Below are 221,619 nucleotides of genomic sequence, written 5' to 3'. Positions count from 1 at the left end.
CCGGCACCGGCACCGGCACCGGCACTGGCACGGGCACCGGCGGCACTGGCTCCGGTCGCGGCGGCATCGGCAGCGGGGGCAGCGGGGGCGGCGGCAGGGGTGGGCGGGTGCGGCCGGGGCAGACCGAGGTTTATGTGCACCTCACCGACCACACGCTGGCCACCGGTACCGGGGTTCTGCGCGTCGAGGACCTCGGCCCACTGCTGGCAGACCAGTTGACGGAGCTCGTTGGCTACGGCCCGTACACCGTGAAGCCGGTCATCGACCTCAACGACGCAGTCAGCGTCGACGCGTACGAAATCCCCGACCGGATCCGCGAACGCGTCAAACTGACTCACCCCGTCGAGGCCTTCCCCTTCGGCAACCGCGAAACCAACCACACCATCGACCTGGACCACATCGAGCCCTACGACCCGCTCGGTCCACCAGGTCAAACCAGCACTCGGAACCTCGCGCCCCTGGGCCGATTCAGCCACAGGATCAAGACTCACGGCCGCGGCTGGAGCGTCCGCCGCGTCGACCACAAGACCCTCGAATGGCGCACACCCCACGGATTCACCTTCCGCGTCGACCCCACCGGCACCGTCAGGGTCAACGGTCGACACCTCGACTGCGCGACCTGAGCACGGTGCGCAGCAGTAGTCCACTGAGTGCTTGCCGGCCCTCGAGTTGCCGCGGAGGCGGTCGCCTGACCTTGGTCGACCGGGAGCAATCGCGAAGAAGCTTCCGGGCTGGACTCCGGTGAGTCGGACGAAGTCGGGCAGAAGGTGGCTCCGGCGGCCTGGAGTCGGCGGACCGTCAGTCTGTACGAGCTTCGAGCGCCTCGGCCAGACCGGGGTTGGCCGCCAGGTCCGGGCTGGTCCAGTTGGGCGGAGGTCTGCAGCTTGCAGGGGTGCTGGCGCCGTGAAGCTCTGACCGAACACCTAGGGCGGACTCGTCTGTACTTTCGGCTGCTGGCTGCTGGCTGCTGGCTGCAGGCTGCCTTTGCGGATCGCCGTCACTCGGTCGCCCTCGGTTCGCTGCCTCAGGCCGTCGGTGCGGTGGCCGTCGTGGGCAGCGCTCTCGCCGTTTGGGTTGTGCGTGTATCGGTCCGCGCAACGCCGCCGGAGGCGGCCAAAAGATTGATCGCCGCGAGGCGGTGCCCGGTTGGCGGTGGTCGTGTTGAGCGGGGGTCGACGGTTATGTGACTGGTGGGTAACATGTGGGGATGGGTAGTCAGGTGCTGGGGATGTGGGAGCGGTTGCGGGTGGTGCCGGGTGGGGAGCGGGTGTTTTCGCGGGCGTTCACCTGGAAGGCGCCGTACTTTCGGTCGATTCGGCCGCGGTTCGTGCAGGTGAGCCCGAACTACGCGGCGCTGGTGCTGCCCAAGCGGCGGGCGGTGCAGAACCACATCGGGACCGTGCATGCGATTGCCGTGTGCAACGGTTTGGAGGCGGCGATGGGGGCGTTGGCCGAGGCGACCATCCCGAAGGACAAGCGGTGGCTGCCCAAGGGCATGGAGGTCGCCTACCTGGCCAGGTCCACGTCCGATCTGACCTGCTCGGCGGAGACGGATCCGGCGGCGTGGACGGCCGGGCCGGATGTGCCGGTGAAGGTGAAGGCGACGCGGGACGACGGCACCGTGGTTGTCGAGGGCACCATCTATTTGTGGGTAACGGAGCGGCCGAGCACGTAGGGTCGGCGGCGTGACTGATGCGCTGCGGTTGGTGGACATCACCGAGGACCACCTCGAGGACGTGTTGCGGATCCGGAGGCAGTCGTTCGGGACGATGGCGTCGGGGGACCGGGAGGAGTGGTGGAAGTACGCCGTCAAGTTCCTCGAGGACGGCCGGTACGTCGGGGTCGCCGACGGGGATGCCCTCGTCGCCGCGGCGCGGTTCTGGGACTTCGGGCAGTGGTGGAGCGGCCGGCGGATCCCGGTGGCGGGGGTGGCCGGCGTTGTCGTGTCACCGGAGTACCGCGGCCGTGGTGTGGGCAGCCTGCTGATGCGTGGGGTGATGCGGCGCGGGGTCGAGAAAGGCTTCCCGCTGTCCGCGCTGTACCCGGCGACGACGGTGATCTACCGGCACCTCGGGTACGAGTTCGGCGGGTCGCGGTACAAGTACTCCTTCCAGTCCGCCGATCTGCGCCGCCTCGGCGGTAAGGACGTCAGCATCCGCCGGGCGGGGCCTGACGATGCGCAGCGGTTCCTCGAGGTGGCCAGCCGGGTGAACGAGTCCCGGCGGTCGAACGGCGCCCTGATCTGGCCGCTCGACGAGATCGAGGAGTGGCTCGCGGACGAGGACAACACCGCGTTCCTGGCCGATGACGGATTCGTGCTCTACAACTGGGCCGGCGACGAGGAGTTGTCCGTCGACGAGCTGATCGCCGGTTCGGAGCAGACCGCGCGGGCGCTGTGGGCCACGGTCGGTTCTGGTTCCTCGATCGCGCGGACCGTGCACGCTTACCTCCCGCCCGGCGACCCGATCCACCTCATGATCGAGACCGAGGCGGACAAGAAGGCCGAGGAGCAGCGCTGGATGCTGCGGTTGCTCGACGCTCCGGCGGCGATCGCGGCCCGTGGGTTCGCGGCGAGCGCCGTACTGGAGGTGGACGTGCGCATCGACGATCCCGACCTACCGGAGAACAGCGGGGACTGGCACCTGTCAGTCCAGGGCGGAGCCGGACAGCTCACGCAAAAGCAGCCGTCAGGTGACACGCTCCGATTCGGACCACGCGGGCTTGCCGCTTTGTACGCCGGTACGCCGGTCAACACACTGCGCGGAGCGGGATTGGTGTCCGGCCCGGCCACCAACGATGCGGCCCTTGACGCGGCGTTCGCGGGGTCGGCGTCGTACATGCTCGACTACTTCTGATCCGGCGCGTCGATTACCGGCTGTCCGGTAGCGCCGATTAGGGTTGTCGAACAAACGTTCGGAGGTGGTCCATGCGGGTGCTCGGCGTCGACCCGGGGCTGACCCGGTGCGGACTCGGCGTCGTCGAGGGTTCGCCGGGCAAGCCGCCGGCGCTGGTCGCCGTCGGGGTGATCCGGACGCCGGCCGACCTGGACGTGGCCAAGCGGCTGGTCCGGATCGAGGCCGAGCTGGAGGAGTGGATCACCGAGCACCGGCCGGATGCGGTCGCGGTGGAGCGCGTGTTCGCGCAGCACAACGTCCGTACGGTGATGGGCACGGCGCAGGCGTCCGGAGTGGCGATGGTGGTGGCCGCCCGGCGCGGCCTGCCGGTCGCGCTGCACACGCCGAGCGAGGTGAAGGCCGCGGTCACCGGATCGGGCCGGGCGGACAAGGAACAGGTGACCACGATGGTGACCCGGATCCTCAAGCTCGCCGAGCGCCCGACGCCGGCTGACGCCGCCGACGCGCTGGCGCTGGCGATCTGCCACGTCTGGCGCGGCGGTCTGACGAGCAAGATGCAGGAGGCAGCCGCGAGCCGGTCGAACCTGGAAGCCCTGGCAAAGGCGCAATCCCGCCTCCAAGTGGCTAGGCTGCGGGCCGCCGTGGCGGCCCAGCAGGGCAAGCGGTGAGCAAGTGATGAGCAGGGCCGAACGGCTTGGAGGTTGGCGATGATCGCCTTTGTGCGGGGGCCCGTGGCGGCCATTGGTGTGGACAGTGCCGTGATCGAGGTCGGGGGAGTAGGCCTGCAGGTGTACTGCCATCCCGGCACCCTCGCGGGGTTGCGGCCGGGGCAGGAAGCCCGGGTGGCGACCTCGATGGTGGTGCGGGAGGACTCGCTCACGCTGTACGGGTTCTCGGATGACGATGAGAAGGACCTGTTCGAGTTGCTGCAGACGGCATCCGGGGTCGGGCCGAAGCTCGCCCAGGCGGCGCTTGCGGTGCTGAGTCCGGATCAACTGCGACAAGCCGTTGCGACCGAGAATCTCGCCGTACTGGTGAAGGTTCCCGGCATCGGCAAGAAGGGCGCGCAGCGGATCGTGCTGGAGCTGAAGGACAAGATCGGCGCGCCGTCGAAGACGGTGTCCGGTCGTCCGCTGCAGGCGCAGGAGGCCTGGCGGGACCAGGTGCATGCCGGCCTGGTCGGCCTCGGCTGGTCGACCCGGGACGCGGAAGACGCCGTCACCGCGGTCTCGCCGCTCGCCGCCGACAGCCCGAACCCGTCCGTCCCCGATCTGCTGCGTGCCGCGCTGCGCGTGCTGTCGAAGGCATAAGACATGGAAGACAACGTCCGGCCATTGGTGTCCGCGGACGCGGTGGATCTCGAGGAACGCAAGATCGAGTCCGCGCTGCGGCCGCGCACCCTGGCTGAGTTCGGCGGGCAACGCAGGGTGAGCGAGCAGCTCGAGCTGGTCCTGCACGCCGCTCGCGGACGCAACCGGGCGCCGGATCACGTGCTGTTGTCCGGCCCGCCCGGGCTCGGCAAGACCACGCTGGCCATGATCATCGCCAGCGAGATGTCGGCGCCGCTGCGCATCACCAGCGGTCCGGCGATCCAGCACGCCGGCGACCTCGCCGCGATCCTGTCCGGGCTGAGCGAGGGCGAGGTGCTGTTCCTCGACGAGATCCACCGGATGTCCCGGCCCGCCGAAGAGCTGCTCTACATGGCGATGGAGGACTTCCGGGTCGACGTGATCGTCGGCAAGGGGCCGGGGGCAACCGCTATCCCGCTGGAGATCCCGCCGTTCACGCTGGTCGGCGCGACCACCCGGGCCGGGCTGCTGCCGGGGCCGCTGCGGGACCGGTTCGGGTTCACCGGTCACCTGGAGTTCTACGACGCCGCCGAGCTCGAGAAGATCGTGAACCGGTCGTCCGCGCTGCTCGAGGTCGACATCACCCCGGAGGGCGCGGCCGAGATCGCGTCCCGGTCCCGCGGTACGCCGCGGATCGCGAACCGGCTGCTCCGCCGGGTCCGCGACTACGCAGAGGTACGGGCTGACGGCATCGTCACGCTCGCCCTCGGCAAGGCGGCGCTGGAGTTGTACGAGGTGGACAAGATGGGCCTGGACCGGCTCGACCGGTCCGTCCTGGACGCTCTGTGTCGCCGTTTCGGCGGGGGACCGGTAGGTCTTTCCACGTTGGCGGTTGCGGTCGGCGAAGAACGTGAGACCGTGGAGGAAGTGGCCGAGCCATTCCTGGTCCGGTCCGGCTATCTGGCCCGTACGCCGCGCGGCCGCGTCGCCACGCCCGCGGCCTGGCGGCACATCGGGCTCAAGGTCCCGAAGGGCGCCACCTTCGCGGACACTTTGTTCGACACAGACGAAGACTGAAGGAGTTCGACCCAGATTGCAGAGCGGATACGACGGGAACGTCCGCGGGCGCCGGAACGTAGACACTCCGTAGCGAGTAACTCAAACGTGACCCGGTGTCATGAGGAAGTTGTTGCCGCTCAGGGTTAGACTCCCCGGTGGCCTGACCTCAGGCCATTCCGCTGCGACCTGCGCGCTTGAGCAGAGCGTGCCGGACACCCGTACTCCCGATCGACGAAGGATTTTGAGACCCCATGCAACTCCTCGCCGTACCGATGGCCTCTTCCGGCGGCTCCGGCTTCACGCTGCTGCTGCCGCTGATCCTGATCGTCGGGATGATCTGGTTCATGAGCCGCACGCAGCGTAAGCAGCGCGACCGGCAGGCAAAGACGGTGGCCTCGCTCACCCCGGGCACCAAGGTGATCACCACCAGCGGCCTGGTCGGCATCGTCGAGGAGACCGACGACGAGTACGTGACGCTGGAGATCTCCGAGGGCGTGCTGGTGCAGGTGGTCAAGGCCGCGGTCGGCCGGGTCATCCCGGACGAGGACGCCGCCGAGGCGACCGACGCCGACAGCGTCGACAAGGCCGAGGACGAGCCGGGCGGGGACCTCAAGGACCCGGTGGACGTGCCGGACGCGCGTAAGGACAAGGCCGACGGCAAGGTGCAGGACGCGCCGAAGCTGCCGCCCACGCACACCGAGAACTGATTTCCGTCCCAACGGCCTGAGGCGCGTCGCCCAGCGTCTACTCTGACGTTGCGGCGCGCCCAGAAGCACAAAGGTTGAATCTGACGTGGCAACGACGACGACATCCCGTCCCTGGCGGAACCTGATCGCCTTGGCGGTCATCGTGGTCCTGCTGTTCGGGATCATGGCGCTGACCAACACCTGGAAGCCCAAGCTCGGCCTGGACCTGCGCGGTGGCACGACCATCACGCTGACCGCGAAACCGGCTGCCGGCAGTGGCTCGGTGACCGCCGACCAGCTGAACGAGGCGAAGAACATCATCTCTCAGCGGGTCAACGGTGCGGGTGTCGCGGAGGCCGACATCACCACGTCCGGGGGAAATCACATCAACGTGGCCGTCCCCGGTGCCACCCAGGACGCTCTGGTCAAGCAGGTCGGCCAGACCGCGCTGCTCTACTTCCGGATCGTGTACGACGGCCAGTCGCTCGCGCCGGTGGCGACACCGACACCGACCCCGACGGGTACGCCGAAGCCGAGCACGACGCCCAAGCCCAGTACGACGGTGAAGCCGAAGGCCAGCACCACGCCGAGCGCCACGCCGAAGGGCCGGGCCTGGACCAGCGCGCTCGGCAAGGCCGCCACGCCGACCCCGACGCCGAGTACGACGCCGACCGCGCCTACCACCGCCACGCCGACAACGCCGGCCACGAACCCAGGCGACCCGCTGAGCTACGTCCCCGACGCGGCCACGCAGGCAGCGTTCGCGACGTTCAAGTGCGGTGACCCGCAGACCGACGACCCGAACAAGCCGCTGTTCTCCTGTGACCGCGACAAGCAGTTCAAGTACCTGCTGGGTCCGGCGATCATGAAGGGCACCGACCTGGCCGACGCCAGCGCGGGCATCCCGCAGGGCGGCTTCCAGTGGCAGGTCAACCTGAAGTTCACCGGCGAGGGCGGCGACAAGTTCCTCAAGGCCACCCAGAACATCTCCGCCCGCGGCGAGGGCCAGAACCTGTTCGCGATCGTGCTCGACGGCGAGACCATCTCGACCCCGAGCGTCGCGCAGCCGATCCCGGGCGGCCAGGCGCAGATCACCGGTACCTTCACCGAAGCCGAGGCGCGTGACCTGGCGAACGTGCTGAAGTACGGCGCCCTGCCGATCTCCTTCGACATCTCGTCGGTCGAGACCGTGTCGCCGCAGCTCGGTGGCGACCAGCTGTCCGCGGGCATCTGGGCCGGCATCATCGGCCTCATCCTGGTCGTCGTCTTCTGCTTCCTGTACTACCGGGGGCTGGGGATCGTCGTGGTGGCGTCGCTCGGGATCGCGGGCATCCTGACGTACCAGCTCGTCTGTCTGCTCGGCCACGCGATCGGGTTCACCCTGACCCTGGCCGGGATCGCCGGTCTGATCGTGGCGGTCGGTATCACCGCGGACTCGTTCATCATCTACTTCGAACGACTACGGGACGAAGTGCGCGAGGGCCGCAGTCTGCGCTCCTCGGTGGAGACCGGCTGGGCCCGGGCCAAGCACACGATCATCGCGGCCGACTCGATCTCGCTGCTCGCCGCGGTGGTGCTCTACGTCCTGGCGGTCGGCAGCGTGAAGGGCTTCGCGTTCACGCTCGGCCTGACCACGCTGCTCGACCTGGTGGTCGTGTTCATGTTCACCAAGCCGATGGTCACACTGCTGGCCCGGACCGACTTCTTCGGCCACGGCCACAAGCTGTCCGGTCTGGATCCCGAACATCTCGGTGTGGAGCGGCTGCCGGGTCAGATGAAACCGTCGGCCCGGCCTGCCAAGCCGGCGTCGAAGCCCAAGCCGGTTGGAGGGGAGGTCTGATGTCGAAGCTCGGACAGCTCGGTGCCAAGCTGCACCGCGGTGAGATCTCGTACGACTTCATCGGTCATCGCAAGCTCTGGTTCACGATCTCCCTGGCCCTGGTGGCCATCTCGCTGATCGGGCTCTTCACCCGCGGCCTCGCGCTCGGTATCGAGTTCAAGGGCGGCGTCGAGTACCAGGCGAACGTCAAGGTCACCAGCAACACCGTCGACGACTTCACCAGTGTGGTGAAGGCGACCAATGCCAAGGATCTCGGCGACCCGGTCGTCACCACCATCGGCTCCGACAAGGTGCGGGTGCAGACCAAGCCGCTGGCGCAGGACGACATCGCGAAGGTCCGTGCCGCGATCGCCAAGGAGGCCGGGGTCCCGATCGACCAGGTCACCTCTCAGCAGATCGGCGCGTCCTGGGGTCGGCAGATCGCGAACAAGGCGATCTGGGCGCTGGGGGTGTTCCTCGCCTTGGTGTTCCTGGTGATCTGGGCCTACTTCCGAGAACCCAAGGCGTCAGCGGCCGCGATCATCGCGCTGATCCACGACGTCACGATCACGGTCGGCGTGTACGCGCTGATCGGCTTCGACGTCACCCCGGCGACGGTGATCGGCGTACTGACGATCCTCGGTTACTCGCTGTACGACACGGTCGTGGTGTTCGACAAGATCCGCGAGAACACCCGGGGCATCACCGGGAACACCCGCTACACCTACTCCGACGCCACCAACCTGGCCGTCAACCAGACCGTCGTACGGTCGATCAACACCACGGTGACCGCGTTGCTGCCGATCGCCTCGATCCTCGTGGTCGGAACAGTGGTCCTGGGGACCGGGCCGCTCAAGGACCTTTCGCTGGCGCTGTTCGTGGGTGTCGCGGTCGGTGCGTACTCGTCGATCTTCATCGCGCCGGCGCTGCTCGCGGTCTTCAAGGAGCGTGAGCCGGGCATGCAGGCGCTCAGGCGCCGGGTCGTGGCCAAGCGGGCCCAGGCGGCGAAGGCGGGTGCTCCGGTCGCGGTGGCGACCGCGGGTGCGGGCGCAGGTGCGGCCGCCGCGCGGTCCGTCGTCCAGGACACGCCGCGCAAGAACCGGCCGGCGGGTACGGCGCCGACGCCGGCGGCGCGCCCGATGAAGGCGACGGCGGCCGGACGGCCGCAGCCGACGCGCAAGCCGCGGTCGAAGCGCGGTAAGTGATGCGGTCGCTCGAGCAGGTCCTGGCCGACGGCATCCGCGACATCCCGGACTACCCGCAGGCGGGGGTGGTGTTCAAGGACATCACCCCGCTGCTGGCCGATCACAGCGGGTTCGCCCAGGTGGTCGAGGCGCTGGCCGCATCCGGGAAGGACGACGACGGGAACCCGGTGGTCGACAAGGTGGTCGGGATCGAGGCGCGCGGGTTCATCCTGGCCGCCCCGGTCGCGCTCGCCCTCGGCGCCGGGTTCGTCCCGGTGCGCAAGAAGGGGAAGTTGCCGGCGGCGACGTACGAGGAGTCGTACGCGCTGGAGTACGGCGAGGCGACCATCGAGGTGCACCAGGACGCGTTCACCCCGGGTGACCGGGTGCTCGTGATCGACGACGTACTCGCCACCGGCGGCACAGTCGAGGCGTGCCTGCGCTTGATCCGCCGCTGCCAGGCGGAAGTTCTCGAGACCGCGGTCCTGCTCGAGCTTTCGTTCCTGCCGGGGCGCAAACGGCTGGCCGGCGAGCAGTTGTCCGCGCTCGTCACAGTCTGACATCACGAGCCCACCCGGCGTGTTGTCCACAGGGTGATTCAACCTCGTTGGCCGCAGCCCCCTAGACTGGTGGTCTGTCGGCGGAGGGACACAACGTGGGCGAAGACCCGGCGATGACATCAGCGGTGCCGAACGTGGTACCGCAGGAGTCTCCGCGCGCGCCGGCACCGGCACGCCCGGCGCCCGTGTCACCGTCGCCTGCCACCCAGCCGCCGCGGATCGCGCCGGCCCGGGTGCGGGCCAGGCTCGCCCGCCTCGGCGGGACCAGGCACCCGAACCGGGCGCCGATGCTCGAGCCGCTGTTCCGGGTCGTCCGGGCGACCCACCCCAAGGCCGACCTCGGGATGATCGAGCGCGCCTACCGGACCGCGGAGAAGTACCACACCGGTCAGCTCCGCAAGAGTGGTGACGCCTACATCACCCACCCGCTCGCCGTCGCGACCATCCTGGCCGAGCTCGGTATGACCGCGCCGACCCTGTGCGCCGCCCTCCTCCACGACACCGTCGAGGACACGCCGTACACCGTGGCCGAGCTCACCGCCGACTTCAGCGAAGAGATCGCCATGCTGGTCGACGGCGTCACCAAGCTGGACAAGGTCAAGTACGGCGAGTCCGCGCAGGCCGAGACGATCCGCAAGATGGTCGTCGCGATGGCCAAGGACATCCGGGTGCTGGTGATCAAGCTCGCCGACCGGCTGCACAACATGCGCACGCTCGGCTTCCTGCGGCAGGAGAAGCAGGAGCGGATCGCCCGCGAGACGCTCGAGATCTACGCCCCGCTGGCCCACCGGCTCGGTATGAACACGATTAAGTGGGAGCTCGAGGACTTGTCCTTCTCGACCCTGCACCCGAAGGTGTACGACGAGATCGTCCGGCTGGTCGCCGAGCGCGCACCGTCGCGGGACGAGTACCTGGCGTCGGTGATCGACCAGGTGCACGAGGACCTGCGCGCGGCCAAGGTGAAGGCAACCGTCACCGGCCGGCCCAAGCACTACTACTCGATCTACCAGAAGATGATCGTCCGCGGCCGCGAGTTCGGCGACATCTACGACCTGGTCGGCATCCGCGTGCTGGTCGAGTCGGTCCGGGACTGCTACGCCGCGCTCGGCATACTGCACGCGCGGTGGAACCCGGTGCCCGGCCGGTTCAAGGACTACATCGCGATGCCGAAGTTCAACATGTACCAGTCGCTGCACACCACTGTGATCGGCCCGCAGGGCAAGCCGGTGGAGCTGCAGATCCGCTCGTTCTCGATGCACCGCCGGGCGGAGTACGGCATCGCCGCGCACTGGAAGTACAAGGAGGACCCGAGCACGGCCGCGCCGGACGCGGTCGGCCCGCCCAGCACCGAGATCGGCGGCCCGAACGAGATGCCGTGGGTGCGGCAGCTCGTCGACTGGCAGCGGGAGACCTCCGACCCGTCGGAGTTCCTCGACTCGCTGCGGTTCGAGATCAACAACTCCGAGGTCTACGTCTTCACCCCGCGCGGCGACGTGATGTCGCTGCCGACAGGGTCGTCGCCGGTCGACTTCGCGTACGCGATCCACACCGAGGTCGGGCACCGCTGCATCGGCGCCCGGGTCAACGGCCGGCTCGTGCCGCTGGAGAGCACGCTGGAGAACGGCGACGTCGTCGAGGTGTTCACCTCGAAGGCGCAGGGCGCTGGACCGTCGCGTGACTGGCTCACGTTCGTCAAGAGCCCCCGCGCGCGGAACAAGATCAAGCACTGGTTCTCCAAGGAGCGCCGCGACGAGGCGATCGAGCACGGCAAGGACGCGATCGCCAAGCAGCTCCGCAAGGAGGGCCTGCCGCTGCAGCGCCTGCTGTCGCACGAGACCCTCACCGCGGTGGCGAACTCGCTGCGCTACCCCGACGTCACCGGTCTGTACGCCGCAGTCGGCGAGAGCCATGTTTCCGCGCAGGCCGTCGTACGGCGTCTGATCGAGACGTATGGCGGTGAGGAGGGGGCGGCCGAGGACCTCGCCGAGGGTCTGCGGTTGCCGCAGACGCGGGAGCGGCGGAAGCGGACTGCCCGGGGCGATGCTGGTGTCATCGTCAAGGGTGCGACCGACATCCTGTCCAAGCTGGCCCGGTGTTGTACGCCGGTGCCGGGCGACGAGATCATCGGCTGGATCACGCGGGGTGCGGGCGTCTCCGTGCACCGGGCGGACTGCGCGAACGTCGAGAACCTGCAGACCCAGCCGGAGCGGATCGTCGAGGTCGAGTGGGCGCCGACCGCGCAGTCGGTGTTCCTGGTCGCGATCCAGGTCGAGGCGCTCGACCGGGCCCGGCTGCTCTCGGACATCACCCGGGTGCTGTCCGACTACCACGTGAACATCCTGTCCGCGGCGCTGACGACCACCCGTGACCGGATCGCCAAGTCCCGCTTCACCTTCGAGATGGGCGACCCGACCCACCTCGGCCACGTCCTGAAAGCAGTCCGCTCGGTCGAAGGCGTCTTCGACGTGTACCGCGTGACCCAGTAGGCCTCGGCCGTTTGTGACGCCGGGGAGACTGCGGGTATGGCTTCCTCGGATGGACTTGGGCGGCGTGGGCTGCTGATCGCCGGCGTTGGATTGCTGGCGGGCTGCAGCGGGTCGTCGGTTGGGCAGCAGGCGAGCTCGTCGGGGACACCGAGCGCACCAGGCACATCCGATACTCCGCGGGCGCCGAGTAAGCCGAGTAAGCCGAGTAAGCCGAGTGCGCCGGCCTCCACTCCCGCTGTCGCGCTTCCTTCGGTGCGGACGTGGTCGCCTGGGTCGGGGGAGATCCAGCCTGCGGCCAAGCGCGCGGCGGTGGCGGCGGTTGTCGACCTGCTAGGCGGGCCGCGGTCTGTGGTCGAGGTGATCGATGCGCAGTACGGCGGGATCTTGGGGGACTCGGCGAGTGTGTTGGTGCCCTGCCGGGTGTACACGATCAGCGGTGGCCGTGTCGTCACTGGCGGTACGACGGTCGACGTACGACTGAGTAAGACGCGGGGGAGTTGGCGGGTGACCTCGACACATCCGGCCCAGCCTGGTCCGGCGGCTACCGGGCTGTCGGCGGCGGCCCGGCAGGTGCTGGCGAGCGATCGGATCGCACTGCCGCCCGCGTCCGCGGCCGATATCCGGTCGGGGCAGGTGCACGACAGCGTGCTCACCACGATGCTGCAACTGGCGGAGACCTATCGGATCGGGGTCAGCGTGATCCGCTCCGGCCATCCGCTGAACGTCTTCGGCACCAACCGGCCCAGCGATCACCCGCGCGGGCGGGCGTTCGACACCTGGCAGATCGATGGTCACGCGGTCGTCGCGCCGACCACGTCACGTTCGCTGATCACGTCGTACATGCGGGCGACCGAGTCGCTCGGCTCGTACAACGTCGGTGGTCCGTACCAGCTGTCCGGTACGGCGTTCTTCTCCGACCAGACCCACCACGACCACGTCCACGCGGGCTTCCAGAGCTAGTCCCACTCCCACGCGATGCCGACCGTACCCGGGGCGGCGGACGGTTCGACGACGTACTCGCAGAACCAGTTCTGCAACCTGGCTTCGGCAACAGCCACAACGTGACGTGCCCGAACAACCAGGCCACGCTGGCGAACGACCAGCGGGCGTTCCGCTCGATCGGGATCAGCGCCGGCAGCTACATCTCGGGCACCCTCAGCTTCGGCACCCTCGTGACCGAGATCGCCGCCGGGCGTCCGGTGATGACGCGGATCGGCTGGACGTCGGGTGGCGGTCACATGATGGACATCATCGGGTACGACTCGTCGGACTCCACGCTCGAGTACTACAACCCCTGGCCTGACGACCCGCGCTACAACTACTCGACGTACAACTGGTACCGGTCCAACTCCCAGTTCACCTGGACCCACTCCCTGTACCGGATCGGAGCCTGACATGCCCCGCCCGAAGAACATCCTGCTCCGCGTCGGCGCCGTACTGCTCGCTGCTCTCGGCATGGCGTTGTCTGTTGGCGGCGCCGCCAATGCAGCCGGTCCGGAGCCACCCGGCCACCGGCGAGTGGCAGGCCGTCAACGTGGCGAGCGGCAACACCGAGGCCCGCATGGTCGCCGCCGCCCGCGGTGCGCTCGTCTTCACCGAACCCCAGATCGGCGCCTGGTACGCCCTCACCGGCACCCAGATCCGCCCCCTCAACCCCGCCGCCACCAAGTCCATCGGCACCAAGTCCATCTCGGTCGCCGCCTACCAGGATCTCGTCGCCACCCGTTACTCCGACAAGCTCCCCGGCACCACCTACAACGACCAGGGCGTCGCCGGCGGCTACGACATCACCTCCGCAACACCCGCCCGCACCTACAACGACCTCATCCTGCCCATCGCCGCTGCACTCCTGGTTGGCGTGGTTCTCTACCACCGCCGCGGCAACCGTGGCTCCTGGCACAAGAAGGCGCCTACCAAGCGCAGGGCGTCCGCGCGAAGCCGGGGTGAGTCGGGCACCCGGACGTCGACGTAGACGCCCTTCAGGAACTGGCGGATCTCGCCGCGCGCCAGTAGCCGAGTTTGCGCGGCACCTGACGGGCCGTGAAGGGGATACCGGCGAAGTAATACGGCAGGTCGTACTCGAACATCCCAGCAGGATGACTGAAAGGGGTCTAATCCTGCTGGGAGTTGTCCACAGGGAGTTAGCTGAAGTCGGAAAGGGCGTTTTGGGCTTGGGTTAGCCATTCGCGGCGGGCGGCGATGGCTTCCCGGGCTTCGTTGGCCTTGCGGGCGTTCCCCTGGGACTCGGCCTTGGTGGCTTGCTTCTCCAGGTCCGAGATCAGGGACTGGAGTTGCTTGACCGTGGCTTCGGCGCGCGCCCGGGCTTCGGGGTTGCTGCGGTTCCAGACCTCGTCCTCGGCGGCCTTGACGGCCTGCTCGACGGCGCGCAGGCGGGAGTCGATCGCGCGCATCGAGTCGCGCGGGACCTTGCCGATCTGGTCCCAGCGGTCGAGCAGGTCGCGCAGTTGCTCGCGGGCGATCTTGGCGTCCTCGACCGGGAGGATGCCCTCGATCTCGACGAGCAGTGCCTCCTTGGCCTGGAGGTTCTCCACCTGCTCGGCGTTCTCCTCGGCCTGGATGGCGTCCCGCGCTCCGAAGAACGTGTCCTGGGCGGCGCGGAACCGTGCCCACAGCTTGTCGTCGACCTCGCGCGGCGCGGGGCCGGCGGCCTTCCACTGCCGCATCAGGTCGCGGAAGCGGCCCGACGTCGGACCCCAGTCGCTGGACGACGAGAGGGTCTCGGCCTCGGCTGCGAGCCGCTCCTTGACCACCGCGGCTTCCTCACGCTTGGAGGAGAGCTCGGCGAAGTGCTGCTTGCGGTGCCGGGTGTACGTCGTCCGTGCGGAGGAGAACCGGTGCCACAGCTCGTCGTCGCTGGACTTGTCGAGCCGGGGGAGCGCCTTCCACTCGTCGAGCAGTTCGCGCAGCCGGGTGACGCCGTGCCGCCAGTCGGTGCCGGCGGCGATGGTCTCGGCCTCGGTGGCGATCTTGGTCTTGGCCGACCGCGCCTCCTCGACCTTCGCGGCCCGCTCGGCCTTGCGCTTCTCGCGCTGCTGGGCGACCAGCGGGGTGAGTGCCTCCAGCCGGGCCCGCAGGCCGTCGAGGTCGCCGACCGCCTGCGCCTCCTCGATCGAGCTGGTCACCTTCTTCACCGCGGCCCGCGCGTCGTCGGGGGACACCGTGCCCGCCTCGACCCGCTTTTCGAGCAGATCCACCTCGAAGGCCAGCGCGTCGTACCGGCGGGTGTAGAAGGCGAGCGCCTCCTCGGGGTTCGCGTCGGGCCACTGGCCGACCGCCCGTTCACCGTCCTTGGTCCGTACGAAGACCGTTCCGTCCTCAGCTACCCGGCCCCAGCTCTCTCCGGCCACAACTCGCCCCTTCCGGCGGTATGTATTGCGCTCGTGCCCATTCTGGTCAGTCTCCGGTCCAACCGAGCGAACAGGGTCCTGCCTGGGCGCGTCGAGTGCCATCCCGACGCTTATCCCTGAACAATCACAAACTCCCAGCCCAGGCGCAACGGTGTTGCGTCACAATCCGGTTCGAACTCACCCGGTGGGCACCGGTAGCCTTGGGTGGTCCGGAACCGTTTCAGGAAGGTCTGTCGTGCTCATCGCCGGGTTCCCCGCGGGTGCGTGGGGTACTAACTGCTACGTCGTCGCCACCGGCCAGGGCGCGGAGTGCATCGTCATCGACCCCGGTCAGGACGCGACCGCCGGCGTCGAGCAGGTGGTCCGGGAGAACAAGCTCAAACCGGTCGCCGTGCTGCTCACGCACGGTCACATCGACCACATGTTTTCCGTACTTCCGGTCTGCGGGACGTACGACGCCACCGCCTGGATCCACCCGGACGACCGGCACCTGCTCGCCGACCCGATGGCCGGGATCAGCCCGGAGACGGCCCGGATGCTCCTCGGCGGTACGCACGAGTTCGCCGAGCCGGACGACGTCGCCGAGCTCAAGGACGGCCTGTCCCTGGAGCTGGCCGGCCTGAACTTCACCGTCGACCACACCCCTGGACACACCAGGGGGTCGGTCACGTTCACTACGCCGTACGCCGGGCCCGAAAACAACGGAGCGGTGCCGGCAATCCTGTTCTCCGGTGACGTGTTGTTCGCCGGGTCGATCGGCCGGACGGATCTGCCTGGGGGCGACCATCCGGCGATGCTGCATACGTTGGCCACCAAGATCCTGCCGATGCGCGACGAGATCGTCGTCCTGCCGGGTCATGGTGGCCAGACCACGATCGGCCGGGAGAAGGCGACCAACCCCTACTTGCAGGACCTGGAGATACCGAACATATGAGCAAGGCCAAATCGTGAGCAAACTCAGCCCGCTGAGTGGGTTCCCCGAATTCCTTCCGCAGGACCGGATCGTCGAGCAGCGGTTCCTCGACGTGATCCGGGAGACGTTCGAGCTGCACGGGTTCGCGTCGATCGAGACCCGCGCGGTCGAGCCGGTCGAGCGCTTGTCCAACCAGGGCGAGGACGCCGACAAGGAGATCTACGGCGTACGGCGGCTGGCCGCCGGATCCGACGAGGACGCGGCACTCGGGCTGCACTTCGACCTGACCGTGCCGTTCGCGCGGTACGTGCTGGAGCACAGCGGCAAGCTGGTCTTCCCGTTCCGCCGCTACCAGATCCAGAAGGTCTGGCGGGGTGAGCGCCCGCAGGAGGGCCGCTACCGCGAGTTCACCCAGGCCGACATCGACATCATCGACGCAGGCTCCCTGCCGACCCACTACGAGGTCGAGCTCCCGCTGGTGATCGCGGACGCGCTGCGCAAGCTGCCGGTGCCGGAGTTCGTGATCAAGGTGAACAACCGCAAGATCCCCGAGGGCTTCTACCTCGGGCTCGGCCTGGACGACGTGACCTCGGTGCTGCGGATCGTCGACAAGATCGACAAGATCGGCCCGGAGAAGGTGGTCGAGCGGCTGATCGAGGCCGGCGCGACCGACAAGCAGGCACGGCTCGCCGTACAGCTGGCGGACATCTCCAGCACGGACACCTCGTTCGCCGATCAGGTCCGTGCGCTCGGTGTCGAGCACCCGATTCTGGACGAGGGCCTCGAGCAGCTGAGCCAGGTGATGGCCGCGGCCGCCGAGCACGCGCCCGGCCTGCTGATGGCCGACCTGCGGATCGCCCGCGGCCTGGACTACTACACCGGCGCGGTCTACGAGATCTACCTGGTCGGCCAAGAGTCGTTCGGGTCGGTCGGTGGCGGTGGCCGGTACGACGCGCTCGCGTCCGACGGCAAGACGACGTACCCGGGGGTCGGGATCTCGATCGGCGTATCCCGGCTGGTGCACCGGCTGGTGTCGCAGGGGCTGCTGAAGGGCTCCCGCAGTACGCCGACCGCCGTGCTCGTGGCCTTGAACGCCGAAGAGGACCGGGCCGACGCGATGCGGACGGCCGCGCAGCTGCGGAGCCGGGGGATCCCGGTCGAGGTGGCCCCGGCCGCCGCGAAGTTCGGCAAGCAGATCCGGTTCGCGGACCGGCGGGGGATCCCGTTCGTGCTGTTCAGCACCGAGAACGGTCCCGAGATGAAGGACATCCGCAGCGGCGAGCAGGTGCCGGCCGACCCGGCCACGTGGACGCCGCCGGCGGCCGACGTACGACCCCAGATCGACACCACTCAGGAGAACTCGTGATCCGTACCCATTCCGCAGGCTCGTTGCGCGCCGAGCACGCCGGGCAGACCGTGATCCTGGCGGGCTGGGTGGCGCGGCGACGCGATCACGGCGGCGTGGCGTTCATCGACCTGCGCGACTCCACCGGCACCGTGCAGGTCGTCATCCGCGACGAGGACGCCGCGCACGGCCTGCGGTCGGAGTACTGCCTGAAGATCGTCGGCGAGGTCTCGCCGCGCCCGGAGGGCAACGCGAACCCGAACCTGCCGACCGGCGAGATCGAGATCATCGCGACCGAGGTCGAGGTGCTCAACGAGGCCGCGCCGCTGCCGTTCCCGGTCGAGGAGCACCACGCCACGCCGGTGAACGAGGAGGTCCGGCTGAAGTACCGGTACCTCGACCTGCGCCGCCAGGGCCCGGGCGCCGCGCTCCGGCTGCGCAGCCAGGTGAACCGCGCGGCTCGCGACGTACTGGCGGGGCACGACTTCATCGAGATCGAGACGCCGACGCTGACCCGCTCCACGCCGGAAGGCGCGCGCGACTTCCTCGTGCCGGCTCGCCTGCAGCCGGGTAGCTGGTACGCGCTGCCGCAGTCGCCGCAGCTGTTCAAGCAGCTGCTGATGGTGGCCGGGATGGAGCGGTACTTCCAGATCGCGCGCTGCTACCGCGACGAGGACTTCCGCGCCGACCGGCAGCCGGAGTTCACCCAGCTCGACATCGAGATGAGCTTCGTCGACCAGGACGACGTCATCGCGCTGTCCGAGGAGGTCCTGACCGCGCTCTGGAAGCTCGTCGGGTACGACGTCCAGACGCCGATCCCGCGGATGACGTACGCCGAGGCGATGGCGCGGTTCGGCTCCGACAAGCCGGACCTGCGGATGGGCCTGGAGCTGGTCGAGTGCACGGAGTACTTCAAGAACACGCCATTCCGGGTGTTCCAGGCGCCGTACGTCGGTGCCGTGGTGATGCCGGGTGGTGCGGACCAGCCGCGCAAGCAGCTGGACGCGTGGCAGGACTGGGCCAAGCAGCGTGGTGCGCGCGGGCTGGCGTACGTGCTGGTGGGTCAGGACGGCGAGCTCGGTGGTCCGGTCGCGAAGAACCTGTCGGACGAGGAGCGCGCGGGCATCGCCGACCACGTCGGCGCGAAGCCGGGTGACTGCATCTTCTTCGCCGCCGGTCCGGTGAAGTCGTCGCGGGCGCTGCTCGGCGCCGCCCGGCTGGAGATCGGCCGTCGTGGCGGGCTGATCGACGAGTCGACCTGGTCGTTCGTGTGGGTCGTCGACGCGCCGCTGTTCGAGCCGGCCGACGAGGCCACGGCGGCCGGTGATGTCGCGGTCGGGTCGGGCGCGTGGACCGCCGTACACCATGCCTTCACCTCGCCGAAGCCGGACTCGCTGGCGACGTTCGACACCGATCCGGGGTCGGCGCTGGCGTACGCGTACGACATCGTCTGCAACGGCAACGAGATCGGTGGCGGGTCGATCCGTATCCACCGCGAGGACGTGCAGAAGCGGGTCTTCAAGGTGATGGGGCTGACCGACGAGGAGGCCTCGGAGAAGTTCGGCTTCCTGCTCGACGCGTTCAAGTTCGGCGCGCCGCCGCACGGCGGGATCGCGTTCGGCTGGGACCGGATCACCGCGCTGCTGGCCGGCACCGAGTCGATCCGCGACGTGATCGCCTTCCCGAAGTCCGGCGGCGGCTACGACCCCCTGACCGCGGCCCCCGCCGCCATCACCCCCGAACAACGCAAGGAAGCCGGCGTCGACGCCAAGCCGGAGCCCAAGGACACGTAGAGCTTGAGGGCCGCCCCCGGGGTCAGGAGTGACCCCGGGGTTTCGTATACGATGAACCGGGTGACCACGAACCCGGTTGTCGTTGGTGATGGGCATCGGCCGCTGCGTGACGTGGTCGCCGCAGAGTTGCGGCGGCTCATCCTGGCCGGCTCGCTGCCGCCGGGCGAGCGCTTGGTCGAGGACCGGCTCGCCCAGCAGTTGGGGGTGTCCCGCAACCCGATCCGGGAGGCCATGCGGGTTCTCGAGGCCGAGGGATTCCTCGACGTGACGGCGCGGCGGGGTGCCTTCGTGGCCAAACTGTCGGCCCAGCAGGCCGAGGACCTGTTCCACGTCCGGCTCGCCCTCGAGCCGCTGGGTGCCCGGCTGGCGGCGTCGGTCGAGAGTCCCGAAACCGCCTTGATCGCAAGGGCTTGGGCCATTCTCGACCTGGTCAGCGAGTCCGGGCCGGACCAGGACCTCGACGTCCTGTCGACCCTGCACACCGAGCTGCACTCGCTCATCTTCGAGCTGACCAGGAACGACTACCTGATCGCCATGGCGATCCCGATGGTCAAGCGTGGTCAGTGGCTGTTGCGGCAGAGCGCCCCGTTGCAGAACCCGGCCGCCTGGGCCGAGCACCACGGCCTGATCGCGGCGATCGCCGCGGGTGATCCCGACCTGGCCGAGGCGGCCGCCCGCCACCACGTGCTCAGCGTCCGCAACGCGCTCCGCCCGCACCTGGAGCCGGCCCGCCCTGCGTGATCGGCCGATTCTGTATACGAATCGGCCCTTTTGAAACCGTCGCGTGCCTGCGACGAAACATGGGCGTAGCAAGTTCCGTATACAACATACGGAACAGCATCTCTCCTGCCTGCCCAAGGAGCACGTCGCATGAACCTCACGCTTCCAGGTCAGATCTCCCGCCGCAGGCTGCTCGGCCTGGGTGGCGGGCTCGCCGCCGGGATCGGCCTCGCCCCGATGCTCACGGCCTGCGGTGACGACACTTCGTCCGCGGCCACCTCCGCCGGTGGCGGCACATTGACGATGGGGATCAACGCCACCCCCGACACTCTCGACCCCGGCGCCACCGGGCTCGCGCTCACGCTGCTGATCTCGTTCGCGCTGTTCGACCCGCTGGTCTACTGGTTGCCCGACGGAAAGGGTGGCAGCGCCTTCCACCCGGGCCTGGCGGAGTCGTGGACGATCTCGCCCGACGCCTCGGTGTACACCTTCAAGCTGCGCAAGGGCGTGACGTTCCATGACGGAACGACGTTCGACGCGAAGGCGGTCAAGGCGACGTACGACCACGTGGTCGATCCGAAGACCCAGTCCAAGAGTGGTCTCGGGGCGCTCGGGCCGTACAAGGAGACCAAGATCCTCGACGACTACACCGTCCAGATCGTCTTCACGGCGCCGAACGCGTCGTTCCTGCACCAGCAGGCGGCCGGCAACTTCGGCATCTCCTCACCGACCGCGCTGGCGAAGTACGGGCCGACCGGATTCGGGAACAACCCGGTCGGGACCGGGCCGTTCAGCTTCCAGAGCTACCAGGCCGGTAGCCAGCTGACACTGCTGAAGAACCCGAAGTACACCTGGGGTCCGAAGGTACTGGGCGACGGTCCGGCCAAGCTGGACAAGCTGGTCTTCCGGATCGTCACCGACGACAGCGGTCGCTACAACGCCTTGCAGAGCGGGCAGTTGCAGATCGCGATGAACCTGCCGCCCAACAACATCTCCGCGGCGCAGAAGTCCGGCAAGTTCCAGCAGCTGCTGGTGCCTTCCATCGGTACGCCGCTGGGGATGCCGATCAACGTGACCAAACCGCCGACCGACGACCCGCTGGTGCGGCAGGCGATCATGTACGCCGTCGACCAGGACACGCTCGTGAAGGACGTCCTGTACGACGTCTACAAGCCCGCGCACAACGTGCTCACCCCGATCACGCCGGGTTTCAGCGAGGCGGCGAGCAAGACCTACTCCTACGACCCGGACAAGGCCGGCCAACTGCTCGACCAGGCCGGCTGGACGGTCGGCGATGGCGGGACCCGGACCAAGAACGGCAAGAAGCTGAACCTCGAGATCATCCTGTTCGGCGGTGGCGGCCTGGAGTTGCCGACGCAGTTCGTCGTGTCGGAGCTGCAGAAAGTGGGGTTCAGCGCGAACACCGGCGTACAGCCGTTCGCCGCGGCGCAGGCGAGCTTCAACTCCGGTGCGCACAACCTGGGCTCGTTCGGCTACTACGGCGCGGACCCCTACCTGCTCAACATCTGGGTCAACTCGAACGCGATCAAGTCCGGCTTCAACTGGTCGCACTACGCCAACCCGGCAGTGGACAAGCTGATCGCCACGGCGAACGCGACCGCCGCCGACGCCACCCGCAACGGCCTGTACGAACAGGTCGGCGCGAAGCTGATGCAGGACTCCATGTACCTGCCCCTGTGGGACGTGGCCGGGGCGTTCACACTGTCGCCGAAGGTGCAGAACCTGCACCAGACCCTCAACGGCTACCTGGCGTTCCACAGCGCCACGGTCGGCTGATGACGCTGTTCGTGGCGCGCCGGCTGGGCGCGGCGATCCCGGTCGTCATCGGCATCACCCTGATCGCGTTCGTCCTGGTGCACGTCGTACCGGGCGATCCGGCCAAAGTGATCCTGTACGGCGCGAACGCGTCACCGGAGCAGATCGCGACACTGCGGCAGCAACTCGGTCTGGACGATCCGTTGTGGCGGCAGTACGCCGACTTCGCGATCAACCTGGTGCACGGCAACCTGGGTACGTCGTTCCTGACCCAGACCCCGGTCAGCCACGAGTTGCTGTCCCGGGCTCCGAGCACGCTGATCCTGACGGCGGCCTCGATGCTCGTGGCGGTGCTGGTCGGCGTACCGCTGGGACTGGTCGCGGGGATGCGTCCCGGCTCGATCTTGGACACTGTGGCGCGGTGGATCTCGTTCGCCGGGGTGGCGGTGCCGTACTTCTTCCTCGCCCTGCTGCTCGTGCTGGTCTTCAGCGTCAAGCTGCACCTGCTGTCCGCGATCGACGACGGTACGGCGAAGAGCCTGGTGCTGCCCGCGGTCTCGCTGGGCTGGGGCTACGCGGCGATCCTGACCAGGCTCGTCCGCGGCCGGGTGATCGACGAGTTGCGCAGTGACTACGTGAAGTCCGCCCGGGCGCGCGGCAGTGGTGAGTTGCGAGTGCTCCTGCGGCACGTACTGCGGAACTCCTCGGTGCCGGCGGTCACCACGATCGGCCTGCAGTTCGGCAACATCCTGACCGGTGCCGCCATCACCGAGGTGATCTTCGGCCGGGCCGGGCTGGGGAGCTTCCTGGCCACCTCGATCACCAGCAAGAACATCCCGGTCGTCCAAGGTGCTGTGGTCGTGATCGGCATCGCGTACGTCGTGATCAATCTCGGCGTGGACCTGATCGTCGGCGCCATCGACCCGCGGACCCGGCAGGAGGCTGCCGCATGAGCCGGCTCAAATGGGCAGCGCTGAGCGTCGCCGTACTGCTGGTGCTCCTGCTGCTGGTCGCGCCCGGCGCGCTGGCGCACGTCGATCCGGTCGCGACGAGCGACGCGCATCTCGAGGGGCCAAGCGGCAGCCATCTGTTCGGCACGGATCTGCTGGGCCGCGATGTCTACAGCCGCACGGTGTACGGCGCGCGCCCGGTGCTCATCGCGAGTTTCCTGGGAGTGCTTGTCGCCACCGCGGCGGGTGTCGCGATCGGCGTACTGGGCGGCGTGGCTCCGCGCTGGCTCAACGCCGTGGTGATGCGGCTGGTGGACGTGTTCCTCGCCCTGCCGGTACTGCTGATCGCGTTGATCCTGATCGCCACTGCCGGATCGGGTGTCCGCAGCATCGTGCTGGCGATCGGGATCGCCTTCACCCCCGGCTTCGCCCGGGTGGTCGAGTCCTCGGTCCGCCGGCTCCGCAAGGTCGAATACGTCGAGGCGGCCCGGGTGTTCGGCTCGACCACGCTGCGCACCTCGTGGCGGCACCTGCTGCCCAACCTGCTGACCGAGGTGGTCGTGCTCGGCAGCAGCGCGATCGGCTGGGGCATCCTGACCGCCACCACCCTGAGCTTCCTCGGTCTCGGTGTCCGGCTGCCGGCGCCGGACTGGGGGAGTGACCTGGCCGCGGGGGCGACCAATCTGGCCGACGCCTGGTGGCTGTCGACGTTTCCCGGGCTCGCGATCATGGCAACGATCCTGCTCGCGAACTTCTCCGGCGATCACCTGATGCGGGTGCTGGATCCGCGGGCCGGGATCAGGTTCGGGCGAAGCTTCCGCCGGCTCTCCATCCGGCTGTCCCGTCACGGAGGTGACATCGCACATGAGTCTGCTTGAGGTGACCGGGCTGCGGACCGAGATCGACACCGCACGGGGCCGGATCCGTCCTGTCGACGGGGTGAGTTTCGCCGTCCGCGCCGGGGAAACCCTTGGTGTCGTGGGGGAGTCGGGTTCCGGCAAGACGATGACCGGGATGTCGATCATGAGGCTGCTGCCACCCGGTGGGTCGATCGCCGGCGGCTCGATCCGGCTCGACGGCCGCGAGCTGACCGACCTGGACGAGCCGGCCATGCGCAAGGTGCGCGGCAGCGAGCTGGCGATGATCTTCCAGGACCCGATGACCTCGCTGAACCCGGTCCGGACGATCGGCAGTCAGCTGCGGGAGGCGTACCGGATCCACGTCGACGGCAGCCGTGCCGCGGCGACGGCTCGGGCGACGGAGGTGCTCGGACTGGTAGGGATGCCGCGACCGCGCGAGCGGCTCGACGACTACCCGCACCAGCTGTCCGGCGGGATGCGGCAGCGGGTGATGATCGCGCTCGGACTGATGTGCGATCCGAAGCTGCTGATTGCCGACGAGCCGACGACCGCGCTGGACGTCTCGATCCAGGCCCAGATCTTGACGTTGATCGACGACCTGAAGGCACAGCTGTCGATGGGTGTTCTGCTGATCACCCACGACATGGGGGTGATCGCCGAGTACGCCGATCGGGTCGCCGTCATGTACGGCGGACAGGTGGTCGAGCAGAGCGGCGTACGGGAGTTGTTCGAGGCGCCGCGCCATCGGTACACCGAGGCGTTGCTCGCGGCGATGCCGACCTTGGAGCTCGACCGGAACGCGGAGCTGGCCACGATTCCCGGCAGCCCGCCGAACTTGCTCGACCTGGCCCCGGGGTGCCGCTTCGCCCCGCGGTGTGCGTTCGCGCAGGACGACTGCCGCCGTACCGATCCGTCGTCGATCGGCGGGGATCACCTGCACGCCTGCCTTCATCCGGCCGATGGAAGTACCTCGGCCGCCGCGGCGGTGGCCGGCGCCCGGGAGGCCGGGGAGCCGCGGGGCACCGATTCGCTGGTGCAGCTGTTCGACGTGCACAAGCGGTTCGGGGTGCGGTCGAAGCGGCCGTTCGCCGGATCGCGCGCGGTACAGGCGGTCTCCGGTGTGACGCTGACGATCGCGGCCGGGGAGACCTTGGGCATCGTCGGGGAGTCGGGCTGCGGCAAGACCACCCTCGGGCGGATGCTGGTCGGGCTGGAACGGCCGACCAGTGGATCCGTCAGCTTCGACGGCCGGGATCTGTCGGCGCAGAGCCGGACCGGATTCCGCAAGCGCCGGCGCGATCTGCAGATGATGTTCCAGGACTCGGCTGCCGCGCTCGATCCGCGGATGACCGTTGCCGCTCTGATCGCGGAGCCGCTGGTGGCTCAGGGAATCGGCACCCGGCGCGAGCGACGCCGTACCGTGGCCGAACTGCTGGCGGCGGTCGGACTGCCACGCGAGGCGGCGGAGCGGTACCCGCACGAGTTCTCGGGTGGCCAGCGGCAGCGGATCGCGATGGCCCGGGCGTTGGCGCTCCGGCCGAAGGTGATCGTCGCGGACGAGCCGGTGTCCGCGCTGGACGTCTCGGTCCAGGCGCAGATCCTGAACCTGATGCGGTCGCTGCAGGAGCGGTACGGCCAGACGTACGTCGTCATCTCGCACGACCTGTCGCTGCTGAAGTACCTGGCCGACCGGATCGGCGTCATGTACCTCGGCCGGCTCGTCGAGCTCGGAGCCGGTGAGGACGTCTACAGCGCACCGCGCCACCCGTACACGGCCGGGCTGATCAAGGCGATCCCGGTGCCGGACTCGGCGAAGAACCGGGAGGCCATTGCCCGTTCGGCCGGTCTCGGTGGAGAGTTGCCGTCGGCGATCGATCCACCGAGCGGCTGCCATTTCCGGACCCGGTGCCCGCTGGCGACCGACCGCTGTGCCACGGAGGTTCCGGTACTGAAACCCTCTGACGGACTGCATGCCGTCGCCTGCCACCACCCCCTGACCACGCACGTCCTGACGCCCGCGAGGTAGACGATGGACCACAAGCTCGACGCAACCCCCCAGACCACCGTCGACGTGTTCAGCGCCGAACTGCCGCCGGTGCTGACGATCGACCCCGGCGATACGCTGACCGTCTATTCGCTGGATGCTTCGGGCTACCTGTCGCCCCAGACCACACCTGGTGAGCAGCAGCCGAAGATGATCGACGAGGCTCGCGGCCACTGCCTGACCGGGCCGATCGCGGTCCGCGGCGCACAGCCTGGTGACGTGCTCGCGATCCACTTGGTCTCCCTCACTCCGGACCCTTGGGGCTGGACCGTCGCCGGCGCCCTGAAGTCGCCGGTCACCGAGCGGCTGGGCGTCACCGATCAACCGGCCTGGCTGCTCTGGGATCTCGATCCTGATGCTGGAACCGGCCGCTGCAACGGCGGCTTCACCCGTGACCTCGCACCGTTCCTCGGCGTCATCGGCGTGGCTCCCGAGGCCGGCGGCGAGCATTCCACGATCCCGCCGCGAGCAGTCGGTGGCGGCAACATCGACTGCAAGTCCCTGGTCGCGGGATCGACCCTCTACCTGCCGGTCGCGGTCGCCGATGCGATGCTCAGCCTCGGCGACGGTCACGCCGCCCAAGGCGATGGTGAGGTGGGCGGTACGGCGATCGAGTGCCCGATGACCACGACGCTGACCGTCGACCTGGTCCGCGAGCCGCGTCCGATCGAGTCGATCCACGCGGAGACCCCGGCCGGCCGGATCACGTTCGGGTTCGACGCCGACCTGAATGTCGCGACCGGCGACGCGCTGGACGCGATGGTGCGCTGGATGCAGGCGATCCTCGACGTCGGCAAGAGCACCGCCCTGGCGCTTGCCAGTACCGCCGTCGATCTCCGCATCACCCAGGTCGCGAACCAGACCTGGGGAGTCCACGCCCTGCTCCCGGCCGGCGTCCTGGCATGAGAACCGGCAGCTTCGAACTCGGCGACCTCAAGCTCGAGAAGGGCGGTGTCATCCGCAACGCCAAGCTCTCCTGGCAGACCCACGGCACGCTCTCCCCGGCGCGCGACAACGTGATCGTCTACCCGTGCAGTTACGGCGCGACGCACGAGACCCAGGAGTGGCTGATCGGGTCCGATGGGGTGCTGGACCCCGAGCGGTGGTTCGTCGTCATCCCGGACATGTTCAGCAACGGGCTCTCGTCGAGCGCGTCGACGGATCCGGAGTTTCCGTCGCTCGTCACGATGGCGGACAACGTGCACGCGCAGTACCGGCTGCTGACCGAGCTGTTCGGGATCGATCGACTCGCCGCGGCGTACGGGTTCTCGATGGGCGCCGGCCAGGCGTACCACTGGGCGGCGCTCTATCCCGGCTTCGTCGAGCGCGCGATCGTCGTCTGTGGGAGCGCGCGGACCTCGCCGCACAACCGGGTCTTCCTGTCCGGCCTGCTGCGGATCCTCGAAGCCGCTCCCGAGTACGCCGGCAACGGGCGGTTCACGGCTGAGCCGGTCGCCGCCAAGCGCGCTTTCGCGCACGTGTACGCGGGGTGGGGGCTGAGTCAGGACTTCTACCGGGCGCGGTTGTTCGAGTCCGTGCTGGGAGCGCCGGACCTCGACTCGTTCCTGCAGACCGACTGGGTGGATCGCTTCGCCGAGGGCGCCGCCGCGGACCAGTACGCACAGGCGCTCACGTGGCTGGAGGCCGACATCAGTACGTCGTACGACGGCGACCTGGAGGCTGCGCTCGGCGCGATCACGGCTCGCGTACTGCTGATGCCGTCGGCCACCGATCTCTACTTCCGCACCGCGGACAACGAACTGGAGCTCGCCTCGTTGCGCAAGGCGGAACTGGTGGAGATCCCCAGTATCTGGGGTCATCGCGCAGGCTCACCCCGCGACATCCCCGCCGACCTCGCCTTCCTCCGCCGGCACGTGCGGGACTGGCTGGATGCCTGAAAGGACACTGTGATGAGCATCGCCGAGTCGTACGAGATCCTGCCGCCGAGCCGTGAAGGCCGAGTGCCGTTCTCGGCCGGCGAGACCTGGTATCGGATCACCGGGGACCTGGGCAGCGGAGTCACCCCGTTGGTGATCGCCCACGGTGGCCCGGGGGCGACGCATCAGTACTTGCTGTCGTTGACAGCGCTCGCGGTCGGTAGACCCGTGATTCATTACGACCAGTTGGGGTGTGGGAACTCGACCCATGTGCCTGATGCGGATCCGTTGTACTGGACCGTTGAGCTGTTCCTGGCTGAGTTGGACAATCTGCTGGAGCAGCTGGAGATCGCGGACGACTACCACCTGCTGGGGCAGTCGTGGGGCGGCATGCTGGCGGCGGAGCACGCCGTACGGCGTCCTGCGGGTTTGCAGCGACTGGTGATCTCCAACTCGCCGGCGTCGATGTCGTTGTGGCTCGAAGCGGCTGCGTCGTTGCGGGCGGAGTTGCCGTCGGAGGTCGAGGAGACGCTGCGCAAGCATGAGGAGGCGGAGACGACGGACTCGCCGGAGTACGAGGCCGCGATGAAGGTGTTCTACGACCGGCACGTCTGCCGGGTCGTGCCCAACCCGCCGGAGGTGACGGCGGCGTTCGCGTCGATCGAGGACGACCCGACCGTCTACCACACGATGAACGGGCCGAGTGAGTTCCACGTCGTCGGGAGCCTGAAGGACTGGACGATCGTCGACCGGCTGCCGCGGGTCGCCGTACCGACGCTGGTCGTCTCCGGCGCGTACGACGAGGCCCAGCCGGTGTGCGTGGCGCCGTACGCGGAGCTGATCCCGGATGCGCGCTGGGAGGTGTTCGCAGAGTCGAGCCACTTGCCGAACGTCGAGGAGCCGGAGCGGTACGGCGCGGTCGTGGAGTCGTTCCTGCGGGGGGACTAGGCTCGAATCGTGTCGATCGTCGTGCCGGTGGAGTTGCTGCCGCACCTGCGGCGTGCCCGGGATGTTGCTGACCGCAACTATTCCGGGCCGCTCGACCTGGCCGGGCTGGCGGCGGCCGCCGGGGTGTCGAAGTACCACTTCCTGCGCTGTTTCGCGGCCGAGTACGGCGAGACGCCGATGCAGTACGTGAGTCGGCGGCGAATCGAGCGCGCCACCGACCTGCTGCGAGCGACCAACCTGACCGTGACCGAGGTGTGCGGGCTGGTCGGGTACAGCAGCCTGGGGTCGTTCTCGCAGCGGTTCACCGAGCTGGTCGGGATGACGCCGACCGAGTACCAGCGGACCCAGCCGGGTGCCCGGATCCCGGGCTGCTTCGTCTTCATGCTCGGGCTGAACTCCGCAATTCCGGAGAAGCAACCGGGTGCCGCTGCGGCCTACCGTCGTACCAGCGACAACGACGAGGAGGAACCGTGATCACCAACGTCAGCCTGGTGACCGTCTATGTGAACGACATCGACGAGGCGAAGGCGTTCTACACCGAGAAGCTCGGGTTCGTGCTGGGGGAGGACATCACGCTCAGCGAGGACTTCCGCTGGTGCACGGTGCACCAGTCCGACCATCCCGAGCTCGAGCTGGCGCTGATGCTGCCCGGCCCGCCGATGGACGAGGAGTCCGCGGCCGCGATCAAGCGGATCATGGCGAAGGGTTTGATGCACGGGGTCGGTCTGGCCACCGACGACTGCCACAAGACCTTCGCCGAACTGGTTGCCAAGGGCGTCGAGTACATCCAGGAACCGTCCGATCGCCCGTACGGCGTGGAGGCGGTGCTGCGGGACAACTCCGGCAACTGGCTGGTCCTGGTCGAGCAGAAGCCCTACACCGCGGCTGACTTCGACTGAGCTTGACTCCGAGTCTTTGTATCAATACGTTTGGCACAAAGACTCGGAGGGAGCTGGCCGGGATGATCATCTCGGTGGATCCGGCGGCCGCCAAACCGCCGTACGAGCAGGTGAAGGACCAGATCGACGGACTCATCCGGTCCGGAGAGCTGGCGCAGGGGACGCGTCTTCCCACAGTCCGCCAACTCGCCGGTGACCTCGGTCTGGCGGTCAACACCGTCGCTCGCGCCTACAAAGAACTAGAGGCCGAACGCCTCGTGGAGACCCGTGGTCGCAACGGCACCTTCGTACTGGCCTCCCGCAGCCGAGTAGACGACGAAGAGACCCGAGCCGCCGCCACCGTCTTCGCCCGAGCCGCCCGCCGAGCCAACCTCACCCTCGCCGAAGCCACCGAGATCCTCCACCGAGCCTGGTAGAGGAACCGGGGTCGAGGTGTGCTGGGGGCTGCGCCGACAGCCTTCTCCACTACCTGGAAGGCTCAGTCGGGCTAGGTCACCGATTCGATCTCTCCTGCTCGCCAGGACTTGTCGAAGAAGGGCTGCAGCGGGCTGTACAGACGCAGAATGATGAACCAGCCCTTCTCCGGGTCGGTCTGGCTCGCCCGGCGGCCGGCCTGGGGCGATTCACATCATCTGAGTGATGCGAGCGGTGGCAGCTCCGCCGTTCAATGGGGTGTCCCGAACCGAGACTTGTCCGACGACGGGGGTCGGGCGTGCTGGCCGGAGAGGAAGCGTTTCCCTTGGACTACACCGCCGTCCTACGCCGCCTCGCCGTCCACGACGACCGGCTGGTCGCAGATGTCCGCGGCGGTGCGGACGCCCAAGCCGCGGGGCTTGATCCGACTCTCGATCCGAGAACGCTGGCGCTGGTGCGGCTCGCGGCTCTGGTCGCGGTCGGCGGAGCGGTTCCGTCGTACGGCGCTCAGGCCGATGCCGCCGTCGACGCTGGAGCGACCGTAGCCGAGATCGTCGAGGTGCTGGTAGCGGTCATTCCGGTCGTCGGGCTGCCGCGCGTGGTTGCGGCGGCCCCGAAGCTGGCGCTGGCGCTGGGGCACGACGTCGACGACACCTTCGGGATGTCGCCTGGTGGGTGATCGCGGTCAGCTGCCGAGTAGACCGATCCGGGTGGCCTGTTGCACGGCGTCGTTGCGTGAGGTGACGCCGAGCTTGCGGTAGATCGAAGCGACTTCGGAGCTGACGGTGTTGCGGCTGACGAACAGCCGTTCTCCGATCGCGCCGATCGTCAGATGCGTCTGCAGGTAAGGCAGCAGCCGCAGCTCGGCGCCGGTCAGGGGGGCGCGGGTCGCTCCGATCTGGGCATTCGCTGCCACCGTCTGACGGACCTCTGACACCTGGTCGACGAGCGCGCCCAGGGCCGGCCGGTGCCGCAGGATCTCGTCGATCTCTCGCAGGAGATGGCGAGCGGTGGCCTGGTCGCCTCGTGTTGAATATGCCTTGGCGAGCTGCAGGCGGGCGCGCACTGCGAAGAAGGGCAGCACGTACGTGCACGACGGACGGGCCCGCATCGCCCGCGCGAGCTCTCGGTCCGCCTCCGCAAGATCGCCGCGGTGCACCGCAAGGCGAGCCGCCACGGCGAAGGCGAGCACGCTGACCGCGTAGTCGTACATCCGATGCTCGTCGATCACTGCGAGCGCCCGCTCCACGCGTTCGGCTGCCTCTGCCCAGAGTCCGTGATCCATCGCCAGGAGTGCGAGCTCGGCCTCGCCGTCGACGACCGTGTCGGTGTTGCCGAGTGCCGACCCGATCGCGACCGCCTCGACGAACAGCATCCGTGCGCTGCCCACGTCGGCAGCGAGCAGACGCGCGTGCGCGGAGAGCACGACCGCCGTGTCGAGCCAAGGGCTCCACGTCGGCTCCTGGGCCACCGCGGCGCTGGCGTCAACCATCATCTGCTCGGGCCCTGAGGCGCACATGACGGCGCGCAGCATGGCCCGAGCGGAGTCGAACGACGCCGTACCGTCCACCGGCATTTGGTCGAACGAGGCGGCATCCACGATCTCCGCCCACCGTTCGGCCGTCGCAGTCTGCCCGGTCAACGCGGTCACCCAGCCCGCCAGTACGGCGAGCGGTGGATATCCCTCGACAGCGGAGTCGCCCAGCGTCGAGAGCCACCGCTGGACGGTCGACATCTGGCCGGCGTTGTACGTCGGCAGCACCAGGGCTGCGATCATCTGGACGCACCGGTCCCACTCAGTGGTGTTCAGCAGGTGCTCGACGGCCACGGCCGGAGATCCGTTCGTCTCGTACCAGTCGGCGGCGCGAAGATGCAGTTTGGTGAGGGCCTCGGGCTCGACGCGTCGCAGCTCCCCGAGGAGGAACTCCCGGTACAGCGCGTGGTAGCGGAACCACTCCCGGCGACGGTCGAGCGGGATCAAGAACGAGTTCGACGCCTCCAGACCGCGCAGCCGCTCCTGCCCGCCGGGTTCGCCCACGACAGCATCACACAGCGGGGCAGACAGCTGATCGAGCACCGCCGTACGCCGCAGGAAGCGCTGGGTCTTCTTGGGCAGCAGCATCAAGGACTCGCGGTACAAGTAGTCAGCCACATAACGGTCGTCGCCGGAGACTTTCAGCCCCCGGTCGCGGTCGTGGCGCGCGATCACCGCGGCGAGGTAGAGGCCGACTGGCCAGCCCTCGGTCCGCTCGGTCACCGCGGCCGCCTGTTCGTGAGGGATGCCGACGCGAGCTTCGGCGAAGATCTGCTCGGCGCCGGTCTCGTCCAACGCCAGGTCGCCCGCCTCGAGTTCCACCGCGTCACCCGACGCGCGGAGCCGTGGCAGGTGGGGCTGCTCGAACCGGCTTGCCACGACCAGCTGGGAGCCTTCGGGTATTCCCGAGATCGCCACGCCCAGGGCGTCGTGACAGGCGGACGCACGGAGCTCATGAAGATCGTCCACGATGAGCACGAACGGTTCCGGACTCGACCTGAATGCCGAGGCGAGGCGCGGCGCGGCACGGCCCAGCACATCCACGCACAGGCCGCCCATGTCGGCGGCCAGGCCGGCGTTGTCCGGCGAGACCCGAGCGAAGGCCGAGGCCAGCAGTGTGAGCAGAACCGCGGGGTCGTCGTCGTAGCGGTCCAGGGACACCCAGCCGACCGGACGATCCTCGACGAGCGCCCATTGCGCCAGCAGGGTCGTCTTGCCGTAGCCCGCGGGTGCGGTCACACCGACGACGCGGCAGCCGCTCGCGCGCGTCGCATCGACGATCTCGGCGCGACTGACCGAACCCCGGCGAGGCTGTGGAATCGAGAGCTTGGCCTCGAGCAGGGATTGGTCAAGCTGAACCGCAGCCGGAGCCGCGGCGCCAGGTCCCTCCCACACGACCCAGAACCTACGTTTACCGCGGCATGAGGACCTCATCCCCGGCGAATGAAAGCGGATTCGCAGGTTCACGCAATCTGCATGATGCGGTGCCCTCTCCTTACGAGTGCGATCGGAGCATCGAGCGAGCGGTGACGACGGAGGTCATCATGGCGACCGGCTACTACGAACAGGCGCGGCGGCTGCGCAACGCGGTGGAGCCGGTGGCGGACGCGGCGCCGTGGCCCGCGCGGGGTGTCTACTCGAGACTGCGCTCGGACGCTGCGCAGTGCAACGGGAAAGCCTGACCATGAACGAGCTGCGCCCATGAAGCCACTGACTGCCCGGCGGCGACGGCGGCTCATCGCGCGGGAACTGCAGCTTCGCGTTCATCCCCTACAACCCGTTCTGGGCAGTGGCGATCATTGCACTCGACGTCGCGAGGTGACCCGGCGCCGCCGACCGTCGTACCTACCGGCGGCGGCAGGAGGTATCAGATGATGAACACGCCCAGCTCGGCACGCGACGTCTACGAGCGGACCCGGCCTTTCGCCCTGACGCTGCTCCTGGGAACCGCCGCCTTCACGATCGCCTTGGTCGGAGTCCGGGCCATCGCCGACATTGTCGGGCCGGTGTTCCTGGCCCTGGTCATCACGGTCACCCTGCACCCGATCCGCCGCCGGCTCGAGCGGCATCGTCTTCCCGAATGGGCCGCCTCGGCCATCATGCTGGTCGCCGCGTATTTGCTGCTCTTCCTCCTCACCCTCGCACTGATCGTCTCGGTGGCGCAGCTGGCCGCGCTGCTCCCCGGGTACACCGCCCAGATCAACGAGGCGGTCGCGAGCGTGGGCAACACCTTGCGCGGCCTCGGGGTCAAGCAGGATCAGATCAACGCCGTGGTCGAAGCGGTCGACCCGGCGCGGATCGTCGACCTCGCGATGTCGGTACTGTCCAGCACGCTGGCAGTTGTCAGCAATCTCTTCTTTCTGTTCACCGTCCTGCTCTTCATGGCCTTCGACACCGACTCCCTCCGCCGGGGTCTGGCCACGGTGGGCGAACACTTCCCCAACCCCGTGGCCGCGCTGGACAACTTCGCGCGGGGCGCTCGCAGCTACATGGGCGTCTCGGCCGGCTTCGGACTGGTCGTCGCGGTCCTCGACGGCATCGCCTTGCAGATCATGGGCGTACCCGGGGCGTTCGTGTGGGCGGTGCTCGCGTTCGTCACCAACTTCATTCCCAATATCGGCTTCGTGATCGGCGTGATCCCACCCGCGCTGATCGCGCTGCTGGACAGCGGTCCCGGGCAGATGATCGCGGTCATCGTGGTCTACAGCGTGATCAACTTCGTGATCCAGTCGGTCATCCAGCCACGCGTGGTGGGCGACGCCGTGGGACTCACGGCGATGCTGACCTTCCTGTCCCTGGTGTTCTGGACCTGGGTCATCGGGCCGCTCGGCGCGCTGCTCGCCGTACCACTCACGCTGCTCACCAAGGCCCTGCTGGTCGACGCCGACCCCCGCACACGGTGGGCCTTGCCCCTCATCGCCGGGACGCCGGCGCCGGGCAAGGAGCCGAAGTCCAAGGCCGCGCCCGAACCTCTCCAAGAGGAACCCTCGGGCTGAGGTCGCGATGGGGTTCGTTCGATCTGTGTGATGCCTCGCATCGATCGCAGGCGCAGGGTGGGCTGTGGCGCCGGACTCGCCGTCGCAGCAGACCTTCTGAGGAGAAGCCATGTCGGACCTCGCCGCATCGGAAACCCCCGTTCTCGACCTCCTGGAGCGCATGACCGTCGATTCCGTGGCCACGTCGAGCCTCGATGTGCAATCCATCGCGCTCGTCAGACTCGCCGCCCTGGTGGCCAGCGGCGCGCCTGCCGTGTCCTACGCCCTGAACCTGGCCGTCGATGCCGAGGTCGGCCTCGGCGTCGACGAGGTACGCGGCGTCCTCGCCGCGATCGCACCCATTGTCGGAACCTCGCGCGTCGCCGCGGCGACAGGCCGCATCGCGCTGGCGCTCGAAGTCGCCATCGAGGTGGCCTCGGCAGAGCTGGAAGGCGACCTCGACACCAGTGAGTAAGCGCACTCACGATGCGTGACGCCGATGACTGACCAGCCGAACCTTTCGCGCGACGCTCGCCAGACCGACCTGGGATTGCGGCGGCTGGCCACCATCACGGTCGCGACAACGCTCATCGTGTGGTGGCCGGCCTTCACCCTTGGCGTGTACCGGGTGATCTTCTTCGAGCAGATCTTTGCACTGTGGGCGGCGGCCACAGCGGCGTTCGTCGTCGCCGTGCTGCTGCTCGGACGGCGCGCGCAGCCCGCCGTCTACTCACTTCTGCTCCCGTCGGTCTGGATCTTGTTGACCTTGCTGACCCCCGCCGACACCACCAGCCCTGGCCACGACGTCCTGTTCTGGCTTGGCGTGGTAGTGACACTCGCAGGGTTCCCCGCGATGGTCGCGCTCGTCCTCGTCATGGTCGTTCCGGACGTGGAGTCTGTACGTCGCCCACGCGACAATGTCGTGGCGATCGGAGCGATCGCGCTGGTCGTCGTCCTGTCCTTCACGCTGGGCACCCAGCACCCTCGCGTGCTGACCTGTGAAGACTTCAAGATCAGCGGCAACGACCAGCCCGCCAACTGCACTCAAGGTATCGGCGTCATCGGCCCCTGACGGAACACCATTCCCGGACTCGACGCCGCCGCAGATTCAACCCTTGCTCCCCTCCCACAAAGTAGGGACACAGCGGGTTAGAGATTGGTCGCGGCCTCGAGTCTTCCTGCGTCGACCGCCTCCGCGAGTTTCTTGTGGTCTCGGTCGTTGATGTCGGCGTAGGTGACGGCGAAGTCTGCGATTGCGTGGTCGAAGGTGTCGGACTTGCCGAGGTAGCCCGCGATGGCGACCTCGTCGCCTCCTCTGCCGTGTGCGCGAGCGAGAGTCCAGCCGCACAGGGCGCCGTAGATGCCCAGGCCGCCGGGAGTGAGCTTCGACGGGTCGATCTCGCCCTTCATGTCCCAGAGCTGACGTACGTAGTAGTCGTTTCCGCTCGGCGCTGTCGACCAGCCGAGGAACTCGTCCGACAATGCCTGGAGCAGACGCTGGCCGGCCACCACCCGACGCCCGTGATTCGGATAGCCGCTGCCCTTCAGGTACGGCTCGAGCACGGATTCCTCTGCCTGCTTGACCTGGAGGAACAGCACGTCGTCCCGGCTCTTGCCCCGCATCAGGACCACGAAACAGCGGGTGCCGACACTTCCGACGCCCACCACCTTCCGCGCCATGTCGACGATCTCGTACTGGTCGAGCAGCGCTCGCCGGTCGTCTCCAAGGCTCGCCCGGTACCTGTCGAAGGCCAGCTGAACGCCCGCGGCAACTCGGTTCGCGTCGTCGGCGGCCCACAGTTGCCGGACTGGGACCAGCAGTGGCGGGCGGCTGGCCAGACGTACCGTCGTACCGTCCCTCCGGCAGAGCCTGGTCAGGGCGCCCAGACTGTTGCGCTCCCTGGCCCGCGCGAAGATCTTCTCCAGCCGGTCAGGAGCAAGCTTGGGTGCCCTGACTCCGAACTCCGCCTCCAGCTGCCGGGCAATGTCATTCAGCTGATCGGACGACATGTGCAGGTACCACAGCTCGATCGTCGCCAACCCGGCGAAGTCGAGCATGGCCTCTCGGTAACCACGCACGGTCAGCCAAGCCGCAGCACGTTGCTGGTCGTGACCGAGGCCCTTCTGCCGGGCAGCGATCGCAACGCTCGCCGCCAGGCGCTTCACGTCCCACTCCCACGGCCCCGGCAGCGTCTCGTCGAAATCGTTCACATCGAAGACGAGGTCCCGCTCCGGCGACGCGAACAGTCCGAAGTTGACCAGGTGCGCATCACCGCACACCTGAACGGTGATGCCACTCGTGGGAGTCCCGGCGAGATCGTTCGCCATGATCGCCGGACCTCCGCGGAAGAAGGCGAACGGCGACGACAGCATCCGGCCGTAACGGATCGGGACCAGGTCCTGCTCGCGGGTCGCGGCCTGTTCCTCGAGGATGTCGACGGGGTCCGGCCGATCGGGAGCCGGTTCCCACTCGGCATGAGTCCGCCGCGGCTCCCGCTTCCGAGCCGCCTTCCCCACCGCCCACCGAGCCTGCGTACTCAGGTCACGCGGACCAGTCGCCCCCTCGCCCATAACCACAGGGTCGCAGCTCCGTTCGCCCGACAACAGGCCAAGCGGGGCCGGCCGAGCGGTCGTTGGCGGGTGCTAGGGGCGGTCGAGGAGGAAGGTTTGCATCGGGCCCTTTCCCTTGACCTCGATGGTGCCGCGCGGACGTACGGCGAACTCCGGGCCGAGGGCGGCGGCGACCCGTCCCGTGACCTGGATCTCGCCGGGCGGGCCGTGGGACTCCATCCGGCTCGCGGTGTTCACAGTGTCGCCCCAGAGGTCGTAGATGAACTTGCGCCGGCCGATCACGCCTGCCACCACCGGTCCCGAGTCGATTCCGATCCGGACCTCGAGCCACTCCTGCCCGGGCAGGGCTGCGATCCGGGCGACCTCGTCGCGCAGCGCGAGCGCCGTACGGGCGACCGCTGCGAGGTGGTCTGCCCGTGGCTTCGGTAGCCCGCCGACCAGCATGTACGCATCGCCGATCGTCTTGATCTTCTCGACCCCCTCGGCGTCGGCGATCCGGTCGAACGCGGAGAACACCTGGTCCAACAGCTTCACGACGTCCGCCGCCGCCATCATCGCCGATCGTGCCGTGAAGCCGACGATGTCGGCGAAGAGCACGCTCACAGCGTCGTAGTGTTCCGCGATCACCCCTGGCTCCGTCTTGAGGCGCTCGGCGATCGGCTCCGGCAGCACGTTGAGCAGGAGCCGCTCCGAACGCTCCCGCTCGGCCTGGAGATCCCGATGGGCTCGCTCCCGTTGCTCCACGAAATAGCCGAGCATCACGTACGCGCTCACCATGACGCCTGCGATGTTCAGCGCCAGGAACGTCTCCACGAAGCCGGGTGGCAGTGCCGACGGGGATTGGGCGAGTCGGGAATCGATCAGGGCGAGCACGGCCAGCTCGACGAAGAACGCCACCAGCCACGCCACGGAGCGCCGGATACCGAGCAGCGCGAGCGCGGCCAGTGGTGTGAACACCGCCCAGAGGATCATCGCGCTCGAGGCCACGAAGCCGCCGAGCGAGACCTGCAGCAAGGCCGGAAGCACCAGGAACGCCAGCAGTTGCGTGGTGCGGAACGTGGCGAAACGCCGCGTCCGGGCCAGGACGGCCAGCCCGATCACGGTGATCACCTGGTAGAAGGCTGGGATCGCCGCCGAGACCGGATCGCCGTAGGCGAGGTACGTGGTCACCCAGATCGTGGAGATCGCCGCGATCAGCAGCGACGAGAAGATGAGCGTGCCCTGTCGGAGCCGCTCGTCGTGGGTGTCCTCCGGCCGAGCCCCGAGATCGCCGAGCCGCTCCAACCGGCGGGCGACAGCCCGCCTCGGGCGACGCCCGTGGACGCCACCCTGAAGCCAGGACCCGGTCACCTGAGGATCGTATGGCCGCGTGGGACGGACCGGTCCTTCGGAAACGATTCCAAAAAACCTTGGTCAACGTTGTAACGAGGTCTGTACAGAGTGTCGTGGCGTTGCTAATCTCCCGGCTGATTTGACATCGATGTCAACCTCAGGGAGTGGTCACGATGGTTTCGAGACGGACGTTCCTGGCGGGCAGCGGTGCGGTGACGGTGGGCGGACTCGGGCTCAGCTCGGGTCTCGGCACCCAAGCGCAGGCTGCGGTTTCATCGACGTCCGGCAGCCCCGCTCGGCTGCTGCCGGTGTTCAACCGCCCGAAACACCTGGACTACGGCGACGTCAGCAAGCTCAGCGGTGGCGATCAGACCCTGCTGACAACGTTGCAAGGCGTGGTCAATCGCACTGAGCCCGAGCTCTACTTCAGCTACGACACCGGCACCATGAGTACGCCGGACGTCAAGTGGCTGACCGACATGCACCTGCCCACCACGACGTACGCGAACCCGCTGGATCTGGTCGCCAAGTACCGGAGCCGGATCCGCGGCGCGATCGTGCACGACCCCGCCGTACCGGATTCGCTCAACGTGGCCACGACTTTGGCCGGCCTGGAGAACGCCGTCGTCGCCGATGCCGACCAGGCCAAGGCGCACGGTCTGCGGATCGTGAAGGACCTGCGTGGGATGTTCGACGACGACCGGGTGAAGACCTACCGGTGGCAGCTCGACAACCTGTTCCCGCTGGTCACCCACAAGCTGCTCGCGGGCCTGCCGCCGACCCGGGTTGTCGCGGTCGAGAACGTGCAGTGGCAGGAGATCGCCCGCGAAACAAGGCAGATCCGGGACTCGTCGAACCGTGGCAACTACGACCTGGACGTCTCGGCCAAGCTCGGTCAGGAGGCGGTGTTCGTCCGATTCCAGGACTCGTTCACCGACGACGGCTGGGGTCCTTCGGTCTCCGAGGTGACGGTCAAGGCGAACGGCACCCAGATCGCGCACTTCCTGCCGGGCACTCCGGAAGAGGAGCCCTACCTGTTCGACGGCGTCAACTCGTCGATCGGTGGAGAAGCCAACCGCTTCAGCGATGGCGGCGGTTACTACATCTACCGCTTCCAGCCACCCGCCGGTACGACGTCCCTCGTCGTCACCGTGACGATGTGGAACCAGTACCTGGTGACGGCGACCGACACCGCACCGACCCGGATCGAACCGTTCGCGTACTTCCGCGACTACGTGGTGGCCACCAAAGCCCTGGTGAGCTGGCTGCCGCCGGCCGGCGAGACGGGGGAGTTGCTGATCGAGCACTTCGCCAAGTACCCGACGCTCGCGCCGTACATGGGCTGGTTCGCCAACGACGTCTCCGGCGAGTGGGACGGCGTCGACCTCGCCTCGCAGGGCGGTTCGCCAGTGGTCGCGGCGGACTTCTACATGAACGGGACCGTCCACGCCGGGTTCACCGCCCCGATCTCGGACACGCCCCGGCCGGTCCGGCGGATCACCAGGCCGAAGAACAAGGTCTACCTGACGCTGACCTTCGGCGAGGGCGACAACATCCAGTACTGCCAGCGCCGGCTGCGCGACATCTGGGACGACCCGAAGCGCGGCCAGGTGCCGACCAACTGGACCATCAGCCCGTTGCTCGCCGAGACCGGACCAGGGTTGTACAGCTACTACCAGCGGACCGCGACGGCCAATGACCTCCTGGTCTGCGGTCCGTCCGGCGGTGGCTACACCTACCCCGCTTCGTGGCAGGCCGACCAGCTGACGCAATACCTGCAGATGACTGGTGGGTTCATGCGTCGGACCGGATTGGATGTGATCTACGCGTACAGCGGTCGGCAGGACAACAAGTGGATCCTGCTGTCCAAGGAGATCGCGGAGGGCTTCGCCAAGTACACGCCGGTGAAGGGCATCATGCAGACCTGGGACGGCGACCCGCTGACGACCCGTCAAGGTGGTCTGCCGATCACGGGTGGCTGGGGCGCGCCCGGTAAGGCTGTCGAGTTCAAGGGCGCGCTGGACCAGCGGATCGCGAACTGGGACGGCGCGAGTCCACTGTTCATCTCGGGCCTGATCGGCGCGTGGTCATGGACGCCGTCGGACATGGCGGAGCTCGGAGCGCTGCTCACCGATCCGTACGAACTGATCCTGGCGAACTCCTTCTACGACCTGCTCAACCGGGTGCTGTAGCCGAACGCACCGCGGTCGCCCGGGAGGAGGACCCGGGCGACCGCTGGGTGGGGGCTTTACCAGTTGGCTTACCAGTGGTGCGCGACGTCGATGACTAGCCTGGTGTCAGAACCTGGGCCGGCCAGCGTGAAGACGCGGAACGGGAGCCGGGCGCGGACACCGAGCCCGATCGTCGTCTGCCCCTCGAAGCTGCCGGCGGAGGCGACCTGGCGGAACGTGCTGTAGCCCGCGACGTTCGTCAGCTCCTTCGGGTTCTTCGGCTGGTACGTCGTCGTGCCGGCCGAGCTGTACGACGGGGCGCGCACGACGATCTGCAGTTTCGCGCCACCCCGCAGCGGGACCAGGAAGCCGGCTCCATCGGTGTACACGTTCTTGACGTAGCGGACGTCGTATCCGGCGGCGGGCCGGCCGGCCAGCTCGACGACGAGTCGGTCGAAGCAGGCATGCCGACCGGTGCGGACGGTGGTGACCGGGGCCTGCGACATCCGGCTGTTTGCCTCGGGCAATGATCCCCAGCCTCGCGGGCACGAGGTGGTGGTCGAGGCGGTCGTGACGGTACGGGGGGCGGAGGACGAGCCGACGATGGCCGGCGCGGCGATCGCGGCCGCGGGGATCGCCATGATGGCGACGGCGGCAAGGATCGTCTTGTGAGTGATGTGGTGGATGTTCATGATCTGGTTCCCCCCTTGTATGGACAATTACTTGGACGACACCAGTTGCCAACTGGTTTGCTTTTTATCCTGGTGATTTCAGGTAGTCGATCGGGCACGATGTGCAGATGACCCCTGATGAACTGCTCGACGTGTTCCACCGCCGGATCCGGCTTCCGGATGCCGACGCGATCCCCGGCTGGAAGCAGGAGCACGACGGCCTGGTCCATCGCTCGTACGTCGAAGGGCCAGAGGGTGCCGGGTTCGTCGAGACGCCCCGCGGCCTGGGCGACGATCCGGACGCGGTGATCGCGGGCCAGGTGGAGTTCTTCCGTGACCGTGGGTTGCCGTTCGAGTGGAAGACGTACGCGTACGACGAACCGGGCGATCTTGGTGAGCGGCTGCTCCGGGCGGGGTTCAGCCGGGAGGAGCGGGAGACGCTGATCCTCGGTGAGGTCGACCGGATCCTGGAGCGGCCGTCCGCGCTGCCGTCGAAGGTGCGGCTGCGGGAGGCTGAAGGACCGGACGACTACCGCCGGATCGCCGAACTGACGAACACCCTGTGGGACAGCGGGCTGGCGCGCATCGTGGAGCAGTTGCAGGGCGAGGCACGGATGTTCCCGGACCGGCTGTCGGTGTTCCTGGTCGAGGACGCGCTGAAGGGGCCGGACGGGCCGGCGGTGTCGGCCGCGTGGATCCGGTTCCATCCGGGGACCGGGTTCGCGAGCCTGTGGGGCGGCGGAACGTTGCCGGAGTGGCGGCGGCAGGGGCTCTACAGCGCGCTGCTCGCACACCGGGCGCGGCTGGCCAAGGAGCGCGGATACGAGTTCCTCCGGGTGGACGCGTCCGAGGACTCCCGCCCGATCCTGCAGAAGCTGGGGCTGCACGCGGTCACCACGACCACGCCGTACGAATGGACGCCGTGACCTGATGAGTGGAACGACCGGTCAAGGCTGTACGTTGCCTGCATCATGGCCCTGAAAATCGCGTCTCGCTTCCGCCGGCTGCTGCAGCGCCCCGGCTCGATCGATCTCGGCCCGTACGAGCGGCTCACCCAGCTGGTCGGCGAGGCGGAGGAATCGGTCCTGTCCCTCACCGACGAGGAGCTCACCGAGGCGGTCGCCGAGCTGCGCACCACCGGCGGGCTGCACGAGGACGATCAGATCGAGTTCCTCGCGCTGGCCCGGGACGCGGCCAAGCGGGCGATCGGCGAGCGCGCGTTCGACGGCCAGGTCGTCGGCGCGCTGGCGATGCTGCAGGGCCGGATCGTCGAGATGGCCACCGGCGAGGGCAAGACGCTGGCCGGCGCGTTCGCCGCCGCCGGGTACGCCGTCGGCGGCCGCAACGTGCACGTGCTCGCGGTGAACGACTACCTGGCCCGCCGTGACGCCGAGTGGATGGGCCCGGTGTACGACCTGCTCGGGGTCAGCGTGTCGTTCATCGGCCAGGCGTCCACGCCGGAGGAACGGCGGACGGCGTACCAGGCGGATGTCTGCTACGCGCCGGTGAGCGAGATCGGCTTCGACGTACTGCGGGACCGGCTCGTCACCGATGTGGCCGACCGGGTCACGGTCGACCCGGACGTGGCGCTGGTGGACGAGGCCGACTCGGTGCTCATCGACGAGGCGCGGGTGCCGCTCGTACTGGCCGGTGCGACCCGGACCGAGGAGCTGGACGAGGACGTGGTCCAGCTGGTCCGGACGCTGCGCGCGGGCGTGGACTACGAGATCGACGGCGACGGCCGGACGGTCGCGCTGACCGACAAGGGCACGGACAAGGTCGAGGAGACGCTCGGCGGGATCAACCTGTACGAGGACGACAACCTCGACCGGCTGACGCAGATCAACGTCGCGCTGCACGCCGAGGTGCTGCTGCGCAAGGACGTCGACTACCTGGTCCGCGACGGCAAGGTCAGCCTGATCAACAACAACCGCGGCCGGATCGCCAAGCTGCAGCGCTGGCCCGACGGTCTGCAGGCCGCCGTGGAGGCGAAGGAGGCCGTTCCGGTCAGCGACTCCGGTGAGGTGCTGGACAGCATCACCGTGCAGGCGCTGGTGAAGGGCTACAAGACCCTGTGCGGCATGACCGGTACGGCGGTCGTCGTCGGGGAGTCGCTGCAGGAGTTCTACGAGGTCGACGTAGCCGTCGTACCGCCGAACAAGCCGAACGTCCGCGTCGACGCTCCGGACCGGCTGTACCTGACGTCCGAGCAGAAGAACGTGGCTTTGGTGAAGCACATCGCCGAGGTGCACGAGGCCGGGCGGCCGATCCTGATCGGCACCCACAGCGTGGAGGAGTCCGAGCAGCTGAGCGACCGGCTCGAGGCGGCCGAGATCGCGCACGTCGTGCTGAACGCGAAGAACGACGCCGAAGAGGCCGCGATCATCGCCGAGGCCGGTGTGCCGGGGACGGTGACCGTGTCGACGCAGATGGCCGGCCGCGGTACCGACATCCGGCTGGGTGGCAAGGACGAGTCGCACGACAAGGAGAAGGCCATCGAGCTCGATGGCCTCTACGTGATCGGGACCGGCTTGCACGCGTCCCGGCGGCTGGACGACCAGCTGCGCGGGCGCGCCGGGCGCCAGGGTGACCCGGGCGGGTCGCTGTTCTTCGCCAGCCTCGGCGACGAGCTCGTGACGCGGTTCTCCGTTTCGTCCGGCCTGCGACCGCATCCGGATGAGAGTGGGCAGCTGACCGATCGCAAGTCGCTCGGTGTCCTCGAACAAGCCCAGCGGGTGGCGGACGGCGCGAACGCCGAGCTGCACCGGACGACGTGGCAGTACCACCGGCTGACCGGGCAGCAGCGGGCGATCCTGCTCGACACCCGGGAGAAGGTGCTCACCGAGGACCTGGCCGCCGAGGAGCTGTCCGAGCGGGCCAAGGAGCGGTACGACGAACTGGTCGACGAGGTCGGCGAGGACGTGGTGAAGGCGGCGGCGCGGCGGATCGCGCTGCGTCATCTGGACCGGCGCTGGACCGACCACCTGGCGTACCTGGCCGACCTGCGCGAGGGCATCCACCTGCGTTCGCTGGCCGGTGGCATCGTGCACCTGAAGCCGATCGACGAGTTCAACAAGTCCGCGATCGCGTCGTTCGACACGCTGATCGCGGACTCCTGGACCGATGCGGTCGAGACGTTCAAGGACGCCGAGATCACCGCCGAGGGTCTGGACGAGGAAGCCAGCGGCATCCCGCGCCCGACCGCGACCTGGACCTACCTGGTCAACGACAACCCGTTCGGGACCGAAGCCGACCGGATCCTCGGCCGGCTCCGCAACGCCATCAAGCCCGAGTCCGTCGCCGAGTCCGAGGAGATCCTCCCCGAGGAGTTCGACGAGGACGACCTCCCCGAAGAACTCCGCGACCTGGACGACGAGGACGACTTGCCGGAGGAGCTCCGCGACGCGGACGACGCGGACGCGGATGAGGATGAGAAGAAGCCTGACAGCAAGGCGTAGACCTTCGACTTTGGTCTAGAGGCCCTAGCCGTCCGCCGGAAGCCGCCCACCAGCAGCTCGGGCGAGGCTCTCGGCATGACCCGCGACCGCCTGCGTTTCCTCGTCTTCGACATCGCGACACCGCTCGCGCTGTACTACGGCCTGCGCGCCCTCGGCGCGAGCAACGTGACCGCTCTCCTGGTCGGCACCGTTCCTGGCCTGATCAGTGCGGCGGTCTCGATCGCGCGCCGCAGCCGTACCGACCTCCTGGGTGTGGCGGTGATCGTCAGCATGCTGGGCAGCGCGGTGGTGGCGGTCCTGGGTGGGGACGCCCGGGTGCTGCTGGTCCGCAACGCCTGGATCAGCCTCCCGTTCGCGGGGATCACGCTGTGGTCCCTGCGGCATCCGCAACCGCTCTGCTACACCTTCACCCGCGCGATCATGCCGAGGCGGGCCGCCGTGATGGACCGGCTGTGGGACGAGGATCCGCGCTTCCGGCAGGCCTGGCGAAGCATCACCGTCATCTGGGGGATCACATCGGTGCTCGACGCCGTGATCCGGGTCGTCGCGGCGTACACGCTGCCGATTCCCGTCGTACCCGCCGTAGATCCGGTGATCACGGTCGCCACGATCGTCGCGCTGCAGATCCCGACCATCGTGCTGCTCCGGCGCAGCGGGACCTGGCACGAAGTCTTCGCCCCGCGTCGCCGTGTGGCTTCCCTGACCGCGGACGATCCGGGTGTCGGTGGCGCTGGATAGGCTGCGGGGTGTGAGTGAGGGTCTGTTCGACATTCCGGGAGCTCCTGCGCCTGCTCGGGGGGGCGGGAGCCTGGCGGACATGGACCACACGGCTGCTCCGCTGGCCGTGCGGATGCGGCCGCGGAGTCTGGACGAGCTGGTCGGGCAGCAGCATCTGCTGGCTCCGGGATCGCCGCTGCGACGGTTGGTCGAGGGTGACCAGCCGATGTCGCTGCTGCTCTGGGGTCCTCCCGGGACGGGCAAGACGACGATTGCGGCTGTCGTCTCACACCAGACCAATCGGAAGTTCGTGGAGCTGTCGGCCGTCACCGCGGGCGTGAAGGACGTCCGGCAGGTGATCGACGGCGCCCGCCGGGATCTGTCGCGGGGTACGGGCGTCGTCGAGACCGTGCTGTTCATCGACGAGGTCCACCGGTTCACGAAGGCTCAGCAGGACGCGTTGCTGCCGGGTGTGGAGAACCGGTGGGTGACGCTGGTCGCGGCGACCACCGAGAACCCGTTCTTCTCCGTCATCTCCCCGCTGCTCTCGCGCAGTCTGCTGCTCACGCTGGAGTCGCTCACCGACGACGATATCTCCACCCTCCTCGACCGGGCGTTGACCGACGAGCGCGGTCTGAACGGGGAGTTCGAGCTGGCGGAGGACGCGCGGGCGCACCTGCTGCGGATGGCCGGGGGAGACGCCCGCCGCGCGCTGACCTACCTGGAGGCGGCGGCCGGGGGAGCGCGGGCGCAGTCCGCCGAGTCCATCGACCTGAAGACCCTGGAAACGGCCGTCGACCGGGCTGCGGTGGTGTACGACCGGGCCGGCGACCAGCACTACGACGTCGCGTCGGCACTCATCAAATCCATCCGGGGCTCGGATGTGGACGCCGCCATGCACTACCTGGCGCGGATGATCGAGGCCGGCGAGGACCCGCGGTTCATCGCGCGGCGGCTGGTGATCTCGGCCAGCGAGGACATCGGCATGGGCGATCCGACCGCGCTCGGTGTCGCGGTGGCCGCGGCCGAGGCGGTGCAGTTGATCGGCATGCCGGAGGCGCGGATCAACCTCGCGCAGGCGGTCGTCGCACTCGCCCTGGCGCCGAAGTCCAACGCCGTCATCATGGCCGTCGATGCCGCCATCGCGGATGTGAAGGCCGGCAAGGTCGGCCCGGTGCCGCCGCACCTGCGGGACGCGCACTACGCCGGAGCCAAGAAGATCGGCCACGGTTCGTCGTACCAGTACTCCCACAACGACCCGCGCGGCATCGTCCCGCAGCAGTACGCACCGGACGTGATCGACGGCACCGACTACTACAAACCCACCCGCCGCGGCGGCGAAGCGGCCTACGCCGACCGCGTCGCCAACATCCGCAAGATCCTCAGGGACCGGGAATGAGCCGGACCACCGACCACGTCGACGCCTTCAACCACGCCGTCACCACGGGTGACTGGGACATCTTCTCCGAGCGCTTCGCCGCGGACGCCCGGATGAGTTTCGTCGGCGTCCCAGCAGGTCCGTTCGAGGGCCGTACGGCGATCGCTCAGGCGTACCGCGACAACCCGCCGACCGAGACCATGACCCTCCTCGAGGCAGACGACCGTACGGCGACGTTCCGCTGGTCCGGCGGCGGCACCGGCACCATGGAGCTGTCCTGGGCCCCTGACGGCGCTGTCCAGGGACTGAGGGTGGCGTTTGAGTGAAGCGTTCGACTGGGTAAGCTGCCTTTCGGCCTGGGGGTGAAAGGTTCGAAGTGAGGTTTTACAACCTAGGTCGACATCTCCGGAAGTCCGGCCCGCGGCACAGCCGTGGGCGCCTGCCCGTCCTGAAGGTGAGTGCGGTCGCGGCGGTCGCCGTCACGGCGGCGGGATCCCTGTTCTTCGTCCCGTTCGGGGCACACGACTCGGCGAGCACGCAACCACCGCAGAGCACCGACTCCTTCGGGAGTACGACGTCGCGGGAGCCGAAGGTCGAGCGGACGTCGGGTGTGACGCGGTCGGGGCAGCGGCCCGGGGTTCCTGCCCGGAACCTCTCGACGCCGCGCGCCACGTGGTTCCCGACGACGCAGCCTTCGGCAACGCCGAACTCGCCGACGCCGCCGTGGTCGGTCCCGTCGTCCACAGCAGGGCAGCCGTCGTCGGCACCGAGCAGCACCACGACGAAGCCGGGCAGCACCACGACAAAGCCGAGCACCAGCACAGCTAAGCCGTCACCGAGTACGACCAAGCCGTCACCCATTACGACCAAGCCGTCACCCAGTACGACCGTGCCGTCACCGATCCCGACCACGCCCACAACACCACAGCCTTCCCCGAGTCCGACCGAGTCGGCCACGGTGGAGCCGTTGCCGACCCCGACCGGGTCCGGTACGCCGGATCCCTCGACCACCCCGGTGGAACCCAGCGCGACGGAGTCGTCACCGGCCGGATGACCGGGTTTGGTGGGCGACTGTGATGTGAGGGATGGTGTCCTGGAGCGAACTGCGTAGGAGCGCGCGATAAGGTCGGGCGGTCCACGAGGTCGCAACGGGAAGGTGGCTCGTTTCATGAGCGTCGGTGAAGTCGCGGGGCTGATAGCGGCCTGCGCGCTGCTCATCCTGGTGGGCCTGCTGGCCTACCCGATCCTGAAGCTGGGCAAGGTCTTCGACGAGACCCGGATCCTGGTGAAGGGTGTCTCCGACGAGACCGTCCCGCTGCTCGGCGAGGTGACCACCACCGTGTCGACCACCAACGCCCAGCTGGCCAAGGTGGACACCATCACCGACAACGCGACCACCGTGACCACCAACGCGGCCGCGCTGATGTCGCTGTTCTCGGCCACCGCCGGCGGCCCGCTGGTGAAGGCGGCCGCGTTCTCGTACGGCGTCCGCCGGGCGCTCGGTGACCAGCAGCGCAAGGACGTCAGTCGTCGCGTGAAGGAAGAGATGAAGGCCGAGCGGAAGGCACGGAAGCGGTGAAGCGGATCTTCTGGCTGATCATCGGGATCGCCGTCGGCGTGTACGCCGTCACCCGGCTGAAGAAGCGTGTCCAGGTGCTCGCTCCGGACAGCATGCAGGAGTCCGCGGCCAAGCTGGCCGCCGCGGTCCGGCACTTCGGCGACCAGGTCCGCGAGGGCATGGCCGAGCGGGAGACCGAACTGCGCGACGCACTGGGCATCGACACCACAAACGACCGTGAGGACTACCGGTAACACCCATGGAAACCAGTGAGATCAGGCGGCGGTTCCTGCAGTACTTCGAGGACCGGGGCCACACCGTGGTGCCGAGCGCACCCTTGCCGTCGCCGGACCCGAACCTGCTGTTCAACGTCGCCGGCATGGCCCAGTTCGTGCCGTACTTCGTCGGCCAGCAGACGCCGCCGTACGCGCGCGCGACGAGCGTGCAGAAGTGTGTCCGGACCCTCGACATCGAGGAGGTCGGCAAGACCACCCGGCACGGCACGTTCTTCCAGATGAACGGCAACTTCTCCTTCGGCGACTACTTCAAGGAGAAGGCGATCGAGTACGCCTGGGACCTGGTCACCCGGTCCCAGAACGACGGTGGTTACGGCTTCGACGAGTCGGTGCTGTACGCGTCGGTGTACTACGACGACGACGAGGCGATCGAGCTGTGGAAGCGGATCGCCGGCCTGCCCGACGACCGGATCGTCCGGCTCGGGATGAAGGACAACTTCTGGTCGATGGGCATCCCGGGTCCGTGCGGCCCGTGCTCGGAGATCCTGATCGACCGCGGCCCGGAGTTCGGCGCGGACCGGGACTGGGAGGCGGGCGACCGCTACCTGGAGTTCTGGAACCTGGTCTTCATGCAGAACATCCGCGGTGAGGGTGGCGGCAAGGACGGCTACGAGATCCTCGGCGAGCTGCCGAAGAAGAACATCGACACCGGTCTCGGCCTGGAGCGGGTCGCGTACCTGCTGCAGGGCGTCGACAACATGTACGAGATCGACGAGATCTACCCGGTGATCGAGCGGGCCTCGGAGCTGAGCGGCCGCAAGTACGGCGTCGAGCATGTCGACGACGTGCGGTTCCGGGTGGTGGCCGACCACGTCCGCAGCGCGATGATGCTGATCGGCGACGGCGTCACCCCGGGCAACGAGCAGGGCGGCTACGTGCTGCGCCGGCTGCTCCGCCGGGCGATCCGCTCGATGCGCCTGCTCGGCTACGAGGACCCGAGCCTGGTCGAGCTGCTGCCGGTCAGCCTCGAGCAGATGAAGAAGTCCTACCCGGAGCTGGACCCCGACTTCGGCCGGATCAGCCAGGTCGCGTACGCCGAGGAGGAGGCCTTCCGGCGTACCCTCACGGCCGGTACGACGATCTTCGACGTCGCCGTCCGCGACACCAAGGCGAGCGGTGCGCACCAGCTCGAGGGCACGAAGGCGTTCCAGCTGCACGACACCTACGGCTTCCCGATCGACCTCACCATCGAGATGGCCGCCGAGCAGGGCCTGAACGTCGACACCGAGGGCTTCCGGTCGCTGATGAAGGAACAGCGCGAGCGGGCCAAGGCCGACGCCCGGGCGAAGAAGGCCGGTCACGCGGACACCTCGGGCTACCGGGAGCTGCGCGAGAAGGGCGTCACCGACTTCACCGGGTACTCCGAGCTCGCCACCGACTCGCAGGTCCGCGGCCTGCTCAAGGACGGCGTGGTCACATCGGCCGCCGAGCAGGGCGAGACCGTCGAGGTCGTGCTGGAGAAGACTCCGTTCTACGCCGAGTCCGGTGGCCAGATCGCCGACGAGGGCCTGATCGTCGCCGACGGCGTCCGGCTGAAGGTGCTCGACGTCCAGCGGCCGGTCAAGGGCCTGATCGTGCACCGGGTCGAGGTGCTCGAGGGTCTCCTCCGACCGGGCCTGGACGTGCACGCCGAGGTCGACCACGAGTGGCGGGTCTCGGCCTGCCAGGCGCACTCGGGTACGCACGTCGTCCACGCGGCACTGCGTCAGGTGCTCGGCCCGAACGCGCTGCAGAGCGGTTCGTACAACAAGCCCGGTTACCTGCGGCTCGACTTCGCCTGGTCGTCGGCGCTGGACCAGGCGACCCGGTCCGAGATCGAAGAGGTCGCGAACCTCGCGGTCCGGCAGGACCTGCCGGTGTCGGCGCAGTACATGTCGCTGCCGGAGGCCAGGGACTGGGGCGCGCTGGCGCTGTTCGGCGAAACGTACGACGAGCAGGTCCGCGTGGTCGAGATCGGCGGACCGTGGTCGCGTGAGCTCTGCGGTGGCACGCACGTGAAGCACTCGTCGCAGGTCGGCGCGCTGACGGTCACCGGCGAGTCGTCGGTCGGTGCGGGCGTACGCCGGATCGAGGCGTTCGTCGGCCTGGAAGCGCTGCGCTACCTCGGCCGCGAGCGTGCTCTCGTCCGGCTGCTCAGCGAGAACCTGAAGACCCGGCCCGAAGAGCTGCCCGCGAAGGTCGCCGACCTGACCGAGCGGCTGCGCGCGGCCGAGAAGGAGCTCGAGAAGGTGCGGGCCTCCCAGGTCCTCGCGGCCGGGGCGGAGCTCGCGAGCAACGCGAAGGACGTCTTCGGCGTCCAGTACGTCGGTCACCGCGCGCCCGACGGCGTGAACGGCGGGGACCTGCGCAAGCTGGCCCTGGACGTGCGCGGCCGGATGCCGGCCGACAAGCCGGCCGTGGTCGCCGTACTGAGCGTCAACGACGGCAAGCCCGGTATGGTGATCGCGCTCAACGACACCGCGCGCGAGTGGCGGCTGAAGGCCGGTGACCTGGTTCGGGTCGCGGCCGAGAAGCTGGGCGGCCGTGGCGGTGGCAAGGACGACGTGGCCCAGGGTGGCGGTACCGACCCGAGTGGCTCCGACGAGGCGCTGGCGGCGGTGGAGCACACCGTCGGCAAGCTCGTCACCGGCTGATGAGACCCTGATGAGACGCGGCGTGCGGATCGCGCTGGACATCGGCGACGCCCGGATCGGCGTCGCCAGCAGCGATCCGAACGGAATCCTGGCCACCCCGGTGGAGACGGTCCGCCGGGGGCCCGGTGATCTGGATAGGATCGCCGCACTCGCCACCGAACTGGAGGCGTTCGAGATCGTGGTCGGGCTGCCCCGCTCCCTGTCCGGGGGCGAGGGACCGGCCGCGGTGAAGATCCGGGAGACGGCGGAGCTGGTGCGAGCGAAGGTGCAGGCGGGCAACGCGGAGACAGCGGTGCGGCTGGTGGACGAGCGGTTCACCACGGTCACCGCTGAACGCATGCTGCGGGAACGGGGAAAGAAGGGTTCCAAGCGGCGCGCGGTGGTCGACCAGGCCGCGGCGGTCGTGATTCTGCAACACGCGCTCGACCTCGAGCGCGAGTCCGGCAACCCACCCGGGAGGCCCCTGTGAACGGACCATCGGTGGACGAAGAGCTCAACGAGAGCGAGGACCTGGGGTCCGGGCTCGGGTTGCGCTCCGAGAGCAGGGTGGAGCGCCGGGCGAGCCGGCGCAAGGCCCGGGGCCGCCGCGCGTTCGGCTGCTTCGCCGGGGTGATCTCGCTGCTGGTCGTCGGCTCGCTGGTGGCCGGCGCCGTGATCGGTTTCGGCAAGGGCAAGGACGCGATCGAGCAGATGTTCGCCGCGCCGGACTACTCCGGCACCGGCAGCAAGGAAACGGTGGTCGTCGAGATCGCCAAGGGCCAGGCGGCCGCCTCGATCGCGGACACGCTGGAGAAGAAGGGCGTGGTGAAGAGCGCCCGCGCGTTCGAGCGGGTGGCCAAGGCCGACTCGCGGTCGCTCCAGATCCAGGCCGGCACCTACACGCTGCACAAGGAGATGTCCGCCAAGGCCGCGCTCGACCTGATGCTGGACACCGCCAAGTCGATCCTGGTCACGCGGATCAGTTTCCGGTCCGGCCAGACCAAGGCCGAGGTCAGCGAAACCCTGCAGAAGTCGAAGCTGAAGCTGCCGGCCGGCGCCGCCGCGGGCGCGCTGGCGAAACCCGCTGCGCTCGGGTTGCCGGCGTACGCGCACAACAACCCCGAGGGCTTCCTCTACCCTGGCACGTACGACGTGCCGAAGGGTGCGACGGCGTACACGATCCTGAAGCTGATGACGGCGCAGTACGCGAAGAACGCGGCCGAGCTGAACCTGGTCAACACAGCGAAGGCCAAGAAGCTCGACCCGTACCAGGCGGTGATCGTGGCCAGCATCATCGGCGCCGAGACCAACCGGCCACAGGACTACGCCAAGGTGTCCCGGGTGATCTACAACCGGCTGCGGGTCGGGATGAGGCTGCAGATGGATTCGACCATCCACTATGTCGTCGGTAAGGACGGCGGGGTGTTCACGACACCCGAGCAGCGCGACATGGACTCGGCGTACAACACCTACAAGAACAAGGGCCTGCCGCCGACGCCGATCAACTCGCCGACCAAGGACACGCTGCGCGCGGCGATCAACCCGGCCCAGGGCTCGTGGCTCTACTTCACGCTGATCAACCTCGACACCGGTGAGACCGCGTTCGCGAGTACGGCGGAAGAGCACCTGGCGAACGTGAAGAAGCTGCAGACCTGGTGCTCGGCGCACAAGGGCAGGTGCTGAATTGGCTGTATTGACCCGGTGTGCTGTGCTCGGTTCGCCGATCGCGCACTCGCTGTCGCCGGCCATGCACCGGGCCGCGTACGCCGCTCTCGGGCTGGACTGGCGGTACGACGCCTTCGAGGTCGAAGAGGACGAACTCCGCGGATTCGTGGCGTCCCTCGGCGACGACGTTCGTGGGCTGTCGCTGACGATGCCGTTGAAGCGGGTGGCGCTCGACCTGGTCGACACCGTTGACCCGGTCGCCGAGCTGATCGGTGCGGCGAACACGATGCTGTTCGAGCCGGACGGATCGCGGTCGGCGCACAACACCGACGTACCGGGGCTGGTGAACGCGTTCGCCGAGCAGGGCATCACCGCGGCCGACACGGCCGTCGTCGTGGGCGGCGGAGCGACTGCCGCCTCGACGCTGGCGGCGTTGCGCGGGCTGAAGGTCAGCGAGGTGACGATCGTCGTCCGGGACGTCGCGAAGGCCGAGCGGCTGCTGGATCTGGCGGCCGCGCTCGACCTGCGGACCTCGGTCGCGGACTTCTCCCAGGTCGAGCAGATCGGCGGGTTCGATCTGTGCATCTCGACCCTTCCCGGTGGTGCGGTCGACCCCTGGGCCGAGCACTTCGCCGGCGTCGCGCCGGTAGTGTTCGACGTGGCGTACCACCCGTGGCCGACCCGGCTCGCGATCGCGGCGCACCGGATCGGTACAGAGCTGTTGAACGGCCTTGATCTCCTCGTGCACCAGGCGACCCTGCAGGTGGAGATGATGACCGGTAGGTCGCCGGCTCCTCTGGCGGCCATGAGGGCCGCTGCACGTGAGGAGTTGGGGGATCGTGAGTCTGTATGACCGCCGCACGGTACTGAAAGCAGGCGGCACCCTCACCGCCGCCGCGTTGACCAGTTGCTCGGACGCGAAGAAGGCCAGTGCCGGCGGCACCTCGAACAATCTGACCGCGGCCGCACCGAACTGGAACAGCTTCGCCGGCTCGCTGAAGGGCCGGCTCTATCTGGCCGCGTCCCCGGGGTACGCGTCGTCGCACCTGCTCTTCAATCCACGCTGGGACAGCGTGCTGCCGACCGCCGTGGTGAAGGCCGCGAATGCGACGGATGTGCAGAAGGCGATCAACCTCGCCCGCGCGAACAAGCTGGTGCTGGTGCCCAAGAGCGGCGGGCACTCGTACGTCGGCGCGTCGACCATCAGCAAGGGGATGCAGCTCGACGTCGGCGCGATCCGCGGGATGAGTTACGCGAACGGCGTCGTCACGATCGGCTCCGGAGCGCCCTTGTACGACGTGCACGCGTTCCTGGACAAGTACGGGCGCTCCCTGCCGACGGGGACCTGCCCGACCGTCGGAGTCGCCGGGCTGACGCTCGGCGGCGGCATGGGTATTCACACCCGCGCCTTCGGCCTGACCTGCGACCGGGTGCTGTCGATGGGCGTGATCACCGCGGACGGTACGGCGCGCAACGTCAGCGCGACCGTGGACCCGGACCTGTTCTGGGCGCTGCGGGGCAGCGGCGGCGGAAACCTCGGCGTGGTGACCTCGTTCCGGATCTCCACCATCCCGGCGACCAAGCTCGGGTTCTTCCGGCTGACCTGGACCGAGTCGCAGGCGGCGGCCGTCGTCCGTGGCTGGCAGAGGTTCGCCCAGTCCGCGCCGATCACCTCGTGGGGCAACCTGCACATCGATGCCCAGAGCAACGGCACGCTGGCGATCCACGTGCTCGGCATCTCCACCACCGGCAACGCGTCCGCCGCGGCCGCGCAACTGGAGTCGTTCGTCGGCATCAAGGCGTCGTCGCGATCGATCACGGTGAAGACGCACATGCAGGCGGTGACGTACCTCGGTGGCGGGACGACCAGCCCACGGACCGGGTTCCTCGCGGGTTCCGACGTACTCGAGGGGCCGATGAACGCGGCCTCGATCACCGCGCTGCTCGGCGCGGTGAAGGCGGCGGCGCGGGCGAAGACGCCGGCCTCGGCGATCCTCGACCCGCTCGGCGGGCAGGCGGCCAAGCAGCCGGCCGGCGGCGCGTCCTGGCCGTGGCGGACGGCGCTCGGCGTGGTCCAGTGGTACTCCGGCACGCCCGCGCATCCCACGTCCGCGCAGCTCAAGGTCGCGCAGACCTTCATCACCAACGGGCATCGCGCGGTCCGCGCGTACTCGGCCGGCGGCTACGTCAACTACGTGGAGACCGGTCGCTCGGTCAGCACGTACTACGGCGCGAGCCTGACGCGGCTGCAGGCGGTCAAGAAGAAGTACGACCCGGCGAACTTCTTCCACACTGCCTACACAGTGGGATAACTAGCACCCTTGCGTAGCTAGTCTTCCGCCGTGAAGCTTTGGCGGGTCGTCGCAGGGGTGCTGGCCGTCGGATTCGTCGCGGCCGGCGTGACGCCCGCGTGGGCGTGTGCGTGCGGCGGTTACCTGCCCGACGCGGAGTCGCGCGCCCGCGCGTACGGCGAGAACGCGCTGGTCGAGCACGACGCGGGGACCGAGAAGATCACGCTCTCGATGGCGATCAACGGATCGTCGAAGAAGGCGGCCTGGATCATGCCGGTGCCCGCCGCGGCCAAGGTGGAGCTCGGTGAGACCGGGCTGTTCTACCGGCTGGACATGCTGACGCGGCCGAAGACCGTGATCCGCAAGACCTACTGGCCGTTTCGGGACCTCGGCATCCTGGGGAGTCGCGGTGACTATGCCGGCGCGGCTCCCGGTGCCGGCTCCGGCGTGAATGTGCGGCAGCAGATGGTGCTCGGGCCGTTCCAGGTCGCGCGGATCGGCGGGTCGAGCGGTTCCGCGGTGACGGACTGGCTGCGCACGAACGGGTACGTCGTACCGGCCACGCTGGCGGCGAACCTCACGCCGTACCTGACGGAGAAGTGGGAGATCGTCGCGGTGAAGCTCGCGCCGCGGCAGGACGGCGAGAGCCTGAGTGGAGCGACGCCGCCACTGCGGCTGACGTTCGCATCGGACCGGATCGTGTACCCGATGCGGTTGAGCAAGGGCGCGACCACCACGCAGACCGTGACGGTGTACGTCGCCTCCGCGCATCGGGTCGACGCCACCAAACTGCCGGACGCGGACGTCAAGCCGGAGTTGCTGTACGCCGGCCGGGTCGAGGACGACTCCTTGACGAGGCCTGCCGATTATCTGACCGCGTACACGGTCACCTATCGCGACCCGAGCCGGATCACCGACGACTTCACCTTCGCGCCGGCGGCGACCGACGACGAGTTCCAGCGGATCAACTACGTCACCAAGAACGACGGATTCTGGAGCACGATCGGTGTGCTCGTCGGTGTCATGTTGCTGCTCGGTGTGGGTGCGGCGGTGATTGCCCGGGTGCTCGTCCGGCGGTCGTCCACAGGGCGCGCGTAGGCAGTCCGGGAATCGTCTAGGCTCCTGGATCGTGCCGGCTGACAACGCGTTGCTCGCCGCAGGGATCGGCGTGGTCCTCTGCGGGCCGGCGGCGTACGTCCTCGGGCCCTGGCTGATGCGGAACATCCCCGAGCCGGTGCTGGAAGAGGGCGAGACGAAGGTCCCGTACGCCGCGCTGGCCGGTCGGCGAGCGGCGTACTGGTGTGGCGGTCTGGCGGCGGTGGCCGGGGGACTGCTGGGCTGGCTGCTCGGGATCTCCGCTGTGTTGCCGGCGTGGTTGTTGTTGACCGTGGCCGGGGCGGTGCTCGGGTACATCGACGCACGGACGCGGTATCTGCCGTCGGTGATCATCTGGCCGTCGTACCTGGTCGTTGGGCTGGCGTTGCTCGGCGCGGCCTTGGTGTCGGGGGAGTGGGGATCGTTGCGGCGGGCGGTGATCGCGGGTGCGATCGGGTTCGCGGTGTTCTACGTGCTCTGGTTCGCGTTTCCTCGCGGCGTCGGGTTCGGTGACGTCCGGCTGTCCGGGTTGCTCGGGCTCGCACTCGGCTGGCTGGGCTGGGGGCAGTTCGCCAGCGGCCTGTACGGGGGCTTCTTCCTTGGCGCCCTGGTCGGCATCGCGCTCATCGTCGGCAAAGTGATGACCCGAAAGCAGATGGTCCCGTTCGGCCCGTTCATGCTGGTTGGCGCGCTGGCAGGGGTGCTGCTGGGCGCTCCATTGGAGCGGCTTTATACCGGATAGTCATCACCAGCCGGGGTAGCGGGTGGTCCAGGTGGTGTGTGGGCCGTAGTCGCCACTCGGGCCGCTCAGGGTCTGGGTGTCCAGCCAGCGGTCGTACGCGTGCTGTACGACCGCCACCGTGAAGCCGAGGCCGCGATCGGTCCGGACACTGGCCCGGATCAGGCCCTCCATCGTGAACAACGTCATCTGCGTGTCGTCGGTGATCGTCCCCGGCGGCCAAGCCCCAGAGCTGAAGTCGCGGACCCCGTCGGGGTGGTCGGCCACGATCGACCGGCCGTCCTGGAACTCCACCGGTCCGCCCAGCGCGTCCCCGATCGCCCCGCCCAGCAGGCACCCGCGCACCCGCGCCCGCCACGTCTCCTCCGCCACCCGAGTCATGCCAGAACCCTATCCAGGGTGGTGTCAGCGCTACCCCCAAGACGGGTTCCAGAGCCAGTTCGCCGGCGGCTCCCGGCTTCTACGGTCGTTGGTAGCAGGCAACCGACTCGTCAAGGAGGGCATGATGACCCCCGCATTCCGTCGTACCGCCGGGCGCCTGGCCGCGGCGGCCCTCGCCACCACTGCGCTCACCGGCGCCGCGATCGCCGGCGGTCAAGCAGCCAGTGCCTCGACCTCCTGCGACGATTCACCGATCGTGAAAACCTTCAACGCCGTCCTCACCCTCCGCGGCGGCCCGAGCCAGGACACCGAGACCTGCCGCTGACGTGAGACCGGCGTCTGGAGGGTGGGACGGGCGTGGGAGGATTGCGCCATGCTGCGCTGGCTCACCGCCGGCGAGTCGCACGGACAAGCGCTCGTCGCCGTACTCGAAGGTCTTCCCGCAGGCGTCCAGATCACCACGGATGACGTGGCCGACGCCTTGGCTCGTCGTCGGCTGGGGTACGGCCGCGGCGCCCGGATGAAGTTCGAACGGGACGAGGTGACGTTCCTCGGCGGGTTCCGGCACGGGCTGACGCTCGGCAGCCCGGTGGCGATCCAGGTCGGCAACACCGAATGGCCGAAGTGGGAGCAGGTGATGTCGGCCGATCCGGTCGACCCCGAGACCCTGGCGGAGCTGGCCCGCAACGCACCGCTGACCCGCCCGCGGCCGGGGCACGCGGACCTGGCCGGCATGCAGAAGTACGGCTTCGACGAGGCCCGCCCGGTGCTCGAGCGCGCAAGCGCCCGCGAGACCGCGGCCCGGGTCGCGCTCGGTGAGGTCGCGGCCCGCTTCCTCCGCCAGGCGTACGGCGTGACGATCGTCAGCCACGTGGTCGAGCTCGGCACGGTGAAGGCCCCGTACGGCGTGATCCCGGCGTACGACGATGTCGCGAAGCTGGACGCGGATCCGGTGCGGTGCCTGGACGCGGACGCGAGCAAGGCGATGGTCGCCGAGATCGACACCGCGCAGAAGGCCGGCGACACGCTCGGCGGCGTGGTCGAGGTGGTGGTCGACGGACTCCCGCCGGGCCTCGGCAGCTACGTGCACTGGGACCGCCGGCTCGACTCCAAGCTGGCCGGTGCGCTGATGGGCATCCAGGCGATCAAGGGCGTCGAGCTCGGCGACGGGTTCGAGCTGGCCCGCACGCCGGGGTCGCTGGCGCATGACGAGATCGTCGCCGAAGACGGCACCATCCGCCGGACCAGCGGCCGCTCGGGCGGCACCGAGGGCGGCATGAGCACCGGAGAGACGCTGCGGGTCCGGGCCGCGATGAAGCCGATCGCGACCGTGCCGCGTGCGTTGCGCACGATCGACACCACGACCGGCGAGGCGGCGTCCGCGCATCACCAGCGCTCCGACGTCTGCGCCGTACCGGCCGCGGGCATCGTCGCCGAGGCGATGGTCGCGCTGGTGCTGGCTGAGGTCTCGCTGGAGAAGTTCGGCGGCGACTCGGTGCCGGAGACCGCGCGCAACCACCAGTCGTACCTCGCCAACCTCCCGAAGACCATCACACCGCGGGAGTGGGCAGAGCAGTGAGTCCCCTCGTCGTTCTCGTCGGCCCGCCCGGTTCGGGCAAGTCGACCGTCGCCGCACTGCTGTCCGAGCGGCTGCACGCACGGCACCGCGACACCGACACCGATATTGAAACCGCCGCGGGCAAGCCGATCTCGGACATCTTCGTCGACTCGGGTGAGCCACACTTCCGCGCGCTGGAGCGGGCTGCGATCGTGGCCGCGCTCGCCGACTCCGGCGAGGTGCTGTCACTCGGCGGGGGCGCGATCCTCGACCCGGACACCCGTGCGGACCTGGCCGGTCACACCGTGGTCTTCCTCGACGTCAGCCTCGGCGAGGCGGCGAAGCGCGTCGGTCTCGGGGTCGCCCGGCCGCTGCTGCTGGGCAACGTCCGGACTCAGCTGCGCAACCTGATGGAGGCCCGGCGACCGCTGTACGCCGAGGTCGCCAAGCTGACGGTGGTCACCGACGGAAAGACGCCGGAGCAGATCACCGACGAGATCCTCGGCCAGCTGGGAGCCCGCGGATGAGTGACCAGCCGACCCGGATCCGGGTCGCCGCGGCCGCGCCGTACGACGTTGTCATCGGCAACAACCTGCTCGGTGAACTGCCGGGTCTGCTGGGCGACGGCGTCCAGCGGGTCGCCGTCATCCACCCGCGAGCGCTGCGAACGAGCGGCGACGCGATCCGCGATGACCTGACCGCGTCCGGGTACACCGCGCACGCGATCGAGATCCCGGATGCCGAGGAGGCCAAGACCGCGGAGGTGCTGGCGTACTGCTGGTCCGTCCTCGGTCAGGCTGGCTTCACGCGTTCCGATGCGATCGTGAGTATCGGTGGCGGTACGACGACCGACCTGGCCGGCTTCGTCGCGGCGACCTGGCTGCGGGGCGTGAAGGTCGTGCACATCCCGACAACGCTGCTCGGGATGGTCGACGCGGCCGTCGGCGGGAAGACCGGGATCAACACCGCCGAGGGGAAGAACCTGGTCGGCGCGTTCTGGGAGCCGGCCGGCGTGCTGTGCGACCTGGCTGCGCTGGAGTCCCTGCCGCGCAACGACTACGTGAGCGGTCTGGCTGAAGTGGTGAAGTGCGGGTTCATCGCGGATCCGGTGATCCTCGACCTGGTCGAGAAGGATCCGGCCGGCGCGAGCAGTCCGTCGTACGACGGGACCGAGGAGCTGATCGCGCGGTCCATCCAGGTGAAGGCCGACACGGTCGGGGCCGACCTGCGTGAGCGGACCACGAGCGTCGGCGGAGCGATCGGCCGCGAGGCGCTCAACTACGGGCACACGCTCGGCCACGCGATCGAGCGGCTCGAGCGGTACAAGTGGCGGCACGGTGCCGCGATCAGCATCGGCATGGTCTTCGTCGCCGAGCTGGCCCGCGCGGCCGGTCGCCTCGACGACGCGACCGCCGACCGGCATCGCGCTGTGCTGGAGTCGCTCGGCCTCCCGGTCAGCTACCGGGCCGACGCCTGGTCGCATCTGCAGGACGCGATGAAGCTCGACAAGAAGACCCGGGCGGACCGGCTGCGTTTCGTCATCCTCGACGCGCTGGCCAAGCCGACGATCCTCGAGGCTCCCGATCCGAGTCTGCTCGTGGCGGCGTACGCCGAGATCAGCTGACCGGATCCGGTCACATGCCGGGCACGGCCTTGTCTCTGGAGTGACACCGGCCAAGGATGGTGGGAATCCCTCGGAAAGGGCTTTCCATATGGCTGACCGGAAGTACCGGATCGCAATCGTCGGCACCGGCGGCATCGCCGCGTCGCATGCTCGCGCAGTGACCTCGCTGCCGGACCGGGCCGAGCTCGTCGCCGGCGTCGACGTCGACCTCGACCGGGCCAAGGCGTTCGCGGACCAGTGGGACATCCCCGCGGTGTACCCGAGCCTGACCGCACTCCTCGAGGCCGGCGACGTCGACCTCGTCCACCTCTGTACGCCGCCCAGCACGCACGTGCCGTTGGCGGCGGAGTGCCTGGCGGCCGACGTGAACGTCTTCCTGGAGAAGCCGCCGACGCTGTCGCTCGACGAGCTGGACACGTTGCTCGAGGCCGAGCGGAAGTCGGCGGCGCAGGTGGCGTGCGTGTTCCAGCACCGGTTCGGATCCGGTGCGGTGCGGCTGCGGCAACTGCTCGCGGACGGCGTCCTCGGCCGGCCGTTGGTTGCTCTGTGCAACACCGTGTGGTACCGGGACGACGCGTACTTCGCCGTACCGTGGCGCGGGACCTTCGAGGTCGAGGGTGGCGGGCCGACGATGGGGCACGGGATCCATCAGTACGACCTGCTGTTGTCGATCCTCGGTCCGTGGGAGAAGGTGACCGCGCTCGCCGCCCGCCAGGCGCGGCCGACGCAGACCGAGGATGTGTCGATGGCGATGGTCACCTTCGAGAACGGGGCGGTCGCGTCGATCGTCAACTCGCTGGTGTCGGCCCGGCAGACGTCCGAGCTGCGCTTCGACTGCGAGAACGCGACCGTCGAGCTCGAGCACCTGTACGGGTACCAGAACCCCGACTGGACCATCACGCCCGCGCCCGGGCACGAGGAGGTCGCCGACGCGTGGTCGACGGACCTTCCCGACGTCCAGAGCGGACATCCCGCGCAGCTGGCGGCGATCCTCGACGCCCTCGATGCCGGTACGCCGGCCCCGGTCACCCTCACCGAGTCCCGCAACACCATCGAGCTGGCCGCCGCCATCTACGCCTCCGCCTTCACCGGCAAACCCATCCACCGCGGCGACCTGACCCAAGGCTCGCCCTACGCCAAACGCATGGGCGGCCCAGGCGCACCCTGGTAATCCAGCTCCGGCGGGAGCTCGAGGTGATGCAGGACGTCCAGTCTCGACACCGCTCTGGTCAGGATGACGTAGAGGCGGTTCAGGCCGCGGGGTTCGGCGGTGACGATCTCGGCGGGTTCGACGGCGATCACGTGGTCGTACTCGAGGCCCTTGGCGAGGCTCGCGGGTACGACGGTGACCCGGCCGTCGCCGTCGGGCGGGACCGTTTCGATCCGCGCGGCCTTGAGTACGTCGGCGAGTGAAGCGATCTGGTGATCTGCGGCGATCACACCGATCGAGCCTTCCCGGGTGAGGGCTGCTTCGACGGCGGCGACGCAGGCGGTCGGCAGATCGTCGACTCGGCTGACCGCCAGGTGGCCGTCGGAGCGGAACGACGTGGTGGGTGGCACGGAGACCTTGAGTGGCGTGAGCAGTCGGTTGGCGATCTCCACGACCGCCGCCGGGACTCGATAGCCGATGGTCAGGGCGACGGTTGTTGCCGTCGGCTTCCCGAGGTGGGCTAGTTGCGTCGGCCACTCTGTTGCGGCCCAGGGCGTCGTCCCTTGGGCCAGGTCGCCGAGCACGGTGATCGAGCCGTGTTCGCTGCGGCGGGCGATCGCGCGGCATTGCATGGGGGAGAGGTCCTGCGCTTCGTCGACGATCACGTGGCCGTACGTCGGGCCGCGTTCGAGCAGGGCGCTCAGCTCGTCGAGCAGGACGACGTCGGCGGCGGTCCAGCGCGCACTCTTCGCCTTGCGAGGTCGCGGCCAGGCGATAGCTCGTTGCTCGTCTGACGTGAGGATGCCGTCTGCCGTGGTGGCGAGCAGATCGGGGTCGCTGAGCAGTTCGGCGAGGACCTCGTCGGCCTTGACGATCGGCCAGACCACCTCGACGTACGGCTTCGCCGCTCGGGCCATCCGGCGTTGCCAGGCGGCGTTGCAGTTCTGGCCGCGTGCTTCGGCTTGTCGTTGGAGTGCGGCGACGATCCGCGCGATCACTCGCTCGCGGCCGAGCAGGTACGCCGGCGTCTCCGCCCGGGCCTCGGTGACCATCTCCTCGAACTCGTGCTGGTTGACCCGCCACTTGTACGAGTCGTCCGCAGCGACCACAGCTTCGTTCGGCCGTTTCACCCTGGCGTAGACGGCGTTGCGCAGTACGTCGGCCATCCGTGGATCGTGTTTGACCGCAGCGGCTGTGGGTTCGTCGGTGCTGCGGATCGCGGTGTCCAGCAGCGCGTCGATCGTCGTCTGCTCCACGTCGACCTCGCCGAGGGTCGGCAGCACCGCGGAGATGTAATGCAGGAACGCTCGGTTCGGCCCAAGTACGAGTACGCCGGTCCGCTCGAGCCGCGACCGGTGCGCGTAGAGCAGGTAGGCGGCCCGGTGCAGGCCGACCGCCGTCTTGCCGGTCCCCGGTGCACCTTGCACGCACACCGACACGTCGAGGTCGGTGCGCACCAGCGCGTCCTGCTCCGGCTGGATGGTCGCGACGATGTCCCGCATCGGGCCGACGCGAGCCCGCTCGATCTCCCGCCGTACCAACTGACTCGCTCCGGCCAACTGGGTTGCGCCGGCCGGTGTACTGGTGGCCAGGTGCTCGTCCTCGAAGCTGGTCAGCGTCGTTGCCGACCAGCCGAAGCGCCGACGGGTGGCGATGCCGTGCGGTTCGGCCGCGGACGCCTGGTAGAAGGCGGTCGACACCGGCGCGCGCCAGTCGATCACCATCGGCGGCCGTCCGATCGCGTCCGAGATGTGCCGGCGGCCGAGGTAGTAGGTCTGGCGGCTGTTTTCACCAGCAGCGGCGCTGTAGGCGATCAGCCCGAAGAACGGTGGGTTGTCGCCCTCCTCGCCCAGGTCCCGCGCGATTGTCTTGAGGTAGAACCCGAGCCGCTCGGCCGTGTACCGATCGCCCCAGGTGTCCTCACCGACCACCACGTTCTCCCGCGCGCCCGCCACCATCCGCCGCAACGCTTCCCGGCACCTCTCGGCGTACTCGCGCTCTCCGTTCAGCTCCCGCATCGCGCTCCTCGAAAAGTTAACCCAGTCAATCTTCTGACTAAGTTAACATAGCGCCGTGACCGGACTCCGCGCCCGCAAGAAGCAGCAGACCCACGACGCCCTCTCCGAGGCGGCGATCACGCTCTTCCTCGAGCACGGCTTCGACGAGGTCTCGGTCACCGACATCGCCGCGGCCGCCAACGTCTCCAAGCCCACGCTCTTCAAGTACTTCCCGACCAAGCAGGACCTCGTCCTGCATCGCATCGCCGACCACCAGCACGAAGCCGCGCGCGTCGTCCAAGCCGCCGAAGGTTCCCCGATCGAGGCCCTCCGCGACCACTTCCTCGCCGGCCTCGACCGTCGCGACCCGGTCACCGGTCTCAACGACCATCCCGCCGTCCTCGCCTACAACAACCTCGTCTTCACCACCCCCGCCCTCGAAGGCCGGCTGACCCGGTTCGTCGCCGGCGACCAGCAGGCGCTCGCGGTTGCCCTCGGCCATGACCTCCGCGCCGAGATCACCGCGGCCTGCCTGATCTCCGTCCATCAGGTCCTCAGCCGCCGCAACTGGCAGGCGGTGAGCTCCGGGACCGCGGCCGACGTCTACCACCCAACGGCTCGGGCTGAGGCCATCACCGCTTACAACTCCCTGACCGCTGGGCTCTAGGGTGGGGTGGGTGACGGATGTGAGCAGGCGAGTGCTGGTGCTGAACGGGCCGAACTTGGGACGGTTGGGGTCGCGGGAGCCGGAGAAGTACGGGTCGACGACGTTCGCCGAGCTGGTCGGCGAGTGTGAGAAGGCGGGCGCCGAGCTCGGGCTCGAGGTCGACGTGCGGCAGACCGACGACGAGGCCGAGCTGGTCGGCTGGCTGCACGAGGCCGCCGACGGGAAGATCCCGGTGGTGCTGAACCCGGCCGCGTTCACCCACTACTCCTACTCACTGCGCGACGCGATCGCCCAGCGCACGGCTCCGCTGATCGAGATCCACCTGACCAACCCGGCCACCCGCGAGGAGTTCCGCCACACGAGCGTGGTCGCCGGTGTGGCCACGGGCACCATCGCCGGCTTCGGCGTGAACTCTTACCGCCTCGCCCTGCGAGCGCTCACCACTCTTGCGGAGTGAGCTCTCCGGATAACCAAAGTGCCCTTTCGGGCATCTATCCGGGTGAGACGCTGGTGAAACGGGGGAGTGACGAGTATGACGACGCAACACCGTATTCCGGTCTGGGTGCAGGCGCTTGACCCGCTGTCGCAGTTCGGGCTGGTGCATGCGCTCAGGCAGCGGCCGGAGGTCGCGCTGATCAATGATGCCGACCTGGCGGCGCTGCAGCAGAGCCCGGCCGACCAGCGCACCACCCCGCCAGTGGTCGCGTTGGTCGCCGTCGACTCGCTGGACGCCGGGGCCGTGCAGGTTCTCCGGGCGGCAACCCAGCGGGGATGTCGTCGGACGGTGCTGATCGGCAGCACGATCGACGACGACGCGCTGATGACCGCGGTCGAGCTGGGGGTGTCCGGCGTACTTCGGCGTTCCGAGGCGACGGCCGACCGCATCGTGCACCTGCTGCAGGCCGCCGCCGCGGGTGACGGCAGCCTGCCGCCGGATCTGCTGGGCCGGTTGCTCGGTCAGGTGTCGCGCATGCAGCGGCACGTGCCGGCACCGCGCGGGTTGTCCCACACCGGGCTGTCCGACCGTGAGACGCAAGTACTGCGGCTGGTGGCCGACGGCAAGGACACCGAGGAGATCGCCCGCGAGCTGTCCTACTCGGAGCGGACGGTGAAGAACGTCCTCCACGACGTGACCAGCCGCCTGCAACTGAAGAACCGCTCGCACGCCGTCGCCTACGCCCTCCGCGAAGGCCTGATCTAGGAGCCCACGGAGGCTAGGACGGGGGCCGGAGTGGCCGGCGTCTTCCTGGTTCGGCGTACCTGGGCGGTGATGAGGGCGGTGAGGACAATCAAGGCGCCGAGGGCTTGGGTGGGGGTTAGGCGCTGGTCCAGTACTAGCCAGCCGAGGGTAGTTGCCATGACCGGGCTCAGTAGGCCGAGGAAGGTGACGTCGGTGGGGGACAGGTCGCGCAGGCCGCGGAACCAGAGTGCATATGCGACCGCGGAGCCGATGATCGTCAGATAGGAGTAGCCGGCGAGGTTTTGCAGGGTGAACGCGGGTGGTGCTCCCTCGACCAGGAAGGCGACCGGGAGCAGCACCACGCCGCCGGCGACGAGTTGCCAGCCGGTAGTGGCGAGCAGGGGAGCGGGCGACGTCCACCGCTTGCTCAGTACGACGCCGAGAGCCATCACGACTGCTCCACCAAGCGCCGCGACCACGCCCCACGTGTCGAGGTGCGCGTTGGCTCGGAGGACCAGCAGGCCGACACCGCAGATGCCGGCGATCGCAGTGAGGACAGTCCGCAGCGACAGGCGTTCACGCAGCAGTCCGGTCGAGAGCAAGGCAACGAGGAGCGGCTGGATCGCGCCGACTGTCGCAGCCACGCCGCCCGGGAGCCGGTAGGCGCCGACGAAGAGCAGTGCGTTGAAGGCACCGATGTTGAGCGTGCCGAGGATCAGTGAGCGCCACCACCAGTCGCCGCGCGGCAGCGTGCGGGTGATCGCGACCAGCAGCAGCCCGGCCGGCAGTGCCCGAAGCAGGGCGGCGAGCAGCGGACGGTGCGGCGGAAGGAGCTCGGTGGTGACCAGGTACGTCGTGCCCCAGAGCAGCGGCGTGATCGCCGTGGTCAGGAGAAGAGCGAGTCGATTGCTTAGCACTAAGACAAAGTATCTCAGCGCTAAGCAAGTTTCAATCCCTCACCGCTAAGCAATCCGGTACTAGGCTGGGAGGATGGCAGATCACGTCGACCTGGTGCTCGACCAGTGGAGCGAGCAGCGGCCTGACCTCGACGCGTCGCCGATGGGCGTCATCGGCCGGCTGAGCCGGCTCAGCCAACTGTTCGACGGCGAGCTGCGGCGGAACTTCGCCCGGCACGACCTCGACCGGGCGTCCTTCGACGTACTGGCGACCCTGCGCCGCAGCAACTCCGAGCACAGCCTGACGCCGGCCGGTCTGATGCACTCGTCGATGGTGACGTCCGGAGCGATCAGTCAACGGCTTGATCGGTTGGAGGCGCGCGGCCTGGTCACCCGGGCGCCCAGCGAGACCGATGGGCGCGGGGTCCGGGTGACTCTGACCGCCGAGGGGCTGCGGCTGATCGACGCAGTACTCCCGACCCATGTCGATACCGAACATCAACTGCTCGCCGGTTTGCCGGCGGACGAGCAGAAGCAGCTCGCCGGACTGCTGCGGACCTTGCTGGAGTCCCTCGGCGACAAGCGGGACTGAGTCGCCATGGCAGTCCTCCGCAACGACTCGGCGCAGGCGGAGTCGCTGCGGACGGCCCTCGCCCGGCAATTGGTTGCTGAAGGCACCATTCGGGACGAGCGGGTGGCGGCCGCCTTCCGGGCGGTGCCGCGGCATCTGTTCGTCCCGCACGCACCACTCGAGATCGCGTACGCCGACGACGTCGTGCTGATGAAGCGGAACAAAGCAGGCGTGGTGATCAGCTCGGTCTCACAGCCGAGCATCGTCGCGCTGATGATCGAGCAGGCCGGGATCCGGCCTGGTGATCGCGTGCTGGAGATCGGGTCCGGTGGCTACAACGCGGCGCTGCTCCGGGAGCTGGCCGGACCAGGCGGATCCGTGACCACGGTCGACATCGACCCGGAGGTGACCGAGCGAGCGCGGGCGTTGCTGGACCTGGCCGGGTACGACGATGTCGGGGTCGTGCGTGCGGACGGCGAGTACGGCGTACCCGATGAGGCGCCGTACGACCGGATCGTGGTGACTGTGACGGCGTGGGACATCGCCACGGCCTGGATCGACCAGCTGCGGCCCGGCGGGCGGATCGTCGTACCGCTGCGGGTGCGGGGACAGACGCGTTCGATCGCGTTCGACCGGGTGGACGGCCATCTGGAGAGCCGGTCGACGACGCTGTGCGGGTTCGTCTCCATGCAGGGCGCCGGCGCGAACTACGAACGGCTGGTCCCGATCGCGGGAGACCGGCTGGGTCTCTGCTTCGACGAGGACCAGGAGATCGAGGCGCATCCGTGCGACGGCGTACTGGCGCAGCCGCCGGAGCAGGTGTGGTCAGGTGTCGTGGTGGACCGCGAGGAGCCACTGCTCGATCTGAACCTCTGGCTCGCGACCACACTGCCCGGGTACTGCGTTCTGTCCGGTGAGCTACCTGGTGTCGCCGCGCCACGCGCGGGAGCGGCGGCGGTGGCGACCGGCGACAGCGTGGCCTACTTGTGCTGCCGTCCCCTCCGGCATGGTCCGGAGTCGTTCGTGGAGCTCGGGTTCACCGGCTATGGCCCGGATGCGCGTGACCTGATCGACCGGATGATCGATCAGCTGCGGATCTGGGACGTGCACCACCGGCGTGGTCCGGGGCCGGCGTTCCAGGTGCATGTGGTCGGCGACGAGCCTCCGCCGGGCTTTCGGATCCCTCGGCGGAACACTCACATCACCGTCAGCTGGACAGGGTGACGCCGGGGCGCGGTGGGTTGCGGACCGTCTGCCAGAGCTCGTCGATGTCGGAGCGGTCGTCGGGCTCGGGGGTGTCGACCCAACCGCTGGCCCAGACCTCCTCGTCGCGGTCCAGGTCGAAGATCGACTCGGCGAACGCGGCCGAGCCGACGTACCGCGACTCCTCCTCCGGTTCGGCATCCCCACCTGATGACGAGCGGGCGGTGCCGGCCGGGGTGACCAGGGCACGGGCGTACTTCTGGGCCTCGAGGATGCCCAGGTCCTGCTCGTCGCACAACAGCCGGATCGCACCGACCTCGCTGCCGTTGCTCATCAACTGCCGCACCCGGGTGTCGAGATCCTGCCTCGGCGCGGGAAGGTTGTTCTGCGGCGGGCGGTGCGCGGGCGGCTGATTCGAGGGCAGCCAGGTCGCCGGCGGCTGGTACTGCTGGATCGGTGCCTGCGCGACCGGAGCGGGCTGCCCGGGGTGCTGCGGCTGAGTGAACTGACCCTGGAACCGGACCGGCTGGTTGCCGCCCTGCTGGGCCTGGATCCGCTCGAGCAGCTTCTGTACGCGCGGGCTCGGCGTACCGCTGGGCTTCGCCGACTGCTGCTTGGCTTTGTTGATCAGGCCCACGACGATCATCACCACGACGAAGATCACGAACCCCGTCATCGCTGCCTCCCGGCGCCGCCTTGTCGGTCTGGACTGCCAGCCTACGGCCCACCGGGGCCGCGGAATCGGAGGAAACCGGTGTGAACGCTACAATCCGGTGTTACCGCTGATCGAATTCGAAGGGCATACCCGCGTGGCATCGACGAACGACCTCAAGAACGGCATGGTGCTCGACCTGGAAGGGCAGCTGTGGTCCGTCGTGTGGTTCCAGCACCACAAGCCGGGCAAGGGCGGCGCCATCGTCCGGACGAAGCTGAAGAACGTGCTGTCCGGCAAGGTGGTCGACAAGACCTTCAACGCCGACGTCAAGGTCGATGTGGCCACGGTCGACAAGCGTGACATGACGTACCTGTACAACGACGGCTCGGCGTACGTGTTCATGGACAAGAGCACCTACGACCAGCTGCTGCTGCAGCCCGAGGTGGTCGGCGACGCCGTCCACTTCCTGCTGGAGAACCAGGACGCCATCGTGGCCGTGCACGACGACCTCCCGCTGTACGTCGAGCTCCCGGCCTCGGTCGAGCTCCAGGTCGAGTACACCGAGCCCGGCCTGCAGGGCGACCGGTCCACCGGCGGCACCAAGCCGGCCAAGCTGGAGACCGGCTACACCATTCAGGTCCCGCTGTTCCTGACCACTGGCGAGAAGGTCAAGGTCGACACCCGCACCGGGGACTACCTCGGCCGCGTCACCTCCTGACGACCCGGCGAGAGAGCTGACAACAGAACATGTCTGCCCGTAGCAAGGCCCGCAAGCGCGCACTGGACGTGCTGTTCGAGTCCGAGGTCAGGGGACTGCCGGTCGGCGGCACCCTGGCCGACCGCGTGGCCGACAACGATCCGCCGGTGAACGAGTTCACCGTGGCGCTGGTCGAGGGCGTCGCGAAGCACAGCGAGGTGATCGACGACCTGCTGGAGACCCACTCGGTGGGCTGGTCGCTGGACCGGATGCCCGCGGTCGACCGGAACATCCTGCGGATCGGGACCTACGAGCTGCTGTTCGACGACCAGGTGCCGGACGTGGTCGCGGTGAGCGAGGCGGTGGCGCTGGCGCGCGATCTGTCCACCGACGAGTCGCCGGCGTTCGTCAACGGCCTGCTGGCCAGACTGCTGCAGCTGAAGCCCACGCTGGGCGTCTGAGGGACGAGGGGGGCGAGCCCTCCGGGAAACAGGGCCCGGTGACCGTCTCGGTACGGTCCCGGGCCGGCTCTACGTCCCCGTAGTGTGCCGTTGTTCTGGGAGGCGGGCGGCCGTGGGCCAGCTGCTACGAGCCCCGACCGTCTCTGCTGCCTCCTCCGGAGCCGTTAGGCGCCGGCTGCCTCGGACTCCTCGACGTCACCCTTCGCCTCTGGGTTCAGCACACCCCAGGAGATGAAGCGCTCGGTCAGAGTCGTCGGCGACTCGTCGTAGATCACGGCGAGCGTGCGCATGTCGTCCTGACGGATCGACAGCACCTTGCCGTTGTAGTCCCCACGCTGAGCTTGGATCGTGGCCGCGTACCGCGTCAGCGGACCGGCCTCGCTCGCGTCGAGGTGTTGCAGAGCCTCCAGGTCGAGGATCAACCGGGGCGGAGCAGCGGCCGCAGCCGCCGCGCTGGCCGAGCCAGGAAGCAGTTCACGGATGGGCACGCCGTAGAAATCGGCGAGCTCCGCGAGCTTCTGGACCGTGACGGCTCGATCGCCGCGCTCGTACGAGCCGACGACGACCGCCTTCCAGCGACCCTTGGACTTCTCTTCCACGCCATGCAGCGACAGCCCTTGCTGCTGGCGGATGGCACGTAACTTGCCACCCAGTGTCTTCGCGTATTCGCTAGGCACGCTGGTTCTTCCCTCCGACTAGTTTCGTCATGTCCGGCCCGCCGGAACGGGCCGGTAGGTGAAACCCCCCTCGATTACACAGAGTAACAATATTCCGGGTGCGAGGCCAGCGTCAAGACGGCGTGTCACATCCGATACCATGTCAACCGGTCCGAACGTCCTTTAAAGACCCGTCCAGAGAGGCGGGAAAGGAGGAACGGTAGCGATGAGCCCTGCCCAGAGCGCAGAGACTCCAGACGTCGCGCAGCCGCTGACACCAGCGCCGCGCACGGTTCTGGACGCTTCCGACATTTCCCGGGCATTGACCCGGATCGCCCACGAGATCCTCGAGCGCAACCGCGGCGCAGACCCGGTCGTCCTGCTCGGCATCCCCACCCGAGGCGTCGGTCTGGCCGCACGCATCTCCGCCCGGATCGCGGCGGTTGAGGGGCAGAGCGTGCCGACAGGGTCACTCGATGTGACCATGTACCGCGACGACATCGGTCTCAAACCGCCGCGTGGCCTGGAACACACCGACATCCCGCCCGGCGGCATCGACGGCAAGGTCGTCGTCCTGGTCGACGACGTCCTGTTCTCCGGCCGCACGATCCGCGCCGCCCTCGACGCGATCGGCGACATCGGCCGGCCGCGCGCCGTCCAGCTCGCGGTCCTGGTCGACCGCGGCCACCGCGAGCTGCCCATCCGCGCCGACTACGTGGGCAAGAACCTGCCCACCTCGCTGGTCGAGCGCGTCACCGTCCACCTGACGGAGTACGACGGGACCGACGCGGTCCTGATCGCCGACAAGACCACCCCGGGGGTGAAGGCGTGATGAGGCACCTGTTGAGCGCGGGGGATCTGAGCCGGGACGAGGCGAACCTGATCCTGGACACCGCCGAGGAGATGCGGTCGCTGGCCGACCGGCCGATCAAGAAACTGCCCGCGCTGCGCGGGCGCACGGTGGTGAACCTGTTCTTCGAGGACTCCACCCGGACGCGGATCTCGTTCGAGGCGGCTGCCAAGCGGTTGTCCGCGGACGTGATCAACTTCTCGGCCAAGGGGTCGAGCGTGAGCAAGGGCGAGAGCCTGAAGGACACCGCGCTGACCTTGCAGGCGATGGGCGCCGACGGCGTGGTCTGCCGGCACGGATCGTCCGGGGCTCCGCACCTGCTGGCGACCTCGGGCTGGATGACCGGCTCGGTGGTGAACGCGGGCGACGGCACCCACGAACACCCGACCCAGGCGCTGCTCGACGCCTTCACGATGCGGCGGCACCTGGGCTCGCTGGAGGGCCGCCGGATCACGATCGTCGGCGACGTCCTGCACTCCCGGGTCGCCCGGTCCAACGTGCTGCTGCTGGCGACGCTCGGCGCCGACGTGACCGTGGTCGCGCCGCCGACGCTGCTGCCGGTCGACATGACGAGCTGGCCGTGCGCGACGTCGTACGACCTGGACGGCGCGCTGGCCAAGAGTGACGCGGTGATGATGCTGCGGGTGCAGCGGGAGCGGATGAACGACGCGTTCTTCCCGAGCGCCCGTGAGTACACCCGCCGCTACGGGCTCGACGTGCACCGAATGGCGCAGCTGCCGGACGAGGCGATCGTGCTGCACCCCGGCCCGATGAACCGCGGGATGGAGATCAGCGCCGACGTCGCCGACTCGACCCGCTCGGTCATCGTCGAGCAAGTCACCAACGGGGTCGCCATCCGGATGGCGGTCCTTTACCTGCTGCTGTCGGGCAGCAACGAATCCACAGAGGAGCAGACCGCATGACCGCGTACCTGATCACCGGATCGAGCATCATCGGCTGTGAGGTGGCGGATCTGCTGATCGACAACGGCGAGATCGTTGCTGTCGGCACCAACCTCGAGGCGCCGGCCGATGCCGAGATCATCGACGCGCAAGGGCTGATCGCGCTGCCGGGCCTGGTCGATCTGCACACGCACCTGCGGGAGCCTGGCCGGGAGGACGCCGAGACGGTACTCACGGGCACCCGGGCGGCGGCGATGGGCGGGTTCACCGCGGTGTTCGCGATGGCCAACACCGATCCGGTCGCCGACACCGCGGGCGTCGTCGAGCAGGTCTGGCGCCTCGGCCGCGAAGCCGGGTACGCCGATGTCTACCCGATCGGCGCGGTCACGGTCGGCCGGAAGGGGACCCAGCTCGCCGAGCTGGGCGCAATGGCGGACTCGGCCGCGCGTGTCCGAGTGTTCTCCGACGACGGCGACTGCGTCTGGGACGCCGCCCTGATGCGCCGGGCGCTCGAGTACGTGAAGGCGTTCGGCGGCACGATCGCCCAGCACGCGCAGGAGCCGCGGCTGACCCAGGGCGCGCAGATGAACGAGGGTGCGCTCTCCGGCGTTCTCGGCCTGACCGGCTGGCCGAGTGTCGCCGAGGAGGCGATCATCGCCCGCGACATCCTGCTGAACGCGCACGTCGGCTCGAAGCTGCACATCTGCCACCTGTCCACCAAGGGCTCGGTGGAGATCGTCCGGGCGGCGAAGCGGCGCGGGCTCGAGGTGACCGCCGAGGTCACCCCGCACCACCTGCTGCTGACCGAGGACCTGGCCGCCTCCTACAACCCGGTCTTCAAGGTGAACCCGCCGCTGCGGACCAAGGAGGACGTCGAGGCCGTCCGCGAGGGTCTGGCCGACGGGACGATCGACATCGTCGCCACCGACCACGCGCCGCACCCGGTCGAGGACAAGGACTGTGAGTGGAGCGCGGCCGCCTTCGGGATGACCGGCCTGGAGACCGCGCTCAGTGTGGTTCAGCACGCGATGGTCGACACGAAGCTGATGACCTGGGCCGACGTGGCCGAGAAGCTCAGCTACCGGCCGGCCGCGATCGGGCAGATCAGCGATCACGGCCGCCCGCTGGAAGCCGGTGCGCAGGCCAACCTGGTGCTCGTGGATCCGTCGGTGGAGAAGGCGGTCGAGCCACGGGAGTCGGCGTCGCTGTCGCGGAACACTCCGTTCGACGGGATGACGCTGCCGGGCAAGGTCATCGCGACGTTCCTGCGCGGTACGCCGACCGTCCTGGACGGAAAGCTGGCCCGGTGAAGGCCTTCCTGGGCATTCTGGGCACGTTGCTGATCCTGGCGGTCGCCTACTACGGCATGCTCCGGGGCTGGCGGAACCGCAAGGCCCGGCAGGCCGATCTGCCACCCCTTCCGGAGGTGCCTGCTGATGACAAGACGAAGGGTGTCGAGGGTGTCTACGTGGCGACCACGACGGCCGGCGACTGGATGGACCGGGTCGCGGTGCACGAACTTGGCGTCCGCAGTACCGCGGACCTGGCCGTCAGTGAGGCCGGCCTGATCTTCCACCGCCAGGGCGCGGCGGACGTGTTCATCCCCGTGGACCACCTGACCGGGGTCCGGACCGACCGTGGCATCGCCGGCAAGGTGACGGCGGAGAAGTCCGGCCTCGTGGTGGTCACGTGGAACCACGACGGCCACGAGCTGGACACCGGCTTCCGGCCCCGCCGCAAGGCCGACACCGCCACCCTGACCGAATCCATCGCGACTCTGATCGGAGCCGAGCAAAGATGAGCCAGCCCGCATTGCTGGTCCTGGAGGACGGCCGGTCGTTCGCCGGTACGTCGTACGGGGCGACCGGGGAGACGTTCGGCGAGGCGGTGTTCACCACCGGGATGACCGGCTACCAGGAGACGCTGACCGACCCGTCGTACCACCGGCAGATCGTCACCCAGACCGCGCCGCACATCGGCAACACCGGGGTGAACGACGAGGACGACGAGTCACAGAAGATCTGGGTCGCGGGGTACGTCGTCCGCGACCCGGCCCGGGTGCCGTCGAACTGGCGGGCCACCCGCACGCTCGACGACCAGCTGAAGGGCCAGGGGATCGTCGGGATCTCCGGGATCGACACCCGGGCGCTGACCCGGCACCTGCGTGAGCGCGGTGCGATGCGGGCCGGGATCTCGACCGAGGTCCTCGACCCACAAGCCCTGCTGGACAAGGTGTTGCAGCAGCCGCCGATGGCCGGTGCCGACCTCGCCGACGAGGTCACGACGGCCGAGACGTACGTGGTCCCGGCCGAGGGCGAGAAGCGGTTCACCGTGGTGGCGCTCGACCTCGGGATCAAGTCGATGACGCCGAAGCGGATGGCCGAGCGTGGCATCGAGGTGCACGTGCTGCCGGCCACCGCGTCGCTGGACGACGTACTCGCGGTGAACCCGGACGGCATCTTCATGAGCAACGGCCCGGGCGACCCGGAGACCACCGAGCACCCGACCACGCTGCTCAAGGAGCTGCTGCAGCGAGGCAAGCCGTACTTCGGGATCTGCTTCGGCAACCAGGTGTTCGGGCGGGCGCTCGGGCTGGGCACGTTCAAGCTCAAGTACGGACACCGGGGGATCAACCAGCCGGTGCTCGACCGGGCCACCGGCAAGGTGGAGATCACCGCGCAGAACCACGGATTCGCTGTGGATGCGCCGCTGGATGGCCCTGTCGAGACTCCCTACGGCACGGCTGAGGTGTCGCATGTGTCGTTGAACGACAACGTGGTCGAGGGTCTGCGGCTGACGGGCAAGGACGGTCGGGTGCTGGCGTTCTCCGTGCAGTACCACCCGGAGGCGGCGGCCGGTCCACATGACTCGGCCTACCTCTTCGATCGCTTCGTCGAACTGATGACTGTCCATTCTGAGCAAATGGAAGGGCGGGCCTGATGCCGCGGCGTACAGACATCGAGTCGGTCCTCGTGATCGGCTCCGGTCCGATCGTGATCGGTCAGGCCTGCGAGTTCGACTACTCCGGCACCCAGGCATGCCGGGTGCTGCGCGAAGAGGGCTTCCGGGTCGTCCTGGTGAACTCCAACCCGGCGACGATCATGACGGACCCGGAGTTCGCCGACGCGACCTACGTCGAGCCGATCACCCCGGAGTACGTCGAGAAGGTGATCGAGAAGGAGCGCCCGAACGCGCTGCTCGCGACCCTCGGCGGCCAGACCGCGCTGAACGCGGCGATCGCCCTGCACGACAACGGCGTACTCGAGAAGTACGGCGTGGAGCTGATCGGCGCGTCCGTCGACGCGATCCAGCGTGGTGAGAACCGCGAGTCGTTCAAGCACATCGTCGAGAAGCTCGGGGCGGAGGTCGCGCGGTCGCAGATCTGCCACACGATCGACGACGTCCTCGGCGCGGCCGGCCAGCTGGGCTACCCGCTGGTGGTGCGGCCGTCGTTCACGATGGGCGGCGTCGGCTCCGGCATGGCGTACGACGAAGCCGACCTGCGCCGGATCGCCGGCGCCGGCCTGCACGCCAGCCCGACCACCGAGGTGCTGATCGAGGAGTCGATCCTGGGCTGGAAGGAGTACGAGCTGGAGGTGATGCGCGACAAGGCCGACAACGTCGTGATCATCTGCTCGATCGAGAACGTCGACCCGATGGGTGTGCACACCGGCGACTCGGTCACGGTCGCGCCGGCGATGACCCTGACCGACCGCGAGTACCAGGTGATGCGGGACCTGGCCATCGGCATCATCCGCGAGGTCGGCGTCGACACCGGCGGCTGCAACATCCAGTTCGCGGTGAACCCGGCCGACGGCCGGCTGATCGTGATCGAGATGAACCCGCGGGTGTCGCGGTCGTCCGCGCTGGCGTCGAAGGCGACCGGCTTCCCGATCGCGAAGATCGCGGCCAAGGTCGCGATCGGCTACACGCTGGACGAGATCCCGAACGACATCACCCGGCAGACGCCGGCCAGCTTCGAGCCGGTGCTGGACTACGTGGTGGTGAAGGTGCCGCGGTTCGCGTTCGAGAAGTTCCCGGCCGCGGACGCCACGCTGACCACGCACATGAAGAGCGTCGGCGAGGCGATGGCGATCGGCCGCAACTACACCGAGGCGCTGCAGAAGGCGCTGCGCTCGCTGGAGAAGCCGGAGGCCCGGTTCTCCTGGGCCGGCTCGCCCGCGACCGACCTCGAACCGTTGCTGGAGGCAATCAAAACCCCGCACGACGGCCGGCTGCGGACCGTCATGGACGCGATCCGGGCCGGTGCGACGCCGGAGCAGATCTTCGACAACACTCGCATTGATCCGTGGTTCGTCGATCAGCTCTACCTCATCCATGAGACCGCGCTGCAGGTCGCGGCCGCGCCACGGCTCACGCCCGAGGTGATCAAGCTGGCCAAGCGCCACGGGTTCTCGGACCTGCAGCTGGCCGAGATCCGCGGGCTGACCGAGGACGTCGTTCGTGGCGTCCGCCAGGCCCTCGGGATCCGGCCGGTCTTCAAGACGGTCGACACCTGTGCGGCCGAGTTCAAGGCCGAGACGCCGTACCACTACTCGTCGTACGACGAGGAGACCGAGGTCGCACCGCGGGATACCCCGGCCGTGCTGATCCTCGGGTCCGGGCCGAACCGGATCGGGCAGGGGATCGAGTTCGACTACTCCTGTGTGCACGCGTCGATGGCGCTGCGCGAGGCCGGCTACTGCACGGTGATGGTGAACTGCAACCCGGAGACGGTCTCGACCGACTACGACACCTCCGACCGGCTGTACTTCGAGCCGCTCACCTGCGAGGACGTGCTCGAGATCGTGTACGCCGAGATGCAGGCCGGCCCCGTCGCCGGTGTGATCGTGCAGCTCGGTGGCCAGACCCCACTCGGGCTGGCGCAGCGGCTCGCGGACGCCGGCGTACCGATCGTCGGGACGTCGCCGGCCGCCATCCACCTGGCGGAGGAGCGGGGTGCGTTCGGCAAGGTGCTCGCGGACGCGGCACTGCCGGCGCCGAAGCACGGTACGGCGCTGTCGGCCGACGAGGCGCACGTGATCGCCGAGGAGATCGGGTTCCCGGTGCTGGTGCGGCCGTCGTACGTGCTCGGCGGGCGCGGGATGGAGATCGTCTACAGCACGGCCGAGCTGAGTGCCGCGCTGGAGCGGCTCGGTGGTGGTGAGGCGTTCGAGCATCCGGTGCTGATCGACCGGTTCCTCGACGACGCGGTCGAGATCGACGTGGACGGATTGTTCGACGGCGACGAGTTGTTCCTCGGCGGCGTGATGGAGCACATCGAGGAGGCCGGGGTGCACTCGGGCGATTCGTCGTGCGCGCTGCCGCCGATCACGCTCGGGAACGCCGACATCGAGAAGATCCGGAAGTCGACCGAGGCGATCGCGCGCGGAGTCGGCGTCCGGGGTCTGCTGAACGTGCAGTACGCGCTGGCCGGGGACGTGCTCTACGTGCTGGAGGCGAACCCGCGGGCCTCGCGGACGGTGCCGTTCGTGTCGAAGGCGACCGGCACCCCGCTGGCCAAGGCGGCGGCCCGCGTGATGCTCGGGGCGACGGTCGCCGAGCTGCGGGCCGAGGGCATGCTGCCGGCCGAGGGCGATGGCGGCACGCTGCCGACCTCGACGCCGATCGCGGTGAAGGAAGCCGTGATGCCGTTCAACCGGTTCCGGACCATCGACGGTGCGTCGGTCGACACCGTGCTCGGGCCGGAGATGCGGTCCACCGGCGAGGTGATGGGCATCGACGACACCTTCGGTACGGCGTTCGCCAAGTCGCAGGCGGGGGCCTCGCAGCCGCTGCCGGGTACGGGCAAGGTGTTCGTGTCGGTCGCCAACCGGGACAAGCGGCACATGATCTTCCCGGTCAAGCGGCTGGCCGACCTCGGCTTCCAGATCTACGCGACCGAAGGGACGGCGGACGTCCTGCGGCGCAATGGGGTCGAGGCGGTCACGGTCCGCAAGAGCAGCCAAGGCCCCGGCCCGAACGGTGAGCCGACGATCGTCCAGATGGTCCAGGACGGCGAGCTGAACCTGATCGTCAACACGCCGATCGGCATCACGAAGGGCGGTTCGCCGCGGCTGGACGGGTACGAGATCCGGAGCGCGGCGGTGGCGCGCAACATCCCCTGCATCACCACGGTGCAAGGGCTCGCGGCCGCCGTACAGGGGATCGAGGCGCAGCAGGCCGGGGACATCGGCGTACGGTCGCTGCAGGACTGGGTGCCGAGGATCCGCGGTGTATAGGCGGGTTGTGCGGCCGGTCCTGTACCGGCTGGGCAAGGGCGATGCGGAGGTCGCGCACGAGCAGACGCTCGCGGGCCTCCGCCTCCTCGGCCGCGTTCCGGGTGCCGCAGCGGCCGGCGCCCGCCTGTTCGGATCCGCCCTGCCCCGCACGGTCTTCGGTCTCCGGTTCCCCTCGCCGGTGGGTCTGGCGGCCGGGATGGACAAGAACGGGATCGCCTTGCGGTCCTGGCGGGCCGTGGGCTTCGGGTTCGTCGAGGTCGGCACGGTGACCGCGCATCCCCAGCCCGGGAACGAGAAACCGCGGTTGTTCCGGCTCGTGGAGCACGAGGCAGTGATCAACCGGATGGGGTTCAACAACCTCGGCTCCTCGGCGTTGGCCGAGCGGTTGGCGGCGTACGGGCCGTTGGGATATCCGCTGGGGATCTCGATCGGGAAGTCGAAGGTGACGCCGCTCGACGAGGCGGTCGAGGACTATGTGACCTCGCTACGGCGGCTCTATCGGTACGGCGACTACTTCGCGGTGAATGTGTCGTCGCCGAACACGCCAGGGTTGCGGGAGTTGCAGGACGCCGGGCACCTGCGGGAGTTGCTGACCGCGTTGCGCGACGAGGCGTTGTCGTTGAGCGCCGGTGGGCTGAGCGGGAAGCCGATCCTGGTGAAGATCGCGCCGGACCTCACCACCTCGGCGATCGACGAGCTGTTGCAGGTCTGCACCGACGTCGGCGTCGCGGGGATCATCGCGACCAACACGACCATCGGCCGGCCGGGCGTCTCGGAGCATCCGCTGGCTTCGCAGGCCGGCGGGTTGTCGGGGCGGCCGCTGGCCGAGATCGCGGCCAAGACGGTCGCACACATCCATGCGGAGACGCAGGGCGCACTGCCGATCATCGGGGTCGGCGGCATCCTCGAACCCTCCGACGCCACCCGGCTGTTCGATGCCGGCGCGAGTCTTGTCCAGGTGTACACCGGGCTGATCTACCGCGGGCCTGGCCTCATCCGCCGCATCAACCGAGGATTGACAACCCATGGAGACTGACATGAGGAACGAACCCTTCGGCACCCGGCTCCGGGCCGCCATGGATGCCCGCGGACCGCTGTGCGTGGGGATCGACCCGCACGCCCACCTGCTCGAGCAGTGGGGCCTGCCGGACACGCCGGAGGGCCTGGCGTCCTTCACGTACGGCGTCGTCGACGCACTCGCCGACCGGGTCGCGGTGTTCAAGCCGCAGTCCGCGTTCTTCGAGCGCTTCGGGTCGGCGGGGATCGCCGTCCTCGAGCAGGCGACGATCCGGCTGCGGGAGGCGGGCGCGCTGGTGATCATCGACGCGAAGCGCGGTGATATCGGATCGACGATGGCCGGCTATGCCTCTGCGTACCTCGCCGAGAAGGGCCCCTTGGCGTGTGACGCCCTCACCGTCAGCCCGTACCTCGGCTTCGGCTCGCTGCAGCCGGCCATCGACGAGGCGCGTTCGGCGGGTGCGGGTTTGTTCGTCCTCGCGCTGACCTCCAATCCGGAAGGCCCGCAGTTCCAGTCCGCGCGGACGGCCGCCGGTCCGACGGTGGCCGGTGCGGTGCTGGATGGTCTGCGTGAACTGAACACGAGCGACCTCGGTGACGCCGGCCCGGGCGCTCTCGGTTCGTTCGGTGCCGTCGTCGGCGCGACCATTGCGTCCACTGACGAGGACCTCGACATCCGCGGCCCGCTCCTGGCGCCGGGTCTGGGCGCCCAAGGTGGCACGGCCGAGGGGCTGACGAAGGTCTTCGGGTCGGCGGTGCGGAACGTCGTACCGGCGAGCTCGCGGGAGATCCTCGGCGCGGGTCCGTCGGCACCCGCTCTGCAGGATGCGGCGGATCGGGCGAACGGCGCGTTCCGGACGGTACTGGGATACTGACAAAGCCGGTCCGGACCGGTAGAATTTGATTTACAGAAACCACTGAATGGCGCGAAGTAATTTCGCGCCATTTGGTCTGTTTTTCTTGAATTCTGCGGCTTTGCCGTGCGACCGTCATTGGCATGCCTACTGATTTCGTGTCCGGCCAGGAGATGAGCCGGCGGTTCTATTCCGAAGCGGTGCGGCCGGTGCTCGACGCCGCCTTCCCGGGGTTGCCGCACAGCGCGGCGTTGCTCGGCCGGGGATCTGAGGTCCTGGGGTACGACGATGCGATGTCGTCCGATCACAACTGGGAGCCGCGCGTACAGCTGTTCCTGCGCGACGAGGACCACGTGCGCCACGCGGACGCCGTGACCGAGGCGCTGCGGCAGAAGGTGCCGGCGCGGTTCGCGGATCATGACACCGAATTCGGCGTGTACACGCTGTCCGGGTATTTCCAGCAGGAACTGAATTTCGACCTCGGCCAGGAGATCACTGCCCGGGACTGGCTGACATTCTCCGAACAGAACCTGTCCACGGTCACCGCCGGCGCGGTGTTCCACGACGAGGTCGGGCTGGCCGAGGTGCGGGAAAGGTTCGCCTATTACCCGCGTGATGTCTGGCTGTACTTGTTGATCGCCGGGTGGTGGCGGGTTCATCCGGAGGTCAACCTGGTGGGGCGGACCGGGTTCGTGGGTGACGAGCTCGGGTCGGGGTTGATCGGCGCGCGGCTCGTGCGGGAGCTGATGCACTTGTGCTTCCTACTGGAGCGCAAGTACGCGCCGTACCCCAAATGGTTCGGTACGGCGTTCTCCCGGTTGTCCTGTGGTCCGTCGCTGGCGCCGATCCTGCGGACCGTGCTGCGGGCGGAGTCATGGCAGGACCGCGAGGCCGCGTTGATGACGGCGTACGAGGAGATCGGACGCATCTACAACTCGTTGCAGATCACGCCGGCGGTGGAGCTCGGGATCGAGCAGATGTGTGGACGGCCGTTCAAGGTGGTCTGGGGTGACTACGTCGGCCCACTCGCCGCTGAGATCAAGGACCCGGCGGTGCGGGAGATCGCTGAGCGCTGGCCGGTCGGCGGGATCGACCAGCTCAGGGAGATCATGTGGCCCGCCCGGTTGCGTGGGCAGCTGCTCGCGGTGTTCGATACAGCTCGGTGAGCAGGTCGACGGCCGTCTGGGTCGCCGGGTGCCGGTCCTGGCGGTTCCAGATGAGGTGGACGTCCACCGGCGGTGCGTCGCGGATCGGCCGGTAGACGACGCCGTCGCGCCGGTACTGCGTCGTGGTGGCCTGCGGGGTCAGCCCGATGCAGCGGCCGGACGCGATCGCGGCCAGCCAGTCGTCGACGTCATGGGTGTACTCGATCCGCGGACGCGCGTTCTCGGGCCACAGGTCGATCGTGGTGCTTCCGGTCCGGCGGTCGATCACGAGCGTGTGGTCCTGGAGCTGCGCGAGGGTCAGCGTCCGCTTCCGGGCCAGTGGGTCGTCGGCGGGCAGAACGCCGTACCGCTGCTCCTGGGTGAGGAGGACGTGGGCGAACCGCTTGAGGTCGAGGTGCGACCTCACGACCGCGAGGTCGCACAGCCCTTCCGCCAGGCCACCAGTTGCCGTATTCGTCCGGACGAACTGCAGTTCGATGCCCGGATGCTCGGCGGCCCACCGCCGTTGGAACTCCGTCGTGTGCGATCCCAGCGCCGACCATGCATGCCCGATCCGCAACCGCGTGTGTCCGCTGGTCGCCTCGGTCACCAGTTCGTCGACCTCGGCCAGGATGTGCCGCGCTCGCGCCAGGACCCGAACGCCGGCGCTGGTGGGCGTCACTGACCGGCTGGTCCGATGCAGGAGCTGTACGCCGAGCTCCCGCTCCAACGCGAGCAGGTTCCGCGAGACCGCGGCCTGTGAGATCCCGAGCTCGATCGCCGCGTCGGTGAACGTCCCCGCGTCCACGATCCCCACGAGGCACCGCAACTGCCGGATATCCATGACTCCAGCGTATAGATGACGCCTTCGATGCATTTTGTGCAGCCGACCGTGGACCGGACCCTCTGAGCATGAGGCGAGACCGGTTGGCCGGCATGGTGATGATGCTCGGGAGTGGACTCTCGACGCAGGTGGGTGCTTCGGTCGCGGCGCTGGCGTTCCCGGTGATCGGGCCGGTGGGCGTGGTGGCGATCAGGCAGTGGGTGGCGGGCGCGGTGCTGCTCGCGGTCGGGCGGCCGCGGCTGCGATCCATCACGGCCCGGCAGTGGCGGCCGGTGCTGGGGCTGGCGGGCGTGTTCGCGGTCATGAACGTGTCGCTGTACACGGCGATCGATCGGGTCGGGCTGGGGCTGGCGGTCACGCTGGAGTTCCTCGGCCCGCTGGCGGTTGCGTTGCTGGCATCGCGACGGGTGCTCGATCTGTTGTGTGCGCTCGCGGCCGCACCGGCGGTGGTGCTGCTGACCCGGCCGCAGGCGACGACTGACTACCTGGGCGTGGGGCTCGGGCTGCTGGCCGCGGTCTGCTGGGCCTGCTACATCCTGCTCAACCGGGTGGTCGGCCGGGAGTTGCCGGGGGCAACGGGTTCGGCCGCCGCCGCGGGGGTGTCCGGGCTCGTCTACATCCCGATCGGTGTGATCATGCTCTGGCACCATCCGCCGACGCTCGCGGCCGCGTCGTACGCGTTGGTCGCGGGGGTGCTGTCGTCGGCGGTCCCGTTCCTGGTCGACCTGCTCACCCTGCGCCGGGTGACGGCGCAGTTCTTCGGGGTGTTCATGAGCGTCAACCCGGTACTCGCGGCGCTCGTCGGGCTCGTCGTCCTCGACCAGCACCTCGGTCCGCTCGACTGGCTGGCGATCGGGGTGATCGTGTCCGCCAACGCGGCCGCGATCTCGTTCGGTGGCAGGGCGGACGCCGTACCTCAAGTGAGCTCGAAGGACGCGGCAGATCACAGGCTGGTTCCAGTCGGGGCGTGCGATGTTGTTCACGGCGTGCCCGGCGGGCTCGTGACCCCGCGGTTCGGAAAGGTGTCGGCGGACGGGGAGCGACGGTCTTCCCGCGCGACACAGTAAGGAACCGAATTGCGTAAGGTGGCGGCCATCGCGGCGGCAGTGACCATGGGCGTCGGCATGCTGACGGCCTGCTCGGGCGGCGACTACTGCGGCGAGCTGAAGAACTATGCCGACGCGGCGAAGAACCTCGACATCAAGGACTCCGACGCGACCGGCAAGATGCTCGACCAGGCGAAGTCGGTGTCGAAGGCGGCGCCGGACGACCTGAAGGACGACTGGAAGGTCGTCATCGACTACGCCGAGAAGGCGGTCGACGCCAAGGGCGACACGGGCAAGCTGACCGAGCTCGCGAAGAACGACGGCGACAAGATCAAGCCGGCCATGGACGCGATCACCAAGCAGGCCAAGGACACCTGCAAGGTCGACCTCGAAGGCTGACCGGCCAGGGCGGCGGCCGTCCCCGCCGCTCTCGCAGGATTTCCCGTGACAAAGGTTGCGGAATGTATTCGTTTCGGATCATGTGGTGACCACCGGTAGTGTCGGACCGATGAAGCGCACACTCGCCCTCGCCCTGACCGTGATCGCCGGTGCCGCGACATTGACGGCCTGCACCGATGAGCAGGCCTACTGCGTGGACCTGGCCAAGTACGCCGCGAGCGCGGTGAACGTCGACCCGCAGAAGCCGGCCGACTACGTGAAGATCCTCGACGACGCGAAGAAGCTGCAGGAGTCCGCGCCGGACGGCGTGAAGGACGATTGGGCAGTCGTGGTGGCGTTCGCCGAGAAGGCGAAGAAGGCCGGCTCGGACCGGGTCGAGCTGGCTCAGCTGAGCAAGGAGACCGGCGGTGTGATGACGGCGTACAAGGCCATCACCACGCACGCCAAGGACTCCTGCAAGGTCGACGTCCCCGCGCTCAACTAAGCGCTGGATTGAGCGCTTGAATGAGCGCTTGAATGAGCGCCGAACCGGGCCTGGCGGGGTCGATCCGGGCAGGTTCCGGGGCCGGGTTCGGCCTCATCGCCGCGCTGGGGGCTTGTGCCGCCCGTACCCGTGTTAGGTTCCCTTGCGAAGCCATACAACGGGACAGGTGAGACGGTGCCACTTCCTACTTTGACCCCGGAGCAGCGAGCGGCGGCTCTGGACAAGGCCGCGGCGGCGCGGCGTGAGCGAGCCGAGATCAAGAATCGGATCCGGCATTCGGGAGCGTCTCCGACGGAGGTGCTCCACGAGGGGCAGAAGAACGACGTGATCGGCAAGATGCGGGTCAGTGCGCTGCTGCAGTGCATCCCCGGCGTCGGCAAGGTCCGCGCCCAGCAGATCATGGAGCGGGCGGGAATCTCGGAGACGCGGCGGGTGCGCGGCCTCGGTTCGAACCAGATTGCCGCGCTCGAGCGCGAATTCGCCGAGTGAGCCAAACCGAAATCCTGACCGGCTCGTTGGACACTGGTGTGACGATGACCACGCACGCGAAGAACACGACGAACGAGCCGGCGACAGGAGGACCCACGGCCGCCGGTGGTCCGCCCGCGCGGCTGACTGTGCTGGCCGGCCCGACGGCGGTGGGGAAGGGTACGGTCGCGGCGGAGATCCGCGAGCGGTTCGGCGACATCTGGATCTCGGTGTCGGCGACGACCCGCAAGCCGCGGCCGGCCGAGGTGCACGGTGTGCACTACCTGTTCGTGTCCGACGACGAGTTCGACCGGATGATCGCCGACGGCGAGCTGCTGGAGTGGGCCGTCGTCCACAAGGCGGCCCGGTACGGCACGCCGAAGCAGCCGGTGCTCGACAAGCTCGCCGAGGGCCGGCCCGCGCTGCTGGAGATCGACCTGCAGGGCGCCCGCCAGGTCCGCGAGACGATGCCGGAGGCGCAGTTCGTCTTCCTGGCCCCGCCGAGCTGGGACGAATTGGTCCGCCGGCTGGTCGGCCGGGGCACCGAGACGGCCGAGGAGCGGGAGCGCCGGCTGGAGACCGCGACGCTCGAGCTGGCCGCCGAGAAGGAGTTCGACGTGACGATCGTGAACGCGTCGGTTCGGGAAGCCGCTGATCAGTTGGTAAAGTTGATTCGATCACCCTCCATCTCTGGAAAGAGCTGACCTTGTCTGGCAACAACCAGCCCGTCGCCATCGGCATCACCTCTCCGCCGATCGACGACCTGCTCACCCGCACCGACTCCAAGTACAAGCTGGTGCTGTACTCGGCCAAGCGGGCGCGGCAGATCAACGCTTACTACTCCCAGCTCGGCGAAGGCCTGCTGGAGTACGTCGGGCCGCTGGTCGAGACGCACGTGCAGGAGAAGCCGCTGTCGATCGCGATGCGCGAGATCAACGAGGGCGTGCTGACCTGCACGGACATCGACCCCGAGGCTGAGGCGGAAGCCGCTGCCGCGGAGAAGTCCGAGTAGCGTTCACACCGACCGGGAACGGAGTCCCAGCTGATGTCCGCAACCGGTGACCAGACCCCCGAGGCCGTTCCTGGCCCGGGGGCTTCTGTGGTTCCCGCGAAGGCTCGGCCGAACGTCGTCCTGGGCGTCGGTGGCGGCATCGCGGCGTACAAGGTCTGTGATCTGCTGCGGCGGCTGACCGAGTCCGGGCACAGCGTGCGGGTGGTGCCGACGGCGGCCGCGCTCGAGTTCGTCGGGGCGGCGACCTGGGCGGCGCTGTCCGGGCAGCCGGTGACCGCTGACCCCTTCGACAACGTGGAAGAGGTCCCGCACGTCCGGATCGGCAAGGCGGCCGAGCTCGTCGTGGTTGCTCCGGCGACTGCCAACCTGATCGCCAAGGCCGCGCACGGCCTGGCCGACGACCTGCTCACCAACACGCTCCTGACCGCCCGCTGCCCGATCCTGTTCGCGGCCGCGATGCACACCGAGATGTGGGAGCACCCGGCGACGCAGGCGAACGTGGAGACCCTGCGGTCCCGCGGGATCACTGTGCTCGACCCGGCGGTCGGCCGGCTCACCGGCGCCGACACCGGTCGTGGACGCTTGCCGGAGCCGTCCGAGATCTTCGCGATCAGCCAGCTCATGCTTGCCGACGAGGCGGCCCGCGCCGCCGGTCAGTCGGTCGCCGACCTGACCGGCAAGCACGTCCTGATCAGCGCCGGCGGGACCCGTGAACACCTCGACCCGGTCCGCTACCTCGGCAACTCCTCGTCCGGTAAGCAGGGGTACGCGCTGGCCCGGATCGCGGCCGCCCGCGGCGCCAAGGTGACGCTGGTCGCGGCGAACTCCGAGCTGCCCGACCCGGCCGGCGTGCAGGTCGTCCCGGTGACCAGCACCCGCGACCTGTACGACGAGATCACCGGCCGCGCGGGTGACGCGGACGCGATCGTGATGGCGGCGGCCCCGGCCGACTTCCGCCCGGCCGACGTCGCCGAGCACAAGATCAAGAAGACCGCCGACGGCTCGGTGCCCGCGGTCAACCTGGTGCAGAACCCGGACATCCTGCAGACCGTCTCGCACGACCGCGCCCGCGCCGAGCAGGTGATCGTCGGCTTCGCCGCGGAGACCGGCGACGCGGAGCACAGCGTGCTGGAGCTCGGCCGCGCCAAGCTCGAGCGCAAGGGCTGCGACCTGCTGGTCGTGAACGACGTCTCCGGCGGCAAGGTTTTCGGCAGCGACCTGAACGAGGCCGTCATCCTCGACCGCGAAGGCAGCGCCCTCCCGGTCCCCTCCGGTTCGAAGGACGCCCTGGCCGGCGTCATCTGGAACCTGGTCGCCGCCCACTGGCACTAGCCTCTTTGGCCGACTGACCACCACAGCCATCCACCGCCACCCCACCACCACCGCCCACACCGGCTCGGTCAGCGCACCCAGCTCACCTGGCGGCCATTTCAGGGGTGAACCCCTGACCTCGCCCGTTCGCCATGCGCATGCAAGGGGAGAACCCGCGATTTGACGGGTGAACCCCTGAAATGGATATCCACAGGTTGATGGGTTGACGGCCTGTGGGGTGCCCGGAACCGTGATGCTTGAGCGGGTGAACCCCAAGTTGAAGCTACTGGCCGAGCAGCAAGGCGGTGTGTTCAGTCGTCAGCAGGCCATCTCCGGCGGCTACACGGCGAAACAGGTCCGGTCGCGCCTAGACGACGGTCGCTGGGTCCGGATCCGGCACGGGCAGTACGCCGAGCAGCAGGATCTGAGTGCACTAGAGCCCTGGGTTCGTATCCTGCAGGAGCATCGCCGCATGGTCCATGCCGTCGTGAACTCATGGCGGCGCAGCGCCATCGCGGTCAGTCATCAGTCGGCTCTGGCGCTGCACGGCCTGCCGCTGTGGGGGCTCGATCTGCTGCAGGTGCACGTCACGCGGCTGGACGACCTGACCGGTGGCACCGTCGCTGGCGTACGTCACCACGTCGGCAAGCTGGCTGAGTCCGACCTCACCGAGGTCGAGGGGCTGACGGCAACCTCCGTCGCTCGGGCCGTCTTCGAGACAGCCTGTACGACGTCCTTCGAGGTGGCGGTGGTGAGCTTCGACGCGGCATTGCGTGATCGCTTGATCAGCGCGGATGACATTGTCCGACTTCTCGATGTCACCGAGTTCTGGCCCGGCAGTGCGACGGTTCGCACTGCACTCGGCTTCAGCGACGCTCGGTCGGAGTCGGTCGGAGAGTCACGCCTCCGGGTTCTTCTGAACAATCACGGACTGCCGGCGCCGGTCCTGCAATACGAGTTCCACGATGCCAACGGGTTCGTGGCTCGGGTCGACTTCTACTTCCCGGAGTTTCACACCGTGGTGGAGTTCGACGGGAGAGCGAAGTACGGCGATGCTTCCGCCGATGTACTGGTGCAGGAGAAGATCCGCGAGGACCGGCTACGAGCGCTCGGCCTGCAGGTCGTTCGATCCGATTGGACGGATTTCAACCGGCCCGATCGTCTCCTGGCCCGAATCCACCAAGCCTTCACCCGATCACAACGCGCTGCCTGACGCCCTTCCTCGGGTTAACCCCTGACCTTGCCCCTTCTCCTTCCGGATACCGCAGGGAGAAGGGGCAATATGAAGGGTTCTCCTCCCAAATGGCCGCGCCGCACCGCCCTCGGCCGCATCGGCGAACCGACGGCTGGGTGCCCGGGAGGCGGCGCGGCAGGAGGAGGGGATGGCTCGTGGCCCGACGTGGAGGGTTGCGGGGTGTGAGGGGGATGCCGTGGTTAGGACAGGAGTTGTCCGTTTCTGTGGTTAGGGTCGGGGAAATGGAGATCACATGGCAGGCCGTTGTTGCCCAGCGGATGCGGCGGCACTACCTCACGGAGCCCGCTGCGACGCCGGTTGACGGCGTACGGGCGATGTGTGGGGCGCATGCGCAGATCCTGGCGGCGGGGGAGCTGTCGGTGGCGCTCCGGGTCGCGGATGCGACGCGCGAGACCGTGCAGCAAGCAGATGGCTTGGTGAAGACCTTCGGACCGCGTGGGACGGTGCACCTGCTGCCACTCGACGACCTGCCGCTGTGGACCGGCGCGCTGTCGGCTCTGCCCGCACGTGGGCTCGGGCCTGAGCCGATGCGGATGACGCCGGAGCAGACTGCTGAGGTGATCGCCGCGGTCGGCGTCGCGCTGGCCGAGGACGACCTCACCGTCGACGAGCTCAGCGAGGAAGTCATTCGGCGGACCGGGTCGTGGGCTGGTGATTTGGTCATGCCCGCGTTCCAGGGGTACTGGCCGCGCTGGCGTCAGGCGATCTCGGATGCCGCCAACGCCGGTGTCCTCTGCTACGGACCGAACCGCGGCCGGAGTACGACGTACTCGAACCCGCACCGCTTCAAGCCGTTCGAACCGCTGCCCAGTGAGAGAGCGCTCACCGAACTCCTGCACCGCTACCTCTATGCCTACGGCCCGGCCACGCCGCAGCAGTTCGCCCGCTGGCTCAAGACCACGCCGACCTTCGTCAAGCCGTACTTCGACAACCTGCCGCAGGTCGAGCTGGCCGGCCAGACCGCGTGGCTCGCACCCGGCGACGACGACTTCTCCGACGAGAAGGCGGAGGGCGTTCGGCTCGTTCCGTATTTCGATGCGTACGGCGTCGGCAGCTTCCCGAGGGAACTCCTCTTCCCCGGCAAGGCCTTCACCAGGGCCACCGCGCGCGGTCAGGCCGGCAACTACCCGCTGCTCCTGGTCGACGGCATCGTCGCCGGTGTCTGGCACCAGAAGAAGGCCGGCCGCACTCTGCACGTGACCGTCGAGGCGATCACGCCGCTGAACCGCCGCCGGCGCCGCCTGCTGGACGCCGAGGTGGATCGTTTGGCGGCGATCCTGGCCTGCACCCCGTCGCTCACCGTGGGCGACGTCACGGTAGGTCCGCACGCCTGAATCCGGCACGGTGTCCCACAATATGGTCGCGAATCTCGCATTCCGGATGATTTCGGAGCGTCACCGGGACTCCGGGGGAAACTGCTGGCATACTTCCCAAGATGCATCGCCAACCGCCGGTGCATGGGGGGATCGCGCGGCCGTGACACGCCGCGCGGCACAAGAGGATTCGAGGGAGAACTGTGGCGAGGCGCCTTTTCACGTCCGAGTCCGTGACCGAGGGTCACCCGGACAAGATCGCTGACCAGATCAGCGACTCCATCCTCGATGCGTTGCTGGCCGAGGACCCGAAGAGCCGCGTGGCGGTCGAGACCCTGATCACCACGGGTCTGGTCGTGGTCGCGGGTGAGGTCACCACGACGGCGTACGTCGACATCCCGGGGATCGTGCGGTCGCGCATCCTCGAGATCGGCTACGACTCGTCGCTGAAGGGTTTCGACGGCGCGTCCTGTGGGGTGCAGGTCGCCATCGGGAGCCAGTCGCCGGATATCGCGCAGGGTGTCGACACGGCGTACGAGACGCGGTCGGACGCGTCGAAGGACGAGCTGGACCTGCAGGGGGCGGGCGACCAGGGACTGATGTTCGGCTACGCGTCGAACGAGACGCCCGAGCTGATGCCGTTGCCGATCACGATCGCGCACCGGCTGTCCGAGCGGCTGTCCGAGGTCCGCAAGAACGGCACGCTGGCCTACCTGCGGCCGGACGGCAAGACCCAGGTCACCATCGAGTACGACGGTGACAAGGCGGTCCGCGTCGACACCGTGGTGGTGTCCAGCCAGCACGCGTCCGACATCAGCCTGGACTCGATGCTGACGCCGGACATCAAGAAGCACGTGGTCGACCCGGTGCTCGAGCAGTTCGACATCGACTCGACCGGCTACAAGCTGCTGGTGAACCCGACCGGCCGGTTCGAGGTCGGCGGCCCGATGGGCGACGCCGGGCTGACCGGGCGGAAGATCATCATCGACACCTACGGCGGCATGGCGCGGCACGGTGGTGGCGCGTTCTCCGGCAAGGACCCGTCCAAGGTGGACCGGTCGGCGGCGTACGCGATGCGCTGGGTGGCGAAGAACATCGTCGCCGCCGGGCTGGCCGACCGGGTCGAGTGCCAGGTCGCGTACGCGATCGGCAAGGCCGCGCCGGTGGGCTTCTACGTCGACACCTTCGGGACCGAGAAGGTGCCGGTGGACAAGATCGCCGACGCGGTGCGCGAGGTGTTCGACCTGCGTCCGGCCGCCATCATCCGCGACCTGGACCTGCTCCGGCCGATCTACGCCCAGACCGCGCGCAACGGCCACTTCGGCCGCACCGGCGAGGACTTCACCTGGGAGCGGACCGACCGCGTCGAGGCACTGAAGGCGGCCATCAACGGGTAACGCCGCACCATCCGACGACCCGGCTGTGGCAGTTGTCCACAGCCGGGTCGCCGCGTCCCACGCACTGTCGTCACGGCGGACTAGAGTTTCCCGGTGACATCGAACGGGGACTCGCCGGAGCAGCTCACGCTGCTGCGGGACACCGTTCGCAAGTCGCGGACCAAGGAGCCCACCGGCATCACGGCGACGCTGCCGGTCGCCCGGATCGCGGTCGACGTCTCGTTCCCGCACCTCGACCGGCCCTTCGACTACCTCGTACCTGACGACCTGGCCGACGCCGCCCAGCCCGGTGCGCGGGTGAAGGTCCGCTTCGCCGGCAAGGACCTGGACGGCTTCGTCCTGGATCGCCTCGAATCCTCCGACCACGACGGCAAGCTGGCCCGGATCCGCAAGGTCGTCTCGCCTGAGCAGGTGCTCACGCCGGAGATCGCCGACCTGTGCCGCGCGGTCGCCGACCGGTACGCCGGAGTGCTCGCGGACGTCACCCGGCTGGCGGTCCCGCCCCGGCACGCGAAGGTCGAGGGCGAGCCGCTCCGCTGCACCCAGCCCACGCCGCCTCCGCTGTCCACGTCGCGCTCCGAGTGGTCGGCGTACCCGGCTGGTTTCCTGGATGCGGTTGCACGTTCGGAGTCGCCGCGTGCGATCTGGACCGCCGTACCGGGGGCTGATTGGGCGCTCGCGTTCGCGCAGGCGGCGGCGGTGTGTGCGGCGTCCGGTCGGGGTGCGTTGCTGCTGGTGCCGGACGCGCGTGACCTCGAGCGGTTGGCCGCGGCGTGTGCGGCTGTGCTGGGGGAGACCGGCTTCGTCACGCTGTCGGCGGACCTCGGGCCAACGGCTCGGTACCGGGCGTTTCTCGCGGCGCTGCGGGGATGTACGCGGGTGGTGATCGGGACGCGGGCGGCTGCTTTCGCGCCGGTGGCGAATCTCGGGCTGGTCGCGTTGTGGGACGACGGCGACGATTCGTACGCCGAGCCGCGGGCGCCGTACCCGCATGCCCGGGAGGTATTGCTGCTCAGGGCTTTCCGGCAGAAGTGTGCGGTGTTGCTCGGCGGATTCGCGCGGTCCCCGGAGGCGGCCGCACTGGTCGAGTCCGGGTTCGCGAACGAGCTGATCGCGGACCGGTCGGTGATCAGGGCCGCGGCTCCGGCGCTGCACATCGCGGGCGAGTCGGACACGGACTTGGCGCGTGACCCGGCGGCTCGGGCGGCGCGGTTGCCGAAGCGGGCGTTCGAGATCGCGCGTGAGGGACTACGGTCGGGGCCGGTGCTGGTGCAGGTGCCGCGCGCCGGGTACCTGCCGAGCCTGGTGTGTCAGACCTGCCGGGCGCCCTCGCGATGCTCGACGTGTGGCGGGACGTTGCGTCGTACTGGTGGATCGGGGCCTCCGAGCTGCAGTGTCTGCGGCCGGCCGGCGACGGATCACCGCTGCCCGGAGTGCGGTGACACCCGGATGCGTGCGGCGGTCGTTGGAGCTCGTCGTACGGCGGAGGAGCTGGGGCGGGCGTTTCCCGGCCTCGTCGTCCGTACGTCGGGGGGCGACAACATGCTCGACGTCGTACCGGACAAGCCGGCGTTGATCGTCAGCACACCGGGCGCCGAGCCGGTCGCCGAAGGTGGCTACAGTGCGGCGCTGCTGCTCGACACGTGGTTGATGCTCGCCCGCCCGGACCTGCGTGCGCCTGAGGAGGCGGTCCGCCGGTGGTTCAACGCGGCCGCATTGGTTCGCCCGTCGGGCACGGTCATCCTCGTCGGCGATCCGTCCGCCCTGCCGTTGCAAGCGGTTGTCCGGTGGAGTCCCGAGGGTTACGCGACCCGCGAGATCGAGGAACGTCGTGCCGCGCGCCTGGCCCCGGCCGCCAAGCTGGCCGAGCTGACCGGGCCCTCGGAGTCCGTCGCCGACCTCATCGCCCGCGTCCGCGACCTCCTGCCCGCGCAGACCGGCTTGGAGGTCCTCGGCCCGGTAGACGTCGACGACGAAACCGTCCGAGCCGTCGTGCGAACTCCCCGCACTCACGGGACAGCCCTGGTCCGCGCGCTGAAGGAAGCCCAGTCCACCCGGAGCGCCAAGAAGAATCCGGGATCGGTCCGGGTCCAGGTCGATCCGCCGAGCTTCGGCTAGGCAGTCGTGGCCAGGGGAGTCGACGCGGTCAGCAACTGCGTGCCTAGGGTCGTGCGGTAGTAGAGCACCGCACGACCGTCGCGGCGGGAGTCGACCACGCCCGCGTTGCGCAGGATGCTCAGGTGCACGCTCAACGTCGGCGCCGACACCCCGAGTTGGTGCGCCAGATGCGTCGTCGACATCGGCAGATCCAGGTGACTCACGATCGCGGCCCGCGTCCGCCCGACGAGATCCGCGAGCGGTGAGTCGGTGGTGTCCTGCCGGTCCTCCCACAGCCGGCCGAGGCCGCGCGGCGGGTAGGTGATCGTCGGCACGTGCGGCGCCGCGGTCACCGCCAGCCCCGCCGGCCAGGTGAACACGCACGGCACGAGCAGCACACCTTGCCCGGCCATCGGCTCGCCGTCGCAGCAGAACGGTCGATCGACCACGATCTGATCGCCGGTGAACCGCACCGACGGATGCAGGTTCCGGAACAGCCGCTCGATGCCGCCACTGGCCAGCTCATCCAGCCGGAAGGCCAGATCCTCCTGCAGCAGCGCGCGCATCCGTCGCCAGTCCGGCTCGATCGCGCGCCGCCAGTACGTCTCCAGCGCCGAGGTGATCACGTCCAGTGCCTTGCCCGGGTGCGCGATCAGATCCGGCAGCAGCGGATGGGGAGTGTCGTGGTGCAGCTTGCCGAGCTCGTCCACCACGAGGTGGTGCGGGGTGGCGGCGATCGCGGCCAGGCCGGACTCCAGGCTGGTCGACCGGCGCGGCGGTGCCGGCGTGATGAAGTCCGGGATATAGCCGACCGGCGGGATCAATGCCCTGAGCAACATCAGGTCCGGGCCCTCGATGATCGGCCGGACCTTCTGCAGCCACGGCCCGTGCACGCTCCGCGCCGTGTTGTTGCTCAGCGCCCGCACACTGGTGACGGCCTCCCAGACCGGCGACAGTGCGAACCGGATCCGGCCCACGTCCTCAGCGTTCAGCCTGATCGTGATCACGGCCCCACTCTAGCTGATTAGTTCTGTGCCTAATCGTCGACAGCGATCCTGCGGGGCCTGAGAGTTGTGCTCATGACGACTGCCGCTGCTGTCGGGGCGCCCACGCCGACCACTCTGCCCAGAGCCTTCTGGGCGCTCTGGGTGTGCCAACTGGTCAACCGGCTCGGCAGTTTCGTGCAGCCGTTCCTGGTCCTCTACCTCACCCACGACCGTCAGCTCTCGGCCGGTACGGCGGGTGCCGTGGCGGCCGCGGTCGGCGCCGGAACCGTGGTCGCGCAGCTCGTCGGCGGCTGGCTGGCCGACCGGGTCGGGCGCCGGCTGACCATGCTGATCTGCTTCTTCGGCACCGCTGCCGCGCTGATCCTGCTCGGCTCGGCCCGGGCGATGGTGATGATCTGGGTGGCGGCGTTCCTGGTCGGTCTGCTCGGTGACCTCTTCCGCCCGGCCGTGCAGGCGACCGTGGCCGACCTGCTCCAGCCGGGCGAGCGGGTCCGAGCGTACGGGCTGCTGTTCTGGGCGATCAACCTCGGCTTCTCCGTGTCCACCGTCAGCGCGGGCGTGCTGGCGTCGGTCGGATATGGGCTGCTGTTCTGGCTGAACGCCGGTACGTCGGTGATCGCGGGCCTCGTGATCTGGGCGATGGTGCCCGAAAGTCGCCCGGCGCTGGACGAGGGTGCGGCCCGGCGGCCGCTGTTGCCGGTGGCGCTGCGCGACACCGTGTTCTTGCTGATGATCCTGATCCAGATCGGCTACGCGACCATCTACTTCCAGGGGTACTCGACGCTGCCGCTCGCGATGGCGGACGACGGCCTGCCGTCACAGACGTACGGTCTGGTGATCGCGCTCAACGGCGTGGTGATCGTGCTGGTCCAGCCGTTCCTCGGCAAATGGCTGGTGAAGTTCGACCGGCCGAAGCTGCTCGCCGCGTCGATGCTCGTGGTCGGTCTCGGGTTCGGGGTCGGCGCCGTGGTCCACAGTTGGTGGGGCTACGGGCTGTCGGTCGTGGTGTGGACGATCGGCGAGATCGGGTTCGCCGCGGTGATCGGCGCGGTGTTCGCCGACCTCGCTCCCGTCGACCTGCGCGGCCGCTACATGGGCCTGTCCGGGATGGCCTTCGGCGTCGGCACAGTGGTCGGACCATTGGCCGGGACCAACTCCCTCGAACACTTCGGCCCGACCGTCACCTGGATCGGCTGTGCGCTGCTCGGCGTGGTGATCTTCATCGGGCAGTACTCGCTGGCGCCGGCACTGCATGCCCGTGCCGCTGCGAACGCGGCGACCGCATGAGGTGAGCGGTCCCGCCGGTCACCACGATGACCGCGGCCGCGATCCAGAACGCCCGCTCGAACGTCACCGCGTGATGCAGGAACACACTGCCGAACCCGGCGACACCGAGCGTCGCGCCGAACTGCTGCACCGCGTTGAGCAAGCCGGCCGCTGACCCGGTCTCGTGTGGCTGCACCCGGTGGAGTGCCTCGGTGAAGAACGCGGTCGTGAACAGCCCGACTCCGACACCGGCGATCGCGAGTCCCGGGAGCAGCCAGGAGGTGGCGGTGACGATGCCGACCAGGAGTACGCCGAGGCCGGCGTACATGAGCCGGGATCCGAAGCGGCCGACGAGCCCCTGACCCCGGCTCAGGAGGCCGGACTCCGCACGCGGAGGATCGAGGGTGTCGCGGGACGGGGGCTCGCAGCTGGAGATGGGAAGCTGCTCACCGCGCTCGGTGAGGACGGGCGGGCGACTCTCGCGGACCTCGCCGTACGCCCCGGCTGGTCGCCCGCGACCGTGGCTCGGCGACTCGAGGAGCTGCAGAGCACAGGAGCGCTCTTTTTCGACGTCGACGTCGACCCCGGAGCTCTCGGCGTCACCGCGAGCGCGATGCTCTGGCTCTCCGTCCCACCAGCACACGCCGACGCGGTCGGCCGCGCCCTGGCCGAGCACGACGAGCTGGCCTTCGTCGCTGCAACCACGGGCCGCACCAACCTCGTCGCGCACGCGCTCTGCCCGAGCCCGGACGCTCTGCACGCCTACCTCACCCACCAGCTCGGCGCGGTCGAACCCATCACCGCGCTCGAAACCGTCCCCATCCTCCGCACCCTGAAATCCGCCGCGCCCTTCACCCCGGGTCTCGTAGGGTTGCGGGCATGAGCGAGCGGATGATCGATGTTGTCGTGTTCGATATCGGTGGGGTGTTGCTGGACTGGAGTCCGGACTACCTGTACGCCGACCTGATCCCCGATGAGCAGGAGCGGACGCACTTCCTGACCAACGTGACCACGCCGGCCTGGAACCACAAGCAGGACGAGGGTCGCCCGTGGGCCGAGGCGGTCGCGGAGCTCACCAGCTTGCATCCGGAGCACTCCGAGTGGATCGAGGCGTACGACAGCGGCTGGCTGAAGATGGTCAAGGGCGTGTTCGTGGACACCGCCGCAGTCCTGACCGAGCTGGGTGCGCTCGGCATCCCGACGTACGCGCTGACCAACTTCTCGGCCGAGAAGTGGGAGGTGGCCAAGGAAGCGTTCGCGATCCTCAGCCACTTCGACGGTGAGGTCGTGTCGGGCGTCGAGCAGACGGTCAAGCCGGACGAGAAGATCTACCGCATCCTGATCGACCGCTTCGGTCTCGACGCCGCTCGGACCTTCTACACCGACGACATGCAGTACAACGTCGACGGCGCCCGTACGGTCGGACTCGACGCCGAGCTCTTCACCGGTGCCGCGAACCTCCGCGACCAGCTCCGCAGCCGGGGGCTCGACGTCTAAAGTGGAACGGTGATCAGGGAAGGCGACCGGGACGCGGCCGTCCAGCGTGTGCAGCAGGCGTATTCGGAGGGACAGCTTTCCGACGAGGAGATGGATCGGCGCCTCGATCAGGTGTTGACCGCCCGGACGCACCACGAGCTCGATTCGGCGCTGGCAGCACTCCCGGCGGAGGATCCCGGCACCACGTCGAAGATCTCCGCCGCCGCGGGCCGGATCCAGCGGCGCGGCGTCTGGCGAGTGCCCAGGACACTCAAGGTGCAGTCCGCCTTCGGACGGGTGCAGCTGGATCTGTCGCGGGCGGTCTTCGAGTCTTCGGTGGTCGACATCGAGCTGCACCTCGGCACCGGCGGGGCCAGGATCACGGTCCCTCGGGATGCGGTCGTCGACGTCGAGGGCCTGCGGACCGGCTGGAAGGACTCGCACTACAAGACCCCGCGTCGCGCGGGCTCAGGTGGGCCGCAGATCCGGATCTCCGGAACCATGGGGTTCGGACGCCTACGCATCCGCCACTCCTGGCGCTGAGGTCAGCCGACGGTCGCGGAGATGGTTTCGGTGTACGTCGGGGTGCTCGAGAGGTACGCGGCTTCGACGTACACGGTGTTGTTCTGGCAGGTCATCGGGGTGAGGGCGGTGCCGGGTTTGCCGGCGTAGATGCGTTGTGGCTTGGCCAGGCCGGGACGCCAGCGATTGATCTGGTAGCTGTCGTCACCGTTGCTCACGGCCCTGGTCTCCCAGAGGGTCCAGTTGCCGCAGGCAATGATGGTGTCGGTGACGACCACGCCGAGTGCGCGGATGGGGGAGTCGGCGGACTCACGGACGTAGGCCTTGCTCTGGTACTGGTCGGGGTCCGACGCGCCGACCTCCGACCACACGGTCGCTCCACGCAAGGACGCGCCGCTCCACTGGATGCAGTTGGTTGCCGCGGGCACTGGTCGGGCGGGACCTCCGGACAACGAGGCGGTCTGGAGACGCTTGCAGCGGCGGGCGGTCTCGGGGGCGGTGATCTCGCTGAAGGTGACGGTGTCGGCGGACACCACTGGGTCGGCGATGTAGCCAGGAGCGGCGACGCAGGTGATGGTGCGCGACGTGAGGGCCGCTAGGTCGGCGACGATCAGGCAGGAGCGGTTCTTGGCGTCGGTCGAGCTGTAGGCGAACGTGCCGTCGTACGCGCCGATCTCGGGTTCGGAGACCGGCGGTAGTGATCCGAGGGTCGCGGTGCGGCCAGTGGTGAGGTCGTAGCGGAAGAGCTTGATCTGCGGGTCGGGTCCGTCCGAGCGGATGTCCTCGATCAGGGCCCAGTGGTCGTCGATGACGACGGGGGACTGGGCGACGAAGCCGGCGGCCGGGGTGTGCCGGACGACGACCTTCTTGCTGGTCCGGTCCTGCACTGTGGTGGTGCCGGCCTCGTCGCTGCCGCGGGTGACGACGTACTTGCGTTGCTGGGTGACGAGATGCTGTCCGTCCACCGGTTGCCGCAGGACGTTCGCCCAGACCGGGATCGCCGTACCGGAGTCGGTCGGCGGTCCCGGGGTCTCGGGCTTGCCTGTCGGGGTCGGTGTCCCGCTTGGCGTCTTGCTCGGTGTGGCTGCTGGGCCGGCGTCCTTCGACGAGGATGAGCAGCCGGCCAGGAGCAGGACGAAGAGGGTGCCTACGGCAACGGTGGTACGGCGCATCAGAGCCCGATGTTCTTGAACGAGTTGGCCAGGGTGGCGTTGAACAACGCGCTCGCCGGGATGTTCTTGGGTCCGTCAGTCACGTTGCCGCGGCTGTTGAACCGGCGCTCGTTGAACACCTCGTAGATCGCGATCGTGCCCTTGGCCTTGTCGTAACCGCGGCCGACCTGGTAATGGCCGCTGTGATTGAAGGCGAGGTAGGGGAAGTACCGCTTGAGCAGCTGCACGTGCTCGATGACCGGGGCCTTGTAGACGCCGAGGTGCTTCTGGTGCACGGTGAAGAACGTCTGGGAGTTCCAGCTCGCCACGTTCTGCACGACGTAGGTGCCGGCGGACTTGGGCCAGGCCGTCTTCAGGTTGGTCTGCTTGACCATCGCGGAGATCGCCGTACCGGACGTGGTCGAGCCCAGGTCCTTCGCCCAGGACGCCTGGGTGTCCTTCTGGTTGTCGTCGGCCCAGTCGATCGACTGGAACGTCGCCGGGCCACACCAGTACCCCTTCTCCTGCGAGGTCTGGAACCCCTTCATGATGTACGCCGAAGCCGGCACCTTCACGGGTGCCGCGGGCGGAGCCGGCGTCGGCGTGCCCTGCGTGGGAGCCGTCCGGGTCGGCGTCGTCGGCGTGGGGGTAGTCGTCGGTGTAGGAGCGGTCGGTGTCGGCGTAGGACTCGTTGGGGGAGTAGGCGTTGGCGTGGTGGGATCACCTGCGCCGCCCGCAGCCAGCAGGCGAAGCGACCGTGCCTTGTCCCGGCCGTCCCAGGCTGCCTGCAGCTCGTCGAGCTCGGCGTTGACGCGGGCGCTCTTCGGCATCGATGCCCGCTCCGCGACGAATGCGGCCGGAGTCAGATCGCCGGTCGGGATGTCCTGCTCGACTCCGAGGTCACCGTCCGTACGAACGCTCGGCGGGCTGAGCATCGCATGCACCTGGGCCCCCGTCGGCACCTGGTCGACGAAGCCGAGTCCGAGGCAGTAGTTCTCCTCGTCGAGCTTGAAGCACCGCATCATCGAGGACGCTTGCGCGGACGTGTCCGCCGACCGCAGCTCCAGGTCGCCGGGCGACGTTTCGGTCACCTGCTTGACCACGTCGCTCCACGACCGCGCCGCCGGCTGCTCGGGCATCGGCTGACTCGGCGTCTCGGTGGCGGTGGGAGTCGCTGTGGGAGTCGGAGTCTCGGTGGGGGTTGCCGTTGGAGTAGGGATCGCGGTGACAGGTGGGGGCTCCGCGATGGCCGACGGGCTGGAAGGCTCCGGATCGCGCGGCTGGTACGCGGCGGCGGTCAGGGGCGCCTGGGCCAGAAGTGCACCCAGGATGATCAGAGTTGCCCCCCGTGCTGCTGTGGGCATTGGTTCTCCCGTTGGGCGTGAGACGGTAGTGACTGTAGGTACGCCTGAGACCACAGTACGTGCTCATGGCAACAATGTGGAGAGGCCCCTGCCGTCTGAATCCCCGCGCGGAGCCAACTAGACTTGGCCGGTCCTGGTTCGCGGAGCGCTGTGGAGAGTCTGTGTCGGTCCAACCCATCCGCCTGTTCGGCGACCCCGTCCTGATCACGAAGGCCGAGCCGGTCGTCGACTTCGACGCCGAGCTGCGCCGCCTGGTCGCGGACCTCACCGACACCATGCAGGACGCGCCCGGATCCGGCCTGGCCGCGCCGCAGATCGGGGTCGGCCTGCGCGTGTTCACGTACCACGTCGAGGGTGAGCTCGGGCACCTGATCAACCCGCAGCTGACGCTGTCCGCCGAGGAGCAGTTCGGACCGGAGGGCTGCCTGTCGATCCCCGGTCTGACGTTCGACTGCCGCCGCGCGCTCTCGGTGATCGCCAAGGGCTTCAACATGTACGGCGACCCGATCGTGATCGAGGGCTCCGAGCTCCTGGCCCGGGCAATCCAGCACGAGACCGATCACCTGGACGGCATCCTGTTCGTCGACCGGCTCGACACCGCGACCCGCAAGCAGGCGATGAAGGCGATCCGCGAGGCCGAGTGGTCCGGCCTGCCCGGCCCACCGCAGATCAAGGTCTCCCCCCACCCGACGAACGGATTCGGATTGTGAGAGTCGTCTTTGCCGGTACGCCGGAGCCCGCGGTCACCGCTCTCGAGGCGATCGTTGCCAGCCGCCACGAACTCGTCGGTGTGGTCACTCGTCCGGACGCGCCGGCCGGCCGCGGCCGCAAGCTGGTCGCCTCGCCGGTCGCGCAGTACGCCAAGGAGCTTGGTGGGATCGAGATCCTGAAGCCGGTCAAGCCCAGCGACCCCGAGTTCCTGGCGCGGCTGGCCGAGATCGCGCCGGACTGTTGCCCGGTCGTCGCGTACGGCGGCCTGTTGCCGCAGGCGGCCCTGGACATCCCGCGGCACGGCTGGATCAACCTGCACTTCTCGGTGCTGCCCGCCTGGCGTGGTGCCGCGCCGGTGCAGCATTCGATCATCGCGGGTGACGACGTCACCGGTGCCAGTACGTTCCGGATCGTGAAGGCGCTCGACGCCGGCCCGGTGTACGGCGTACTCACCGAGCCGATCGGTCCTTCGGACACCTCGGGCGACCTGCTGCACCGGCTGGCGGTCTCCGGGGCGAAGCTTCTGGTGGACACGCTGGACGGCGTCGAGGCCGGCGTACTGGAGGCTCGTGAGCAGCCGGTCGACGGTGTGACGCTGGCACCGAAGATCACGGTCGAGGGTGCTGAGATCGATCTGGCCGCGCCGGGGCAGCGCGTGGACCGGCTGGTGCGCGGGTGCAACCCGGCGCCGGGAGCGTGGACGATGTTCCGGGGCGAGCGGTTGAAGGTGCTGGCCGTCCGGCTGACCGACGAGGAGCTGAAGCCGGGTGAGCTGCAGGCGACCAAGTCGAGCGTGAAGGTCGGTACCGGCAGCAAGGCGTTGGAGCTGGTGACGGTGCAGCCGCAGGGCAAGAAGCCGATGGCCGCCGCAGACTGGGCTCGCGGTGTGCGCCTGACTGATGAGGATCGGTTGGGGCCGTCCACGTGAGCGAGCGTAGCGAGCGAACAATCTGTAGAGCAGTGTTATCGCTCACGCCGGAACCGAGCGCCAGCGAGGTGGAGGCGTGAGTGATCGGTCACCACGCAATCGGGCGCCGCAGCGCCGGCCGGACCGCGTCCGCGGGGTCGCCTACCGGGTGATCCGGCAGGTCACCGGTGAAGGTGGCTACGCGAACCTCGCGCTCAACAAGGCTCTCCGCGAGTCGCGGCTGAGCGGTCGCGACGCCGCGTTCTGCACCGAGCTGGTGCACGGCACGCTGCGCTGGCAAGGCACGTACGACGCTTTCCTGGCCCGCAGCGTGTCCCGCCCGCTCGCCGACCTCGACCCCGAGCTCCTCGACCTCCTGCGGCTCGGCACTCACCAGCTCCTCCGGATGCGGGTCGACTCCTACGCCGCCGTGAACGAGATGGTCACGCTCACCCGCGCCGAGATCGGCCAGAAGCGCAGCGGTCTCGTGAACGCCGTCCTCCGCAAGATCAGCCAGCGCACCTTCGACCAGTGGATCACCACCGTCGCGCCGCCGGCCGACGAGGACCTGTACGGCCATCTGGCGATCGCCAAAGCCCACCCCCGCTGGGTGATCGAGGCGTTCGCAAAGGCGCTGGACAGTGGGTTGGAGGAGTTGCTGGATGCTGACAATGAGCCGCCCCGGGTGACGCTTGTGGCTCGGCCCGGGCTGGCTGACGTCGACGAGTTGATCGCGGCCGGGGCGACTGCCGCCAAGTGGTCGCCGTATGCGGCGGTGCTGCAGGGTGGGGGTGATCCTGGACGGATCGAGGCTGTGGCGACGGGGCGGGCCGGGGTTCAGGACGAGGGATCGCAGCTTGTGGCGATCGCGCTCGCGACGGCGCCGGTCGACGGTTCGGACAGCGAGTGGCTGGACCTGTGCGCTGGGCCGGGTGGGAAGTCGGCGCTGCTTGCGGCGCTCGTGGATCAGCGGGACGGGAAGCTGACGGCCGTCGAGCCGCTCAAGCATCGGGCCGACCTCGTCCGCGCCAACCTGCGGGCGGTCCCGGGCGACCACAAGGTGCTCGTCGGCGACGGGACCATACCGACCTGGCCGGCCGGGTCGTTCGACCGGGTGCTGGCCGACGTCCCGTGCACCGGTCTCGGGGCGCTCCGGCGCCGCCCGGAAGCCCGCTGGCGTCGTACGCCGGAAGACGTGAAGGAACTGCGGCCACTCCAGGAAGACCTGCTGGACGCGGCGATCACCTCGGTGCGGCCGGGAGGCGTGGTCGCGTACGTGACCTGCTCACCGCACCCGGACGAGACCCGCGCGGTGGTCGACGCCGTACTCGCCCAGCGTGACGACGCGACGATCGAGGACGCGCGCCCGCTGTTCCCCGGTGTACCGGATCTCGGCGACGGCCCCGACGTACAGCTCTGGCCGCACCTGCACGGCACCGACGCGATGTACCTGGCGCTGATCCGCCGGTCGTAAAGCGGACCTGCTGTCAGGTGCAATTGCGCGAACGGTCATGATAGTGACGTGACAACCACCGCGACCCGCCCGGCGACCTCGACCCCACAGCACCATCTGATCGGGCTCATCGCCGCCTTCGGCATCGGGATGCTGGTCGCGGTCCAGTCCCGGATCAACGGCGAGCTCGGCGACGTCCTCGGCGACGGCGTCGCGGCCGCGCTGGTCTCGTTCGGCTCCGGTCTGCTCATCCTGCTCATCGGTACGGCGCTCGTCCCCGCCGTACGGCGCTCTCTCGGCAAGGTCTGGCAGGCGATCCGCGAACCGATGCGCGGGTACGGCGGACTCCGCTGGTGGCAATGCCTGGGCGGACTCGGCGGCGCCTACCTCGTCGCCACGCAATCGATCACGGTCTCCGTGATCGGCGTCGCGGTCTTCACCGTCGCGGTCGTCGCGGGCCAGGCGGTCAGCAGTCTGATCGTCGACCGCCTCGGCTTCGGTCCGGCCGGCCCGCAGCCGTTCACCACCCTGCGGGTTGTCGGCGCGCTGATCGCCCTGGTGGCCGTCGTACTCGCGGTGTCGGACCAGCTGAGTCACCCCGACGGCCTGTTGCTCGCCGTACTGCCCGCGCTCGGCGGGCTGGGCACCGCGGTCCAGCAAGCGATCAACGGTCGCGTCGCGCGGACCGCCTCAACGGACGCGTACGGCGCGGTCGCCGCCGGCGTGGTCAACTTCGTGGTCGGGTTCGTCGCGCTGCTGATCGTCTTCGGAGCCGACCTCGCAATGCGGGGCGTGCCGCACCACCTGCCGAGCGAGCCCTGGCTGTACTTCGGTGGCGCGTGCGGCGTGATCTTCATCAGCGCGGCGGCGGCCGTCGTCCGAGTGGTCGGCGTGTTCGTGCTCGGCCTCGGGACGATCGCGGGTCAGCTGATCGCGAGCCTGTTCATCGATCTGTTCGTCCCGGCGGCCGACAAGGCGGTCACGTTCCCGATCGTGGCCGGGACCGTGCTCGCGCTCGCCGCCGTCATGATCGCCGCCGTACCCAACCTCCGCCGCGGCTGACGTCAGGTTGTCGCCGGCGCCTCGGCCGCGATCACCGGCTTGCGCCGCGGCGTCCTGAGCAATCGCTGCGAAACCGCGACCCCGAGCAGCACGACCAGGCCGCCGACCGGCTGGTACCAGGCGATGTGCTCGTGCAGCACGATCACGCCGACCAGGATCGAGAAGACCGGCATCAGGTACGTCACCATCGACGAGCGGCTGGCCCCGATCAGCCGGATGTTGCGCAGGCTGAGCACGAACGCGAGCCCACTGCCGAGCGCACCCAGCGCGACCACACTGAGCAGCACCTCGATCGACAGCGACCACGGCACCGGTGGCGCCTGACGGGTGACGATCGGCGCCACGATCGCCAGCTGGACCGTTGCGCACAGCAACAGGCTGGCCGACAGCGCCGTCCCGGACAGCGTGGTCCCGGCGATGAACCGCTTCTGGTAGGGGATCGCCAACCCGTAGAAGACCGCGGCGAGCATGCAGAGCGCCTGCCCGGTCAGATCCGCGCCGGCCTGGACGTGCCACGCGCCGAGGACGACGAGCATCCCGGCGAACCCGATGACCAGACCGAGGACCCGCTGCAGCGAGAACGTCTCGGTGCGGAAGATCAGGACGGCGATCGGCAGCACGATCAGCGGGGTGATCCCGTTCCAGATCCCCGCCAGGAGGGACGGAATGCGCTGCTCGCCGTACCCGAACAGCGTCCACGGAATCGCGGAGCCGATCGCGCCCAGGACGAACGAGTGCGCCCACAGCCGCGGATCCCGGGGCAGCGAGTCGCGTTTCACCGCCAGGATCGCCAGCAGTACGACGGAACCCGCGAGCACCCGCCCGAGGGCCAGGTAGAGCGGCGGGAGCTCCCGCACGCCGACGGAGATGAACAGGAAGCTGCAACCCCAGATCGCGGCCAGGGTCAGCATCGTCGGAAGCCAGGCCTGCAGCGGGGCCTTGTCAGGAGTCGTTACGGTGCTCACTCCTGACATCCTGCACTATCGAACCGACAGTCCGGAGATTTTTATCCGGCATCGGGCAAGCGCGGTGAGAAGTGGACAGCCGATGGCAGCAGGCCGGGGCGCCGGGAGAAGATGACGGCCATGAGTGCCTTCGACGTCGTGGCTGTCCGCAAGCAGTTCCCCGCGCTCGACGAGGGGGCGGCGCATTTCGATGGGCCGGGTGGTTCGCAAACGCCGCAGGTGGTGGCGGACGCGGTGGCCCGGACCATGACGTCGGCGCTCGCCAACCGCGGTCAGCTCACGGCCGCCGAGCGCCGGGCGGACGAGATCGTCGCCGGGGCCCGCGAGGCGATGGCCGACCTGCTCGGCACCACGGCGCAGGGCATCGTCTTCGGGCGCAGCATGACGCAGCTCACGTACGACGTCTCCCGTACGCTCGCCAAGACCTGGTCCGAAGGCGACGAGGTCATCGTGACGCGGCTCGACCACGACGCCAACGTCCGCCCGTGGGTGCAGGCCGCCGAGGCCGTCGGTGCGACCGTGAAGTGGCTCGGCTTCGACCCCGAGACCTCCGAACTCGACGATCTCGCGCCGCTCCTCACCGACCGCACCCGCCTGGTCGCCGTCACTGCCGCGTCCAACCTGCTCGGGACCCGGCCCGACGTGACGAGCATCGCCGACCAGGTCCACGAGGCCGGGGCCTTGATCTACGTCGACGGTGTCCACCTGACCGCGCACGCCCCGGTCGATGCGTCGTACGCCGACTTCTACGCCTGCTCGCCGTACAAGTTCTTCGGACCGCATCTCGGGGTGGTGACGGCGTCGCCTGAGCTGCTCGAGACGCTGCACCCGGACAAGCTGCTGCCGTCGTCGGACGCCGTACCGGAGCGCTTCGAGTTCGGCACCCTCCCGTATGAGTTGCTGGCCGGCACGACCGCCGCCGTCGACTTCCTGGCGGGTCTCGGCGGAACTGGATCGACCAGGCGCGAGCGGCTCCTCAGCTCGCTGGAGCTGGTCGAGGAGTACGAGGACGCGCTCCGGAACGATCTGGAGTCCCGCCTCGCCGCGATCTCTGGCGTCACCCTCTACGGCCACGCCGCACAGCGGACGCCGACCCTGCTCTTCACCGTCGAGGGTCATACGCCGGCAGCCGTCGCCGAGCACCTCGCTCGAGCGGGGGTCAACGCTCCGGCGGGCTCGTTCTACGCCTACGAGCCCGCCCGGCACCTGGGCCTCGGTCCTGCCGGAGCCGTTCGCGCCGGCCTCGCGCCGTACACCGACCAGTCCGATGTCGACCGTCTCGTCGCCGCGGTGGAGAGTCTTGACGGTTCTTCTGACCACTAACTAAAGTCTGTGGGGAAAGTCGCCACGAGGGAGTCAGGTGAGAGAACCGAGCGCAGTTTTCGTCCAGGCAGGCCCCTCGGACGGGCTGACCGCCGCAGTCCGGACCGGCACGACCTGGTCGGGCGCCGGGATCGAGGTCAGCTGGTCGGATGGCGCTATTGCCGTCACCGCGGCGACGGTGACCCGCGTCGCGGTCCGCTGGTCCGAACGGCTCCCCGCGGACGCCTTGATCCTCGGTGACGCCTGGGAACGCTCGTACGGCGACCTGCAGTGGCGCCACCAGCAACCCGAGCGGCTGCTGCCGTGGTATTTCCTCGCTCACGACCCGCGGACGGGTGCGACCGCAGGTGCCGGTGTCGACGTCCAGCCGAACGCTTTCTGCTCGTGGACCGTCGACGCCGACGGCTTCACGCTCTGGCTCGATCTCCGCAACGGCGGCGGCCCGACCCAGCTGAACGGGCGCACTCTTACCGCCGCGAACGTACGGTGGTTCCAGGACGCCGGAACACCCTGGCAGACCCTGAACGCAGCGGTCGCCTCCATGAGCACCCGGCTACCGGCGCGACCTGAGCCCGCGCCGGTGGTCGGGGCGAACAACTGGTACTACGCGTACGGCGAGAACTTCGACGAGAAGGCCGTCCTGACGGACGCGGCCACCATCGTCGAGCTCGCCGACGGCCACCCGGTCAAACCGTTCAGCGTGGTCGACGACGGCTGGTACCCCGGCGGCATCGCGTCGGGCGGCCCGTGGGACGCCGGTACCCCGGGTGTCTTCGACGACATGGCCGGCACCGCCGCCGCGATCACGGCGATCGGCGCCCGGCCGGGCCTGTGGTTCCGTCCGCTCCTGACTCGCGAGCCGGGTCCGTGGGCCAGTCCCGGGCCGCACGACAAACCGGGGCGCGCTCTCGATCCGTCGTACCCGGAGGTCCTCGAGCTGGTCCGCGCGGATCTGCGGCGGTTCAAGGACTGGGGCTTCGAGCTGGTGAAGCACGACTTCAGCACGTACGACGTGTTCGGTCGGTTCGGGCCGGCGATGGGCTCACGATTGACCGGTGACGGCTGGCAGCTCCACGATCCGACCCGGACGACGGCAGAGATCGTGCTCGCGTTCTATCGGGAGATCCGAGCGGCCGCGGAGGACGTCGTACTGATCGGCTGCAACACCGTCGGGCATCTCGCGGCCGGGCTGGTCGACGTTCAGCGGACCGGTGACGACACGTCCGGCCGGGACTGGGAGCGGACCCGGAAGATGGGCGTCAACACGCTCGCGTTCCGGCTGCCGCAGCACAACCGGTTCTTCACCGTCGACGCCGACTGCGTCCCGTGCACGCCGCAGACGCCGTGGGAACTGAACCAGCGCTTCCTCGAGCTGGTCGCGCGCTCGGGGACGGCATTGTTCCTTTCGATCGATCCAACGGCCCGGACGGAGCGGTCGGATCGCGCGCTGAGCGACGGTATACGGTTGGCGCTCAGTGGTGGTGACGCGTCCGGGATCGAGCCGCTGGACTGGCTCGTGAACACCACACCCAACGCGTGGCGCACGGGGAACGAGAGCATCCACTACGACTGGTCACGTCCGTGGGGTGCGGACCCGACTGCTACCTGACCTGGGGGAAGTTGTGAGCGTACGCCGAGGCACGAATCTGGATCGTGTCGGCGGGTTCAACGACGCCGTGGTGCTGGATGCGATCCGCCGCAGTCAGCAGTTGAGCCGTGTTGAGCTCGCCGAGACGACCGGGCTGTCCGGGCAGGCGATCTCCAACATCATCCGCCGGCTTCTCGACGCAGGGCTCGTTCGCGAAGCGGGGCGACTGCGTGGCGCCGGCCTGGGTAAGCCGCGCACGTTACTCGAGCTCGAACCCACCGGCCAGTACGCCGTCGGCGTCCACCTGGACCCAGCTGTCGTGACCGTGGTGCTGCTCGACCTGACCGGCGAGGTGATCGCCCGTCGTCGCGTGGATACACCGTACGCCGACGACCCCGGCGTACTGATCGACGGCATCGCGGCGACGATCGAGAACGTGATCACCGAGTCCGGCGCAGTGCGCGACCGGATCACGGGTGTCGGGATCGCCGCGCCCGGTCCGATCGACGTCGAGCGCGGAGTCGTGGTCGATCCGCCGAACCTGTCCGCGTGGCACCTGGTCCCGCTGCGCGACGAACTGCGCGAGCGGACCGGACTGCCGGTGCTCCTGGACAAGGATGTGACCGCCGCTGCGTCGGCCGAGAAGTGGGCCGGTGGAGGTGGAAGCTTCGTGTTCTTCTACCTCGGCACCGGCGTCGGCGCGGGCCTGGTGATCGGCGACGAGGTCGTCCGCGGTTCGTCGAGCAACGTGGGCGAGATCGGTCACGTGATCGTCGATCCGGACGGCCCGGTCTGCTACTGCGGCCGCCGTGGCTGTGTCGGCGAGACAAGCCAGCCGCGGTACCTGGTCCAGCAGGCGGTCCAGGCCGGAGTGCTTGCCCAGGGCATCGATCTCGACGACCGCCAGGCCGTGGACGCGGCGTTCGCCAAGCTGTGTGGACTGGCCGAGGCCGATCCGGGCGCGGCGCGCGAGATCGTTGCCGCACTCGCCGAGCGGATCGCCAAGGTGGTCGAGGACATCGCCAACCTGCTCGACCTGGAGCGGGTAGTGTTCGGCGGACCGCACTGGGAGCAGCTCGCGCCCCTGTTCGGGGACGCTGTCCGCGCCGCGCTGGATGGGCGATTCCTGGTCCGCTCGGTGCACCCGTTCGAGGTCGCCGGTACGGCGCTCGGCGTCGACGTCGGCGCGATCGGAGCGGCCAGCCTGGTCCTCGACCAAACATTCTCGCCGAACCCCTCGGTGTTGTTGGACAGCCGCGAACTCGTGCGCGAAAGTTGACGTCCTCCCAGCCCTCGGGACCGGGGATTCCAACTACTACGTGGAGGTAGCGTGTTGAGGTTCACGCTTCGGCGAGACCCGTACGGGCGTCTCTCGGCGTGCGCTGACGGCCCGTCCGGCCGCGATGTTGACAGCCGCGTTCACGTCCGCGTTCGCCCGGCGTCCGCAGGCTACGCATCGAAAGACCGCTTGGCTCTTACGGTTCTCCGGTGTGCAATGCCCGCAGACGCTGCAGGTCTGCGACGTGTATGTCGGGTTCACCTTCTCGACCCGTCCCGGTGCCTTGTGCTCCAGGCGACGTACGAGGGCGCCCCAGCCGTTGACCAGAATTCCCCGGTTGAGGCCCGCCTTGGCGCGGCGGCGGTTCGGCAGGTACGCACCTGGTCGTCCGGGGTCGGGTTTGGCTTTCGGGCGCCGGGTCATCTGGGCGATGCGCAGGTCCTCGACTCGGATGACGTCGAACCGCCGCGCGAGGCCGGTGCTGGTCTTCTCCACCCAGTCCTTACGACGGTCGCCGGCGCGGGCATGGAGCTTGGCGATCGCAGCCATCACCCGCTGACGGCGGTTGGAGCCACGGCGGCGCCGGGCGAGACTACGCTGCAACTGCTTCAGCCGTCCCCGCTCACGTTCCGACAGCCCAGGACACCTGAGGAGTTCACCGGTGGACAGGGCTGCCGAGACGGCGACGCCGCGGTCGACGCCGACGACGTCACCAGTACCGGGCGCGGGGATCGGCTGTGGAATCGCGGTGAAGGCGATGTGCCAGCGACCGGCTCGATCGCGGGTGATGCGGTACGACTTCGCAGCGGGAACGGCGCGGGACAGCCGGAACCGTACCCAGCCGATCTTGGGCACGTTGACTGCGGCCCACTTCCGGCTCCGCGTGACGATCCGGGAGGCCTGGGGGCCGACGATGCGGAATCCCTCGTGCTGTCCGGCTTTGCGCCACGTCGGTGCCCGGTGAGTCCCTCCGTAGAAGTTCCTGAGAGCCTGGTCGATGTCCCGCAGCGCCTGCTGCTGAACAGTCTGCGACCCGGCCCGCAGCCAGGCGAACGCGGATCGCGCCTCGGTCAATTGCCTGCATTGAGCAGCAAAGTTCGGCGTCGCTGCCTTGTCGCGGGTCCACATCGACCATTGCTCCAGCGCCAGGTTCCACACGTACCGGGCGTGCCCGCACTGCTGCAGCAACGCTGCGTGCTGCGCGGGCGTCGGGTACATCCGGAACCGGGACATGCCGCCTATCCAATCAGTCGGGACCGACAGTCCCCGATCCTTGAAGGGAGGGAGTCGCGGTTCTTTCCAGCCCTCAAGTCCGGGGTTCACCGCGACCAACTCGATGATCGATCCCGAGGTCCTCGCTCGCGCCACGGAGGCGGTGCACCGGGCGACCGGAGACAAGGTGATCGCGCAGATGTTCCGGCGCTCGATGGCGGACAACCTGCCCGCCGTCGCCGAGCGGCTGCCGGACGGGACGACGTTCCTGCTCACCGGCGACATCCCGGCGATGTGGCTGCGCGACTCCGCCGCTCAGCTCCGGCCGTATCTGTTGCTGTGCAAGGACGATCCCGAGCTGCAGAAGATCCTGATCGGTGTCCTGCACCGGCAACTGGAGTACGTCGTCCACGACCCGTACGCGAACGCGTTCAACCGGGAGGCGAACGGCGCCGGTCACGTCGACGACGACACCGAGATGTCGCCGTGGGTGTGGGAGCGCAAGTACGAGATCGACTCGCTGTGCTTCCCGCTCGAGCTGGCGTACCGGCTGTGGCGGATCACCGGGCGGGCGGATGTGATCGACGAGCGACTCCGGGCCGCGGGCGACGCGATCATCGAGCTGTGGACCGTCGAGCAGGATCACGAGGCGAGGTCGCCGTACCGGTTCCAGCGCGACGAGCCGGACATGTTGCCGTCGGACACCCTGGTCCGCGAGGGGCGTGGCCGGCTGACCCGGCCGACGGGGATGTCGTGGAGCGCGTTCCGGCCGAGTGACGACGCGACCGAGCTCGGCTTCAACGTGCCCGGGAACATGTTCGCGTCCGTCGTCCTCGGCTACCTGCAGGAGATCGCGGCCGAGGTGTTCGCGGACGAGCAACTGGCCGCGCGAGCCAAGGAGCTCAAGGCCGACATCGACGACGGCATCGCCCGGCATGGCACGGTCGAGCACCCGGAACACGGGCAGGTCTACGCCTACGAGGTCGACGGCGTCGGCGCGACCCTGCTGATGGACGACGCCAACATGCCCAGTCTGCTGGGGGTCCCGCTGACTGGCTACGCCGCCGCCGACGATCCGACGTACGCCGCAACTCGCAAGCTCCTGTTGAGCCCGGAGAATCCGTACTACTACAGCGGTACGCACGCCGCCGGAATCGGCAGCCCCCACACTCCGCCGGACCACGTGTGGCCGATCGCCCTTGCTGTGCAGGGTTTGACGAGCACGTCGGCGGAGGAGCGCCAGCGGTTGCTGGAGCTCCTCCGCGACACCACGGGCGGGACCGGTCTGATGCACGAGGGGTTCCACGTCGACGATCCGACCGTCTACACCCGCGAGTGGTTCTCCTGGGCGAACGCGATGTTCTGCGAGCTCGCCTTGGTCCACGCCGGGATCAAGTGACATCCCGGCGCCGGGTGGTCCAGGCAGCCAGTACGGCGAAGATCGCGCAGTAGCCCACCAGGGTCAGCAGGGCACGCCCGCCGCCGACCGCATCGCGAACTCCAGGCGGTGCGTCGGTGGCGGCCATGCCGGTCACACTGAACACCAGCGAGCCGGCGTTCGTGCCCGGCAATACGTTGGCGAGGAACTCGAGGTCCGGCAGCAGACTGCTCACCACGCCGGCCAGCAACGTCTCGATACCGAGGATCCATACCACACCGAGCCCGATCGGCAACGCGACGTTGCGGAAGGCAACGGCCAGGACCGCGCCGGCCAGGCACCACATCATCAGCACCAGCCAGCCGCCGCCGAGACCGCGCAGCAGGTCGACCGGTCCCGGCCAATCCATCGCACCACCTTCCGCGGCTGCGATGCCGATGCTGCACAGCGCGCAGGCGGCGAAGATGCCCAGCACCCAGACGGCGATCATGGTCGCGAGCGCGAGGAACTGCGCCACCAGCACCGCCCCGCGACCGGGCCGCTGGGTGAGGATGGTCTTCAGCGTGCCCCAGGTGTACTCGCCGCCGATCACGATCGCACCCAGCACCAGCGCGAGCGCCCCGGCGAAGATCGGGTAGCCCCCGATCGTGTTGTCCAGCACGCGTTCCGGGAGCATGCCGCGGAGGATCTCACCGCGCGGGATCCCGTCGGTCTGCGGGTTCTCGTCGCCCGTCGCGTAGCCCAGGTACGGCAGCAGGTAGCCGAAGATCAGGCTCAGCACCAGGCCGGCGCCGAACAGCACCCAGACCGCCGATCGCTTGCGGAGCTTCAGCAGTTCGGCTCGGTAGCTACCCAACATCAGACCTCTCCTTGCTGGTGGTGAGCTCGAAGAAGATGTCTTCCAGAGCTCGTTCGGTGCTGTGCAGTTCGGACACGGCGAGTCCGGCTTCGACGAGGACGCGGTTCACCTCGGCGGCCCGGTCCGGATCCACCTGGACCCGCAGCGTGTCGTCGTACTGGTGCACGGTGCCGAAGCGGGCCAGGATCGCCTGCGCCTGGTCCTTCGGGGTGGCTCGCACGACCAGTTCCTGCTCGCCGCGCAGCTCCTCGACGTTGTGCTCGGCAACCATCCGGCCGGCGTCGATGATCCCGACCCGGTCGCAGATCTGCTGCACCTCGCCGAGCAGGTGGCTGGACAACAGCACGGTCCGGCCGCCGGAGCCGAGTTCGCGGATCAGCCGGCGCATGTCCCGCATGCCCGCCGGGTCCAGCCCGTTGGTCGGCTCGTCCAGGATCACCAGCTCGGGATCCTTCAGCAACGCCGCCGCAACTCCGAGCCGCTGCTTCATCCCCAGGGAGTACGTCGAGAACCGGTCCCGCGCGCGATCGTCGAGATCGACCAGCTCCAGCACCTCGTCGACCCGCCGGCGTGGCACCTCGGCGTACTCGGCGAGCAGCCGCAGGTTGTCCAGGCCGGACAGGTACGGGTAGAACGCCGGCGACTCGATCATCGACCCGGTCCGCCCCAGTACGTCGGCCTGTCCCGGGCGGCCACCGAGCACCCGCACCACACCGCTCGTCGGGGCGATCAGCCCGGTGAGAATCCGGAGCGTCGTCGTCTTCCCGGCACCGTTCGGCCCCAGGAACCCGTAGACCTCTCCAGGCCGCACCGTCAGATCGACACCATCGACCGCGAGGGTGTCGCCGTATCTCTTCGTCAGACCAGTGACCTCAACTAGCGCATCCATACCCCAGAGCGTGCCGGTCGAGGCCGGTCCGCCGCGTCGCCCCGCGGGAGTGACCGCTCCTACCGCGCTCGGAGTACGGCGGTGACCTCGGCGTGTGCAGCTCGACAGGACGTATACCTCCACTCAAGAGGCAGCGGCTGGTCGCATGAGCGTACGTCCGCCCATCAGATGCAGACACGTCCTGTCGAAATGCCCCGGCCGGGGTGCTTCATGCGCACACCCTCGGCCTTCGAGTAGATCGAAGGTCAACCTAGCCAACCGGGGCGGACGAGGCCGGTCTGGTAGGCGACGACGACCAGCTGGGCGCGGTCGCGGACGCCGAGTTTGATCATCGCGCGGCTGACGTGAGTCTTGGCCGTTGCCGGGCTGAGCACGAGCCGCTCGGCGATCTCGTCGTTCGACAGGCCCTCGCCGACCAGCGCGACGATCTCCCTCTCGCGTTCGGTCAGGACGTCGAGTTCCTTGCTGGCATGGGGTTGCCGGCTGCGGGACGCGAACTCGGCGACCAGCCGCCGGGTGACACCGGGAGAGAGCAGCGCGTCGCCGCGGGCGACGACCCGGACCGCCTGCAGCAGCTCGACCGGTTCGGTGTCCTTCACCAGGAACCCGCTGGCCCCGACTCGCAAGGCCTCGAAGACGTACTCGTCGAGGTCGAACGTCGTCAGGATCACCACATGTACGTCGGCCAGGTCCGCGTCGGCGCCGATCTGCCGGGTCGCCTCCAGCCCGTCGGTGCCCGGCATCCGGATGTCCATCAGCACCACGTCGGGCTTCTCCGCCCGCGCCACCCGAACCGCTTCCGCGCCGTCCGACACCTCGCCGACCACCGTGATGTCGTCCTCGGAGTTCAGCAGTGACCGGAACCCGGCCCGCACCAACGCCTGATCGTCCGCCAGCAGCACTCTGATCATGCGCTCACGCTAGAGCATGCTTCAGGCCAGGCCGGCGTCGTGGGCCAGGAGAGCGATCTGGGTGCGGTTGCCGAGCTCCAGCTTGGTGAGGATGTGGGAGATGTGCGCCTTCACCGTCGCCACGCTCATGTAGAGCTCGGACGCGATCTGCGCGTTCGCCTTGCCCTGGGCGACCGCAAGCATCACGTCGTACTCGCGGGGGGACAGCCGTTGCAGCGACGCCTGCGCGACAGTGTGCGCGTCGGCCTGGGTCGCGGCCCGGTCCATCAGCCGTCGGGTGATCGCGGGCGACAGGATCGGATCGCCGGCCGCGACGCGCCGTACTGCCTCGACGATCTGCGCGGGTGGCGTGTCCTTCAGGAGGAACCCACTCGCCCCGGCGCGGAGCGCGTGCAGCACGTTCTCGTCGGTGTCGAACGTGGTGAGGACGACGACGTCGGGTGGGTTGGTCCGGGCCCGCAGCCGCCGGGTCGCGACGATCCCGTCCACCCGCGGCATCCGCAGGTCCATCAGCACGATGTCCGGAAAGTGCGCGTCGACCGCGGCCGGTACCTCGTCGCCGTCGGCGGCCTGGCCGACCACGGCGATCCCGTTCGCCCCGTCGAGCATCATCTCCAGGCTCGCCCGCACCAACGCGTCGTCGTCTACCACCAGAACGCGGATAGTCGGCAGACTCATCCGCGTCCTCGCTTCGCTCCGGGCGCGGCTGAGGCACAAGTCAGGCTGTACTTGATGATGAACTCGCTCCGCTCGCTCATGCGGGCCACGGTAGCGAGGCCTCGAGCCGGAAGCCGCCGCCGGGCACCCGGCCGTGGTCCAGCGTGCCGCCGGCGAGCTGCACCCGCTCGGTCAGCCCGACCAGCCCGGTCCCGCTGCCCGGCGTCAGCGATGTCCCGTTCGACCCCCGATTGGTCAGCTCGATCCGCAGCCCGTCACCCGGTGCGCCGGCCACGGTGAGCGTGACCGGATGACCGGCCGCGTGCTTGCGGGCGTTCGTGAGTCCTTCCTGCACGATCCGGTACGCCGTCCGCCCGGTTGCCGGAGGCAACGAGGTGGCGTCGGTGACCCGGTCGTCGTACGAGATCGCCGTACCCGCCTGCCGGGACTCGTCGACCAGCGCGTGGACGTCGCCGAACGTCGGCTGCGGCCGGCCGCCCGGGAGGTCGTCGATCTCGGTGTCGCGGAGCACGCTGATCACCTCGCGCAACTCGTCGAGTGCCTGGTGAACGCCGGTGCGGATCACCCCGGCGGCCTGGGCGAGCCGCTCGGGTGACGAATCCGGCCGGTACTCGAGGGCACCGGCGTACGTCGCCAGCAGGGACAGGCGATGCGCGAGTACGTCGTGCATCTCGCGAGCCATCTGGGTCCGTTCGAGGGTCCGCGCCTCGGCGACCCGGCGGCCCTGCTCGGCTTCGGCCCGGCGGGCACGCTCTCGCAGCGAGCCGAGCAGTTGCTGCCTGGCCTGAATCCACTGACCCCAGCCGAGCAACGCGGCGTGGATGGCGAAGTCGAGCACCGCGAACCAGAGGAACGGGAGATTCCCGATCGGATACAGCAGGCCCTGGACCAGGTGTGCAGTGGCCTGGAACAGCGCGACGAGGACCGCGGTGCGCAATGGGAACCGCAGCGCGATGGTCAGGGTCGAGGCCGTCGACGCAGGCGTCGCCGCGGGGGAGATGGCGGCCAGGACACCCAGCGCGATCGCCGTCGGGATCGGGCGGCGCGGCAACAGCAGCATCAGCCCCGTCGCGACAACCCCGACCACGATGTCGAGCGGCAGCCGATGGTGCTGCGTGGCGTCGGACGCCCGCCCGACGATCGTCAGCGCCGACAGCAACCCGATGGCGGTCACGGCCGACACAGTGGCCGCCCGGCTCGGCCGAGGCGTCACACAACTGTCCATGCCGCGACCCTAGGCCGCGACCTCACCCGCCCACCACCGACCAAAGTCGAACTAGAGCTGAGCCGCTTGATAGAAGCCTCGGATGTGCGCGGTCACCAAGTCGGCCGCGCGATCCGGCTCGCCGCCGCGAACCGCCTCGACGATTGCCCGGTGCTCGGCTCGCAACCCCACCGCCGTCGCCTCCCAGTCCAGCAGATTCGGTACGGCCGCCATCACGTAGCCGTGGATCGCCGACCGCAACGACGCCATCACCGCCGCGATCAGCACGTTGCCGGCGAGCCCCGACAGCGCCACATGGAACTCCGCGTCGAGCAGATGGAACTCCTCGGGGGTCAATCCGGTCGCGTCCATCCGGTCGAGCAGTTCCTCGGCGACCTTGAGCTCTCCGGCCGCCACCTCGCGTCCGGCCGCCTCCCGGGCTGACCAGGACTCCAGCAGGACGCGGGTCTGTACGACGTCGTCCATCGGCAGGTGATTCGTTGCCAGATGCAACCGCAGTACGGCGGTCAGCGGCGACACCGGCTCCGCCACGATCACCGCACCGGCCTCCGGCCCGGACCCGGTCGCAGTCCGTACGACGCCCATCGCCTCGAGCACCCGGACCGCTTCGCGGACCGAGGGCCGGCTGATCCCGAGCTGCTCGGCCAGCACCCGCTCACCGGGCAGCCGACCGCCGATCCGCAGCCGCCCGGCGGCCAGGTCCGCCTCGACCCGGTGCAGGACCAGCTCGTAGTTCTTCACGCGGACACCCTACCCGTGTGGTCGGACCACAGGGTATGGTGTGGTCCGACCACAGGGTCAGGCGACGGCTCGCCGTACCGCCTGATCGTCCGTCCTGCCGGCCCCGGAGTCCTGATGACCGATCGACAGCTGCCCAAATGGTCCGAGCTGAAGCCGCTGCTGCGGCCCAAGCCGATCACCGTGAACCGGACCGACCGCCGGCTCGAGAAGGCGCTGACCATCGCGGACCTGCGGGCGATCGCCAAGCGCCGGACACCGCGGTCGGTGTTCGACTACACCGACGGCGCGGCCGAGGCGGAGATCAGCCTGCGCCGGGCCCGCGACCTGTTCGCCGAGATGGAGCTGCAGCCGTCGATCCTGCGCAACGTCTCCGAGATCGACCTCGGGACGTCGATCCTGGGCGGGCGTTCGGAGCTGCCGTTCGCGTTCGCGCCGACCGGGTTCACCCGGATGATGAACCACGAGGGTGAGAGCGCGGTCGTCAAGGTCGCCGAGCAGCTCGGGATCCCGTACGCGCTGTCCACGATGGGCACGACGTCGATCGAGGACGTTGCGGCCGCGGGGCCGAAGGCGCGGAAGTGGTTCCAGCTGTACGTGTGGAAGGACCGGGACGCGGGGGAGGACCTGGTCAAGCGGTCCGCGGCCGCGGGGTACGAGGCGCTGATGCTGACGGTCGACGTACCGGTCGCCGGCGCGCGGCTGCGCGATGTCCGCAACGGCTTCACCATCCCGCCGTCGCTCACGGCGAAGACCGTGCTGGACGCGTCGTTGCACCCGGCCTGGTGGGCCAACCTGCTGACCACGCGGCCGCTGACGTTCGCGTCGCTGTCCAACTGGGACGGTACGGTCGCCGAGCTGCTGGACAAGCTGTTCGATCCGACCATGACGATCGAAGACCTGAACTGGCTGCGCTCGATCTGGGACGGACCGTTGATCGTCAAGGGCATCCAGACCGTCGAGGACGCGCGCCGGGTGGTCGACGCCGGCGCCGACGCGATCGTGCTGTCGAACCACGGCGGCCGTCAGCTCGACCGTGCCCCGACGATGCTGCGCATCCTCCCCGAGGTCCGCAAAGCCGTCGGCACGGACGCCGAGATCTACCTCGACACCGGCATCATCTCGGGTGCGGACATCGTCGCCTCGATCGCCCTTGGTGCCGACGCCTGCCTGGTCGGCCGCGCGTACCTCTACGGCCTGATGGCCGGCGGTGAACGCGGCGTCGCCCGGGCCGCGGAGATCCTCACCAAGGAGGTCCGCCGCACCATGGCCCTGCTAGGCGTGTCCCGGGTAGCCGACCTGAACCCCTCGCACGTCCGTCTGCCGTAAGGCTTACAGGGGCAGCGTGGCGACGATGCGAAGGCCGCCGGCGGGGGTGCGGGTGGCAGTGAGGGTGCCGCCGAGCGCTGTGGCACGTTCGCGCATGCCGATGATGCCGTTGCCTTCGTTCGGCGGGCCGGCGAGCGACTGACCATCGTCGTCGACCTGGAGTACGAGCGATTGGTCGCCGTACTGGATCCGCACCGTCGCCGCGGTCGCCTTGGCGTGCCGGACGATGTTGGTGAGCGACTCCTGGATGATCCGGAACGCGGCGCGGTCGAGTCCGGTCGGCAGTGGCTGCGGTTCGCCGCGGATGACCGTGTGGACCTCCAGTCCGGCCCGGGACGTGCGGCTGACCAGGTGCTCCAGCCGTTCCAGCCCGGCGACCGGTTGCCGGGGCGCTGACTCGTCCGACTGCCGCAGGATCCCGACGATCGACCGCAGCTCCACCAGTGCTTCCTTGCTCGCGTCCTTGATCGCCGACAGCGCCGGACCGGCCTGTTCGGGCTGCCGATCGACGAGGTGCAGCGCGGTCGAGGCCTGCACGTTGATCAACGAGATGTGGTGTGCCACCACGTCGTGCAGCTCCTGCGCGATCCGCAACCGCTCCTCACCGGCCTGCCGCAGCTCGGCTTCCTTCCGCGTTCGCGCCGCCGCTGTCACTCGGTCGCGGTGCGCTCGGAAGAGCTCGGCGACGAACCCCAGTACGACGAAACACGTGCCGACCAGGAGGATCTGGTAGACGCCGTCCTCGTTGATCCCGAGCAGCATCCGGCCGCCGACATGGCCGATGTAGAGGGCGGTCAGCGCCGACCAGCCCGCGAGCCGGTTGCCGAGCCGGATGTTGGTGAAGACGGCGATGATGAACGGAAAGATGACCGCGCCGTACGGATACTGCATCAGCATGTAGACAAGCGTCGCGACGACGGTTGCCCACAGCACCGGAATCGGGTGGGTCCGGAGCCAGTACAGCGCCAGCGACGCCTTCAGCAGCAGCAGGACCATGAACCAGTCGGCGGCGCGGCGATCCGGCTGCCCGTTGGCCGCCCCGAACGAGCCGACCACCGCGACGAAGGCCATCACCAGCGGCAGCGCGATCCGGCGGACCCGGGCCCCGAGGGTCGGGTCGCGCAGCGGCTCAGTCGTGGTCACAGTACGAAACCGTAGAGCGCGGGCGGGCAGGTGTCATCGTCGCCACGGAGTATCCCGGTCTGCGCCCGGTGCGGTATCAGTACTTGACGTTGTAGATCTTCTCCTCGTACGCCTTGCCGTAGTACTGCTCGAGCTCGGCCAGCTCCTGGTCCTGACGCTCCAGCGCCTTGGAGATCCGGGCCCGGCTGGGCATCGCGTCCGGCTCCCAGGTCTCGGGCTTCCACAGCTGCGACCGCAGGAACGCCTTGGAGCAGTGGTGGAAGATCTCCTCGATCTCGACCAGCAACGCCAGCTGCGGCCGGTTCCCCCTGACGATCATCTCGTCGAAGAACGGCGCCTCCTTGACGATCCGGGCCCGTCCGTTGATCCGCAGCGTGTCACCACGGCCGGGGATGAAGTAGATCAGTCCGACGTGCGGGTTGGAGAGGATGTTGCCGAACCCGTCGACGCGCCGGTTGCCGGCCCGCTCCGGGATGGCGATCGTGCTGTCGTCGAAGATCTTGGTGAAGCCGGCCGGGTCGCCCTTGGGGGAGACGTCGCAGGTGCCGTCGGCCGCCGAGGTGGCGATCAGGCAGAACGGTGACGCGGCGAGCCACTGCCGGTCCAGCTCGTGCAGCTCCTTGCGGGCCTTGCCGGCCGCGGCTGCCAGTGGGGTCGGGACTACTTCGCGGAGTTCGTCGTACGTCGTGATCTCGACCAGTCCGGGGATCTCCATCAGGCAGCGTTCTCCTCTACCAGCGACGGCGTGGCGTCCTCGTTGACGGCCCTCGTCCGCACTGCCCATCGTACGGCGGGACCAGTTGCGCAACTGGTCCCCAGGAACAGCGCACCGACGAGGATCCAGCCGATCGGACCCCAGCCGAGGACAACGGTGGTGAGCAGGGCCGGGCCGAGCATCCGGGCGATCGCGGGACCGGTGCCGAAGAAGCCTTGGTACTGCCCCTGCTTGTCGGCCGGAGCGAGACCGAAGCTGATCTCCCATGCGCCGGACGCGAGCTTCATCTCGCCGAGGGTGAGGAGTGCGGCGGCAACCACGAGGACTGCGGCTGCCGTGGTGGCGTTGAGCTTGGCGGCGGACAACGCGAACACTGCGCACGCGGCCAGCATGGCGATCCCGGCGTACCGGACCGAGCGGGTGGCGGTGTGGAGGTTGTGAACGCTCTTGGCGATCCGGACCTGGAAGACCGTGACTCCGAGGGTGTTGACGATCATCAGTGAGGCCACGACCCAGCTGGGCGCGCTGGTCCGGGTGACGATCCACAGCGGGCCGATCAGGCTGATCAGCGGCATGAACAGCAGCATGATCGCGTTCAGCAGCGCGAGGACGGCGTACGGCCGGTCGCGCAGGACCGCGAGCCGCGGCTCACCCTTGACCCGCGTGCTGACCGCGATCGACGGGACCCGGCGGATCAGGCCGGCCGCGATCAGGAAGCTCAGCGCGTCCACCGCGAACACCGTCAGGTACGCCGCTGAGGTGTCGAAGCGCAGTGCGATCCCGCCGAGCAGGGCGCCGACCGCGAGCCCAGCGTTGACCGTCGACTGGAGGAACGCGCGGATCCGGGTGCGCTCGGCCGGCTGCACAAGCCCCGCAAGAAGTGCCTGACGAGCCGCGGTGAGCCCGGTCTGGCTGCACGCATAGACAATCGCGGCCACCAGGAACAACGCGAAGCTTCGAACGAACAGGAACGACCCGACTGACGCTGCCGTCGTCAGCGCCAGCACGATCGCGATGCCGCGCGCGCCGCGCCGGTCGGCGAGATTGCCCAGCGGAACGCCGGTCAGGAACCCGACCAGCCAGGCGATCGTCAGGCCGAGGCCTACCTCGGCGGTCGAGAGTCCGACCACCCGAGTGAAGAACAGCGCCGAGGTGACAACGAACGCCCCGTCGCCGACCGAGTTCGCCAGTTGCGCGAACGCCAGATCCCGTGGAGCACCAGCGGGCGGCAGCATGCGGCCGAGCTTCCGGCCGCCGGCCGCCTGGCTCGTGCCCTCCTGCGCCGACCGGATGCGGTCTGTCGTGATGCTCATCGGAGTCTCCCTCGGCTCGGTATGACTCGAGCCTAGAAGCGCAGCGGCCCAGCAGGCAGGTCCACTTCCAGCCAGGAATGATGGGCCACATTGGTCTGTGGATAACTCAGAATCGGGGTCGGAATCACGGCACCTTGTTGAGTATGAGCTTCCATCACCTGACCCCCACCTGGACCACCCAACCCCTCACCGACCCCGCCCACGCCGCCGACGTCGTCGACCTGATGGTCAGCCTCGGCGACCGCCGGCGAGGCACCTTCGCCGTGCTGTTGTGTGACCCCGACGACCGCTATCGGGGCACCGTGCTGATCGACCTGCCGGCGGAGTTCGAGCACCTGGCGCCCACCATCGGGACCGCGGACGTCTGCTCGTCCGCCCTGCGCCCGGTCATCCCCGCGGTGCACACCACCCCTGGCGCGGCCCTCATCCTCGCCCTGGGCCGCCCGGGACCCGCGTCCTGGCCCGACCTGGACAACGAGTGGGCCGAAGCCGCCACGCACATCTGCAGGGCCGCGGACGTCCGCCTGCTCGGCTTCTACATAGCCGCGATCGAGGGCGTCTACCAGCCCCTCCTGCAATCTCCCGCGGCGGCGTGACCCATGCCAGCGCTCGCTGCATCGGTCTCCGCGCACGCGATGTGCGTCTCCAACGCCAAGTGGGTCTCCGCGAACGCGATGTGGGTCTCGCACGCCAAGTGGGTCTCCGCGCACGCCATGTGGGTCTCGCACGCCAAGTGGGGATCAGCGCACGCCACGTGGGCGGAACTGGATGCTGATCCGGGGCCCGATGCGGCCCGACGCCTTGGGGATCGCATGCTCCCAAGTCCGCTGACACGTGCCACCCATCACGATCAGATCCCCATGCCCGAGCGGATACCGCACCGTAGAGCCGACCGGCCCGCTGGACGACCCCGGCCGGGGACGCAGCGCGAGCACACGTGGCTCACCCACCGACAGGATGGCCACCATCGTGTCTTCGTGGTTGCCGCGTCCGATCCGATCGCCATGCCAGGCAACGCTGTCCCGACCATCGCGGTAGAAGCACAACCCAGCCGTCTGGAACGGTTCACCCAGCTCCTCCACATAGTACGCACTCAGCGCATCCCGGGCCTCGTCCAGGATCGGCAACGGCAGATCCTCGGTCTCCCCGTAGAAGCACAGCAACCTGGGCACGTCGACCACCCGGTCATACATCTGCCGGCGCTCCGCCTGCCACGGCACGTCGCGCGCCAGCCGCTCGTACACCTGATCTGCTCCGGTCAACCACCCCGGCAACACATCGATCCACGCACCACGCCCAAGCTCCGTCCGCCCGAGCCCGTCCAACGATCCCAACGCCGGATCCTCGAACGCACCCAGCAACGAGCCCTGAAGATCAGCACCCATGACCCTCAGCCTACACGAGATTCGAACATTTGTTCCCATGAGCCTTCAGGGGCGGGTCCGTTCGACGACGCGGGCGAGCTCGACCCGCGACTGTACGCCGAGAGTGCGGAAGATCTGCCGAAGGTGGTAATCGACCGTGTGGGGCGAGAGGAACAGGAGGGCGGCGGTCTCCCGGTTGGTGAGTCCGCGCGCGACCTGTTCGGCGATGGTTCGTTCGGAGTCTGTGAGGAGCGACCAACGGCCCACGGAGCCCGCGTCGAGGATCTCGGCGGTGGGCGCGGGGTGCGTCTGTCGGCCGATCCAGACGACGGCTCCGGCGAGGGTCGAGCCGTCGTACACGGGTTCGCAGCGTGTGGTCCTGGGGCCGGAGGAGTAGGCGACGACTGCCTGCAAGGCTCCTTTGTGGTCGCGGATCGCTTGCTCGGCCCAGCCCCACAGCAGGGCGCGGTCGGTCGGGGCGGTGAGGATCGGGCCGGCGGCCGTGTTGAAGAACATGGTGTTGGCGCTGATGGCGGCGAGTGCGCCCTTCGACCTGCGTCGTGCGTTCAGGAACGCGGCGCGGAGTGCCGGTGAGGGGACACGTGATTCCTCGAGCAGCCGGCGGCGAGTCTCGGCCACGACGCGGCCGACCAACGCGGGCATCACCGCGTTGTAGATCGTCCCGGGACAGGTCGCATTGATGACGCCGAGCAGTTGTCCGGTTGCCGGGTGGACCACCGCGCTCGAGGCACACGACACGGCGGTCAGGTTGTCGGCGTAGTGCTCGAAGCCCAGGACGACGGTCGGTCCGGAGGTCAGCAGTGCCAGGCCGATCGAGTTGGTGCCGACCAATTCCTCGCGGCATACGTAGCCAGGTGCTGCACCGATGCGGTCCATCACGTCCGAGGTCTTGCTGGTACCGGCCCATCGCTCGACCAGGTGCCCGGTGTGGTCGCTGAGCAGCAACGCCACCGGTAGGTCGACCAGGTCAGCGCTGACGGCAGCCAGGGTCGGCGCCGCGGCCCAACGAAGCCTGCTGTCGTTGTCGACGTCGGGGTCGAACGGGACCGAGACGTGGTCAGGAGGCAGCCCGGCGTCGGCGGAGCGCCGCCACGAAAGCTGGATCGCATCCGAGACCGTGCGTGATCCGTGGCCGCCGTGCTCGACCCTGTCGAGGACATGCTGTACAGCTCCCGAGCGCGTTCCCGTTCCTGCGTCGTCCATGGCTCCTCCAGCGTCGGGTGGACGCTCCAGGCGCCAGACGGCGGCCCTAGGTACGGCCCGCACTCATACTCGCCCGGGATCAGCCGGGGCGGCAAGCAATCCGGACCGGACTACGTGATCACGTGGTGTCGACGATGGCTCGGCGGCCTACCGTCGGGAATCGAGAGGTCGTCCGACGAACTGGAGATCGCCTTGGAGCTTCACCTGACTGGCAAGGTCGCTGTGGTCACCGGCGCCAGCAAGGGCATCGGCCTCGCGATCACCCGATCACTGGCAGAGGAAGGTGTCACGGTCGTGGCCGGTGCGCTGCATGGCAGCGACGAGCTCGACCTGCTCGCCGACCGCTTCGCGGTCCACGCGGTCAAGGTCGACCTGGCCGAGGCGGGCGGGCCGGACTACCTGATCGAGGAAGCTGCCGGTCGACACCAGGGCCTGGACATCCTGGTCAACAACGTCGGCGCCGTCCGGCCGCGGCTCGACGGATTCCTGGCGGTGACCGACGAGGAGTGGACGGCGACCCTGACGATCAACTTCCTGGCCGCGCTCCGCAGCATCCGTGCCGCCCTGCCACACATGCTCGGGCGGCCGAGCCCGAGCATCGTGACCATTGCCTCGGTCAACGCTTCGCTGCCCGATCCCACCGTGATCGACTACAGCGCGGCCAAGGGAGCCCTGAGCAACCTGTGCAAGTCGCTGTCCAAAGAGTTCGGACCGCGGGGCGTACGGGTCAACACGATCAGCCCCGGTCCGGTGCAGACCGACCTCTGGCTCGGCACCGGGGGCGTCGCGGAAACCGTCGCACGAGCACGCGGCCTGCATCCCGACGAGGTCGCCGGCAGCGCCGCCGCCGACAGCCCGACCGGTCGCTTCACGACACCACAAGAGGTCGCCGACCTCGCCCTGCTGCTGGCCAGCGACCGAGCCTCCAACGTCAACGGCAGCGACTTCGTCATCGACGGCGGCCTCATCACCACCCTCTGACTCCCTCAACCCGCGGCAGCTCATAGCACCGGAGAGCTGCCCGATGACCGATCACTTCTCCTTCCAAGCTAGGGGCCATCCATGACTGACTCCGGATCCGACGCATCCAAGAGCGCCCGGACGATCACAGAACACGAGTTGGAGCAGTGCAAGCACGCGAACGCCACGGCGCGACCGCCCGTCGTGTTCATTCACGGGCTCTGGCTGTTGCCGAGCAGTTGGGACCGATGGGCGACTCTGTTCGAGGAGAACGGATACGTCAGCCTGACGCCGGGCTGGCCGGACGATCCCGAGACAGTGGAGGAGGCCAACCTCCACCCCGAGGCGTTCGCAGGAAAGTCGATCGGCCAGGTCGCCGACCATTTCGAGGAAATCATCCGCGGCCTGGAGAGCAAGCCGGTCATCGTCGGCCACTCCTTCGGCGGATTGCTGACCCAGATCCTGGCCGGTCGCGGCCTGGCCGCGGCGTCCGTGGCGATCGACCCGGCTCCGTTCCGCGGAGTACTCCCGTTACCGATCTCCGCGCTGAAGTCGGCTTTCCCAGTGCTCGGCAACCCGGCCAACCGCAGCCGCGCGGTCCCGCTCACCTACGACCAGTTCCGCTACGGCTTCGCCAACGCGGTCGACGAGGACGAAGCCAAGCACCTGTACGAGACCTACGCGGTACCGGCCGCCGGCAAACCCCTGTTCCAAGCGGCGGCGGCCAACCTCAACCCCTGGACCGAGGCGAAGGTCGACACCAAGAACCCCGACCGTGGTCCGCTGCTGATCATCTCCGGGGAACTGGACAACACCGTCCCCTGGGCGGTCGCGAACGCCTCCTACAAGCAACAGCAAGACAATCCCGGCATTACCGAGATAGTGGAGCTCGAGGGTCGCGGCCACGCCCTGACCATCGACAAAGGCTGGCACGAGGTCGCCGACACCGCCCTAGCCTTCCTCAAACGCACGACGTCCTAGTCAGTCCGGCCGGCGACTACAGAACCCAGGTCAGTTCGCTGACCTGGGTTCGTCACCGAGCGGGCTCCACGGGGTCGTGGACTGCTGATCTACGAGACTGCCCTTACGACGACCATCGATCGGAGGACGACGGATGTCGCAAGTGCTGATTCGCAACGTCGCGGTGCTGGTGGTGCCGGAGTCCGGCGAGTGCCGCGTCGACGACGCCCAGGACATTCGTGTCGACGACGACCGGATCACCACGATCACCCCGACGGACGCCTCGCCGGCCGAGTCGGGGGAGTGGGAGGTGATTGAGGGGGACGGGTTGTTGGCTGTGCCGGGGTTGGTGAACTCGCATACGCACAGTCCGATGGTGATGATGCGGGGTGCGGCCGAGGACGTCTCCATCGATGACTGGTTCAACCAGCGGATCTGGCCGATGGAGGTCAATCTGACGCCGGAGCGGGTGCGCGTTGGGGCGCGGCTGGCGTGTGCGGAGATGTTGCTGGCCGGTGTCACCACGTTCGTGGATCACTATTTCCACGCCGATCAGATCGCGGCCGCCGCGGTCGAGTCCGGTATCCGCGCCGACCTCGCGCCCACGTTCTTCTCGTCCGCCGGCCCGGACGCCATCGACGCGGCGATCGCGACCGCCCGCGACCTCCGGACCATCGACTCCCGGATCACCGCCAGCCTCGGACCACACGCGACGTACACGATCTCCGACGACGACCTGCGGCGTACGGCGGACATCGCGCAAGCCGAGGGCTTCCGGATCCACCTGCACGCAGCGGAGACCGACGACCAAACCCGGTCGTCACTCGAGAAGCACGGCGTCACGCCGATGCAGGTGCTCGAGCGCACCGGCGTACTCGAGGCCGGCGCCTTGATCGCCCACGGGTGCGGCATCCGCGAGTCCGACTTGCCCATCCTGCAGCGGTACGCCGATCGCACGACCGTCGCCAGTTGCCCGAAGGTCTACCTCAAGCTCGCGATGGGTGAGGTGACTCCGATCAAGGGCCTGCGATCCGCCGGCGTACGCGTTGGCGTCGGCACCGATGGAGCAGCCGTGCACAACACTCTCGACGTCTGGGAATCCCTGCGGATGGTTGCCCTGACGCAGAAGCAGCGCGAACACGACGCCGAGTGGATGACACTGTCCGACACTCTCCGCCTCGCGACCCGGGGCGGCGCAGCGACGGCCGGTCTGGCTGACCGCATCGGCCTGCTCGAACCAGGCCGCCAAGCCGATATAGCCCTCGTCGACCTCTCCGGTCCGCACAACCAACCTGTCCACGATCCCCGAGCAGCCCTGGTCTACTCGGTCCGCCCCTCCGACGTCATCACAGTTCTCGTCGACGGCAAGGTCGTCGTCCGCGACCGCCAACTCACCACAATGAACCTCGACGAAATCCTGGCCGACGCCCGAGCCCTCGCTCACACCCTCGTCGACCTCTCCCAAGGTGGCGCGGTCCAGCACTACGCCCCCTGACCCGGGCGGGGCGGAAAGCAGCACGCCCCGGCCGACCGGACGGGGCGTGCTTTGGTGCAACTTGTCAGCTCACCGTGAGGATCTTGTTCACGGTGTAGGCCTGGGTGTGGTCGGCATCCGCCGGGAACCAGACCCGGTAGGCGATCTGGCCGCGGATGGCCGGCTTGATGCCGAAGGCGTACGCCCCCGTGGCACTCAGTTTCACCGAGGCGATCGACTTCCAGACCTTGTTCCCGTACTGCTGCAGGTAGACGAGCTTGCCCGAGTGCGCCGGAGCGACGTACCCGTTGAACCTCGTCACCGACCCCAGCCGGAGCGCCGCCGGCGCCAGCGTCGCCGAGATGGTCGGCGTGACCTGCACGGTGAGGTCTGGGGTCCGGGTCCCCATCAGGTCAGCGTTGCCAGGGAACGTCAGCATGATCACCGACGACACCGCCGGCTTGTACACGTAACTGAGCTTCCCGGTCGACGACGTCTTCAACGCCGCCAGCAACTTGAACGTCGACACGTTCTTCGGCCGCACGTAGATGTTGACCGGCAACCCGGCATACGCCTTGTTGTCGATCCGCACCGTGGAGCCCCTGATTGTGATCGACGCCCCGTACGTGACCAACGTCGACGTCACCGCAATCCCAGACGTCATCCCCAGCAACTGCGTCGTCGCCACCGGGCTGACCTTCCCACTGCGATCCTTCACCCAGGCCGCATAGGTATACGTCGTCCCCTGCAACAGCCCAGTGTTCTTCACCGCGGACCCGGTCCCCGCATAGACCAGCACCCCAGTGCTGATCGTCGGCACCTTGCTCCCAGCATTCCGCCGCACGATCACCTGGTCGATGTCGGTCGTCGCCGGGACCTTCCAGGACAGGTTCGCCGCCAGGTACGCACCGGTGGCGTCGAAGGATCCCACCGCCTGCGGCGCCATGTCCACGGTCGTGAACACACTGCTGAACGGCGCAACCGCCGTGATGCCGTCAGCTTCGTTGACCCCGGCAACAACAATCCGGTACGTCGTGTTGTCCAGCAGCGGCGTGGTCGGCGTGATGACCGCCTGCTTGGTCGCCGCGTCGTACGCGACCGCGCCGCCGATCGAGGCCCCGGACTTGCCATTGACCAACCGCACCGTACTCGCAGTCACCGTGCCCGCGTCGACAGCCCGGGCGAAGGTGATCGAGGGCGTCGTGGACACCGCCTGGCCGGTGGACAGATCGGCGGGTAGGGCGTTCCGGACCGGGTAGTCCGTTCCTCTGCTCGCCGTACCGTCGGCCTCGCCGACGCTCAGCGTGTAGGCGCGCGTGTCCCGCGAGCCGTTGTCGTTGCGGACGGCGATGTACGCGGTGCCGGCCGGCACGCTGACGGTCGTGGCCGCGGTCAGCGCCACGGCCCTGTTGCATCCCGTGTTCGGGTCGATCGGCGTCGTCGGGTACGGGTTCACGGCGTTCCCGAGCGACACCAGATCCTCGTCGTACACGTCGACCCGGGGCCCGAAGTTCGACGAGTAGGCGCAGTTGAACTGCGGCCCGGTCAGCGACACCTCGAGGGAACGGGCCGCCGCCGACGTGACCTTGTACCAGTCCACGTCGCCTTCGACGGTGATCGTCGAGTTGGTCGAGCTCGACAGCGCGGTCGCCCGCGCGGGCTGGTCGTCGTCGTCCGCCGGGTTGACCGGGAAGTCCGTGGTCCACTTGCCGCCCAGAGCGGCGTACGCGTCCACGATGCCGGCCCCGTAGTACGGATCGGTGCCCCGCGGACCGGCGTCACGCGCGAGGACCTTGAGCCGTTGCGCGACCTGAACCGGTGTGAACGTCGGCCACTTGTTCTTCACCAGGGCCGCGACGCCGGCGACGATCGGCGCCGAGCAGGACGTGCCCGTGCAGGACCAGTAGGGCGCGTAGCCGGACGGAGTCATCGATCGCACACCGGTGCTGAGGATGTTCCAGCCGGGAGCGGCGATGTCGACCCAGTCGCCGTACGAGCTGAAGTTGGTCAGCACGCCGACCGCGTTGGTCGCGGCGACGGCGATCGACTCCGGATATGCGGCCGGGTATTGGAGGACATCGGAGCCATCATTGCCGGCAGCAACCACCACGACGACTCCCGCGGCGACCGCCCGTCGCACGGCGTCGTGCAGCACCGCGTTGTCTCCCGGTCCGCCGAGAGACATGTTGATCACCTTGGCTCCGTGGGCGACCGCCCAGTCGATGCCCTCGGCGATGTCGACGTCGTACCCTCCGCCGTTCGACGCGAGCACCTTGACGGGCATCGCCTTGACGTTCCAGCCGACGCCGGCCACGCCGAGGCCGTTGTTGGCGCCGGCCGCGATGATGCCGAGCGTCATGGTGCCGTGGCCGTTGTCGTCGATCGGTCCTCGGTTCGGCGAGGTGGCGTTGTAGCCCGCCACCAGGTGTCCGGCCAGGTCGGGGTGACCGGCGTCGACACCGGTATCGAGGACGGCGACGATCTGGCTACCGGTGGTCTTGGACAGGTCCCAGGCCTGCGGCACCCGGACGGTGTTCAGGTAGGTTTTCTGATCGGTGCCGTAGTACAGGTCGTTCGGAACGGCGGAGATCCATCGCTTGTAGTTCAGCGAGGCCAGCTCGACGGTCGGGTCTGCCTTCGCCTTCTTGAGCAGGTCGGCTGCGGACAGGTCACCCTTGAGCTTGACGATGCTCGAGCTCACGGACTGCTCGGCCGTGGCCCCGAACTTGGAGACCGCGGCCTTACGGGCTGAGGTCGTAGCCTTCGGCTTGAACTTCACCATCACCGCGTTCGGCTCGTACTCCGGCTTGCTGGTGTTGTGGTGAGCCGTGAACGGCGGGCGGTAAGCACCAGGTTCCGCGGCCGAGCCGGACGAGCTGGTCAGTGTGACCAGTGCTCCGGCCACGAGCGCCGCTGGCAGGCCCAGACGGAGCAAATGGGCAGGACGGAAAGTCAAGGGGACCCCCCCAAGGGTCGCAGAGTGATGGTCGCCCGGAGTATGTCAGAGGTCTGGTCCGGTTAGGTTGCCGGATGGGATGTCGAAAGCTGCAATTCGGCAACGGCTTCCCGGCTATCACCTGCAGATTGCCTCAACCCGTCCACTCGGACGACAGGTTGTTGCCGACCGGGCACTCTAAGCTGTCGTTCATGACTGCCGCACCGAGCTCCGATCTGGCCGGTTGGCGGCGGGCGCCCTTCACCGGCGCCGGCCTGACCTACGACTGTTTCGAGAAGGGCGCGGGGCCGGGCGTCGTGCTGATCCCCGAGATCCCCGGCCTGACACCCGAGGTGGTCGGCTTCGGCGACCACCTCGTCGACGAGGGCTTCACCGTCGTCATCCCGTCGCCGTTCGGTACGCCGGGACGCCCCGAGACCCCTGGCTACGTGATGGGCATCGTCGCGCGGCTGTGTGTCACCAAGGAGTTCCGCTGTTTCGCGGCGAACGCCGAGCGCCCGATCACGCGGTACCTGCGGGCGGTGGCCACCGAGCTGGCCGCGCGTACGCCGGGACGCGGGGTCGGCGTGATCGGGATGTGCTTCAGCGGTGGGTTCGCGCTGGCCACCGCGGTCGAGGACGTGGTCACCGCGCCGGTGCTGAGCCAGCCGTCGACTCCGTTCGCGGTGACGCCACGGCTGCGGCGTGATCCAGGCCTGTCCCAGGCCGAGCTCGAGGTCGTCAAGGAGCGGACGCGGTCGGACGGGTTGTGCCTGCTCGGCCTGCGCTTCAGCCAGGATCGGATGGCACCGGCCGAGCGGTTCGCCACATTGCGGGCGCAGTTCGGTGATGCGTTGGAGGTGATCGAGCTGGACTCCGCGGCCGGCAACGCCGACGGCTACAGACGGTCCGCTCACTCGGTGCTCACCGCCGAAGTCCGCGAGCAGCCGCCGAACTCGGCTTTCGCGGCCCGAAATCGGACTGTCGAGTTCCTGAAAAGCTGCCTCATTACTACGGATTGACCGGCTATAGTGACTGTCCGTGGGGAAATGTTAGAGCAACGTTGAGGAATGCACAGCGTGTGATTCAGCGGACGCTGAGTGGGGAATTGTCCCGTCATCCGGGGTGAATTGTTGCGGTGTGCAAGGGGAGGGGAGCGGTGGGTGACGCGCGGCTATTTGCTCTGGTCTCAGGCGCCGCAAACGTGGCACGATCGGCCACCGGAGGCACATCAGGGGGCGCGCATGGCGATGGCCAGGCACTTGACGAGTGAGGCTGTATGAACGGGCGGACAGCGCAAGACAGCCGGGTCCCGGCGAACGGGACCGCGGCGGCGAACGGGACCAATGGTCACGGTCCGCAACCGGAAGCTCAGCTCGGACAAGTTCCGGCGGACAAGCCGGCCGATCCGGGCCTGCGTCCGGAGGCCGGCTGGCAGGCCGACCAGCAGGTCGCCAAGATCCCGCTGGAGCAGGGCCAGGACCAGGGCCAGAGCGAGGGTCAGAAGCGCCCTGCACGCAGCGACTGGACCTCGGAGGTCCGTGATCGCCCGAGAAGGCCGGCCGGTACGACGCTCGGCGAGTTCAACACGCCCGTCCGGGTCGACGAGATCGCGGTCGCCGCGATGACATTGTCCGAGGACCTGCAGGCCGCGACCCGGGGGATGCCCGAATCGGTCGAGCTGCGGCGCTTCCGTCGCGACCTCGACCAGGCCGCCAGCACCTTCCGCGAGATCGCGAGCCAGTTGGAGGTCACCGCCGGCAAGCTGGTTCGCCTGGCCGCGAACGAAGGCCAGGCCTGTGGAGTCGGCTGGGGGGTCTGCCCGGAGCACGGCCTGACCTTGATGAACGCCGGTGAGACGAGCACCTGCCACGTCCTCGGGTGCGGCCGGGCCAACGAGGGCGCTGTCGAGCGCTGCGAGCACCCGGTGGCCTACCGGGTGGTCGACGCGGCCGGCCCAGCACTCCTCACCTGCGCCGGCCACGCGATCGCATGCCGTCTCTACCTGGACAACCCCGTCATCACCGCAGCCTCCGACAGCATGGAGCTCTTCTAGGTCCGCATCGGGGCCGTCGGTCGGGTTGCGGTTAGTGGGGCCTGGCCCTCCAGGTAGCCCGGCCGCGAGTCCTCGTTCCCCGGCAGCAGTGCGTCGGTACGCCGCCGATCACGTAGCACCCCTGACCCTTGAACCAGTTCACGACGTCCAGGCATACCGACGCCGGCCACGCCTTGTTCGCCTCGTCGAAGCCGAAGCCCCAGATGCACACGACCGGCTTCCCGTTCTGCCGCCCGTACGCCGGTGACAGCGCGGCCGTGTCGCACCCGTTCTGCTGCATCCACTGGAAGTGCGTGTTCACGGTCTGCTGGTCGTACGACGAGAACAGCCGGGCGGCCTGTCCGTTGCCGAGATCCGCGTACGCCGTCTGGTAGGTCGAGCCGTACTCGCGCACGTCCGCCCAGCTCATGGCGGACTCCTGTGGAGGCGGTAGGAAATCTTGAACAGAGTCTTGCAAGAAAGTGATCGTCGCAAGCCCTTGACGCGATTCCCGCTGAAACTTAGTTTGTTGGCTCAACAGACAAATTCTGGAAGGGGTGCCAGATGACGTTGAGCGACGGTCGCCGCCCGGGCAACCGGGGTGTCGCCGCCGACCACGTCTCGCTGCGCCGGAACAACCTCTCGGTGGTCCTGCGGCACGTCCGCGACCTCGGCCCCCGGTCCCGCGCCCGGATCGCTGCCGACACCGGCCTGAACAAGGCCACCGTCAGCAGCCTGGTCGCCGAGCTGGTCGAGCGCGGTCTGCTGCGCGAAGGCCCGGCCGACTCGACCCGAGCCCTCGGCCGCCCCGGCCAGCTCGTCGAGCTCGACGGCTCCGGCGTCTGCGGCGTCGGCGCCGAGATCAACGTCGACTACCTCGCCGTCGCCGCACTGGACCTGGCCGGCGACATCGTGCTCGAGAAGCGCGTTCCGGTCGACGTCGCTCCTCTCGACCCGGGTACGACGCTCGACCGGTTGGCGGACCTGGTCCGGGAAGCGGTGGCGGCCGTGGATGCGCGCGGCGGACAGCTCGCCGGCGTGACGCTCGCCGTACCGGGTCTGGTGCAAGGCGACACCGGTGAGCTCAAGCTGGCCCCGAACCTGGGCTGGGGCGAGGTCTCGGTGACGCAGGAGATGCGCTCGCGGCTGGGCGAACCGTCGTACGGGTTGCATGTCGACAACGAGGCGAATCTCGCGGCGCTGGCGGAGTACTCCGAGATTCGGAAGGCGGACCAGGTTCAGGACCTCGTGCTGCTGACCGGTGCGGTCGGGGTCGGTGGCGGGATGGTGACCGGAGGGCATCTGCTCCGCGGCGGGCACGGGTACAGCGGCGAGGTCGGGCACATGCCCGTGGCGCCGCCCGGCCGGACCTGCGGCTGTGGGCGGACCGGCTGCTGGGAGACCGTCGTCGGACTGACCGCACTGTTGCACAAGGCAACGGACAGGGACGATCCGGTCCGGGATCCGTCGCTGGACGTGGAGCAACGGCTGGCCGGGATCACCCGGCGGGCCGAGGCGGGGGACGCGCGGACGCTGACCGCGCTGAAGGACGTCGGTACCTGGCTGGGGATTGGGGGAGCGATCCTGGTGAACATCCTGAACCCGGACGTGCTCGTGCTCGGCGGCTACTTCGCCGTCCTCGGGCCGTGGCTGAAAGAACCACTGGAGAAGGCGATCCGCGATCGCGTGATCGCGCCGGACGGCGGCGGCTGCCGGGTGGTGCGGTCCGATCTCGGCTTCGCCGCGGCGGTGCGCGGTGGCGCGCAGATCTCGCTCGACCAGGTCTTCGTCGATCCGACGGTGATCGGCCGGGCCGAGCCGGGGGTCGCGCAATGACCGACCTGCTGATGATGACGGGCATCGTCAAGGAGTTCCCGGGCGTACGGGCGCTCGACGGTGTCGACCTCGACGTCCGCGCCGGTGAGGTGCACTGCCTGCTCGGGCAGAACGGCGCCGGCAAGTCCACGCTGATCCGCGTGCTGACCGGCGCGCACCAGCCCGACGCCGGCACGATCCACATCAACGGCGAAGAGGTCCAGCTGAACAGCCCGACCGCGGCGATCGACCGCGGGATCGCGGCGATCTACCAGGAGCTCGACCTGGTCCCCGACCTGACCGTTGCCGAGAACATCTTTCTGGGGCACGAGCCGGCCCGCTACGGCTTCAGCCGCCGGCACGAGGCATCGACCCGGGCCCGCGAGATCCTGCGCGGCCTCGGTCATGGCGAGATCCCGGTGCACCGGTCGGTCGGTTCGCTGCCGTCGGCCGGTCAGCAGGTGGTCAGCATGGCCCGTGCGCTCTCCCGCGACGCGCACCTGATCGTGATGGACGAGCCGTCCGCGGTCCTCGATCCCGAAGAGGTCGCGAACCTGTTCCGCGTCATCCGCGGCCTCACCGAGCGCGGCGTGGCCGTCGTCTACATCTCGCACCGGCTCGAGGAGATCCGTCAGATCGGCGACCGCGTCACCGTGCTGAAGGACGGCGCGACCGTCGCCACCGGTCTCGACGCCCGCGAGACCCCCACGAAGGAACTGATCCGGCTGATGACCGGCCGCTCGATCGAGTACGTCTTCCCGCCCCGTCAGGAGATCCTCAGTACAGCGCCCGTCGTACTGGACGTGGATGACCTGACCCGGCCGGGCGAGTTCGCCGGGATCCGGTTCACCGTCCGCGCCGGTGAGATCGTCGGCCTGGCCGGACTCGTCGGCTCCGGGCGTTCCGAAGTACTCGAGACCGTGTACGGCGCTCGCCGGGCCGCGACCGGATCGGTCAAGGTCGACGGGGTGGAACTGCGGCCGGGACGGGTGCAGGCCGCCGTGAAGGCCGGGGTCGGGCTGGCGCCGGAGGAGCGGAAGAGTCAGGCGCTGCTGCTCGACGAGGCCGTGTACAAGAACATCACGGCATCCAGCCTGCAACGGTTCGCCCGTGGGGGATTCCTGAACCGAGGAGCCGAGCGTGAGGCCGCCGCGGAGCTCACGACCGCCTTGGACGTTCGCCCGGCCGGCGTGGACCATCCCGTGCGCAACCTGTCCGGCGGCAACCAGCAGAAGGTCGTGCTGGCCCGCTGGCTGCTGCGGGACTGCCGCGTGCTGCTGCTCGACGAACCGACGCGGGGCGTCGACGTCGGCGCGCGGTCGGAGATCTACGCGTTGATTCGCAAGCTGGCCGCGAACGGGGTCGCGATCGTGCTGGTCTCCAGCGAGGTCGAGGAAGTGCTCGGCCTGGCCGACCGGGTCGTCGTACTGCGGGAGGGGCGTGCCGTCCACACCGGGCCCGCGCAAGACATCGACGAACACCAGGTTCTCGACCTGGTGATGGAAGGAAGTGCCGTGTGATGAGTGAGGACATCGCACCCTCGGAGACTGCCTCGACGCAGGCAACTGTCACGCAGCCGGCGGCCCAACGCTCCACGAACCTGCTGAGGACCGGTGCCGGACGCAACCTCGGCCTGGTGGTGGCGCTGGTCCTGCTGTGCATCGTCGGCGTGGTCACCGCGGGCGACACGTTCGCGACCGGCGCCAACGTGCTGACGATCCTGCGGCTGGCCGCGGTGATCGGTGTGGTCAGCGTCGGCATGACGTTCGTGATCACCGGTGGTGGCATCGACCTGTCGGTCGGCGCGATGGTTGCGCTCTCGTCGGTCTGGGCGACCACGCTCGCCACCCAGCAACTGGCGGCCGACTACCACTGGATCTTGATGGTCAGTACGGCGCTCGTGGTCGGTTCGGCGTGTGGCCTGGTGAACGGACTGCTGGTTGCCTACGGCAAGGTGGTCCCGTTCATCGCGACGCTGGCGATGCTGGCGGCCGCTCGCGGTCTGGCCGAGATCATCTCCGACCGGAAGACCCAGATCATCACGGTCAACTCGTTCGTCGACTTCTTCGGCGGCTCGCTGCTCGGCGTACCGGTGCTGGTCTGGATCTTCCTGCTGGTCGCCGCCGCCGGCTGGGTTCTGCTCAACCGGACCACCTTCGGCCGGCGGACCTTCGCCGTCGGCGGCAATGCCGAGGCGGCCCGGCTGGCCGGCATCAAGGTGCAGCGTCACACCGTCGCCCTGTATGTGCTGGCCGGGCTGTGCTGCGGTATCGCCGCGGTGATGCTGATGGCCCGGACGACGACCGGCAGCTCGACCCATGGTCAGTTGTACGAACTGGACGCGATCGCGGCCGTGGTGATCGGCGGCACCCTGCTGTCCGGTGGCCGGGGAACGATCGTCGGCACGGTGTTCGGCGTACTGATCTTCACCACCCTGAACAACGTGTTCACCCTGAACAACCTGAGCATCTCCGCTCAGTCGGTGGCCAAGGGCCTGATCATCGTGATCGCCGTCCTTCTGCAGCAGCGTCTGGCCGCCCGCACCACCAGCTCATGACAAGGAGGACAACGATGTCCGTACGTCCCGCCCGTTCCATGATCAGCCTAGCCATCGCTGGTCTCGGCGTGCTCGCGCTCGCCGCCTGTACCAGCAACACCCCGAAGGCCGAGGAAAGCAACGGAACCGCGACTCAGGCGGTTGCCGCTGGCAAGAACGACGAACCAGGCAAGAAGGTCCGGATCGGCTTCTCCGCGCCGGCCGCGGACCACGGCTGGATGGGTTCCATCACCAAGGCGACCCAGGCGGAGGCGAAGAAGTACTCCGACGTCGAGCTGCTGGTCGCCGAGGGCACCAACGACGTGAACCTGCAGATCAGCCAGGTGGAGACGTTCATCAACCAGAAGGTCGACGCGATCGTGCTGCTGCCGTTCGACGGCGCGGCGCTCACCCCGGTGGCGATCAAGGCGATGGAGGCCGGGATCACCGTCGTCAACGTGGACCGCGAGTTCGACAGCTCGTTCGCGGCCCGGACGACAGTCCTCGGCGACAACCACGGCATGGGCGTCTCGGCCGGTACGTACGTCTGCCAGCAACTGAAGGACAAGAAGGACGCGGTGGTCGCGGAGATCGCCGGCATCGACTCGCTGCCGCTGACCCAGGACCGCAGCCGCGGCTTCAAGGAGGCGCTGGCCGACTGCGGGCTGAAGGTGAGCAACCGGGTCGCCGCCGAGTTCACCGTCGAGTCCGGTGAGAAGGCCGCGGCCAACCTGCTCCAGGCGGCGCCGAAGATCGACGCCATCTGGAACCACGACGACGACCAGGGTGTCGGCGTGATGGCCGCGATCAAGAACTCCGGACGCAAGGAGTTCTTCGTGGTCGGCGGGGCCGGCTCGGCGAACGTGATGCGGGACATCAAGTCCGGCAACTCGTTGCTGAAGGCCACCGTCATCTACCCGTCCACACAGGGTGCGGACGGCGTCCGGCTGGCCCGTCTGCTAGTACAGAAGAAGGCCCTCGGCGACCTGGTGGAGGTCGAGGTGCCGCGCACGGTGCAGCTGTACGCACCGGTGGTCACCAACGACAACGTGGACCAGTACCTGCCCACAGCATTTGAGAGCTAAGGGAGAACAATGACGAACCTGGGCATCGGCCTGATCGGCTACGCGTTCATGGGCGCGGCCCATTCGCAGGCCTGGCGGAGCGCACCGCGCTTCTTCGACCTGCCGTTGGATCCCGCAATGAACGTGCTCTGCGGCCGCAACGCCGAGGCCGTCCAGGCGGCCGCGACGAAACTCGGCTGGAAGGAGACCGAGACCGACTGGCGCAAGCTGCTCGGCCGGGACGACATCCAGCTGATCGACGTGTGCACGCCTGGCGACAGCCATGCCGAGATCGCGATCGCCGCTCTGGAGGCCGGCAAGCACGTCCTGTGCGAGAAGCCGCTGGCCAACACGGTCGAGGAGGCCGAGGCGATGACCGCCGCGGCCGAGGCGGCCGCGGCCAAGGGGATCAGGTCGATGGTCGGGTTCACCTACCGCCGGGTGCCGGCGATCGGGCTGGCCCGCCAGCTCGTTGCCGAGGGCAAGCTCGGCACCATCCGGCACGTCCGCGCGCAGTACCTGCAGGACTGGATCGCCGACCCGGAGGCGCCGCTGTCCTGGCGGCTGGACAAGGAGAAGGCCGGCTCCGGCGCACTCGGCGACATCGGCGCCCACATCATCGACCTGACGCAGTACATCACCGGTGACACCATCGGCGAGGTGAGCGCCCGGCTGGAGACGTTCGTCAAGGAGCGCCCGGTCGCCGCCGAGCACTCCGGCCTGGCCGGTACGGCGGGCACCGAACGCGGACCGGTCACGGTCGACGACGCCGCGGTGTTCCTGGCGACCTTCCGGTCCGGCGCGCTCGGCGTCTTCGAGGCGACCCGCTTCGCCACCGGCCGGAAGAACGCGATCCGGATCGAGATCAACGGCAGCCTGGGCAGCCTGGCCTTCGACTTCGAGGACATGAACCTCCTGCACTTCTACGACGCAACCGAAGACGCGAGGACAGCAGGCTTCCGCCGCATCCTCGCCACCGAGTCCGCCCACCCGTACGTCGAGGCGTGGTGGCCGCCCGGCCACCTGCTCGGTTACGAGCACGGGTTCACCCATCAGGTCGTCGACCTGGTCACCGCGATCGCCGAAGACGCCGATCCGGTCCCGTCCTTCGCCGACGGGTTGCGCGTCCAGCGGGTGCTGGCCGCGGTCGAGGCCAGTTCGGCTTCACGACAATGGCAGGAGATCCCCGAATGAATAGCTACACCCCGACCAAGGACGACAAGTTCTCCTTCGGTCTGTGGACCGTCGGCTGGCAAGGCGTCGACGTGTTCGGTACGGCGGTCCGTCCGGCGATGGACCCGGTCCACGCCGTCGAGAAGCTCGCGGAGCTCGGCGCCGCGGCGGTCACGTTCCACGACGACGACGTCGTCCCCGACGACGCCACCCGCGGGCAGGTGCTCGAGCGCTTCACCAAGGCCCTGGCCGACACCGGTCTGGGCGTCGAGATGATGACCACGAACCTGTTCAGCCACCCGGTCTTCAAGGACGGTGGCCTGACCGCCAACGATCGCCAGGTCCGGCGGTACGCCCTGGCGAAGGTGCTCCGCAACGTCGACCTCGCGGCCGAGCTCGGGGCGACGACGTACGTGCTGTGGGGCGGGCGTGAGGGCGCCGAGTCCGGCGGTTCGAAGGACGTGCGGGCCGCGCTCGACCGGTACAAGGAGTCGATGGACCTGCTCTGCGCGTACGTGCGGGAGCAGGGCTACAACATCCGCTTCGCGATCGAGCCGAAGCCGAACGAGCCGCGCGGTGACATCCTGCTGCCGTCGATCGGGCACGCGATTGCCTTCATCAACGATCTCGCGGACCCCGAGCTGGTCGGCATCAACCCCGAGGTCGGGCACGAGCAGATGGCCAGCCTGAACTACGCGCACGGCATTGCCCAGGCGCTGTGGCACGGGAAGCTGTACCACATCGACCTCAACGGGCAGCACGGTCCGCGATTCGACCAGGACCTGCGGTTCGGTGCCGGGAACCTGCGGGAGGCCTTCTGGACGGTCGACGTGCTCCAGGGAGCCGGCAGCCACCCGGCGTACGACGGGTACGTCCACTTCGACTACAAGCCGCCGCGGACCGAGGACGAGGACGGTGTCTGGGAAACCGCCCGCGGCTGCATGCGGAACTACCTGATCCTGCGCGACAAGGTGCAGGCGTTCCGCGCCGACCCCGAGGTCGCGGAGGCGCTGGCCGCCGCACGGGTCGCGGAACTGTCGGAGCCCACCCTGGCCGAGGGTGAGTCGCTGGCGGATCTGCGCAACGAGAAGTACGACCGGGAGGCGCTGGCCGAGCGCGGTCTCGGGTTCGAAAGGCTGGACCAGCTGGCGATGGAGCACCTGCTCGGCGTCCGCTGACGGCGTACGGCGTACGGCGTACGGCGTACGGCGTCCGGCGCGGGTTCGGGGAGGATATCTGCCCGTAGCGGGCGCAAGATCCTCCCCGCACCGCATGTCGCTCCGGCTGCCGGTGACCGTCGTACAAGAGAAACTGTTCGACCGAGGAGAGAAGGACATGGCTCGACCGATCACGTTGTTCACCGGCCAGTGGGCCGACCTGCCGTTCGAGGAGGTGGCCCGGCTGGCCTCGTCCTGGGGGTACGAAGGGCTGGAGATCGCCTGCTGGGGTGACCATCTCGACGTACGGCGTGCTGCCGAGGACGAGGCGTACGTGCGCGACCGTCGCGACATCCTGGAGAAGTACAACCTGAAGGTCTGGACGATCTCGAACCACCTGCTCGGGCAGGCGGTCTGCGACGACCCGATCGACCAGCGGCACCAGGCGATCCTGCCGGCGCACATCTGGGGCGACGGCGACCCCGAGGGCGTCCGGCAGCGCGCCGCCGAGGAGATGAAGACGACCGCCCGGGCCGCTCGCGCGCTCGGCGTCGACGTCGTCGTCGGTTTCACCGGATCGTCGATCTGGAAGACGATCGCGATGTTCCCGCCGGTCCCGCCGGCGATGATCGAGGCTGGGTACAAGGACTTCGCCGACCGGTGGAACCCGATCCTGGACGTGTTCGACGAGGTCGGGGTTCGCTTCGCCCATGAAGTGCACCCGTCGGAGATCGCGTACGACTACTGGTCGACGACCGCGACCCTGGAGGCGATCGGCCACCGCCCGGCGTTCGGGCTGAACTGGGATCCTTCGCACTTCGTCTGGCAGGACCTCGATCCGGTCGGTTTCCTGTGGGACTTCAAGGACCGGATCTACCACGTCGACTGCAAGGACGCGAAGCGCCAGGTCGGCAACGGCCGCAACGGCCGGATGGGTTCGCACCTCGCCTGGGGCGACCCGCGCCGCGGCTGGGACTTCGTGTCCACCGGCCACGGCGACGTCCCGTGGGAGGCGTGCTTCCGGATGCTGAACACGATCGGGTACGACGGCCCGATCTCAGTCGAATGGGAGGACGCCGGCATGGACCGCCTGGTCGGCGCCGCCGAGGCCGTCCAGTTCGTCCGCTCCCTCGCCTTCGACCCGCCGACCGCTTCGTTCGACGCCGCCTTCTCGTCCTGATACCCGGTGAAGGAGTCCTGGAGTTCCCCGACCACGAGCTCGGGGACCTCCAGGGCTCGCAGTGGCGGACAGTTGCTGACCTCTGGAGCTACTCTCGGTGGCATGACTGCTGGCAGGTACGTCGCGCGCATCGTCGAGGTCCCGGAACACGGCATCAAGCTCGAGCCGGCTGCGGACGCAGTGATTCCGGAGGAGCCGACCGAGGTGAACCTGCTCGGGATGGCGATCGCTCTGGCGCTTGGCGCGGCCGGGTACCGCCATCACGCCGAGCAACGCGACCCGGAACTCCAGACCCTCGACGCGCTACTCAGCGGCGACGCGGTCATGCCGTGGCGCCCGGGGGAGCCGGACAGTACGCCGTACCTCGTCTGCGAACTGAACGACGGCAAACCAACCTGCGAAGTCCACCCAACCGCTGACTGACTCTTGGACGCCACGTGGCCGGCTGCGCCTGACCTCAAGCGACCGCGGATCCTGCGACAGCGCTGGCTGGATCTCACCTTCCTGCACTGGGCCGTCGACCCGGCCGAGGTCGCGCACTTCTTCCCACCAGACACCCACCCGGACACGTTCGAGGGCCGCACGTACGTCGGCCTCATCCCGTTCCGCATGGCCGACACCGGCCTGCCCCACGGTCCCGCCGTACCGTACTTAGGCTCGTTCCTCGAAACGAACATCCGCCTGTACTCCATCGACACCACCGGCCGCCGCGGCGTCGTCTTCCTCAGCCTCGACGCCAACCGCCTGGCCGTGGTCACCGCGGCCCGAACCGTCTTCGGCCTCCCGTACCGCTGGGCCCGCATGCATCATGAACGCAACGGCGATCACCACACCTACACCTCGACCCTGCGTCGATCAGGCGATCACGTGGAAGCTGCAGTCGGCGTCGACATGGGCGCGCGACTCCCGATCGGCCCGCTGGAGGACTTCCTCACCGCGCGCTGGGGTCTGCACGTCCGCCGCGCCGGCCGTACCTGGTACCTCCCGAACCACCACCCGCCGTGGATCCTCCACGCCGCGAACCTCACGTCCCTGGACGCCGACGTCCTGCTCAGATCCGTGGGCCTCACCCCGCCCGACCGCCCACCGGACCATGCGGCCTTCAGCGCCGGCGTCCCCGCGGAGTTCGCCGTACCGCTCAGGCCATGAGTTCGGCAGTCTCCTGGACGATGAACGGGATGCCCAGCTGACCTGCCCACCGGTTGACCTCGGTCGCCAAAGCCCGTGATCCCGCGGCATCACCTTCGTCGCGCATCAGGACCGCGAGGGCGGTCTGCTGTGCGAGCGTGGGGCGCAGGTGACCGACTTTCTGCAGCAGATCGGTCGACCGCTCCCACTGCATCCGCGCGAGCGCCAGATCGCCGGCAGTGTGGGCGTGGTGCCCGAGATGCCGAAGCGCTTGCGCCATCAGCAACTCGTCGTCGCATTTCTCACCCAACTCCAATGCGGCCTCGTAGTGCTCGACGGCCTCCGCGGGCCGCTCGTACACGTTGTCGGCCATCACACCGGCCCAGAATCTGGCCGTGCCCCGCCGGGCCTCGTCCGGAGCCTCCTCGATGAGCGTCAGCGCGCGCTCGCGGAGATCTCGATCACCTGACTGGGACAGCGCGATCGAGTAGTCCTTCCGGAATTTCAGCATCGACAGGTCCCACGATCCATTGAGTACGGCGTCGGCGGCGTCTTCGGCGGCGGCGAGAGCGGCCGGCGCGTGGTCGGTCTGGTGACCGAAGTCCTGGTCGACGGTGACCTCGGCGAGCGCCAGGGCGAGTTCGGCCCGCTCGGCGGGATCGTCGGTCTGGAGGGCGGTCAACAGGTCGGTGGCGGCGGTCCACTGGCCGGCGCGCATCAAGTGGGTGGCTGCCGTGACGGCAGCGGCGGCTGCAAGGTGGCTCATGGCTCAACGGTATTTCGACATCGAAATATTTGACAACTAAGCTTCACTGGCTGAAAAGTTGGACGGGTGAAGGATTTCGTGGATGCGCACGTGGACCTCTGGGCCGGAGAGCTGGACGATCTCGACCGCGACGTCGAAGGCATCACCGTCCGCCTGCAGGTCCTGACGCGGTATCTCGAACGCCGGCGGGAGGCCGTGCTGGCGGCGTACGGGCTGCAGCTGTGGGAATTCAAGACGCTCCACATGCTCCGTCGCGGCGGTACGCCGTACCGCGCGACGCCGGGCCAGCTGGCCAGGCAGCTCGGTATGTCGCCGGCGGCGCTGACCAACCGGCTCGACGCTCTCGAGCGACGTGGGTACGTCGAGCGCACGCACGACCGCGACGACCGCCGCAAGGTCGTCGCCACGCTGACCCGCGCCGGCAGCGAGCTCTGGGAGCGGGGGATCGGCGACATCCTGCGAGTCGAGGAGGAGCTGATCCACCACCTGCCCGCGACCGACCGAACTCGTCTCGACCAGCTTCTCCGGCGCCTGGTCCTGATCACCGAGAAGGATTCTTAGCGCGGTATGTCAAGTTCGGCCGATCTGGTCCGACCTCTGGTTGTACGCACCGAGCAACCGGAGGACAGACCGATGGAACCGCTGAACCTGATGGTGTCGCTGAGCCACTTCGCCAACAACAACCGCGAACACAAACACGGCCTCAGCGAGCCCGCCGGCCGCGGCCGCACCAACAACCACGCAAAGCCGGCCCGCAGTCACAGCAGCTGGCGCTTCTGGTTCGCCAGCTTGCGAACCGACTCGGCGGGGGAGCGCTGAGGTCGAGACAGCTACCGCTCTCGGACTGCGTAGGTCAGGTGGGTCACTCGCTGCGTCGGCTCGGCGCGGACCTGCTCCAAGGCCACGCGGCCCGCGTCCACACCCTCGAACAGGCGGATTCCGGAGCCGAACAGCACGGGGGACAGCGCGATCGAGAACTCGTCGACCAGGCCGGCGTTCACGTACTCCAGGATCGTCGCGCCGCCGCCCGCGATGCGCACGTCCCGGTCGCCGGCGGCCTCGCGGGCCTGATCGAGCGCGGTCTCGATGCCGTCGTTGACGAAGTGGAAAGTCGTGCCGCCCGGCCGCTCCCACGGGTCACGCTTGGTGTGCGTCACGACGAAGACCGGCGTGTGGAACGGCGCCTCCTCCGGCCACATCTTCTCGCCGGCGTCGAACATCCGCTTGCCCATCACGCTCGCGCCGGTGCGCTCGAACGTCTCCCGCGCGATGTCGTTGTCGCGCCCTTCCTCGCCGCCCTCGCCGAGCTTCAGGTTCTCCCGGAAGAACCGCAGCGGGAAGATCCACTGCTGCAGTTCCATCCACTGCTGCCCCATCAGCTCCTCGGGGGACTCGGGCGCGATGAAACCGTCCAGCGACATCGACACGCCGAAGAACACCTTTCCGGCCATCAGCCCTCAACTCCCTTCCGAACAATCTCGGTGACGTACGTAGCCAGGTTGCTCAGCGTCTGCCGGCCGCCCTCGACCGCGTGGTACTTGTCGACCGCCTCGTCGCGCAGCTCCTTGGTGGGGAACACCGTGCGCATCTCGATCCGGGTCGCCGCACCGTCGGGCCCGAAGGTCAGGACCGACTCGAAGGCGTTCGGGTCGCCGCGGGACTCACCGTGCAGAAACTCGATCCGCTCCGGTGGAGTGATCTCGGTCCAGGAGATCCACTCGGTGTAGTCCGTCCCGTCCGGTCCGTGCATCACGAAGTCCCACGCCCCGCCGACGCGGAACTCGAAGGACCGCGTGGTGGTGCTGAACCCCTCCGGTCCCCACCACCGCGACAGGTGCCGGGTCTCGGTGAACGCCTCGAACACCAGCTCCCGCGGGGCGTCGATGACCCGGGAGATCACGATCTCCCGGTCCGCCGTCGCCGACTGAGCCGGCGTTCCTTGTTCTGTCGCGCTCATCCGCTACTCCTCGATCCGTGTCTGCTTGAGGTCCTGCACGTAGGTGTCCAGCCGGTCGAAACTCTCGTTCCAGAACCGCTCGAACCCACCGGTCCACTCGTGGATCGGTCGCAGCCCGCGGGCGTCAAGACCGTACAGGCGCTGCTTGCCTGCCTTGCGGTCCCGCACCAACCCGACCTCCCGGAGCACCCGCAGGTGTTTGGACGCACCCGGCTGGGTCATCCCGAGCTCGCGGGCCAACTCCGTCACCGGCCGCTCACCCGCCCGCAGCAGCACCAGGATGTCCCGGCGCTGCGGCTCGGCGATCGCGTTGAAGACGTCCGACGTCGTCGCTGCTCGTGCCATGACGCCATCATATGCCCATATCGGCATGCGTCAAGCCAAGCGGAGGAGGCCCGTTAGCAGAAACTGGATGTGCAGGCGTGCGTGGCTTTGAAGGTTTCGCACTGCAGTGGTGCTGATAGATCGTCGAGAAGTCTTCAGTCAATGGTTCAACGATAGCGTTGAGGCTATGAGTGCTGACATCACAGACGCCGTCCATGTCGTCGACGCTGCTACCGTCATGAGGTTGCTCCCAGCGAGGCCGCGGTTGCTCGCGTTGGGCGAGCCGACCCATGGCGAGAGCGTGCTGCTCGAGTTGCGCAACGAGCTCTTCCGGGAACTCGTCGAGCGGGAGGGCTACCGGACGATCGCGATCGAGAGCGACTGCCTGATGGGCCTGGTCGTGGACGAGTACGTCACCTCGGGTACGGGCGTCCTCGACGAGGTCAGGGAGCGCGGCTTCAGCCACGAGTGGGGCGCCTTCCCGGGCAACCGCGAGCTGGTGCGCTGGATGCGCGAGTACAACGAGGACCGGCCCGCTTCCGAGCAACTGCGTTTCGCCGGGTTCGACGGCCCGCTGGAGATCACCGGCGCCGCGAGCCCCAGGCAGGCGCTCACCGCACTACACGCCTACCTCGCTGCCAGGGTGGACGCCGACCTGCTCCCGTGCACCGCGGAGACGCTCGACCACTTGCTCGGCGCCGACGACCAGTGGACCAACCCCGCCGCGATGATGGACCCATCCCAGTCCGTTGGGCAGACGTCCGAGGCCAAAGAGCTCCGGCTGCTCGCAGACGACCTGGTGGCTCTGCTCGACGCGTACACACCACAGCTGATCGCGACGTCCGCACCGGACGACTGGGACCGAGCACGCCTGTACGGGCGTACTGCTGCCGGACTGCTGCGCTACCACTTCTGGATGGCCGACGCGTCACCAAACCGCATGGCGTGGCTGCTCGGGGTACGGGACTCGATGATGGCCGCCAACCTGCTCGCTCTCGCCGAACGCGGCCCGGCGTTGGTGAACGCCCACAATGGCCACCTCCAGCGGGACAAGAGCACCATGCGGATGGGCAACCTGCCGGTGGAGTGGTGGAGCGCCGGCGCGATCGTCAGCGCGCAACTCGGAGAGGGGTACGCCTTCCTGGCTACGGCCCTCGGCACGATCCGCCACCAGGGAGTGGACACCCCGCCTCCGAGCACCATCGAAGGACTCCTGTACGCGCTCTCCGAGGATCAGTTCGTCGTCGACTCCCGCCGACTGGCCGCCATACTCGGCGACGTGACACTCGCTCCCCGCTTGTCCCCGTGGTACGGCTATGCCCCGCTGGACCCGGCGCAACTGACCGGCAATGACGGGATCGTGTTCGTCAAGGACGCCCGGCAGAGCTGAGACTCCGGCGTGAGTACGACGAAATGGGGCGCGGAGTGGAACCCGCGCATGTAAGGGTCGTCCCGTGACTGATGCTTCGAAGGACGAGCAGGCCCGGCAACTGCTGGCGGTGTACGACGACCAGCTGCGGGGGACGAGTGAGAGCGCGGACGTGCCGACGAGTATGGACGGGCCGGTGATCCGGGTCGAGTACCCGAGCCGTGGGTTCGTCAGCTACCGCTCTCTCGACGGGCTCGACAGTGCCGAGATCGACGCGTTGATCGCGCGGCAGCGGGACTTCTTCTCCGCGAGGGGCCAGGCGGTCGAGTGGAAGCTGCGCGGTCACGACAAGCCGGCCGACCTGCCGGAGCGGCTCCGCGCTGCCGGGTTCGAGCCCGAGGAGCAGGAGACCGTTCTCGTCGCCGAGAGCGCCGACATCGTCGAGCGACTGCGCAGCCGTGAGTCCGTCGACGGCGTCACGATCCGTCTCGCCGGCGACCGGGCGGACTTCGAGCGCATCGCCGCGATGGAGTCGACGGTCTGGAACGACAACTGGTCCTGGCTCGCCGACGACCTCGAGCGCCGCCACGCCACGGGCCTGACCGACATCTACGTCGCCGAAGCCGACGGTGAAGTCGTGTCCGCCGCCTGGGCCGTCTACAAGAAGGGCACCGAGTTCACCGGTCTCTGGGGCGGCTCAACCCTCGCGGAGTGGCGGGGCAAAGGCATCTACAAGGCCCTGGTCGCAGTCCGAGCCGCCCGCGCCGCGGAACTCGGCTACAAGTACCTCCACGTCGACGCCTCCGACGACAGCTCCCCGATCCTCCAGCGGCTCGGCTTCCTGGCCGTCACCACCACGACGCCATACGTCCACACCCGGTCCTGACGCGCGTACGAACGGGTGGCTCAGGCGGGTGGGCGGTAGAGGGCGTAGTGCATCGGGCCGTCGTGGGGGAGTTGCAGCTCGGCGATGGTGGTGAAGCCGAGAGACTCGTAGAACATGAGGTTCGAGGGGTCTTGAGTCTCCAGGAACGCCGGCAGATGCGCGCGGTCCGCGGCAGCGAGGCCGGGTGTGACGACCGCCCGGCCCAGGCCTTGGCGTTGGCGGTCGGGATCGACGCCGAGGATCGCGAGGAGCCACAGCGGAACGCGCGGGCGGAAGATGCCCATCGCCTGGCCGTACTCGGCGGCGAGCGATGCGCGTGATCCGGCAAACTCGCTGAAGACCTCCGCGTGCTGCGAGAAGGCATCCGGGGGAGTGGCCGGGGTGGTCCAGATGGCGACGGCGCTGACGTCGTCGGTGACCCAGACCTGGCCGTACGGCAGGCCGATGCCGGTGAGGACGCGGCGGTTGTACTGCGTCAGCCGGGTGAGGTAGTCGTCCGGATCGAGCCCGGCCCGGGTCATCGGGTAGTCCTCGTACGCCCGCGTCAGCGTCAGGACGGCCGTATCGACGTCCGACTCCGTTGCCTGGCGCACCTGTTCGGTCATCGTCGCAGCGTTCGCACGACCAGGTCGGCGACGGCGCGCATGCCGGCCGCGTTCGGGTGGTACGGCACGACGCCGCCCAGGCTGGGTGGGCGCAGGGTGAACCCGGTCGTCCACGGTTCGGCCGAGCCGATCGCGTGATCCTGGCTCGCGGCCGACGCCGCGATCAGCTCGACGCCTGTGCTGGCCGCGGCTTTCGCGAAGGCCGCGGCCAGGCCGTCGGCCATCATCGCGACGCTCGGCAGTTGTTCCTCGTTCAGCGGTACGTCGAGACGCGGCCGGGTACTCGGGCCGACCAGACTCAGGTAGTCGACCAGCAGGATGCGGGCGCCCGGAGACCGCTCCCGAACGTTCTCGACCACGGTGACCAGGGAATCCGCGACCGCCTGGTACGCCGCCTCGTCCTTGAGATAACTGACCCGCGCGCGGATCCGGTTCGCGACGCGGCGGCCGAGGATGGTGGCGGGCTTGGCCAACGTGTTCAGGAAGCTTCCGCGGATGAAGGTCCCGACGTACTCGAGATCGTTGCCGCCGACCGTGATCGTGACGAGCGCCGTGTCCGCGGTGACGGCGTCGAGTTGCGGGGCGGCCTCGTCCTGCCGGGTGTCGAGGACGTGTGCTGTGGTCGCGCCGGAGTAGGTGACGTCGGTCAGCTCCAGGCCGAGCTCCGCCGCGACCAGGTGCGCGTAGTTGTTGCCCGATCGGCCCGCCGGCGCATGCACGATCGGGTCGATTCCCGGCCCGGCCGCGAAGGAACTGCCGAGGGCGACGTACCGACTTCCGGGTGAGATCACCGCACCACGATATCCGCGACCTGCCACCTCGACGGGTGGGGCATACTGCACCGGTGAGTGACGACGGGTTCGGTACGGCGGGGATTCGCGAGCGGGTGCTGGCCGGGTGGTCGGCGGCGCCGGTGCGGTTCCGGGAGGACGCGAACGCCGAGGAGGACCTGGCGCTCGGTGGGTACGTCGATCGGCTCGTGATCGAACTCGCCCAGAACGCTGCCGATGCGGCCGCGCGGGCTGGTGTGCCGGGACGCGTCCTGTACGAGTTCCGTGGCAGCACGCTGGTCGTCGCCAACACGGGTACGCCGTTGTCGGCCGACGGCGTCGAGTCACTCGCCACGCTGCGTGCTTCGGCGAAGCGGGACGAGCCGACGATCGGGCGGTTCGGCGTGGGGTTCTCCGCCGTACTCGCGGTGACCGACGAGCCGGTGATCCTGTCGCGGACGGGTGGGGTGCGGTTCTCGAAGGCGGACACGGCGGCCGCGATTGCCGGACTCGGGTCGGCCGGGCTCGACACCGAAGTACGCCGGCGGGACGGTCAGGTGCCGGTGCTGCGGCTGCCGTTCGAGGCCGAAGGTGAGCCGCCGGAGGGGTACGACACCGCGGTGATCCTGCCACTGCGGAACGAGGCCGCGGCCGCACTCGTCCGCCGCCTGCTGGACGAGGCCGGCGATGCGCTCCTGCTCGCGCTGCCGGGTCTCGAACGCATCGAGATCGAAACCGAGGACAGCCGAAGGGTCCTCGCCGACGCCGAGTCCCGCTGGTGGGTCCACCGCGCCGCCGGAGTCTTCGACGAGCAAGAACGCGAACGACTCCTCGCCGACCGCCCCACCGAAGAACGCACCAGGCCAAGCTGGTCAGTCGTCTGGGCACTCCCGCGTGATCACACCACTCGGCTTCCAGGCGTGGTCCAGGCACCGACGCCGACCGACGAGGCGTTGTCGCTGCCTGCGTTGCTGTTGGCAAGTTTTCCGTTGGATCCCACGCGGAGGCATGTGGCGAAGGGAGCCTTGGCGGATCGCGTTGTGCGGGAAGCTGGGGTGGCCTACGGGGGGCTGTTGCGGAAGCGGGCCGAGGATGAGGCCGACGTGCTGCATCTTGTGCCGACCGGTCTGGCGGCGGGGGCGTTGGATCGGGCGATCCGGGACGAGATCCTCACCGTGCTTCCGGGTACGCCGATGGTGCCGGCGGTCGAGGATCGCGGTCTCCTGCGGCCGCTTGATGCTGTGGTCGTCGAGGGCGCGGACGACTCCTTCAACGCTGTCCTCGCGCCGATCGTGCGAGGGTTGATCCGGTCGACGCGACAGGATCGGCCGGCGTTGGACGCGCTCCACGTACGGCGGCTCGAGCTGGCTGAGGTGGTGGATCAGCTCGGGGGAGTGGCTGCGGACGAGGCGCCCGAGTGGTGGCGCACCCTTTACTCCTCGCTGGCCGGCATGGTGACGGATGCCTTGCTCCGTGAGTCTCTCGGCACCCTGCCCGTCCCGCTCGCCGACGGCCGGCTCGTCCGCGGCGCCCGCGGTCTGCTGCTGCCGGGTCCGGAGATCCCCACCGACATCCTCGCCGCCTTCGGGGAGTACGGCGTACGGGTAGTCCACCCGGAAGCCGTCGACCCGGCGCTGGAAAGGCTGGGAGCGCTCTCCGCGACGCCGCGGTCGTTGCTCGAGGACAGTTCCGTACGCACGGCCGTCGAGCACTCGATCGAGGCCGACGACCCCGATGCCATCGCGCACGCGATCCTCAGCCTGGTCGCCGCGGACCCGTCGCAAGCAGAGGGACTCTGGTGGCTTTCCGACCTGGGACTCCGCGACGCCGACGGTGACCTCGTCCCGGCAAACGCGCTCGTCGTCCCGGGATCGGGAGCCGAGGAAGTCCTCGACGACGAGGAGGTCGCGCCGGTCGCCCGCGAGCTGCTCGATCGCTACGGACAACCCGCACTCGAGGCCGTCGGCGTCCTCGGATCACTCGGTCTCGTCACGGCCTCGGACGTCGCGCTCGATCAGTTGCCCGAGGCACTCAAAGACCTCGACGGCATCGAGGACTGGGCGTACGACGTCGCGCCCGACGGATCGCGGTACGGCGCGACCGTCGGCGAGCTGATGGCCATCCGGGATCTCGACTGGATCACCGACGACGCCTGGCCGCGCGTCCTCGAACTGCTCGGTGCGTCGCCGGATCTCCGCCGCGCACTCGTCACCCAGGTCCGCGTCGTGGGGCCGGACGACCGTCCCCTCGGCGTACCGTCGTACGCGGCCTGGTGGATCCGCGACCGGGTGCTTCTGGACGACGGCGAACCCTTGGCGGGAAGGGCCGATCCGGAGGCCGAGCCGGTACTGGCGCAGTTCCTGGACGAAGCTCCGCCGTGGACGGCCGGGCTCGACCCCGAGGTGCGGACGGCCGTCGGTCTGGTCCGCGACGTCGGCGATCTCGATGCCGACGGCATCGGTCTGCTGCTGGAACGGCTGGCGGAGCCGGAACGAGAGGTGGAAGAGAGCGATCTGTTGCGTCTCTGGCGGCACCTCGGCACGCTGTCGCTCTTCCCGGGCGACGCTCCGGAGCACGTCCGGGTCCTCGCGGACGACGGCCTGACCCACGTGATCGAGGCGGGTCATGCGGTCGTCGTCGACGGCCCGATGTGGTTGCAGCGCGCGGATCTCGGCGGTTTCGTGGTGGCGTCCGGCGCCGCGGCGGACGGGTTGAGCGATCTCTTCGACGTACCGATGGCACAGGAAGTTGCCGAGGGCAAGATCGACGGTGCGGGTACGGCGGCCGACGTGCCGGCGATCGTCCGTGAGCTGGTGCCCGAGGTTCCGCCGACGTGGTGGGAGCACGAGGAGCTCACGGTCGACGGTGTCGAGGTGTCGTGGTGGGTGGATGCAGAGGGCGCTCCCCACGCGGCCACGTTCGACGGCCTGGCGAAGGCGCTGGCGTGGGCGAGCGGCCGCTGGGACCAGCGCCACGTGATCCGTGCGGTGCTGAACGAACCGGACCGCAGCTCAGAACTGCTGACCGACGCCGCCTACGACTGAGTGCAAGGCAGGATTGTCGATGGTGGTGCTGAGGGTGCGGGCCGAGGTCGCGGCCCGGGGATCTCCCAGGCGACTGAGATGAAGCTGCGCGCGGACCAGGAGTTCGCGGAGGTCGCACCGGGCGGCCAGTGCTGAGAGCTGAGCGGCAAGAATCCGGGCACGTTCGTGGTCGGAGCGGGCGAGGGCCTCGGTGATCGCGGCGTCCAGGACGTGGGCATGGACCCACTGGTAGCGGTCCGGTTCGGTGCTGGCTCGCGTCAAGGCGAGGTCGAGCCATTGCGCCGCCGCGGGATGGTCACCGCGCTTGGCGTTCAGGAGAGCGAGACCACGACCAGCCATACCTTCCCAGCACGGGTCGCCCAACTGGCAGCCCAACGCCCACGCTTGTTCGAACCCGTCGAAGGCGGTGTCGAGCTTCCCGGCGTACAGGTCGAGCTCGGCAGCGAGCGCTTGCGGCCAAGGCTGGAAGGCGATCCAGCGTTCCTGCTGTACGAGGTCGAGCGTTTCGTTCAGCGCCGAAGCGGCCTCGTCGTACTCCGAACGCAGCAAATGCGCGCGCCCGACGAGGGACAGCGACCACGCCTGCTGCCGGCGATCGCCGCACCGGGCCGCGAGCTCGACCGAAGCCCCGAGGTGCTCGAACGCGGCCGCATAGTCGGACCGGTCGGAGGCATTCATACCCCGAACGCCAAGGATCGCGGCGTGTTCGGCATCGGTTTCGGCCAGCGCTTGCGCCTTGGTCAGCGAGTCCTCGCCGGTCCTCCGCCGCCCGGCCTGCACCTCGATGAAGCCGAGCTCGCGCAGAGCGAGCACTGACGTAGCCCGTTCGCCGGCCTCCTCGGCGACCAGCAACGCCTCGTGCAAGACGATCGCGCCCTCCTCGTCATGCCCGCGGATCGCGTGCACGAGAGCGCCGCCGAGGGCCGCGAGAGCTCGAGCTTCGAGCGTCTTGTCATGGCACTGCACGGCCAACGCGGCCGCTTGACGCAAACACTGCAGACCGGCGTCAACAGCACCAGCGACGATCGCGGCCCGGCCCGCTTGGAGCTGGCTCACCGCGGCAGCTCGGCCGCTCATAGGCGGTGCCGGATCCGGAGTGAGCGTCGCGGCCTCCTGCAGCGAGGACGTGACCTCAACGCCCAGCTCACGCCGGAAAAGATCCGTACAGAGCGCTATCTGTCGCAGCGCTGCGGCCCGATCGCCGGAGGCCGCGAGGCTGCGGACCAGGAGTTCGTGGTTGCCCTGTTCATGGGGGTTGGCCGCAACGGCCTGTGCAGCAAAGGGAATCGCGTCCGCGGCGCGACCGGCAGCGAGCAACGAGATCGCTCGCTGCCGAAGCCGGGCCTCGATCGCGCCCGCGACCCGGTGACGCTCGACCAGCAACCACGACTCGAACTCGGGACACGACTCCAGCTCGACGCCCTCCAAGAGCTCGCCCCCCGACGTCAGCAAGGAGTCCTCCTCGAGTCGCAGGACATCCACCGGCGTCGCATCGTCGAGCGTGGTCACCACCGGATCCCCGGTGAGCAGATCCGGTACGCCGATCGCCCGACGGAGCTCGGCCAACGTCCAGCGCAGCGCGCCCAGCGGATCTTCGGCGTCGGCGAAGAACAGTTCGGCGAGTCGGCGCCGGCTCGGTGGCCGCTCGGCCAGCAACAGATAGCCGAGCAGCCCCCAAGCCTTCCTCCCCCGCGGCTGGCGCCCCGGCGCCTCGACCATCGGCGGTCCGAGCAAGCGAATCAGCGGCACAGATCTCACCCCCTCGCGTGAGACCTCCAGTGTCGCCCCCGCGGCCGCGTTCGGTCAGTGCCGGACGCCAACGGCTTCCAGGTATTCCGCGCGGGCCGCGACCGTACCGTCGTTCGCGTAGTCGAACGCTCGCGGTACGTCGGCAAGTTCCGCCGCGAACTGCCGGTGGTCCTCGCCGTCCAGCGTCCCGGCCAGCCGGGTGATCGGCCCGTAGAAGTCCATGAACCAGTCGGCGAAGTGCTCGGGAGAGTGATAGCGGAACACGTACTCACGCTTGGTCAGCGAAGTCCACTCGACCCGGTTACCGAACAGCTCGAACAGGTGCGCCTCGGTTCCCCACAGCGTCGGCGACTGCACCCCGGCCGGCAGCGGTGCCCAGGTCGAAACCGTCTTGAACAACTGGCCGATCATCCCGGTCGGCGTCCAGCTCGCCAGCGCGATCTTGCCGCCTGGTTTGACGACGCGGACCAGCTCGTCCGCCGCACGCTGGTGGTTCGGCGCGAACATCACCCCGACCGTGCTCAGCGCGAGATCGAACGCTTGATCCGGGACCGGAAGCTGCTCGGCATCGCCTTCGGTGAAGGTCACCGGAACGTGTTCGGCCGCGGCCCGTTCGCGGCCCTGCTCCAGCAGATTCGTCGCGTAGTCGACACCGGTAGCGTCGGCGAACCGCCGGGCCGCTGCCAGTGCCGCGTTGCCCTGACCGCTGGCGACGTCGAGGACGCGCTGCCCGGCCCGTACGTCGGCGGCCTCGACCAGGAGCTCGGCGATGATCTGCAGGGTGTTGCCGACCCGCGGATAGTCGCCGGTCTGCCATGCCGCTCGCTGCTTGTCCTTGATCGCCTCGAAGTCCACGGCCGTACTCGTCATGTCGTTTCCCCCTGGAAGTCACTACCACTTCGGTGGCCGGATCTGGCCACCCGGATCGATCCAAACCCGTCACCGTGTGACGCGGCGTGTGACGAGACAGGCCGTCGTACGACGGGACCAAGGGCGCAACTGATCACACAGAGCAAAACATCGTTGTCAGAGGTTGGTATATCGACTGGCCTGCGGATATGACCTGATGTTTCCAACGTGGCAATGAACTCTTGCCAACGTTGTCAACGCTACTTATAGTCCGTGGCACCTCTCGGTGGGTGACTAGCCTGTCCGCGCAACGGAAACGGAGGTGACTTTCGTCATGAACGAAGCGCCGCGCCCGCAGTTCGAAGATGTCGAAGATGTCGTTCGCTATCAGTTGAGTCGACGAAGTCTGGTCGGAGGAGGTGCGGCGGCCGCGATGACGGCCTTCCTGGCCGCCTGCTCCGGTGGTGGCGGGTCGTACTCCGACAAGCCCGCCAACAACAACAAGCCCGTCGCGACCAAGTCGATCCAGATCGGCAAGGCGAACATCCCGGTCCCACGGGACCAGTCGGTGATCGTCGGCCAGGTCGAGTACACGGTCTTCGACAGCTTCAACGGGATGATCCCGAACGGCTCGCCCGGCGGCGCCGGCGTCGAGCTCAGCACCGAGCCGCTGTTCTACCTCAGCTTCGCCAACGGCGAGATGCGGCCGTGGCTGGCGACCGAGTACAAGTACAACGACGACCACACCGAGGTGACCTTCAAGTTCGACCCGAAGGCGCACTGGAACGACGGTCAGCCGCTGGGCGCGAACGACTTCAAGTTCACCATCATGCTGCTGAAGGATCGTCCGGACCTGTTCGGCGGTGGCGGTGAGCTGAAGGAGTTCGTCAAGGACATCGAGGTCCCGGACGCCCAGACCGCGGTGGTGAAGATGCTGAAACCGGCACCACGGTTCCACTACAACTTCATCTCCGCGATCGCCGGTCCGCCGCTCGGTATCATGCCCGAGCACATCTGGAAGTCGCAGGATCCGACGAAGTACAAGGACAACCCGCCGGTGCACAGCGGTCCGTACAAGCTGAAGCAGGCGATCCGGAACCAGAAGATGTTCGTCTGGGAGAAGGACCCGAACTACTGGAACAAGGACAAGCTCGACGTCAAGCCGCAGTACGTCGTCTACCAGAGCACGTCGAAGCAGCTCGACCAGGCGTCGCTGGCCTTCGAGCGCGCGGAGTTCGACGTCGGCTCAGTGGACGAGCAGCACGCCAAGCAGCTGCGCAACACCGGCTACCCGGCCTTGCAGACCACCCAGTTCCACGACCCGAACCCGCGGGTGCTGTGGCTGAACTGCGACCCGGCCCGGGGCGTGATCTCGGAGACGAAGATGCGCTGGGCGATCAACTACTGCCTGGACCGGGAGAAGATCGGTAAGTCGATCTGGCCGGTCCCGGTGCCGCCGGCGCAGTACCCGTGGGCGGACTACCCGACCAACGACAAGTGGAAGAACGACGAGCTCGCGAACAAGTACAAGTTCGAGTTCAACCCGCAGAAGGCGACCGAGCTGCTCGACGAGATCGCCCCGAAGAACGCCGCCGGCAAGCGGACGTACAAGGGCAAAGAGATCAACCTCGAGATCATCACCCCGTCGCCGGTGGACGGTGGTGAGTACGCGATCGCCAACGTGCTCAAGACCGAGCTCGCCAAGGTCGGGGTCCCGGCCACGCTGCGCAGCCTGGCCGGCAACGTGCACGACGAGAAGTTCCAGCGCGGCCAGTACGACATCGACTCCAGCTGGGCCGGAATCGCGATCGACCCCGAGCAGCTGTACTCGGACTGGACCAGCGACAAGTACCAGCCGGTCGGCAAGAACGCGGCCGGCAAGAACAAGCTGCGGTTCCGGAACGCGAAGTTCGACGAGGTCTCCAAGAAGCTGGCCGGGCTGGACCCGGACAGCGAGGAGGCGAAGCCGCTGCTGAACGAGGCGCTGGAGATCTACTTCCAGGAGCTGCCGATGCTGTCGGTGATCCAGACCGGTTACCCGTCGTACTTCAACACCACGTTCTGGAAGGGCTGGCCGACCGACGAGGACCTGTACGAGGTCCCGCTGAACTGGTGGCAGCATTTCATCTTCGTGCTGGGCAAGATCGAGCCCACCGGGCAGAAGGGACCGGCGTGACGGCGGAAGCCCCGCCGGTGGTAGCTGTTGACAAGAGCCAGGACTCCGCACCCCGGGCGGGGGTGCGGGCCTGGCTGTCGCGGCATCCGCTGGCGGCGTACGCCATCCGGAGGCTCGGGCTGTACGTGGTGGAGCTGTGGGGAGCGCTCACCATCGCGTTCTTCTTCTTCCGGCTGATGCCGGGTGACCCGATCCAGACGCTGATCCAGACCCTGCAGCAGAACTACATCTACAACCAGCAGGCCAGCGCGGAGATCATCGCCCGCTACCGGCACGAGTTCGGGCTGGACGGGAACCTGCTCACCCAGTACGTGACGTACATGCAGAAGCTGGTTCTGCACGGCGATCTCGGGCCGAGCCTGATCAACTACCCGACGCCGGCCCAGACCGTGATCCTGCGATCGTTGCCCTGGACAATCGGTCTGCTCGGGATCTCCGCCGTCATGGCCTGGATCCTCGGCATCGTGATCGGCGCGATCGCCGGCTGGCGGCGCGGCAAGCTCGGTTCGGCGATCGCGACCAACCTGTCGATCGCGCTGTCCCACGTGCCGTACTTCTTCGTCGCGCTGATCCTGGTGTACATCTTCGCGTACTCGATGGGCGTGTTGCCTGCGAGATCGGCCTACGACTCCAACATCAATCCGGGGATCAGTCCGGAGTTCATCGGCAGTGTGCTCAAGTACGGGTTGCTGCCCGGTCTGTCGATCGTGATCATCGGGACGTTCAGCTGGATCCTGTCCACCCGGATGCTGATGATCCCCATTCTCGGCGAGGACTACCTGGTGTACGCCGAGGCGAAGGGACTGAAGGGTTCGCGGATCCTGACCCGGTACGCGCTGCGGAACTGCTACCTGCCGCAGATCACCGCGTTCGGGATCTCGCTCGGCTTCATCTTCAACGGGAACGTGCTGGTCGAGCAGTTGTTCAACTACCCGGGGCTGGGGACCACACTGGTCACCGCGATCCAGCAGCTCGACTTCAACACGATCCTCGGTGTCACCGACATCGCGATCTTCTCGGTGCTGACCGCCGTCCTGCTCCTCGACCTCGTGCTCCCGCTGCTCGACCCGCGGGTCAAGTACTGGAAGTGATGCCGATGAGACTCCTGACCGCGGTACTGCGGACCATCCGGAACAGCCGGCGGCTGGCGACCGGACTGGTCATCCTCGGACTGCTGATCCTGGTCGCGCTGTTCAGCCCGTTGATCGTGAAGGCGATCGGCGGCGGACAGGACCCGATCGAGCTGGCGGCGTACGACAAGTGGCAGGTGCCCGGACCGCAACATCTGCTCGGCACCGACCAGTTCGGCCGGGACGTGTTCGCGATGGTGGTGAAGGCGCTCGCTGTCTCGCTGCAGATCGGCGCGATCGCCGGTGTCATCTCGACGGTGGTCGGCGTGATCGTGGCCTTCGTCGCCGGGTACAAGGGCGGCTGGATCGACGGGATCCTGTCCACGTTCACCGGCATCCTGCTGGTCATCCCGACGTTCCCGTTGCTGATCGCGCTGTCGGCGTACGCGAAGAACGTCAGCCTGTTCCAGGTCGGCGTGATGATCTCGATCTTCTCCTGGCCGTTCGCGGCCAAGACGATCCGCTCGCAGGTGCTGAGCCTGCGGACCCGGCCGTACGTCGACCTGGCACGGGTCAGCAAGGCGCGCGACCTGGAGATCATCGTCACCGAGCTGCTGCCGAACCTGTTGCCCTTCATCGGCGTCGGTTTCGCATCGTCGGCGCTCGGCGCCATCTTCGGCCTGGTGGGCCTGGAGATCATCGGCCTCGGGCCGGGCGGCGTGATCGACCTGGGCCAGATCATCTTCAACGCGATCGGTACCGGTGCGCTGACGCTGGGCGCCTGGCCGATGTTCGTCGTACCGATCGGGCTGCTGACCTTGTTGTTCGCGGCGCTCAACATGGTGAACATCGGCCTCGAAGAGGTCTACAACCCGCGACTGAGGGGAGTGGCCGGTGAGTGACGCGAACGTGCTCGAGGTGAAGGGCCTCGAGGTGACGTACCGCAGCACCCGCGGCGATGTGAAGGCGGTGCGCGGTCTGGATCTGGACGTGCGCCGCGGCGAGATCCTCGGGATCGCAGGGGAGTCCGGCAGTGGGAAGAGCACCCTCGCGGTCGCTCTGCTCCGGCTGCTGAAACCGCCGGGCAAGGTGACGGCCGGGTCGGCGATGTTCCGGCCGGCCGGCCGGTCGCCGGTCGATCTGCTGAAGGTGAACGGCGAGGAACTCCGGGTCCTGCGGTGGAGCGCTCTGTCGTATCTCCCCCAGGGATCCATGAGCTCGCTCAACCCGGTGGCGCGAGTGCACGACCAGTTCAAGGACGTGATCCTCGAGCACGCGCCGGGCCGCAAGGCCGAGCTGGACACGCTGATCCCGCGGTTGCTCGGGCAGGTCGGCCTGGAGCCGCGGGTCGCGCGGATGTATCCGCACGAGCTGTCCGGCGGGATGAAGCAGCGCGTGCTGATGGCGATCGCGGTCGCGCTCGAACCCGACCTGGTGATCGCGGACGAGCCGACCACCGCGCTGGACGTGACGATCCAGCGGGTGATCCTGCAGTCGCTGGCCGATCTGCGCACCGACTTCGGCGTGACGCTGATGGTGATCTCGCACGACATGGGCGTCCACGCGCAGCTGGTCGACCGGGTCGCGGTGATGTACGAAGGGCGGCTCGTCGAGGTCGGCGACGTACGGCAGGTGTTCAAGGATCCGCAGGACGCCTACACCCGGCAGCTGATCGAGTCGATCCCACGGGTCGGAAGGAGGGCATCGTGACGTTTGGTCGGGAGCAGTTGGCCGAGCTCGAACTTCGTGGCGTACAGCAACGATTCCACGCTCGCGGCGTGGAGGGCGGGTACGTGACCGCGGTGGACGACGTGAGCTTCTCGCTCGCGGCGTCACCACCGCAGGTCGTCAGCCTGGTCGGCCAGAGCGGCAGCGGGAAGAGCACGATCGCGCGGAACGTGCTCGGCCTGCAGAAGCCGACGGCGGGCACCGTGCTGTACGGCGGCAAGGACATCTTCTCGCTGAGCCGGGCCGAGTACGACGAGTACCGGCGCGACGTGCAGCCCGTGTTCCAGGACCCGTACGCGATCTTCAATCCCTTCTACCGCGTGGATCGCGCGCTGTGGAAGGCGGTCAAGAAGTTCGGCCTGGCGTCGACGCGGTCAGCCGGCCTGGAGTTGATCGAGGAGTCGCTGCGGGCTGTCCGCCTGGAGCCGGAGAACGTTCTCGGCCGGTACCCGCACCAGCTCTCCGGTGGTCAGCGGCAGCGCATCATGCTGGCCCGGGTGCACATGCTGCGGCCTTCGTTCATCATCGCCGACGAGCCGGTCTCGATGCTGGACGCCCAGGTCCGCAAGCACTTCCTCGACATCCTGCTCGACTTCCAGCGCGAGCACGGCATGACGACGCTCTTCATCACCCACGACCTGTCCACCGTGTACTACCTCGGTGGCGAGGTCATGGTCATCACCAAGGGCCAGATCGTCGAACGCGGTCCGGTCTCCTCGGTGATGCACGAGCCCTCCCACCCGTACACCAAGCTCCTGCTCGACTCCATCCCCCAACCCGACCCCGACAACCGCTGGACCAGCCGCATCCAGGTCGACGAGCTCGACCAGGTCGACGACAACACCCCAGCCGACACCACCAAACCGGAAGCCCCGATCCTCTGATCATTCGAGGGGATATCCGGCTCTCCTGGTTGATGTGTGGGTGATCTGTCCCGCGCCCGGCGCGGACTGGCCGCCATCGGTCCGCGGGAACGCCACCGACACCGGGGGTTGCCCGTTCAGTTGGAGGGTTGCCCACTGAGAATGTGAGTGGGCAACCCTCCACCTCGATGGGCAACCCCTGACCTGAGGGCACCCGCTCGCCGCACCTGCCGGTCCGCGCGGGGCCGGCGGGGGCGGCGGGGGCGGCCTGGGCAGCACTGCATCGCAGGCACCCTAGTCTGAACGATTAACCGACGGAATATGAATTTTTCTGTCTCCTTCCGGTGAGTTTCAAACCATCCTGAACGTGGAGACGGTAGTCCGCTCACCGGGCAGCGATTGCTCTCCGCGACGATCGGCGGGAGACTGGACTGGCGTGCGGCCTGGGGGTGGGGGAGGCCGCGATGGGCGGGCGGGCGCTCGCTGGGGGCGCCGGAACAGAGTTGGAGCGGCAGCGGCTCCAAGGGCAGCTCGCGGCCTTGACCGACCAGTTCGCCGCGGCCAACGAAGTACTCTCCGCAGTCGGCCGCTCAGCCGGCGACCCGGACTCCGTCCTCACCACCATCGTCGAGAGCGCCCGCCGGCTGTGCCGGTCGCAGGCCGCGCAGCTGTATCTGTTCGAAGACGGCTACTACCGACTGAGTAAAGCCGTCGGTATGTCGGCGGAGTCGATCCGCTACATCACCGACCACCCGATCCCGATGGACCGGGGAACGTTGATCGGCCGGGCCGGCCTGGACCGCACCACCCAGCAGATTGCCGACGTCCTGGCCGACGCCGACTACAGCCGCCAGGACCTGCAGCAGGTGGGCGGCTTCCGGACGACGATGGGCGCGCCGATGGTGATCGACGACGAGGTGGTCGGGGCACTGTGCATCTGGCGCAACGACGTCAGCCCGTTCGACGAGCGGGAGCAGAACCTCGTGACTGCGTTCGCCGGGCAGGCGGCGATGGCGGTCAACAGCGTGAAGCTCGTCCAGCAGCTCGAGGCGCGCGGCGCCGAACTCGTACGGAAGCTCGGTGAGCTCGAGGCGCTGCGCGAGGTCGGCGAGGCGGTCAACTCCAGCCTCGACGTGTCCAGGGTGCTGTCGACCATCGCCAAACACGCCGTCAAGATCTCGGCCACCGACGGCGGCTCCATCATGGAGTACGACGAGGACGCGCGGTGTTTCCTGGTCCGCAGTGTCTACCAGACCGACCCGCGGGTGATCGAACGGCTGCGGGCGACCCGCATCCACCTCGACGAGACCCTGGTCGGTCGTGCGGCCAAGCTCGGCCGGCCGCTGGCGGTGTCCGACCTCGACACGGCGGAGCTCGATCCACACCTCTCGGTTCTGTACGACGCCGGCTGGCGCTCGCTGGTCGCCGTACCCCTGCTGCGTGAAGGTCAGATCGTCGGCTCGCTGGTCGTCCGCCGCAAGCGAAAGGGTGAGTTCTCGGCCGAGACCTTGACGCTGCTGGAGATGTTCGCTGATCAGTCGACGCTCGCGCTGCTGAACGCTCAGCTCTATCGCGAGCTGACGCAGCGCAGTGCGGAGCTGGAGGTGGCCAGCCGGCACAAGTCAGAGTTCCTGGCCAGCATGTCGCACGAGTTGCGGACGCCACTGAATGCCGTCCTCGGGTTCTCCGAAGTCCTGCTGGAGCGGATGTTCGGCGAGCTCAACGAGCGCCAGGAGGAGTACCTGCGCGACATCCACGGCTCGGGCAAGCACCTGCTCGAACTGCTGAACGAGATCCTCGACCTGTCCAAGGTCGAGGCCGGGCGGATGGAGCTGGAGTACTCGACGTTCCCGCTGCGCCGCTTGCTCGACAACACCGCCGCGATGCTGCGCGAACGGGCCACCTTGCACGGCATCGAGCTGCGGGTCGAGGTCGGGCCTGGCATCGACGAGGTGTACGCCGACGAGCTGCGGCTGAAGCAGGTCGTGCTGAACCTGATGACGAACGCGGTGAAGTTCACCGGCGACGGCGGCTCGGTGGTGGTTCGCGCCACCCGGTCGGGGGCCGAGGTGCACATCGCGGTCACCGACACCGGTCGCGGCGTACCGACGGAGGACCGGGAGCGGATCTTCGAGTCGTTCCAGCAGGGCGGCCGCGGGCCGTCGCAGGAGGAGGGCACCGGACTCGGTCTCACCCTGTCGCGGCGGATTGTCGAGCTGCTCGGCGGGCGGATGTGGCTGGACAGCGAGGTCGGTGTCGGCAGCACGTTCGGATTCTCCTTGCGGAGCAGGGAGAACGTGGACCGGCCGAACCCGGCCCGGACGGTCGGCGACGTCGTGATCATCGAGGACGATCGGCCGTCGCTAGACCTGATGACGGCCTACCTGTCCGGCGCGGCTGTGCGGGTGACGGTCGCCGGTGACGGCCAGTCCGGGCTGGACGCCGTACGGCGGGTCCGGCCGTCCGCCGTACTGCTGGACATCCGGTTGCCGGGGATCGACGGATGGGCGGTGCTGCAGGCGTTGAAGGCCGAGGCGACCACCCGCGATGTCCCGGTGATCATCGTGTCGATCGTCGACGAACGGGCCCGTGGCGCCGCGCTCGGGGCCGCCGCGTATCTGGTCAAGCCGGTCAGTAGGGACGAGTTGCTGCAGGCGCTGCGAGCAGTCGGTGTGATGGCCGGCAACGAGGGGGAGAGCCGATGAATCCAGGCCGGATCCTGGTGGTGGAAGACAACCCGAAGAACCTCAAGCTGGTGCGGGACGTGCTGAGGTACTCCGGTTACGAGGTGATCGAGGCGACGTCGGGTGAGGACGGGGTCCGGCTCGCGGCCTCCGAGCATCCCGACCTGATCCTGATGGACCTGCAGCTGCCCGGGATCGACGGTGCCGAGGCGTTGCGCCGGATCCGGGCCGGCGAGCGGACCCGCGCCGTACCGGTGGTCGCGGTGACGGCGTTCGCGATGGACCACGACCGGCAGCGCGCGTTCGACTCCGGCTTCACCGGGTACGTCGAGAAGCCGATCAGCGTGCGCCGGCTGCCCCAGCAGGTGCGGGACTTCCTCCGATTGGGCGGTGCGACATGACGAAGGTGCTCGTGGTCGACGACCAGCCGCCGAACGTCCGGCTGCTGGAGGCGATCCTCAGTCCCCGCGGGTACGACGTACTGACGGCGTCCTCAGGTGAACAGGCCTTGGAGCTGATCGGTGCCGAGGACATCGATCTGGTCCTGCTCGACATCCTGATGCCCGGGATCGACGGCTACGAGGTGTGCCGCCGGATCCGGGACCAGGTGGATACGGCGTACCTGCCGGTCGTGATGGTGACGGCCAGCGGCGACGAGCAGAAGGTGAAGGCGCTCGAGGCCGGCGCGGACGACTTCCTCACCAAGCCGGTCAACCAGAGCGAACTGCTCGCGCGGGTGGCGTCGCTGGCCCGGATCAAGCGGTACCAGGATACGATCAAACGCCAGGCCGCCGAGCTGACCGCGTGGAACCAGGAACTGGAGTCGCGGGTCGAGAGTCAGGTGTCGCAGCTGCAGCGGATGGGCCGGCTGCGCCGGTTCCTCAGCCCGCAACTGGCCGAGTTGATCGTGGACTCCGGCGACGAGTCGTTCCTGGCCAGTCACCGGCGCGAGATCGTCGTGGTGTTCTGCGATCTGCGCGGCTTCACCACGTTCGCGGAGGCGAGCGAGCCGGAAGAGGTGATGGGCGTGCTGAAGGAGTACCACCACGCGCTCGGCGACCTGATCTTCCGGTTCGAGGGAACGCTGGAACGGTTCGCGGGCGACGGCCTGATGGTGTTCTTCAACGATCCGGTGCGCTGCGAGGACGGGCCACTGCGTGCCTTGCGCATGAGCGTGGCGATGCGGACGCGGGTGCGTGGACTGGCGGAGACCTGGAGCCGGCACGGCCACGATCTCGGGCTCGGGATCGGCGTGGCCCAGGGATACGCCACGCTGGGCACGATCGGGTTCGACGGGCGGCTCGACTACGCCGCGATCGGCAGCGTCACCAACCTGGCCGCGCGGCTGTGTGCCGACGCGGAAGCCTGGCAGATCCTGGCGACCGAGCGGGTGTACAGCTCCGCCGGCGACGTGGTGATCGGCGAGGACGCGGGATATCGCGACGTGCGGGGATTCAGCCGGACCGTGCACGCGTTCAGCATCCGCGGGCTCGACAACTCCCGGATCGCCTCATGACCGGCGATCTGTGGACCCCGCCCGGCGAGGCGGCCCGTGGCTTGTCCGCCCTGACCGAGGACGAGCGGTATCGCCGCTTCGACGAGCTGCAGGCGCGGATGGCCGGGGTGTGGGAGGCGATGCGGCTGAACTACGACGACGAGTCCGTGGTCGTCGTACCGTCGATCTCGCTGGACAAGACCGAGGCCGCGGGAACCGGGACGGCCATGCAGGCCTATGAGGAGCGGTTCCTGTTCCTGCTGATCCTGTTGCGGGAACCGCGGCTGCGGATGGTCTACGTGACCTCGATGCCGATCGCGCCCGAGATCATCGAGTACTACCTGTCGTTGCTGCCCGGCGTGATCCCGAGCCATGCGCGCGCCCGGTTGACGCTGATCCCGGTCAACGACGCGTCGCCGATCCCGCTCAGTGAGAAGTTGCTGGCCCGGCCCCGGCTGCTCGAGCGGATCGCCGCACTGGTACCGAATCCGCTGCGATCGCACCTGATTCCGTACAACACGACCGAGCGCGAACGTGATGTCGCGATCAGCCTCGGCATCCCGATGTACGCCGCCGATCCGCGGCTGGCGCCGTTGGGTTCGAAGTCCGGAGGCCGCCGGTTGTTCGCGGAGGTCGGCGTACCGTACCCGCTCGGGGTGGAGAACCTGCGCAGCCTCGACGACCTCGCCGACGCACTGGTCGCGATGCGCACCGACCGGCCGGCGATGGATAGCGCGATCGTGAAACTCAACGAAGGAGTGTCGGGCGAGGGCAACGCGGTGGTGCGGCTGAAAGGGATCCCGGCGTCCGGCTCGCCGGGGGAGCGGGACGAGGTGTTGAAGCGGCTGCGCGAGATGGAACTGGAGTCGCCGACGACGCCGTTCGACGTGTACATCGCCAAGTTCGCCGAGAACGGCGGGATCGTCGAGGAGCGGATCGTCGGCGAAGAGCTGCGGAGCCCGAGCGTTCAGCTCCGGGTCGTGCCCGGCGGTGGAGTCGAGCTGTTGTCCACGCACGACCAGTTGCTCGGCGGTGCGAGTGGGCAGAGTTATCTGGGGTGCGTGTTCCCGGCCGCGCCGGAGTACGCGCGGATGATCACCGAGCATGCCGAGGCGATCGGGCGGCGGCTGGCGGCCCAGGGTGCGCTCGGGCGGTTCGCGATCGACTTCGTCGTGGTCCGCGATGCCGCCGGCGGCTGGACGCCGTACGCGATCGAACTGAACCTGCGCAAGGGCGGGACGACGCACCCGTTCCTCACGCTGCAGTACCTGACCGACGGGAGGTACGACCCACGGACAGCGCTGTTCCTCACGTCGCTGGGTCAGGAGAAGCATCTGGTCGCGACGGATCATCTGGAATCGGAGTTGCTCAAAGGGCTGGCTCCGGCCGACGTGTTCGACATCGTGGTGCGGCATGGGCTGCACTTCGACCAGTCGCGGCAGGTCGGGGTCGTGTTCCACATGATCAGCTGTCTGACCGAGTGCGGCCGGATCGGGCTGACTGCCGTCGGGGACACGCCCGCGGAAGCCGATCGCCGGTACCGTGATGCTGCCCGCATTGTGCTGGCGGAGGCCGAGCAGGCGTTCGTCGAGCATCCACTCCCGGTCTGAGAGGTTCGATGCAGCGAGTTTGGTACGTCGCCTACGGTTCCAACCTCGCTCTTGACCGATTCCGGTGCTACCTGGCCGGCGGCCGCCCGGCTGGTGGCGCGCGCGAGTACCCAGGTTGTCGCGACCCCAGCGACCCTGAACAGATCGCCGGCGTGATGGTGCCGGGCGGGCTCGTCTTCGCCGGTGCCTCGCGCGTCTGGGGTGGCGGTTCGGCCTTCTACGACAGCACAGCCAGCGGGCAGGTCGCCGGCCGCGCCTACTTGCTGACACCGGATCAGCTGGGCGACGTCGCAGCCCAGGAGATGCGCCGCGAGCCCGGCTGCGATTTCGCCCGCGACCTGGCCGGCCTCCTGCCCGACCTCGACTCGATCCACACCATGGGGCCGGGCCGCTACGAAACCGTCGCCCGCCTCGGCGAACTGGACGGCGTCCCCATGTTCACCGTCACCCACGGCACCGTCTCCGACCTCGACCTGGCCGCCCCGACAGCGCCGTACCTGCGTTGGATCGCGACCGGCCTGGCCGAAGCGCACGGATGGGACCTGCCGCAGATTGTGGAGTACCTGCTGGCCGCGCCGGGCGTCCGTAGTGGGTGGGCGCCCGGCGCCTTGGCTGACGTGCTTAGCGCTTGATGGCTGTGCAGGTTGCGGTGGATTGCTTGGTGGGGTCGCTTTCGGAGGTGGCGGTGAGGGTGATTTGGGCGATGGGGCTGGCGCCGGCGGTGGCGTAGACGGGGATGGTGGTTTGCTGGCCGGCATTGGCGGTGGTGAGGGCGTTGGGCAGCGAGATCGCCCAGTCCTTGCCGTTCACCGTCGCGGACACGCGGTAGACGTCGCCCTTCAGGTACGGCGTGACGTCCTCGGGGTGTTCGGACACGGTGCCGGCCTTGCCGGTGTTGGTGAGCTGGAAGTTGCAGGTCTGGACGCCCTTGGCCGACGGCTTGGCGACGGTCGGCAGGACCCGGACACCACGCTTCTGCGGGCCGGAGCCGTCGAGTGAGCGGATCGCGACCGTGTAGGACAGTACGCCGGTGCGGTCCCGCCGTACGTTGGTGATGTAGAAGTGCAGCCGGTTGGCGGTGTCGGTGTACTCGTACTCGCTGCCCGAGTTCGTGCCGGCGTGGAACAGGGCGTCCGACAGCTGGCGGTAGTCGCCGATCGTGATCGGGATCTTGGTGCCGTCGGGCAGGACGTAGTCGGTCATGTTGATGTCCTGCGGGTTCGCGTCGACGACCCACTCGAACGGCGCCTGGTCCTGGTTCTTGGTCTTCGCCAGCAGTACGCCGGAGTCGGGCGTGAACGAGTCCGTGCCCATCCGGTCCACCACCTCGACCGTGTAGTTCTGGTACCCGCGTCCGTCACACAGCGGATCCTTGGTCGTGTCACACGCCGGCGCCAGGTCACCAGCACCGCCGAGCTGGATGTTGACGCCGGACAGGCCCTTCGGTCCGGGCTGCGCGGTTCGCGCGGTGACGTTAGCGATCACCACGCCCGAGGTCGCCAGCGCTTCCCGGGACAAGCGCAGCACGTTCTGCTCGTCGACCATCTGCAGCTTGATCTTGTTGCGCAGCATGTGTTGTGCGCCCATCGAGGCGCCACCGGTCGCCGGGATCATCCAGCGGCTGTGTGGTCCGCCGGGTCCGTTGAAGCTGCCGCGGGACAGCATTTCCCAGATCCCGGTGTACGCGCGCCGGGCGGGTACGCCGTACGGGTTGTTGTAGTTGTCGCCGATGCCGAGGATGTGGCTGAACTCGTGGGCGAAGACGGCCATGCCGGAGCTCTCCGCCTGCGTCGACGAGCCACCGCCGGCGTTCGGCCAGATCGACGAGCCCGCCGCCCATGACGTCCAGTCGACGTACCGGGTGTCGGACCAGTTCCGCTGCGCCGGGTCGGGTGGGCCGAACTCCTCGGTGACGTCCTCCTTGGTCGGGAACTTCATCATCCCGAACTCCTGCCAGGTGGACGACTCGTCCTGCCCGGCACTCAGGAAGAACACGAAGTCGAATCCGGCCGGTACCTCGGGACCCTGGTCGGCGACCCAGGCCGCGCGGCCGTCGGTGCGGATGTTCCGGTTGCAGTTGTCGCCGGCCGGACAGTCCTCATCGCTCTGGAACTCCATCGCGTACTCGTGCGACTTGCCGGGCAGCCGGTACGGGCCGAAGGCTGTGAGGTCGACGCCGTACCGGCCGCCGGAGTCCTCCATCCAGTACTCGTGCAGGGTGTGACCGTGGTTGAGGGCGCTGGGCGTGTTGAGGAAGTTCTTGTAGAACTGCGCGGTCTGGTCCCGCGGTACGCCGTTCGCCTCAGCGCTCGGGTTGCCGAACACGGTCGAACCCTTGGGCTTGGTGATGACGAAGTCCTGGTTCGGGTAGTCGAGCAGTACGAGCGCACCCTTGAACGTCCGGGTGGAACCCTTGGACGCCGGGTTCGCCCAGTCCGTCCCCGGCGGCTTGACGTAGTCGCTCCACGTCATGTGGTCCGGGTTCTCCCAGTTCTGCGGATCGATCGGACCCGGCAGACCCGTGGACGTGGTGGTTGCGATCCGCTGGTCCTGCCCAGACTCCTGCCACGGCTGCTTCTGCGGCCAGTGCGGATACTGCCAGGCGTTGGCGGGATCCGGGGGAGGACCAGCGTCAGGTGAAGCCAAGGCCAACGAAGGAACAGACACGGCGGTCAGTACGGCGATCAACCGCAGGACAACACGAAACTTCCGTTGCTCAGACACGGGCGGGCATCCGATCGACGAAGGGGCGGGACAACGGGCAGCCATGAGCTTGCCTCGCGAACACCCCTGACCACAACAGGTGAGACCACTGTATACAGTATGGAGAGAAGTCGTTAGCCTGGGCGGGTTGTTTCCGTGGTGGATGGAGGAGCCATGTATGTAGTCACCAATCCGGCGACGGGTGTGCTGGTCGAGGAAGTGGCCAACTCGACGGAGGCGGAGGTTCAGGCGGCGATCGGGCAGGTGCACTCCGGGTATCCGGGGTGGCGGGCGCGGTCGGTGGAGGAGCGGGCCGCGATCGTGGCGCGGGCCGCCGACCTGTTCGAGGAGCGGGCCGACGAGCTGGCGGCGATCATGACGCTGGAGATGGGGAAGCGGGTCAACGAGGGCCTGGGTGAGGTCGGCATCGTGGTCGACATCTTCCGGTACTACGCGGACCACGGGCCGGCGTTGCTCGCCGACGAACCGCTGGACATCAAAGGTGGTCAGGCGGTCATTAGCAAGGGACCGATCGGACCGCTGCTCGGGATCATGCCGTGGAACTTCCCGTGCTACCAGGTCGCGCGGTTCGTCGCTCCGAACCTGGTGCTCGGCAACACCATCCTGCTCAAGCACGCGTCGATCTGCCCGCGCTCGGGCCGCGCGATCGAGGAGATCCTGCGGGCGGCCGGCGTACCGGATGACGTCTACGTGAACACGTACGCGTCGAGCCGGCAGATCCCGGCGATCCTGGCCGACCCGCGGATCGTCGGTGTCTCATTGACCGGCAGCGAGCAGGCCGGGGTGTCCGTCGCCGCCGAGGCCGGCCGCAACCTGAAGCGGACCGTGCTCGAGCTCGGCGGCTCCGACCCGTTGATCGTGCTCGACACCGCGGACATGGACGAGACGGTGAACGCTACCGCGACCGCGCGGATGCGGAACTGCGGCCAGTCCTGCAACGCGCCGAAGCGGATGATCGTGCTCGCCGACCTGTACGACGAGTACGTCGACCGCCTGACCAAGCGAGTCGCGGAGTACTACGTTCCCGGCGATCCCGCGGATCCGGAGACGAAGCTCCCGCCGCTCGCGTCGGCGTCCGCCGCGGATGAGGTCGCGGCTCAGGTCGCCAAGGCGGTCGAGCAGGGCGCGACGCTGCGGACCGGCGGCCACCGGATCACCCCCGGCGCCTATCTCGAGGCGACTGTCCTCACCGACGTCACGCCGGACATGGACGCGTACTACGAGGAGATCTTCGGCCCGGTCGTGATCGTCTTCAAAGCCGAGACCGAGGATGATGCGATCCGGCTGGCCAACGACACGCCATTCGGGCTCGGTGCGTCCGTCTGGGGCACCGACCCCGACCGGAACCGCCGCGTGGCCGACCGCATCGAGGCCGGCATGGTCTACGTCAACCGCGCCGGCGGCTCCCAGGCCGACCTCCCCTTCGGCGGCATCAAACGCTCCGGCCTCGGCCGCGAACTGGGCCCAGCCGGCATCGAAGAATTCATGAACAAAAAGTCCATCAGACTCTGAACCCGCTTCGCGGGGTGCGGCTGGCTGGGTGAGGTCGCGGGCGGCCGACCTCGCGCGCATACTGCGAGTACAGGGGAAGAGGGGGCCGACTATGCCCGTGCCGGGTGGTTACTCCATCAAGACCTATCGCTATCTGCGGATGGCGATGGTTGCCATGATCGCCCTACTCGGCGCCGCGCTGGTGATCGAGTGGTCGAAGACCGATCCGAGCTGCCTGCAGAACTCGATCAGCGCCTACTACTACACGCCCGTACGAGCGATCTTCGTCGGCAGCCTGATCACGATCGGCGTCTGCATGGTCGTGCTGAAGGGCAACACCGAGCCCGAGGACATCCTGCTCAACGTCGCGGGACTCCTCGCGCCCGCGGTCGCGCTGGTCCCGACTCCCGGGCGGGGAACGTGCCACTCGGTGCCGGTGGACATCGGTGGCGCGGCGGCGAACGTCGCCAACAACATGCTCGCGTTGTTCATCATCGGTGCACCGTGCCTGGTGCTGACCGCGATCTTCGTGATCCGGGACCGGATCGCGAACCCCGATCGGTGGACGCCGATGTACGTCCTCGGTCTGGCCGTCTCCGCGCTGATCTTCGGTGGCGGGATCGTCTGGTTCTTCGCCGACCGCAGTGGGTTCATCGGCAATGCGCACTACGCGGCCGCGATCGTGATGTTCGTCTGCATCGTCGCGGTCGTGCTGCTGAACGCGGAGCAGTTCCGGCGCAAGCAACGCAAGCACGCGGTGCCGCACTCACCGGCGAACCGGTACTCCGTGATCGCGCTGGCGATGGTGATCGCTCCGTTCGCGATGCTCGGCTGGAGAGCACTGTTCGGCTGGGATCACGCCGTGCTGTGGATCGAAGGCGTGCTCATCCTGCTGTTCGCCGCCTTCTGGCTGAGCCAGACCCAGGAACTGTGGAACGAGGGCATCCGTCAGGAGTTGCCGCGGTCGCAGGCGACACCGTCACCGTTGCGATCGAGCGCCGTCGAGTAGCCCGGGTCGCCCCGGTGCAGCGGCGCCTTCCCGGCGGCCCGCACCTCGGCGCAGCTCTTGTAGACCACCGGTGCGCTGCTGGTCTCGGGCTCGGTGGTCGGCGTCGGCTCGGTCGGCGTTGGGGTCCGTTCCGTTGACTTCGTCTCGGTCGGTGCCGGCGTGGACGTCGGCGTCTCACTCGTAGTCGGGGTCGGCGTCGGACCCGACTCGCGGGTCGGCTTCTCGGTCCGGCCAGGAGTCGTGACCCCGGTCGTCGGCACCGTTGCCGAGCCGGCCGTCGTCGGCGCCGGCTCGGTCCCGGAGTCGCGGATGGGCGTCGTACTCGCCGAGTCGTCGCTGCCGCCGAACGGGTTGAACAGAACCAGCGCGATCAATGCGAGCGGGATCGCCGCGATCGCGCCGAGCTTGACCCGGCCCGGTCCGCCGAACCGGCCCACCGGACCGCGGACCCGCTTGCCCTCCTCGTCGACCCAGAACGCCCAGCCGTCCGGCGCGGGCGGCCATGACTCCGAAGGTTGCCAACGTTTCGGTGGTCGCCACCGCGCGGTCGGCGGCTCGGGCCAACCGGGCGGTGCGTTGAACTGCCTCAACTCTGCCTCCCCAGTGCAGGCAGCAGCCTAGCGAGCGCACGCGGCGAGGGAAGTCCCGGGGGCCGGAATCCCTTCATTTCATGCGTTTGAACGCCGTCGCCGCGCGCCGGGTCCTGGTCGCGGTACGGCGTCGCGCGGTGACGTAACGGCATGGCCCGACTCGCAGCGGATCTCGGTGTGGACGGTCGAGCCGCAGTCACGATGCTCGATCGAGAGCGGCGAACCCTCGGCGCCGACCAGATACTTGTCGCCCCAGTCCCGGATCGCGATCAGCAGAGGGTAGAGGTCGAGGCCCTTCTCGGTCAGGCGGTACTCGTAGCGCTGCCGCGCCCCCGGCTCGCGGTACGGCGTCCGCCGCAGGATGCCGTGGTCGACGAGCTTGTTCAGCCGGTTGGACAGCACCTGGCGCGGGATGTCGGTGCGGATCCGCAGGTCGTCGAACCGCCGGATACCGTTGAACACCTCCCGCAGCACCACCACGGTCCACCGCTCGCCGAGGATCTCCATCGCCCGGCCGATCGGGCAGTTGTCCACCGACCAGTCCAGGGCGTCGTACGTCGCCGTCGTACCACTCATGCGGACATCCTAGTGAGGTCTAGGTCTCGTTGACAGACCCAGGTGGGTGATGTGAGGCTCGGTCCATGACCGATACGCAGGAGCAGACCCGCAGCCGGACGTTCTCGTGGACCGACCCCGTGCTGACCGCGGCGCGGATCGGGACGACGTCCGGGCTGGAGATGCTGCAGGCGATGCGGGACGGCGAGATCCCGGCACCGCCGATCCTGCAGCTGGTCGGCGCGACCGGCTTCGAGGCGGAGGAGGGGCGCGTCGCGGTGTTCATGCCGGCGGCCGAGTTCCACTACAACCCGCTCGGGTCCGTCCACGGCGGCGTCATCGCGACGCTCCTCGACACGGCCGCCGGGTGCACAGTGCACTCGACGCTGCCGGCCGGCGTCGGCTACACGTCCTTGGACCTGATGACCCGCTTCATCAAGCCTGTCACGGTCAACTCCGGCCTACTCCGTTGCGAGGGCGCCATCATCAGCCGAGGCCGCCGCACCGCGGTCGCCCAGTCCCACTTGTACGACGAACGCGGCACGCTGCTCGCGCATGCCACGTCCACCTGCATGATCTTCGAGTTGCCCACCGCCTGACGACCGTGGGCACTCGGCTTCAGCTCTGTTCGGCGAGGAGCTTTTCGGTGGCAACCAGGCGGACGCAGGTGGCCAGGCCGGTGATCGCTGCTTCTACCTCGGGAAGTTCGGGGTAGGTGGGGGCGATCCGGATGGTCTGGTCCGTCGGGTCGTCACCGTACGGGTGGGTGGCGCCGGCCGGCGTGATGGCGATGCCGGCCGCCTTCGCCTTGGCGACCACCTCGCGGGCGCAACCCTCCGGCACCTGCAGGCTGACGAAGTAGCCGCCGGCCGGGGCGGTCCAGGAGGCCAGTCCGGTGCCGCCGAGCTCGGCGGTGAGGATCTTGTCGACCACGTCGAACTTGGGCCGGATCACCTCGGCCAGCGTCCGCATGTGGGCGCGCAGTCCGTCCGCGTCGCGGAGGAACTGCACGTGCCGGAGCTGGTTGATCTTGTCCGGCCCGATGCTGCGCTTGACGGTGTGGCTCAGCCACCACTCGACGTTGGCCGGCGACGACCCGAAGAAGGCGACACCGGCACCGGCGAAGGTGATCTTCGAGCTCGACCCGAACACGAACGCCCGATCCGGGTGCCCGTTCTCGGCGGACAACGCGAGTACGTCGGCGATCTGGGCGGGGGAGTCGGTCAGGTGGTGGACGGCGTACGCGTTGTCCCAGAAGATCCGGAAGTCCGGGGCAGCCGTCTCCATCGCGGCGAGCCGGCGGACCGTCTCGTCGGAGTAGACCGTGCCGTCGGGGTTGCTGTACTTCGGTACGCACCAGATCCCCTTGATCCGCGCGTCCTCGGCGACCAGCCGCTCGACGACGTCCATGTCCGGGCCTTCGGGCGTCATCGGCACCGGGATCATCCGGATCCCGTACCGCTCGCAGATCCCGAAGTGCCGGTCGTACCCCGGCACCGGGCACAGGAACGCCAGGCCGTCCACGTCGGCCCACCGCTGCTCGGCACCCGGCACCTTGCCGAGCAGCGCGAACACGACCGCGTCGTGCATCAACTCGAGGCTCGAGTTGCCCGCGGCCATCAACTGCTCGACCGGCACCTGGAGGTCCTCGGCGAAGATCGCGCGCACCTCCGGCAGGCCCTGCAGGCCACCGTAGTTCCGCAGATCCGTCCCGTCGGCCGCGACCGGATCGCCCTCCAACCTGAGCACCCCGTTGGCCGCATCGAGCTGCTTGGGCGCAGGCTTCCCGCGCGTCAGATCCAGCTTCAGCCCCTTGGCCACCAACGCCTCGTAGTCCTGGCGGGCACGGTCACGCTGGGCGGTCAGCTCATCGACACTCACAGGAAGTCCTTTCACAAAGCTAGGTGTTGGACCCCAGCCTAGTGATCACCCGAGGGTGCGAAGAAAGAGGGACTGGTTCAGCGTCGGCCGCACTTCGGCCACCTCGGGTCCGTCGGCGCGCAGGGCGGCCAGCCGGGCGGAGGTTTGATCGTGGGCGGGATACCGGGCGGGGTGATCGGCGGGGTCGGCGGGGTCGGGATCGCCTTGCTGCCGTTGGACAGGACCAGGGTCACCGTCGCACCCGCGGGCGCGCCGTCCTCCTGCCGTGGAGTCGTGGAGGCGACCGTACCGGCGGGTGCGTCGGAGTCGACCGGGGTCGGGGAGATCGCGGCCTGGAAGCCCATCGACAGCAGCTTGGCCGTGGCGTCCACCGGGGTCATGCCCTTCAGGTACGGCAGGTCCTTCACGTCGCCGCGGATCGTCTTGTCGTCCGGCTGGACGAACTTGCTGGTCGGCAGGCCGTGCAGCGCGAGCTGCATCGCGGTCTCCCACACGGGTCCCGCGGTCCCGGAGCCGGACGCGTCGCGCATCTTCTTGCCGTTCAGCGTCTGGCCGATCAGGTCGGTGTACTTCGGATCGGCGTCGGCCACCACCGACGCGGCGGCCAGCTTGGACGAGTACCCGGCGAACCAGACCGCGTGGTTGTTCTGGATCGTTCCGGTCTTGCCGGCCAGGTCGCTCTTGCCGAACTTCAGCTTGCCGCCGGTACCGCCCGGCTCCATCACGTTGTGCAGCACGTAGTTGACGCCGTCGGCAACCGTCGGCGAGAGCACCTGGTGGCAGTTCGGGCCGGTGGTGGGAATCGCCTTGCCCTTGTTCGACGTGATCGCGGTGACGATCACCGGCCGGCAGTACGTCCCGCGCGCCGCGAACGTCGCGTACGCGTTGGAGAGCATCAGCGGCGTGATGTTGCCGACGGATCCGAGCGTGAACGAGACCACCTGGTCCAGCGGCTTCATCGTCTGGGCGTCGTACATGCCGAGCTTCGAGGCGATGGTCGCGATCGGGCACAGGCCGATCTGCTCGGACAGCTGCAGGAAGTAGGTGTTGGTCGAGGCCCTGGCCGCGTCGAGCATGGACGGGTCGGCGATCGTCTTGGTCGAGTTCTTCGGGTTGTAGTCGGGGTCCGACGTGACGCCGGTGCACGTGCTGAACTTCTTGCCGCTCAGGTTCAGCGGGCTCGGCGAGTTGATCCGGTACGTCATCGGCACGCCCTTGCCGATCGCGGCGGCGATCGTGAACGCCTTCATCGTGGAGCCGTTCTGGAACCCGCCGTACCCGCCGGGGTAGGACTTCTCGACGTTGTAGTTGTACGACGTCTGGCCCTTCTTGCTGCCGTAGCCCCGGCTCTGCGCCATCGCCTTCACCAGCCCGGTGCCGGGCTCGACCATGGTGATCGCGGCGACCGCCTGGTCGCCGGCCTTGGAGTGCTTCGCGATCGAGGTCTCGGCCGCCTTCTGGATCCGCGGGTCGAGCGAGGTGTGGATCTGCAGGCCCGCGGTCTCGATGTAGTTCTCCCGCTCCTCGTCGGACTTGCCGAAGGCGGCGTTGTCCTTGAGTTGCGCGACGACGTAGTCGCAGTAGAAGGGGTACCTGGAGTTCGCACAGCCGTTCGGCACGTTGCGCACCGTGGCCGGGTTGATCACCGGTGTCTTGATTGCATCTCTGGCCCGCTTGGCCGAGATGATGGAGAGCTCCTGCATCCGGCGCAGGACCACGTCGCGGCGCTCCTTGGCGCGCTTCGGGTTGTCGGTCGGGTCGTAGCCGGTCGGGTTCTTCACCAGGCCGGCCAGCATCGCGGCCTGCGACAGCGTGAGCTTCGCCGCGTGGACCCCGAAATAGTGCATGGCCGCGGCCTCGACGCCGTACGCGCGGTCGCCGAAGAAGGCCAGGTTCAGGTACCGGTTGAGGATCTCGTCCTTGGAGTACTGCTTCTCGACCGCGATGGCGTAGCGTAGCTCGGCGATCTTGCGCTCGTACGTCTCGGCGGTGGCCGCCTTGACCTCCTCCGGGGTGCGCGCCTTCGCGATCAGGCTCAGCTTCACGTACTGCTGGGTGATGCTGGACCCGCCTTGCTGGACCCCACCGTTGCCCTGGTTGCGAAGCAGCGCGCGCAGGGTGCCCTTGGCGTCCAGCGCACCATGCTCGAAGAACCGGTCGTCCTCGATCGCGACGATCGCCTTGAGCATGATCGGGTTGATCTGCTTCAGCGTCACCGGTACCCGGTTCTCCTGGTACAGCGTGGCGATCACCGAGCCGTCCGCGGCGAAGATGGTGCTCTTCTGTGCCAGCGGCGCCGTTTGCAGGTCCTGGGGCAGGTACTGCACGGTCTCGTGAGCCTTCTCCGACGTCACCCCGGCGAGGCCGGCCAAGGGGAGGGCCAGACCGGCGACGAGGGCTCCCGCGACGGCACTCACCACGAGGAACACGAACACCGACTGAACGACGTTGGGCCGTCGAGCCCGTTCGCCTTTGTGCATGGTTGGGCAGATTACGGCAGGACAAGGGTTTCCGGGACCCTTTTCGTTACAGACTTTACACATCTACCCTGCGATCTCACCAAGTGTGACGACGCGCTCACTCCTGGCCGATCATCCCGCTTTGATCACCTTCATCGTGAACGTGGACACGACCCGCTGCACCCGCGGGATCGGCAGCACGTGCGCACTGAGAAAGCCCCCGTACGCCGCGAGGTCGGCGACAGCGACGCGGACAAAGTAGTCGGGTGTGCCGAACAACCGCCGCAGCTCGCCGTCGCCGTCACCGCAGCCGCGCACCTGCTCTTCGGACGCCGCATGATTCTCAGCGTCGGCATCGGTGCAGCGTCCTACGTCGTACTGGTGAACGTCTTCTAGTACCCGGTGGGCGGCCGCGGCGTGTACACCGACTCGAGCGTGGCGAGCTCGTCCGGGGTGAGGGTGACGTCGAGCGCGGCGACCGCGTCGGCGAGGTGGTGTGGTTTGGTCGGGCCGACAATCGGTGCGGCGACGACCGGGTTGTGCAGGACCCAGGCGAGTGCGACCTGTGCCATCGGGATAGCGCGCGCCTCGGCGACCGCCTGGACGGCGTCGGCGATGGGCTCGTCGTTGGCGGCGGTGAAGCGCCGTCCCATCGGATCGGTATCGGCGCGGTGCGTCTGCGTACCCCACGGCCGGGCCAGGCGGCCCTTCGCCAGCGGGCTCCACGGGATGCTGCCGACGCCCTGGTCGGCGAGCAGGCCGAACATCTCCCGCTCCTCCTCGCGCTGCATCAGGCTGTACTGGTTCTGCATCGAGACGAACCGCGTCCAGCCGTGCAGCTCGGCGGCGTGCTGCAGCTTCGCGAACTGCCACGCCCACATCGACGACGCGCCGAGGTAGCGGACCTTGCCGGCCTTGACGACGTCGTGCAGGGCCTCCATCGTCTCCTCGACCGGTACGGCGGGGTCGAAGCGGTGGATCTGGTAAAGGTCGACGTACTCGGTCCCGAGCCGGGTCAGCGAGGCGTCGATCTGCTCCATGATCGCCTTCCGCGACAGCCCGGACCCACCGGGCCCGTCGTGCATCGGGAAGTGCACCTTGGTCGCGAGGACGACGTCCTCACGCCGGCTGTACTTCGTGATCGCGCGACCGACGATCTCCTCGGAACTGCCGTAGCTGTAGACGTTGGCGGTATCCCAGAACGTGATCCCGAGCTCCACAGCCTGCCGGAAGATCGGCTCGGCCGCGGCGTCGTCGAGAGCCCACTCGCTGAACCCCCGCGACGTGTCACCGAAGCTCATGCACCCCACGGCGATCCGGCTGACCTTCAGGCCGGAGTTCCCGAGACGTGTGTATTCCATCAGCTGTTCCTTCAATCAATCGCGGGGGAGGAGGCGGAAGGTTACCGGTGCGACGGCAGGCCCGACCACGGCGCCTACCGGACCGGGGCCGTAGCGGTCGTACTTGGCGTGGTACGCGGCGTCGATGCTGGAGTGGACGCCCGCGGTGGCCTCGGCGAACGTGACGTCGCGTTCGACACCACCGGCCTGGATGCGGCCGACACCGCTGGCCTTCGCCCGCCGGTACCAGGGCGTACCGGCGCTGGTCATGGACCGGATGTAGATGTCGTCGCCAACCCGAACCATCCAGATCGTCACATACGGCCGAAGTGTCCCGTCCTCCCGAACCGAACTGACCCGCAGCTCATCCGCACCGCCGATCCGCTTGAGCTCGTCAGCTGTCCAGCTAGTCATAAACCCTCCTCAGGCGTCATCGGAAAGAGCCTAATCCGGTTCGGCGTCACGGGCGGATCAGGACCTTCAGGGCTTTGCGGTTGTCCATTGCGCGGTAGCCGTCGGGGGTCTCGGTGAGGTTGATGGTTCGGTCGAAGACCTTGCCTGGGTTGACTTTGCCTTCGAGTACGCCGGGTAGCAGCGGCTCGATGTAGGCGCGGGCCGGGGCCGGACCGCCGGTCAGGGTGATGTTCGGTCCGAACAGGCTCGGGAAGCCCACCGGCGCGTCGTTGTACTGCGGTACGCCGACCCGGCTGATCACACCACCGGCGCGGACGACACCGATCGCCTGCTCGTACGCGGGCATGTGGCCGACGGCTTCCAGGACGACGTGCGTACCGTCGCCGCCGGTGAGGTCACGGACCTTGGCGATTCCTTCCTCGCCGCGCTCGGCCACCACGTCGGTCGCGCCGAACTCGATGCCGAGATCGGTACGGACCTTGTGCCGGCCCATCAGGATGATGCGCTCGGCCCCTAGTTGCTTGGCAGAGAGAACGGCCATCAGGCCGACCGCGCCGTCGCCGATCACGGTGACCGTCGTGCGCTGGGTGACACCGCCCTTGATCGCGGCGTGGTAGCCCGTGCCGTAGACATCTGAGAGCGTCAGCAGGGACGGCAGCAGCGCGGAGTCCTCGCCGACCGGGGCCTTGACCAGTGTGCCGTCGGCCAGGGGGACCCGGACTGCCTCGGCCTGGCAGCCGCCGACGCCGTTCGCGTTCCAGAAGCCGCCGTGCCGGCAGGAGGTCTGCAGGCCCTCGCGGCAGAAGTCGCACGTCCCGTCGGACCAGGCGAACGGCGCGATGACGAAGTCGCCCTTGTGCAGCGTGCTCACCTCGCTGCCGACGTCCTCGATCACACCGATGAACTCGTGGCCCATCGTCGTACCCTCAGGCGTTCGGGGCTTGTTGTGGTATGGGTGCAGGTCACTGCCGCAGATGCAGGAGTTGACCACCCGCACCACGGCATCCGTCGGTTGCTGGATCACCGGATCCGGTACGTCGATGACGCGCACATCTCCGGCGCCGTACATATAAGTCGCTCGCATGGTTCCAGTGAAGGTGACCGAGCGTGGGCGCGGGAGTCACTGTCGTTCCAGGTAACAGCAGTGCCTCCCTCCTTCCGGCGACTGTCCGTAGTGTTGAGGGCATGGACCACCGAGCCGAGATCAAGGAGTTCCTCAGCTCCCGGCGTGCCCGCCTCACACCCGAGCAAGCGGGCCTGCCCGTGTACGGCGGCAACCGACGGGTGAAGGGGCTGCGCCGCGAAGAGGTGGCGCTGCTGGCCGGTGTCTCGGTGGACTACTACGTCCGGATGGAGCGGGGGCATCTGGCCGGTGCGTCGGAGAGCGTGCTGGAGGCGCTCAGCCGAGCGCTCCAACTGGACGAGGCCGAGCGTGACCACCTGTTCGCGCTCGCCCGGGAGTCCGACGCCACACCGGTACGGCGACGCCCGGCGACCAAGGGTGTCCGCCCAGCCCTGCAACAGATCCTGGACGCGGTCACCGACGCGCCGGCGTGGATCCGGAACGCTCACTTCGACATCCTCGCGGCGAACCGGATGTCCCGCGCGCTGTACTCGGCGCTGTTCGCGGATCCGCGGCGGCCGGCGAACACGGCGCGATTCACCTTCCTGGATCCGGCCTCGCGCGAGTTCTTCGTGGACTGGGACCGAGCGGCCGACGACATCGCGGCGGTCCTGCGGTCCCAGGCCGGCAAGAACCCGCACGACAAGGCGCTCACCGAGTTGATCGGTGAACTGTCGACCCGCAGTGAGATCTTCCGGACCCGGTGGGCGGCACACAACGTCCGCTTCCACCGCACCGGCGTGAAGAAGCTGCACCACCCGGTGGTCGGCGACCTCGAGGTCAACTTCGAGGCGATGGAGTTCCCGTCCGACCCCGGCCTGGCCCTGGTCGTCTACACCGCTCCGGCCGGTTCGCCGACCGCGGACGCGTTCAAGCTGCTGGCCAGCTGGGCGGCCACCCAGGACCAGCCCGACATCGTTGCTCAAGACAAGGAATAGCTGTGCAGATCCTCCCCAAGACCCCCACGGCCAAAGGTCCGGCCGAGTGGTTCACCGGTGACGTGTGGTTCGACGTCATCATCCGCGGCGAGGCCCCGTCCCGGGTCCGCGTCAACACCGTCCGCTTCGCGCCCTGCGCCCGTACGGCGTGGCACCGGCACACGAACGGCCAGACGTTGCACGTCACCGACGGCGTCGGCCTGATCCAGTCCCGCGGCAGCGAGGTCACCGTGATCCGCCCCGGCGACGTGATCTACACGCCGCCGGGGGAGTGGCACTGGCACGGCGGTGCTCCGGACAACTTCATGGTCCACACCGCCATCTGGGAAGGCACCGGCTCCGACGAGCCGGAGACCGAGTGGGGCGACCACGTCACGGACGCGGAGTACGCCGCAGGACCTCCGGAAGGTCGCCGGGGCTGAGGATGCCGAGGCGTTTGGTGGCGCGGGAGACGGCGACGTAGAGGTCGGAGAGGCCTCGGTCGGATTCGGTGACGATGCCGGCCGGGTCCGCGATCAGGACGGCGTCGAACTCGAGGCCCTTGGACTGGAGTACGTCGAGCAGGGCCACGTCCGCGTCGAGCACGGACGGGTCGTGGCTGTGGGCAACATCAGGCAGTACGCCGGCCAACTCGTCGTACCGGGGTGACGGGACGATGACCGCGAGCCGGCCGTCGCCGATGGCCTCGCGTTCGGACTTGATCGCGGAGATCAACGCGTCGGTGAACTCCTCGGCCGGCACGCTCCGGGTCCACGGCTCGACACCCGTCTCACGCACCGAGGTCGGCGGCTGCAGGGACGGGTCGATCGCGGCGAGGACGCCGGAGGCGACGGCCATGATCTCCGCGGGCGTGCGGTAGTTGACGGTCAGCTCGGCACTGCGCCACCGCCGCGGCGCGTACAGGTCGAGCAGGTCCGCCCACGAGCGCACGCCCGCCGCCGAACCCGTCTGGGCGATGTCGCCGACCAGCGTCATCGAACGCCGCGGGCAGCGGCGCATCAGCATCCGCCAGTCCATCTCGGACAGCTCCTGCGCCTCGTCGACGATGACGTGCCCGAAGACCCAGGTGCGGTCGGAGGCGGCCCGCTCCGCCAGGGTGACCGGGTTCTCGATCAGTTGGGTCCGACGGGCGACGAGATCGGCGAACTGCTCGATCTCCCAGGGCATCAGCTCGATCCGGTCCGCAGTCAGCTCGATGTCGACGACGTCGCGGGCATACTCGCGGTTGGACGCCTCGGCGGCGTCGGACGCGGCCGCCTGACGGTTGCGAGCAGCAACGATCGCGGCGGTGTCGCCGAGCAGCTCGGCCGCCTCGTCGAGGAGCGCGACGTCGGACCGCGTCCAGCCGGCGTCCAGCTGTCGGAGGACTGCGACCCGCTCGTCATCGGTGAGCTGCGGAGCAGCCGCCTCGAGCCGATCCGCCGACGAGAACAACACGCCGATGAGGAGCTGCGGGGTGAGCTCGGGCCAGAGCCGGTCGAGCAGCGCCTGGACCCGATCGTCCTCGGACAGTTCCTTGCGGATGTCCTCGATGTCCTCGGCACCGACGTACTGGCGCCCGATCCGGTCGACGATCTGGTTGGTCAGCGCCTTGAGGATCCGCCGGACGAAGATCGGGCGAGCGCGGTTGTGCGGTTCGTCCGAGGCCCGGGCTTGCGACTGCGCCTTGCGTACGACGCCCGGCCGCAGGACGAGCTCATGCTGGTCGACCTTCAGCGTGATCGGCGCGGCCGGGACCAGCTGGAAGCCGCGGACCGCCTGCTCCAGGACCTCGGCCATGACCAGCTCGCCCTTGATCCGGGAGGCCTTCGGCGACTCCGGTGCGGTCGCCTCGACGCCCGGGTACAGCTCGCCGATCGTGGCGAGCACCACGTCGGTCTCGCCGAGTGAGGGGAGCACCTGGTCGATGTAGCGCAGGAAGGTGCTGTTCGGCCCGACCACGAGGACGCCACTGCGCGCGAGCTGCTCGCGATACGTGTAAAGCAGGTACGCCGCCCGGTGCAGCGCGACCACGGTCTTGCCGGTGCCCGGACCGCCTTGCACGACGAGTACGCCGGGCAGCCCGGAGCGGATGATCTCGTCCTGCTCGGACTGGATCGTCGCGACGATCTCGTTCATCCGGCCGGTACGGCTCGCGCCGAGGGACGACAGCAGGGCAGCCTCGCCGATCAGTGTGCTGCGCTCGGCGTCACCGAGTGCGTCGAGATCGAGAACGTCGTCGTCCACACCAACGACCGTCCGGCCCTGCAGCCGGATGTGCCGCCGCCGTTTCACGCCCAGCGGGTCGGCCGCGGTGGCCCGGTAGAAGACCTGCGCGACCGGCGTCCGCCAGTCGATCAGGATCGGGTCGTAGTCCTCGCTGAACAGCCCGATCCGGCCGATGTGGAACCGGTCGCCGCCGGTTTCGTCGATCCGCCCGAAACACAGTCCGCGTTCGACCGATGACAGTTGGGAGAATCGCCCGGAAAACAGATCGGTCAATGATTCGCGTTCGGTCCAGCCCTGATTGGTGTCGGTTGTTTCCTCCCCTTGGACCCGTTGCAGATCCGCCCCCGCCCGTTCGCGCAGGATGTCCAGCCGGTCGTACATCGCGGTCACTTCCCCTTGCTCCGCAGCGATCTCCTGCGCCAGTAGCTGGTCCGTCACACTGCCCCCGATCGTTCTTGCATTACCCGAATTGCTCTGATATTCTGGTAACAGATGCCCCAACAGGGCGTCTTTTTTTATGCCCGGCACAAACACCCAACGGTATCTGTTAATTCGCCGCCGCGCAATCAAACGAGGGCTTCACAGCTGACTCACAGCCGGCGCGAAGGTCATCCACAGACGGTCGGCCGACACTGAGGTGGTTCCGCCACACCCCAGGAGGGCTGATGATCGACGGACGTCGGGCCCGCGCCGACGGCGCGCTGCGTGTCGGCGCGATGGCAGTGCTGTGGCTGAGTCTGCTGCTGGTCTGTTACTGGTGGGTGGCCGACGGCGGCGTCCAGGAGCTGGGTGGCTGGGCAACCGGCCTCACGGCGGTCGGCCGGCTGACCGGTCTGGTCTCAGCCGTGCTGTTGCTCGCGCAGGTCGTCCTGATGGCGCGCATGCCCTGGCTGGAGAAGGCCTTCGGGCAGGACCGGCTGGCGCGGATTCACCGGCTCACCGGCTTCACGTCGTTCAACCTGATGCTCGCGCATGTCGCCACGATCACGTGGGGGTACGCCGAGGGCGAGCTCGGCAGGACTCCCGCAACCCTGTGGGACCTGACCATGAACTACCCGGGCATGCTGCTGGCGGTCGCCGGAACTGCCTGCCTGTTCCTCAGCGTGGGAACGAGCATCCGGGCGGCCCGCCGGCGGATCCGCTACGAGTCGTGGCACCTGCTTCACCTGTATGCCTATCTCGGCGTCGGACTCGCGCTTCCACATCAGCTGTGGACAGGTCAGGAATTCCTGTCGTCGAGCGGCCGGACCGTGTTCTGGTGGACGGCCTGGGCGGTCGCGGCAGCGACGATCATCGTCTACCGGGTCGGCGTACCGATCTGGCGCAACACACGGCATCAACTCCGGGTGACAGCCGTCGTACCCGAGTCCGACCAGGTGGTGTCGCTGTACGTCGCCGGCCGACGACTCGATCGGCTTCGCGCGGAAGCAGGTCAGTTCTTCTCGTGGCGCTTCCTCGGCCGCCCCGGGTGGACCCGAGCGAACCCCTACTCGTTGTCCGCGGCACCTGATGGCCACGGTCTGCGGATCACCGTGCAGGAGACCGGTGACGGCAGCACGGCACTCCGCTCGATCCGGCCAGGTGCCCGTGTACTGGTGGAAGGCCCGTACGGGCGCCTCAGTCCGCGCGCCCGGACGCGGGGGAAGATCGCGTTGATCGGCGCGGGTGTCGGCATCACTCCACTGCGATCGCTGGCCGAGGGACTCAGCTACGCCCCGGGTGATGCCGTCCTCGTGCAGCGGTACGGCGACGAGCCCCTGTTCTCCGGTGAGCTGCACAGACTGGTGCGTGAGCGTGGCTTGTCGCTGCTCACGTTGCCCGGCCATCGTCGCAGTCCCGATTCGTGGTTCGGCCAAGGCATCGGCCCGATCGACGACCTACAGGCCCTTCTGTACTGGATTCCCGATGTCGCCGAGCGCGATGTCTACCTCTGTGGTCCGGATCGCTGGGCCGAGCTGGTGAAACACACGCTCGAGGCTGCCGGTCTGCCGGCCGGCCAACTCCATCTCGAGACCTTCAAGTGGTGACCGCCGTGAAACGTATCGTCCTCTGGTTCCTCACTACGACGTCCGTCGTCGTACTGCTCTTCGCCTACCACACCTCGACCTCCGGACCGCAGGCCACGGCGCCGCCCATCAGTGGTGGCTCGGTGAGCAGCACGCCGACGCCCAGCGCCGCGGCCGGCTCCGGGTCCGGTGACGACGGGACCGACGACGGCGAGACGCCAGCGCCGACGACGTCGCCCACGCCTTCGTCGTCCGCGACGACCACTGTCACCGGTGAGGTCGCCTCGACGCAGTGGGGCCCGGTGCAGGTCCAGCTCACCTTGCAGGGTGGGAAGATCACCGACGTCAGCGTCCTGCAGTACCCGAACGGGAACCACCGGGACGTCGAGATCAACGACTACGCCTTGCCGATCCTGATCGACGAGACCAAGCAAGCGCAGAGCGCCCAGATCGACATGGTCAGCGGCGCCACGGTCACCAGTGACGGCTACATCCGTTCCCTGCAAAGCGCTTTGGACCAGGCAAAATGACGACAGCCCGGTACGTCGAGCACGTGATGGGCATGCCGATCAGCCTGGTGTTACGCGGCCGCCACACCGACGACGAACCCGCTCGGCGGGCCTGGGCCGAAGCGCTCGAGATTCTCCGTGCGGCGGATCGTGTCTTCAGCACCTACCGCGCCGACTCCTACATCTCCCGCCTCGACCGCGGCGAACTCGGCCTCGCGGACTGTCCGCCCGAGGTTGCCGAAGTACTGGCGCTGGGCGAACGGGCCCGAGTGGAGTCCGATGGCGCGTTCGACGTACGGCGTTCCGGGCGGTTGGACCCGAGTGGGGTCGTGAAGGGTTGGGCGGTCGAACGGGCCGCACGTGCTTTCGACCAACTGCCCGACACCGACTACTGCCTGTCGGCCGGCGGCGACATGACCTGCCGCGTCGCCGACCCTGACGCGCCTTCGTGGCGGATCGGCGTCGAAGACCCACACGATCCGGACAAGCTCGCCGCGGTGGTCCCGATTCGTCAGGGCGCGATCGCCACGTCCGGCCTGAACCGCCGAGGCAACCACATCACCGATGCGCGGACCGGCAGTACGCCTACGGGACTGGCCTCGGTCACGGTCGTCCACCCAAGCCTGACGCAGGCCGACATCGACGCCACCACGGCGTTCGCGCTGGGCACCGACGCCCTCACCTGGCTCCAGAGCCGCCCCGACCGCACCGGCCTGATCGTCTTCCACGACGGCACCCGCCGGCTCTACGGCAAACAGGTCGAGCCGGCGGGTGGTGGTTAGCGGCTGAAGCCGGCGGTCAGGCCGCTGAGGAGTTGGCGGCGGCTGACGGCGTACAGGATGACGATCGGCAGTGTGGTGAGCATGACCGAGGCGAGGACGGCCGGGACGTTCACGCTGTACTGGCCCTGGAAGGTCCACAGCGCGAGCGGCAGCGTGCGCTTGTCGGGGCTCTGGGTCAGGATCAGCGGCAGCAGGAAGCCGTTCCAGACGGCGAGGCCGTTGTAGATGCTGACCGTGACGAGGGCGGGCCGGGTCAGCGGCAGCGCGAGCTTGCGCATCATGTCCCACTCGGTCGCGCCGTCGACGCGCATGGATTCGAACAGTTCCTTCGGCACGTCCCGGACGAAGTTCGTCAGCACCAGCACCGACAGCGGGATCGAGAACGCGATCGACGGCAGGATCAGGGCCAGCAGGCTGTCGTAGAGGTGCATCCGGATGATCAGCAGGTAGACCGGGATGATGGTGGCCTGCAGCGGGATCGCGAGCCCCATCAGGAACAGGCCGTTGACCCCGGCGAGCCACCGGCTGCCGGCGCCCCGGATGATCGCGTACGCCGCCATGAACGAGATCGCGACCGCCGGGATGATCACGCCGATCGTGACGATCACGCTGTTCAGGAAGTACCGCGGGAAGTCGGACTCGATCACCAGTTTGTAGTTGGTCATCGTCGGGTCCGACGGCAGCGCGAACGGGTTCTGGGTGAAGTAGGCGCTCTGGTCCTTGAAGCTCGTGACGACGATCCAGTACAGCGGGATCAGCACGATCGCCAGCCAGATCCAGCCGGCCAGACCGCCGAACCAGTTCAGTTGGAGCAGCTTGTAGGCCCGGACCGGCCCGCCACGCGCGGGCCGGGTCGCCGTACTCGTGCTGGTGGCCACTGCCATGTCATGCACCTTCCTGCTGGCTGGCGGTCGTGCTGCCGCCGAGGCGGCGCAGCAGCAGAGCCAGGGCCAGGCCGAGCAGTACGAGGATCACGGCGATCACGCTCGCCGGGCCCATCTGGTTCGACATGAATCCGGTTTTGTACATGTCGAGGGCGAGAACTTCGGTCGCATCGCCTGGTCCGCCCGCGGTGAGGACGAAGATCAGATCGAAGAAGGTCAGCGAGCCGACCACCATCAGCGTCGACGACGTGATGATCGTGTACTTGAGCTGCGGAATCGTGATGCTGAAGAACTGCCGGATCCGGCCGGCGCCGTCGATCGAGGCGGCCTCGTACATCGTGGTCGGGATCGCCCGGACCCCGCCCTGGTAGATCAGCGAGTGGAACGGGATGAACTGCCAGGAGACGATGAAGACGACCACGGCGACGGCGAGGTTGCTCTTGCCGAGCCAGTCCTGGGTCAGGAAGTCGATGTGCAGCCCCGCCCCCAGACCGAAGTTCGGGTCGAGCAGGGCCTTGTAGGTGATGGCGATCGCGGCCGAGCTGAGCAGCAGCGGGATGAAGTAGAGGACGGCCAGGAACGCGCGGTACCGCTGGCGGCCGGCCAGGAACGTGCCGAGCAGCAGGCTGATCGGAGTCTGCACCACCCACGACAGGATCATGATCTCGAACGTCACGAAGATGCTGTGCGGCAGCGACGAATCGGTGAGGATCGACCGCCAGTTGGACAGGCCCGCCGGGGTGATGTCGCCGAGGCCGTCCCAGTGGACGAAGCTGAGGACGAGTACGCCGACCAGCGGGACGACGCCGAACACGATGAACATGATCAGCGCGGGCAGCACCATCCAGGCGACCGGACCGCTCCGCCCGGCGCCGGACGAACCGACGCCGGACGAGACCTTCCGCCCGGTCTCCGGTGCAATGGGCGGAGCGGTCGCGGTCATGGTGTCTCCAGCCCTGGACTGAGGAGCGCGGACAGTACGGTCACTGGCCGATCACCGCGTTCATGCTGTCGGCGAACTGCTGCGGGGAGATCGACAGCTGGAACAGCTTGGCGATGTTGTCGAGCAGCGTCTCGGCCTGGATCGGGCTCAGCGCCTGGTCCCAGGACTGGGCGAAGTTCTTCGCGTTCGCCGAGGTGTCGTAGACGAAGTTCAGCCACTCGGAGTCGTTCTTGTCGCTGATCGAGGAGAGCTTGTCCTTGGAGCTCTTCGCGACCGCGATGTTGCCCGACTTCACCCAGGCATCGACCGACGCGTCGTCCAGGGTGTTGTTCTGCAGGAACTTCTTCGCGTTGTCCTTGTCGGCCTGGCTGGCCTTGGAGGAGAGCGACAGGTACTGACCCGGGTTGCCGACGGTGTCGCTCGGGTCGCCCTTGCCGCCGTCGTACGTCGGGAAGTTCATGTAGCCCAGGTGCCCGCCGGTCACGAAGTCGCCACCAGAGGCCTTCATGTTGCCGTAGGTCCAGGCGCCGTGCAGCATCATCGCGGCCTTGCCGGTGTAGAGCAGGGCCTGGTCGGCGTTGGAGTCGGCGGTGATCGAGGAGAAGCCCTTGATGAAGCCGTTCGCCTTGATCAGGTTCTGCATCTCCTCGAGCGCCTTCAGCGCGGACGGGTCGGACCAGCCGTTCGCCTTGCCCTCGTAGATGCTCTGGAAGACCTCGGAGCCGCCGATCCGGTCGAACAGGAACTCCAGCCACATCATGTTGGTCCAGCGCGACTGCCCGCCGAGCGAGAACGGCGCGATGCCCTTCTCGTTGAACTTGGGCACCAGGTTCATGATGTCCTGCCACGTCTTCGGGGGCTCGGCGCCGATCTTCTCGAAGGACCGCTTGTCGTAGAACAGCACGATCGGCGTCACGGTCTCGACCGGCATCGCGTAGATCTTGCCGCCCACGGTGGCCGCGCCGAAGGCGGACGGGAAGATCGAGTTCTTCAGGTCGCCGTTGTCACCGAACCACGAGGTGAGGTCCTCGACCTGGTTGGCGTCGACGTAGGCCTTCAGGCCACCGCCACCCCAACCCCAGATCAGCGTCGGCCCCTGCCCGGCGCCGATGGCGGTCTTGATCTTGGCCTTGAACGCGTCGTTCTGGAACTCGGTGGTCTTGATCTGGCTGCCCGAGTTCGCGTCGTTGAACCGCTTGACCTGCGCCTCGCGGATCGCCTGCTGCGGCTGACCGGTCAGGAACCAGTACGTCGTACCGGTTCCCGCCGCCGCGCCGGTGGTGGAACCGGGCGTGCTCTTCGGGCCGGAGCTGCCGCACGCGGCGAGACCGGCCGCCAGAGCGCCGCCACCGACCAGACCGAGGAAGGTACGCCGGGATGTCGTCATGGGATCCACTGTGATCTCCGTACTCCGTGCTGCCCCCACAGGTTGCGAAGGCACCTGTCAATATGACTTGTTTTCGAAACATAGATTTCGGAGATAGCGCTGTCAAGACTTGAACTACTGGCAGTTTGGGGTCACAGTGAGGTCACGGATTCGCCTGCTGTCACAGGCGATCGACAGCTTGGTTCAGATCTGTGACGAGCGGTCGAGATCATCGAAAATGTTTCGATACTTTGTCACCGAAACAGGATCGTGTTAAGGGAGAATTTTCTTGTCCAGCCAGCCTGAACAGCCGTGGCGCGATCCCGCCCTGCCCGCCGACAAACGTGCCGACCTGCTGCTGCAGGCGATGACGCTGGAGGAGAAGATCGCCCAGCTGGGCAGCCGGTGGGCCGGCAACGACATGGCCGACACCGAGCTGCCCGCGGACGAGACGATCAACGTCGCGCCGATGGAGGACGTCTTCGCCGCCGGCGGCTCACTGTCGCTGGAGGACGCGAGCCGCGACGGTCTCGGTCATCTGACCCGGGTCTGGGGCAGCGTCCCGCTGACGGTCGAGCAGGGAGTGGCCGAGCTGATCCGCCAGCACCAGGTGGTGCTGCGCGACTCCCGGCTCGGGGTCCCGGCTCTGGTCCACGAGGAGTGCCTGACCGGATTCACGACGTACGGCGCGACCGTCTATCCCGCGTCGATCGCGTGGGGCGCGACGTTCGATCCCGGACTGGTCGAGCGGATGGCGACCGCGATCGGGCGCGACATGGCCGCGGTCGGCGTGCACCAAGGGTTGTCGCCGGTGCTGGACGTGGTCCGCGACTACCGATGGGGTCGCGTCGAGGAGACGATCGGCGAGGATCCGTACCTGGTCGCGCTGCTGGGATCGGCGTACGTGCGGGGTCTGCAGAGTGCCGGTGTGCTGGCGACTTTGAAGCACTTCGCCGGGTATTCGGCGTCCCGGGCCGGGCGCAACCACGGACCGGTGTCTATGGGCCGGCGCGAGTTGCTCGACTTCATCCTGCCGACGTTCGAGACCGCGATCGCGACCGCCGGCGCGGGTTCGGTGATGAGTTCGTACGCCGATGTCGACGGGCTGCCCGCGAGTGCGGATCCCTGGCTGTTCGGCGACGTCCTGCGCGATGAGTGGGGCTTCGACGGCACGGTCGTGTCGGACTACTGGGCGGTGCCGTTCCTGGCGTCGATGCACCGGGTTGCCACTGACAACGCCGACGCCGGCGCCCTGGCGTTGACGACCGGCACCGATGTCGAACTGCCGGACACGATCGGCTTCGCCGGGCTGCTGGACAAGGTGAAGGCGGGGGAGGTGTCCGAGGAGGTGATCGATCGCGCGGCTCGCCGACTGCTGCTGCAGAAGGTCAAGCTCGGCCTGCTCGATCCGGACTGGACTCCCGAGGGTTCGGTGCGCTCCGGTGGAGTCGATCTTGACTCGGCGGAGAACCGGGCGATCGCTCAGGAGCTCGCGGAGAAGTCCGTCGTACTGCTCGACGCCGGCTCGGCCTTGCCCCTGCCGGCTGGTGTGAAGAAGGTCGCCGTGGTCGGGCCGTGCGCCGGCGATCCACGGACGTTGATGGGGTGTTACGCGTTCCCGAACCATGTCCTGCCGCGGTACCCGGACCGCGGGTTCGGGATCCAGGTGACCACGCCATTCGATGCCCTGAGCAACGAGTTGCCGGGCGTGGATCTCGTGCATGTGAAGGGCTGCGAGGTCGCCGGCGAGGACCGGTCCGGGTTCACGGCGGCCATCGAGGCCGCGCGCGACGCGGACCTGTGCATCGCGTACGTCGGCGACCTGTCCGGACTGTTCGGCCACGGCACCTCGGGCGAGGGTTGTGACGCCGAGGACCTGCGGCTGCCTGGTGTCCAGGGCGAGCTGCTCGACGAGCTTCTCGACACCGGCAAGCCGGTCGTCGTCGTGGTGGTCTCAGGTCGGCCCTATGCGCTCGGCGGGATCGCGGACCGGGTTGCCGGGCTGGTGCAGGCGTTCATGCCGGGCCAGGAGGGTGCGGCCGCGATTGCCGGCGTACTCAGTGGGCGGATCGTGCCGAGCGGGAAGCTGCCGGTGCAGATCCCGCGGCACGTCGGTGGGCAGCCCGGTACGTACCTGCAACCGGCACTCGGCAGTGTGGAGAGTGCGGGCATCAGCGGTCTCGAGGCCCGGCCACTGTTCCCCTTCGGCTATGGAGCGTCGTACACGAGTTTCGCGGTCGACGACCTGCGGCTGAGCTCGGCGGAGATTGGTAATGACGGTGAGTTCACTGCGACCGTGCAGGTGCGGAACACCGGCGAGCGGGCGGGCGACGAGGTCGTCCAGCTCTACCTGCACGACGTGGTGGCGCGAGTCGCGCGGCCGTTGAAGCAGCTGACCGGGTTCGCGCGGGTGTCGCTGGAGCCGGGTGCGGCGGTCGACGTGACGTTCCGTGTGCACGCCGATCGGACGGCGTACACAGGTCCCGATCTGCGGCGGATCGTCGAGCCCGGTGACTTCGAAGTGATGGTGGGCACGTCGTCGCTGGACCTGCCGTGTCGTGGTTTTGTCAGGGTCACGGGAGATGTGAGGGTAGTGGGACACGACCGCGTGCTGACCACGCCGGTCGCGATTCAGGATCCTGGAGGAGGGTGATGAGATGTCGCGGTTGAAGGGTCGCGTCACCCTGGCGACGGTGGCCGGCACAGCCGGAGTTTCGGTCGCGACGGTTTCCAAGGTGCTGAACGGTCGCAGCGACGTCTCCCCGGTCACGCGGGCGCGGGTCCAGGAGATCCTGCACAAGCACGGGTACGTCGGTCGCCGGCCCGAGCCGGCCACCCGGGACACCGTCGAGCTCTTCTACCAAGGCGTCGTCAACGCGTACTCGGTCGAGGTGATCCAGGGCGTGGTCGAGGCCGGCCAGGCGGCCGGCGTGGACGTCGTCCTCAACACCCACCCGCGGCACCGCCAGATCGCCGGCACGGGCCGGGCGGCCCGATGGATCCGTGACCTCATCGCCAACGGCCGCCGCGCCGCGATCGGCATCACCAGTGATCTGACCGACGCGGACCTGGCCGCATTGTCCCGGGCCCGGCTGCCGCTGGTGGTCGTGGACCCGGGGAACGTCGGGGCGCCCGATGTGACCAGCGTCGGCTCGACAAACTTCGCCGGTGGCATGGCCGCGACCCAGCACTTGTTGTCGCTCGGACACCGGCGGATCGGCTACGTCGGCGGCCCGCCGACGTCAGAGTGCAACCAGGCGCGGATGAGTGGCTTCCGCAGTGCGATGGAGTCCGTCGGTGTGGAGGTGCCGGCGGAGCACGTCTGGTTGCGGGACTTCCTGTACGACGACGGTGTGGCCGGCGGATCGGCGTTGCTCGACCTGCGGGACCGGCCGTCCGCGATCTTCGCCGGCAGCGACGAGGTCGCGCTCGGCATCCTGGAAGCGGCGCGGGCTCGCGGTCTGCGCGTGCCCGAGGACCTCAGCGTCGTGGGCTACGACGACACCGAGGTTGCGAGGTTGGCGTCGCCGCCGCTCACCACCGTGAAGCAGCCACTCCGCGAGATGGGCGCGGTCGCCCTGCGGACAGCGCTCCAGCTCGCCGCGGGGGAGAGGGTCTCGTCGCACCACGTCGAGCTCGCGACGAGCCTCATCATCCGCGGATCGGCCGCCCCCATCCGCTACTCCTCAGCCGCAGCCGCCTCCTGAGTCACTCGCGCCGGTCGGAGAGTGCTCTCGTTGCGAACACCGCGGCGGCCAGCATGGCTGCGGCCAGTGCGGTCAGGAGCGTGATCGGTACGGCCGCGCCGCCCGCCGTGCGCCCGTCGGACAACAGCGTCATCAGCGGCCGGATCGGCGAGATCCAGCGGATCAGCAGGACAACGAGGATCGCCGCGGCCGCGGTCAGCATCGCGATGCCGATCCGCGGGATGACCAGCCGCGAGCAGAGCAGCCCGATCGCGATCCCGATCATCGCCGTACCGAGCTGGGCCGCCGCGCCGACGAGAAGATCGCCCGCGGTGACGACGTGCTTCCCGGTGACGATCGGGTAGACGAGGCCGACCACGAGCAGCGGAACACACCAGGTCAGCACAACAGTGACCGTGATCGCGAGGACCCGCACCGAGCTGCCGATCATGACCAGCGTGATCTGGTGCTGAGTCGGGTCCTCGTGATTGACGATGCTCACCGACAGCCAGGTCGTGCAGACGAGCATGGCGAGAACGCAGAACGCGTACGACGACTGCAGTGGCCCGTTGTCGGACGTCGTACCAACGGCCAGCGCGGCGAGGAAGATCAGCGTCGGCGGGAGGTATCGCTGGGAGAGCAGCACGCTCGTCACCAGGTAGCGATAGAGAGCGCTCACTCGGGCTTCACCTGCCGGACCGTGGTTACCGACCAGCCGTGGTTCAGCGCGGTCAGCAAGGCGGCGTCGTGGCGGCCGGTCGGCAGCGTCAACGTGACGCCGGTGTCGTGGCGCCGTACCTCGAGGACGTCGGGTTGCCGGGTCCAGTCGAGCTCCGCGCCGGCGACCAGCGAGATCTCGGTCAGGCCGGCCACGATGCCGTCGGTCGGATGAAGTTGCCCGTCGCGCAGTTCGCAGACCCTGGTCGCGGTCGAGCGGACCACCAGCTCGGAGTGCTCGGTGAACGCGACCGCGGCGCCCTGCCCAGCCGCCTCCGTGAGCAGCTCGCGCAGGGTGGCGTGAGCGGTGGCGTCGAGTCCGGCCCATGGCTCGTCGAGGACGAGGAGTTGGGGTGGATCGATGAGCGCCTGGGCCAGCGCGACCTTCTGCGCATTCCCCTTGGACAACTTCCGCATCGGTGTGTCCGCGCCACCGGACAGCGCCAGTCGATCGAGCAGTTCCCCCGCGCGATTTCGGGCCGCACTGGAACTCAGGCCGCGGATCCGACCCATATGCCGCAGGTACGCCGACGCCGACAAGCGATCGTGCGACGCGAACACGTCGGGCACGTAGCTCACGACCCGCGCGTTGCGGCGCACCGTTCCGCCCGACGGCCGGGACAAACCGACGATCAGTTTGAGCACTGTGGACTTGCCCGAGCCGTTGGCGCCGACCAGTGCGAGCAATTCACCCGCGTTCACCCGCAGGTCGACGTCGGCCAAGATCTCCCGTCGGCCGTACCGCTTGGAGACCGCTCTCAGGCGCACTACTTCCATGCGGCGAGCCTATCCACGCTCGGGGGTTCATCACGGCCGCCAGCGGGCGGGTGAGGACCGCGGAGACGATGAGCGAAGCGGCGGCGAACGCGGTGATGGCAGGCGCGGCCGAGGTGAGATCGGCGAGCGCACCGGCCGCGATGGCGAAGATCCCGAACGCGGTCATTCGCAGAGCGCTCTCCAGGCCGAGAACCTGACCCCGGAGGTCGACCGGCGTGAGGTCCACCAGCACCTCCTGCTGGGACAACGACGCCGAATAGCCGCTGCTGCCGACCGCGACGAGCACGGCCAGGACGGCGATCGGCAGGTCGAAGGCGAAGGCGAGGAACGGCACGGCCAGCAGGAACCGCAACCAGCGGCCCGCGATCCGGCGGCCGGTACGGGTGAGGAATCGGCCGACGACGAGATCGCCGGTCATCATCCCGGCGGCTCCCACGGCGAGCAGCCAGCCGGCGCGAGGTCCGGCGTAAGGGACGAAGAGCGCTTCGCAGCCGACCATCAGGCCGTTGGGGATGGAGAGTGCCAGCAGCAGCGGGCGAGTGTTGCGCCGGCCGAGCAGGCGGCGATTGCCGCGCCAGGTCTCGGCCGGCCCGGTACGCGCGACTCGCCGGGGAGCGCGATCTCGCAGGCCGAACCGGAGCATCGGAACGGTCAACGCGGCGAACCCAGTCGCGATCCAGAGCACCGCCGACGGACTGATTGCCTGCAGCAACAGTCCGGCGATACCGAAGCCGGCGATCTGCATCGCGCCGACGGACAGGTTCATCGCCGACCGGCCGAGGATGAACTGGTCCTCGCCGACCACTTCGCCCAGCAACCCCCAGCGGACGCCTGACCCGATCGAGAGCCCGTAGGCCACGGTCAGCGCCAGGAGGAGCCGCAGGCCGGCGCCGAGATCGAGGGCGGCCTGCGCGCCGACGGCGACGGTCGAGAGCGCGGCGAGCAGGACGAGCACCCGGCGCGGCCGGGCGGTGTCGGCCGCCGACATCAGCGTCGAGACGCCGAGGACCTGGGCCAGCGACGGCCCGAACATGATCATCGCCGCCAGCAGCGCCGACCCGGTCGTGGCGTCGACCATGATCGCCAGCGTCAGGCTGGTCATCGTCGACGACGCGTTGCCGAGCGCGCTCCCGATCCACAGGTTGCGGAACTCGCGGTTGGCGAAGATCTGGCGGTAGGTGCTCATGTCCCGAAGGATCGGCGTAGCCTGCTGCCAGGCCCACATTTTCGGGTGGAGGCGAAACGTTGTCCGAGTTCCTGGTCGATGCCGACACGCTGGCGAACGCTCGCTTCGGCACCTCGCAGCTCACCGAGACGGTGTCGGCACTCAAGATGCTGATGGTGCCGGCCGAGCCCTGGTACCGCGCGTGGAAGGACGCACACGGCGCCGGGTTCCAGCAGCAACTGACCCGGAACCCGCTCTGGGCCGCGATCGTAGAGAGCGCTTGCGGCCGTAGCTGGGTCGCGGACTTCCTCACCGTTCCGCCGCTCGAGCCGGATCTCGAGCTGTCCGACGAACTCGAGTTGCTGACCGCGCTCGACGATGACCAGATCCGCGCGGACCTGAGCGTCGTACGGACGCCGTTGCCTGCCGTGCTGATCGAGTCGGATGGACTGGCCGACCAGGCGGCGGACCTGCTGCGGTGGGTCTGGAGCACGACGGTCGAGCCCGAGTGGCCGCGGCGGTTGCGGGTGTTGCAGGCCGACGTCGTGTCCCGTACGTCGCGACTCAGCGAGCAGGGGTGGTCCGGCGTACTGCGAGGGCTCGGCCCGGACGTCCGCTGGCTCGGTGACGGGCGCATCCAGGTCAACCGGTGGGACTATCCGGTCACCGACGTGCGGGGTCGCGACCTGATGTTCATCGCCGCGCACACGAACCGGGTCAACGTCAGCTGGCGAAAGCCGGACCGCTTCGCGCTGACCTATCCAGTCACGGGGATCTTCGCCGGCACTGAGACGCCGGACGAGCCGCTGGTCGAGTTGCTGGGCCGCAACCGCGCGCGCATCTTGGTCGAGGCCGCCGGCCCTGTCAGTACGACGTTGCTCGTTGCAACGACCGGTCTGTCCCTGGCCACGGTGTCGGACCACCTTCGGGTCCTGACCGGGGCCGGACTGCTGGAGCGACGGCGGTCCGGACGCTCGGTCCTCTACTGGCAGTCCGACACCGGCCGTCGCGTCGTACGACGACCGGCGTCGAACCAGTCCGAGCCAGGCTCGTCCAGCCGGGCAGCTAGCGGATCTCCAGCTCGGTCGAGAGCGGCAGATCCGACACGGACGAGCCGGCCCGGAGAATGAAGGCACCGGGCTCGGTGGTCCAGCCGTTGTCCCAGTGTTCGAAGGCGTGGTCGTCCAGGTTCACGGTCAGCTCGCGGGCCTGGCCGGCCCCGAGCCGTACGACGGTGAACCCGGCCAGCCAGCGGACCGGGCGGTCCACGGTGCTGTCCGGGCGTTCGACGTACACCTGGATGACGTGCTTGCCGGCCCGCTCCCCGGTGTTGCGGACGGTCAGCGCGACGGACGACGGGTCGTTGGCGCGGAGATCGGACAGCTCCCACGTGGTGTAGCCCAGGCCGTGGCCGAAGCCGAACGCGGGCTCGGTGCCGGTCCGGAGCCAAGCGCGGTAGCCGATGTGCACGCCCTCGTCGTACCGGACAATGCCATCGCGCGGCGTGACGTCGATGACCGGTACGTCGGACTCCTCGCGCGGCCACGTGGTCGGGAGGCGTCCACCGGGCTCGACGACGCCGAGCAGTACGTCGGCCAGCGCGTTGCCGTACTCCTGGCCGCCGAAATACGTCACCAGCAACGCCGCGACGTCGTCACGCCAGGGGAGTAGGACGGGTGAGCCGGCGTTGACGACCACGACCGTCCGCGGGTTCGCCGCGACCACGGCCCGGACCAGGTCGTCCTGCTTGCCCGGAAGCGTGAGCGTCGTACGGTCGTGGCCCTCGGACTCGACCTTCGAGTTGGTGCCGACGACAACGACCGCGACCTCGGCTGCGCGCGCCGCCGCGACGGCCTCGTCGATCAGGGCCTGCGGGTCGGACCGGTCCGGCTCGACGCCGACCGTGATGCTCAGCGCGTTGCCGAGGCCGCCCTCGCGTTCGGGGACCTCGAGCTCGACACGGACGTCGATCGGCCGGCCTGCGGTCACCGCGAGCGGGGTCGAGATGGATGGCGGCGACAGCAGTGCGGCACCGAGATCCGTGCCGACCGGTACGGCGCTGTCCTCGTGCAGCAGGTTGCCGTCGGCAAAGATCCCGCCCCGGCCGACCGAGGCGAAGCCGAGCAGGACGTCGCCGGTCTCGGTGGGGGTGTAGGTGGTGCGGAACTCCAGGACCGCGATCTCGTCGATCGGTGCGTTCCCGCCCAGATAGACGAGCGCGCTGGAGAACCGGTCCTCGGCGAACAACTCGGTGCCGTCCGCGGCCAGGAACCGTACCCGGGCACCGGGCTCGCCGCTCTCCGGGTTCGTCATCGTGGCGAGTGGCAGCTCCGCTACGCCCTCCTGGACGACCGCGCCGATGGAGTACGTGACCTCGGCGTCCGGGAGCGCTCTGCGGAGTCCGTCGAGCGGGGACACCACGGCCGACGGGATGACGGTCGCGCTGCCGCCGCCCTGCGTACGGGCGTCGCGGGCGTTGTGGCCGATCACCGCGACTCGTTGGGGAGCGCTCCACGGCAGCTCGTTCCTGTTGCTCAACAACACCGAGCCTTCGGCGGACGCCGTACGGCTGAAGGCGATGCCGTCGACCCGCGGCACGTCGGCCGGCTTCTCGAACCCTTCGAGCGCACCGACGCGGGCGGCAAGCGCGAGCAGGCGCGTCACCTTCCGGTCGATCGCGTCCTCCTTGACCTCGCCGGACCGAACGGCCTCGACGAGCGCGTCACCCCACGCGCCGACCGGGCCCGGCATCGCCAGGTCCTGGGAGTGCTTGGCGCTCTCCACGCTGCGTACGGCGGTCCAGTCGCTCACCACGACACCGTCGAAACCCCAGTCGGTGTTGAGCGGTGTTTCGAGCAACTCGTTCTCCGAGGCGGTGGCGCCGTTGATCGAGTTGTACGCGCTCATCACGAGCCACGCCTTGGACTCGGTGACCGCCTTCTCGAACGCGAGCAGGTACAGCTCGCGGAGAGCGCGCTCACTGACGATCACATCCGCGGTGAACCGCTCGGTCTCGAAGTCGTTGGCGACGTAGTGCTTCGGGGTCGCCCCGACACCGAGCTCCTGCACGCCGGCGACGTACGCGGCGGCGAGCTCGGCGGTCAGGACGGGGTCCTCGCTGAACGCCTCGAAGTGCCGGCCGCCGAGCGGCGAGCGATGCAGGTTGATCGTCGGACCGAGGACGACGTCCACGTTCTTGCGACGGGCCTCGAGGCCGGAGACAACGCCGTACCGATGGGCGATGTCGAGATCCCAGGACGACGAGAGGGCGGTTGCGGACGGGAGATTGAGCGACGGGTCGCGCTCGTCCCAGACCGCGCCGCGGACGCCGCTCGGGCCGTCGGACAGCACCATCGAGCGGAGGCCGATCGCGGGCAGCGGATGAGTGGACCAGAAGTCCTGTCCGGTCAGGATCCGGACCTTCTCCTCGAGCGTGAGCTGCCCGAGCAGGTCGCCGAAGTCGGCAGGGCTGGGGTTCATGCGACGACTGTACGCGCGAAAACCGAAGAGCGCTAGGTTTTCGGGCGGATGGTCGGTAGCATCCTCGTCATGCCGTCCCGAGGTCCGTATGCGAAGGGTGTCGCCAAGCGCGAGGAGATCCTGAAAGCCGCGCTCGAGGTGATCGCCCGGCACGGTTACCGGAACACCTCGACCCGTGAGCTCGCGGCCGCGGTCGGGCTGAGCGAGGCCGGGCTGCTGCACTACTTCGGGTCGAAGGAGAAGCTGTTCGAGGCGGTGCTCCGGGCGCGGGACGAGGCCGATCTGGAGCGCTTCGAGCAGTCGGATCTGATCGACAAGCTGATCGCGATCATCCGGCACAACGGCGACGTACCAGGTCTGGTCCAGCTCTACTCCACCTTCTCCGCTGAGGCCGGTGACCCGCAGCACACCGCCCACGACTACTTCGTCGACCGCTACACCGGCCTCCGCGAGGCTCTCGCCGAATCCGTCCGTGCCCGCCAGTCCGCCGGCACTCTCACCCCGTCAGCCGACCCCGCGACCATCGCGGCCCTGCTGATCGCGCTCTCCGACGGCCTTCAGATCCAGTCCCAGTTCAACCTGGCCGCCGAACCCGCCGACCTCCTGGACCACCTGATCCACCTCCTCAAGACCTGAGCCGGCGCCGCGGGCGGGTTTCAGGCGGGTGCGGGGAGCCCGGCGAGGCGACGTACGGCGGCCAGACCGTCGGGTGTGCCGGGCCAGTGGCGATCCAAGGCAGCAGGCCCGGCGCGGCGGGTCACCGACCGGAGCGCGAACGCGACGATCACCGCGTCATCGGCGTACCCGATCACCGGGATGAAGTCGGGCACCAGGTCGAACGGCACGGCCAGGTAGACCAGCAGGATCCACAACCGCACCCGCACCCCGCGAGGCAGTGTCCGATCAGCGGCCAGGCGTCGCAGCAGCCGCACCAGATCCGGCAGCAGCCGCAACGCGTCACGGATCCGCAGCTCATCGGGCCGCGCGAACCACAGCGCCACGATCAGCGCGACCCACAACAGCACAATGCCGCCGCCAACCGCCGCCACCACCGACCACCAAGCCCCACTCACCCGGCCATTCTCGCCCTCACCCGTCCTGCTCTCCCTGGACCCCCAGGCAATACTGGTCCCGTGACGAGTCCCGCCGATCCCCCCAACCCGGCCGAACTCGACCCACCCACCGCCCACCCCACCGCGCCCGCGCCCTCACCGGCCAAGGGCGTCCTGCCGTCCGGGGTTGGGCGGCGGGTGGTGACTCGGGAGGTTTGGTTGGTGCTTGCGCTGTCCTTGGGGGCTTCTGGGGTGGCGGCGATCATCTCGTTCGCGGGGGTGTTGACCTCGGCCAAGCCGATCAGCGGGCAGACGGCGGTGATCGTGGGGTCGCGGGCGCCGGGGCGGCCGTGGCTGGATCTGACCTGGCAGGTGTTCGCGGTGGTGAACGCGCTCGTACCGGTCGCCCTGGTCGGTCACTTCCTGGCGCGGGGTGGTGAATCCTTCCGGGCGATCGGCTTCGACCTGCGTGATCGGATGCGGGACCTCGGCCGCGGTACGGCGGTCGCCGCCTGTATCGGGGGAGCGGGACTGGTCTTCTACATCGGTGCACACGCAACCGGCGTGAACCTGACCGTCGACCCGTCCCAGCTGCCCGATTACTGGTGGCGCATCCCGATCCTGATCGCCGTTTCCGCGCAGAACGCCGTCCTCGAAGAAGTCATCGTCCTCGGCTACTTGAACCACCGCCTGGACCAACTCGGCTGGTCCGTACGCAGCGCGACCGCCACCAGCGCGCTGGTCCGTGGCTCGTACCACCTCTACCAGGGGCTCGGCGGATTCGCGGGGAACGTGATCATGGGCGTGATCTTCACCTACCTGTACCGCCGCTGGGGCCGGATCATGCCGCTGGTCGTGGCGCACACCCTGATCGACACGACCGCCCTGATCGGGGCGACGTACCTCCTCGGCAAGGTCTCCTGGCTGCCGAGCTGAGGCGTCTTCGAGGTCAGTGGAACGACTGACACGTAACCGATCGGCCCGCTGACGGGTTGATGGTGACGTGACAGTCAACGGGGAAATCACTGGTCCGCCTGAAATCGACGCAGGACTGGCGGCCGCGGCGCTCGCCGTGTTCGCCCACCGGCACGAGGTCGTCCACCTCCTGTACGCCGCAACCGACGAACCGGACGCACTAGCCCGAATCGGCGCCCTCCTCCGCGTCGACGAACCAACCATCGCCCGCGTCCTCGACCAGCCCTTCCGCTGGATGCTCCCCCAATTCCGCACCGAACTGGAGTCGATCGCCACCGCGCCGGCCCCACTCGCCGCGTCCTCTGCACCCGCGGAGCCCACGCCGACTCCAGCCACGAGCGGACCACCGAGGAGTTGACCGGGGGCCGCCGCCGGTCCGCTTGGTGCGCCCTGGCTGCGGATACGTTGAGGCGGTGCAGACCTATGGGGTGGATGTGCTCGGGATCGCGGATGAACTGACGGAGGCGTACGTCGAGGTGTTCACGGCGCCACCGTTCGCGCGCCGCGATCCCGGGGAGACCCGGATCGCGTTCCGGAAGCGGTTGGACAGCGATGCGCTCCGGGACGGGTTCCGCGCCTGGATCGAGCGGTCGGAGGACGGCCGGATCGCCGGTTTCCTGACCGGCTGGCGGACCCAGGCGCCGTTCCGGACGGACCGCTCGTACGGGAGTGTCCTCGACCGCCTGGGCCGGGAGCAGGTCGAGGCCCTGCTGATCGACGCCTTCGAGATCGATGAACTCGGGGTACTCCGCAGTGCCCGGGGGACTGGGCTCGGCCGCCGCTTGCTAGACCTGGCGACGGAACAGGAGCCACGCGCCTGGCTCCTTGCCTGGAACCAGAACCACGCCACCTTGGCCTTCTACCGCCACGCCGGCTGGACCGAACCAAAGCCCCGCGGCCCCGAACACGACATCGTCGTCTTCCTGGCCCCCACCCATCCGAGGGGTTAACCGGCTATCCCCTCACATGGGGAAGCAGGTGAGGTGGTGCGGGGCGTGCGTGGGGTGGGTTAGAGGGCGAAGAGGTCCGTGGCGTTTTGGTGCATGATGGCGGCTTCTTCGGTGGGGGTCAGGTTGGCGGCTTCGAAGGCGCCTATTGCTACGGACGGGTCGATCAGGGTGGCGTCGGTGCCGAACATCAGGCGGGTGGGGCCGATCTGGTCGAGGATCCAGCGGATTCGGTGGGCTTCGGGGGCTGACCAGCAGGGTTCGAACCAGATGCGGTCGGAGCGGGAGGCGGCTTCGGGGACGAGAGGCCAGCCCGGGGCGCCCATGTGGCCGGCGATGACTCGGGCGCCGGGGACTCGGGCGGCTGCGTCGGCGAGGTCGACGACGTTGCCGGCCCAGGTGTGGACGAGGGTGGGGAGGCCGTACTCGGTGGTGAGTTCGATGGCCGCCTGCATGGCGGGGGAGTCGATCGGCGTGCGGCTGTACTCGGTGTGGATCTTCGCGCCGACCCAGTGATCCCGGCCGTCGCCGGCGAGGAGTTCGTTCAGGTCGGTTCGGGCCTCGTCGAGGCGGCGGGGGTCGACGACGAGCATGCCGCGGAGCCGGGGGTCGGCGGGGAGTTGTGCGGCGAGCGAGCGGTTGCCGACGGGAGCGTCGTACACGATGGCTTCGATGGCCGAGACCAGTTGGATGTCGATGCCGAAGCGGTCCATCAGGTCGATGTTGACGTCGATGCTGGCCGTGTCCATCGAGAAGAACCACGGTCCCCAGTGGGCGTGCACGTCGATCAGCATGGCGCCTCCAGGAGGGTGGTCAGGTTGTGGCTGCCGGTTTGGGCGATCTCGGCGGGCGTGAGCTTGGAGGTGAGCAGCCGGCGTACGACGGAATGCGTTTCGTGGAACGGGGTCCGGCAACCGAGGACCAAGCGGTTTGCGCCGACCTCCGCGGCGACGATCTCGAGGGAGTCGGGGCCGGTGAGCATCCGGGTCGAGGTGTGGAAGCCGGGCTCCGTCCGCGCCATGACGACGAAATCGCCGAGGTAGTAGAAGTGCGTGTCCAGGAAGACAACCCGCGCGCCGAGGCCACGCAGGGCCGGGCCCACCTTCCGTACGTCGCCCTCCACGAAGATCGTCAGCCCAGCCTCGACCAACAGCCGCACCACATGCTCGAACGACGGATACCCAGGCTCCACGCTCTGCGCGGTCGGCGCCAGCCGGATCGCCCGCGGCGGCTCACTCAGCGATAGCATCCGCTCCAGCTCGCGCTCCGCGCCCAGCGGATCGCGCAAGTCCAGCACCGAGCACCACGACCAACCGTTGCTCTCGGCAACCTGCTGCGCCCCGGCGTTCCCGGACGGTACGTCGAAGTGCACCGCACGCAACGCGGACACGACCCCACCCGAGATGCCCGTGGCCTTGAACACCTCCTGCACCCGCTCGGCCCGGCCCCATCGCCCGGTCGTCACGTCATGCCCGACCAGTACGTCGCAGTCGAGCAGCAGGGGAGCGTCGAGCAGCAAGGGAGCGTCGGTCATCAGGCCTCCTGGGCCAGTGCGCTGTGGACCTTGCCGATCGCCGTGACGATGTCGTCGACGTCGGCCTCGGTGTAGTTCTCGTTCCAGGGCAGGACCAGCAGCCGGTGGTTGATCAGGTCCTCGGCATTCGGACACAGACCGACCGGATACGACACGTCCTGCAGCGGGAATCCGGACTCCCCGTACGTACGACGCTCCCGTACGGCGGGTGCGGCGTACAGCGGGCCGGTCAGATACCCACCGTTCGCCGGAACACCCTCAGCGGAGAGCGCTCCCGCCCACTCGTGCAGATCGCCAGCCGAAGGCGACAGGATCAACGGATACTGCCAGTAGACGTGGTCGCCGCCGTCCGGTGGAGCGGTGATCCCCGCCAGGTCAGCGATCCCGGCCGATGCCCGGGCAGCCGACGTACGACGATCTGCCACGACGCCGCGCAGTCGGGTCAGCTGCGCCCGGGTCACCGACGCGACCAGCTCGGTCATCCGGTAGTTCAGCGACAGGAACAGGTACGTCCGCTCGTCGGTGTCGCGCGGCCAGCCCTTGTCGGCGAAGAGCCGCATCCGCCGGGCCCGCGCGGCGTCGTCGGTGACCGTCAGGCCGCCATCACCGGCGCTGATGTGCTTGGTCTGCTGCAGGCTGAAGCACCCGATGTGCCCGATCCGCCCGACGAACGTGTCTCCGACGGGCGCGAGATACGCCTGGGCGCAGTCCTCGACCAGCAGGATTCCGTGCTGGTCGCAGAGCTCCCGGAGCTCCCGCACGGGCGCGGGTTTGCCGAACAGGTGCACCACGATCACGGCCTTGGTGCGCGGCGTGATGGCGGCGGCGACCGAGGCGGGGTCGAGGTTGCCGGTGATCGGGTCGACGTCGGCGAACACGGGTACGGCGTTCTGCATCATGATCGGGAACACCGTGCCCATGTCGCTGATCGGCGTGGTGATGATCTCGTCACCCGGCTCCGGGTCGACCGCGGCCACGGCCAGGTGCAGAGCCGCCGTACCCGAGCTGCAGGCGACCGCGTACCCGCCGCCGAGCAGGCCGGCGAACTCCAGCTCGAGCGCCGGCACCTCGGTACCCCAGGTCGCGGACAGCATGCCGCTGCGGAGCACCCGCTCCACGGCCTTGACCTCGTCGTCGCCGAACCGCCGGCCGGTGGCGTTCATCACCGACGGCAGCGGGACCGAGCGCACCGGGGTCCCGCCGTCGCGGGCGAGCAGACTCTTGTCCATCGCAACAATCCTCACATCGTCTGATGTTGCTTACGGCAACGGTAGTTGGACGAGGTCGCGGTCGGCCAGGCCCCACACGCGGTGCCGCGCCCCACGGACCGGCGTCAGCTGGGGAACCGTGAACCACCCGTCGCCGAGCTTGTTCACCAGCAGCTTCGCCTCGGTGAGCCCAGGCCCGAGCTGGTACAGGTTCCCGCCGAAGTTCGTCTCACAGTAGACCCCGGTCCGGTCGGTGTGGAGCTGGCCGTAACCGGAGAGCTTGTTCGTGCCGCGGACCACGGCCTTCGTCCTGAGGTCGTACGTGAACCAGCCGCCGCTGGTCCGCTTGAGGACGCCGTACAGGACGCCGTCGTGCACCGCGACACTCTGGATAGAGCGCTCTCCGGCGAGCGGCTCGACCGTCCACAACAGCTTCCGCTCGCACAGATCGAAGGCGGCGATCGCGGCCGCGGTCCGGGTCGGCGTGCTGCCGCCACCGCCGACCACGTCGCCGCCGATGTACGCGATACCGTCCACGATCGAGACCGTCAGCACGCTCTGATCGGGCAGGATGCCGTAGTGAACGTCGAGCTTGCCGGTCTCGATGTCGAGCAGCGTCAGTGCGCCGGTGAGCTTGCCAGTGCCGGGTGCCGAGGCGATCGCGAGCAGTTTCGACTTCGCGTCGTACGCCGCCTGCCACGGCCGGAGCTGGTCGTGGCCGATCGTGCCGAAACTGTGGACCTCCTTGGTGCGTGGGTGCACTCGGACCACCTCGGTGCTCGGATAGAGCGCGGAGTACAGCTCCCCGCGCAGCCAAGTGAGCGTTTTCGCCTCTCCCGCGACCCGGATCCGGCTGGTGGTGCGTTCGCTGAGCCGGTGCTCGGTGATGACCCAATGCCCACCGACGTACAGATTGGGGTCGCCGAGGACGATCGACTGTGGTTGGTCGGGCTCGGGAACGAAGCCCGCGTCCACGAGATCGAGCAGTTCGACGGAGCCGGTCGTCAGGTCGAGCCACCACAGCACGCCGGAGCCGGTCGAGCCGAGCAGCGTGTTCGCGTCGAGCAGCAGCAGGCGCCGGTGCTCGTCCGCGGGCGCCGGCGTCGCCACCGCGGTGAGGGTCGTGTCGTTCGGGCCGCAGGACCAGACTGTGCCGGACGTCCTGGTCGTGACGTACGCCGTGCCGTCCGGGGTGACCGTGATCGCATCGATGCTGGTCTCGCCGGCGGGCAGCGGAACGCTGCGGACGTCGGTGCCGTCGAGCGTCATGCTGAGCAGCGATCCGCTGCTGCCCGCGTAGATCCGGTCGGTGGTAGCGGCGAAAGGCCCGAAGTTCTGGCCGCGGGAGGCTTCGGGCGTCAGGTCGCGGAAGGTCTGGGTGGTTCGGTCGTAGCCGACCAGTTGGGACGGTGTGTAGATCCCGGCGTAGACGAGATTGCCTGCGGCACCGACGTACCGGCCGTACTGGGCTCCGGTGACCGGTGTGCCGAGCCGGGTGACGGCGTTGGTGCTCGGGTCGATCTGCCAGACCGTGCCGTTGGGGTAGCTGACCGCGAAGACCTGGCCGTCCGGTGCCGTGGCCAGGTCCCAGACGAAGCCCCCCGCTCCGGCGAGGCTGCCGACCCGGGTCAGCGAACCGTCGGCGGGGTCGAAGCAGTAGACGTCGGCGACCGGGTAGAGCCCCACGTAGATCTTGCCGGCGGCAACGGTGATGCCCCAGCCGCCCTCGCCGACCGGAAGCTCGACCGTTCGGGTCACGCGCCGGGTGGTGAGGTCGAGCTCGGTCAGTCGCGGCGGCACGACGCCCCGGCTGATCAGGTACGCGCGCCCGTCGTGGACGGCCATCGCGACCACGGCCGCGGTCAGGCAGGCAGGCCCGAAGCTGGGCAGCGTCATCGGAGGTTGCCAATCCGGACCAGGTCACGGCCCTTGATCGTGTAGAGGGCATCGCCGTTGACAAGAGTAGTGATCAATCCCCGTGCGAATCGCTTGTCCACAAGGCCTCCGGGACAGAACGCAGCGAATTACGGTCATGGCTGAAATTAGCCGGACGTGCGTTGGTGCGTCAACACGTGAGGCGGTGTCATGAGGGAGGGATCAGAGATGAACGCGGTAGACGACCAGCGGCCGGCCGCTGCCGTTGCCGAGCTGGGTGCCGGTGGCGTCGGCGAGACCGGCGCGCTCCAGCCGGTTCAGGACCCGGCGGGCGGTGCGAGGCTGGATGCCGAGGTGATCGGCGACGGACCGGGTCGTCAGCCCGTCCTCGGGCGTGGTGTGCACGAGCTCCTGCAGTCGCTCCAGGGTGGCCTTGGACAGCCCGGCGCGCTGGGCGAGCAGTTGCAGCTTCGACCGCTGTTGCGCCCGCGGCGCCGCGCCGCCGACCAGGACGAGGTCGATGTCGTTGCGCAGCGAGACCACGGCCGCGGTCCGGCCGGACGACTTCGCGCGGCCGAGCGCTCGCCGGGCCAAGGCCTCGGTCTCGGTCCCGGAGCCGCCGATGCCGAAACCGATCCGGACCGGTCCGAACTGCTCCTTGAGCCGGTTCAGCATGGCCAGCTCGGTGAACGCTGCGGTCGCCTGCTCGAGCGGTCCGCGCGTGGTGACGAGCAGATACCGCTTGTCGTCGTACCGGATGACGCTGCCGCCGAGCGAGCCGGCCTCCCGCCGGAGCGCGCTCTCTCCGGCCTCGGCGATCTCGACCAGGCCGAGCGCGATCTGCGCATCGTCACTGCGCAAAGCGTCGTGAACGAGCAGCAGACTGTTCACGGCGGCCCGCACCGAGTGCACCGACGGCGCCAGCCGCAGCGTGGTCTGCTCGGTCCGGAGCTTCTCGTACGCCGACCGCAGGCAGGTGATCGCCACATCGGCGCCGACCCTGCGGTGGAAGTCGATCACGTCGTCCGAGCTGAGCCCGGGGCGATACGGCAACACCCGGATCCTGCGGGTCGGCAGGCCGACCTCGTCGAAGGTCTCGCGGACCTGAGCCTCGTCCAGTACGTCGATGCTCATGGACGTGACGTCGCGGCCTTCGCGGAGCAACTGGACCAGCGCCCGCATCAACGTGGCGCCGGTGTACTCGACGTGAGCGGCCGGGCGGTCGAGCAGGTCGTTCGCGGCAGCCAGCTGGTAGGGGACCACACCGGTGAACAGCCAGGCGTCGACGCTCGGCGGTGCCTCGGCCATCACCTTCGGCGTGTCCGTCTCGCGCCGGTACGGCAGTGGGACGACCTCGACTCCGCGCAGCGCCCCGATGATCCGGCTGCTGGAGTTGACCAGGTCCGATGGTCCGACAACACCGATCGTCGTCACCATGTTTGGGCCCCCTCCTTCATCGGCTCAGTTTCACCAGATCACCACATCGCTGCAAGAACCCGCGCCGTACGGCGGGGGTGATCAGTCGATCAGGTGCGCTTCGGCTGACGGAGCGTGGCGGAAGCGGTGCTCTTCGACCCCATCGGCTTGGTCCGCTAGGTTTCGGTCATGAGTCGGCTGATGCGGACGCACGAGTGGATTGCCGAGGGTACGGCGCTGTGCCGGACGGCGCTGGTGGACCTGGACGGGCCGTCGCTGCTGCCCGGGTGGAGCCGGAAGCATGTCGCCGCTCACCTCTCGCTGAACGCGGAGGCGATCGGCAACCTCGTCTACTGGGCCAAGACCGGCGACGAGCGGCCGATGTACGCCTCGCCCGAGCAGCGGAGCGCGGACATCGAGGCGGGCGCACTGCGGCCGGTCGATGAGCTGCTCGCGTGGTTCGAGGAGTCGGCGCAGGTCCTCGCGGACGCGATGGCCGAGCTGTCCGACGAGCAGTGGCAGGCGACGGTGCGCTCGGCCCAGGGGGTGGAGATCCCCGCGACCGTGACGCCATGGATGCGAAGCCGGGAGGTGATGATCCACGCCGTCGATCTCGGCACGGGCGTGACCTTCGCCGATCTCCCGCCGGACTTCCTCGAGGCTCTGGCTGCGGACATCCGGACCAAGCGGGGCGACGTACCCGAGGTGACGGGTCCGCCGGCGGAGGTCGCGGCGTACCTCGCCGGGCGTTCGTACGACGGTGTGCTCAGCGCCGACGGGACTCCGGCCGAGCCACTGCCTCCCTGGCTCTAGCGCACGACCCGGTAGTGCAAGTGGGTGACGTCGCGGTCGACGAGTTGGCGGACCTGCTCCAGTTCGATGTACTCCGCCGGCAGGTTGTCGAAGAGCCGGCGGCCCTGGCCCAGCAGCACGTTGACGACGTGGAGTTCCAGCTCGTCGAGTAGGCCGGCGCGCAAGAGAGCCTGGGCGGCGCCGGCGCCGTGGACCATGACGTTGCGGTCGCCCGCGGCTGCCTTCGCCCGGGCCGCTGCCTCGGTGACATCGGTGACGAAGTGAGCGCTCCCCGGCGGTACGTCGTCCTCGTCCACCTTGTGGGTCAGGATGAACATCGGTACGCCGTCGTGGTGGTCACCCTGCCACCGGCCCGCGTGCTCGAACGTACGCCGGCCCGCGATGAGCGCACCGGTGGACATGGCCTCGCGGTACACCTGTCCGCTCGGACCGTCCGACGCGCGGTCGTCGAGCCAGTTGAACAGCCGGAAGCCGCCGCGTCCCATCGGTTCTTCGCGACTGTCGTCCGGGCCGACGACGAATCCGTCGAGTGACATGGTCATGTAGAGCACGATCATCGGCTAGCTCCTGTGGTCAGAGAGACTGCGGGAAGTGAAACACCCGGTCGGGGTCGTAGTGATGCTTGATGGCGGCCAGACGTGCGTGGTTGGGACCGTGGTAGGCCTCGGCCCAGTCGGCGAGGTCGGGATCGGGGAAGTTCGGGTACACGCGACCTGAGGCCTGTGGGTGCGCGATGGCCCACGAACGGCGTACCTGCTCGCCGTCGGTGCCGACGTGCTCGAGGAGGAAGCGCTCGCCCCGGTGGACGAACGCGGTCGCATCGGAGGGCACGCGGTTGTAGGCGCCGCCCATCGGGGTGAAGTTCAGCTCGCAACCGTGGGCGAGGAGCTCGTCGACGGCGTCGTCAGGGAGCGCGCTCCGGAAGAACTCGGACTTGCTGGTGAGGACGCGATCGTCCGGGTCTCCCTCCGAGAGGCTGCGCTTGAGCTCCGGCCAGCTGAGACCGTCGCGGAGCTCGACGACCGGCTTCGGAACGGCCAGATCGTCAAGCAGTTGTGGCCGAAGGGCGGCGCCGAACATCTGCACCTCTGACAGCGTGACCGACAGGCTGGCGGTGATCTCATCCGCCGTGTCGGGAGCCCAGTCCTGCCAGGCGGCGATCACCGCGGCCGCTTGCTCACGAGGCCAGCTGAGCACAAAGCGAGTAGCGGCCGGCGAAGGCACAGCAGCGAACACCAGAGACGTGACCACGCCGAACTGGCCGCCGCCCGACCCGCGCAACGCCCAGAACAGGTCAGCCTCATGCTGCTCGTCGCAGGTCACCACGCTGCCGTCCGCGAGCACGACCGTGGCAACAACGAGCCGGTCGCAGGTCAGCCCGTAGCGGCGGCCGAGGAGCCCGAGCCCGCCGCCGAGCGCGAGCCCGGCGATCCCGACGGTCGGACCGCAACCGGCCGGAATGGTCAGCCGGTGCCGGTGCAGTTCTTCGTAGACCTGCGCCAGCCGCGCCCCGGCACCGATGGTTGCCAGATCGCCCGCGCCGACCGAGATGGCGTTGAGTGGCGACAGATCCAGGACCAGACCGTCGGTCGACGATCGCCCGGCGAAGCAATGCCCGCCACCCCGCGGTACGACGTGCAGCCCGGAGTTCCGCGCGTACGCGAGAGCCTGGACGACGTCCTCGACCGACGCACACCGGGCGATCGCCTTCGGCCGGACATCGCGATATTGGTACGCCGGGGAACGGCGTACCCGCGCCCGGCATGAAGCGCACGCCGACGATCGTCGTGTTCGGCGGCAGGAGCTGCACCTTCGCCCGGGTCAGCGGCCCGACCAGCCTCGGTACGGCGCCGATCGGGCAATGCAGCTCGACACCGCCGGTGGGCAGATCGCGCTGTGGGTAGGGCCGCGATCCCGTGTGCTGGATCCAGACGGTCCGGACGAGGCCGGCCAGTGCGGGCACCGGCGGGCTCTCGTCGTACGTCTGGTCCATCGTCTACACCTCGATATGGGATCCGATGATGACGGTGCGGTCGCGGGGCAGGTTGAAGAACTCGGCCGCGTCGGCGGTGATGTGGGAGGTGGCGATGAACAGGTGCTTGCGCCAGCCGGCCATCGTGTTCTCCGGGCCGCGCCGGAGCTCGATCTTGGACAGGAAGTAGGAAGCCTTCTCGAGGTCGAGGAGGCCTTCGGTGTCGGCCGGGTCGAGGGTGGCCAGGGCGGCCGGTATGTCGGGGGTCTCCATGTAGCCGAACTTCGCGGTGACGTGGGAGATCCCGTCGTCGCCGTACCCGAGGTCGTCGACGACCGCCCGCCGGTCGCCCGCGACCCGGGGGACGGGCTCGGTCTCGATCGAGACGATCACGACGTGCTCGTGCCGGACCTGGTTGTGCTCGACGTTGGCCCGCAACGCCAGCGGAGCGGTGAGGTTGCCCCGGTTGAGGAAGATCGCCGTACCGGGGACGGTGGTGGCACGCAGCGCACCGGAGCGCAGCTGATCGACGAACTCCTGTAGCGGCCCTTCGGTCCGTTCGCGCTCGGTGGTGACGACGGCGCGGCCACGCTGCCAGGTGGTCATGATCGTGAACGCGGTGACGGCGATCAGCAGCGGCAGCCACGCGCCGTGCACGAGCTTGGTGAGGTTGGCCGCGACGAAGAGCATGTCGACCGACAGCAGCAGCGTCGCGCCGATGCCGATCAGCCACCTCGGGATGTTCCACCGGTGCCGCGCGACGTAGAAGAACAGCAGCGTCATGATCGTGATCGTGCCGGTGACCGCCATCCCGAAGGCGTAGGCGAGGGCGGCCGAGCTGCGGAACGCGAAGATCAGCGTCAGCACCGAGACGAGCAGCAGCCAGTTGATCCACGGGACGTAGATCTGGCCGATCGTGGTCGCCGACGTGTGCTGGACCCGCAGCCGGGGCAGGTAGCCGAGCTGCGCGGCCTGCGAGGCGACCGAGTACGCGCCGGTGATCACCGCCTGGGAGGCGATCACGGTCGCGGCGGTCGCGAGCAGCACGAGCGGCAGCCGGCCCCAGTCCGGCACCAGCAGGAAGAACGGGCTGCTGATGTTCGCCTCGTCCTTGAGGATCAGCGCGCCCTGGCCGAAGTAGCTCAGTGTGCAGGCCGGGAGGACGAGGAGCAGCCAGCCGCGGGTGATCGCGCGGCGGCCGAAGTGGCCCATGTCGGCGTACAGCGCCTCGGCGCCGGTGACCGACAGCACGATCGCCGCGAGGGCGAAGAACGCGATGTGGAAATGCCCGGCCAGGAAGCCGAGCGCGTACGTCGGTGACAGCGCCTTGAGGATCCCGGGGTGCTCGACGATGCCGGTGACTCCGCACACGCCGATGACCGTGAACCAGGCGATCATGACCGGCCCGAAGACCCGGCCGACCGCCTCGGTGCCGCGGCGCTGGACCAGGAACAAGGCGATGATGATCACTGCGGTGATCGGTACGACGTACTGGCCCAGTGACGGCTCGACCACCTTGAGCCCCTCGACCGCGGACAGCACCGAGATGGCCGGCGTGATCATGCTGTCGCCGAAGAACAGGGACGCACCGAAGATGCCGACCGCGGCCAGCACGACCGCGGCCCGGGCGCCGGTCTGCGAGCCCCAGCGGCGCAACTGCGTGATGAGAGCCATGATGCCGCCCTCGCCGTCGTTGTCGGCGCGCATCGCCAGCAGCACGTAGGTGACGGTGACGATGATCATCACCGACCAGAAGATCAGTGACACCACCCCGAACACGTTGTCGTTGCTCACCGGCACCGGGTGCGGGTCCTCGGGGTTGAAGACCGTCTGCAGGGTGTAGATCGGGCTGGTCCCGATGTCGCCGAACACCACGCCGAGCGCGCCGACCACCACCGCGAGCTTGACCGTGTCGTGCAGGTTCGGACTCGGGTGGGCGGTACCGGCCCCGACGTCGGGGTCACTGGCACCGGCTCCGGCGGTACCCGGAGTGTCCTCGGTGCCCGGCTGCTGGGGTTCCGTCACGGCACCGGACGATACAGCGCCGCGGATCCAGGCGGCGGGATGTCGAGATCCGGCGGCTGACTCCGACGTAGCGGGTGACACGGAGGAGGTGATCCGATGACACCGGAGCGGGTACTGCGGACCTACATCACGCTGGCCGTGGTGTCGACGGGTGCGTCGTCGATGATCTGGGGCATCAACACGCTGTTCCTGCTGGACGCGGGTCTGAGCATCGGTCAGGCGTTCGCCGCGAACGCGTTCTTCACCGTGGGAATGGTGCTGTTCGAGGTCCCGACCGGCGTCGTCGCGGACACGGTCGGGCGGCGTACGTCGTACCTGCTCGGGACGGTCACGTTGTTCGGGTCGACGCTGCTCTACCTGGTGTTGTGGCAGACGCACGCGTCGTTCGTGCCGTGGGCGGTGGTGTCGATGCTGCTCGGCCTCGGATTCACGTTCTTCAGCGGTGCGACCGAGGCGTGGCTGGTGGACGGGCTGCACGCGACCGGTTACCGCGGGTCTCTCGACGACGCGTTCGCCAAGGGGCAGATGGCGAGCGGGATCGCGATGATGGCCGGCTCGGTCGGCGGCGGGCTGCTCGCGCAGGTGAGCAACCTCGGTGTTCCGTACGTCGCTCGCGCAGTCCTGCTCGCGGTCACCTTCGCGGTGGCGTGGCGGGCGATGCGGGACATCGGCTTCACGCCGAAGCCGCGGGTCTCGGTGCGGTCCGAGATGGGCGGGATCCTGCGGGCCTCGTTGCGGCACGGGCTGCTGAATCCGCCGGTCCGCTGGCTGATGATCGCTGGTCCGTTCACAGCCGGGGCCAGCGTGTACGGCTTCTACGCCGCACAGCCGTATCTGCTCGAGCTCTACGGACACGCCGACTCCTACGCCATCGCCGGTCTGTCCGCAGGGATCGTCGCCGGTGCTCAGATCGCGGGTGGCGCCTCAGCGTCGTACGTGGCCCGTATCTTCCGGGACCGGATCCTGATCCTGGTCGTGGCGATCGGTACCTCCGGTGCCGTGATCGCGCTGATCGGTCTGGTGACGTCGTTCTGGGTCGCCCTTGGTCTGCTGATGGTCTGGGGCACGATGTTCGCCGCGATGACCCCGGTGCGCCAGGCGTACCTCAACAGCCACATCCCGTCCGCTCAGAGAGCAACGGTCCTGTCGTCCGACAACCTGCTCGCCTCCGCCGGCGGCGTCGTCATCCAGCCGACCCTCGGCCGCTCGGCCGACCTCTGGGGCTACGGCCCGGCGTACCTGCTGACAGCCGTCATCCAGTTGCTCGCACTGCCGTTCCTCGGGCTGGCGCGCCGCCAGAACAAACCCGTCGAGGAGACCACGGACGAACAACTAGCCTTGCAGCCGTGACGGCTCGACTGATCATCATCAACGGTGGTTCCAGCTCCGGGAAGACGGGGATCGTGCGCTGCCTGCAGGCGGTGCTGGCCGAGCCGTGGCTGGCGTTCAGCGTGGACGACTTCGTCGACGCGATGCCGGCGGCGATGGACGGATCGGCGGGCGGGCTCGAGATCGGGCCGGACGGCGAGGTGTCGGTCGGGCCTGCCTTCATGGAGTTGGAAGCCGCCTGGAGGACCGGGATCATCGCGATGTGCCGGGCCGGTGGACGGGTGATCATCGACGACGTCTTCCTCGGCGGCGGCGGTTCGCAGCAACGGTGGCGCGATGCGATCGGTGACGTCGAGACGCTGTGGGTGGGCGTTCGCTGCGCACCCGAGGTCGTGGCGGGCCGCGAGCTCGCCCGGGGCGACCGCGCTGTCGGCATGGCCGAGAAGCAGGCGCTGATCGTCCACGAGGGCGTGACGTACGACGTCGAGGTCGACAGCGCCCACGCCGAGTCCATCGATTGCGCCCGTACGATCGCCCGCTATCTGGCGTAGTCCACCCGGGCGAGTGCGCTGCTGATCCGCCGGCGGTGATCGGCGGCGACCTTGTCGGCGTCGTCGCCCGCGAGGATGCGCCGTACCGACTCCAGATGGACGGTTCGGTAGGCCGCGACGGTGAGGGCCGCGGTGAGCGGTGCGTCGGGGACGTCGGTGCGATCCATGGCGGCGGCGATTGCCTGCTCGAGGTGGTCGAGGAGTTCGCGGGCTCGGGACTGCAGGGCGCGGGACTCGGCGACCACCCCCCAGAAACGGGTGAACTGGGCGCGCATCGCGGACAACGGATGGCCTTGGTCGGCCAGGTCGGTCAGGAGCGTGGACAGGGCGGCGACCGCGGACGTGCCGGCCGGGCGGTCGTTGATTGCGGCAACGACCAGGGCTTCCGCCTCCGGGTAGCGATCGAAGAGGAGGTCTTCCTTGCGTGCGAAGTGCGCGAACACGGTCGGCCGGGCCACGTCGGCGGCCTCGGCGATCTCCGAGACCGAGACGTCGTCGAACCCGCGCTCCAGGAAGAGCGCGGTGGCGACTTCGGAGATCCGGGTCCTGAGCTCGGCCTTCTTCCGTTCCCGGCGGCCGTGCGCGGCGTGCTGGTCCACCGGTTAACCATACTGGATAAAAAGATGTACTGAGTATGAGTTCGCTTGCTAGGCTGCGGGTCATGCGTTCCATCGGGGTGAACTACGACACCGGCCTGCGGTACGACGGTCGCACCACGCGCGACCGCTTCGACCCGGGTGCGGTGCGCGACGAGATGACACTGATCGCGGGCACGCTGCACGCTCCCGCGGTCCGGGTCGTGGGGACCGAGGCCGATCGGCTGGAGATGGCGGGGGAGGCGGCCTTGGGAGCCGGGCTCGACCTGTGGTTCTCCCCGATGCCGATGGACCTCGAGCCCGACGAGTTCATCGCCTTCCTGGCCGACTGCGGCGCGCGGGCGGAGAAGCTGCGGCAGTCCGGCCGGGGCGACGTCGTACTCGTGCTCGGCTGCGAGCTCTCGGTGTTCTGCAAGGGCTTCGTGCCGGGCGAGACGTCGGGGGAGCGGCTCGCGACGATGGCCGATCCGGCCACCTGGACCGACCAGGCGAAGATGGCCGAGTTGTACGCCGGACTCTCGCGCTGGGGTGAGGTCCAGCAGCAACTGGTCACGGCCGCCCGTGAAGTGTTCGCCGGCCGGATCACCTACGCCGCCGGGATGTGGGAGGACGTGAACTGGGAGCTGTTCGACATCGTCAGCGTCGACGCCTATCGCGACGCCGCCAACGCGGCGACCTTCCGCGACGAGCTGCGGGACCGGCTGAAGTGGGGCAAGCCGGTGGCGGTCACCGAGTTCGGCTGCTGTGCCTACAAAGGCGCGGCCGATCGCGGCGGATCGGGCTGGATGATCGTCGACCGCTCCGTCGATCCGCCGGCGATCAACGGATCCTACGAGCGCGACGAGGAGGAACAAGTGGAGTACCTGCTGGAACTCGTCGAGGAGTTCGAGCGGATCGAGCTGGCGGCGGCGTTCTGGTTCAGCTTCGCCGGCTACGAGCTGCGGCACCGCCCGGACGATCCACGGCACGATCTCGACCTGTCGTCGTACGGGCTGGTCGCGGTCGGCGACGACGGCCGGCTGACGCCGAAGCGGGTCTTCGGCAAGCTCGCCGAGGTGAACGAGGGGCGGCGCTGAGCGATGGAGCAGGTGCGGCTCGGGGCGACCGGTCTGCGGATCTCGCGGATCTGCCTGGGGATGATGACGTTCGGCACGGGTGGAGCGGGAGTGGCATCTGGGCGCCACCGCCCTCACCCTGACCCCTGAAGAACGCTCCGAACTGGAGGCGCCATACCGTCCGCATCCAGTCACTGATTGAACCGGTGGGTACAGTTGTGGGGTGCTGACAGCGAAGGGTGAGGCGACGCGGGGGCGGATCATCGATGCGGCGGCGGCCGAGATTCGGGAGCGCGGGATCAGCTTGGTGACGTTGGACGACGTCGGGCGGCGGAGCCGGACCGGGAAGAGTCAGTTGTTCCATTACTTCCCCGACGGTAAAGAGCAGTTGCTGTTGGCGGTGGCCGAGCGTGAGGCCGACCGGGTCCTCGAGGATCAACAGCCGCAGCTCGGGCAGTTGACGACGTGGGACGCGTGGCGGGAGTGGCGTGACGTCGTCGTCGAGAAGTACCGGCGCCAGGGCGTGAACTGCCCGCTCGGCGTGCTGATCACCGAGATCGGCCGGCACACCCCGGCGGCGCAGGCGGTCACCGCCAAGCTGCTGGCCCAGTGGCAGCACCGGATCCAGGCCGGCATCGAGGAGATGAAGGCCGCGGGCGAGATCCGTTCCGACGTGGATCCCGCCCGCGCGTCCGCGGCGCTGATTGCCGCGATCCAGGGTGGCGTCGCCATCCTGATGTCCAGCGGCTCGGCACAGCATCTCGAGTACGCCCTGGATCTGTGCCTGGACTACCTGCGCGCTAGCTCCAATTGAGCACGGGCGGCCGATGGCCGGCGGGCTTGTCGGCGACCTTCGCACCCGCGTTGACCAGCCAGCCCTGGTACTCCGGCGTGAACATGCGATACACCGACTCCGGCGGTACGGCGCTGGCCTCGTCGACTGCAGTCCGCAGCTCGATCGGCAGCTCGAAGTCGAGAGCCTTGATGCTGGACTGCAGTTGCTCAGGCCGGCTCGCGCCAACGATGGCCGACGCGATACCAGGCTGAGTCGCAACCCAGTTGATGGCGACCTGGGCCATCGTCACGCCGAGCTTGTCCGCAACGGACTCCACGGTCTTCAGCAGGTCCCAGTGCCGATCGCTCCAGCTCCGCACGGGTGCGCCATCGCCGGTGAGACGCCCGTCGCCCGTCACACCCTGTGCGTCGTCCCGCCGGTACTTCCCGGTCAGGAAGCCACTGCCGAGCGGACTCCAGGCCGTGATGCCGAGCCCCAGTTCCTGTCCGACCGGGACGTGCTCGGTCTCGATCGTCCGCTCGACCAGTGAGTACGGCAGTTGCAGGTTGACCATCGGCGTCAGCGACTGCGTGTCCGCGAGGGTCTGGGCGCGAGCGGCGTACCAGGCGGGGACGTCGGACAGTCCGGCGTACCGGATCTTGCCGGCTCGAGTGAGGTCGTCGAGCGTGTGCAGGACCTCCTCGACCGGAGTGATCCGGTCCCAGGTGTGCAGGAGGAAGATGTCGACGTAGTCCGTGCCGAGCCGGCGCAGTGAGGCGTCGAGCGCGCGGATCAGGTGCTTGCGGCCGTTGCCACCCGCGTTCGGGTCGCCGGGGTCGACGCTGTTGGTCGCCTTGGTCGTGAGCACCATCCGCTCGCGGATCCCGGCCTCCGCGATCAGCTTGCCGAGGATCGTCTCGCTCTCGCCGGCGGTGTAGAAGTCGGCCGTGTCGAGGAAGTTGCCTCCGGCATCGACGTACGCACGGAAGATCGCCCGCGCCTCGTCCTCGGTCTTCCCGTACGGCGCGTGGAAGCCGGACGTCCCGAAATTCATCGTGCCCAGCGCCAGCCGGCTGACGCGCAGCCCCGATCGCCCGAGCAGGTAATAGTCATCAAGTGCCATGCGCCGAGCATTGCTCGGAGAAAATGGACCGGCAAGTACAAATGTCAGGTCGCGGTGCAGCCGCCGTGGAGGACGGTCGCTCACGGGCCAACGGTAGCTTTCTGGTTGGCTTGGGGCGTGATCTTGTCTGAACAGCAGCGGATGGTGCTCGGGCGGCTGGCGGAGGTCGCCGTACCGGCGGATGATTTTCCTTCGGCGGCCGAGGTCGGAGCGGTGGCGTTCGTCGAGCGGGTACTGACGCTCGACCGGCCGGACTGGTTGGAGCGCGTGGAGCGGGCGCTGGAAGTCGCCGGACCAGAGCCGGACCTCGACGCGGTGCTGGCGGACGCCGATGGCGCATGGTTCGTTCGGCTCGTGCTGCAGGGGTACTACGCGGATCCGCAGGCTTGGGCGGTGATCGGCTGGCAGACCGGTGACTTCGAGACGGTTCAGACCGAGCTGACCATCACTCCGCGCTCGGCGTTGGCGGATCGGTACGACTGTGTCGTCATCGGCTCCGGTGCGGGCGGGGGAGCAGCCGCGCAGGTGCTGGCCGAGTCCGGGCGGTCGGTGCTGGTCGTGGAGCTGGGTCGCTATCCGACCACAGCGTCGCTCACACACGACCACCTTCGGAACCCGCGGTCCGTGGCCGGGCTGCCGGCCGTGACCGACCCCGATCCGCAGGGACGTCCACGGGTCGCTGTGGTTGACGGCGTACCGGCTCGGGTTCTGCCGCCGGATGGTGGCTGGGGCAACAACGCCTTCACGGTCGGCGGCGGCACGCGGGTGTACGGCGCTCAGGCGTGGCGGTTCGTTCCCCGTGACTTCACGATGGCCACGACGTACGGCGTACCCGAGGGGAGCGCCTTGTCCGACTGGCCGATCACGTACGACGACTTGGAGCCGTACTACTCGTTGGCCGAACAGCGCTTCGGGGTCAGCGGTGGCGGAGTGGACCCCTGGCACGAGCCACGGTCGATCCCGCTGCCGATGCCGCCCATGCCGCGGACCGGTCCGGCTGATCGGCTCGCTGCCGCCGCGGACCGGCTGGGGTGGGGGACGCTCGCCGTACCCCTGCTGATCAACTCGGTCGACTACCGCGGTCGGGCCAGTTGTGTCCGGTGCGGCCAGTGTGTCGGCTTTGCCTGCCCGGTTGAGGCGAAGTCGGGCACCCACAACACCGCACTGCCGGCCGCACTCGCCACTGGCCGCTGCACGCTGGTCACCGAGACGACGGCCGAGCGCCTGGTCACCGACCAGTCCGGCCGGGTCACTGGTGTCGCGCTAGTGGCCGACGACGGGTACGGCGGCGTCTGGAGACGGACCGTGGACTGCGCGGAGGTAGTGGTCGCCGCGGGTGCCTCCGAGACACCGCGGCTGCTGCTGAACAGTGCCCACGACGGCGAGCCGAACGGCCTCGGCAACAACCAGGACCAGGTGGGCCGGCACCTGCAGGCCCATGTGTACGCCGGGGCTGTCGGGCTGTTCGACGACGAAGTGATGGATCTGGTCGGGCCCGGGGTGTCGATCGCGACGTGCGACTTCCGGCACGGTAACGACGGAATCATCGGCGGCGGGATGCTGGCCAACGAGTTCGTGCCGACGCCGGCTGCGACGTACGACTATCTGGCCGGGGCGGGCCTGATCCCGCCGGCCGGTGCGGCCGGGAAGGCGGCGATGCGGCATGAGGCGCGGCGGATGCTGCGGGTGGTCGGGCCGATCCAGGAGGTGTCGTCGGCGGAGTCGCGCGTACGAGTCGATCCCAGGGTCGTCGACCGCTTCGGGAACCCGGTGGTCGTGATCAGCGGATCGATTCATCCCGAGGATGTGCGGGCGCACGGCTTCATGAGCGCGAAGGCCCGGCAGTGGCTCGAGGAGGCCGGTGCGGTGCGAACTGCCGTTGGTGCGGTCGGCACGCCAGGCCGGGCCAGTGCTGGTCAGCACCAGGCGGGGACGTGCCGGATGGGTGATGACCCGGCGCGATCCGTCACCGACCCGTACGGGCGCGTGTGGGGACACGACAACGTGTGGATCGCCGATGCCTCGGTGCACGTGACGAACGGCGGAGTGAACCCAGTACTGACTGTTCTGGCGGGCTCACTCCGGATCGCAGAGCATCTGACCCGTTGAAGGCTGGTTCAGCCGAGTGAGGGCTGGTTTCAGCCGAGGATGCGGGAGATGCCGACGCCGCTGCGGGCGTCGCGGCCGTACTTGGCGACCTCCGCGGCCAGGTCCAGCCGGCTGACGCCGGCCTTCTGCCGGTCGTCGTCGGTGAGCAGGTCGGCCGGGATGATCCAGACGATCTCGAACTCGAGTCCGTTCGGGTCCTTGCCGTACAGCGACTTCGTCGTCCCGTGGTCCGACGCCCCGACCAGCGCGCCGTGCTCGCTCAGCGTCGTCGCGAGATCCTCGAGGTCGCCGAGCGTGTCCACCTCCCACGCCAGGTGGTAGAGCCCGACCGTCGACCGGCCGGCGCCGGACGGCCCGGCCTGCGACCCGATCTGGAACAGCCCGAGGTCATGGTCGTTGGTCGACCCCGGAGCCCGGAGGAACGCGGCGCCTTGCAGCGCATCGCCGCCCTCGGTGTAACCGAAGCCGAGCACGTCACGGTAGAACGCCACGCTCTCGGCCACGTCGCGCACGTACAGCACCGCGTGATTCAACCGGAAGATCGCCATGCCGCCATAATAGTT

211 protein-coding genes and 3 pseudogenes are annotated in these 221,619 nt (G+C 68.6%); 144 read left to right on the top strand and 70 right to left on the bottom strand.

All coding sequences use genetic code 11. The features are described 5' to 3' along the window. The 14 genes and pseudogenes from ACZ3HV_RS23610 to ACZ3HV_RS23545 all read left to right on the top strand — a co-directional run. A pseudogene (locus tag ACZ3HV_RS23610) lies at positions 1-623 on the top strand (hypothetical protein); the annotation flags it as partial. 584 nt (positions 624-1,207) lie between these two features. Further along, positions 1,208-1,675: a hotdog fold domain-containing protein gene (locus ACZ3HV_RS23605; RefSeq protein ID WP_465687133.1), complete on the top strand. Its 468-nt coding sequence runs from the start codon at positions 1,208-1,210 to the stop codon at positions 1,673-1,675. 10 nt (positions 1,676-1,685) lie between these two features. Then, a complete protein-coding gene (locus ACZ3HV_RS23600) occupies positions 1,686-2,855 on the top strand; it encodes a GNAT family N-acetyltransferase (protein WP_465687132.1) in 1,170 nt (389 codons plus the stop codon). 71 nt (positions 2,856-2,926) lie between these two features. Then, complete coding sequence (ruvC, locus tag ACZ3HV_RS23595) at positions 2,927-3,523, top strand: crossover junction endodeoxyribonuclease RuvC (protein WP_465687131.1); 597 nt, start codon at positions 2,927-2,929, stop codon at positions 3,521-3,523. 39 nt (positions 3,524-3,562) lie between these two features. Beyond that, complete coding sequence (ruvA, locus tag ACZ3HV_RS23590) at positions 3,563-4,165, top strand: Holliday junction branch migration protein RuvA (protein WP_465687130.1); 603 nt, start codon at positions 3,563-3,565, stop codon at positions 4,163-4,165. Positions 4,166-4,168: 3 nt separating this feature from the next. After that, complete coding sequence (ruvB, locus tag ACZ3HV_RS23585) at positions 4,169-5,221, top strand: Holliday junction branch migration DNA helicase RuvB (RefSeq protein WP_465687129.1); 1,053 nt, start codon at positions 4,169-4,171, stop codon at positions 5,219-5,221. A 233-nt stretch (positions 5,222-5,454) separates the two neighbouring features. After that, on the top strand, positions 5,455-5,910 hold the full coding sequence (gene yajC / locus ACZ3HV_RS23580; protein WP_465687128.1) for a preprotein translocase subunit YajC: 456 nt from the start codon (positions 5,455-5,457) through the stop codon (positions 5,908-5,910). Between the two features lie 124 nt (positions 5,911-6,034). After that, a complete protein-coding gene (gene secD, locus ACZ3HV_RS23575; RefSeq protein WP_465687138.1) occupies positions 6,035-7,729 on the top strand; it encodes a protein translocase subunit SecD in 1,695 nt (564 codons plus the stop codon). Next, a complete protein-coding gene (secF, locus tag ACZ3HV_RS23570; RefSeq protein ID WP_465687127.1) occupies positions 7,729-8,913 on the top strand; it encodes a protein translocase subunit SecF in 1,185 nt (394 codons plus the stop codon). The genes secD and secF overlap by 1 nt, the downstream gene beginning before the upstream one ends. Beyond that, positions 8,913-9,452: an adenine phosphoribosyltransferase gene (locus ACZ3HV_RS23565; protein WP_465687126.1), complete on the top strand. Its 540-nt coding sequence runs from the start codon at positions 8,913-8,915 to the stop codon at positions 9,450-9,452. Before secF ends, ACZ3HV_RS23565 begins: the two co-directional genes overlap by 1 nt. A 113-nt stretch (positions 9,453-9,565) precedes the next feature. Then, entirely contained in the window at positions 9,566-11,938 is a 2,373-nt protein-coding gene (locus ACZ3HV_RS23560; protein ID WP_465687125.1) for a RelA/SpoT family protein, read from the top strand. A gap of 252 nt (positions 11,939-12,190) precedes the next feature. After that, positions 12,191-12,898 (top strand): hypothetical protein, encoded by a 708-nt coding sequence (locus ACZ3HV_RS23555; RefSeq protein ID WP_465687124.1) that lies wholly within the window; start codon positions 12,191-12,193, stop codon positions 12,896-12,898. Positions 12,899-12,999: 101 nt separating this feature from the next. Beyond that, the gene (locus ACZ3HV_RS23550) at positions 13,000-13,332 is read left to right on the top strand and encodes a papain-like cysteine protease family protein (protein ID WP_465687123.1); all 333 of its coding nucleotides are present in this window, start codon (positions 13,000-13,002) and stop codon (positions 13,330-13,332) included. A gap of 89 nt (positions 13,333-13,421) precedes the next feature. After that, positions 13,422-13,910 (top strand): hypothetical protein, encoded by a 489-nt coding sequence (locus tag ACZ3HV_RS23545; RefSeq protein WP_465687122.1) that lies wholly within the window; start codon positions 13,422-13,424, stop codon positions 13,908-13,910. 169 nt (positions 13,911-14,079) lie between these two features. On the opposite strand, the gene ACZ3HV_RS23540 is transcribed toward ACZ3HV_RS23545, so the two are convergent. After that, positions 14,080-15,306: a DUF349 domain-containing protein gene (locus ACZ3HV_RS23540; protein ID WP_465687121.1), complete on the bottom strand. Its 1,227-nt coding sequence runs from the start codon at positions 15,304-15,306 to the stop codon at positions 14,080-14,082. A 235-nt stretch (positions 15,307-15,541) separates the two neighbouring features. On the opposite strand from ACZ3HV_RS23540, the gene ACZ3HV_RS23535 reads away from it, so the two are divergent. From ACZ3HV_RS23535 to ACZ3HV_RS23465, 15 genes are all read left to right on the top strand, one after another. Beyond that, complete coding sequence (locus ACZ3HV_RS23535; protein WP_465687120.1) at positions 15,542-16,240, top strand: MBL fold metallo-hydrolase; 699 nt, start codon at positions 15,542-15,544, stop codon at positions 16,238-16,240. A 13-nt stretch (positions 16,241-16,253) separates the two neighbouring features. Next, entirely contained in the window at positions 16,254-17,585 is a 1,332-nt protein-coding gene (gene hisS / locus ACZ3HV_RS23530; protein WP_465687119.1) for a histidine--tRNA ligase, read from the top strand. Beyond that, positions 17,582-19,357, top strand: coding sequence for an aspartate--tRNA ligase (aspS, locus tag ACZ3HV_RS23525; protein ID WP_465687118.1), 1,776 nt, complete (start codon positions 17,582-17,584; stop codon positions 19,355-19,357). The genes hisS and aspS overlap by 4 nt, the downstream gene beginning before the upstream one ends. 60 nt (positions 19,358-19,417) lie before the next feature. Next, positions 19,418-20,098 carry a GntR family transcriptional regulator gene (locus ACZ3HV_RS23520; protein WP_465687117.1) on the top strand — a complete coding sequence of 227 codons (681 nt, stop codon included), beginning with the start codon at positions 19,418-19,420 and terminating at the stop codon, positions 20,096-20,098. 129 nt (positions 20,099-20,227) lie between these two features. Continuing rightward, entirely contained in the window at positions 20,228-21,874 is a 1,647-nt protein-coding gene (locus tag ACZ3HV_RS23515; RefSeq protein ID WP_465687116.1) for an ABC transporter substrate-binding protein, read from the top strand. Next, the gene (locus ACZ3HV_RS23510; protein WP_465687115.1) at positions 21,874-22,806 is read left to right on the top strand and encodes an ABC transporter permease; all 933 of its coding nucleotides are present in this window, start codon (positions 21,874-21,876) and stop codon (positions 22,804-22,806) included. The genes ACZ3HV_RS23515 and ACZ3HV_RS23510 overlap by 1 nt, the downstream gene beginning before the upstream one ends. Further along, the gene (locus ACZ3HV_RS23505; RefSeq protein WP_465687114.1) at positions 22,803-23,681 is read left to right on the top strand and encodes an ABC transporter permease; all 879 of its coding nucleotides are present in this window, start codon (positions 22,803-22,805) and stop codon (positions 23,679-23,681) included. Before ACZ3HV_RS23510 ends, ACZ3HV_RS23505 begins: the two co-directional genes overlap by 4 nt. Continuing rightward, a complete protein-coding gene (locus ACZ3HV_RS23500) occupies positions 23,668-25,689 on the top strand; it encodes a dipeptide ABC transporter ATP-binding protein (protein WP_465687113.1) in 2,022 nt (673 codons plus the stop codon). Before ACZ3HV_RS23505 ends, ACZ3HV_RS23500 begins: the two co-directional genes overlap by 14 nt. Before the next feature lie 3 nt (positions 25,690-25,692). Further along, positions 25,693-26,613: an acetamidase/formamidase family protein gene (locus tag ACZ3HV_RS23495; protein WP_465687112.1), complete on the top strand. Its 921-nt coding sequence runs from the start codon at positions 25,693-25,695 to the stop codon at positions 26,611-26,613. After that, positions 26,610-27,605, top strand: a complete 996-nt coding sequence (locus tag ACZ3HV_RS23490; RefSeq protein ID WP_465687111.1) for an alpha/beta fold hydrolase — start codon at positions 26,610-26,612, stop codon at positions 27,603-27,605. The genes ACZ3HV_RS23495 and ACZ3HV_RS23490 overlap by 4 nt, the downstream gene beginning before the upstream one ends. Before the next feature lie 12 nt (positions 27,606-27,617). Further along, entirely contained in the window at positions 27,618-28,532 is a 915-nt protein-coding gene (locus tag ACZ3HV_RS23485; RefSeq protein WP_465687110.1) for a proline iminopeptidase-family hydrolase, read from the top strand. A 9-nt stretch (positions 28,533-28,541) separates the two neighbouring features. Further along, entirely contained in the window at positions 28,542-29,006 is a 465-nt protein-coding gene (locus ACZ3HV_RS23480) for a helix-turn-helix transcriptional regulator (RefSeq protein WP_465687109.1), read from the top strand. Continuing rightward, positions 29,003-29,431 (top strand): VOC family protein, encoded by a 429-nt coding sequence (locus ACZ3HV_RS23475; RefSeq protein ID WP_465687108.1) that lies wholly within the window; start codon positions 29,003-29,005, stop codon positions 29,429-29,431. Before ACZ3HV_RS23480 ends, ACZ3HV_RS23475 begins: the two co-directional genes overlap by 4 nt. Before the next feature lie 62 nt (positions 29,432-29,493). Further along, a complete protein-coding gene (locus tag ACZ3HV_RS23470) occupies positions 29,494-29,847 on the top strand; it encodes a GntR family transcriptional regulator (protein WP_465687107.1) in 354 nt (117 codons plus the stop codon). Positions 29,848-30,170: 323 nt separating this feature from the next. Next, positions 30,171-30,524 carry a carboxymuconolactone decarboxylase family protein gene (locus ACZ3HV_RS23465; protein ID WP_465687106.1) on the top strand — a complete coding sequence of 118 codons (354 nt, stop codon included), beginning with the start codon at positions 30,171-30,173 and terminating at the stop codon, positions 30,522-30,524. A gap of 6 nt (positions 30,525-30,530) precedes the next feature. On the opposite strand, the gene ACZ3HV_RS23460 is transcribed toward ACZ3HV_RS23465, so the two are convergent. Continuing rightward, positions 30,531-32,774 (bottom strand): helix-turn-helix transcriptional regulator, encoded by a 2,244-nt coding sequence (locus ACZ3HV_RS23460; protein WP_465687105.1) that lies wholly within the window; start codon positions 32,772-32,774, stop codon positions 30,531-30,533. Positions 32,775-32,905: 131 nt separating this feature from the next. On the opposite strand from ACZ3HV_RS23460, the gene ACZ3HV_RS23455 reads away from it, so the two are divergent. From ACZ3HV_RS23455 to ACZ3HV_RS23440, 4 genes are all read left to right on the top strand, one after another. After that, positions 32,906-33,061 (top strand): hypothetical protein, encoded by a 156-nt coding sequence (locus ACZ3HV_RS23455; RefSeq protein ID WP_465687104.1) that lies wholly within the window; start codon positions 32,906-32,908, stop codon positions 33,059-33,061. Between the two features lie 189 nt (positions 33,062-33,250). Continuing rightward, positions 33,251-34,375 (top strand): AI-2E family transporter, encoded by a 1,125-nt coding sequence (locus ACZ3HV_RS23450; protein ID WP_465687103.1) that lies wholly within the window; start codon positions 33,251-33,253, stop codon positions 34,373-34,375. Positions 34,376-34,484: 109 nt separating this feature from the next. Further along, positions 34,485-34,829, top strand: coding sequence for a carboxymuconolactone decarboxylase family protein (locus ACZ3HV_RS23445; protein WP_465687102.1), 345 nt, complete (start codon positions 34,485-34,487; stop codon positions 34,827-34,829). A 24-nt stretch (positions 34,830-34,853) separates the two neighbouring features. Further along, complete coding sequence (locus tag ACZ3HV_RS23440) at positions 34,854-35,426, top strand: hypothetical protein (RefSeq protein WP_465687101.1); 573 nt, start codon at positions 34,854-34,856, stop codon at positions 35,424-35,426. Between the two features lie 77 nt (positions 35,427-35,503). On the opposite strand, the gene ACZ3HV_RS23435 is transcribed toward ACZ3HV_RS23440, so the two are convergent. Beyond that, entirely contained in the window at positions 35,504-36,925 is a 1,422-nt protein-coding gene (locus tag ACZ3HV_RS23435) for a DUF2252 domain-containing protein (protein WP_465687100.1), read from the bottom strand. 72 nt (positions 36,926-36,997) lie between these two features. Continuing rightward, positions 36,998-38,275, bottom strand: coding sequence for an adenylate/guanylate cyclase domain-containing protein (locus ACZ3HV_RS23430; protein WP_465687099.1), 1,278 nt, complete (start codon positions 38,273-38,275; stop codon positions 36,998-37,000). Positions 38,276-38,430: 155 nt separating this feature from the next. Between ACZ3HV_RS23430 and ACZ3HV_RS23425 the strand changes: the two genes are divergently transcribed. Beyond that, the gene (locus ACZ3HV_RS23425) at positions 38,431-40,449 is read left to right on the top strand and encodes a GxGYxYP domain-containing protein (protein ID WP_465687098.1); all 2,019 of its coding nucleotides are present in this window, start codon (positions 38,431-38,433) and stop codon (positions 40,447-40,449) included. Between the two features lie 68 nt (positions 40,450-40,517). On the opposite strand, the gene ACZ3HV_RS23420 is transcribed toward ACZ3HV_RS23425, so the two are convergent. Further along, a complete protein-coding gene (locus ACZ3HV_RS23420) occupies positions 40,518-41,120 on the bottom strand; it encodes an AMIN-like domain-containing (lipo)protein (protein ID WP_465687097.1) in 603 nt (200 codons plus the stop codon). Between the two features lie 107 nt (positions 41,121-41,227). Between ACZ3HV_RS23420 and ACZ3HV_RS23415 the strand changes: the two genes are divergently transcribed. The 5 genes from ACZ3HV_RS23415 to ACZ3HV_RS23395 all read left to right on the top strand — a co-directional run bounded on the left by ACZ3HV_RS23415 (position 41,228) and on the right by ACZ3HV_RS23395 (position 46,978). Beyond that, positions 41,228-42,025, top strand: a complete 798-nt coding sequence (locus tag ACZ3HV_RS23415; protein WP_465687096.1) for a GNAT family N-acetyltransferase — start codon at positions 41,228-41,230, stop codon at positions 42,023-42,025. A gap of 45 nt (positions 42,026-42,070) precedes the next feature. Beyond that, positions 42,071-44,557, top strand: coding sequence for an accessory Sec system translocase SecA2 (secA2, locus tag ACZ3HV_RS23410; RefSeq protein WP_465687095.1), 2,487 nt, complete (start codon positions 42,071-42,073; stop codon positions 44,555-44,557). A 75-nt stretch (positions 44,558-44,632) separates the two neighbouring features. Further along, positions 44,633-45,295, top strand: a complete 663-nt coding sequence (locus ACZ3HV_RS23405; protein ID WP_465687094.1) for a VC0807 family protein — start codon at positions 44,633-44,635, stop codon at positions 45,293-45,295. Between the two features lie 10 nt (positions 45,296-45,305). After that, on the top strand, positions 45,306-46,673 hold the full coding sequence (locus ACZ3HV_RS23400) for a replication-associated recombination protein A (RefSeq protein ID WP_465687093.1): 1,368 nt from the start codon (positions 45,306-45,308) through the stop codon (positions 46,671-46,673). Beyond that, positions 46,670-46,978 carry a nuclear transport factor 2 family protein gene (locus tag ACZ3HV_RS23395; RefSeq protein ID WP_465687092.1) on the top strand — a complete coding sequence of 103 codons (309 nt, stop codon included), beginning with the start codon at positions 46,670-46,672 and terminating at the stop codon, positions 46,976-46,978. Before ACZ3HV_RS23400 ends, ACZ3HV_RS23395 begins: the two co-directional genes overlap by 4 nt. 58 nt (positions 46,979-47,036) lie before the next feature. Here ACZ3HV_RS23395 and ACZ3HV_RS23390 read toward each other — a convergent pair whose 3' ends face one another. After that, on the bottom strand, positions 47,037-47,663 hold the full coding sequence (locus ACZ3HV_RS23390; RefSeq protein ID WP_465687091.1) for a hypothetical protein: 627 nt from the start codon (positions 47,661-47,663) through the stop codon (positions 47,037-47,039). A 157-nt stretch (positions 47,664-47,820) separates the two neighbouring features. Between ACZ3HV_RS23390 and ACZ3HV_RS23385 the strand changes: the two genes are divergently transcribed. Genes ACZ3HV_RS23385 through ACZ3HV_RS23345 form a run of 9 tightly spaced genes read left to right on the top strand, consistent with a single transcriptional unit; the run spans position 47,821 to position 56,911 of the window. Beyond that, on the top strand, positions 47,821-48,231 hold the full coding sequence (locus tag ACZ3HV_RS23385; RefSeq protein WP_465687090.1) for a DUF948 domain-containing protein: 411 nt from the start codon (positions 47,821-47,823) through the stop codon (positions 48,229-48,231). Then, positions 48,228-48,464: a DUF6167 family protein gene (locus ACZ3HV_RS23380; protein ID WP_360375218.1), complete on the top strand. Its 237-nt coding sequence runs from the start codon at positions 48,228-48,230 to the stop codon at positions 48,462-48,464. The genes ACZ3HV_RS23385 and ACZ3HV_RS23380 overlap by 4 nt, the downstream gene beginning before the upstream one ends. A gap of 5 nt (positions 48,465-48,469) precedes the next feature. Further along, positions 48,470-51,139: an alanine--tRNA ligase gene (alaS, locus tag ACZ3HV_RS23375; protein ID WP_465687089.1), complete on the top strand. Its 2,670-nt coding sequence runs from the start codon at positions 48,470-48,472 to the stop codon at positions 51,137-51,139. Between the two features lie 10 nt (positions 51,140-51,149). Continuing rightward, positions 51,150-51,608 (top strand): Holliday junction resolvase RuvX, encoded by a 459-nt coding sequence (gene ruvX, locus ACZ3HV_RS23370; RefSeq protein WP_465687088.1) that lies wholly within the window; start codon positions 51,150-51,152, stop codon positions 51,606-51,608. After that, positions 51,605-52,801 (top strand): endolytic transglycosylase MltG, encoded by a 1,197-nt coding sequence (gene mltG / locus ACZ3HV_RS23365; protein WP_465687087.1) that lies wholly within the window; start codon positions 51,605-51,607, stop codon positions 52,799-52,801. Before ruvX ends, mltG begins: the two co-directional genes overlap by 4 nt. A 1-nt stretch (position 52,802) precedes the next feature. Next, a complete protein-coding gene (locus ACZ3HV_RS23360; protein ID WP_465687086.1) occupies positions 52,803-53,636 on the top strand; it encodes a shikimate dehydrogenase in 834 nt (277 codons plus the stop codon). Then, a complete protein-coding gene (locus tag ACZ3HV_RS23355) occupies positions 53,623-55,095 on the top strand; it encodes an FAD-binding oxidoreductase (RefSeq protein WP_465687085.1) in 1,473 nt (490 codons plus the stop codon). The genes ACZ3HV_RS23360 and ACZ3HV_RS23355 overlap by 14 nt, the downstream gene beginning before the upstream one ends. A gap of 30 nt (positions 55,096-55,125) precedes the next feature. Next, positions 55,126-56,172: a DUF2330 domain-containing protein gene (locus tag ACZ3HV_RS23350; protein ID WP_465687084.1), complete on the top strand. Its 1,047-nt coding sequence runs from the start codon at positions 55,126-55,128 to the stop codon at positions 56,170-56,172. A 31-nt stretch (positions 56,173-56,203) separates the two neighbouring features. After that, positions 56,204-56,911, top strand: coding sequence for a prepilin peptidase (locus ACZ3HV_RS23345; RefSeq protein ID WP_465687083.1), 708 nt, complete (start codon positions 56,204-56,206; stop codon positions 56,909-56,911). Between the two features lie 3 nt (positions 56,912-56,914). Here ACZ3HV_RS23345 and ACZ3HV_RS23340 read toward each other — a convergent pair whose 3' ends face one another. Next, positions 56,915-57,289, bottom strand: a complete 375-nt coding sequence (locus ACZ3HV_RS23340) for an ADP-ribosylglycohydrolase family protein (RefSeq protein WP_465687082.1) — start codon at positions 57,287-57,289, stop codon at positions 56,915-56,917. A gap of 121 nt (positions 57,290-57,410) precedes the next feature. On the opposite strand from ACZ3HV_RS23340, the gene ACZ3HV_RS23335 reads away from it, so the two are divergent. The 5 genes from ACZ3HV_RS23335 (at position 57,411) to ACZ3HV_RS23315 (ending at position 61,642) form a co-directional block, all read left to right on the top strand. After that, positions 57,411-57,614 carry a hypothetical protein gene (locus ACZ3HV_RS23335; protein ID WP_465687081.1) on the top strand — a complete coding sequence of 68 codons (204 nt, stop codon included), beginning with the start codon at positions 57,411-57,413 and terminating at the stop codon, positions 57,612-57,614. Between the two features lie 48 nt (positions 57,615-57,662). After that, positions 57,663-58,868 carry a chorismate synthase gene (gene aroC, locus ACZ3HV_RS23330; protein WP_465687080.1) on the top strand — a complete coding sequence of 402 codons (1,206 nt, stop codon included), beginning with the start codon at positions 57,663-57,665 and terminating at the stop codon, positions 58,866-58,868. Next, positions 58,865-59,374: a shikimate kinase gene (locus tag ACZ3HV_RS23325; RefSeq protein ID WP_465687079.1), complete on the top strand. Its 510-nt coding sequence runs from the start codon at positions 58,865-58,867 to the stop codon at positions 59,372-59,374. The genes aroC and ACZ3HV_RS23325 overlap by 4 nt, the downstream gene beginning before the upstream one ends. Next, complete coding sequence (gene aroB / locus ACZ3HV_RS23320; protein WP_465687078.1) at positions 59,371-60,471, top strand: 3-dehydroquinate synthase; 1,101 nt, start codon at positions 59,371-59,373, stop codon at positions 60,469-60,471. The genes ACZ3HV_RS23325 and aroB overlap by 4 nt, the downstream gene beginning before the upstream one ends. 88 nt (positions 60,472-60,559) lie before the next feature. Continuing rightward, entirely contained in the window at positions 60,560-61,642 is a 1,083-nt protein-coding gene (locus tag ACZ3HV_RS23315) for a Gfo/Idh/MocA family protein (protein ID WP_465687077.1), read from the top strand. Here the strand turns inward: ACZ3HV_RS23315 and ACZ3HV_RS23310 are convergent. Beyond that, entirely contained in the window at positions 61,603-63,639 is a 2,037-nt protein-coding gene (locus ACZ3HV_RS23310; RefSeq protein WP_465687076.1) for a HelD family protein, read from the bottom strand. The two genes, ACZ3HV_RS23315 and ACZ3HV_RS23310, sit on opposite strands and share 40 nt — an antisense overlap. 55 nt (positions 63,640-63,694) lie before the next feature. Here ACZ3HV_RS23310 and ACZ3HV_RS23305 point away from each other — a divergent pair, with 55 nt between their 5' ends. The 3 genes from ACZ3HV_RS23305 to ACZ3HV_RS23295 all read left to right on the top strand — a co-directional run bounded on the left by ACZ3HV_RS23305 (position 63,695) and on the right by ACZ3HV_RS23295 (position 65,486). Then, positions 63,695-64,285 carry a TetR/AcrR family transcriptional regulator gene (locus ACZ3HV_RS23305; protein ID WP_465687075.1) on the top strand — a complete coding sequence of 197 codons (591 nt, stop codon included), beginning with the start codon at positions 63,695-63,697 and terminating at the stop codon, positions 64,283-64,285. A gap of 19 nt (positions 64,286-64,304) precedes the next feature. Further along, the gene (gene aroQ / locus ACZ3HV_RS23300; protein WP_465687137.1) at positions 64,305-64,742 is read left to right on the top strand and encodes a type II 3-dehydroquinate dehydratase; all 438 of its coding nucleotides are present in this window, start codon (positions 64,305-64,307) and stop codon (positions 64,740-64,742) included. Positions 64,743-64,817: 75 nt separating this feature from the next. Continuing rightward, positions 64,818-65,486 carry a LuxR C-terminal-related transcriptional regulator gene (locus ACZ3HV_RS23295; RefSeq protein ID WP_465687074.1) on the top strand — a complete coding sequence of 223 codons (669 nt, stop codon included), beginning with the start codon at positions 64,818-64,820 and terminating at the stop codon, positions 65,484-65,486. On the opposite strand, the gene ACZ3HV_RS23290 is transcribed toward ACZ3HV_RS23295, so the two are convergent. Next, positions 65,483-66,382, bottom strand: a complete 900-nt coding sequence (locus tag ACZ3HV_RS23290) for an EamA family transporter (RefSeq protein ID WP_465687073.1) — start codon at positions 66,380-66,382, stop codon at positions 65,483-65,485. The two genes, ACZ3HV_RS23295 and ACZ3HV_RS23290, sit on opposite strands and share 4 nt — an antisense overlap. A 73-nt stretch (positions 66,383-66,455) precedes the next feature. On the opposite strand from ACZ3HV_RS23290, the gene ACZ3HV_RS23285 reads away from it, so the two are divergent. Further along, positions 66,456-66,953, top strand: a complete 498-nt coding sequence (locus ACZ3HV_RS23285; protein ID WP_465687072.1) for a MarR family winged helix-turn-helix transcriptional regulator — start codon at positions 66,456-66,458, stop codon at positions 66,951-66,953. 6 nt (positions 66,954-66,959) lie between these two features. Continuing rightward, the gene (fxlM, locus tag ACZ3HV_RS23280) at positions 66,960-68,156 is read left to right on the top strand and encodes a methyltransferase, FxLD system (protein ID WP_465687071.1); all 1,197 of its coding nucleotides are present in this window, start codon (positions 66,960-66,962) and stop codon (positions 68,154-68,156) included. On the opposite strand, the gene ACZ3HV_RS23275 is transcribed toward fxlM, so the two are convergent. Beyond that, a complete protein-coding gene (locus ACZ3HV_RS23275) occupies positions 68,140-68,811 on the bottom strand; it encodes a hypothetical protein (protein ID WP_465687070.1) in 672 nt (223 codons plus the stop codon). The genes fxlM and ACZ3HV_RS23275 overlap by 17 nt on opposite strands. Before the next feature lie 133 nt (positions 68,812-68,944). Between ACZ3HV_RS23275 and efp the strand changes: the two genes are divergently transcribed. Together efp and nusB are read left to right on the top strand one after the other, a co-directional pair. After that, positions 68,945-69,508 carry an elongation factor P gene (gene efp / locus ACZ3HV_RS23270; protein WP_360375260.1) on the top strand — a complete coding sequence of 188 codons (564 nt, stop codon included), beginning with the start codon at positions 68,945-68,947 and terminating at the stop codon, positions 69,506-69,508. Positions 69,509-69,537: 29 nt separating this feature from the next. Continuing rightward, positions 69,538-69,948: a transcription antitermination factor NusB gene (gene nusB, locus ACZ3HV_RS23265; RefSeq protein ID WP_360375262.1), complete on the top strand. Its 411-nt coding sequence runs from the start codon at positions 69,538-69,540 to the stop codon at positions 69,946-69,948. A 164-nt stretch (positions 69,949-70,112) separates the two neighbouring features. Here nusB and bldD read toward each other — a convergent pair whose 3' ends face one another. Beyond that, positions 70,113-70,625: a transcriptional regulator BldD gene (gene bldD, locus ACZ3HV_RS23260; RefSeq protein WP_026163359.1), complete on the bottom strand. Its 513-nt coding sequence runs from the start codon at positions 70,623-70,625 to the stop codon at positions 70,113-70,115. Positions 70,626-70,830: 205 nt separating this feature from the next. Between bldD and pyrR the strand changes: the two genes are divergently transcribed. The 9 genes from pyrR (at position 70,831) to ACZ3HV_RS23215 (ending at position 81,635) form a co-directional block, all read left to right on the top strand. After that, complete coding sequence (pyrR, locus tag ACZ3HV_RS23255) at positions 70,831-71,436, top strand: bifunctional pyr operon transcriptional regulator/uracil phosphoribosyltransferase PyrR (RefSeq protein WP_360375264.1); 606 nt, start codon at positions 70,831-70,833, stop codon at positions 71,434-71,436. After that, positions 71,436-72,377: an aspartate carbamoyltransferase catalytic subunit gene (locus tag ACZ3HV_RS23250; protein ID WP_465687069.1), complete on the top strand. Its 942-nt coding sequence runs from the start codon at positions 71,436-71,438 to the stop codon at positions 72,375-72,377. Before pyrR ends, ACZ3HV_RS23250 begins: the two co-directional genes overlap by 1 nt. Continuing rightward, positions 72,374-73,666 carry a dihydroorotase gene (locus ACZ3HV_RS23245; RefSeq protein ID WP_465687068.1) on the top strand — a complete coding sequence of 431 codons (1,293 nt, stop codon included), beginning with the start codon at positions 72,374-72,376 and terminating at the stop codon, positions 73,664-73,666. Before ACZ3HV_RS23250 ends, ACZ3HV_RS23245 begins: the two co-directional genes overlap by 4 nt. Then, positions 73,663-74,157 (top strand): PH-like domain-containing protein, encoded by a 495-nt coding sequence (locus ACZ3HV_RS23240; protein ID WP_465687067.1) that lies wholly within the window; start codon positions 73,663-73,665, stop codon positions 74,155-74,157. Before ACZ3HV_RS23245 ends, ACZ3HV_RS23240 begins: the two co-directional genes overlap by 4 nt. Further along, positions 74,154-75,296 carry a glutamine-hydrolyzing carbamoyl-phosphate synthase small subunit gene (carA, locus tag ACZ3HV_RS23235; protein WP_465687066.1) on the top strand — a complete coding sequence of 381 codons (1,143 nt, stop codon included), beginning with the start codon at positions 74,154-74,156 and terminating at the stop codon, positions 75,294-75,296. Before ACZ3HV_RS23240 ends, carA begins: the two co-directional genes overlap by 4 nt. Continuing rightward, positions 75,296-78,598 (top strand): carbamoyl-phosphate synthase large subunit, encoded by a 3,303-nt coding sequence (carB, locus tag ACZ3HV_RS23230; RefSeq protein ID WP_465687065.1) that lies wholly within the window; start codon positions 75,296-75,298, stop codon positions 78,596-78,598. Before carA ends, carB begins: the two co-directional genes overlap by 1 nt. Beyond that, entirely contained in the window at positions 78,591-79,634 is a 1,044-nt protein-coding gene (locus ACZ3HV_RS23225) for a quinone-dependent dihydroorotate dehydrogenase (RefSeq protein ID WP_465687064.1), read from the top strand. Before carB ends, ACZ3HV_RS23225 begins: the two co-directional genes overlap by 8 nt. Before the next feature lies 1 nt (position 79,635). Then, positions 79,636-80,490: an orotidine-5'-phosphate decarboxylase gene (gene pyrF / locus ACZ3HV_RS23220; protein ID WP_465687063.1), complete on the top strand. Its 855-nt coding sequence runs from the start codon at positions 79,636-79,638 to the stop codon at positions 80,488-80,490. Between the two features lie 122 nt (positions 80,491-80,612). Continuing rightward, entirely contained in the window at positions 80,613-81,635 is a 1,023-nt protein-coding gene (locus ACZ3HV_RS23215; protein ID WP_465687062.1) for a DUF4037 domain-containing protein, read from the top strand. Here ACZ3HV_RS23215 and ACZ3HV_RS23210 read toward each other — a convergent pair. After that, complete coding sequence (locus ACZ3HV_RS23210) at positions 81,577-82,458, bottom strand: LysR family transcriptional regulator (RefSeq protein WP_465687061.1); 882 nt, start codon at positions 82,456-82,458, stop codon at positions 81,577-81,579. The two genes, ACZ3HV_RS23215 and ACZ3HV_RS23210, sit on opposite strands and share 59 nt — an antisense overlap. A gap of 68 nt (positions 82,459-82,526) precedes the next feature. On the opposite strand from ACZ3HV_RS23210, the gene ACZ3HV_RS23205 reads away from it, so the two are divergent. From ACZ3HV_RS23205 to ACZ3HV_RS23155, 11 genes are all read left to right on the top strand, one after another. Continuing rightward, positions 82,527-83,525, top strand: a complete 999-nt coding sequence (locus ACZ3HV_RS23205; protein ID WP_465687060.1) for an EamA family transporter — start codon at positions 82,527-82,529, stop codon at positions 83,523-83,525. 18 nt (positions 83,526-83,543) lie between these two features. Continuing rightward, a complete protein-coding gene (locus ACZ3HV_RS23200; protein ID WP_465687136.1) occupies positions 83,544-83,903 on the top strand; it encodes a hypothetical protein in 360 nt (119 codons plus the stop codon). A 109-nt stretch (positions 83,904-84,012) separates the two neighbouring features. Beyond that, the gene (locus ACZ3HV_RS23195) at positions 84,013-84,387 is read left to right on the top strand and encodes a hypothetical protein (protein ID WP_360375286.1); all 375 of its coding nucleotides are present in this window, start codon (positions 84,013-84,015) and stop codon (positions 84,385-84,387) included. A 174-nt stretch (positions 84,388-84,561) separates the two neighbouring features. Continuing rightward, positions 84,562-84,876, top strand: a complete 315-nt coding sequence (gene mihF / locus ACZ3HV_RS23190) for an integration host factor, actinobacterial type (protein WP_360375288.1) — start codon at positions 84,562-84,564, stop codon at positions 84,874-84,876. Next, positions 84,873-85,559 carry a guanylate kinase gene (gmk, locus tag ACZ3HV_RS23185; protein ID WP_360375290.1) on the top strand — a complete coding sequence of 229 codons (687 nt, stop codon included), beginning with the start codon at positions 84,873-84,875 and terminating at the stop codon, positions 85,557-85,559. The genes mihF and gmk overlap by 4 nt, the downstream gene beginning before the upstream one ends. Positions 85,560-85,561: 2 nt before the next feature. Then, positions 85,562-85,867, top strand: a complete 306-nt coding sequence (gene rpoZ / locus ACZ3HV_RS23180) for a DNA-directed RNA polymerase subunit omega (RefSeq protein WP_360375292.1) — start codon at positions 85,562-85,564, stop codon at positions 85,865-85,867. A gap of 33 nt (positions 85,868-85,900) precedes the next feature. Beyond that, complete coding sequence (gene coaBC / locus ACZ3HV_RS23175) at positions 85,901-87,199, top strand: bifunctional phosphopantothenoylcysteine decarboxylase/phosphopantothenate--cysteine ligase CoaBC (RefSeq protein ID WP_465687059.1); 1,299 nt, start codon at positions 85,901-85,903, stop codon at positions 87,197-87,199. A 244-nt stretch (positions 87,200-87,443) separates the two neighbouring features. Beyond that, positions 87,444-88,391, top strand: a complete 948-nt coding sequence (locus ACZ3HV_RS23170; RefSeq protein WP_465687058.1) for a type IV toxin-antitoxin system AbiEi family antitoxin domain-containing protein — start codon at positions 87,444-87,446, stop codon at positions 88,389-88,391. Positions 88,392-88,654: 263 nt separating this feature from the next. Then, entirely contained in the window at positions 88,655-89,767 is a 1,113-nt protein-coding gene (locus ACZ3HV_RS23165; RefSeq protein ID WP_465687057.1) for a winged helix DNA-binding domain-containing protein, read from the top strand. A 182-nt stretch (positions 89,768-89,949) separates the two neighbouring features. After that, positions 89,950-91,143, top strand: coding sequence for a methionine adenosyltransferase (metK, locus tag ACZ3HV_RS23160; protein WP_360375298.1), 1,194 nt, complete (start codon positions 89,950-89,952; stop codon positions 91,141-91,143). A gap of 93 nt (positions 91,144-91,236) precedes the next feature. Beyond that, on the top strand, positions 91,237-93,261 hold the full coding sequence (locus ACZ3HV_RS23155) for a primosomal protein N' (RefSeq protein WP_465687056.1): 2,025 nt from the start codon (positions 91,237-91,239) through the stop codon (positions 93,259-93,261). Here ACZ3HV_RS23155 and ACZ3HV_RS23150 read toward each other — a convergent pair. After that, on the bottom strand, positions 93,258-94,247 hold the full coding sequence (locus ACZ3HV_RS23150) for an ArsR/SmtB family transcription factor (RefSeq protein WP_465687055.1): 990 nt from the start codon (positions 94,245-94,247) through the stop codon (positions 93,258-93,260). The two genes, ACZ3HV_RS23155 and ACZ3HV_RS23150, sit on opposite strands and share 4 nt — an antisense overlap. A 72-nt stretch (positions 94,248-94,319) precedes the next feature. Here ACZ3HV_RS23150 and ACZ3HV_RS23145 point away from each other — a divergent pair, with 72 nt between their 5' ends. Continuing rightward, complete coding sequence (locus ACZ3HV_RS23145; protein ID WP_465687054.1) at positions 94,320-95,534, top strand: MDR family MFS transporter; 1,215 nt, start codon at positions 94,320-94,322, stop codon at positions 95,532-95,534. Here the strand turns inward: ACZ3HV_RS23145 and ACZ3HV_RS23140 are convergent. Next, the gene (locus ACZ3HV_RS23140) at positions 95,467-95,841 is read right to left on the bottom strand and encodes a hypothetical protein (RefSeq protein WP_465687139.1); all 375 of its coding nucleotides are present in this window, start codon (positions 95,839-95,841) and stop codon (positions 95,467-95,469) included. The genes ACZ3HV_RS23145 and ACZ3HV_RS23140 overlap by 68 nt on opposite strands. 30 nt (positions 95,842-95,871) lie before the next feature. On the opposite strand from ACZ3HV_RS23140, the gene ACZ3HV_RS23135 reads away from it, so the two are divergent. Genes ACZ3HV_RS23135 through ACZ3HV_RS23125 form a run of 3 tightly spaced genes read left to right on the top strand, consistent with a single transcriptional unit; the run spans position 95,872 to position 97,532 of the window. After that, the gene (locus ACZ3HV_RS23135; RefSeq protein ID WP_465687135.1) at positions 95,872-96,396 is read left to right on the top strand and encodes an Lrp/AsnC family transcriptional regulator; all 525 of its coding nucleotides are present in this window, start codon (positions 95,872-95,874) and stop codon (positions 96,394-96,396) included. Continuing rightward, complete coding sequence (locus ACZ3HV_RS23130) at positions 96,393-97,010, top strand: HAD family hydrolase (RefSeq protein WP_465687053.1); 618 nt, start codon at positions 96,393-96,395, stop codon at positions 97,008-97,010. Before ACZ3HV_RS23135 ends, ACZ3HV_RS23130 begins: the two co-directional genes overlap by 4 nt. 9 nt (positions 97,011-97,019) lie before the next feature. Then, complete coding sequence (locus ACZ3HV_RS23125; protein WP_465687052.1) at positions 97,020-97,532, top strand: DUF1707 SHOCT-like domain-containing protein; 513 nt, start codon at positions 97,020-97,022, stop codon at positions 97,530-97,532. 2 nt (positions 97,533-97,534) lie between these two features. On the opposite strand, the gene ACZ3HV_RS23120 is transcribed toward ACZ3HV_RS23125, so the two are convergent. Both ACZ3HV_RS23120 and ACZ3HV_RS23115 read right to left on the bottom strand, forming a co-directional pair. After that, positions 97,535-98,683 carry a hypothetical protein gene (locus ACZ3HV_RS23120; RefSeq protein WP_465687051.1) on the bottom strand — a complete coding sequence of 383 codons (1,149 nt, stop codon included), beginning with the start codon at positions 98,681-98,683 and terminating at the stop codon, positions 97,535-97,537. Beyond that, positions 98,683-100,026, bottom strand: a complete 1,344-nt coding sequence (locus tag ACZ3HV_RS23115; protein ID WP_465687050.1) for a C39 family peptidase — start codon at positions 100,024-100,026, stop codon at positions 98,683-98,685. The genes ACZ3HV_RS23120 and ACZ3HV_RS23115 overlap by 1 nt, the downstream gene beginning before the upstream one ends. 161 nt (positions 100,027-100,187) lie before the next feature. Here ACZ3HV_RS23115 and def point away from each other — a divergent pair, with 161 nt between their 5' ends. The 4 genes from def (at position 100,188) to ACZ3HV_RS23095 (ending at position 104,159) form a co-directional block, all read left to right on the top strand. Further along, entirely contained in the window at positions 100,188-100,736 is a 549-nt protein-coding gene (def, locus tag ACZ3HV_RS23110; protein WP_465687049.1) for a peptide deformylase, read from the top strand. Further along, positions 100,733-101,665: a methionyl-tRNA formyltransferase gene (gene fmt, locus ACZ3HV_RS23105; RefSeq protein WP_465687048.1), complete on the top strand. Its 933-nt coding sequence runs from the start codon at positions 100,733-100,735 to the stop codon at positions 101,663-101,665. The genes def and fmt overlap by 4 nt, the downstream gene beginning before the upstream one ends. A 76-nt stretch (positions 101,666-101,741) precedes the next feature. Continuing rightward, on the top strand, positions 101,742-103,118 hold the full coding sequence (locus ACZ3HV_RS23100) for an RsmB/NOP family class I SAM-dependent RNA methyltransferase (protein ID WP_465687047.1): 1,377 nt from the start codon (positions 101,742-101,744) through the stop codon (positions 103,116-103,118). A 48-nt stretch (positions 103,119-103,166) separates the two neighbouring features. Then, positions 103,167-104,159, top strand: a complete 993-nt coding sequence (locus tag ACZ3HV_RS23095) for a DMT family transporter (RefSeq protein WP_465687046.1) — start codon at positions 103,167-103,169, stop codon at positions 104,157-104,159. A 2-nt stretch (positions 104,160-104,161) separates the two neighbouring features. On the opposite strand, the gene ACZ3HV_RS23090 is transcribed toward ACZ3HV_RS23095, so the two are convergent. Beyond that, positions 104,162-105,124 (bottom strand): DMT family transporter, encoded by a 963-nt coding sequence (locus ACZ3HV_RS23090; protein ID WP_465687045.1) that lies wholly within the window; start codon positions 105,122-105,124, stop codon positions 104,162-104,164. A 120-nt stretch (positions 105,125-105,244) separates the two neighbouring features. Here ACZ3HV_RS23090 and ACZ3HV_RS23085 point away from each other — a divergent pair, with 120 nt between their 5' ends. Genes ACZ3HV_RS23085 through ACZ3HV_RS23075 form a run of 3 tightly spaced genes read left to right on the top strand, consistent with a single transcriptional unit; the run spans position 105,245 to position 109,314 of the window. Beyond that, entirely contained in the window at positions 105,245-106,447 is a 1,203-nt protein-coding gene (locus ACZ3HV_RS23085) for a cysteine desulfurase-like protein (RefSeq protein WP_465687044.1), read from the top strand. 37 nt (positions 106,448-106,484) lie between these two features. Next, positions 106,485-108,056, top strand: coding sequence for an alpha-amylase family protein (locus tag ACZ3HV_RS23080; RefSeq protein ID WP_465687043.1), 1,572 nt, complete (start codon positions 106,485-106,487; stop codon positions 108,054-108,056). 13 nt (positions 108,057-108,069) lie between these two features. Next, the gene (locus ACZ3HV_RS23075) at positions 108,070-109,314 is read left to right on the top strand and encodes an ROK family transcriptional regulator (protein ID WP_465687042.1); all 1,245 of its coding nucleotides are present in this window, start codon (positions 108,070-108,072) and stop codon (positions 109,312-109,314) included. Positions 109,315-109,350: 36 nt separating this feature from the next. Here ACZ3HV_RS23075 and ACZ3HV_RS23070 read toward each other — a convergent pair whose 3' ends face one another. Continuing rightward, the gene (locus ACZ3HV_RS23070) at positions 109,351-110,547 is read right to left on the bottom strand and encodes an RNA-guided endonuclease InsQ/TnpB family protein (RefSeq protein ID WP_465687041.1); all 1,197 of its coding nucleotides are present in this window, start codon (positions 110,545-110,547) and stop codon (positions 109,351-109,353) included. Positions 110,548-110,650: 103 nt separating this feature from the next. Between ACZ3HV_RS23070 and ACZ3HV_RS23065 the strand changes: the two genes are divergently transcribed. After that, complete coding sequence (locus tag ACZ3HV_RS23065; protein ID WP_465687040.1) at positions 110,651-111,925, top strand: glycoside hydrolase family 125 protein; 1,275 nt, start codon at positions 110,651-110,653, stop codon at positions 111,923-111,925. Here ACZ3HV_RS23065 and ACZ3HV_RS23060 read toward each other — a convergent pair. The 6 genes from ACZ3HV_RS23060 to ACZ3HV_RS23035 all read right to left on the bottom strand — a co-directional run bounded on the left by ACZ3HV_RS23060 (position 111,918) and on the right by ACZ3HV_RS23035 (position 117,207). Further along, positions 111,918-112,763: an ABC transporter permease gene (locus ACZ3HV_RS23060; protein WP_465687039.1), complete on the bottom strand. Its 846-nt coding sequence runs from the start codon at positions 112,761-112,763 to the stop codon at positions 111,918-111,920. The genes ACZ3HV_RS23065 and ACZ3HV_RS23060 overlap by 8 nt on opposite strands. After that, positions 112,753-113,652: an ABC transporter ATP-binding protein gene (locus tag ACZ3HV_RS23055; protein ID WP_465687038.1), complete on the bottom strand. Its 900-nt coding sequence runs from the start codon at positions 113,650-113,652 to the stop codon at positions 112,753-112,755. Before ACZ3HV_RS23055 ends, ACZ3HV_RS23060 begins: the two co-directional genes overlap by 11 nt. A 245-nt stretch (positions 113,653-113,897) precedes the next feature. Beyond that, positions 113,898-114,563: a response regulator gene (locus tag ACZ3HV_RS23050; RefSeq protein WP_465687037.1), complete on the bottom strand. Its 666-nt coding sequence runs from the start codon at positions 114,561-114,563 to the stop codon at positions 113,898-113,900. Between the two features lie 21 nt (positions 114,564-114,584). Continuing rightward, positions 114,585-115,241 (bottom strand): response regulator, encoded by a 657-nt coding sequence (locus ACZ3HV_RS23045; protein WP_465687036.1) that lies wholly within the window; start codon positions 115,239-115,241, stop codon positions 114,585-114,587. Positions 115,242-115,317: 76 nt separating this feature from the next. After that, complete coding sequence (locus tag ACZ3HV_RS23040) at positions 115,318-116,466, bottom strand: sensor histidine kinase (protein ID WP_465687035.1); 1,149 nt, start codon at positions 116,464-116,466, stop codon at positions 115,318-115,320. A 51-nt stretch (positions 116,467-116,517) separates the two neighbouring features. Next, positions 116,518-117,207 (bottom strand): FadR/GntR family transcriptional regulator, encoded by a 690-nt coding sequence (locus ACZ3HV_RS23035; protein WP_465687034.1) that lies wholly within the window; start codon positions 117,205-117,207, stop codon positions 116,518-116,520. A gap of 114 nt (positions 117,208-117,321) precedes the next feature. On the opposite strand from ACZ3HV_RS23035, the gene ACZ3HV_RS23030 reads away from it, so the two are divergent. Further along, positions 117,322-118,533, top strand: a complete 1,212-nt coding sequence (locus ACZ3HV_RS23030; protein ID WP_465687033.1) for an alpha-hydroxy acid oxidase — start codon at positions 117,322-117,324, stop codon at positions 118,531-118,533. Positions 118,534-118,536: 3 nt separating this feature from the next. On the opposite strand, the gene ACZ3HV_RS23025 is transcribed toward ACZ3HV_RS23030, so the two are convergent. From ACZ3HV_RS23025 to ACZ3HV_RS23015, 3 genes are all read right to left on the bottom strand, one after another. Continuing rightward, complete coding sequence (locus tag ACZ3HV_RS23025; RefSeq protein ID WP_465687032.1) at positions 118,537-119,676, bottom strand: sensor histidine kinase; 1,140 nt, start codon at positions 119,674-119,676, stop codon at positions 118,537-118,539. A 76-nt stretch (positions 119,677-119,752) separates the two neighbouring features. After that, complete coding sequence (locus tag ACZ3HV_RS23020; protein WP_465687031.1) at positions 119,753-120,391, bottom strand: pyridoxamine 5'-phosphate oxidase family protein; 639 nt, start codon at positions 120,389-120,391, stop codon at positions 119,753-119,755. Continuing rightward, positions 120,391-121,704, bottom strand: a complete 1,314-nt coding sequence (locus ACZ3HV_RS23015; RefSeq protein ID WP_465687030.1) for an MFS transporter — start codon at positions 121,702-121,704, stop codon at positions 120,391-120,393. Before ACZ3HV_RS23015 ends, ACZ3HV_RS23020 begins: the two co-directional genes overlap by 1 nt. Positions 121,705-121,847: 143 nt before the next feature. On the opposite strand from ACZ3HV_RS23015, the gene ACZ3HV_RS23010 reads away from it, so the two are divergent. Beyond that, positions 121,848-122,300: a hypothetical protein gene (locus tag ACZ3HV_RS23010; protein WP_465687029.1), complete on the top strand. Its 453-nt coding sequence runs from the start codon at positions 121,848-121,850 to the stop codon at positions 122,298-122,300. Between the two features lie 144 nt (positions 122,301-122,444). Here the strand turns inward: ACZ3HV_RS23010 and ACZ3HV_RS23005 are convergent, their stop codons facing one another. After that, positions 122,445-123,089: an alpha-ketoglutarate-dependent dioxygenase AlkB gene (locus tag ACZ3HV_RS23005; protein WP_465687028.1), complete on the bottom strand. Its 645-nt coding sequence runs from the start codon at positions 123,087-123,089 to the stop codon at positions 122,445-122,447. A 45-nt stretch (positions 123,090-123,134) separates the two neighbouring features. After that, entirely contained in the window at positions 123,135-124,292 is a 1,158-nt protein-coding gene (locus tag ACZ3HV_RS23000) for a LuxR C-terminal-related transcriptional regulator (protein WP_465687027.1), read from the bottom strand. Positions 124,293-124,484: 192 nt separating this feature from the next. On the opposite strand from ACZ3HV_RS23000, the gene ACZ3HV_RS22995 reads away from it, so the two are divergent. From ACZ3HV_RS22995 to ACZ3HV_RS22985, 3 genes are all read left to right on the top strand, one after another. After that, positions 124,485-125,273, top strand: a complete 789-nt coding sequence (locus ACZ3HV_RS22995) for an SDR family NAD(P)-dependent oxidoreductase (protein ID WP_465687026.1) — start codon at positions 124,485-124,487, stop codon at positions 125,271-125,273. Positions 125,274-125,354: 81 nt separating this feature from the next. Continuing rightward, complete coding sequence (locus tag ACZ3HV_RS22990; protein WP_465687025.1) at positions 125,355-126,233, top strand: alpha/beta hydrolase; 879 nt, start codon at positions 125,355-125,357, stop codon at positions 126,231-126,233. A gap of 133 nt (positions 126,234-126,366) precedes the next feature. Further along, positions 126,367-127,707, top strand: a complete 1,341-nt coding sequence (locus ACZ3HV_RS22985; RefSeq protein WP_465687024.1) for an amidohydrolase — start codon at positions 126,367-126,369, stop codon at positions 127,705-127,707. A 64-nt stretch (positions 127,708-127,771) separates the two neighbouring features. Here the strand turns inward: ACZ3HV_RS22985 and ACZ3HV_RS22980 are convergent, their stop codons facing one another. Next, positions 127,772-130,591 (bottom strand): S8 family serine peptidase, encoded by a 2,820-nt coding sequence (locus tag ACZ3HV_RS22980; RefSeq protein WP_465687023.1) that lies wholly within the window; start codon positions 130,589-130,591, stop codon positions 127,772-127,774. A gap of 242 nt (positions 130,592-130,833) precedes the next feature. Between ACZ3HV_RS22980 and ACZ3HV_RS22975 the strand changes: the two genes are divergently transcribed. Next, entirely contained in the window at positions 130,834-131,643 is an 810-nt protein-coding gene (locus ACZ3HV_RS22975) for a dienelactone hydrolase family protein (protein ID WP_465687022.1), read from the top strand. A 257-nt stretch (positions 131,644-131,900) separates the two neighbouring features. Continuing rightward, entirely contained in the window at positions 131,901-132,677 is a 777-nt protein-coding gene (locus ACZ3HV_RS22970) for a hypothetical protein (protein ID WP_465687021.1), read from the top strand. A gap of 31 nt (positions 132,678-132,708) precedes the next feature. Here ACZ3HV_RS22970 and ACZ3HV_RS22965 read toward each other — a convergent pair whose 3' ends face one another. Further along, positions 132,709-133,086 carry a hypothetical protein gene (locus tag ACZ3HV_RS22965; RefSeq protein WP_465687020.1) on the bottom strand — a complete coding sequence of 126 codons (378 nt, stop codon included), beginning with the start codon at positions 133,084-133,086 and terminating at the stop codon, positions 132,709-132,711. Positions 133,087-133,220: 134 nt separating this feature from the next. Here ACZ3HV_RS22965 and ACZ3HV_RS22960 point away from each other — a divergent pair, with 134 nt between their 5' ends. From ACZ3HV_RS22960 to ACZ3HV_RS22920, 9 genes are all read left to right on the top strand, one after another. After that, positions 133,221-134,492 carry an ROK family protein gene (locus ACZ3HV_RS22960; protein ID WP_465687019.1) on the top strand — a complete coding sequence of 424 codons (1,272 nt, stop codon included), beginning with the start codon at positions 133,221-133,223 and terminating at the stop codon, positions 134,490-134,492. Next, positions 134,489-135,991 carry a sugar ABC transporter ATP-binding protein gene (locus tag ACZ3HV_RS22955; RefSeq protein ID WP_465687018.1) on the top strand — a complete coding sequence of 501 codons (1,503 nt, stop codon included), beginning with the start codon at positions 134,489-134,491 and terminating at the stop codon, positions 135,989-135,991. The genes ACZ3HV_RS22960 and ACZ3HV_RS22955 overlap by 4 nt, the downstream gene beginning before the upstream one ends. After that, complete coding sequence (locus ACZ3HV_RS22950) at positions 135,991-137,028, top strand: ABC transporter permease (RefSeq protein ID WP_465687017.1); 1,038 nt, start codon at positions 135,991-135,993, stop codon at positions 137,026-137,028. Before ACZ3HV_RS22955 ends, ACZ3HV_RS22950 begins: the two co-directional genes overlap by 1 nt. A gap of 14 nt (positions 137,029-137,042) precedes the next feature. Then, the gene (locus ACZ3HV_RS22945) at positions 137,043-138,092 is read left to right on the top strand and encodes a substrate-binding domain-containing protein (RefSeq protein WP_465687016.1); all 1,050 of its coding nucleotides are present in this window, start codon (positions 137,043-137,045) and stop codon (positions 138,090-138,092) included. A gap of 9 nt (positions 138,093-138,101) precedes the next feature. After that, on the top strand, positions 138,102-139,265 hold the full coding sequence (locus ACZ3HV_RS22940; RefSeq protein WP_465687015.1) for a Gfo/Idh/MocA family protein: 1,164 nt from the start codon (positions 138,102-138,104) through the stop codon (positions 139,263-139,265). Then, positions 139,262-140,422 carry a xylose isomerase gene (xylA, locus tag ACZ3HV_RS22935; RefSeq protein WP_360370416.1) on the top strand — a complete coding sequence of 387 codons (1,161 nt, stop codon included), beginning with the start codon at positions 139,262-139,264 and terminating at the stop codon, positions 140,420-140,422. Before ACZ3HV_RS22940 ends, xylA begins: the two co-directional genes overlap by 4 nt. Before the next feature lie 157 nt (positions 140,423-140,579). Next, complete coding sequence (locus tag ACZ3HV_RS22930) at positions 140,580-141,581, top strand: sugar phosphate isomerase/epimerase family protein (protein ID WP_360370421.1); 1,002 nt, start codon at positions 140,580-140,582, stop codon at positions 141,579-141,581. A gap of 102 nt (positions 141,582-141,683) precedes the next feature. Further along, entirely contained in the window at positions 141,684-142,004 is a 321-nt protein-coding gene (locus ACZ3HV_RS22925) for a hypothetical protein (protein ID WP_465687014.1), read from the top strand. A 3-nt stretch (positions 142,005-142,007) separates the two neighbouring features. Then, positions 142,008-142,730 (top strand): YqjF family protein, encoded by a 723-nt coding sequence (locus tag ACZ3HV_RS22920; protein ID WP_465687013.1) that lies wholly within the window; start codon positions 142,008-142,010, stop codon positions 142,728-142,730. Here ACZ3HV_RS22920 and ACZ3HV_RS22915 read toward each other — a convergent pair. Continuing rightward, complete coding sequence (locus tag ACZ3HV_RS22915; protein WP_465687012.1) at positions 142,720-143,475, bottom strand: hypothetical protein; 756 nt, start codon at positions 143,473-143,475, stop codon at positions 142,720-142,722. The two genes, ACZ3HV_RS22920 and ACZ3HV_RS22915, sit on opposite strands and share 11 nt — an antisense overlap. Positions 143,476-143,541: 66 nt before the next feature. On the opposite strand from ACZ3HV_RS22915, the gene ACZ3HV_RS22910 reads away from it, so the two are divergent. Both ACZ3HV_RS22910 and ACZ3HV_RS22905 read left to right on the top strand, forming a co-directional pair. Continuing rightward, positions 143,542-144,036, top strand: coding sequence for a MarR family winged helix-turn-helix transcriptional regulator (locus ACZ3HV_RS22910; protein ID WP_465687011.1), 495 nt, complete (start codon positions 143,542-143,544; stop codon positions 144,034-144,036). 72 nt (positions 144,037-144,108) lie between these two features. Then, positions 144,109-144,294, top strand: coding sequence for a hypothetical protein (locus ACZ3HV_RS22905; RefSeq protein WP_465687010.1), 186 nt, complete (start codon positions 144,109-144,111; stop codon positions 144,292-144,294). 11 nt (positions 144,295-144,305) lie between these two features. Here ACZ3HV_RS22905 and ACZ3HV_RS22900 read toward each other — a convergent pair whose 3' ends face one another. The 3 genes from ACZ3HV_RS22900 to ACZ3HV_RS22890 are packed head-to-tail and all read right to left on the bottom strand — an operon-like array spanning position 144,306 to position 145,777. Further along, on the bottom strand, positions 144,306-144,926 hold the full coding sequence (locus tag ACZ3HV_RS22900) for a dihydrofolate reductase family protein (RefSeq protein ID WP_465687009.1): 621 nt from the start codon (positions 144,924-144,926) through the stop codon (positions 144,306-144,308). After that, a complete protein-coding gene (locus ACZ3HV_RS22895) occupies positions 144,926-145,432 on the bottom strand; it encodes an SRPBCC family protein (protein WP_465687008.1) in 507 nt (168 codons plus the stop codon). Before ACZ3HV_RS22895 ends, ACZ3HV_RS22900 begins: the two co-directional genes overlap by 1 nt. Before the next feature lie 3 nt (positions 145,433-145,435). Next, positions 145,436-145,777 carry an ArsR/SmtB family transcription factor gene (locus ACZ3HV_RS22890; protein WP_465687007.1) on the bottom strand — a complete coding sequence of 114 codons (342 nt, stop codon included), beginning with the start codon at positions 145,775-145,777 and terminating at the stop codon, positions 145,436-145,438. A 166-nt stretch (positions 145,778-145,943) separates the two neighbouring features. Between ACZ3HV_RS22890 and ACZ3HV_RS22885 the strand changes: the two genes are divergently transcribed. Both ACZ3HV_RS22885 and ACZ3HV_RS22880 read left to right on the top strand, forming a co-directional pair. Further along, positions 145,944-147,146: an erythromycin esterase family protein gene (locus tag ACZ3HV_RS22885; RefSeq protein ID WP_465687006.1), complete on the top strand. Its 1,203-nt coding sequence runs from the start codon at positions 145,944-145,946 to the stop codon at positions 147,144-147,146. A gap of 64 nt (positions 147,147-147,210) precedes the next feature. Then, positions 147,211-148,011: a GNAT family N-acetyltransferase gene (locus tag ACZ3HV_RS22880; RefSeq protein ID WP_465687005.1), complete on the top strand. Its 801-nt coding sequence runs from the start codon at positions 147,211-147,213 to the stop codon at positions 148,009-148,011. Positions 148,012-148,031: 20 nt separating this feature from the next. Here the strand turns inward: ACZ3HV_RS22880 and ACZ3HV_RS22875 are convergent, their stop codons facing one another. Then, positions 148,032-148,616, bottom strand: coding sequence for a GNAT family N-acetyltransferase (locus ACZ3HV_RS22875; protein ID WP_465687004.1), 585 nt, complete (start codon positions 148,614-148,616; stop codon positions 148,032-148,034). Then, positions 148,613-149,407 (bottom strand): SGNH/GDSL hydrolase family protein, encoded by a 795-nt coding sequence (locus ACZ3HV_RS22870; protein WP_465687003.1) that lies wholly within the window; start codon positions 149,405-149,407, stop codon positions 148,613-148,615. The genes ACZ3HV_RS22875 and ACZ3HV_RS22870 overlap by 4 nt, the downstream gene beginning before the upstream one ends. Before the next feature lie 53 nt (positions 149,408-149,460). Between ACZ3HV_RS22870 and ACZ3HV_RS22865 the strand changes: the two genes are divergently transcribed. Continuing rightward, the gene (locus ACZ3HV_RS22865; RefSeq protein ID WP_465687002.1) at positions 149,461-152,430 is read left to right on the top strand and encodes a sacsin N-terminal ATP-binding-like domain-containing protein; all 2,970 of its coding nucleotides are present in this window, start codon (positions 149,461-149,463) and stop codon (positions 152,428-152,430) included. On the opposite strand, the gene ACZ3HV_RS22860 is transcribed toward ACZ3HV_RS22865, so the two are convergent. Beyond that, positions 152,398-154,179: an AfsR/SARP family transcriptional regulator gene (locus tag ACZ3HV_RS22860; protein WP_465687001.1), complete on the bottom strand. Its 1,782-nt coding sequence runs from the start codon at positions 154,177-154,179 to the stop codon at positions 152,398-152,400. The genes ACZ3HV_RS22865 and ACZ3HV_RS22860 overlap by 33 nt on opposite strands. A 54-nt stretch (positions 154,180-154,233) precedes the next feature. Beyond that, complete coding sequence (locus ACZ3HV_RS22855; RefSeq protein ID WP_465687000.1) at positions 154,234-155,049, bottom strand: class I SAM-dependent methyltransferase; 816 nt, start codon at positions 155,047-155,049, stop codon at positions 154,234-154,236. A 313-nt stretch (positions 155,050-155,362) separates the two neighbouring features. Between ACZ3HV_RS22855 and ACZ3HV_RS22850 the strand changes: the two genes are divergently transcribed. The 10 genes from ACZ3HV_RS22850 to ACZ3HV_RS22805 all read left to right on the top strand — a co-directional run bounded on the left by ACZ3HV_RS22850 (position 155,363) and on the right by ACZ3HV_RS22805 (position 167,286). Next, a complete protein-coding gene (locus ACZ3HV_RS22850) occupies positions 155,363-157,204 on the top strand; it encodes an ABC transporter substrate-binding protein (protein WP_465686999.1) in 1,842 nt (613 codons plus the stop codon). After that, a complete protein-coding gene (locus tag ACZ3HV_RS22845) occupies positions 157,201-158,295 on the top strand; it encodes an ABC transporter permease (protein WP_465686998.1) in 1,095 nt (364 codons plus the stop codon). Before ACZ3HV_RS22850 ends, ACZ3HV_RS22845 begins: the two co-directional genes overlap by 4 nt. Positions 158,296-158,300: 5 nt before the next feature. Next, positions 158,301-159,176, top strand: a complete 876-nt coding sequence (locus ACZ3HV_RS22840; RefSeq protein WP_465686997.1) for an ABC transporter permease — start codon at positions 158,301-158,303, stop codon at positions 159,174-159,176. Next, positions 159,169-159,984 carry an ABC transporter ATP-binding protein gene (locus tag ACZ3HV_RS22835; protein WP_465686996.1) on the top strand — a complete coding sequence of 272 codons (816 nt, stop codon included), beginning with the start codon at positions 159,169-159,171 and terminating at the stop codon, positions 159,982-159,984. The genes ACZ3HV_RS22840 and ACZ3HV_RS22835 overlap by 8 nt, the downstream gene beginning before the upstream one ends. Continuing rightward, positions 159,981-160,886 (top strand): ABC transporter ATP-binding protein, encoded by a 906-nt coding sequence (locus ACZ3HV_RS22830; RefSeq protein WP_465686995.1) that lies wholly within the window; start codon positions 159,981-159,983, stop codon positions 160,884-160,886. Before ACZ3HV_RS22835 ends, ACZ3HV_RS22830 begins: the two co-directional genes overlap by 4 nt. A 443-nt stretch (positions 160,887-161,329) precedes the next feature. Beyond that, complete coding sequence (locus tag ACZ3HV_RS22825; protein ID WP_465686994.1) at positions 161,330-163,570, top strand: GAF domain-containing protein; 2,241 nt, start codon at positions 161,330-161,332, stop codon at positions 163,568-163,570. Beyond that, positions 163,567-163,950 (top strand): response regulator, encoded by a 384-nt coding sequence (locus ACZ3HV_RS22820; RefSeq protein WP_465686993.1) that lies wholly within the window; start codon positions 163,567-163,569, stop codon positions 163,948-163,950. Before ACZ3HV_RS22825 ends, ACZ3HV_RS22820 begins: the two co-directional genes overlap by 4 nt. Further along, entirely contained in the window at positions 163,947-165,065 is a 1,119-nt protein-coding gene (locus tag ACZ3HV_RS22815; protein ID WP_465686992.1) for a response regulator, read from the top strand. The genes ACZ3HV_RS22820 and ACZ3HV_RS22815 overlap by 4 nt, the downstream gene beginning before the upstream one ends. Next, positions 165,062-166,654: a peptide ligase PGM1-related protein gene (locus tag ACZ3HV_RS22810; RefSeq protein ID WP_465686991.1), complete on the top strand. Its 1,593-nt coding sequence runs from the start codon at positions 165,062-165,064 to the stop codon at positions 166,652-166,654. Before ACZ3HV_RS22815 ends, ACZ3HV_RS22810 begins: the two co-directional genes overlap by 4 nt. Before the next feature lie 8 nt (positions 166,655-166,662). Then, positions 166,663-167,286, top strand: coding sequence for a histone deacetylase (locus ACZ3HV_RS22805; RefSeq protein ID WP_465686990.1), 624 nt, complete (start codon positions 166,663-166,665; stop codon positions 167,284-167,286). Here ACZ3HV_RS22805 and ACZ3HV_RS22800 read toward each other — a convergent pair. Next, positions 167,276-169,378 (bottom strand): M6 family metalloprotease domain-containing protein, encoded by a 2,103-nt coding sequence (locus tag ACZ3HV_RS22800; protein WP_465686989.1) that lies wholly within the window; start codon positions 169,376-169,378, stop codon positions 167,276-167,278. The two genes, ACZ3HV_RS22805 and ACZ3HV_RS22800, sit on opposite strands and share 11 nt — an antisense overlap. 153 nt (positions 169,379-169,531) lie before the next feature. Here ACZ3HV_RS22800 and ACZ3HV_RS22795 point away from each other — a divergent pair, with 153 nt between their 5' ends. Together ACZ3HV_RS22795 and ACZ3HV_RS22790 are read left to right on the top strand one after the other, a co-directional pair. Then, on the top strand, positions 169,532-170,890 hold the full coding sequence (locus tag ACZ3HV_RS22795; protein ID WP_465686988.1) for an NAD-dependent succinate-semialdehyde dehydrogenase: 1,359 nt from the start codon (positions 169,532-169,534) through the stop codon (positions 170,888-170,890). A gap of 91 nt (positions 170,891-170,981) precedes the next feature. Beyond that, a complete protein-coding gene (locus ACZ3HV_RS22790; RefSeq protein WP_465686987.1) occupies positions 170,982-171,878 on the top strand; it encodes a hypothetical protein in 897 nt (298 codons plus the stop codon). Here the strand turns inward: ACZ3HV_RS22790 and ACZ3HV_RS22785 are convergent. Both ACZ3HV_RS22785 and ACZ3HV_RS22780 read right to left on the bottom strand, forming a co-directional pair. Further along, positions 171,818-172,468 (bottom strand): excalibur calcium-binding domain-containing protein, encoded by a 651-nt coding sequence (locus ACZ3HV_RS22785; RefSeq protein ID WP_465686986.1) that lies wholly within the window; start codon positions 172,466-172,468, stop codon positions 171,818-171,820. The genes ACZ3HV_RS22790 and ACZ3HV_RS22785 overlap by 61 nt on opposite strands. Before the next feature lie 78 nt (positions 172,469-172,546). Further along, positions 172,547-173,044, bottom strand: coding sequence for a winged helix-turn-helix transcriptional regulator (locus ACZ3HV_RS22780; RefSeq protein WP_465686985.1), 498 nt, complete (start codon positions 173,042-173,044; stop codon positions 172,547-172,549). Positions 173,045-173,109: 65 nt separating this feature from the next. Here ACZ3HV_RS22780 and ACZ3HV_RS22775 point away from each other — a divergent pair, with 65 nt between their 5' ends. After that, the gene (locus tag ACZ3HV_RS22775; RefSeq protein WP_465686984.1) at positions 173,110-173,622 is read left to right on the top strand and encodes a PaaI family thioesterase; all 513 of its coding nucleotides are present in this window, start codon (positions 173,110-173,112) and stop codon (positions 173,620-173,622) included. Between the two features lie 19 nt (positions 173,623-173,641). Here ACZ3HV_RS22775 and ACZ3HV_RS22770 read toward each other — a convergent pair whose 3' ends face one another. The 6 genes from ACZ3HV_RS22770 to ACZ3HV_RS22745 form a co-directional block, all read right to left on the bottom strand. Further along, the gene (locus tag ACZ3HV_RS22770; RefSeq protein WP_465686983.1) at positions 173,642-174,904 is read right to left on the bottom strand and encodes an aspartate aminotransferase type Ic; all 1,263 of its coding nucleotides are present in this window, start codon (positions 174,902-174,904) and stop codon (positions 173,642-173,644) included. 77 nt (positions 174,905-174,981) lie between these two features. Beyond that, on the bottom strand, positions 174,982-177,384 hold the full coding sequence (locus tag ACZ3HV_RS22765) for a penicillin-binding protein (RefSeq protein ID WP_465686982.1): 2,403 nt from the start codon (positions 177,382-177,384) through the stop codon (positions 174,982-174,984). A 111-nt stretch (positions 177,385-177,495) separates the two neighbouring features. Further along, positions 177,496-177,681 carry an Lrp/AsnC ligand binding domain-containing protein gene (locus tag ACZ3HV_RS22760; protein ID WP_465686981.1) on the bottom strand — a complete coding sequence of 62 codons (186 nt, stop codon included), beginning with the start codon at positions 177,679-177,681 and terminating at the stop codon, positions 177,496-177,498. 74 nt (positions 177,682-177,755) lie between these two features. After that, complete coding sequence (locus ACZ3HV_RS22755; RefSeq protein ID WP_465686980.1) at positions 177,756-178,724, bottom strand: aldo/keto reductase; 969 nt, start codon at positions 178,722-178,724, stop codon at positions 177,756-177,758. Positions 178,725-178,739: 15 nt separating this feature from the next. After that, positions 178,740-179,117 (bottom strand): DUF2255 family protein, encoded by a 378-nt coding sequence (locus tag ACZ3HV_RS22750; RefSeq protein WP_465686979.1) that lies wholly within the window; start codon positions 179,115-179,117, stop codon positions 178,740-178,742. 46 nt (positions 179,118-179,163) lie between these two features. Next, entirely contained in the window at positions 179,164-180,201 is a 1,038-nt protein-coding gene (locus tag ACZ3HV_RS22745; protein WP_465686978.1) for a zinc-dependent alcohol dehydrogenase family protein, read from the bottom strand. A gap of 101 nt (positions 180,202-180,302) precedes the next feature. Here ACZ3HV_RS22745 and ACZ3HV_RS22740 point away from each other — a divergent pair, with 101 nt between their 5' ends. Further along, positions 180,303-181,178 carry a helix-turn-helix domain-containing protein gene (locus ACZ3HV_RS22740; protein WP_465686977.1) on the top strand — a complete coding sequence of 292 codons (876 nt, stop codon included), beginning with the start codon at positions 180,303-180,305 and terminating at the stop codon, positions 181,176-181,178. A gap of 2 nt (positions 181,179-181,180) precedes the next feature. Beyond that, positions 181,181-181,600 (top strand): (R)-mandelonitrile lyase, encoded by a 420-nt coding sequence (locus tag ACZ3HV_RS22735; RefSeq protein WP_465686976.1) that lies wholly within the window; start codon positions 181,181-181,183, stop codon positions 181,598-181,600. On the opposite strand, the gene ACZ3HV_RS22730 is transcribed toward ACZ3HV_RS22735, so the two are convergent. Then, entirely contained in the window at positions 181,551-183,824 is a 2,274-nt protein-coding gene (locus tag ACZ3HV_RS22730; protein WP_465686975.1) for a HelD family protein, read from the bottom strand. The genes ACZ3HV_RS22735 and ACZ3HV_RS22730 overlap by 50 nt on opposite strands. Positions 183,825-184,051: 227 nt before the next feature. On the opposite strand from ACZ3HV_RS22730, the gene ACZ3HV_RS22725 reads away from it, so the two are divergent. From ACZ3HV_RS22725 to ACZ3HV_RS22715, 3 genes are read left to right on the top strand one after another with little or no spacing between them, the layout of a single operon-like run. Continuing rightward, positions 184,052-185,413 carry a ferredoxin reductase family protein gene (locus tag ACZ3HV_RS22725; protein WP_465686974.1) on the top strand — a complete coding sequence of 454 codons (1,362 nt, stop codon included), beginning with the start codon at positions 184,052-184,054 and terminating at the stop codon, positions 185,411-185,413. Positions 185,414-185,418: 5 nt separating this feature from the next. Further along, a complete protein-coding gene (locus tag ACZ3HV_RS22720) occupies positions 185,419-185,922 on the top strand; it encodes an FMN-binding protein (protein WP_465686973.1) in 504 nt (167 codons plus the stop codon). Beyond that, complete coding sequence (locus tag ACZ3HV_RS22715) at positions 185,919-186,683, top strand: FAD:protein FMN transferase (RefSeq protein ID WP_465686972.1); 765 nt, start codon at positions 185,919-185,921, stop codon at positions 186,681-186,683. Before ACZ3HV_RS22720 ends, ACZ3HV_RS22715 begins: the two co-directional genes overlap by 4 nt. Here ACZ3HV_RS22715 and ACZ3HV_RS22710 read toward each other — a convergent pair. From ACZ3HV_RS22710 to ACZ3HV_RS22700, 3 genes are read right to left on the bottom strand one after another with little or no spacing between them, the layout of a single operon-like run. Continuing rightward, complete coding sequence (locus tag ACZ3HV_RS22710; RefSeq protein ID WP_465686971.1) at positions 186,680-187,567, bottom strand: carbohydrate ABC transporter permease; 888 nt, start codon at positions 187,565-187,567, stop codon at positions 186,680-186,682. The two genes, ACZ3HV_RS22715 and ACZ3HV_RS22710, sit on opposite strands and share 4 nt — an antisense overlap. A gap of 1 nt (position 187,568) precedes the next feature. Further along, the gene (locus ACZ3HV_RS22705; RefSeq protein WP_465686970.1) at positions 187,569-188,510 is read right to left on the bottom strand and encodes a carbohydrate ABC transporter permease; all 942 of its coding nucleotides are present in this window, start codon (positions 188,508-188,510) and stop codon (positions 187,569-187,571) included. 40 nt (positions 188,511-188,550) lie between these two features. After that, entirely contained in the window at positions 188,551-189,897 is a 1,347-nt protein-coding gene (locus ACZ3HV_RS22700) for an extracellular solute-binding protein (RefSeq protein WP_465686969.1), read from the bottom strand. Positions 189,898-190,165: 268 nt separating this feature from the next. Between ACZ3HV_RS22700 and ACZ3HV_RS22695 the strand changes: the two genes are divergently transcribed. Together ACZ3HV_RS22695 and ACZ3HV_RS22690 are read left to right on the top strand one after the other, a co-directional pair. After that, on the top strand, positions 190,166-192,529 hold the full coding sequence (locus ACZ3HV_RS22695) for a glycoside hydrolase family 3 N-terminal domain-containing protein (protein WP_465686968.1): 2,364 nt from the start codon (positions 190,166-190,168) through the stop codon (positions 192,527-192,529). Positions 192,530-192,533: 4 nt separating this feature from the next. Further along, positions 192,534-193,583: a LacI family DNA-binding transcriptional regulator gene (locus ACZ3HV_RS22690; RefSeq protein WP_465686967.1), complete on the top strand. Its 1,050-nt coding sequence runs from the start codon at positions 192,534-192,536 to the stop codon at positions 193,581-193,583. Between the two features lies 1 nt (position 193,584). Here ACZ3HV_RS22690 and ACZ3HV_RS22685 read toward each other — a convergent pair whose 3' ends face one another. The 3 genes from ACZ3HV_RS22685 to ACZ3HV_RS22675 are packed head-to-tail and all read right to left on the bottom strand — an operon-like array spanning position 193,585 to position 196,242. Beyond that, positions 193,585-194,241: a hypothetical protein gene (locus ACZ3HV_RS22685; RefSeq protein WP_465686966.1), complete on the bottom strand. Its 657-nt coding sequence runs from the start codon at positions 194,239-194,241 to the stop codon at positions 193,585-193,587. Then, complete coding sequence (locus ACZ3HV_RS22680; RefSeq protein ID WP_465686965.1) at positions 194,238-195,056, bottom strand: ABC transporter ATP-binding protein; 819 nt, start codon at positions 195,054-195,056, stop codon at positions 194,238-194,240. The genes ACZ3HV_RS22685 and ACZ3HV_RS22680 overlap by 4 nt, the downstream gene beginning before the upstream one ends. Further along, the gene (locus ACZ3HV_RS22675; protein WP_465686964.1) at positions 194,968-196,242 is read right to left on the bottom strand and encodes an MFS transporter; all 1,275 of its coding nucleotides are present in this window, start codon (positions 196,240-196,242) and stop codon (positions 194,968-194,970) included. The genes ACZ3HV_RS22680 and ACZ3HV_RS22675 overlap by 89 nt, the downstream gene beginning before the upstream one ends. Positions 196,243-196,301: 59 nt before the next feature. Here ACZ3HV_RS22675 and ACZ3HV_RS22670 point away from each other — a divergent pair, with 59 nt between their 5' ends. After that, positions 196,302-197,351 carry an ArsR/SmtB family transcription factor gene (locus ACZ3HV_RS22670; RefSeq protein ID WP_465686963.1) on the top strand — a complete coding sequence of 350 codons (1,050 nt, stop codon included), beginning with the start codon at positions 196,302-196,304 and terminating at the stop codon, positions 197,349-197,351. Here ACZ3HV_RS22670 and ACZ3HV_RS22665 read toward each other — a convergent pair. Continuing rightward, positions 197,287-199,701, bottom strand: a complete 2,415-nt coding sequence (locus tag ACZ3HV_RS22665) for a beta-glucosidase (protein WP_465686962.1) — start codon at positions 199,699-199,701, stop codon at positions 197,287-197,289. The two genes, ACZ3HV_RS22670 and ACZ3HV_RS22665, sit on opposite strands and share 65 nt — an antisense overlap. Positions 199,702-199,770: 69 nt before the next feature. Between ACZ3HV_RS22665 and ACZ3HV_RS22660 the strand changes: the two genes are divergently transcribed. Then, positions 199,771-200,337 carry a TetR/AcrR family transcriptional regulator gene (locus ACZ3HV_RS22660; RefSeq protein WP_465686961.1) on the top strand — a complete coding sequence of 189 codons (567 nt, stop codon included), beginning with the start codon at positions 199,771-199,773 and terminating at the stop codon, positions 200,335-200,337. A 20-nt stretch (positions 200,338-200,357) separates the two neighbouring features. On the opposite strand, the gene ACZ3HV_RS22655 is transcribed toward ACZ3HV_RS22660, so the two are convergent. Next, complete coding sequence (locus tag ACZ3HV_RS22655) at positions 200,358-200,774, bottom strand: YkvA family protein (protein ID WP_465686960.1); 417 nt, start codon at positions 200,772-200,774, stop codon at positions 200,358-200,360. Positions 200,775-200,834: 60 nt separating this feature from the next. Between ACZ3HV_RS22655 and ACZ3HV_RS22650 the strand changes: the two genes are divergently transcribed. The 3 genes from ACZ3HV_RS22650 (at position 200,835) to ACZ3HV_RS22640 (ending at position 202,678) form a co-directional block, all read left to right on the top strand. Continuing rightward, entirely contained in the window at positions 200,835-201,689 is an 855-nt protein-coding gene (locus tag ACZ3HV_RS22650) for a CPBP family intramembrane glutamic endopeptidase (RefSeq protein ID WP_465686959.1), read from the top strand. A gap of 67 nt (positions 201,690-201,756) precedes the next feature. Next, the gene (locus ACZ3HV_RS22645; protein WP_465686958.1) at positions 201,757-202,086 is read left to right on the top strand and encodes a hypothetical protein; all 330 of its coding nucleotides are present in this window, start codon (positions 201,757-201,759) and stop codon (positions 202,084-202,086) included. Positions 202,087-202,141: 55 nt separating this feature from the next. Then, positions 202,142-202,678, top strand: a complete 537-nt coding sequence (locus tag ACZ3HV_RS22640; protein WP_465686957.1) for a GNAT family N-acetyltransferase — start codon at positions 202,142-202,144, stop codon at positions 202,676-202,678. Positions 202,679-202,737: 59 nt separating this feature from the next. Here ACZ3HV_RS22640 and ACZ3HV_RS22635 read toward each other — a convergent pair whose 3' ends face one another. From ACZ3HV_RS22635 to ACZ3HV_RS22615, 5 genes are all read right to left on the bottom strand, one after another. Further along, positions 202,738-203,469, bottom strand: coding sequence for an amidohydrolase family protein (locus ACZ3HV_RS22635; RefSeq protein WP_465686956.1), 732 nt, complete (start codon positions 203,467-203,469; stop codon positions 202,738-202,740). Beyond that, positions 203,463-204,209, bottom strand: coding sequence for an amidohydrolase family protein (locus ACZ3HV_RS22630; RefSeq protein WP_465686955.1), 747 nt, complete (start codon positions 204,207-204,209; stop codon positions 203,463-203,465). Before ACZ3HV_RS22630 ends, ACZ3HV_RS22635 begins: the two co-directional genes overlap by 7 nt. Next, the gene (locus ACZ3HV_RS22625) at positions 204,209-205,438 is read right to left on the bottom strand and encodes a DegT/DnrJ/EryC1/StrS family aminotransferase (RefSeq protein ID WP_465686954.1); all 1,230 of its coding nucleotides are present in this window, start codon (positions 205,436-205,438) and stop codon (positions 204,209-204,211) included. Before ACZ3HV_RS22625 ends, ACZ3HV_RS22630 begins: the two co-directional genes overlap by 1 nt. A 30-nt stretch (positions 205,439-205,468) precedes the next feature. Beyond that, the gene (locus tag ACZ3HV_RS22620) at positions 205,469-207,313 is read right to left on the bottom strand and encodes an NHL repeat-containing protein (protein WP_465686953.1); all 1,845 of its coding nucleotides are present in this window, start codon (positions 207,311-207,313) and stop codon (positions 205,469-205,471) included. Positions 207,314-207,514: 201 nt separating this feature from the next. Then, positions 207,515-208,729: a helix-turn-helix domain-containing protein gene (locus ACZ3HV_RS22615; RefSeq protein WP_465686952.1), complete on the bottom strand. Its 1,215-nt coding sequence runs from the start codon at positions 208,727-208,729 to the stop codon at positions 207,515-207,517. A gap of 168 nt (positions 208,730-208,897) precedes the next feature. Between ACZ3HV_RS22615 and ACZ3HV_RS22610 the strand changes: the two genes are divergently transcribed. Further along, positions 208,898-209,521: a maleylpyruvate isomerase family mycothiol-dependent enzyme gene (locus ACZ3HV_RS22610; protein ID WP_465686951.1), complete on the top strand. Its 624-nt coding sequence runs from the start codon at positions 208,898-208,900 to the stop codon at positions 209,519-209,521. Here the strand turns inward: ACZ3HV_RS22610 and ACZ3HV_RS22605 are convergent. The 5 genes and pseudogenes from ACZ3HV_RS22605 to ACZ3HV_RS22585 all read right to left on the bottom strand — a co-directional run bounded on the left by ACZ3HV_RS22605 (position 209,518) and on the right by ACZ3HV_RS22585 (position 213,518). Then, positions 209,518-210,078, bottom strand: a complete 561-nt coding sequence (locus ACZ3HV_RS22605) for a dihydrofolate reductase family protein (RefSeq protein WP_465686950.1) — start codon at positions 210,076-210,078, stop codon at positions 209,518-209,520. The genes ACZ3HV_RS22610 and ACZ3HV_RS22605 overlap by 4 nt on opposite strands. 16 nt (positions 210,079-210,094) lie before the next feature. Further along, positions 210,095-210,847, bottom strand: a complete 753-nt coding sequence (locus ACZ3HV_RS22600) for an FAD-binding oxidoreductase (RefSeq protein WP_465686949.1) — start codon at positions 210,845-210,847, stop codon at positions 210,095-210,097. A 48-nt stretch (positions 210,848-210,895) separates the two neighbouring features. Continuing rightward, positions 210,896-211,225: pseudogene (locus tag ACZ3HV_RS22595) on the bottom strand (FAD-binding oxidoreductase); the annotation flags it as partial. A gap of 79 nt (positions 211,226-211,304) precedes the next feature. Next, positions 211,305-211,514: pseudogene (locus ACZ3HV_RS22590) on the bottom strand (AraC family transcriptional regulator); the annotation flags it as partial. A 3-nt stretch (positions 211,515-211,517) separates the two neighbouring features. Next, positions 211,518-213,518: a potassium transporter Kup gene (locus ACZ3HV_RS22585; RefSeq protein WP_465686948.1), complete on the bottom strand. Its 2,001-nt coding sequence runs from the start codon at positions 213,516-213,518 to the stop codon at positions 211,518-211,520. A gap of 96 nt (positions 213,519-213,614) precedes the next feature. On the opposite strand from ACZ3HV_RS22585, the gene ACZ3HV_RS22580 reads away from it, so the two are divergent. Then, complete coding sequence (locus ACZ3HV_RS22580; protein ID WP_465686947.1) at positions 213,615-214,868, top strand: MFS transporter; 1,254 nt, start codon at positions 213,615-213,617, stop codon at positions 214,866-214,868. Next, positions 214,865-215,398, top strand: coding sequence for a chloramphenicol phosphotransferase CPT (cpt, locus tag ACZ3HV_RS22575; protein ID WP_465686946.1), 534 nt, complete (start codon positions 214,865-214,867; stop codon positions 215,396-215,398). The genes ACZ3HV_RS22580 and cpt overlap by 4 nt, the downstream gene beginning before the upstream one ends. Here cpt and ACZ3HV_RS22570 read toward each other — a convergent pair. Next, on the bottom strand, positions 215,386-215,997 hold the full coding sequence (locus tag ACZ3HV_RS22570) for a TetR/AcrR family transcriptional regulator (RefSeq protein ID WP_465686945.1): 612 nt from the start codon (positions 215,995-215,997) through the stop codon (positions 215,386-215,388). The two genes, cpt and ACZ3HV_RS22570, sit on opposite strands and share 13 nt — an antisense overlap. Positions 215,998-216,059: 62 nt before the next feature. Here ACZ3HV_RS22570 and ACZ3HV_RS22565 point away from each other — a divergent pair, with 62 nt between their 5' ends. Further along, positions 216,060-217,070, top strand: a complete 1,011-nt coding sequence (locus ACZ3HV_RS22565) for a hypothetical protein (protein ID WP_465686944.1) — start codon at positions 216,060-216,062, stop codon at positions 217,068-217,070. Positions 217,071-217,272: 202 nt separating this feature from the next. After that, on the top strand, positions 217,273-217,863 hold the full coding sequence (locus ACZ3HV_RS22560; RefSeq protein ID WP_465686943.1) for a TetR/AcrR family transcriptional regulator: 591 nt from the start codon (positions 217,273-217,275) through the stop codon (positions 217,861-217,863). On the opposite strand, the gene ACZ3HV_RS22555 is transcribed toward ACZ3HV_RS22560, so the two are convergent. After that, positions 217,850-218,947 (bottom strand): aldo/keto reductase, encoded by a 1,098-nt coding sequence (locus ACZ3HV_RS22555; protein WP_465686942.1) that lies wholly within the window; start codon positions 218,945-218,947, stop codon positions 217,850-217,852. The two genes, ACZ3HV_RS22560 and ACZ3HV_RS22555, sit on opposite strands and share 14 nt — an antisense overlap. A 117-nt stretch (positions 218,948-219,064) precedes the next feature. On the opposite strand from ACZ3HV_RS22555, the gene ACZ3HV_RS22550 reads away from it, so the two are divergent. Continuing rightward, the gene (locus tag ACZ3HV_RS22550) at positions 219,065-221,056 is read left to right on the top strand and encodes a GMC oxidoreductase (RefSeq protein ID WP_465686941.1); all 1,992 of its coding nucleotides are present in this window, start codon (positions 219,065-219,067) and stop codon (positions 221,054-221,056) included. Between the two features lie 29 nt (positions 221,057-221,085). Here the strand turns inward: ACZ3HV_RS22550 and ACZ3HV_RS22545 are convergent, their stop codons facing one another. Beyond that, positions 221,086-221,604, bottom strand: a complete 519-nt coding sequence (locus ACZ3HV_RS22545) for a VOC family protein (RefSeq protein ID WP_465686940.1) — start codon at positions 221,602-221,604, stop codon at positions 221,086-221,088. Positions 221,605-221,619 lie beyond the last annotated feature (15 nt).

The organism is Kribbella sp. NPDC020701 (genome assembly GCF_055562215.1).
The sequence above is the reverse complement of the archived record's forward strand: the minus strand, read 5'-3'. Positions and strand labels throughout refer to the sequence as shown.

Coding starts and splice junctions, on each gene's coding strand:
- ACZ3HV_RS23605 (WP_465687133.1), top strand. CDS start 1,208: ATGGGTAGTCAGGTGCTGGGGATGTGGGAGCGGTTGCGGGTGGTGCCG.
- ruvC (WP_465687131.1), top strand. CDS start 2,927: ATGCGGGTGCTCGGCGTCGACCCGGGGCTGACCCGGTGCGGACTCGGC.
- ruvA (WP_465687130.1), top strand. CDS start 3,563: ATGATCGCCTTTGTGCGGGGGCCCGTGGCGGCCATTGGTGTGGACAGT.
- ruvB (WP_465687129.1), top strand. CDS start 4,169: ATGGAAGACAACGTCCGGCCATTGGTGTCCGCGGACGCGGTGGATCTC.
- yajC (WP_465687128.1), top strand. CDS start 5,455: ATGCAACTCCTCGCCGTACCGATGGCCTCTTCCGGCGGCTCCGGCTTC.
- secF (WP_465687127.1), top strand. CDS start 7,729: ATGTCGAAGCTCGGACAGCTCGGTGCCAAGCTGCACCGCGGTGAGATC.
- ACZ3HV_RS23565 (WP_465687126.1), top strand. CDS start 8,913: ATGCGGTCGCTCGAGCAGGTCCTGGCCGACGGCATCCGCGACATCCCG.
- ACZ3HV_RS23560 (WP_465687125.1), top strand. CDS start 9,566: ATGACATCAGCGGTGCCGAACGTGGTACCGCAGGAGTCTCCGCGCGCG.
- ACZ3HV_RS23545 (WP_465687122.1), top strand. CDS start 13,422: ATGCAGCCGGTCCGGAGCCACCCGGCCACCGGCGAGTGGCAGGCCGTC.
- ACZ3HV_RS23515 (WP_465687116.1), top strand. CDS start 20,228: ATGAACCTCACGCTTCCAGGTCAGATCTCCCGCCGCAGGCTGCTCGGC.
- ACZ3HV_RS23510 (WP_465687115.1), top strand. CDS start 21,874: ATGACGCTGTTCGTGGCGCGCCGGCTGGGCGCGGCGATCCCGGTCGTC.
- ACZ3HV_RS23505 (WP_465687114.1), top strand. CDS start 22,803: ATGAGCCGGCTCAAATGGGCAGCGCTGAGCGTCGCCGTACTGCTGGTG.
- ACZ3HV_RS23500 (WP_465687113.1), top strand. CDS start 23,668: ATGAGTCTGCTTGAGGTGACCGGGCTGCGGACCGAGATCGACACCGCA.
- ACZ3HV_RS23495 (WP_465687112.1), top strand. CDS start 25,693: ATGGACCACAAGCTCGACGCAACCCCCCAGACCACCGTCGACGTGTTC.
- ACZ3HV_RS23490 (WP_465687111.1), top strand. CDS start 26,610: ATGAGAACCGGCAGCTTCGAACTCGGCGACCTCAAGCTCGAGAAGGGC.
- ACZ3HV_RS23485 (WP_465687110.1), top strand. CDS start 27,618: ATGAGCATCGCCGAGTCGTACGAGATCCTGCCGCCGAGCCGTGAAGGC.
- ACZ3HV_RS23470 (WP_465687107.1), top strand. CDS start 29,494: ATGATCATCTCGGTGGATCCGGCGGCCGCCAAACCGCCGTACGAGCAG.
- ACZ3HV_RS23450 (WP_465687103.1), top strand. CDS start 33,251: ATGATGAACACGCCCAGCTCGGCACGCGACGTCTACGAGCGGACCCGG.
- ACZ3HV_RS23445 (WP_465687102.1), top strand. CDS start 34,485: ATGTCGGACCTCGCCGCATCGGAAACCCCCGTTCTCGACCTCCTGGAG.
- ACZ3HV_RS23440 (WP_465687101.1), top strand. CDS start 34,854: ATGACTGACCAGCCGAACCTTTCGCGCGACGCTCGCCAGACCGACCTG.
- ACZ3HV_RS23435 (WP_465687100.1), bottom strand. CDS start 36,925: ATGGGCGAGGGGGCGACTGGTCCGCGTGACCTGAGTACGCAGGCTCGG.
- ACZ3HV_RS23425 (WP_465687098.1), top strand. CDS start 38,431: ATGGTTTCGAGACGGACGTTCCTGGCGGGCAGCGGTGCGGTGACGGTG.
- ACZ3HV_RS23420 (WP_465687097.1), bottom strand. CDS start 41,120: ATGAACATCCACCACATCACTCACAAGACGATCCTTGCCGCCGTCGCC.
- ACZ3HV_RS23415 (WP_465687096.1), top strand. CDS start 41,228: ATGACCCCTGATGAACTGCTCGACGTGTTCCACCGCCGGATCCGGCTT.
- secA2 (WP_465687095.1), top strand. CDS start 42,071: ATGGCCCTGAAAATCGCGTCTCGCTTCCGCCGGCTGCTGCAGCGCCCC.
- ACZ3HV_RS23405 (WP_465687094.1), top strand. CDS start 44,633: ATGACCCGCGACCGCCTGCGTTTCCTCGTCTTCGACATCGCGACACCG.
- ACZ3HV_RS23395 (WP_465687092.1), top strand. CDS start 46,670: ATGAGCCGGACCACCGACCACGTCGACGCCTTCAACCACGCCGTCACC.
- ACZ3HV_RS23385 (WP_465687090.1), top strand. CDS start 47,821: ATGAGCGTCGGTGAAGTCGCGGGGCTGATAGCGGCCTGCGCGCTGCTC.
- alaS (WP_465687089.1), top strand. CDS start 48,470: ATGGAAACCAGTGAGATCAGGCGGCGGTTCCTGCAGTACTTCGAGGAC.
- ruvX (WP_465687088.1), top strand. CDS start 51,150: ATGAGACGCGGCGTGCGGATCGCGCTGGACATCGGCGACGCCCGGATC.
- ACZ3HV_RS23340 (WP_465687082.1), bottom strand. CDS start 57,289: ATGACTCGGGTGGCGGAGGAGACGTGGCGGGCGCGGGTGCGCGGGTGC.
- ACZ3HV_RS23335 (WP_465687081.1), top strand. CDS start 57,411: ATGATGACCCCCGCATTCCGTCGTACCGCCGGGCGCCTGGCCGCGGCG.
- aroC (WP_465687080.1), top strand. CDS start 57,663: ATGCTGCGCTGGCTCACCGCCGGCGAGTCGCACGGACAAGCGCTCGTC.
- aroB (WP_465687078.1), top strand. CDS start 59,371: ATGAGTGACCAGCCGACCCGGATCCGGGTCGCCGCGGCCGCGCCGTAC.
- ACZ3HV_RS23315 (WP_465687077.1), top strand. CDS start 60,560: ATGGCTGACCGGAAGTACCGGATCGCAATCGTCGGCACCGGCGGCATC.
- ACZ3HV_RS23310 (WP_465687076.1), bottom strand. CDS start 63,639: ATGCGGGAGCTGAACGGAGAGCGCGAGTACGCCGAGAGGTGCCGGGAA.
- ACZ3HV_RS23295 (WP_465687074.1), top strand. CDS start 64,818: ATGACGACGCAACACCGTATTCCGGTCTGGGTGCAGGCGCTTGACCCG.
- ACZ3HV_RS23285 (WP_465687072.1), top strand. CDS start 66,456: ATGGCAGATCACGTCGACCTGGTGCTCGACCAGTGGAGCGAGCAGCGG.
- fxlM (WP_465687071.1), top strand. CDS start 66,960: ATGGCAGTCCTCCGCAACGACTCGGCGCAGGCGGAGTCGCTGCGGACG.
- ACZ3HV_RS23275 (WP_465687070.1), bottom strand. CDS start 68,811: ATGACGGGGTTCGTGATCTTCGTCGTGGTGATGATCGTCGTGGGCCTG.
- nusB (WP_360375262.1), top strand. CDS start 69,538: ATGTCTGCCCGTAGCAAGGCCCGCAAGCGCGCACTGGACGTGCTGTTC.
- pyrR (WP_360375264.1), top strand. CDS start 70,831: ATGAGCCCTGCCCAGAGCGCAGAGACTCCAGACGTCGCGCAGCCGCTG.
- ACZ3HV_RS23250 (WP_465687069.1), top strand. CDS start 71,436: ATGAGGCACCTGTTGAGCGCGGGGGATCTGAGCCGGGACGAGGCGAAC.
- ACZ3HV_RS23245 (WP_465687068.1), top strand. CDS start 72,374: ATGACCGCGTACCTGATCACCGGATCGAGCATCATCGGCTGTGAGGTG.
- carA (WP_465687066.1), top strand. CDS start 74,154: ATGAGCCAGCCCGCATTGCTGGTCCTGGAGGACGGCCGGTCGTTCGCC.
- carB (WP_465687065.1), top strand. CDS start 75,296: ATGCCGCGGCGTACAGACATCGAGTCGGTCCTCGTGATCGGCTCCGGT.
- pyrF (WP_465687063.1), top strand. CDS start 79,636: ATGAGGAACGAACCCTTCGGCACCCGGCTCCGGGCCGCCATGGATGCC.
- ACZ3HV_RS23215 (WP_465687062.1), top strand. CDS start 80,613: ATGCCTACTGATTTCGTGTCCGGCCAGGAGATGAGCCGGCGGTTCTAT.
- ACZ3HV_RS23210 (WP_465687061.1), bottom strand. CDS start 82,458: ATGGATATCCGGCAGTTGCGGTGCCTCGTGGGGATCGTGGACGCGGGG.
- ACZ3HV_RS23205 (WP_465687060.1), top strand. CDS start 82,527: ATGAGGCGAGACCGGTTGGCCGGCATGGTGATGATGCTCGGGAGTGGA.
- ACZ3HV_RS23195 (WP_360375286.1), top strand. CDS start 84,013: ATGAAGCGCACACTCGCCCTCGCCCTGACCGTGATCGCCGGTGCCGCG.
- coaBC (WP_465687059.1), top strand. CDS start 85,901: ATGTCCGCAACCGGTGACCAGACCCCCGAGGCCGTTCCTGGCCCGGGG.
- ACZ3HV_RS23165 (WP_465687057.1), top strand. CDS start 88,655: ATGGAGATCACATGGCAGGCCGTTGTTGCCCAGCGGATGCGGCGGCAC.
- ACZ3HV_RS23145 (WP_465687054.1), top strand. CDS start 94,320: ATGACGACTGCCGCTGCTGTCGGGGCGCCCACGCCGACCACTCTGCCC.
- ACZ3HV_RS23140 (WP_465687139.1), bottom strand. CDS start 95,841: ATGTACGCCGGCCTCGGCGTACTCCTGGTCGGCATCGTCACCGCCACC.
- ACZ3HV_RS23130 (WP_465687053.1), top strand. CDS start 96,393: ATGAGCGAGCGGATGATCGATGTTGTCGTGTTCGATATCGGTGGGGTG.
- ACZ3HV_RS23120 (WP_465687051.1), bottom strand. CDS start 98,683: ATGCGCCGTACCACCGTTGCCGTAGGCACCCTCTTCGTCCTGCTCCTG.
- ACZ3HV_RS23115 (WP_465687050.1), bottom strand. CDS start 100,026: ATGCCCACAGCAGCACGGGGGGCAACTCTGATCATCCTGGGTGCACTT.
- ACZ3HV_RS23085 (WP_465687044.1), top strand. CDS start 105,245: ATGAGTGCCTTCGACGTCGTGGCTGTCCGCAAGCAGTTCCCCGCGCTC.
- ACZ3HV_RS23070 (WP_465687041.1), bottom strand. CDS start 110,547: ATGTCCCGGTTCCGGATGTACCCGACGCCCGCGCAGCACGCAGCGTTG.
- ACZ3HV_RS23065 (WP_465687040.1), top strand. CDS start 110,651: ATGATCGATCCCGAGGTCCTCGCTCGCGCCACGGAGGCGGTGCACCGG.
- ACZ3HV_RS23060 (WP_465687039.1), bottom strand. CDS start 112,763: ATGTTGGGTAGCTACCGAGCCGAACTGCTGAAGCTCCGCAAGCGATCG.
- ACZ3HV_RS23055 (WP_465687038.1), bottom strand. CDS start 113,652: ATGGATGCGCTAGTTGAGGTCACTGGTCTGACGAAGAGATACGGCGAC.
- ACZ3HV_RS23050 (WP_465687037.1), bottom strand. CDS start 114,563: ATGATCAGAGTGCTGCTGGCGGACGATCAGGCGTTGGTGCGGGCCGGG.
- ACZ3HV_RS23045 (WP_465687036.1), bottom strand. CDS start 115,241: ATGAGTCTGCCGACTATCCGCGTTCTGGTGGTAGACGACGACGCGTTG.
- ACZ3HV_RS23040 (WP_465687035.1), bottom strand. CDS start 116,466: ATGGACAGTTGTGTGACGCCTCGGCCGAGCCGGGCGGCCACTGTGTCG.
- ACZ3HV_RS23030 (WP_465687033.1), top strand. CDS start 117,322: ATGACCGATCGACAGCTGCCCAAATGGTCCGAGCTGAAGCCGCTGCTG.
- ACZ3HV_RS23020 (WP_465687031.1), bottom strand. CDS start 120,391: ATGGAGATCCCCGGACTGGTCGAGATCACGACGTACGACGAACTCCGC.
- ACZ3HV_RS23015 (WP_465687030.1), bottom strand. CDS start 121,704: ATGAGCATCACGACAGACCGCATCCGGTCGGCGCAGGAGGGCACGAGC.
- ACZ3HV_RS23010 (WP_465687029.1), top strand. CDS start 121,848: ATGAGCTTCCATCACCTGACCCCCACCTGGACCACCCAACCCCTCACC.
- ACZ3HV_RS23005 (WP_465687028.1), bottom strand. CDS start 123,089: ATGGGTGCTGATCTTCAGGGCTCGTTGCTGGGTGCGTTCGAGGATCCG.
- ACZ3HV_RS23000 (WP_465687027.1), bottom strand. CDS start 124,292: ATGGACGACGCAGGAACGGGAACGCGCTCGGGAGCTGTACAGCATGTC.
- ACZ3HV_RS22990 (WP_465687025.1), top strand. CDS start 125,355: ATGACTGACTCCGGATCCGACGCATCCAAGAGCGCCCGGACGATCACA.
- ACZ3HV_RS22985 (WP_465687024.1), top strand. CDS start 126,367: ATGTCGCAAGTGCTGATTCGCAACGTCGCGGTGCTGGTGGTGCCGGAG.
- ACZ3HV_RS22975 (WP_465687022.1), top strand. CDS start 130,834: ATGACTGCCGCACCGAGCTCCGATCTGGCCGGTTGGCGGCGGGCGCCC.
- ACZ3HV_RS22970 (WP_465687021.1), top strand. CDS start 131,901: ATGAACGGGCGGACAGCGCAAGACAGCCGGGTCCCGGCGAACGGGACC.
- ACZ3HV_RS22965 (WP_465687020.1), bottom strand. CDS start 133,086: ATGAGCTGGGCGGACGTGCGCGAGTACGGCTCGACCTACCAGACGGCG.
- ACZ3HV_RS22960 (WP_465687019.1), top strand. CDS start 133,221: ATGACGTTGAGCGACGGTCGCCGCCCGGGCAACCGGGGTGTCGCCGCC.
- ACZ3HV_RS22955 (WP_465687018.1), top strand. CDS start 134,489: ATGACCGACCTGCTGATGATGACGGGCATCGTCAAGGAGTTCCCGGGC.
- ACZ3HV_RS22950 (WP_465687017.1), top strand. CDS start 135,991: ATGAGTGAGGACATCGCACCCTCGGAGACTGCCTCGACGCAGGCAACT.
- ACZ3HV_RS22945 (WP_465687016.1), top strand. CDS start 137,043: ATGTCCGTACGTCCCGCCCGTTCCATGATCAGCCTAGCCATCGCTGGT.
- ACZ3HV_RS22940 (WP_465687015.1), top strand. CDS start 138,102: ATGACGAACCTGGGCATCGGCCTGATCGGCTACGCGTTCATGGGCGCG.
- xylA (WP_360370416.1), top strand. CDS start 139,262: ATGAATAGCTACACCCCGACCAAGGACGACAAGTTCTCCTTCGGTCTG.
- ACZ3HV_RS22930 (WP_360370421.1), top strand. CDS start 140,580: ATGGCTCGACCGATCACGTTGTTCACCGGCCAGTGGGCCGACCTGCCG.
- ACZ3HV_RS22925 (WP_465687014.1), top strand. CDS start 141,684: ATGACTGCTGGCAGGTACGTCGCGCGCATCGTCGAGGTCCCGGAACAC.
- ACZ3HV_RS22915 (WP_465687012.1), bottom strand. CDS start 143,475: ATGAGCCACCTTGCAGCCGCCGCTGCCGTCACGGCAGCCACCCACTTG.
- ACZ3HV_RS22905 (WP_465687010.1), top strand. CDS start 144,109: ATGGAACCGCTGAACCTGATGGTGTCGCTGAGCCACTTCGCCAACAAC.
- ACZ3HV_RS22900 (WP_465687009.1), bottom strand. CDS start 144,926: ATGGCCGGAAAGGTGTTCTTCGGCGTGTCGATGTCGCTGGACGGTTTC.
- ACZ3HV_RS22895 (WP_465687008.1), bottom strand. CDS start 145,432: ATGAGCGCGACAGAACAAGGAACGCCGGCTCAGTCGGCGACGGCGGAC.
- ACZ3HV_RS22890 (WP_465687007.1), bottom strand. CDS start 145,777: ATGGCACGAGCAGCGACGACGTCGGACGTCTTCAACGCGATCGCCGAG.
- ACZ3HV_RS22885 (WP_465687006.1), top strand. CDS start 145,944: ATGAGTGCTGACATCACAGACGCCGTCCATGTCGTCGACGCTGCTACC.
- ACZ3HV_RS22875 (WP_465687004.1), bottom strand. CDS start 148,616: ATGACCGAACAGGTGCGCCAGGCAACGGAGTCGGACGTCGATACGGCC.
- ACZ3HV_RS22855 (WP_465687000.1), bottom strand. CDS start 155,049: ATGACGAGTACGGCCGTGGACTTCGAGGCGATCAAGGACAAGCAGCGA.
- ACZ3HV_RS22850 (WP_465686999.1), top strand. CDS start 155,363: ATGAACGAAGCGCCGCGCCCGCAGTTCGAAGATGTCGAAGATGTCGTT.
- ACZ3HV_RS22840 (WP_465686997.1), top strand. CDS start 158,301: ATGAGACTCCTGACCGCGGTACTGCGGACCATCCGGAACAGCCGGCGG.
- ACZ3HV_RS22825 (WP_465686994.1), top strand. CDS start 161,330: ATGGGCGGGCGGGCGCTCGCTGGGGGCGCCGGAACAGAGTTGGAGCGG.
- ACZ3HV_RS22820 (WP_465686993.1), top strand. CDS start 163,567: ATGAATCCAGGCCGGATCCTGGTGGTGGAAGACAACCCGAAGAACCTC.
- ACZ3HV_RS22815 (WP_465686992.1), top strand. CDS start 163,947: ATGACGAAGGTGCTCGTGGTCGACGACCAGCCGCCGAACGTCCGGCTG.
- ACZ3HV_RS22810 (WP_465686991.1), top strand. CDS start 165,062: ATGACCGGCGATCTGTGGACCCCGCCCGGCGAGGCGGCCCGTGGCTTG.
- ACZ3HV_RS22805 (WP_465686990.1), top strand. CDS start 166,663: ATGCAGCGAGTTTGGTACGTCGCCTACGGTTCCAACCTCGCTCTTGAC.
- ACZ3HV_RS22795 (WP_465686988.1), top strand. CDS start 169,532: ATGTATGTAGTCACCAATCCGGCGACGGGTGTGCTGGTCGAGGAAGTG.
- ACZ3HV_RS22790 (WP_465686987.1), top strand. CDS start 170,982: ATGCCCGTGCCGGGTGGTTACTCCATCAAGACCTATCGCTATCTGCGG.
- ACZ3HV_RS22780 (WP_465686985.1), bottom strand. CDS start 173,044: ATGAGTGGTACGACGGCGACGTACGACGCCCTGGACTGGTCGGTGGAC.
- ACZ3HV_RS22775 (WP_465686984.1), top strand. CDS start 173,110: ATGACCGATACGCAGGAGCAGACCCGCAGCCGGACGTTCTCGTGGACC.
- ACZ3HV_RS22765 (WP_465686982.1), bottom strand. CDS start 177,384: ATGCACAAAGGCGAACGGGCTCGACGGCCCAACGTCGTTCAGTCGGTG.
- ACZ3HV_RS22755 (WP_465686980.1), bottom strand. CDS start 178,724: ATGGAATACACACGTCTCGGGAACTCCGGCCTGAAGGTCAGCCGGATC.
- ACZ3HV_RS22750 (WP_465686979.1), bottom strand. CDS start 179,117: ATGACTAGCTGGACAGCTGACGAGCTCAAGCGGATCGGCGGTGCGGAT.
- ACZ3HV_RS22745 (WP_465686978.1), bottom strand. CDS start 180,201: ATGCGAGCGACTTATATGTACGGCGCCGGAGATGTGCGCGTCATCGAC.
- ACZ3HV_RS22740 (WP_465686977.1), top strand. CDS start 180,303: ATGGACCACCGAGCCGAGATCAAGGAGTTCCTCAGCTCCCGGCGTGCC.
- ACZ3HV_RS22725 (WP_465686974.1), top strand. CDS start 184,052: ATGATCGACGGACGTCGGGCCCGCGCCGACGGCGCGCTGCGTGTCGGC.
- ACZ3HV_RS22715 (WP_465686972.1), top strand. CDS start 185,919: ATGACGACAGCCCGGTACGTCGAGCACGTGATGGGCATGCCGATCAGC.
- ACZ3HV_RS22710 (WP_465686971.1), bottom strand. CDS start 187,567: ATGGCAGTGGCCACCAGCACGAGTACGGCGACCCGGCCCGCGCGTGGC.
- ACZ3HV_RS22705 (WP_465686970.1), bottom strand. CDS start 188,510: ATGACCGCGACCGCTCCGCCCATTGCACCGGAGACCGGGCGGAAGGTC.
- ACZ3HV_RS22700 (WP_465686969.1), bottom strand. CDS start 189,897: ATGACGACATCCCGGCGTACCTTCCTCGGTCTGGTCGGTGGCGGCGCT.
- ACZ3HV_RS22690 (WP_465686967.1), top strand. CDS start 192,534: ATGTCGCGGTTGAAGGGTCGCGTCACCCTGGCGACGGTGGCCGGCACA.
- ACZ3HV_RS22680 (WP_465686965.1), bottom strand. CDS start 195,056: ATGGAAGTAGTGCGCCTGAGAGCGGTCTCCAAGCGGTACGGCCGACGG.
- ACZ3HV_RS22675 (WP_465686964.1), bottom strand. CDS start 196,242: ATGAGCACCTACCGCCAGATCTTCGCCAACCGCGAGTTCCGCAACCTG.
- ACZ3HV_RS22665 (WP_465686962.1), bottom strand. CDS start 199,701: ATGAACCCCAGCCCTGCCGACTTCGGCGACCTGCTCGGGCAGCTCACG.
- ACZ3HV_RS22660 (WP_465686961.1), top strand. CDS start 199,771: ATGCCGTCCCGAGGTCCGTATGCGAAGGGTGTCGCCAAGCGCGAGGAG.
- ACZ3HV_RS22635 (WP_465686956.1), bottom strand. CDS start 203,469: ATGCTGATCGACGTGCACGCCCACTGGGGACCGTGGTTCTTCTCGATG.
- ACZ3HV_RS22630 (WP_465686955.1), bottom strand. CDS start 204,209: ATGACCGACGCTCCCTTGCTGCTCGACGCTCCCCTGCTGCTCGACTGC.
- ACZ3HV_RS22625 (WP_465686954.1), bottom strand. CDS start 205,438: ATGGACAAGAGTCTGCTCGCCCGCGACGGCGGGACCCCGGTGCGCTCG.
- ACZ3HV_RS22620 (WP_465686953.1), bottom strand. CDS start 207,313: ATGACGCTGCCCAGCTTCGGGCCTGCCTGCCTGACCGCGGCCGTGGTC.
- ACZ3HV_RS22615 (WP_465686952.1), bottom strand. CDS start 208,729: ATGGTGACGACGATCGGTGTTGTCGGACCATCGGACCTGGTCAACTCC.
- ACZ3HV_RS22610 (WP_465686951.1), top strand. CDS start 208,898: ATGAGTCGGCTGATGCGGACGCACGAGTGGATTGCCGAGGGTACGGCG.
- ACZ3HV_RS22605 (WP_465686950.1), bottom strand. CDS start 210,078: ATGATCGTGCTCTACATGACCATGTCACTCGACGGATTCGTCGTCGGC.
- ACZ3HV_RS22580 (WP_465686947.1), top strand. CDS start 213,615: ATGACACCGGAGCGGGTACTGCGGACCTACATCACGCTGGCCGTGGTG.
- ACZ3HV_RS22565 (WP_465686944.1), top strand. CDS start 216,060: ATGCGTTCCATCGGGGTGAACTACGACACCGGCCTGCGGTACGACGGT.
- ACZ3HV_RS22555 (WP_465686942.1), bottom strand. CDS start 218,947: ATGGCACTTGATGACTATTACCTGCTCGGGCGATCGGGGCTGCGCGTC.
- ACZ3HV_RS22545 (WP_465686940.1), bottom strand. CDS start 221,604: ATGGCGATCTTCCGGTTGAATCACGCGGTGCTGTACGTGCGCGACGTG.